The organism is Novosphingobium sp. Chol11, assembly GCF_900218065.1.
In the GTDB taxonomy this organism is placed as follows: Bacteria; Pseudomonadota; Alphaproteobacteria; order Sphingomonadales; family Sphingomonadaceae; genus Sphingobium; species Sphingobium agri.
Map to the genome: position 1 here is coordinate 1,201,251 of NZ_OBMU01000001.1, position 189,374 is coordinate 1,390,624.

175 protein-coding genes, 9 tRNA genes, 1 other RNA gene and 2 pseudogenes (1 of these 187 only partly in view) are annotated in these 189,374 nt (G+C 62.0%); 104 read left to right on the plus strand and 83 right to left on the minus strand.

Annotated features, from left to right (window positions below; all coding sequences use genetic code 11):
• The 5 genes in view from NCHOL11_RS05985 to NCHOL11_RS06005 are tightly spaced (at most 44 nt apart) and all read left to right on the plus strand, a layout consistent with a single transcriptional unit that may run on beyond the window.
• A protein-coding gene (locus NCHOL11_RS05985) for an N-formylglutamate amidohydrolase (RefSeq protein ID WP_097091499.1) crosses the window boundary here: on the plus strand, positions 1-345 show its final stretch. Its footprint begins 372 nt before the window's first position; 345 of the gene's 717 nt are visible here — the last part of the coding sequence; the start codon falls outside the window, past its left edge; it ends in the stop codon at positions 343-345.
• A 44-nt stretch (positions 346-389) separates the two neighbouring features.
• Positions 390-2,111, plus strand: a complete 1,722-nt coding sequence (gene ilvD, locus NCHOL11_RS05990) for a dihydroxy-acid dehydratase (RefSeq protein WP_097091500.1) — start codon at positions 390-392, stop codon at positions 2,109-2,111.
• Positions 2,092-2,478 (plus strand): hypothetical protein, encoded by a 387-nt coding sequence (locus NCHOL11_RS05995; protein ID WP_097091501.1) that lies wholly within the window; start codon positions 2,092-2,094, stop codon positions 2,476-2,478. Before ilvD ends, NCHOL11_RS05995 begins: the two co-directional genes overlap by 20 nt.
• A gap of 29 nt (positions 2,479-2,507) precedes the next feature.
• Complete coding sequence (locus tag NCHOL11_RS06000) at positions 2,508-3,866, plus strand: NAD(P)H-hydrate dehydratase (RefSeq protein WP_097092764.1); 1,359 nt, start codon at positions 2,508-2,510, stop codon at positions 3,864-3,866.
• Positions 3,863-5,077: a class I SAM-dependent RNA methyltransferase gene (locus NCHOL11_RS06005; protein ID WP_097091502.1), complete on the plus strand. Its 1,215-nt coding sequence runs from the start codon at positions 3,863-3,865 to the stop codon at positions 5,075-5,077. Before NCHOL11_RS06000 ends, NCHOL11_RS06005 begins: the two co-directional genes overlap by 4 nt.
• 67 nt (positions 5,078-5,144) lie before the next feature.
• Here the strand turns inward: NCHOL11_RS06005 and NCHOL11_RS06010 are convergent, their stop codons facing one another.
• From NCHOL11_RS06010 to murI, 9 genes are all read right to left on the minus strand, one after another.
• Positions 5,145-6,335: a type III PLP-dependent enzyme gene (locus NCHOL11_RS06010; RefSeq protein WP_097091503.1), complete on the minus strand. Its 1,191-nt coding sequence runs from the start codon at positions 6,333-6,335 to the stop codon at positions 5,145-5,147.
• A 148-nt stretch (positions 6,336-6,483) separates the two neighbouring features.
• Positions 6,484-7,671: a carboxynorspermidine decarboxylase gene (locus tag NCHOL11_RS06015; RefSeq protein ID WP_097091504.1), complete on the minus strand. Its 1,188-nt coding sequence runs from the start codon at positions 7,669-7,671 to the stop codon at positions 6,484-6,486.
• Between the two features lie 102 nt (positions 7,672-7,773).
• Complete coding sequence (locus NCHOL11_RS06020) at positions 7,774-8,979, minus strand: saccharopine dehydrogenase family protein (protein WP_097092765.1); 1,206 nt, start codon at positions 8,977-8,979, stop codon at positions 7,774-7,776.
• A gap of 101 nt (positions 8,980-9,080) precedes the next feature.
• Positions 9,081-9,428: a GFA family protein gene (locus tag NCHOL11_RS06025; RefSeq protein ID WP_097091505.1), complete on the minus strand. Its 348-nt coding sequence runs from the start codon at positions 9,426-9,428 to the stop codon at positions 9,081-9,083.
• Between the two features lie 71 nt (positions 9,429-9,499).
• The gene (locus NCHOL11_RS06030) at positions 9,500-10,288 is read right to left on the minus strand and encodes a TerC family protein (protein ID WP_097091506.1); all 789 of its coding nucleotides are present in this window, start codon (positions 10,286-10,288) and stop codon (positions 9,500-9,502) included.
• Between the two features lie 105 nt (positions 10,289-10,393).
• Positions 10,394-11,977, minus strand: a complete 1,584-nt coding sequence (locus NCHOL11_RS06035) for a cisplatin damage response ATP-dependent DNA ligase (protein WP_097091507.1) — start codon at positions 11,975-11,977, stop codon at positions 10,394-10,396.
• Positions 11,978-12,082: 105 nt separating this feature from the next.
• Complete coding sequence (locus tag NCHOL11_RS06040) at positions 12,083-13,075, minus strand: ligase-associated DNA damage response exonuclease (RefSeq protein ID WP_097092766.1); 993 nt, start codon at positions 13,073-13,075, stop codon at positions 12,083-12,085.
• Between the two features lie 50 nt (positions 13,076-13,125).
• A complete protein-coding gene (hemA, locus tag NCHOL11_RS06045) occupies positions 13,126-14,346 on the minus strand; it encodes a 5-aminolevulinate synthase (protein ID WP_097092767.1) in 1,221 nt (406 codons plus the stop codon).
• 155 nt (positions 14,347-14,501) lie between these two features.
• Entirely contained in the window at positions 14,502-15,305 is an 804-nt protein-coding gene (gene murI / locus NCHOL11_RS06050; RefSeq protein ID WP_097091508.1) for a glutamate racemase, read from the minus strand.
• Positions 15,306-15,547: 242 nt separating this feature from the next.
• Between murI and plsY the strand changes: the two genes are divergently transcribed.
• The 3 genes from plsY to topA all read left to right on the plus strand — a co-directional run bounded on the left by plsY (position 15,548) and on the right by topA (position 19,874).
• On the plus strand, positions 15,548-16,147 hold the full coding sequence (gene plsY / locus NCHOL11_RS06055; RefSeq protein ID WP_097092768.1) for a glycerol-3-phosphate 1-O-acyltransferase PlsY: 600 nt from the start codon (positions 15,548-15,550) through the stop codon (positions 16,145-16,147).
• Positions 16,144-17,226, plus strand: coding sequence for a DNA-processing protein DprA (gene dprA / locus NCHOL11_RS06060; protein ID WP_097091509.1), 1,083 nt, complete (start codon positions 16,144-16,146; stop codon positions 17,224-17,226). Before plsY ends, dprA begins: the two co-directional genes overlap by 4 nt.
• Positions 17,227-17,300: 74 nt before the next feature.
• Positions 17,301-19,874: a type I DNA topoisomerase gene (gene topA / locus NCHOL11_RS06065; protein ID WP_097091510.1), complete on the plus strand. Its 2,574-nt coding sequence runs from the start codon at positions 17,301-17,303 to the stop codon at positions 19,872-19,874.
• Positions 19,875-19,931: 57 nt separating this feature from the next.
• Here the strand turns inward: topA and NCHOL11_RS06070 are convergent, their stop codons facing one another.
• The 6 genes from NCHOL11_RS06070 to lepB form a co-directional block, all read right to left on the minus strand.
• Positions 19,932-21,434: an ABC1 kinase family protein gene (locus tag NCHOL11_RS06070; RefSeq protein WP_097091511.1), complete on the minus strand. Its 1,503-nt coding sequence runs from the start codon at positions 21,432-21,434 to the stop codon at positions 19,932-19,934.
• A gap of 58 nt (positions 21,435-21,492) precedes the next feature.
• Positions 21,493-22,401, minus strand: a complete 909-nt coding sequence (gene era, locus NCHOL11_RS06075; RefSeq protein ID WP_097091512.1) for a GTPase Era — start codon at positions 22,399-22,401, stop codon at positions 21,493-21,495.
• Positions 22,402-22,496: 95 nt separating this feature from the next.
• On the minus strand, positions 22,497-22,589 hold the full coding sequence (locus NCHOL11_RS18780) for a hypothetical protein (protein WP_369680244.1): 93 nt from the start codon (positions 22,587-22,589) through the stop codon (positions 22,497-22,499).
• A 44-nt stretch (positions 22,590-22,633) separates the two neighbouring features.
• On the minus strand, positions 22,634-22,720 hold the full coding sequence (locus tag NCHOL11_RS18510) for a GIY-YIG nuclease family protein (RefSeq protein WP_369680245.1): 87 nt from the start codon (positions 22,718-22,720) through the stop codon (positions 22,634-22,636).
• A gap of 77 nt (positions 22,721-22,797) precedes the next feature.
• Positions 22,798-23,511, minus strand: coding sequence for a ribonuclease III (rnc, locus tag NCHOL11_RS06085; protein ID WP_097091513.1), 714 nt, complete (start codon positions 23,509-23,511; stop codon positions 22,798-22,800).
• Positions 23,466-24,290, minus strand: a complete 825-nt coding sequence (gene lepB, locus NCHOL11_RS06090; protein ID WP_097091514.1) for a signal peptidase I — start codon at positions 24,288-24,290, stop codon at positions 23,466-23,468. Before lepB ends, rnc begins: the two co-directional genes overlap by 46 nt.
• A gap of 178 nt (positions 24,291-24,468) precedes the next feature.
• On the opposite strand from lepB, the gene pgi reads away from it, so the two are divergent.
• Positions 24,469-25,974 carry a glucose-6-phosphate isomerase gene (gene pgi, locus NCHOL11_RS06095; RefSeq protein ID WP_097091515.1) on the plus strand — a complete coding sequence of 502 codons (1,506 nt, stop codon included), beginning with the start codon at positions 24,469-24,471 and terminating at the stop codon, positions 25,972-25,974.
• Between the two features lie 70 nt (positions 25,975-26,044).
• Positions 26,045-27,391: a glutathione-disulfide reductase gene (gene gor / locus NCHOL11_RS06100; RefSeq protein ID WP_097091516.1), complete on the plus strand. Its 1,347-nt coding sequence runs from the start codon at positions 26,045-26,047 to the stop codon at positions 27,389-27,391.
• A 28-nt stretch (positions 27,392-27,419) separates the two neighbouring features.
• On the opposite strand, the gene NCHOL11_RS06105 is transcribed toward gor, so the two are convergent.
• Both NCHOL11_RS06105 and NCHOL11_RS06110 read right to left on the minus strand, forming a co-directional pair.
• Positions 27,420-28,136: a 2OG-Fe dioxygenase family protein gene (locus NCHOL11_RS06105; protein ID WP_097091517.1), complete on the minus strand. Its 717-nt coding sequence runs from the start codon at positions 28,134-28,136 to the stop codon at positions 27,420-27,422.
• A gap of 75 nt (positions 28,137-28,211) precedes the next feature.
• Positions 28,212-29,627, minus strand: coding sequence for a helix-turn-helix domain-containing protein (locus NCHOL11_RS06110; protein WP_097092769.1), 1,416 nt, complete (start codon positions 29,625-29,627; stop codon positions 28,212-28,214).
• A 122-nt stretch (positions 29,628-29,749) separates the two neighbouring features.
• Between NCHOL11_RS06110 and NCHOL11_RS06115 the strand changes: the two genes are divergently transcribed.
• The 6 genes from NCHOL11_RS06115 (at position 29,750) to alr (ending at position 38,556) form a co-directional block, all read left to right on the plus strand.
• Positions 29,750-31,282, plus strand: a complete 1,533-nt coding sequence (locus NCHOL11_RS06115; RefSeq protein WP_097091518.1) for an acyl-CoA carboxylase subunit beta — start codon at positions 29,750-29,752, stop codon at positions 31,280-31,282.
• Between the two features lie 109 nt (positions 31,283-31,391).
• Complete coding sequence (gene mce, locus NCHOL11_RS06120; protein WP_097091519.1) at positions 31,392-31,829, plus strand: methylmalonyl-CoA epimerase; 438 nt, start codon at positions 31,392-31,394, stop codon at positions 31,827-31,829.
• 170 nt (positions 31,830-31,999) lie between these two features.
• Positions 32,000-34,153 carry a methylmalonyl-CoA mutase gene (gene scpA / locus NCHOL11_RS06125; RefSeq protein WP_097091520.1) on the plus strand — a complete coding sequence of 718 codons (2,154 nt, stop codon included), beginning with the start codon at positions 32,000-32,002 and terminating at the stop codon, positions 34,151-34,153.
• The gene (bioB, locus tag NCHOL11_RS06130; protein WP_097091521.1) at positions 34,150-35,151 is read left to right on the plus strand and encodes a biotin synthase BioB; all 1,002 of its coding nucleotides are present in this window, start codon (positions 34,150-34,152) and stop codon (positions 35,149-35,151) included. The genes scpA and bioB overlap by 4 nt, the downstream gene beginning before the upstream one ends.
• Positions 35,152-35,316: 165 nt before the next feature.
• Positions 35,317-37,302: an acetyl-CoA carboxylase biotin carboxylase subunit gene (locus NCHOL11_RS06135; protein ID WP_097091522.1), complete on the plus strand. Its 1,986-nt coding sequence runs from the start codon at positions 35,317-35,319 to the stop codon at positions 37,300-37,302.
• A gap of 210 nt (positions 37,303-37,512) precedes the next feature.
• Positions 37,513-38,556 carry an alanine racemase gene (gene alr / locus NCHOL11_RS06140; RefSeq protein WP_097091523.1) on the plus strand — a complete coding sequence of 348 codons (1,044 nt, stop codon included), beginning with the start codon at positions 37,513-37,515 and terminating at the stop codon, positions 38,554-38,556.
• Between the two features lie 44 nt (positions 38,557-38,600).
• On the opposite strand, the gene NCHOL11_RS06145 is transcribed toward alr, so the two are convergent.
• Both NCHOL11_RS06145 and NCHOL11_RS06150 read right to left on the minus strand, forming a co-directional pair.
• Positions 38,601-39,773, minus strand: coding sequence for an acetyl-CoA C-acetyltransferase (locus tag NCHOL11_RS06145; RefSeq protein WP_097091524.1), 1,173 nt, complete (start codon positions 39,771-39,773; stop codon positions 38,601-38,603).
• 45 nt (positions 39,774-39,818) lie between these two features.
• Entirely contained in the window at positions 39,819-40,907 is a 1,089-nt protein-coding gene (locus tag NCHOL11_RS06150; protein WP_097091525.1) for an alpha/beta fold hydrolase, read from the minus strand.
• On the opposite strand from NCHOL11_RS06150, the gene phaR reads away from it, so the two are divergent.
• Together phaR and proS are read left to right on the plus strand one after the other, a co-directional pair.
• The gene (gene phaR, locus NCHOL11_RS06155; protein ID WP_097091526.1) at positions 40,906-41,505 is read left to right on the plus strand and encodes a polyhydroxyalkanoate synthesis repressor PhaR; all 600 of its coding nucleotides are present in this window, start codon (positions 40,906-40,908) and stop codon (positions 41,503-41,505) included. The genes NCHOL11_RS06150 and phaR overlap by 2 nt on opposite strands.
• Positions 41,506-41,586: 81 nt before the next feature.
• The gene (gene proS, locus NCHOL11_RS06160; RefSeq protein ID WP_097091527.1) at positions 41,587-43,113 is read left to right on the plus strand and encodes a proline--tRNA ligase; all 1,527 of its coding nucleotides are present in this window, start codon (positions 41,587-41,589) and stop codon (positions 43,111-43,113) included.
• Positions 43,114-43,147: 34 nt separating this feature from the next.
• Here proS and hslU read toward each other — a convergent pair whose 3' ends face one another.
• A complete protein-coding gene (hslU, locus tag NCHOL11_RS06165; protein ID WP_097091528.1) occupies positions 43,148-44,449 on the minus strand; it encodes an ATP-dependent protease ATPase subunit HslU in 1,302 nt (433 codons plus the stop codon).
• Positions 44,450-44,577: 128 nt separating this feature from the next.
• Complete coding sequence (gene hslV / locus NCHOL11_RS06170; protein WP_097091529.1) at positions 44,578-45,144, minus strand: ATP-dependent protease subunit HslV; 567 nt, start codon at positions 45,142-45,144, stop codon at positions 44,578-44,580.
• Between the two features lie 175 nt (positions 45,145-45,319).
• Here hslV and NCHOL11_RS06175 point away from each other — a divergent pair, with 175 nt between their 5' ends.
• On the plus strand, positions 45,320-45,508 hold the full coding sequence (locus NCHOL11_RS06175) for a hypothetical protein (RefSeq protein ID WP_097091530.1): 189 nt from the start codon (positions 45,320-45,322) through the stop codon (positions 45,506-45,508).
• Between the two features lie 27 nt (positions 45,509-45,535).
• Here NCHOL11_RS06175 and NCHOL11_RS06180 read toward each other — a convergent pair whose 3' ends face one another.
• Positions 45,536-45,661, minus strand: coding sequence for an entericidin A/B family lipoprotein (locus tag NCHOL11_RS06180; RefSeq protein ID WP_097091531.1), 126 nt, complete (start codon positions 45,659-45,661; stop codon positions 45,536-45,538).
• Positions 45,662-45,797: 136 nt separating this feature from the next.
• On the opposite strand from NCHOL11_RS06180, the gene NCHOL11_RS06185 reads away from it, so the two are divergent.
• From NCHOL11_RS06185 to NCHOL11_RS06205, 5 genes are all read left to right on the plus strand, one after another.
• Positions 45,798-45,872: transfer RNA gene (locus NCHOL11_RS06185), tRNA-Val, on the plus strand.
• Between the two features lie 115 nt (positions 45,873-45,987).
• Positions 45,988-48,222, plus strand: a complete 2,235-nt coding sequence (locus NCHOL11_RS06190) for a S9 family peptidase (RefSeq protein WP_097091532.1) — start codon at positions 45,988-45,990, stop codon at positions 48,220-48,222.
• 98 nt (positions 48,223-48,320) lie between these two features.
• Positions 48,321-49,346 (plus strand): aspartate-semialdehyde dehydrogenase, encoded by a 1,026-nt coding sequence (locus NCHOL11_RS06195; RefSeq protein ID WP_097091533.1) that lies wholly within the window; start codon positions 48,321-48,323, stop codon positions 49,344-49,346.
• 9 nt (positions 49,347-49,355) lie between these two features.
• Positions 49,356-50,060, plus strand: a complete 705-nt coding sequence (locus tag NCHOL11_RS06200; RefSeq protein ID WP_097091534.1) for a DUF2238 domain-containing protein — start codon at positions 49,356-49,358, stop codon at positions 50,058-50,060.
• Entirely contained in the window at positions 50,047-50,808 is a 762-nt protein-coding gene (locus NCHOL11_RS06205; protein WP_097092770.1) for an alpha/beta fold hydrolase, read from the plus strand. The genes NCHOL11_RS06200 and NCHOL11_RS06205 overlap by 14 nt, the downstream gene beginning before the upstream one ends.
• A 14-nt stretch (positions 50,809-50,822) precedes the next feature.
• On the opposite strand, the gene NCHOL11_RS06210 is transcribed toward NCHOL11_RS06205, so the two are convergent.
• Positions 50,823-52,277: an AMP nucleosidase gene (locus NCHOL11_RS06210; RefSeq protein ID WP_097091535.1), complete on the minus strand. Its 1,455-nt coding sequence runs from the start codon at positions 52,275-52,277 to the stop codon at positions 50,823-50,825.
• An 80-nt stretch (positions 52,278-52,357) separates the two neighbouring features.
• Positions 52,358-52,840 carry a peroxiredoxin gene (locus tag NCHOL11_RS06215; RefSeq protein ID WP_097091536.1) on the minus strand — a complete coding sequence of 161 codons (483 nt, stop codon included), beginning with the start codon at positions 52,838-52,840 and terminating at the stop codon, positions 52,358-52,360.
• A gap of 136 nt (positions 52,841-52,976) precedes the next feature.
• Between NCHOL11_RS06215 and NCHOL11_RS06220 the strand changes: the two genes are divergently transcribed.
• From NCHOL11_RS06220 to trxA, 10 genes are all read left to right on the plus strand, one after another.
• Positions 52,977-53,537: a YqgE/AlgH family protein gene (locus tag NCHOL11_RS06220; RefSeq protein ID WP_097091537.1), complete on the plus strand. Its 561-nt coding sequence runs from the start codon at positions 52,977-52,979 to the stop codon at positions 53,535-53,537.
• A gap of 184 nt (positions 53,538-53,721) precedes the next feature.
• Positions 53,722-54,273: a hypothetical protein gene (locus NCHOL11_RS06225; protein ID WP_097091538.1), complete on the plus strand. Its 552-nt coding sequence runs from the start codon at positions 53,722-53,724 to the stop codon at positions 54,271-54,273.
• A gap of 117 nt (positions 54,274-54,390) precedes the next feature.
• Complete coding sequence (gene ahcY / locus NCHOL11_RS06230) at positions 54,391-55,800, plus strand: adenosylhomocysteinase (RefSeq protein WP_097091539.1); 1,410 nt, start codon at positions 54,391-54,393, stop codon at positions 55,798-55,800.
• A 223-nt stretch (positions 55,801-56,023) separates the two neighbouring features.
• Positions 56,024-58,372: a PAS domain-containing sensor histidine kinase gene (locus NCHOL11_RS06235; RefSeq protein ID WP_097091540.1), complete on the plus strand. Its 2,349-nt coding sequence runs from the start codon at positions 56,024-56,026 to the stop codon at positions 58,370-58,372.
• Between the two features lie 13 nt (positions 58,373-58,385).
• Positions 58,386-58,823, plus strand: coding sequence for a tRNA (adenosine(37)-N6)-threonylcarbamoyltransferase complex ATPase subunit type 1 TsaE (gene tsaE / locus NCHOL11_RS06240; RefSeq protein WP_097091541.1), 438 nt, complete (start codon positions 58,386-58,388; stop codon positions 58,821-58,823).
• On the plus strand, positions 58,820-59,806 hold the full coding sequence (locus tag NCHOL11_RS06245) for an aminoglycoside phosphotransferase family protein (protein WP_097092771.1): 987 nt from the start codon (positions 58,820-58,822) through the stop codon (positions 59,804-59,806). The genes tsaE and NCHOL11_RS06245 overlap by 4 nt, the downstream gene beginning before the upstream one ends.
• Positions 59,803-60,513, plus strand: coding sequence for a nucleotidyltransferase family protein (locus NCHOL11_RS06250; protein WP_097091542.1), 711 nt, complete (start codon positions 59,803-59,805; stop codon positions 60,511-60,513). Before NCHOL11_RS06245 ends, NCHOL11_RS06250 begins: the two co-directional genes overlap by 4 nt.
• Positions 60,506-63,481, plus strand: coding sequence for a double-strand break repair protein AddB (addB, locus tag NCHOL11_RS06255; RefSeq protein ID WP_097091543.1), 2,976 nt, complete (start codon positions 60,506-60,508; stop codon positions 63,479-63,481). Before NCHOL11_RS06250 ends, addB begins: the two co-directional genes overlap by 8 nt.
• A complete protein-coding gene (gene addA, locus NCHOL11_RS06260) occupies positions 63,462-66,902 on the plus strand; it encodes a double-strand break repair helicase AddA (RefSeq protein WP_097091544.1) in 3,441 nt (1,146 codons plus the stop codon). Before addB ends, addA begins: the two co-directional genes overlap by 20 nt.
• 28 nt (positions 66,903-66,930) lie before the next feature.
• On the plus strand, positions 66,931-67,251 hold the full coding sequence (gene trxA, locus NCHOL11_RS06265) for a thioredoxin TrxA (RefSeq protein ID WP_097091545.1): 321 nt from the start codon (positions 66,931-66,933) through the stop codon (positions 67,249-67,251).
• Between the two features lie 74 nt (positions 67,252-67,325).
• On the opposite strand, the gene NCHOL11_RS06270 is transcribed toward trxA, so the two are convergent.
• Both NCHOL11_RS06270 and argJ read right to left on the minus strand, forming a co-directional pair.
• Positions 67,326-68,123, minus strand: coding sequence for an inositol monophosphatase family protein (locus NCHOL11_RS06270; RefSeq protein ID WP_097091546.1), 798 nt, complete (start codon positions 68,121-68,123; stop codon positions 67,326-67,328).
• A complete protein-coding gene (gene argJ, locus NCHOL11_RS06275; protein WP_097091547.1) occupies positions 68,123-69,349 on the minus strand; it encodes a bifunctional glutamate N-acetyltransferase/amino-acid acetyltransferase ArgJ in 1,227 nt (408 codons plus the stop codon). Before argJ ends, NCHOL11_RS06270 begins: the two co-directional genes overlap by 1 nt.
• 114 nt (positions 69,350-69,463) lie before the next feature.
• On the opposite strand from argJ, the gene NCHOL11_RS18010 reads away from it, so the two are divergent.
• Both NCHOL11_RS18010 and secA read left to right on the plus strand, forming a co-directional pair.
• Entirely contained in the window at positions 69,464-69,877 is a 414-nt protein-coding gene (locus tag NCHOL11_RS18010; RefSeq protein WP_141397816.1) for a hypothetical protein, read from the plus strand.
• Positions 69,878-69,981: 104 nt separating this feature from the next.
• Entirely contained in the window at positions 69,982-72,726 is a 2,745-nt protein-coding gene (gene secA / locus NCHOL11_RS06280; RefSeq protein ID WP_097091548.1) for a preprotein translocase subunit SecA, read from the plus strand.
• A 123-nt stretch (positions 72,727-72,849) separates the two neighbouring features.
• Here the strand turns inward: secA and NCHOL11_RS06285 are convergent, their stop codons facing one another.
• The 3 genes from NCHOL11_RS06285 to NCHOL11_RS06295 all read right to left on the minus strand — a co-directional run bounded on the left by NCHOL11_RS06285 (position 72,850) and on the right by NCHOL11_RS06295 (position 73,995).
• Positions 72,850-73,275: a DUF983 domain-containing protein gene (locus NCHOL11_RS06285; protein ID WP_097092772.1), complete on the minus strand. Its 426-nt coding sequence runs from the start codon at positions 73,273-73,275 to the stop codon at positions 72,850-72,852.
• Positions 73,276-73,572: 297 nt separating this feature from the next.
• A complete protein-coding gene (locus tag NCHOL11_RS06290; RefSeq protein WP_097092773.1) occupies positions 73,573-73,809 on the minus strand; it encodes a hypothetical protein in 237 nt (78 codons plus the stop codon).
• A gap of 98 nt (positions 73,810-73,907) precedes the next feature.
• Positions 73,908-73,995, minus strand: a tRNA-Ser gene (locus NCHOL11_RS06295).
• 197 nt (positions 73,996-74,192) lie between these two features.
• On the opposite strand from NCHOL11_RS06295, the gene NCHOL11_RS06300 reads away from it, so the two are divergent.
• The 10 genes from NCHOL11_RS06300 to mazG all read left to right on the plus strand — a co-directional run bounded on the left by NCHOL11_RS06300 (position 74,193) and on the right by mazG (position 84,393).
• Positions 74,193-75,239: a lytic murein transglycosylase gene (locus NCHOL11_RS06300; protein WP_097091549.1), complete on the plus strand. Its 1,047-nt coding sequence runs from the start codon at positions 74,193-74,195 to the stop codon at positions 75,237-75,239.
• 115 nt (positions 75,240-75,354) lie between these two features.
• Positions 75,355-76,518, plus strand: coding sequence for a D-alanyl-D-alanine carboxypeptidase family protein (locus NCHOL11_RS06305; protein ID WP_097091550.1), 1,164 nt, complete (start codon positions 75,355-75,357; stop codon positions 76,516-76,518).
• Positions 76,515-77,141 (plus strand): dTMP kinase, encoded by a 627-nt coding sequence (tmk, locus tag NCHOL11_RS06310; protein ID WP_097091551.1) that lies wholly within the window; start codon positions 76,515-76,517, stop codon positions 77,139-77,141. The genes NCHOL11_RS06305 and tmk overlap by 4 nt, the downstream gene beginning before the upstream one ends.
• A complete protein-coding gene (locus NCHOL11_RS06315) occupies positions 77,138-78,109 on the plus strand; it encodes an AAA family ATPase (protein WP_097091552.1) in 972 nt (323 codons plus the stop codon). Before tmk ends, NCHOL11_RS06315 begins: the two co-directional genes overlap by 4 nt.
• A gap of 44 nt (positions 78,110-78,153) precedes the next feature.
• Positions 78,154-79,728, plus strand: a complete 1,575-nt coding sequence (gene metG / locus NCHOL11_RS06320) for a methionine--tRNA ligase (protein ID WP_097091553.1) — start codon at positions 78,154-78,156, stop codon at positions 79,726-79,728.
• 4 nt (positions 79,729-79,732) lie between these two features.
• On the plus strand, positions 79,733-80,536 hold the full coding sequence (locus NCHOL11_RS06325) for a TatD family hydrolase (protein ID WP_097091554.1): 804 nt from the start codon (positions 79,733-79,735) through the stop codon (positions 80,534-80,536).
• Complete coding sequence (locus NCHOL11_RS06330) at positions 80,533-81,318, plus strand: MBL fold metallo-hydrolase (protein ID WP_097091555.1); 786 nt, start codon at positions 80,533-80,535, stop codon at positions 81,316-81,318. Before NCHOL11_RS06325 ends, NCHOL11_RS06330 begins: the two co-directional genes overlap by 4 nt.
• Positions 81,319-81,323: 5 nt before the next feature.
• On the plus strand, positions 81,324-81,950 hold the full coding sequence (locus NCHOL11_RS06335; RefSeq protein WP_097091556.1) for a retropepsin-like aspartic protease family protein: 627 nt from the start codon (positions 81,324-81,326) through the stop codon (positions 81,948-81,950).
• Positions 81,947-83,248, plus strand: a complete 1,302-nt coding sequence (locus NCHOL11_RS06340; RefSeq protein WP_097091557.1) for an MFS transporter — start codon at positions 81,947-81,949, stop codon at positions 83,246-83,248. The genes NCHOL11_RS06335 and NCHOL11_RS06340 overlap by 4 nt, the downstream gene beginning before the upstream one ends.
• Before the next feature lie 335 nt (positions 83,249-83,583).
• Positions 83,584-84,393 carry a nucleoside triphosphate pyrophosphohydrolase gene (gene mazG / locus NCHOL11_RS06345; protein WP_097091558.1) on the plus strand — a complete coding sequence of 270 codons (810 nt, stop codon included), beginning with the start codon at positions 83,584-83,586 and terminating at the stop codon, positions 84,391-84,393.
• Here the strand turns inward: mazG and hflX are convergent.
• The 7 genes and pseudogenes from hflX to dusB form a co-directional block, all read right to left on the minus strand.
• Positions 84,382-85,713, minus strand: a complete 1,332-nt coding sequence (hflX, locus tag NCHOL11_RS06350; RefSeq protein ID WP_097091559.1) for a GTPase HflX — start codon at positions 85,711-85,713, stop codon at positions 84,382-84,384. The two genes, mazG and hflX, sit on opposite strands and share 12 nt — an antisense overlap.
• 65 nt (positions 85,714-85,778) lie before the next feature.
• A pseudogene (gene hfq / locus NCHOL11_RS06355) lies at positions 85,779-86,267 on the minus strand (RNA chaperone Hfq); the annotation flags it as partial.
• A gap of 144 nt (positions 86,268-86,411) precedes the next feature.
• Positions 86,412-87,785 (minus strand): nitrogen assimilation response regulator NtrX, encoded by a 1,374-nt coding sequence (gene ntrX / locus NCHOL11_RS06360; protein ID WP_097091561.1) that lies wholly within the window; start codon positions 87,783-87,785, stop codon positions 86,412-86,414.
• Positions 87,775-90,027, minus strand: coding sequence for a sensor histidine kinase (locus tag NCHOL11_RS06365; protein ID WP_097091562.1), 2,253 nt, complete (start codon positions 90,025-90,027; stop codon positions 87,775-87,777). Before NCHOL11_RS06365 ends, ntrX begins: the two co-directional genes overlap by 11 nt.
• A 93-nt stretch (positions 90,028-90,120) precedes the next feature.
• Entirely contained in the window at positions 90,121-91,566 is a 1,446-nt protein-coding gene (gene ntrC, locus NCHOL11_RS06370) for a nitrogen regulation protein NR(I) (protein ID WP_097091563.1), read from the minus strand.
• Complete coding sequence (locus tag NCHOL11_RS06375) at positions 91,563-92,675, minus strand: two-component system sensor histidine kinase NtrB (RefSeq protein WP_097091564.1); 1,113 nt, start codon at positions 92,673-92,675, stop codon at positions 91,563-91,565. Before NCHOL11_RS06375 ends, ntrC begins: the two co-directional genes overlap by 4 nt.
• Positions 92,672-93,691, minus strand: coding sequence for a tRNA dihydrouridine synthase DusB (gene dusB / locus NCHOL11_RS06380; RefSeq protein WP_097091565.1), 1,020 nt, complete (start codon positions 93,689-93,691; stop codon positions 92,672-92,674). The genes NCHOL11_RS06375 and dusB overlap by 4 nt, the downstream gene beginning before the upstream one ends.
• A 102-nt stretch (positions 93,692-93,793) precedes the next feature.
• Here dusB and NCHOL11_RS06385 point away from each other — a divergent pair, with 102 nt between their 5' ends.
• The gene (locus NCHOL11_RS06385; RefSeq protein ID WP_097091566.1) at positions 93,794-94,969 is read left to right on the plus strand and encodes a bifunctional 2-C-methyl-D-erythritol 4-phosphate cytidylyltransferase/2-C-methyl-D-erythritol 2,4-cyclodiphosphate synthase; all 1,176 of its coding nucleotides are present in this window, start codon (positions 93,794-93,796) and stop codon (positions 94,967-94,969) included.
• A gap of 3 nt (positions 94,970-94,972) precedes the next feature.
• Entirely contained in the window at positions 94,973-95,485 is a 513-nt protein-coding gene (locus NCHOL11_RS06390) for a CinA family protein (RefSeq protein WP_097091567.1), read from the plus strand.
• On the opposite strand, the gene NCHOL11_RS06395 is transcribed toward NCHOL11_RS06390, so the two are convergent.
• Both NCHOL11_RS06395 and lipA read right to left on the minus strand, forming a co-directional pair.
• Entirely contained in the window at positions 95,437-95,907 is a 471-nt protein-coding gene (locus tag NCHOL11_RS06395) for a type II toxin-antitoxin system RatA family toxin (RefSeq protein WP_097091568.1), read from the minus strand. The genes NCHOL11_RS06390 and NCHOL11_RS06395 overlap by 49 nt on opposite strands.
• 4 nt (positions 95,908-95,911) lie before the next feature.
• A pseudogene (gene lipA, locus NCHOL11_RS06400) lies at positions 95,912-96,869 on the minus strand (lipoyl synthase).
• A 44-nt stretch (positions 96,870-96,913) separates the two neighbouring features.
• Between lipA and NCHOL11_RS06405 the strand changes: the two are divergent.
• From NCHOL11_RS06405 to NCHOL11_RS06415, 3 genes are read left to right on the plus strand one after another with little or no spacing between them, the layout of a single operon-like run.
• Positions 96,914-97,567: a carbonic anhydrase gene (locus NCHOL11_RS06405; RefSeq protein ID WP_097092774.1), complete on the plus strand. Its 654-nt coding sequence runs from the start codon at positions 96,914-96,916 to the stop codon at positions 97,565-97,567.
• Entirely contained in the window at positions 97,567-98,337 is a 771-nt protein-coding gene (locus tag NCHOL11_RS06410) for an NYN domain-containing protein (RefSeq protein ID WP_097091570.1), read from the plus strand. Before NCHOL11_RS06405 ends, NCHOL11_RS06410 begins: the two co-directional genes overlap by 1 nt.
• Positions 98,337-98,618 (plus strand): acylphosphatase, encoded by a 282-nt coding sequence (locus NCHOL11_RS06415; RefSeq protein ID WP_097091571.1) that lies wholly within the window; start codon positions 98,337-98,339, stop codon positions 98,616-98,618. Before NCHOL11_RS06410 ends, NCHOL11_RS06415 begins: the two co-directional genes overlap by 1 nt.
• A gap of 359 nt (positions 98,619-98,977) precedes the next feature.
• Here the strand turns inward: NCHOL11_RS06415 and ettA are convergent, their stop codons facing one another.
• A complete protein-coding gene (gene ettA, locus NCHOL11_RS06420; protein WP_097091572.1) occupies positions 98,978-100,663 on the minus strand; it encodes an energy-dependent translational throttle protein EttA in 1,686 nt (561 codons plus the stop codon).
• 101 nt (positions 100,664-100,764) lie between these two features.
• On the opposite strand from ettA, the gene NCHOL11_RS06425 reads away from it, so the two are divergent.
• From NCHOL11_RS06425 to NCHOL11_RS06435, 3 genes are all read left to right on the plus strand, one after another.
• Entirely contained in the window at positions 100,765-102,138 is a 1,374-nt protein-coding gene (locus NCHOL11_RS06425; protein ID WP_097091573.1) for a M28 family peptidase, read from the plus strand.
• A gap of 155 nt (positions 102,139-102,293) precedes the next feature.
• Positions 102,294-102,506 (plus strand): hypothetical protein, encoded by a 213-nt coding sequence (locus NCHOL11_RS06430; RefSeq protein WP_066523849.1) that lies wholly within the window; start codon positions 102,294-102,296, stop codon positions 102,504-102,506.
• Positions 102,507-102,772: 266 nt separating this feature from the next.
• Positions 102,773-104,242, plus strand: a complete 1,470-nt coding sequence (locus tag NCHOL11_RS06435; protein ID WP_097091574.1) for a tyrosine-type recombinase/integrase — start codon at positions 102,773-102,775, stop codon at positions 104,240-104,242.
• A 26-nt stretch (positions 104,243-104,268) separates the two neighbouring features.
• Here the strand turns inward: NCHOL11_RS06435 and NCHOL11_RS06440 are convergent, their stop codons facing one another.
• On the minus strand, positions 104,269-104,583 hold the full coding sequence (locus tag NCHOL11_RS06440) for a hypothetical protein (protein WP_141397817.1): 315 nt from the start codon (positions 104,581-104,583) through the stop codon (positions 104,269-104,271).
• A gap of 550 nt (positions 104,584-105,133) precedes the next feature.
• Here NCHOL11_RS06440 and NCHOL11_RS18155 point away from each other — a divergent pair.
• The gene (locus NCHOL11_RS18155; RefSeq protein ID WP_176502190.1) at positions 105,134-105,277 is read left to right on the plus strand and encodes a hypothetical protein; all 144 of its coding nucleotides are present in this window, start codon (positions 105,134-105,136) and stop codon (positions 105,275-105,277) included.
• Between the two features lie 1,124 nt (positions 105,278-106,401).
• Here NCHOL11_RS18155 and NCHOL11_RS18160 read toward each other — a convergent pair.
• Positions 106,402-106,575 carry a hypothetical protein gene (locus NCHOL11_RS18160; protein ID WP_176502191.1) on the minus strand — a complete coding sequence of 58 codons (174 nt, stop codon included), beginning with the start codon at positions 106,573-106,575 and terminating at the stop codon, positions 106,402-106,404.
• 246 nt (positions 106,576-106,821) lie between these two features.
• Between NCHOL11_RS18160 and NCHOL11_RS06450 the strand changes: the two genes are divergently transcribed.
• Both NCHOL11_RS06450 and NCHOL11_RS18340 read left to right on the plus strand, forming a co-directional pair.
• Entirely contained in the window at positions 106,822-107,397 is a 576-nt protein-coding gene (locus tag NCHOL11_RS06450) for a recombinase family protein (RefSeq protein WP_097091577.1), read from the plus strand.
• Positions 107,398-107,518: 121 nt separating this feature from the next.
• Positions 107,519-107,731 carry a hypothetical protein gene (locus NCHOL11_RS18340; protein ID WP_097091578.1) on the plus strand — a complete coding sequence of 71 codons (213 nt, stop codon included), beginning with the start codon at positions 107,519-107,521 and terminating at the stop codon, positions 107,729-107,731.
• Between the two features lie 61 nt (positions 107,732-107,792).
• Here NCHOL11_RS18340 and NCHOL11_RS06460 read toward each other — a convergent pair whose 3' ends face one another.
• From NCHOL11_RS06460 to NCHOL11_RS06480, 5 genes are all read right to left on the minus strand, one after another.
• Complete coding sequence (locus NCHOL11_RS06460; protein ID WP_141397818.1) at positions 107,793-108,596, minus strand: short-chain dehydrogenase; 804 nt, start codon at positions 108,594-108,596, stop codon at positions 107,793-107,795.
• Between the two features lie 255 nt (positions 108,597-108,851).
• Positions 108,852-108,928: transfer RNA gene (locus NCHOL11_RS06465), tRNA-Pro, on the minus strand.
• 95 nt (positions 108,929-109,023) lie between these two features.
• A tRNA-Ile gene (locus NCHOL11_RS06470) sits at positions 109,024-109,099 on the minus strand.
• Between the two features lie 25 nt (positions 109,100-109,124).
• Positions 109,125-110,162: a polysaccharide deacetylase family protein gene (locus tag NCHOL11_RS06475; protein ID WP_097091580.1), complete on the minus strand. Its 1,038-nt coding sequence runs from the start codon at positions 110,160-110,162 to the stop codon at positions 109,125-109,127.
• A 47-nt stretch (positions 110,163-110,209) separates the two neighbouring features.
• Positions 110,210-111,967 carry a sensor histidine kinase gene (locus NCHOL11_RS06480; RefSeq protein ID WP_255254734.1) on the minus strand — a complete coding sequence of 586 codons (1,758 nt, stop codon included), beginning with the start codon at positions 111,965-111,967 and terminating at the stop codon, positions 110,210-110,212.
• 200 nt (positions 111,968-112,167) lie between these two features.
• On the opposite strand from NCHOL11_RS06480, the gene NCHOL11_RS06485 reads away from it, so the two are divergent.
• Positions 112,168-112,641, plus strand: coding sequence for an Lrp/AsnC family transcriptional regulator (locus NCHOL11_RS06485; RefSeq protein ID WP_097091581.1), 474 nt, complete (start codon positions 112,168-112,170; stop codon positions 112,639-112,641).
• Positions 112,642-112,717: 76 nt separating this feature from the next.
• Here NCHOL11_RS06485 and NCHOL11_RS06490 read toward each other — a convergent pair whose 3' ends face one another.
• Positions 112,718-113,971, minus strand: a complete 1,254-nt coding sequence (locus NCHOL11_RS06490; RefSeq protein WP_441339491.1) for a tetratricopeptide repeat protein — start codon at positions 113,969-113,971, stop codon at positions 112,718-112,720.
• A 128-nt stretch (positions 113,972-114,099) separates the two neighbouring features.
• Complete coding sequence (locus NCHOL11_RS06495) at positions 114,100-115,380, minus strand: hypothetical protein (protein ID WP_097091582.1); 1,281 nt, start codon at positions 115,378-115,380, stop codon at positions 114,100-114,102.
• Between the two features lie 227 nt (positions 115,381-115,607).
• On the opposite strand from NCHOL11_RS06495, the gene gyrA reads away from it, so the two are divergent.
• Positions 115,608-118,340, plus strand: coding sequence for a DNA gyrase subunit A (gene gyrA, locus NCHOL11_RS06500; RefSeq protein ID WP_097092777.1), 2,733 nt, complete (start codon positions 115,608-115,610; stop codon positions 118,338-118,340).
• The gene (locus NCHOL11_RS06505; protein WP_097091583.1) at positions 118,337-118,684 is read left to right on the plus strand and encodes a DUF952 domain-containing protein; all 348 of its coding nucleotides are present in this window, start codon (positions 118,337-118,339) and stop codon (positions 118,682-118,684) included. The genes gyrA and NCHOL11_RS06505 overlap by 4 nt, the downstream gene beginning before the upstream one ends.
• 134 nt (positions 118,685-118,818) lie before the next feature.
• Here the strand turns inward: NCHOL11_RS06505 and NCHOL11_RS06510 are convergent, their stop codons facing one another.
• Complete coding sequence (locus NCHOL11_RS06510; protein WP_097091584.1) at positions 118,819-119,961, minus strand: glycosyltransferase; 1,143 nt, start codon at positions 119,959-119,961, stop codon at positions 118,819-118,821.
• Between the two features lie 53 nt (positions 119,962-120,014).
• On the opposite strand from NCHOL11_RS06510, the gene NCHOL11_RS06515 reads away from it, so the two are divergent.
• From NCHOL11_RS06515 to NCHOL11_RS06545, 7 genes are all read left to right on the plus strand, one after another.
• Positions 120,015-120,860: a lysophospholipid acyltransferase family protein gene (locus tag NCHOL11_RS06515; RefSeq protein ID WP_097092778.1), complete on the plus strand. Its 846-nt coding sequence runs from the start codon at positions 120,015-120,017 to the stop codon at positions 120,858-120,860.
• A gap of 73 nt (positions 120,861-120,933) precedes the next feature.
• Positions 120,934-121,578 (plus strand): phosphoribosylanthranilate isomerase, encoded by a 645-nt coding sequence (locus NCHOL11_RS06520; protein WP_097091585.1) that lies wholly within the window; start codon positions 120,934-120,936, stop codon positions 121,576-121,578.
• Complete coding sequence (trpB, locus tag NCHOL11_RS06525; protein ID WP_097091586.1) at positions 121,575-122,804, plus strand: tryptophan synthase subunit beta; 1,230 nt, start codon at positions 121,575-121,577, stop codon at positions 122,802-122,804. The genes NCHOL11_RS06520 and trpB overlap by 4 nt, the downstream gene beginning before the upstream one ends.
• Positions 122,805-122,907: 103 nt before the next feature.
• Positions 122,908-123,735: a tryptophan synthase subunit alpha gene (gene trpA, locus NCHOL11_RS06530; protein ID WP_097091587.1), complete on the plus strand. Its 828-nt coding sequence runs from the start codon at positions 122,908-122,910 to the stop codon at positions 123,733-123,735.
• A complete protein-coding gene (gene accD, locus NCHOL11_RS06535) occupies positions 123,732-124,583 on the plus strand; it encodes an acetyl-CoA carboxylase, carboxyltransferase subunit beta (protein WP_097091588.1) in 852 nt (283 codons plus the stop codon). Before trpA ends, accD begins: the two co-directional genes overlap by 4 nt.
• A gap of 26 nt (positions 124,584-124,609) precedes the next feature.
• The gene (locus tag NCHOL11_RS06540; RefSeq protein ID WP_097091589.1) at positions 124,610-125,935 is read left to right on the plus strand and encodes a bifunctional folylpolyglutamate synthase/dihydrofolate synthase; all 1,326 of its coding nucleotides are present in this window, start codon (positions 124,610-124,612) and stop codon (positions 125,933-125,935) included.
• Positions 125,936-126,004: 69 nt separating this feature from the next.
• Positions 126,005-126,445, plus strand: a complete 441-nt coding sequence (locus NCHOL11_RS06545; RefSeq protein WP_097091590.1) for a DUF6628 family protein — start codon at positions 126,005-126,007, stop codon at positions 126,443-126,445.
• On the opposite strand, the gene NCHOL11_RS06550 is transcribed toward NCHOL11_RS06545, so the two are convergent.
• Positions 126,430-127,755: an AmpG family muropeptide MFS transporter gene (locus tag NCHOL11_RS06550; RefSeq protein ID WP_097091591.1), complete on the minus strand. Its 1,326-nt coding sequence runs from the start codon at positions 127,753-127,755 to the stop codon at positions 126,430-126,432. The two genes, NCHOL11_RS06545 and NCHOL11_RS06550, sit on opposite strands and share 16 nt — an antisense overlap.
• A 162-nt stretch (positions 127,756-127,917) precedes the next feature.
• Positions 127,918-128,295, minus strand: coding sequence for a YkvA family protein (locus NCHOL11_RS06555; protein WP_217991045.1), 378 nt, complete (start codon positions 128,293-128,295; stop codon positions 127,918-127,920).
• A 230-nt stretch (positions 128,296-128,525) separates the two neighbouring features.
• Between NCHOL11_RS06555 and NCHOL11_RS18345 the strand changes: the two genes are divergently transcribed.
• Both NCHOL11_RS18345 and NCHOL11_RS06565 read left to right on the plus strand, forming a co-directional pair.
• Positions 128,526-128,729: a hypothetical protein gene (locus NCHOL11_RS18345; RefSeq protein ID WP_097091593.1), complete on the plus strand. Its 204-nt coding sequence runs from the start codon at positions 128,526-128,528 to the stop codon at positions 128,727-128,729.
• 193 nt (positions 128,730-128,922) lie between these two features.
• On the plus strand, positions 128,923-129,213 hold the full coding sequence (locus NCHOL11_RS06565; RefSeq protein ID WP_097091594.1) for a hypothetical protein: 291 nt from the start codon (positions 128,923-128,925) through the stop codon (positions 129,211-129,213).
• A gap of 158 nt (positions 129,214-129,371) precedes the next feature.
• Here NCHOL11_RS06565 and NCHOL11_RS06570 read toward each other — a convergent pair whose 3' ends face one another.
• Positions 129,372-129,830 (minus strand): response regulator, encoded by a 459-nt coding sequence (locus tag NCHOL11_RS06570; RefSeq protein ID WP_097091595.1) that lies wholly within the window; start codon positions 129,828-129,830, stop codon positions 129,372-129,374.
• 160 nt (positions 129,831-129,990) lie between these two features.
• Here NCHOL11_RS06570 and NCHOL11_RS06575 point away from each other — a divergent pair, with 160 nt between their 5' ends.
• Positions 129,991-130,905 carry a pseudouridine synthase gene (locus NCHOL11_RS06575; protein WP_097092779.1) on the plus strand — a complete coding sequence of 305 codons (915 nt, stop codon included), beginning with the start codon at positions 129,991-129,993 and terminating at the stop codon, positions 130,903-130,905.
• Between the two features lie 56 nt (positions 130,906-130,961).
• Entirely contained in the window at positions 130,962-131,498 is a 537-nt protein-coding gene (gene rsmD / locus NCHOL11_RS06580; RefSeq protein WP_097091596.1) for a 16S rRNA (guanine(966)-N(2))-methyltransferase RsmD, read from the plus strand.
• A 93-nt stretch (positions 131,499-131,591) separates the two neighbouring features.
• Here rsmD and NCHOL11_RS06585 read toward each other — a convergent pair whose 3' ends face one another.
• Entirely contained in the window at positions 131,592-132,041 is a 450-nt protein-coding gene (locus NCHOL11_RS06585) for a globin domain-containing protein (RefSeq protein ID WP_441339473.1), read from the minus strand.
• Positions 132,042-132,152: 111 nt separating this feature from the next.
• Here NCHOL11_RS06585 and NCHOL11_RS06590 point away from each other — a divergent pair, with 111 nt between their 5' ends.
• Positions 132,153-132,614, plus strand: a complete 462-nt coding sequence (locus NCHOL11_RS06590) for an RrF2 family transcriptional regulator (RefSeq protein ID WP_097091597.1) — start codon at positions 132,153-132,155, stop codon at positions 132,612-132,614.
• A 498-nt stretch (positions 132,615-133,112) separates the two neighbouring features.
• On the opposite strand, the gene NCHOL11_RS06600 is transcribed toward NCHOL11_RS06590, so the two are convergent.
• Positions 133,113-133,508, minus strand: a complete 396-nt coding sequence (locus NCHOL11_RS06600; RefSeq protein ID WP_097091599.1) for a GFA family protein — start codon at positions 133,506-133,508, stop codon at positions 133,113-133,115.
• 101 nt (positions 133,509-133,609) lie between these two features.
• Between NCHOL11_RS06600 and NCHOL11_RS06605 the strand changes: the two genes are divergently transcribed.
• On the plus strand, positions 133,610-135,886 hold the full coding sequence (locus NCHOL11_RS06605; RefSeq protein WP_097091600.1) for an ATP-dependent helicase: 2,277 nt from the start codon (positions 133,610-133,612) through the stop codon (positions 135,884-135,886).
• Between the two features lie 93 nt (positions 135,887-135,979).
• On the opposite strand, the gene NCHOL11_RS06610 is transcribed toward NCHOL11_RS06605, so the two are convergent.
• The 3 genes from NCHOL11_RS06610 to NCHOL11_RS06620 form a co-directional block, all read right to left on the minus strand.
• Positions 135,980-136,055, minus strand: a tRNA-Ala gene (locus NCHOL11_RS06610).
• A gap of 125 nt (positions 136,056-136,180) precedes the next feature.
• A tRNA-Ala gene (locus tag NCHOL11_RS06615) sits at positions 136,181-136,256 on the minus strand.
• Between the two features lie 87 nt (positions 136,257-136,343).
• The gene (locus tag NCHOL11_RS06620; RefSeq protein WP_097091601.1) at positions 136,344-136,679 is read right to left on the minus strand and encodes a TIGR02300 family protein; all 336 of its coding nucleotides are present in this window, start codon (positions 136,677-136,679) and stop codon (positions 136,344-136,346) included.
• Between the two features lie 149 nt (positions 136,680-136,828).
• On the opposite strand from NCHOL11_RS06620, the gene aroA reads away from it, so the two are divergent.
• The 7 genes from aroA (at position 136,829) to NCHOL11_RS06655 (ending at position 143,377) form a co-directional block, all read left to right on the plus strand.
• The gene (gene aroA / locus NCHOL11_RS06625; protein WP_097091602.1) at positions 136,829-138,169 is read left to right on the plus strand and encodes a 3-phosphoshikimate 1-carboxyvinyltransferase; all 1,341 of its coding nucleotides are present in this window, start codon (positions 136,829-136,831) and stop codon (positions 138,167-138,169) included.
• A complete protein-coding gene (locus NCHOL11_RS06630; protein WP_097091603.1) occupies positions 138,166-138,417 on the plus strand; it encodes a CBU_0592 family membrane protein in 252 nt (83 codons plus the stop codon). Before aroA ends, NCHOL11_RS06630 begins: the two co-directional genes overlap by 4 nt.
• Positions 138,414-139,049 (plus strand): (d)CMP kinase, encoded by a 636-nt coding sequence (cmk, locus tag NCHOL11_RS06635; protein ID WP_097091604.1) that lies wholly within the window; start codon positions 138,414-138,416, stop codon positions 139,047-139,049. Before NCHOL11_RS06630 ends, cmk begins: the two co-directional genes overlap by 4 nt.
• A 170-nt stretch (positions 139,050-139,219) precedes the next feature.
• Positions 139,220-140,932, plus strand: a complete 1,713-nt coding sequence (rpsA, locus tag NCHOL11_RS06640; protein WP_097091605.1) for a 30S ribosomal protein S1 — start codon at positions 139,220-139,222, stop codon at positions 140,930-140,932.
• A 161-nt stretch (positions 140,933-141,093) separates the two neighbouring features.
• Complete coding sequence (locus NCHOL11_RS06645) at positions 141,094-141,381, plus strand: integration host factor subunit beta (protein WP_097091606.1); 288 nt, start codon at positions 141,094-141,096, stop codon at positions 141,379-141,381.
• Positions 141,382-141,432: 51 nt separating this feature from the next.
• Positions 141,433-141,518: transfer RNA gene (locus tag NCHOL11_RS06650), tRNA-Leu, on the plus strand.
• Positions 141,519-141,592: 74 nt separating this feature from the next.
• The gene (locus NCHOL11_RS06655; RefSeq protein ID WP_097091607.1) at positions 141,593-143,377 is read left to right on the plus strand and encodes a cation:proton antiporter domain-containing protein; all 1,785 of its coding nucleotides are present in this window, start codon (positions 141,593-141,595) and stop codon (positions 143,375-143,377) included.
• On the opposite strand, the gene NCHOL11_RS06660 is transcribed toward NCHOL11_RS06655, so the two are convergent.
• Together NCHOL11_RS06660 and alaS are read right to left on the minus strand one after the other, a co-directional pair.
• Positions 143,374-144,903: a hypothetical protein gene (locus tag NCHOL11_RS06660; protein WP_097091608.1), complete on the minus strand. Its 1,530-nt coding sequence runs from the start codon at positions 144,901-144,903 to the stop codon at positions 143,374-143,376. The genes NCHOL11_RS06655 and NCHOL11_RS06660 overlap by 4 nt on opposite strands.
• 111 nt (positions 144,904-145,014) lie before the next feature.
• Positions 145,015-147,669, minus strand: a complete 2,655-nt coding sequence (gene alaS, locus NCHOL11_RS06665) for an alanine--tRNA ligase (protein WP_097091609.1) — start codon at positions 147,667-147,669, stop codon at positions 145,015-145,017.
• Positions 147,670-147,821: 152 nt separating this feature from the next.
• On the opposite strand from alaS, the gene NCHOL11_RS06670 reads away from it, so the two are divergent.
• Both NCHOL11_RS06670 and NCHOL11_RS06675 read left to right on the plus strand, forming a co-directional pair.
• Complete coding sequence (locus NCHOL11_RS06670) at positions 147,822-150,089, plus strand: NADP-dependent malic enzyme (RefSeq protein WP_097091610.1); 2,268 nt, start codon at positions 147,822-147,824, stop codon at positions 150,087-150,089.
• A gap of 30 nt (positions 150,090-150,119) precedes the next feature.
• Positions 150,120-150,797: a L,D-transpeptidase family protein gene (locus NCHOL11_RS06675; protein WP_097091611.1), complete on the plus strand. Its 678-nt coding sequence runs from the start codon at positions 150,120-150,122 to the stop codon at positions 150,795-150,797.
• A 6-nt stretch (positions 150,798-150,803) separates the two neighbouring features.
• Here NCHOL11_RS06675 and NCHOL11_RS06680 read toward each other — a convergent pair whose 3' ends face one another.
• From NCHOL11_RS06680 to NCHOL11_RS06735, 12 genes are all read right to left on the minus strand, one after another.
• Positions 150,804-151,334, minus strand: a complete 531-nt coding sequence (locus NCHOL11_RS06680; RefSeq protein WP_097091612.1) for a hypothetical protein — start codon at positions 151,332-151,334, stop codon at positions 150,804-150,806.
• Positions 151,321-151,692, minus strand: coding sequence for a phosphoribosyl-AMP cyclohydrolase (gene hisI / locus NCHOL11_RS06685; protein ID WP_097091613.1), 372 nt, complete (start codon positions 151,690-151,692; stop codon positions 151,321-151,323). Before hisI ends, NCHOL11_RS06680 begins: the two co-directional genes overlap by 14 nt.
• A 63-nt stretch (positions 151,693-151,755) precedes the next feature.
• Positions 151,756-151,832 (minus strand) — tRNA-His (locus NCHOL11_RS06690).
• Between the two features lie 256 nt (positions 151,833-152,088).
• A complete protein-coding gene (locus NCHOL11_RS06695; RefSeq protein ID WP_097091614.1) occupies positions 152,089-152,361 on the minus strand; it encodes an HU family DNA-binding protein in 273 nt (90 codons plus the stop codon).
• Positions 152,362-152,543: 182 nt separating this feature from the next.
• A complete protein-coding gene (gene lon / locus NCHOL11_RS06700; protein WP_097091615.1) occupies positions 152,544-154,940 on the minus strand; it encodes an endopeptidase La in 2,397 nt (798 codons plus the stop codon).
• A gap of 133 nt (positions 154,941-155,073) precedes the next feature.
• Positions 155,074-155,397: a YbaB/EbfC family nucleoid-associated protein gene (locus NCHOL11_RS06705; protein WP_097091616.1), complete on the minus strand. Its 324-nt coding sequence runs from the start codon at positions 155,395-155,397 to the stop codon at positions 155,074-155,076.
• A complete protein-coding gene (locus tag NCHOL11_RS06710) occupies positions 155,394-156,989 on the minus strand; it encodes a DNA polymerase III subunit gamma/tau (RefSeq protein WP_097091617.1) in 1,596 nt (531 codons plus the stop codon). The genes NCHOL11_RS06705 and NCHOL11_RS06710 overlap by 4 nt, the downstream gene beginning before the upstream one ends.
• Before the next feature lie 50 nt (positions 156,990-157,039).
• Positions 157,040-157,137, minus strand: an RNA gene (gene ffs / locus NCHOL11_RS06715) — signal recognition particle sRNA small type.
• A 41-nt stretch (positions 157,138-157,178) separates the two neighbouring features.
• Entirely contained in the window at positions 157,179-158,117 is a 939-nt protein-coding gene (gene blaSGM / locus NCHOL11_RS06720) for an SGM family class A beta-lactamase (RefSeq protein WP_097091618.1), read from the minus strand.
• A 3-nt stretch (positions 158,118-158,120) separates the two neighbouring features.
• The gene (locus tag NCHOL11_RS06725; protein WP_097091619.1) at positions 158,121-158,456 is read right to left on the minus strand and encodes a 2Fe-2S iron-sulfur cluster-binding protein; all 336 of its coding nucleotides are present in this window, start codon (positions 158,454-158,456) and stop codon (positions 158,121-158,123) included.
• 18 nt (positions 158,457-158,474) lie between these two features.
• A complete protein-coding gene (locus NCHOL11_RS06730; protein ID WP_097092781.1) occupies positions 158,475-159,566 on the minus strand; it encodes a cysteine desulfurase family protein in 1,092 nt (363 codons plus the stop codon).
• On the minus strand, positions 159,563-160,600 hold the full coding sequence (locus NCHOL11_RS06735) for a cysteine desulfurase family protein (protein WP_097091620.1): 1,038 nt from the start codon (positions 160,598-160,600) through the stop codon (positions 159,563-159,565). Before NCHOL11_RS06735 ends, NCHOL11_RS06730 begins: the two co-directional genes overlap by 4 nt.
• Positions 160,601-160,746: 146 nt before the next feature.
• Here NCHOL11_RS06735 and NCHOL11_RS06740 point away from each other — a divergent pair, with 146 nt between their 5' ends.
• Both NCHOL11_RS06740 and NCHOL11_RS06745 read left to right on the plus strand, forming a co-directional pair.
• On the plus strand, positions 160,747-161,403 hold the full coding sequence (locus NCHOL11_RS06740; RefSeq protein WP_037463024.1) for an alpha/beta hydrolase: 657 nt from the start codon (positions 160,747-160,749) through the stop codon (positions 161,401-161,403).
• Positions 161,404-161,541: 138 nt separating this feature from the next.
• A complete protein-coding gene (locus NCHOL11_RS06745) occupies positions 161,542-162,633 on the plus strand; it encodes an HPP family protein (protein ID WP_097091621.1) in 1,092 nt (363 codons plus the stop codon).
• Here the strand turns inward: NCHOL11_RS06745 and NCHOL11_RS06750 are convergent, their stop codons facing one another.
• Complete coding sequence (locus tag NCHOL11_RS06750) at positions 162,634-162,831, minus strand: hypothetical protein (RefSeq protein ID WP_097092782.1); 198 nt, start codon at positions 162,829-162,831, stop codon at positions 162,634-162,636.
• Between the two features lie 103 nt (positions 162,832-162,934).
• Between NCHOL11_RS06750 and rpiB the strand changes: the two genes are divergently transcribed.
• The 4 genes from rpiB (at position 162,935) to NCHOL11_RS06770 (ending at position 166,011) form a co-directional block, all read left to right on the plus strand.
• Positions 162,935-163,372 (plus strand): ribose 5-phosphate isomerase B, encoded by a 438-nt coding sequence (rpiB, locus tag NCHOL11_RS06755; protein ID WP_097091622.1) that lies wholly within the window; start codon positions 162,935-162,937, stop codon positions 163,370-163,372.
• A gap of 12 nt (positions 163,373-163,384) precedes the next feature.
• Positions 163,385-164,704 (plus strand): serine hydroxymethyltransferase, encoded by a 1,320-nt coding sequence (gene glyA / locus NCHOL11_RS06760; RefSeq protein WP_097091623.1) that lies wholly within the window; start codon positions 163,385-163,387, stop codon positions 164,702-164,704.
• 92 nt (positions 164,705-164,796) lie between these two features.
• Entirely contained in the window at positions 164,797-165,258 is a 462-nt protein-coding gene (nrdR, locus tag NCHOL11_RS06765; RefSeq protein ID WP_097091624.1) for a transcriptional regulator NrdR, read from the plus strand.
• A gap of 21 nt (positions 165,259-165,279) precedes the next feature.
• Positions 165,280-166,011, plus strand: a complete 732-nt coding sequence (locus NCHOL11_RS06770) for an RNA methyltransferase (protein ID WP_097091625.1) — start codon at positions 165,280-165,282, stop codon at positions 166,009-166,011.
• Here NCHOL11_RS06770 and NCHOL11_RS06775 read toward each other — a convergent pair.
• A complete protein-coding gene (locus tag NCHOL11_RS06775; RefSeq protein ID WP_097092783.1) occupies positions 166,008-166,304 on the minus strand; it encodes a chorismate mutase in 297 nt (98 codons plus the stop codon). The two genes, NCHOL11_RS06770 and NCHOL11_RS06775, sit on opposite strands and share 4 nt — an antisense overlap.
• 177 nt (positions 166,305-166,481) lie before the next feature.
• Here NCHOL11_RS06775 and rpsD point away from each other — a divergent pair, with 177 nt between their 5' ends.
• From rpsD to NCHOL11_RS06805, 6 genes are all read left to right on the plus strand, one after another.
• On the plus strand, positions 166,482-167,096 hold the full coding sequence (gene rpsD / locus NCHOL11_RS06780) for a 30S ribosomal protein S4 (protein ID WP_097091626.1): 615 nt from the start codon (positions 166,482-166,484) through the stop codon (positions 167,094-167,096).
• A 130-nt stretch (positions 167,097-167,226) separates the two neighbouring features.
• Complete coding sequence (locus tag NCHOL11_RS06785) at positions 167,227-168,873, plus strand: M28 family peptidase (RefSeq protein WP_097091627.1); 1,647 nt, start codon at positions 167,227-167,229, stop codon at positions 168,871-168,873.
• Positions 168,874-169,096: 223 nt separating this feature from the next.
• Positions 169,097-169,609, plus strand: a complete 513-nt coding sequence (locus tag NCHOL11_RS06790; RefSeq protein ID WP_141397819.1) for a PilZ domain-containing protein — start codon at positions 169,097-169,099, stop codon at positions 169,607-169,609.
• 82 nt (positions 169,610-169,691) lie between these two features.
• On the plus strand, positions 169,692-170,681 hold the full coding sequence (locus NCHOL11_RS06795) for an agmatine deiminase family protein (protein WP_097091629.1): 990 nt from the start codon (positions 169,692-169,694) through the stop codon (positions 170,679-170,681).
• 111 nt (positions 170,682-170,792) lie between these two features.
• Positions 170,793-171,641, plus strand: coding sequence for an N-carbamoylputrescine amidase (gene aguB / locus NCHOL11_RS06800; protein ID WP_097091630.1), 849 nt, complete (start codon positions 170,793-170,795; stop codon positions 171,639-171,641).
• A gap of 18 nt (positions 171,642-171,659) precedes the next feature.
• Complete coding sequence (locus tag NCHOL11_RS06805) at positions 171,660-171,950, plus strand: putative quinol monooxygenase (RefSeq protein ID WP_097091631.1); 291 nt, start codon at positions 171,660-171,662, stop codon at positions 171,948-171,950.
• Positions 171,951-171,961: 11 nt separating this feature from the next.
• On the opposite strand, the gene NCHOL11_RS06810 is transcribed toward NCHOL11_RS06805, so the two are convergent.
• Positions 171,962-172,618: a uracil-DNA glycosylase gene (locus tag NCHOL11_RS06810; RefSeq protein ID WP_097091632.1), complete on the minus strand. Its 657-nt coding sequence runs from the start codon at positions 172,616-172,618 to the stop codon at positions 171,962-171,964.
• Between the two features lie 23 nt (positions 172,619-172,641).
• On the opposite strand from NCHOL11_RS06810, the gene folK reads away from it, so the two are divergent.
• A complete protein-coding gene (gene folK / locus NCHOL11_RS06815; protein WP_097091633.1) occupies positions 172,642-173,154 on the plus strand; it encodes a 2-amino-4-hydroxy-6-hydroxymethyldihydropteridine diphosphokinase in 513 nt (170 codons plus the stop codon).
• 44 nt (positions 173,155-173,198) lie between these two features.
• Positions 173,199-173,274 (plus strand) — tRNA-Lys (locus NCHOL11_RS06820).
• A 66-nt stretch (positions 173,275-173,340) separates the two neighbouring features.
• Here NCHOL11_RS06820 and npdG read toward each other — a convergent pair.
• The 7 genes from npdG to gatC all read right to left on the minus strand — a co-directional run bounded on the left by npdG (position 173,341) and on the right by gatC (position 180,600).
• Positions 173,341-174,006, minus strand: coding sequence for an NADPH-dependent F420 reductase (gene npdG / locus NCHOL11_RS06825; protein ID WP_097091634.1), 666 nt, complete (start codon positions 174,004-174,006; stop codon positions 173,341-173,343).
• A gap of 158 nt (positions 174,007-174,164) precedes the next feature.
• On the minus strand, positions 174,165-174,878 hold the full coding sequence (locus NCHOL11_RS06830; protein WP_097091635.1) for a TetR/AcrR family transcriptional regulator: 714 nt from the start codon (positions 174,876-174,878) through the stop codon (positions 174,165-174,167).
• 103 nt (positions 174,879-174,981) lie between these two features.
• The gene (locus NCHOL11_RS06835) at positions 174,982-176,181 is read right to left on the minus strand and encodes a serine hydrolase domain-containing protein (protein WP_097091636.1); all 1,200 of its coding nucleotides are present in this window, start codon (positions 176,179-176,181) and stop codon (positions 174,982-174,984) included.
• Between the two features lie 75 nt (positions 176,182-176,256).
• The gene (locus NCHOL11_RS06840; protein ID WP_097091637.1) at positions 176,257-177,129 is read right to left on the minus strand and encodes a hypothetical protein; all 873 of its coding nucleotides are present in this window, start codon (positions 177,127-177,129) and stop codon (positions 176,257-176,259) included.
• 73 nt (positions 177,130-177,202) lie between these two features.
• On the minus strand, positions 177,203-178,705 hold the full coding sequence (gatB, locus tag NCHOL11_RS06845; protein WP_097091638.1) for an Asp-tRNA(Asn)/Glu-tRNA(Gln) amidotransferase subunit GatB: 1,503 nt from the start codon (positions 178,703-178,705) through the stop codon (positions 177,203-177,205).
• Positions 178,706-178,828: 123 nt separating this feature from the next.
• Positions 178,829-180,313 carry an Asp-tRNA(Asn)/Glu-tRNA(Gln) amidotransferase subunit GatA gene (gene gatA, locus NCHOL11_RS06850; protein ID WP_097091639.1) on the minus strand — a complete coding sequence of 495 codons (1,485 nt, stop codon included), beginning with the start codon at positions 180,311-180,313 and terminating at the stop codon, positions 178,829-178,831.
• A complete protein-coding gene (gatC, locus tag NCHOL11_RS06855; protein WP_097091640.1) occupies positions 180,313-180,600 on the minus strand; it encodes an Asp-tRNA(Asn)/Glu-tRNA(Gln) amidotransferase subunit GatC in 288 nt (95 codons plus the stop codon). Before gatC ends, gatA begins: the two co-directional genes overlap by 1 nt.
• A gap of 126 nt (positions 180,601-180,726) precedes the next feature.
• Here gatC and NCHOL11_RS06860 point away from each other — a divergent pair, with 126 nt between their 5' ends.
• Together NCHOL11_RS06860 and ruvX are read left to right on the plus strand one after the other, a co-directional pair.
• The gene (locus tag NCHOL11_RS06860) at positions 180,727-181,845 is read left to right on the plus strand and encodes a DUF3089 domain-containing protein (protein WP_097092784.1); all 1,119 of its coding nucleotides are present in this window, start codon (positions 180,727-180,729) and stop codon (positions 181,843-181,845) included.
• 5 nt (positions 181,846-181,850) lie between these two features.
• Positions 181,851-182,315 (plus strand): Holliday junction resolvase RuvX, encoded by a 465-nt coding sequence (ruvX, locus tag NCHOL11_RS06865; protein WP_097092785.1) that lies wholly within the window; start codon positions 181,851-181,853, stop codon positions 182,313-182,315.
• Here the strand turns inward: ruvX and NCHOL11_RS06870 are convergent.
• Positions 182,312-182,716 carry a MerR family transcriptional regulator gene (locus NCHOL11_RS06870; protein ID WP_097091641.1) on the minus strand — a complete coding sequence of 135 codons (405 nt, stop codon included), beginning with the start codon at positions 182,714-182,716 and terminating at the stop codon, positions 182,312-182,314. The genes ruvX and NCHOL11_RS06870 overlap by 4 nt on opposite strands.
• A gap of 71 nt (positions 182,717-182,787) precedes the next feature.
• On the opposite strand from NCHOL11_RS06870, the gene NCHOL11_RS06875 reads away from it, so the two are divergent.
• Positions 182,788-183,549, plus strand: a complete 762-nt coding sequence (locus NCHOL11_RS06875; RefSeq protein ID WP_097091642.1) for a MauE/DoxX family redox-associated membrane protein — start codon at positions 182,788-182,790, stop codon at positions 183,547-183,549.
• Positions 183,550-183,576: 27 nt separating this feature from the next.
• Here NCHOL11_RS06875 and serB read toward each other — a convergent pair whose 3' ends face one another.
• Positions 183,577-184,455 carry a phosphoserine phosphatase SerB gene (serB, locus tag NCHOL11_RS06880; RefSeq protein WP_097091643.1) on the minus strand — a complete coding sequence of 293 codons (879 nt, stop codon included), beginning with the start codon at positions 184,453-184,455 and terminating at the stop codon, positions 183,577-183,579.
• Here serB and miaA point away from each other — a divergent pair.
• The 5 genes from miaA to ilvC all read left to right on the plus strand — a co-directional run bounded on the left by miaA (position 184,454) and on the right by ilvC (position 189,337).
• Positions 184,454-185,398 (plus strand): tRNA (adenosine(37)-N6)-dimethylallyltransferase MiaA, encoded by a 945-nt coding sequence (gene miaA / locus NCHOL11_RS06885; protein WP_097091644.1) that lies wholly within the window; start codon positions 184,454-184,456, stop codon positions 185,396-185,398. The two genes, serB and miaA, sit on opposite strands and share 2 nt — an antisense overlap.
• A gap of 101 nt (positions 185,399-185,499) precedes the next feature.
• On the plus strand, positions 185,500-187,248 hold the full coding sequence (locus tag NCHOL11_RS06890; protein ID WP_097091645.1) for an acetolactate synthase 3 large subunit: 1,749 nt from the start codon (positions 185,500-185,502) through the stop codon (positions 187,246-187,248).
• On the plus strand, positions 187,245-187,595 hold the full coding sequence (locus tag NCHOL11_RS06895) for a hypothetical protein (protein ID WP_097091646.1): 351 nt from the start codon (positions 187,245-187,247) through the stop codon (positions 187,593-187,595). The genes NCHOL11_RS06890 and NCHOL11_RS06895 overlap by 4 nt, the downstream gene beginning before the upstream one ends.
• Positions 187,595-188,110: an acetolactate synthase small subunit gene (gene ilvN / locus NCHOL11_RS06900; protein WP_066523989.1), complete on the plus strand. Its 516-nt coding sequence runs from the start codon at positions 187,595-187,597 to the stop codon at positions 188,108-188,110. The genes NCHOL11_RS06895 and ilvN overlap by 1 nt, the downstream gene beginning before the upstream one ends.
• Positions 188,111-188,317: 207 nt before the next feature.
• On the plus strand, positions 188,318-189,337 hold the full coding sequence (gene ilvC, locus NCHOL11_RS06905) for a ketol-acid reductoisomerase (protein WP_097091647.1): 1,020 nt from the start codon (positions 188,318-188,320) through the stop codon (positions 189,335-189,337).
• Positions 189,338-189,374 lie beyond the last annotated feature (37 nt).

The window sequence follows — 189,374 nt, forward strand, 5'->3', positions numbered from 1 at the left end:
ATGACGTCGCCCTTCATTCTGTCGGTGCACAGTTTCACGCCGCAACTGGCGAGTGACCCGCAGGCAGAGCGGCCGTGGGACATCGGCGTGCTCTACAATGAAGATGATCGTGCCGCTCGCATCGCCATTCCCATGCTGGAGGAGGCAGGCCTGATGGTGGGCGACCAGTTGCCCTATTCGGGGCGGCTGCTGAACGCGACCATGAACCGCCACGCCGAAGCCAATGGCATCCCTTATCTCGGCATCGAAATGCGGCAGGATCTGGTGACAAGCGGGGAAGGGCAAAGCCGCTTCGCCAGCATAATCGGGCCCATCGTGCTACAATGCCGCATTAGCCTTGCGTGACTCGTCCCTTTTTGGAAAGGAGGCGCGCAAGAAGGGTAGGTTTTATGTCTCATACGTTCGACAAGTCGAAACTGCCGAGCCGCCATGTCTCGGTTGGTCCGGAGCGCGCTCCGCATCGTAGCTATTATTATGCGATGGGCCTGACCGAAGAAGAGATTGCCCGTCCTTTCGTAGGTATCGCCTCGGCTGGCAACGACAGCGCGCCGTGCAACACGACGCTCGACATGCAGGCGGATTTTTGCCGTCAGGGTGTAAATGAGGCAGGCGGCATGCCGCGCCGGTTCAACACCATCACCGTCACTGACGGCATTGCGATGGGCCATCAGGGCATGAAAAGCTCGCTGGCGAGCCGTGAAGTGATCGCGGATTCGGTCGAGCTTTCGGTGCGTGGCCACTGCTATGACGCGCTCGTCACTTTCGCTGGATGCGACAAGTCTTTGCCGGGCATGATGATGGCGATGCTGCGCCTGAACGTGCCGTCGATCTTCGTCTATGGCGGGTCGATCCTGCCTGGCCGGTTCGAAAATCGCGACGTCACGGTCGTGGATGTATTTGAGGTCGTCGGCAAATATGCGGCGGGCGCTTGTCCGCTCAAGGATGTGATCGCGCTCGAAAAGGTCGCCTGCCCCGGACATGGCGCATGCGGCGGTCAGTACACCGCGAACACGATGGCATGTGTGGGCGAGGCGATCGGGCTTTCGCTGCCGAACAGCAATATGGCGCCCGCCCCTTACAAGAGCCGTGAAGAGGTTGCTGTTGCCGCTGGCCGTCAGGTCATGGAACTGCTGGCGAAGAACATCCGTCCGCGTGATATCTGCACCCGCGAAGCCTTCGAGAATGCGGCGCGCATCGTCGCGGCGACTGGAGGATCGACCAACGGCGCGCTGCACTTGCCCGCCATGGCGAATGAATGCGGCATCGATTTCGACCTGTTCGACGTGGCGCAAATCTTCAAGTCGACGCCTTACATCGCTGACCTCAAGCCCGGCGGCAAATATGTCGCCAAGGATATGTATGAGGCAGGCGGTGTCTACATGCTGATGAAGACCCTGTTCGACAACGGGCTGCTGCATGGTGACTGCATGACTGTCACCGGCAAGACGATCGCCGAGAATATCGATGAAGTCAGTTGGAACCCGGACCAGAAGGTGATCTATGACGTCAAGTCGCCGATCACCCCAACGGGCGGTGTCGTGGGCCTGAAGGGCTCGCTGGCCCCCAATGGCGCGATCGTGAAGGTGGCGGGCATGCATCGCCTGCAGTTCGAAGGCCCGGCGCGCGTTTTCGATTGTGAGGAAGACGCCTTCGCTGCGGTCGAAGCGCGGGATATCGCCGAAGGTTCGGTCATCATCATCCGCTATGAAGGGCCAAAGGGTGGCCCCGGCATGCGCGAGATGCTGTCGACCACGGCCGCGCTCTACGGGCAGGGCATGGGCGAGAAGGTGGCGTTGATCACCGACGGCCGCTTCTCTGGCGCAACGCGTGGCTTCTGCATCGGGCATGTCGGGCCGGAGGCTGCGGAGGGTGGTCCGATCGCGCTGGTAGAGAATGGCGACATCATCGCCATCGACGCGGAAGCTGGCACGATTGACCTCAAGGTTTCCGAATCCGTCCTCGCCGAGAGGCAGAAGAACTGGACGCCGCGCCAGAATGATTATCAGTCAGGCGCTCTCTGGCGCTATGCGCAGAATGTGGGACCGGCTTACAAGGGGGCAGTGACGCACCCGGGAGCGAAGACCGAAACCCATGTCTATGCGGATATCTGAACAGATTGCCGGGGCGGGGCTTATGTGCCTCGCCCTGGCCGCGTGTGACCAGGGCGGAGACAAGGCTGCTCACCCATTTGAAGGCTCGTCAGCCGCCCGCCAGGCGGTTGCCGATTGCGCGATCGGAGCTGGCGCGAAATGGGAGCGATCCTGTTCGGTCGAGCAAGATGGGCGGGTTTTGACGATCCGTCATCCCGATGGCGGATTTCGACGGTTCCGGATGCTCGAAGACCAGCGGGGCCTCGCCTCAGCCGATGGCGCCGAACCGGCCAAGATGGCCATCGTTGGCGATGGCCAGATCGAAGTCAGCGCGGGGGCCGATCGTTACCGGTTACCTGCCACTATTTCCCGAACAGCAGCGCCTTGAGCGAGCTGCCGATCCTGACCGCCGCGCAGATGCGGGAAGCCGAACAGGCGGCGATCGCCAGCGGCGTAGCCGAATATGAGCTGATGGAGCGGGCTGGCGCGGCTGTTGCGGAGATAATCTGGCGTGCGGGGGGCAGGCGTGACCTTCTGTTACTGTGCGGTCCTGGCAATAATGGCGGTGACGGTTATGTGGTCGCTCGCTTGTTGCGGGCGCGCGGGGTGCCGGTGCGAGTGGCTGCCTTGGGGGAGTGTCGCACGGAGTCTGCCCGACGGGCGCGCTCGTCCTGGGGCGGTCCGGTAGAAACTCTGGAGGATGCAGCGCCCGCCACGCAGATTGTCGATGCCCTGTTCGGAACCGGCCTGTCGCGCGGGCTGGACAGCGCTGTTGCTAATAGATTGAGGTGCCTGACGGAGCAGGCGGCCTTCAGCTATGCGGTCGACCTGCCGAGCGGTGTTGATACCGATAGCGGAGCCTTGCTGTCGGCGGTCCCGCAATTTGGCGTCTGCATTGCTTTGGGCGCGCTGAAGCCTGCTCATGTTCTGCACCCTGCTGCCGGGAGCTTCAGGCGGCTGATCTGTGCCGACATTGGCGTCGCGGCGAGCGCACAGGTTCATCGTCTCGCGGCACCCTATCTGGAACCACCGGGGGTTGCTGACCATAAATATAGCCGGGGTCTGGTTGCGGTGGTTGGCGGCAGCATGGCAGGGGCGGGGCTGCTCGCGGCCGAGGCGGCTGCGCGATCGGGTGCGGGAATGGTTCGCCTTCTGGGGGCCGTCGATGAGCTTTCGGGATCGGATGCGATCGTTAGGGTGAAGGCGCTCCAAGCCGATCGCGTGGAGGCTGAATTAGGCGACAAGAGGCTGGCGGCGGTGTTGGCCGGGCCTGGCCTCGGGCGGGATCAGAAGGCCGTGGACCGCTTAAGCGCCGTGTTGCGATGTGGACGGCCGTTGGTGCTGGATGCCGACGCTCTGACATTGTTGGGAAAGGGGGAGGTCGGGGACATTCCGCCTTCATCGATCCTGACGCCGCATGAAGGTGAATTTGTTCGGTTGTTTGGCGATTTGCCGGGCAGCAAGATAGACCGGGCCCGTGAAGCAGCACGGCGAGCTGCTGCGGTGGTTGTCCTCAAGGGTTCGGATACCGTCATCGGCGCCCCGGATGGACGCGTCGCTGTCGCAACTGGCGCGTCCCCTTGGCTGTCGACGGCGGGGACCGGGGACGTGCTTGCAGGATTGGCGGCGGGGCGGCTGGCGGTCGTGGCCGACCCGTTTCGCGCGGCTTGCGAGGCGGTCTGGCTCCATGGAGAGGCGGCGCGGCGTGCGAGAGCCGCTTTTGTCGCCGATGATTTGATTGCGCAGCTGCCAGCGGCTATCGCCTCCCGCTTGTGACCGACATCGACAAAGATCTCATAATACGCATCGCCGCAAAGGGTGATGGCGTTACCGCCGATGGGCGGCATGTACCGCTGGCAGCGCCTGGAGACAGGGTCACGGCCGATGGCGGTTTAGTGGCGGGTCCCCATCATGCCGAAGCTCCATGCGTTCATTTCCCTGCCTGTGGCGGATGCGAGCTACAACATGTGGACGAGGAGAGCTTGGGCGCGTTCGTGACAGCGCGTGTCACAGGCGCTCTGGCCGGACAGGGGGTGACGCTCGCGCCTCAATCGCTGTTGCCGCCTCACCTGTCGCCGCCGAAGACCCGGCGTCGCGCATCATTGCGTGCGGCTCGAGACGGGCGGCGGATCACCATCGGTTTTGCAGAGTCGGGCAGCCACAAGCTCATCGATCTTGCGATGTGCGAGATACTCGATCCCCGCCTCTTCGCTCTGGTCGAGCCGCTACGGGCTTTGCTGCCGCTGGTTCTCGCTGACAAGCGCGCTGCACATGTCCGGATGTCCCTGATCGACCAAGGCGTCGACCTGCTGCTGGAGAATGTTGGCGTTTCCGGCCTCGCCGCGGACGAGGGTTTACGGGATTTCTCAGCGGCTCAAGGCCTTGCGCGATTGACGATCGATGAAGGTGATGGCCAGCAGACCCGCTGGGAGCCTGAGCCTGCGACCATGACATTCGGCGGCGTGCCGGTCGCCTTTCCTCCGTTCGCTTTTCTTCAAGCGACGCCGGATGGCGAAGCGGCGTTGTTGGAGATTGTGCGCGAGGCATTGCCGCCGGGAGGCGCGGTGGCCGACCTGTTTAGCGGGCTTGGCACATTCGCTCTCGGAGTGGGCAAGGAGCGTCCGGTTTATGCCGCGGAGGGTGCGCGTGACCTGGTGCTGTCGCTCAAGGTTGCGGCCAATCGCGCGCAGCGGCGAATGGTGGTTGACCATCGTGATTTGTTCAGGCGGCCGCTCGTGCCTGAAGAGTTGAACCGGTTTGCCGCGGTGATCATCGATCCGCCGCGCGCAGGTGCGCGGGAGCAGGTGATGCAGTTGGCGGCGTCGGTCGTGCCGGTGATCGCTTATGTTTCGTGCAATCCAGCGAGCTTCGCGCGGGATGCTGCGCATCTTGTGGCGAGCGGCTATATTCTGGACAAGGTGAAGCCGGTCGGCCAGTTTCGATGGTCGACCCATGTCGAACTGGCAGCTGTTTTCCGCCGCCCATAAAATGAACCCTCGCCGCATATTTGCGGCGAGGGAACAGGCACCCTCTCCAAAGGGGAGCTTGAGCCTTTTAGCCCAGCTTGATGACAGTTGCGCGACGGCGTGCCGGGACCGGATCGGCGTAGAGGCTCGCCATGGGCTCGTCCTCGACCTCGATGATCGTTTCCGACGTGAAGCCGTTGAAGCCGGTGCGCATGGCCGCACCATAGGCGCCCAGCATGCCGATTTCGATATAATCGCCGACCGCCACATCGTCGGGCAGCATGAAAGGACCGGCCATATGATCCATATCGTCACAGGTCGGGCCGTAGAAGGAGAAAGGCGCGTTTTCGGCTTCGCTTTCCTCTTCGCGCAGCAGGGCGACCGGGAAACGCCATCCGACATGCGCCGCATCGAACAGAGCGCCATAAGCGCCATCGTTGATGTACAGTTCCGTGCCGCGACGGCGCTCGACCCGCACGATGATGGAGCTATATTCCGCCGACAATGCGCGGCCGGGTTCGCACCATAGTTCCGCCGAATAGCTGATCGGCAGGCTTTCGAAACCGCGATAGATGGCGTCGAAATAGGCCTCCAGCGCTGGCGGTTCCATGCCCGGATAGACCGACGGGAAGCCGCCGCCCACATCGATGATATCGACCGTGACAGCCGCATCGACAATCGCCGCACGAACACGCTCAATAGCATCGCTATAGGCTTGCGGGCTCATGGCCTGGCTACCGACATGGAAGCAGATGCCAAGCGCGTCAGCCGCCTGGCGGGTGGCCATCAGCAGTTCGCGGGTTTCGCCGAGTTCTGCGCCAAACTTGGACGCAAGGCTCAGTTCCGAATGCTCGGAGGATACGCGCAGGCGAACGCAGAGCTCAAGGTCGGTGGCTTCATGGGTCGCGCGCAGAATCTTTTCCAGCTCGTCGATCGTGTCGAGCGAGAAGGTGCGCACGCCATGGACATGATATGCTTCCGCGATGGCTTCTTCGGCCTTCACGGGATGCATGAAGCACAGCTTCGCTTGCGGCAGCGTTTCCGCGACGAGGCGGACCTCCGCAATCGAGGCAACGTCATAATGCGTAATTCCGCTGTCCCACAAGGTCCGGAGCAGGTCCGGCGAGGGATTGGCCTTCACGGCATAGAGCGAGCGCCCCGGAAACTTCTCAGAGAAGAATCGGGCGGCGCGGGCCGCAGCCTGCGGGCGGATCAGCGTTACCGGTGCTGCCGGTTTGAGGGCGGTTGCTACCCCCAGCGCGCTATGGTGCTTGTGCAACTCAAGGGACCTCCAGTGTAGTCGTGGGCAAACAAGCTGCCTTGCGGTGGAAGTCCCATGGGGCAGCGGAAGGGCGATATATGCGGCAGGTGCCCCCCTGTAAAGCGCGCCCGTAAATTTTGTTGCGCGCCTCGCTACGAAATGTGCGTCAGGAGAGACGGGCCTTGAAGTCCTGGTATGAAAAACGCCGGATTTCCTGGAGTTCACCAGTCTGCGAGTTCCAAAGCCAGATGCCCGGAAGCGGTACGCCGTTGAAGGTGTTGGTTTTTACCATCGAGTAGTGCGCCTGGTCGAGGAAGGCGATCCGCCGACCCGGAGTCGCGCCGCCGGGGACTCGATAGTCTCCAATGATGTCACCCGCCAGGCAGGACGGACCACCGAGTCGCGTCACCGGCCCTTCGTCCCGCTCATGGAGCATGGCAGGGCGGTAGGGCGCCTCAATGACGTCCGGCATGTGGCATGTGGCCGAAATGTCCGTGATGGCGACGGGCATGCCGTTGTCGATGACGTCGAGGATTTCCCCGATGAGGATACCAGCGTCGAGGGCCATGGCCTCACCCGGTTCGATATACAGATCGAGCCCTGTCTGTGCCTTGATACGCTGCAGGAAGGCGATCAGGTCGTCGATCTGATAATCGGCGCGCGTGACATGATGTCCGCCGCCGAAGTTCAGCCATTTTAGACCACCGACATGCGGCATGACGCGCGATTCGATGGCCGCCCAGGTGCGTTCGAGCGGCAGGAAGTCCTGTTCGCAGAGATTGTGGACGTGGAGGCCGTCGACGCCATCCAGGTGCTCGGACCGGAGTTGGTCGATCGGGAAACCGAGGCGGCTGTGCGGCTGCGAAGGATCGTATTTGGGCACTTCTCCCTCGGCGTGGAGGGGGTTTATGCGCAATCCGATGTCGAAGTTCACACCGTTCATGCGCGCATTGTCGATGACCGGCCGGAGCCGCTCGATCTGCCCGGGGCTGTTGAAGATCACATGGTCGGAAATCTTGAGGATTTCGGCGAGATCTTCGGGCTTGTAGGCGGCGCAATAGGTGGCGACCTCCTTGCCGCCATCCTGGCCCGCATATTCCTCGCGCCCGAGACGGGCTTCGTAGATGCCCGACGCGCAGACGCCGTCGAGATATTCGGCCACGACCCCACCGAGCGACCACATGGAGAAGGCCTTTAGCGCCCCCAATACCTTGATCCCTGCGCGATCGCCGATGTCGCGCAGGATAGCGAGATTGCGGCGGATCGCTGCCTCATCCACCACGAAGGCGGGCGAGGGGACGCTGTAAAGGTCGAAATGGGCGAAGGCGGCCGGATCGCCGGCTTTGGTTTCCATCAACGATTCTCCGTCACCCCAGCGAACGCTGGGGTCTCAGGCGAGAGGGCACGGCGTAGAGGCACGAGATCCCAGCTTTCGCTGGGATGACGTTTCCTAACTTTAGAAATCCAGCGGCGCGTCCAGTTCCTTTACCTGCCAGGGCAGGCCGTGCTTGTTCAGCATGTCCATGAAGGGATCGGGATCGAACTGCTCGATGTTGAACACGCCCTCACCCTTCCACGCGCCAGTAAGCATGAGTGCCGCGCCGATCATCGCGGGGACGCCGGTGGTGTAGCTGACCGCCTGGTTGCCGGTTTCGGCATAGGCGTCCTCATGGTCGCAGACATTGTAGACATAGACGGTCTTCTGCGCCCCGTCCTTCTGTCCGGTTGCGATGTCGCCGATGTTGGTCTTGCCCTTCGTGGTCGAACCCAGGCTCGACGGTTCGGGGAGTACGGCCTTCAGGAACTGGAGCGGGATGATTTCCTGGCCGTTGTAGATGACCGGGTCGATCCGCGTCATGCCGACATTCTGGAGCACTTCGAGATGCTTGAGATAGGCGTCACCGAAAGTCATCCAGAAGCGGATGCGCTTGATTTCCGGGTAGTGCTTCGCGAGGCTTTCCAGTTCCTCATGATACATGAGGTACATGTTCTTCTCGCCGACCTGGTCGAAGTCGAACACCTGCTTGTGCTTCAGGGCAGGGCCTTCCACCCACTTGCCGCCTTCCCAGTGGCGGGAGGGCGCGGTCACTTCGCGGATGTTGATTTCCGGATTGAAGTTGGTCGCGAAATGCTGGCCATGGTCGCCGCCGTTGCAGTCGAGAATATCGAGCGTGTCGATGCGGTCGAGCAGATGCTTCTTGATGTAGGACGCAAAGACGCTGGTGACGCCGGGGTCGAAGCCCGAGCCGAGCAGGGCCATGATGCCCGCTTCCTTGAAGCGTTCCTGATAGGCCCATTGCCAGCTATATTCGAATTTCGCGGTGTCGCGCGGTTCGTAGTTGGCCGTGTCGAGATAGTCGGTTTTGGTCGCGAGGCACGCGTCCATGATCGCGAGGTCCTGATAAGGCAACGCGAGGTTCACGACGAGCTTTGGTTGGACCTTTTCGATGAGGGCGATGGTCTCTTCGACATTATCGGCGTCGACCTGCGCTACGTCGATGGTGACGCCGGTGCGGGCCTTCACTGATTCGGCGACCTTTTCGCAGCTGATGATGCGGCGGCTGGCGAGCGTGATATGGCTGAAAATGTCACTGTTCATCGCCATCTTGTGAACCGCGACAGACCCGACGCCGCCCGCGCCAATGACCAGAACCTTGCTCAATTCAAATGCTCCATGAGTGAAGCGCGCCCGACGCGCGAAAGCGCCCATATAGGGAGTGTGCGTGACAGCGCAAAGTCAGTCTGTCACCAGCGTCCAAGGAGCTAGAAACTTGCCCCGTCAACCTTGTTGATCTTGAGCGTGTCCAGATCGACCTCCGGCACGCAGCGCAGGTTGACGGCCCGGATCGCTCCGTCAGGGGATTCCCCTTCCGCGAAGGATTGCGTGCCGCAGATATTGCAGAAGCGGTGGGTGATCTGGTGCTTGTAGAATTTGTAGTCGGTCAGATTGTCCGCGCCGCTGCTCAGGGTGAACTGGCCGGCGGGCACGAAGGTGAGGAGGAAGCCTTTCCGGCAGCAATGGGAACAGTTGCAGGACATGGCTTCGGTAGGCGCATCGGCGGCCACGGTGAAGGTGACTGCGCCGCAGTGGCAGCTTCCAGCATAGGGCATCGATCGTCCTTTCAATCTGGCTGTAAGGGATGACGCAGCCGCTTTTGCAGAGTTGCTGCGCCATCATCTTGTCAGGCGCGGTTTTTCCGCGCCTCCGCCCTGCGTGCGAAGATATTCAGCAGTTCGACCAACGTCGAAAACGCCATGGCCGCATAGATATACCCCTTGGGCACATGAACGCCAAACCCGTCCGCGATGAGGACCGCGCCGATCATCAGCAGGAAGCCCAAGGCCAACATGACGACAGTGGGGTTGCGGGCAATGAAGTTGGCAAGGGGATCGGCCGCGAGGACCATCGCCGTCACGGCAACGAGGACAGCGATAACCATCACCGCGAGATTATCGGTCATGCCCACGGCGGTAAGGATCGAGTCGAGCGAAAAGATCATGTCGAGGAGAATGATCTGGACGATCGCGCTGCCGAAACTCAGCGTCGCCGCGCCCTTTTGCTTTTCGAGAATGTCGTCGGAATGGACGGGATCGACCGTGTGGTGAATTTCCTTCGTCGCCTTCCAGATCAGGAAGAGGCCCCCGGCGATAAGGATGAGATCGCGCCAGGAAAATACCGTCTCGAATGTCGGGACACCATGCTGATCCAAGGGACCACTGATCCCCAAGTCAAATACAGGCTTGGTAAGCCCGACGATCCACGCGATCATCGACAGCAGCACGAGCCGCATGCCGAGCGCAAGGCCGATGCCGATCCGCCGCGCCTTGGGACGCTGCGCCTCCGGCAATTTGTTCGTCAGTATCGAGATGAAGACAAGATTGTCGATGCCGAGCACAACCTCCATCACCACCAGAGCCACCAGCGCGGCAAGGGCCGTTGGATCGGTGAAGGCGCTTATCAGGCTATCCATTGGGTTCCTCTCGTTCAGTCGGGCAGCCGCTACGTCGCGATTGCCCAGTGTGTCAGTCTGGACTGCATGCCGTAAAAGATTTCGTCAAGAAAAGCTGGCGGGCCATCAGCTTACGAGCTTGCGCAATCCCTCGACCGTATCCGCTTCCGCAGCGGGTTTGTCCCGCCTGATCCGGGCGATCCTCGGGAAGCGCATGGCTAGCCCGGACTTGTGCCGCTTGCTGTCGTGGATGCTGTCGAAGGCGACTTCCAGGACCAGCGACTTCTCCACCTCCCGCACCGGGCCGAAGCGGTTGAGGGTGTTGTTGCGCACGAAGCGGTCCAGCCACTTCAGTTCCTCATCGGTGAAGCCGCTATAGGCTTTGCCGACGGGCAGCAGTTCGCCATCCTCCGTCCAGCAACCGAAGGTGTAGTCGGAATAGAAGGACGAGCGTTTGCCGTGGCCGCGCTGGGCATACATCATGACGCAATCGGCGGTCAGCGGATCGCGTTTCCATTTGTACCAGAGGGCGGCCTTGCGCCCGGCGACATAGGGGCTGTCGCGGCGTTTCAGCATGACGCCTTCGATCGCGGCGTCTCGGGCGCCCGCGCGGATTTCGGCCAGGGCTTCGAAGTCTGATGCCTCTATCAGAGCGGATATGTCGAAACGATCCTGGTCGAGGCTGGGAAGCAGGGCTTCAAGGCGGGGGCGGCGATCAGCCCATGGCAGGGCGCGCAGGTCTTCGTCGGCGTGAAGGAGTATGTCGTACAGGCGAACGAAGGCGGGATAGTCGGCCATCATCTTGGCCGTCACCGCCTTGCGGCCGAGACGTTGCTGGAGGGCGTTGAAGCTGGCCGCCTCGCCTCCCTGGAACTCGCCCTTGACGAGGAGTTCGCCGTCGAGGACCGCGTGGGCGGCGAAGGCTTGGGCAATCTCCGGGAAGCTGCCGGTGATGTCATCCCCGGCGCGGCTATAGAGGCGCGTTTCCTTGCCGGTGCCGACGATCTGGATGCGGATGCCGTCCCATTTCCATTCGGCGGCATAGTCAGCGAGGTCGACGCTATCCGCTTCAAGCGGATGAGCCAGCATGAAGGGGCGGAAGAAGGGCGTGCCTGCTGGATCGGGGCGGTCAGATCTGCCCTCGGCCCAATCGAACAGAGCGGTATAGGGTGGCGTGAGGGCATGCCAGCATTCCTCCACATCATCGACGTCGAGGTCAAAGGCCTGGGCGAAGCCGGTCTTGGCGAGGCGGGCGGAGATGCCGACGCGCAGCCCCCCGGTTGCAAGCTTGAGCAGGGCGAAGCGGCCCGATGCGTCGAGATGATCCATCATCTGGGCCAGCACGGTCGGCGCGGCGGCGCGGCTGACGCTGTGCAGGCGGTCGATGATGGCGGAGAGGGTGAGGGAGCCGTCGTCTATCTCGGCGGGCTGGTCCTCGCTCTTGGGCCAGAGAAGCGCGACGGTTTCGGCGAGGTCGCCGACATAGTCGCGGCTCATTTCGTAGAGGACCGGATCGGTGCGGGCGCGGATCATCTCTCCGATGGCGGAGGCCTTGACGGCCTTTATGTCGAGATTGCCGGTGAGGGCGGCCAGCGCCCAGCCGCGGTCCGGGTCTGGCGCTTCGCGCATGTAACGAGCGATGAGGTCCAGCTTGCCATTGCGGGATCGGGTGTAGACCAGGCCGTCGAGGAGTTGGGAGAATTGTCTCATAGAGCCAAACCTCTCACCCGTTCGCCCTGCGCTTGTCGAAGGGCTCCTCTTTCTTGAAGAAAGTGAAGGGCAGGCCGAACGGCGAGAGAGAAAGGTCGTCTATCATCATCCCTCATCCTCGTCCTCGCGGCCGACGAGCTCGAGGGCTCTCGCGCGCATCTGGTGGATCATGCACCAGTGAAGCAGGGCCTCCTCGCGGCCGTGGGTGATCCAGGTTTCGGTGGGTGCGACCTCGCGGATGGTATCGGTCAGTTCGTCCCAGTCGGCATGGTCGGATATGACGAGCGGCAGTTCGACATTCTTCTGCCGGGCACGTTGGCGGACGCGCATCCAACCTGACGCCATGGCGGTGATCGGGTCGGGCAGGCGGCGGCTCCAGCGGTCGTTGAGGGCGGAAGGTGGCGAAACGATGAGATGGCCGCGCATCTCTTTCGCGGGCACGCCGGTAGCAGGACGGAGTTCGCCAAGGTCTATGCCGAAATCCTGATAGAGCGCGCACATGCGCTCCATCGCGCCAGGGATGTAGATGGGATCATGATGCCCGCGTGCCCGAACCTCGCAGATCAGGCGCTGTGCCTTGCCCAGCGCATAGGCGCCGACGAGAACGCAGCGATCGGGGTGCGCGTGAAGCGCGGCGAGCAGGCGGTCGATTTCGCTGCCTGTGTCAGGGTGGCGGAAGACGGGAAGGCCGAACGTCGCTTCGGTGACGAAGATGTCGCAGGGGACGGGCTCGAACGGCTTGCAGGTCGGGTCTGGGCGGCGCTTGTAGTCGCCGGTCACGACCACGCGCTCGCCTGCATGTTCTAGCAGGATTTGCGCCGAACCCAGAACATGGCCCGCCGGAATGTAGGAAATGTCCACGCCGCCCATGCGGACCTGCTCGCCATAGCCGACGGGCGTGCCGCTGGCGGTGCCGTAGCGAAGCGCCATGATGGCGAGTGTCTCTTCGGTAGCCCAGACATGGCCATGGCCGCCGCGCGCATGATCGGCATGGCCATGGGTGACGAGCGCGCGCTCTGCGGGTTGGGATGGATCGATCCAGGCGTCGGCAGGGCGGACGTAGATTCCGGTGGGGTGGGGTTCGATCCAATGGGGCATATCCATCCAAGAAGATGGGAAATGCCCCTATTGTTCCGCAAGAGGTCCGGTCAGGCGGCCTTCTTGAGCTCCAGTTCCAGCCGGTCCCAGATTTCGACCAGTGCCTGAACCAGTTCCTGCATCATCTCCACCGTATGGGCCGGACCCGGCGTGAAGCGCAGGCGCTCGGTGCCGCGTGGCACGGTGGGATAGTTGATGGGCTGCACATAGGCGCCATATTCGGCGAGCAGAATGTCGCTGATCCGCTTGGCCTTTACAGGGTCACCGACCATCAGCGGGACGATGTGCGTGACGGACGGCATGACCGGCAGTCCGGATTCCCTCATCAGTCGCTTCAGGGTGGCGGCGGCGGCCTGCTGGCCTTCGCGCTCTTCGCTGGATTGCTTGAGGTGGCGGACGCTGGCAAGGACGCCAGCGACGAGTACCGGCGAGAGCGAGGTCGTGAAAATGAAACCCGGCGCGTAGCTGCGGATCACGTCGATGATCATCTGATCAGCCGCGATATAGCCGCCCATGACGCCGAACGCCTTGCCCAGCGTGCCTTCGATGATAGTCAGACGGTGCGCGACATCATCACGCTCGGAAATGCCGCCGCCATGTGCGCCATACATGCCGACCGCATGCACTTCGTCGAGATAGGTGAGCGCATTGAACTCGTCCGCCAGATCGCAGATCTCGGCGATGGGGGCCACGTCGCCGTCCATCGAATAGACGCTTTCGAAGGCGATCAGCTTGGGTGCGTCGGGATCTTCGGCGGCGAGCAGTTCGCGCAGATGATCGACGTCATTGTGACGGAAGACGCGCTTTTCGCAGCCCGAATTGCGGATGCCCGCGATCATGGATGCGTGGTTCAGTTCGTCGGAGAAAACGATGCAGCCGGGCAGCAGCTTGGCGAGCGTGGAGAGCGCCGCTTCGTTCGACACATAGCCGGACGTGAAGAGCAAGGCGCCTTCCTTGCCATGCAGGCTGGCGAGTTCAGCTTCCAGATCGACATGATAATGGGTGTTGCCGCCGATGTTGCGGGTGCCGCCGGAGCCTGCGCCGACATCGTGCAGTGCTTCTTCCATCGCCGCGACGACCTTTGGGTGCTGGCCCATGGCGAGATAGTCGTTGGAGCACCAGACGGTGATGGGCTTCGGACCATTATGGCCGTGGAAGCAGCGGGCGTTAGGGAAGGCACCCTTGTTCCGCAGGATATCGATGAACACGCGGTAACGGCCTTCGCTGTGAAGCCGGTCGATCGCCTGCGCGAAGATATGCTTGTAGTTCACGTAACGCCCTAGTCCCTTGGTGGCCCGCATTCCCCTCTTGCGGGCCGTTTACCCGCTGCGCCGCTCCATTACCAGCGATAACCGTTCGCAGCGGTTGGGAGAAATACCTATCACAATGATAGAGGAATTTGCGAGTGGACCAAAGGTCCCACCCTTCACAAAGCTTCCATTTGTGTGAGGCCGAAATCGGCGAGCGCGGGCGCGAGTGCTGCGACGCTGTTGTCGAGCCGGGTGAAGACGGCTTTCCCGGAGGGGCGGGAGGCGGGCCATTCCTGCCCTTGAGTCAGGTAAGCAATGCGGCGGGCGATGCCGTCGCCGCCATGGACGAAGGCGAGGGGGCGGGGCGCCGCGGCGGCAAGCTCTGCTTCCACCAGAGGAAAATGGGTGCAGGCGAGGACGACCGTGTCCATGTGGTCGCCGCCGGGCTGACCGAGCAAGCCCGCGAGCGCATCCCGCGCTATCGCCGGGTCCAGCGGTTCGCCACGCAGCTTGGCTTCCGCGAGCTGGACCAGAGCGGCGGAACCGTGGCGCAAAACGGTGCAATCCGCGCCGAACTCGGCGGTAAGGCGATCGACATAGGGCTGGCGTACGGTGGCATCGGTGCCGAGGACGCCGAAGACGCGGCTTTTGGAAAGAAGCGCGGCGGGCTTGATCGCCGGAACCGTGCCGACGACGGGAATGTCGAGCGCGGCGCGGACGGCGGACAGCGCGATGGTCGAGGCGGTGTTGCAGGCGATCACGGCCAGGCGCGGGCGGAAACGTTCGACCAGGCGGCCGAGCAGTGCAGGCACGCGAGCGGCGATTTCCGCCTCGCTCTTCGTACCATAGGGGAAGCCTGCGCTGTCGGCTGCGTAGACGATAGGCGCGTTGGGCAGTGCGGCACGCGCTGGCGCGAGGATGGAGAGCCCGCCGACGCCGGAATCGAAGAAAAGCAGTGGGGCTGATGGTGCGACCTTCATTATGGCGCACATGTCGCGGGAGAGGGCGGAGCTGTCAATATTTCGGAGCGATTGGGATGCCAGCGGGTGAGGGTGCCTCGGAGTATCCGGGTTGGGCGCTTGCTCCTGAGATGCCAGCGTTCGCTGGCATGACGGAAGATAAATCATGACGGGAAGCAAGGCTGATCACTTCAGCGCATATGCAAAGCTTGCCCCCGGCAGCGGCAACGCTATGGTCGCGCCGCAATCATTTCGGCGAGATCATGAACCCTCCCTGGCTACTTCCCGCATTCGTCCTGCTGATTTCCTATCTGCTGGGCTCTATCCCCTTTGGACTGTTGCTGACACGCGTCACGGGAGCCGGGGATTTGCGGCAGATCGGGTCGGGCAATATCGGCGCGACCAACGTGCTGCGAACCGGGCGCAAGGGGCTGGCGGCGGCTACATTGCTGCTCGACCTGTTGAAAGGCGCGACGGCTGTGCTGATCGGCGCGGCATTGATCGACAATGGCGGGCCGATGGCGGGGGCGATGGCCTTTATCGGGCATTGCTATCCGCTATGGCTGCGTTTTGCCGGCGGCAAGGGCGTGGCGACGATGATGGGCGTGGTGACGGCGCTGCACTGGCCTGCGGGGATCGTCTTTGCGGTCGTGTGGCTGGGTGCGCTGTTCGGTACGCGATGGTCGTCCGTCGGCGGAATGGCAGCGGGGATCAGCGCGCCCATTGCGATGTGGTTCATGGATCGGATCGATCTGGTCCCTGTCACGCTGGCGATGACGCTGATCCTGCTGTGGCGGCATCGGGCGAACATCGCCCGGCTGGCGAAAGGCACCGAGCCCAAGATCGGGGCGGCGAAGGGGTGAGCGAGCAGGAGCGGTTCGATCGCCTGCGCCTGATCCGTTCGCCCCGCATAGGGCCGGTGACGTTCCGGCAGTTGATGGCTCGCTTCGGCAAAGCGAGCGAGGCTCTGCGCGCTGTCCCTGAACTGGCTGCGCGGGGCGGCGGCAAGGCGGCTGTGGCGGACGCAGGCGCCGTCGAGAAGGAGATCGCCCGCAGCCGGGCGCTTGGCGCGCGCTACCTACTGATGGGGGATCAGGATTATCCATTTCTGCTGGAACAGATGGATGGCTCCCCGCCCGCGCTGATCGTGCGGGGCGACGTCGGACTGACGGGGCGGCAATGCGTGGCGATGGTGGGCGCGCGCAACGCTTCTGCCGCCGCTTGCCGTTTTGCGCGGACGCTGTCGCAGGGACTGGGGCAGCAAGGCGCGGTGGTCGTGTCCGGCCTTGCGCGGGGTATCGATACGGCGGCGCATCAGGGATCGGTGGCGACGGGCACGATCGCGGTGATTGCGTGCGGCATCGATGTCGTCTTTCCGCCCGAAAACGCCGAGTTGCAGGAGCAGGTGGCGAGCGTCGGGCTGTTGGTGACGGAGCATCCTCCCGGCACGCAGCCGCTTGCCCGGCATTTTCCCGCGCGCAATCGCATCATCGCCGGGCTGTCGGCTGGGACGGTGGTGGTCGAGGCCGCGCCGAAGTCAGGTTCGCTCATCACCGCGCGGCTGGCTGTCGAAGCGGGGCGCGAGGTCATGGCGGTGCCGGGGTCGCCCGCTGATCCTCGGGCGCAAGGATGCAACCAGTTGATCCGCGAGGGCGCGACTTTAGTGCAAAATGGCGCGGACGTGATCGAGGCGATCGGCGGGATCGACCCGCGCATGGTGCGGCAGGGGCGGCTCGACTTCAGCGCCGCGCCCGTGTCGTCCGACGTGGCGGGGCAGGAGCGGGAGGTGGTGCTGGGGCTGCTCGGCCATGCGCCGGTGCCGGTGGATGAGGTGATCCGCCTGTCCGCCCTTAGCCCCGCGATCGTTCAGACCGTGCTGCTGGAGCTGGAACTCGCGGGCCGGCTGGAGCGGCATGCGGGGGGCAAGGTCAGCCTGTCGTGACACTCTTGACGCAGGGCCTCAGCGCCTTCCAGACTCGCGCGTGTACGTGAGAGCACTTTAAAACCGGGGCATGAATGCAGCTTGTCATCGTTGAATCGCCAGCCAAGGCGAAGACCATCGAGAAATATCTGGGCGGCGATTTCCACGTCCTCGCCAGCTATGGCCATATCCGAGACTTGCCGCCCAAGGATGGGTCGGTGGACCCCGACAATGGCTTTGCCATGCAATGGGAAAATTATGGGGACAAGGGCAAGCAGCTCAAAGCCATCGCCGATGAGGCGAAGAAGGCCGATCGATTGATCCTGGCGACTGACCCTGATCGCGAGGGTGAGGCGATCAGTTGGCATGTGCAGGAAGTTTTACGGGCGAAGAAGGCGCTGCCGCAGAAGGTGGATCGCGTGACCTTCAACGCGATCACCAAGCAGGCGGTGACCGAAGCGATGGCGCAGCCGCGTGCTTTGGACGAGGATCTGATCGACGCCTATCGGGCGCGGCGGGCGCTGGATTATCTGGTGGGCTTCACCTTGTCGCCTGTGCTGTGGCGCAAGCTGCCGGGCGCGAAGTCGGCCGGGCGCGTTCAGTCCGTCGCCTTGCGCCTCGTCGTTGATCGCGAGCGCGAGATCGAAAGCTTTGTGCCCCAGGAATATTGGTCAGTCGCGGCCGAGATGGAGCAGGGCGGGCAGGGCTTCACTGCCCGGCTGGTGCGCTGGAAGGGTGAGAAGATCGACCGGCTGACGATCGGCAAGGAAGGCGACGCCATGGCCGCGAAGGCGGATGTGGAGGCTGGGCGCTTTACCGTCGAAAAGGTTGAGACCAAGCCGGTTTCGCGCAACCCTCCGCCGCCGTTCACCACCTCGACGTTGCAGCAGGAGGCGGCGCGCAAGCTGGGCTTCTCCGCCAGCCATACGATGCGGGTCGCGCAGCAGCTCTATGAGGACGGCGCGATCACTTACATGCGTACCGATGGCGTGCAGATGGACGGCAGCGCCATCTCCGCTGCGCGCAAGGCGATCGCGGAGCGCTATGATGGCGGATATCTGCCGGAAAAGCCGCGCCAATATCAGACCAAAGCCAAGAATGCGCAGGAAGCGCACGAGGCGATTCGTCCTACCGAATTTTCGCGGGACAAGGTCGGGTCGGGCGATCATGCGCGGCTCTACGACCTGATCTTCAAGCGGGCGCTGGCGAGCCAGATGGCTTCGGCGCGGCTGGAGCGGACGGTTATCGATCTGGTCGACGGCACGGGGCAGCATGCGTTGCGGGCGACGGGCCAGGTGGTGATCTTCCCCGGTTTCCTCGCGCTGTATGAAGAAGGGCGGGATGACGCCGAGGATGACGACAGCAAGCTGCTGCCGCGCCTTGTGACCGGTGATGCGCCTGCCAAAAGACAAGTGACGGCGGAGCAGCATTTCACCCAGCCGCCGCCGCGTTATTCGGAAGCATCGCTGGTCAAGAAGCTGGAAGAACTGGGCATTGGGCGCCCTTCCACCTATGCCTCGACGCTTCAGGTGCTGAAGGACCGCGACTATGTGCGGGTGGAGAAGAACCGCTTCTTCGCCGAGGAGAGCGGGCGTTTGGTGACGGCGTTCCTGGAGCGCTTCTTCGAACGCTATGTGAGCTATGACTTCACGGCGGGTCTGGAAGACGAGCTGGACGAGATTTCCGGCGGGCGCGCCCAATGGCAGGCGGTGCTGGAAGCCTTCTGGCGTGACTTCAAGCCCAAGACGGCGGAAGTCATGGAGCAGAAGCCGTCGGACATCACCGCCGAGCTGGACAAATTCCTGGAGCCGATGCTGTTCCCGCCCAAGGCGGACGGCAGCAATCCCCGTGCCTGCCCGATGTGCGGTGACGGGCAACTGGCGTTGCGTGGTGGACGCTTCGGGGCGTTCATCGCCTGCTCCAACTATCCGGAGTGCAAATATACGCGCAAGTTCGGACAGCCGGGCGCCAGCGACGGTGGCGAGGACAAGGGGCCGGAGGTGCTGGGGCAGCATCCCGAAACCGGGCAGGATATCGTCCGCAAGTCCGGCCGCTTTGGTCCTTATATGGAGATGGGCGAGGGCAAGGAGGCCAAGCGCGGGTCAATTCCCAAGGATCTTCCGGACGGCGAACTGACGCTCGACTGGGCGGTTAAGCTGTTGAGCCTGCCGCGCGAGGTTGGCCTGCATCCCGAAACGGGGAAGCCGATCGTGGCGAATATCGGGCGCTTTGGGCCTTATCTGCTGCACGACGGCAAATATGGACGCTTGTCGTCCACCGCCGAGATATTCGAGGTGGGGATGAACAGCGCAGTTGCGAAGCTCGCTGACGCGGTGAACAAGGGACCGCGCGGTGGAGCGTCTCGCGAGCCGCTCAAGCTGCTCGGCAAGCATCCGCGCACGGAGGCCGAGATCAAGCTGATGGCGGGACGTTACGGGCCTTATGTCACCGATGGCACGACCAATGCGACTTTGCCCAAGACGATCGAGCAGGACGCATTGACGCTGGAAGAGGCGGCACAGTTGATCGACGCGCGGGCGGCTGCGGCTCCTGCGAAGAAGGGGAAGAAGAAGGCGCCCAAGAAGGCAGCGGCAAAGAAGGATGGTGCGGCCAAGAAGCCAGCGGCGAAGAAAGCGCCTGCCAAGAAGAAGGCGGCAGCCTCGGAGTGAAGTCCGTTGCCGTTCGTCCTGAGCCCTTCGGCAGGCCAGGGCGAACGGAGGCGAGGACTAGGAGAGCATCAACCCGGCCGTCACCGCTGCTGCGGACATCAGGATCGCTGCCGCGAGCCACTTTGCGGCGGTGATCAGCGTTCCGTCCGTCAGTCCATTGGCGGCGGCGCCTTCCGCTTCCAGCTTCCGCGTCAGGGCGCGGAGCATGCGGGGGGCGTCGTCAGCGATCCGCGACAGTTCGAGCAGCAGCGGGACCAGCTTTTCGGGCGACTGGCTGGCTGTCAGGCGATGAGCAATAAGGCGGGCGCGGGAGCGTTGCAGCGCCTGCGACAAGTCGAAGCCCGGCTCAATCGTGCCCAGCACCCCATCCATGGTGATCAGCGCCTTGAAAATGAGCGCGAGGTCGGGTGGCAGGACCAACCCTTCCTTGCGGATCAGCGGAAAGAAGTCGGCGACCATGCGGCCCAGCACCAGCGGGCCGGAGCCATGGCGGGCGATCAACTGCTCCGACGCCATGAGAACGCGCTCGCGTGAGGGACGGTCGCCCTGATGCCAGCCGATGAGCGTGTCCGCCATCGTCTGCGCGTCGTTGGAACGCAGGGAAAGGATGAAGGCCAGAAATTCCTGCTGCCGCCGCGCGCTGACATGGCCGATAAGGCCAAGGTCCAGCAGGGCAAGGCGATCGCCCGGCAGGCAGAGAAGATTGCCGGGATGGGGGTCGCCGTGAAAGCGGCCATTCACCAGCACCATTTCAAGAACGAGGTCGGCGCCGAGATCGGCTATGGCGGCTGGATTGATCCCGGCGGCGCGAAGCGCCTCTGCATTGCGGGGCGCTATGCCTTCGACATAATCCATGACCAGCACAGTCTCGCTGCTGAGCGGCCAATGGATTTCGGGGATGACGACGCGCGGCTGCTCTGCAAGGTCTGCGCGCAGACGGTCGGCATTGCGGCCTTCGCTGGTGAAATCCAGTTCTTCCAAGACCGTGTCCAGCAATTGCTGGACCAGCGCGCGGGGTTGGAACCGGCGCGCTTCCCTGTTGCTCGCCTCAACGATCCCCGCGAGATGGGAGATGAGGCGGAGATCGGCTTCCATCGACTTGCGTATGCCCGGACGGCGGATTTTGACGACGACCTCGCGGCCATTGTGCAGGGCAGCGCGATGCACCTGCGCCATGGAGGCGGCGGCGAGGGGGGCCTCATCGAACCGGGCGAAGGCCGTCTCCACCGGCTCGCCCAATGCCTCTTCCAACAGGGGACGCAGCGTGGAGAAATCGAGGGTAGGCGCTGCGCTATGCAGCTTTTCAAATTCGGATATCCAATCCTCCGGCAGGAGGTCGGCGCGGGTGGCGAGAATCTGGCCGAGTTTCACATAGGTGGGGCCGAGCGCTTCCAGCGCCTGCCGCGTGCGGCTGGGCAGGTCGGGTGGAGAGGCTCCGTCCCTATCCTTGGCAAGACCCATTCTGGCGAGGAGCAGGTCAAGGCCGAAACGGGTGGCGACGGCAGTGATTTCAGCCAGCCGCTCACGGTCGCGGGCGGCAACGACGATGGTCTTGAGCATGGCGCGTCAACGAAGCGCCACGCCGATTGTTTCGGGCGTGCACCTTTTCAGGGCATGATCATTCGACCCAGTCGAGGCCGATGTCGCGATAGATGAAGCGGTCGTCTTCCCAATCTTCCTTCACCTTCACGTGGAGGTAGAGATGGACCTTGACCCCAAGCAGCTGTGCAAGTTCCGCGCGCGCCTTCGATCCGATTTCCTTCAGCCGCTGCCCCCCCTTACCGAGCACGATGGCGCGCTGAGTGGGGCGGGCGACCAGGATTTGCTGATGGATTTCAACAGAGCCGTCCTCGCGCTCGCTATATTTCTCGGTATCGACGGCGGCGGCGTAGGGCAGTTCGGCATGCAGCTGGTGGTAGAGCTGCTCGCGTGTGATCTCAGCAGCAAGCATGCGGTCCGTCGCGTCGGAAACCTGGTCCTCCGGAAAGTGCCACGGGCCTTGGGGCATGGCATTGGCGAAGGCGGTCTTGAGTTCAGCAAGGCCGTCGCCGGTTGCTGCGCTGATGAAGAATGTCTCTTCGAAGCCGATGCGTTCGTAAAGCTTCTGTGTGTGTACCAGCAGCTTCTCCTTTATGGCGATATCAACCTTGTTGAGGATCAGCCATTTGCGTTCCGTCCGGTGGGTCAGCGCTTCGATGATCGGCTCCATCTTGGGGCCGAGACCCGCCTTCCCATCGACAATGAGCGCGATCAGGTCAGCGCCCTGCGCGCCGCCCCATGCGGCCTGAACCATGGCGCGATCGAGGCGGCGCTTGGGCGCGAAGATGCCTGGGGTGTCGACAAGGACGATCTGCGTATCACCTTCGATCGCGACGCCCATCACGCGGGTACGGGTGGTCTGCGCCTTTGGGCTGGTGATCGCGACCTTCTGGCCGACCAGCGCGTTGACCAGCGTGGATTTGCCGGCGTTGGGGGCGCCCACGATGGCGATGACGCCGCAGCGTTGATTTTCTATGTCGTGCAACATTTACTCCGTTCGCGCTGAGCCTATCGAAGCGCCTTACTTCTCTTCTTTCGAGCGCGCTAAGGTGGAGATGAGGCTCCAGTCTTCACGAATTAGCGCTAGTTTCTTTGCCCGCCCCAGCCTTTGATCTGACGCTCAGCTTCAAGCGCCTCCATACGGGTTCCGAACTCTTGCGACCAGATCAGTTTTATCGGGCGGCGATTTTGCGTGTAGCGGGTAGAGTGCTGGTTTCATGCTAGGCGATGCGGATTTCGAGATCATCGGTGTGGCCGATGTAAAAACTGCGGTCGGCGCAATAGAGCATGTAGGTGTAGAAAGCCATCTTCGCTCAGAAAGGCAATAAAGCGCTTCGACAAGCTCAGCGCGAACGGAGGTTGGGGAATGTGGGAGAAACGGGGTTCAACTGCTCAGCTTGTCCAACAATGCCTTCGCCGCAGCCGTCTCGGCCTCCTGCTTGCTTCCTCCCGTGGCGCTTGCTTCCCCCGCGCCCTTGATGCTCACCGTTACCGTGAACTTCAGCGCATGATGAGGCCCGGAGCGATCGGTCATCGCATATTCGGGCGGCTTGCGGCGGTTGGCGGCTGCCCATTCCTGGAGAGCGGACTTGGGATGCTTGGGTGCGCTTTCCTGCGTATCGACCCGGTTGGCCCAAAGGCGGCGGACCAGCGCGCGGGCGTCGTCCAGGCCCGCTTCAAGGTAGAGCGCGCCGATCAGCGCCTCCATGACGTCACCCAGCACATTGTCGCTGTCTGCCGCGCCATCGTCGCGGGCCTGCTTGCCAAGGACGAGATGCGTCGGCACGCCAGCCGCGCGCGCAACGTCGGCGCAGGTCTCACCCGACACCAATGCGTTGAAGCGGCGTGAGAGCTTGCCTTCGGGTTCACTGGCGAACCGCTCATAGACCCATTCGCTGACGATCAGGCCCAGCACGCGATCGCCCAGAAACTCAAGCCGCTCATAATTGACGGCGTTCGCGCTGCCATGGGTGAGCGCCTGACGAAAGGGCGCTTCATCCTTAGGTGCTCGTCCGATCAGCCCGGCGAGCCAGCCAGACGTGTCGGCCTTTGTCAAAAGCCTTCCCCGATGCGGTTCCAGCGCGCGGCGGTGAACCATGTCCAGGGGAGCAGCCAATTGGCGCTGCCGTCGGTCGAGAAGACGGAGATCATCGCCTTTCCAACGAGATTTTCCTCCGGCACCAGTCCGATGCCGCCGCCTTCGACCGCCGGGAAACGGCTGTCTGCGCTGCGATCGCGGTTGTCGCCCATCATGAAGAGATGGCCTTCGGGCACCAGCACCGTGTCGCGATCGTCGGCCGCGCCATCGGGAACGAGGTCGAGGACGTTGTAGCTTTTGCCGCCCGGCAGTGTTTCGCGATATTGCGGATAGCGGCACTGACGGCCGCCGCTCGGCGCATCTTCCTCGAACTTCGGACGGTAGCAGGGGGAAGGGCTGCCCTCCTTCGCGGCGGCGTCCAGCATGTTGGGCGAGACGGGAATGACGAGGTCGGCGACCTTCTGCTTCCGAATGGCCTGACCGTTCAGATAGACCGTGCCGCCGCGCACCGAGATCATGTCGCCGGGCAAGCCGATGACCCGCTTGATATAATCATTCTTCTGGTTCGGCGGCGCCTTGAACACTACCACGTCCCCGCGCTTCGGCGTCGAGGCGAGAATGCGCCCCGGGATCAGCGGCAGGTTGAACGGCAACGAGTAGCGCGAATAGCCATAAGGCCATTTGGCGACGAGCAGATAGTCGCCGATCAGCAGTCGCGGCTGCATCGATTCAGACGGAATATTGAACGGAGAAACGATGAAGCTGCGCAGGACAAAGACGAACACCGCCAGCTTAGCGAGAAACCATAGGAAATCCCGCGTTTCGGATTTTGCGCTCATGCTATGTTGTCTAATCCTTCGATCCGCCTTGAAAACAGGCCGTTGCGGCTTTTGCTGCGTTGTAAACCCGCCGTCAAGCATAGCGGGCGGTGCATTGGCCGTTACGCTTGGGTAAGAAGGACGAGAATCGACAGGTGCAGTGTCGTCATCAGCAACGAATAAGAGGATTTACGCTTCCATGCCCAGCCCTGCACTGGAGGCCATTGCGGCACTCCCGCGGCCTGAACTGAAGACCGTTTTCGCTTCGGACCCTGACCGGTTGAGCAAGTTCACGCTTACGCAGGGGCCTTTGCGGTTCGATTGGTCGAAGACGCACCTGACCAGCGAATTGCTGGAAGGATTTCTGAAGCTGGCGGAGGAAAAGGACTTCGCCAAATGGCGCGACGCCCTTTTCGCGGGCGAGCCCATCAACAATAGTGAAGGCCGCGCGGCAGAGCATCCCGCAGAACGGGGCGAGGGCAATGCGGAAAGCGTTTCGCGCGCCAAGATGCTGCATGCCCGCATGCGCGCTCTGATCGATGCGATCGAAGGTGAGGCGCTGGGCCCCATACGTCATATACTGCACATCGGGATCGGCGGATCGGCGCTGGGGCCGGACCTGATCGTGGATGCGCTGGGTGGGGACGGCGCGCGCTATGATGTCGCGATCGTCTCCAATGTAGATGGCACGGCCCTGGAGCGGGCGATTGCGCGTTTTGATCCCGAAGCGACCCTGATCGCGGTCGCGTCAAAGACCTTCACCACCACCGAAACCATGCTGAACGCGGCGAGCGCGATCAACTGGCTGGTAGAGGCGGGCGTGGAGGACCCCTATGGCAAGGTGATCGCGTTGACCGCCAGTCCGGACAAGGCGATCGAGTGGGGCGTGGACGAAACGCGTATCCTGCCATTTTCCGAGACAGTGGGCGGGCGCTATTCGCTCTGGTCTTCGATCGGCTTTCCGGCCGCGTTGGCGCTTGGCTGGGATGCGTTCGAAAGCCTGCTTGAGGGCGCGGCGGCCATGGACCGGCATTTCCGGCTGTCCGATCCGGCGCAGAACGCTCCGCTGATCGCTGCTTTCGTGGACCAATATTATGGCCGCATCATGGGATGCCAGACACGCGCTCTGTTCGCCTACGACGAGCGCTTGCGGTTGCTGCCTTCCTACCTCCAGCAACTGGAGATGGAGAGCAATGGCAAGAGCGTCACGCGCGATGGCAAGCCGGTCGAAGGGCCGACAGCGCCGATCACATGGGGCGGCGTCGGCACGGATGCGCAACATGCGGTGTTCCAGCTGCTGCATCAGGGGACCATCGTGGCCCCGGTCGAATTTGTCGCTTCGATCGATCCCGGCCACGCTCTGGACCCGGCGCATCACCGCGCATTGCTGGTGAACTGCTTTGCCCAAGGGGCGGCGCTGATGCGGGGCAAGGAGAATGATGCCGATCCCGCGCGGGCTTATCCCGGCAACCGTCCATCCACCACGATCCTGCTGGAAGATGTGACGCCGGACGCGCTGGGCGCATTGATCGCCTTTTATGAGCATCGGACCTTTGCCAATGCGGTGCTGATGGGGATCAATCCATTCGATCAGTTTGGCGTCGAATTGGGCAAGGAGATCGCCAAGTCCATCGAGGCGGAAGGGACGAAGGGCTTTGATCCATCGACCATGGCGCTGATCGATCTGGCGCTGGGCGGAGCCTGAAGCCATCAAAAGCCGTTTGTAACTCCGCTGGATAGCCGCCATATCCGGCCACGATCCAGCGGAGACCAGCATGAGCGACTATGATTTCGACCTTTTTGTCATCGGCGCGGGTTCCGGCGGCGTCCGGGCGTCGCGCGTGGCGGCGGCGCATGGCGCCAAGGTCGCGGTCGCAGAGGAATATCGGGTCGGCGGCACCTGCGTCATTCGCGGCTGCGTGCCCAAGAAGCTGCTGATCTATGGCGCGCACTTTGCCGAGGATTTGAAGGACGCGCGCCGTTTCGGCTGGAGCGTCCCGGATTGCGACTTCGAATGGAAAGTGCTGCGTGACAATGTGCTGGCCGATGTGGATCGGCTGGAGGGCCTCTATCGCAATACGCTCGACAGTCACAAGGTCGAGCTGATTTCCGATCGGGCGACCATCACCGGGCCGCATTCGGTCAAGCTGGCAAGTGGCCGCGAAGTGACCGCGAAATATATATTGGTCGCGACCGGCGCCTGGCCTTCAGTGCCCGAACTGGAAGGCGCCGAACATGGCATCACGTCCAATGAAGCCTTCCACCTGGAGAATGCGCCCAAGCGGATGGTGATCGTTGGCGGCGGTTATATCGCCAATGAATTTGCGGGCATTTTCCATCAGCTTGGCAGCCACGTGACCATCGTCAACCGGTCCTCCACGCTGCTGCGGGGCTATGACGAGCAGATCCGCGATCGGCTGCTCCAGATTTCCACGATGAAGGGCATCCAGTTCCGCTTCAATGCGGAGATGGAGCGGATCGAAAAGAATGACGACGGCACCCTTTGCATGCATTTCAGCAACGGCGATCCCATCCCCTGCGATACGGTGATGTTCGCCACGGGCCGCCAGCCGCATGTCGAGGGGCTGGGCCTGGAGAATGCGGGCGTCGAGTTGGACGACAAGGGCGCGATCAAGGTCGACGACTATAGCCGCACCAGTTGCGAGAGCATCTATGCCGTGGGCGACGTCACCAACCGCTTGCAGCTTACGCCGGTTGCCATTCGGGAGGGACATGCCTTTGCCGATACGGTGTTTGGCGATAATCCGCGGACGGTAGACTATAATTGCGTGCCCTCGGCCGTGTTCAGCCATCCGCCATTGGCTGGCGTCGGCCTGACCGAAGCGCAGGCGAAGAACAAGCTGGGCACCGTCAAAGTCTATACGTCCGACTTCCGGCCGATGAAGAATGTGCTGGCGGGGCGGGACGAGCGGGCGCTTTACAAGATGGTGGTGGACGCGACGACGAACCGGGTTGTCGGTCTGCACATGATCGGCCCGGATGCGCCGGAGATTTTGCAGGCCGCGGCCGTTGCGGTGAAGGCTGGCCTTACCAAGGAACAGTTTGATGACACGGTGGCGCTGCATCCCAGCATGGCAGAGGAACTTGTTCTGCTGAAGTGATCGATAGATTGCGAATAAGCGCCGCGAGTCAGTCGTTATCTGCAAAAGTTACGACAAGCGCGTCGCGCCACGCGGGCGAGCCTGGTTCGACCGCGTGAATTTCTGTCACGCCATGCAGGATGCGGTGATCGTCGATCAGCACGCTATCACCGGGCACGGCCAACGTGAACTCGCCGAGTGGCGTGCCATCAGGCGCACCTATGCGGGTGACGCCTTCGCTGACGTTGCGGCGCTCTATGAGCATGACGAAGACCCAATCGACGCCGTCCCGATGCAGTCCTTCAGGCGTGGGCCGCCCGACGTCATCTTCGCACGTCTCGATACGGAACTGGTGCATTTCCACATGCCAGCGCTTTGAACCCGCCTGATCGAAGGCCGCTGCGCAAAAAGCGAGGATGGCCTGCATGACCGGACTGTCGATCGTGTCCTGGTGAACCGGATCGAACCAACGCTGCACGTCGCCGTTCAAGGGGTTGTAGTCGCGGCTTTGGAAATGCGGCTGGTGCGGCTTGCGCGTGAAATGGCCCTGCCTCGCTTCGAAGGCCGCGTGACGGCGACGTCGGTAGCGGCCGCCGTCGGCCATGTAGAGATCAGGGCCAAGATCGTCCCAGCTTCGCGCGAACGAGTTCCATGCCACATCCCCGACGTTCAGTCTTGCGAGCATCTCCGGCCCGGCCACACGCGCAAAGCCACAGCTGGTGAGCTCTTCCTGAAGATCGCGCGTGTCGGAGGTCAGTTGATGCATGTGTCGCCTCTTAGGCGGCCCGAAAAGGGATCGACAGAGCCAGTTCGCACAAGCTGGGATGAACCGCGGTGCGCCTCAGCCAATCCAATAGGGTACGATCTGCCGGTTGTCCGGATCGACCCGGATCGGCCTGTCAGCGGGCGGAAAGGCGCGCTGGTCGCAGCTTTGGCGCGGGCAGAGGCGGCAGGTGATGCCGATCGGCGTGGCGGCACCTTCCATTTCAAGCTGAAGGCCGTCTGCATAGACGAAATTAGCTGCATGCGCGACTTCGCACCCCAGCACGACGGCGAAGCGGCGGGGGGTGCGCGAATAGCTGCCGGACGGCTTCACCAATCCCTTCGCCATCGAGACATAGCGCACGCCGTCTGGTGTCTCGCCGAGCTGGACGTTGATGCGGTCCGGGATGGCGACGGCCTCATGCACGTTCCAGAGCGGGCAGGCCCCGCCGAAACGCGCGAACTGGAGACGGGTGGCGCTGTGCCGCTTCGTGATATTGCCCGCCATGTCGACACGGCAGAAGAAGAAGGGAATGCCGCGAAGGCCGGGCCGTTGGAGGGTCGAGAGGCGATGGCACGCCTGTTCGAAGCTGACCCCGAAGCGCCGCGCAAGCCGGTCGATATCATGGCGCACTTCCCGCGCAGCCGCGCGGAACTGGGCATAGGGCATCAGCAGCGCGCCAGCCGCATAATTGCCAAGCCCTATGGCGAGCAGCCGGTCGGCGCCTTCCACGGGCAGGGCCGCACGATTGACCACATCCGCGATCACCGTCTGCCCCTCCAGCATCATCAGCTGGTGCGACAGCATGAACTTTCGGCTTTCCACTGGCAGGGCGGCATTTATGAACAGGCGGCGATCATTGGATGAATAGGCACGCAGCGCGGAATCCGGTGTGTCGGCAATCAGCGTTTCGATGCCATGCCGCCGGGCGAGCGCTTCGACCAGCATTCCTTCGTCAAGAACCTGTCCGGCAGTGACGCTGGAGGCCATGTCCTCCGCCAGGCAATCAAGGACGTGCACATAATTGCCAGCCTCATGGAACCAGTCGCGCGCAGCCTCCCAGGGTAGGCGGGCCTGCACCTCATGATCGTTGGCGATCGCCTCCTCGATCATGTTGATACGTTCATTCGCACGCATATGAGCGTTGTAGAGGTCGAGATAGCGGGCGGCGAATTCGGGAAATTGCAGGTGCAGCTTCTCGATCCGCTCCGGGTCCATCAGCGGGCCGGGCAACTCCGGGTGGGCCAGCGCATAAGTGAAAGCGCCGAGCAGTTGTTCCTCTTCCCGGCTGTCGAAGCTCGCCCAATCGGTTGGGAAGGCGCTGGCCACGGCTGCCTTCACCTTGGCCGTCAGGGGGCGGTCGTCATTTTCCAATTGGCTGAGATAAGAGACCGAAATACCCAAGGCCAAGGCCATCGTCGCCTGGTCCATGCGATGGTCCAGCCGCAGCTGCCGCAGCCGCGGACCTGCGAAAATGCGATTGCCTCTTGCCATGGGGCGCTCATAATTTGCGAAATCGTGATTTGCAAATTGGCAAATTTGCATTTGCGAAAAGCGTGAAAGATGGGAAAGGGGCAGCTGTAGTCATCCGTGCCGTCACCGGAGAGATATTCTATATGTCGAAGCTCGCTATCATCGAACAGCTGGAAGCCAAGCGCGAGGCCGCGCGCCTGGGCGGTGGCCAGCGCCGGATCGACGCGCAGCATGCCAAGGGCAAGCTGACCGCGCGGGAGCGTCTGGAAGTGCTGCTGGACGAGGACAGCTTTGAAGAGCTGGATATGTATGTCGAGCATAATTGCGTCGACTTCGGCATGAACGAGCAGCATATCCCGGGCGATGGCGTCGTCACGGGATCGGGTACGATCAACGGCCGTCTCGTGTTCGTCTTCAGCCAGGATTTCACCGTCTACGGCGGCGCCGTGTCGGAACGGCACGCGATGAAGATCTGCAAGATCATGGACATGGCGCTGAAGGTCGGCGCGCCCGTGATCGGCCTGAACGACTCCGGCGGCGCGCGCATTCAGGAAGGCGTGGCCTCGCTCGCCGGTTATGCTGAAATTTTCCAGCGCAACGTGCTTGCCTCGGGCGTTGTGCCGCAGATCAGCGTGATCATGGGTCCCTGTGCGGGCGGCGCGGTCTATTCGCCTGCGATGACCGACTTCATCTTCATGGTGAAGGATTCAAGCTTCATGTTCGTGACCGGCCCGGACGTGGTGAAGACGGTGACGAATGAGGTCGTGACCCAGGAGGAATTGGGCGGCGCGGTGACGCACACGACCAAGTCGGGCGTTGCGGATGTCGCGTTCGAAAATGACATCGAGGCGCTGCTCGCGGTGCGCGATTTCGTGGACTTCCTGCCTGCTTCGAACAAGGAGCCGGTGCCTGAGCGCCCGAGTGCCGATCCTTGGGATCGTATCGAGGAAAGCCTCGACACGCTGATCCCGGCGAATGCGAACCAGCCCTATGACATGCATGAACTGATCCGCAAGGTCGTGGACGAGGGCGACTTTTTCGAAGTGCAGCCCGCGCACGCAGGCAACATTCTGTGCGGTTTCGGCCGGATCGAGGGCAAGACGGTCGGCATCATCGCCAACCAGCCGATGGTATTGGCCGGGGTGCTGGACATCAACTCGTCCAAGAAAGCCGGTCGCTTTGTTCGTTTCTGCGACGCGTTTGAAATTCCGATCGTCACTTTCGTGGATGTGCCGGGCTTCCTTCCGGGCACGGCTCAGGAACATTCGGGCATCATCAAGCATGGCGCGAAGCTGCTGTTCGCTTATGCAGAAGCGACCGTGCCGAAGATCACCGTCATCACGCGCAAGGCCTATGGCGGTGCTTACGACGTGATGAGCTCAAAGCATCTGCGCGGCGATTTGAACTATGCCTGGCCGACCGCCGAAATCGCGGTCATGGGGGCGAAAGGCGCGGTGGAAATCATCTTCCGGGGCAAGACGCCCGAAGAGATCGCCGAGAAGACGAAGGAATATGAAGACCGCTTTGCCAACCCGTTCGTGGCGGCGGGCAAGGGCTTCATCGACGAGGTGATCCAGCCGCACTCGACCCGCAAGCGGATCGCGCTTGGCTTGCGCAAGCTGCGCAACAAGGCGCTGGAGAATCCCTGGAAGAAGCACGACAACATTCCGCTTTGATGCCCCAGCGGCCGTCATCCCAGCGAAAGCTGGGATCTCAGGCGGTTATGTGGAACGTAAAGGCACGAGACCCCAGCTTTCGCTGGGGTGACCAGACAGGTGAAGTGATATGAAGCTCGGCCGCTTGAACCATATCGGCGTTGCAACGCCTTCGCTCGAAGCGTCGCTTGCCTATTATCGCGACGTCATGGGCGCGACACTGACGCATGAGCCCTTTGACTTGCCGGCGCAAGGCGTGAAGGTGTGCTTCGTGGATACGCCGGGCGAAAATGGCACTGAGGGCACCCAGATCGAACTGATCGAACCTTTGGGGGAGAACAGCCCGATCCATGGTTTCATCGCCAAGAACCCGGCGGGCGGCCAGCATCATATGTGCTATGAGGTGCCGGACATTCACGAAGCCAAGGCCTGGTTCGAAGGGCTGGGCAAGAAGGTGCTGGGCGAACCGCGCATCGGAGCGCATGGGACTTTGATCTTCTTCGTGCACCCCAAGGACATGAACGGGGTGCTGACCGAGATCATGGAGACGCCGAAAGAGGCGCACTGATATCTATCCTCTCCCGCGCGCGGGAGAGGATACGAAGCCTTGTCAGCTTGCTGGCTAGGCGACGTTGGAGAGGGCTTAGGCCCTCACCGCTGCGACTAAGGTCTGCTACGCAGCCCCAAGTCTCGCTGCCTCTCCCGCCTGCGGGAGAGGATTTGGATGGGTAAGGACAGATGACCGACAAGCCGACGCTGGATCAGTGGGCCGCCGCCTCCGCCAAGGAGGTAAAGGGCAAGGACCTGAACTGGGATACCCCGGAAGGGATCACCGTCAAGCCGCTCTATACGGCGGAGGACGTGACCGTCGATCCCGGCTTGCCGGGTTTTGCGCCGTTCACGCGCGGCGTGCGCGCTTCCATGTATGCGGGGCGCCCTTGGACCATCCGCCAATATGCGGGCTTTTCGACTGCCGAGGAGTCCAACGCCTTCTATCGCCGCAACCTGGCGGCGGGGCAGAAGGGGCTCAGCGTCGCCTTCGACCTTGCCACCCATCGCGGCTATGACAGCGATCATCCCCGCGTCGTCGGCGATGTCGGCAAGGCGGGCGTGGCGATCGACAGCGTCGAGGACATGAAGATCCTGTTCGATGGCATCCCGCTCGACCAGATGTCCGTGTCCATGACGATGAACGGCGCGGTGATCCCGATCCTGTCCTTCTTCATCGTTGCCGGCGAAGAGCAGGGCGTCGACCGCAAGCTGCTGGACGGAACCATTCAGAACGACATTCTGAAGGAGTTCATGGTCCGCAACACCTATATCTACCCGCCCGAACCGAGCATGCGGATCATCTCCGACATTTTCGGCTATACCAGCCGCGAGATGCCGAAGTTCAACAGCATCTCCATTTCCGGCTACCATATGCAGGAAGCTGGCGCGACGCAGGTGCAGGAACTGGCCTTCACCATCGCGGACGGTATCGAATATGTGAAATATGGCGTCGCGTCGGGGCTCGACATCGACAAGTTCGCGGGGCGTTTGAGCTTCTTCTTCGCGATCGGCATGAACTTCTTCATGGAAGTGGCGAAGCTGCGTGCCGCCCGCGTTCTGTGGCATCGCGCCATGACGAAGCTGGGCGCGCAGGACGAACGTAGCAAGATGCTGCGCACACACTGCCAGACTTCGGGCGTGTCGCTGACCGAGCAAGACCCCTATAACAACGTTATCCGCACCACCATCGAAGCGATGGCGGCGATGCTTGGCGGCACGCAGTCGCTGCACACCAACGCGCTGGATGAGGCGATTGCCCTCCCCACCGATTTTTCCGCACGTATCGCGCGCAACACGCAGATCGTGATCCAGGAAGAGACGGGGATGACGAAGGTCGTCGATCCTCTGGGCGGCAGCTATTATATCGAGGCGCTGACCCAGCAGCTGGTCGATGCCGCGCAGGAGATCATCGACCGCGTCGAGGGCGAGGGGGGCATGGCGAAGGCCGTGGCGGCAGGCTGGCCCAAGGCGATGATCGAGGAAGCGGCGGCTGCTCGCCAGGCGCGGGTCGATCGCGGTGAGGATGTCATCGTCGGCGTCAACAAATATCGCCTGGCGAACGAAGACCTGTTGGAAACGCTGGAGGTCGACAATAGCAAGGTGCGCGAGGCACAGATCGCCCGCATCAACAGGGTCAAGGCCGGGCGTGACGAGGCAAGGTGCCAGGCGGCGCTCCAGGCGCTGCGCGACGGTGCCGCCAAGCCGTCGAGCATCGATAACAACCTGCTGGCCTTAGCCGTGGAATGCGCCCGTGCGCGGGCCACGCTGGGGGAAATCTCCTCGGCCATGGAAGACAGCTTCGATCGCTATGGCACGGTGCCGACGCCGGTGAAGGGCGTCTATTCCAAACCTTATGCGCAGGACAGCCGCTGGAAACAGGTTCTTGACGGTGTGCAGGCCGTCGAGCGGCGCCTCGGCCGCAAGCCGAAACTACTCATCGCCAAGATGGGGCAGGACGGCCACGACCGGGGCGCCAACGTGATCGCGTCGGCTTTCGGGGATATGGGCTTTGACGTGGTATCGGGTCCGCTGTTCCAGACACCGGAGGAGACCGTGGTGCTAGCGTTGGACAGCGGTGCCGATGTGGTCGGCGCCTCGTCGCTCGCGGCCGGGCACAAGACGCTCATCCCCGAGCTCATCAGGCAGCTTCGGGAAAAGGGCCGCAACGACATCAAGGTCATCGCGGGTGGCGTCATCCCGCCGCAGGACTATGACTATCTCCGTGACGCGGGCGTGCAGGGGATTTATGGACCCGGTTCCAACGTCGTGGAATGCGCCGCAGACGTGCTGCGCCTCCTCGGCCATAACATGCCCCCGGCGGGGCTGGAGGAAGCCGCTTGACCGAGATCACTCCTCGCACTGACTGGACGCGCGACGAGATCGCCGCGCTGTTCTGCCTGCCCTTCAACGACTTGATGTTCGAGGCGCAGTCGATCCATCGCACCAACTTTCCGCGCAATGAGGTCCAGCTATCGACCCTGCTGTCGATCAAGACCGGCGGTTGCCCGGAAGATTGCGGCTATTGCAGCCAGTCGACGGAAGCGGAAAGCGGCCTCAAAGCCACCAAGCTGATGGACGTGCAGGCTGTCTTGCAGGCGGCGGCGCAGGCCAAGGACCACGGTTCAGGCCGTTTCTGCATGGGCGCAGCGTGGCGCAATCCCAAGGAACGGGACATGCCCAAGCTCATCGAGATGGTGAAGGGCGTGCGCCAGATGGGCATGGAAACCTGCATGACGCTGGGCATGCTGTCGTCCGATCAGGCGAAGCAGCTCGCGGATGCGGGGCTCGATTACTACAATCACAACATCGATACCTCGCCGGAAAATTACGCGAACGTCATCACGACCCGGACGTTCGAGGATCGCATCGAAACGCTGGAAAATGTGCGTTCGGCAGGGATCAATGTGTGCTGCGGCGGGATCGTCGGCATGGGCGAGACACGGAGTGACCGGATCGGTTTCCTTCACGCGCTGGCGACCATGCCGCATCCCGAAAGCGTGCCGATTAATGCGCTGGTGCCTGTCGAAGGCACGGTGCTTGGGGACATGCTGAAGGGCACGCCGCTCGCGAAGATCGACGAGGTGGAGTTCGTGCGGACCGTCGCGGTGGCGCGGATCGTCATGCCGCAATCGATGGTGCGGCTTTCCGCCGGTCGCGAGAGCATGAGCGAGGCCTGTCAGGCGCTATGCTTCATGGCGGGTGCGAACAGCATCTTTACCGGCGACAAACTGCTGACCGCGGCCAATGCCGGTGACGACAAGGATAGCGCGCTGCTTTCAAAGCTCGGGATGACGCCGATGATGGCGCAACCGCACGGGCATCTGGAGGCGGCGGAATAGTTTCCCCTCATATGTCATGCTGAACGTGTTTCAGCATCCATCAAGCCTCCGCAGTCTTCGGTGTGAGAGGCGAAATGGAGCCTGAAACAAGTTCAGGGTGACGCCGAGGGACGGAGAAGGGTTAGCCCGACTGGGCAACACAATAGGACTGGGCAAGGACAGATAATGGCAATCACCAAGATCCTGATCGCGAACCGTGGCGAAATCGCGTGCCGCGTCATCCGCACCGCGCGGAAGATGGGCATCAAGACCGTTGCGGTCTATTCGGATGCGGACGCCCGTTCGCCCCACGTCCTGATGGCGGACGAAGCGGTGCACCTTGGCCCGCCGCCTGCCGCGCAGTCCTACCTGCTCGCGGACAAGATCATCGAAGCGTGCAAGCAGACCGGCGCTGACGCCGTGCACCCCGGCTACGGCTTTCTTTCGGAGCGCGAAAGCTTCCGCAAGGCGCTGGACGCCGAAGGCATCATCTTCGTCGGCCCGCCCGCCAACGCGATTGCGGCCATGGGCGACAAGATCGAATCCAAGAAGCTGGCAAAGGAAGCAGGCGTCAACGTCGTTCCGGGCTATGTCGGTGTGATCGAGGATACGGAACATGCCGTCTGCATCTCCAACGAGATCGGCTATCCGGTGATGATGAAGGCTTCGGCCGGCGGCGGCGGCAAGGGCATGCGCCTTGCTTATTCGGAGCAGGATGTTCGCGAGGGCTTCGAAGCGACGAAGCGCGAGGGGCTGAACAGCTTTGGCGACGACCGCGTGTTTATCGAGAAGTTCATCGAAAGCCCGCGCCACATCGAAATCCAGATCCTGGGCGATCAGCACGGCAATATCCTTTACCTGAACGAGCGCGAATGCTCGATCCAGCGCCGTCACCAGAAGGTGGTCGAGGAAGCGCCTTCGCCGTTCGTCTCCCCTGAAATGCGCAAGAAGATGGGTGAGCAGTGCGTCGCGCTTGCCCGCGCCGTGGGCTATTTCAGCGCGGGTACGGTCGAACTGATCGTATCGGGCGCGGACAAGACCGGCGATGGCTTCTACTTCCTGGAAATGAACACTCGCCTGCAGGTGGAGCATCCGGTCACGGAAGAAATCACCGGTCTCGACTTGGTCGAGCAGATGATCCGCGTTGCCAATGGCGAGGAACTGAGCTTCCGTCAGGAGGATGTGAAGATCAATGGCTGGGCGATCGAAAACCGCGTCTATGCAGAAGATCCCTATCGCGGCTTCCTGCCCTCCACCGGCCGCTTGATCCGCTACAATCCGCCGGAAGCCGTGGACGGCGTGCGCGTTGATGACGGCGTAGTCGAGGGCGGCGAAGTGTCGATGTTCTACGACCCGATGATCGCCAAGCTGATCACCTGGGCGCCGACCCGTCTGGAGGCGATCGACAAGCAGGTCGCCGCGCTCGACCAGTTCGAGATCGAAGGGCCGGGCCACAATATCGATTTCGTGTCGGCGCTGATGCAGCATGAGCGTTTCCGTTCTGGCAACATCACCACCGGCTTCATCGCAGAGGAATATCCGGAAGGTTTCACTGGCGCTCCAGCTTCCGAAGCGCTCGTCAGGAAGCTGTCTGCGATCGGTGCGTTCGCTGCAATGGCACAGGCCGACCGCGCCCGTCGCATCGATGGCCAGCTTGGCAAGAAGCTGCGCGCGCCGACGGGCTGGCAGGTGAAGATCGGTGACGCGATCCATGATGTCGTGATCAGCGGCGACGATGTCACCGTCGATGGTGAAGCGATCGACATGGCGCTGGAATATACGCCCGGCGATCGCCTGATCGAGGCCGAATTCGGCGAGGAGTTGCTGGCGGTGAAGATCGCGCCGGTTCGCTCCGGCTTCGTTCTCACCGCGCATGGCGCCAGTCACAAGCTGCGTATCCTGCCAGCACACGCGGCGGTGCATGCCAAGCATATGATCGAAAAGATCCCGCCGGATCTGTCGCGTTTTCTGATCTGCCCGATGCCAGGGCTGCTCGTATCCCTGAACGTCAAGGAAGGCGACAAGGTTGAGGCCGGTCAGCCCTTGGCAGTGATCGAAGCGATGAAGATGGAGAACATCCTGCGCGCGCAGAAGGCGGGTACGGTGAAGAGCGTGTCGGCGGCTCAGGGTGAGAGCCTGCCTGTGGACGCGATCATCCTGGAACTCGAATAGGGTTGGTGGTCATGGCGCGGCAGGGGCCATTTCCCTGCCGCGCTTTCCCGCCATTACGCACGCGCCAAAGGGGAGATAGGGCCCGGGGTGAGCTTATCACGGCTCCCACTGGTCAGCGTCTGGCATTGGCCGCTGCTGCGATGTCCATCCGCTTGATCAAGGGTGGCTGCACCCTCGACGCTCGCAGATGATGCCGCTATCGCATCACCGATGACCAATTTTGCTCCGCTTCGCCTCCGCCTCGACGGGGGTGCGCTCGTAAATAATTGGCGATGGTTGCAACGGCGTAGCGGGACTGCGGCGTGCGGGGCAGCGATCAAAGCGGATGGCTACGGCACAGGTGCTGTGGAGGTCATGCGCCGCCTGCTCGATGCGGGATGCCGCGACTTCTTCGTATCGAGTTGGACAGAAGCGGCTTCCCTTGAACATCTGTTGCAGGACGGAATCAACCTGTCCGTTTTCCACGGCGTGCGTGCCGAGGACATGGGTAGGGCACTCTCGTCAAAGGCTCGCCCGGTGCTCTGCACTGCCAATCAGATCGGACGCTGGAAGTCTGCCAGCGGCGGCGTTTGTGACGTGATGGTCGATACGGGCATGAACCGGCTCGGGCTCGACTGGCGGAGCGATGTCGCTGCACAAATGAGCGGGCTGTCGGTCGACACATTGCTCAGCCACTTGGCATCGGGCGACGAGGATACGGATCTTAGCGCGCAGCAACTTGAGCGATTCAGCAACTTGCGCGCTCATGTTCCAGCGCGTCGATATAGTCTCGCCAACAGCGCAGGCATCTGCCTGGGACAAGCCTATGCATTTGATCTGACACGTCCCGGGCTCGCGCTTTATGGCGGGATACCCCGGCCGGAGGCGTCAGAGGGAATCGCTCAAGTGGTCTTTCCGCAGGCGCAGGTGCTGCAACGGCGTTTTGTCCCTTCCGGAGACAGCATCGGCTATAACGCGACCCATCTCGCCAGGACGGACACGGAAATAGCCGTGCTTAACCTTGGCTATGCCGATGGTTATCTGCGCTGCTTCTCGGGGCGTGGCGTGGTCAGCGCTGGGGAAACGGACTTGCCTGTCGTGGGCCGCGTGTCGATGGACCTGATCGCTGTGGATGTCTCCGCGATGCCGTCGGTCAAGGAGGGGGATTGGCTGGATATCGATTATGACTTGCCCGCCGCTTCCGCTCTATCGGGCCTGTCGCAATATGAGTTGCTGACGAGCCTTGGTCCCCGTTTCGATCGGGTCTGGTTCTAGGTGGCGACGCGCCGCCGGGGGTGAACCGGCGGCCTTATTTCAGTTCAACGTTCGATGCACATGGCGACGCCCATGCCGCCCCCGACGCACAGGGTTGCAAGTCCCTTCTTCGCATCGCGCTTCTGCATCTCATACAGCAGCGTGGTCAGCACCCGGGCGCCGGACGCGCCCACCGGATGGCCGATGGCGATTGCGCCGCCATTCACATTGACCTTGCCGGCGTCCCATCCCAGTTCCTGACCGACCGCCAGTGCCTGTGCGGCGAAGGCTTCATTGGCTTCGATCAGGTCGAGGTCGCCAAGTGACCAGCCCGCCTTGGCCAGAGCATTGCGGGTTGCCGGAGCGGGGCCGATGCCCATGATTGCGGGATCGACGCCGCAGGTCGCAAAGCTGGCGATGCGGCCCAGAATGGTGGCGCCGCGCTGAGCGGCATCGGCTGAGGTCATGAGAACCAGAGCGGCAGCGCCGTCATTGATGCCACTGGCATTGCCCGCAGTGACCGTGCCATCCTTCTTGAACGCGGGTCGCAAACTCTGCATCGCTTCGAGCGTCGCGCCAGCGCGGATATATTCGTCCGCATCGACGACAGTGTCGCCCTTTCGTCCCTTCACGGTGACGGGAACGATTTCATCCTTGAACCGGCCGGACGCGCGCGCGGCTTCGGCCTTGTTCTGGCTGGCGACGGCAAACTGGTCCTGCGTCTCGCGGCTGATCTGATATTTCTCCGCCAGATTTTCCGCCGTGACGCCCATGTGATAATTGTTGAACGCGTCCGTCAGGCCATCATGCGTCATCGTGTCGATCAGCGAGATCGGGCCCATCTTCGCGCCAGCCCGCAGATATTGGGCGTGCGGGGCGAGCGACATGCTTTCCTGTCCGCCTGCCACCATGATCCGAGCCTCGCCCGCCTTGATCGCTTGTGCAGCCAGCGCCACGGCACGCAAACCCGATCCACACAGCTGGTTAAGGCCGATCGCCGTCCGCTCCACCGGAATGCCTGCGTTCACCGCAGCTTGACGCGCAGGGTTCTGACCCTGAGCGGCCGTCAGGATTTGGCCGAGGATCACCTCATCCACCTCTTCGGGTGCCACGCCAGCCTGGCTCAGCGCCGCAACGATGGCGGTGCGTCCCAATTCATGTGCCGGCGTCGTGCCGAAGGCACCCATGAAGCTGCCCACGGCAGTACGCTTGGCGGCGGTGATGACGATGTCTGACACAATCCTGATCCTTGATGAAAAGGGCGGTTCCGCGCCGCAATATCATCAACCCCCGTGCGTTGAAAGCCAAAGGGACAAGGGCTCCCAAAGCAGCTGGCGGGCGCTGCTGCCGACGATCATGCCGACATGGCCAAGTTGGAGGGTGAAGCCGTCCGCAAGGTCGGGCGCTGCGGTGGCGGGGACGATCCGGTCAGTGGCCGACCAGACGGAGAATGTGGGGCGTCCAAGGCCCGCCAGATCGATTTTCCTCCCATCGATCTGCCATTCGCCACGTCCTGTAAGATTGCTTCCATAGAAGCTCTCGAACAATTCCTCTCCCGCTGCGAATGTCAGTGGCGGGCCGCCATTTGCCCAATCTTCGACCGCCAGAAATGCGCGCTCGGCCTCGGAGCCGGGCTCCATTCCAGCAAAAGCAGCATATTTGCGGATGGTGCGTGCTGGGTCCATCGCCCAAAAACCCGATTGCAGAACCTCCATCGGCACATAGCCGAGACGCTCGCTTGTCGCCTTGGCGCCCCGCCAAAGCGACGCGATAAGGTCGCGATCCGCGTCGGGGAAGCCGTCGAACTGCCAAGGCGCAGCGATGGTGGCGACTGCTGCGACATCGGCCAGGGCCGCAGCGCCAAGCGCCAGGCTGCCGCCAAGGCAGTATCCTACCAGGATCGGCGGGTGGGGGAGTGACTTCAGCATCGGGATCAGGCGCTCGGTAACATGCTCTGCCAGGCCCAGCTTTGCATCCTCTGTGCCGGGACTGCCCCAATCGATGAGGTAAGCGTCATGTCCTGCTGCAGCCATGTGGCGCAACATGGATCGTCCCTCCGACAGGTCCAGCACCTGCGGAGGGTTGATAAGCGATGGTATGAAGATCACCGGCGCCTTGCCACTATCTGCGCCGTAACGCAGCAATCTGGCACTTCCTGCCGCAGCAAAGACCGATGGCGCGGGGGGCGACGGAGGCCTTTGGGCTTCCTGATATTTGCGCAACCCCTGAAAGGCCGCACGCCGCAAATCAGCATTGCCTTCCGTTTCACGCCATAAAATGTCGAGAAACAAGGGCAATGGGCGTGGGCCATGTTGCGGTGCGGCAACCCCTTGTGCTAATGCGGAAAGTGCAGGTGTGGGAGAGGAATCCATGGCCAAAACCAAGACCGCCAATGAATCAGAGCCGGTCATCATCAAGAAATATGCGAACAGGCGTCTCTATAACACGGAAACGTCGAGTTACATCACATTGGATTTGCTGTCGCAAATGACTCGTGAGGGGCGCGAGTTCGTGGTCGTGGACGCAAAAACGGGTGAGGACATCACGCATAATGTCCTGACGCAGATCATCATGGAGGAAGAGCAGCGGGGCAAGAACATGCTGCCGGTCAACTTCCTGCGGCAGCTGATCGCCATGTATGGCGATTCCATGCAGTCGATGGTCCCGCAATATCTGGAAGCGTCGATGGACGCGTTCCGGAAGAACCAGATGCAGTTCCAGGAAGCGATGAAGGGCGCCTTTGGTGGCGGTCCGCTCGCGGAAATCGCCAAGCGCAACATGCAGATGTTCGAAGCGGCCGCCAACGCATTCGGCAAGGTTCCCGGCATGCCCAACATGCCAGGTATGCCGGGTATGCCCGGTGCTGTCGCTCCCGCGCCAGCCGCTTCCGAAAGCAGCAAGGACGATGAGATCGCGGATCTGAAGGCGCAGCTCTCCGCCCTCAATGCGAAGATCGACAAGCTGGGCTGAGCAGCGCGTTCGGGGTCGACGGGACGGCGCGCTTGCCTTATGGCGCGCCATCCTTTCAAGTCGAAGAACAAGGCCTGACCCGTGAAGCACGCCCTTTCCGTTACCCGTGAACAGGATTTCGCCGCCTGGTATCAGGCCGTCATCTCCGAAGCCGACATGGCCGAGGAAAGCGGCGTGCGCGGCAGCATGGTCATCCGGCCCTGGGGCTATGGCATCTGGGAACGCATCCAAAAGCTGCTCGACGAGCGGATCAAGGCGACCGGCCACGAAAACTGCTATTTCCCCCTCTTCATCCCGCTTTCCTATTTTGAAAAGGAAGCGGAGCATGTGGACGGCTTCGCCAAGGAAATGGCGGTCGTCACGCATCACCGCTTGATCCAGAAGGACGGCAAGCTGGTGCCCGATCCGGAGGCGAAGCTGGAGGAGCCGCTTGTGGTTCGTCCGACGTCCGAAACGGTGATCGGCGCAGCATTTTCGCGCTGGGTGCAAAGCTGGCGCGACTTGCCGGTGCTGATCAACCAGTGGGCCAATGTGGTCCGCTGGGAAATGCGCACCCGCATGTTCCTGCGCACCGCCGAGTTCCTCTGGCAGGAAGGGCATACGGCTCACACCACCGTCGATGAGGCGATGGAAGAGACGATGAAGATGCTGGAGGTCTATCGCAGCTTCGCGGAGGAATGCGTCGCGCTGCCGGTGGTGGCTGGCGAGAAGCCGGAGAATGAACGCTTTCCCGGCGCCGTTGCGACCTATTCGATCGAAGCGATGATGCAGGATGGCAAAGCGCTTCAGGCTGGCACGTCGCATTTCCTGGGCACCACCTTCTCCCAGGCGCAGAGCATCAAGTTCCAGAATGCGGAAGGGCAGCAGGAGCTGGCCCAGACGACCAGCTGGGGCATGTCGACCCGCATGATCGGCGGCCTCATCATGGTGCATGGCGACGATGACGGGTTGCGCGTACCGCCGCGTCTGGCGCCCTACCAAGTCGTTGTCGTGCCGATGCTGCGCGACAATGACGAGGATGCTGCGATCCTCGATTATTGCGGCGATCTGGTCGCAGCGTTGAACAAGCAAGATGTGTTCCGCGAACCCGTCCGCGCGCTTCTGGACAAGCGGCCTGCCAAGGCGGCGAACAAGCGCTGGAGCTGGGTCAAGAAAGGCGCGCCGATCGTGATCGAAGTGGGCGGCCGTGATGTTGCGGGCGGCAATGTATCAGTGCTGCGCCGCGACCGGCTGTATCGCGAGGATGGCAAGCTCGATAGCCAGATCGTTGCGAAGGGCGACTTCCTGGGCGCCGCGACCGGAATGCTGGAGGATATTCAGCAGGCGCTGTTCGCGGATGCTCAGGCGCGGCTGCACGGGAACATCGATAAGTCGATCACATCCCTGGATGCGCTCAAAGCCTATTTTGCCGCGAGCAAGAAGCAGGGGTGGGCGCTGGTGCAATGGGCCAAGCCCACGGGTCCGGCTCTCGACAAGGTGATCGAGTGGCTGAAGGGCGAGAAGCTCACGCTGCGCAACGTTCCGCTGGATGCGGACGCTGCCGATGGGGCTTGCATCTTTACCGGTGACAAGGCGGTGGAGCGAGTGCTCGTGGGGCGCAGCTACTAATCAATCTCCCCTCCCGCTAGCGGGAGGGGAGCAGTTACAGCACATATTTGCTGAGGTCGGTGTTCCGCGCGACGTCGTTCAGCTGCTCCCCTACATAGGCCGCGTCAATCACCAGCGTCTCGCCCTGGCGGTCCTCGGCGTCGAAGCTCACATCTTCCAGCAGCTTTTCCATCACGGTCTGCAAACGGCGGGCACCGATATTTTCGACCTCGCTGTTCACTTCCGCAGCGATCTTCGCCACTGCGCGGATGCCGTCCGCCGTGAGGTCGATCGTCACGCCCTCGGTCGCCAGCAGCGCGCGATATTGCGCAACAAGGCTGGCCTTCGTGTCCGACAGAATCGACACGAAATCATCTTCCGTCAGCGCCTTCAATTCGACGCGGATAGGCAGGCGACCCTGAAGCTCCGGCAGCAGGTCACTGGGTTTCGCCACATGAAACGCGCCCGATGCAATGAACAGGATGTGGTCCGTCTTCAGCGGCCCATATTTGGTCGATACCGTGGTGCCCTCAATCAACGGCAAGAGGTCGCGCTGCACGCCCTCGCGGCTCACTGACCCGCCGCGCACGTCGCTAACGGCGATCTTGTCGATCTCATCCAGGAAGACGATGCCATTCTGCTCAGCACTGACAATCGCCACGCGGGCGACATCGTCCTGATCCAGCCGCTTGTCCTGTTCTTCCTCGACCAGCTTGTCCCATGCATCGGCGACGCGCAGCTTGCGGCGCTTTTTTTGCGTCTGACCGAAAGCCTTGGACATCATATCGCTTAGGTTGATCATGCCGACCTGGCCGCCCATGCCGGGTATCTCCATCGGCATGGAAGGGCTGTCGGCGACTTCCACCTCGACCTCGACATCGTTCATCTGGTCGTTCTCGATCCGCTGGCGGAAGGAGAGGCGGGTCGCTTCGCTCGCTTCCTTGCCGGTGAGGGCGTCGAGCAGGCGGTTCATCGCGGCCTCCGACGCAGCTTCCCGCACGGCTTCGCGGCGGCGATCCTTTTCCAGGCGCACCGCTTCCTCAACCAGATCGCGAACGATCTGCTCCACGTCGCGGCCGACATAGCCCACTTCGGTGAACTTCGTCGCTTCGACCTTCACGAACGGCGCGTCTGCGAGCTTGGCGAGGCGGCGGCTGATCTCGGTCTTGCCGCAGCCGGTGGGGCCGATCATGAGGATATTCTTGGGCGTCACCTCGTCACGCAGGTCGGGCGACAGGCGCTGCCGGCGCCAGCGGTTGCGCAGGGCGACGGCCACAGCGCGCTTGGCGTCGGCCTGGCCGATGATGTGCGCATCGAGGGCGGAAACAATGGCCTTGGGTGTCAGATTGTCGTTCATCTTCTTCTCACTCCCCTCCCGTAAGCGGGAGGGGCCGGGGGTGGACGATTGCGAAAGCAATCGGCTTCAACTTTTCGGGATAGGAGGAACGCCCACCCCGCCCTCCCGCTTGCGGGAGGGGCTTCACATCATGTCACGCTCGCCAGTTCCTCGACCACCAGCTGGTCATTGGTGTAGACGCAGATGTCAGCCGCCACGGCCATCGCCTTGCGCGCGAGGGTCTCTGCATCTTCCTCATATTCAACAAGAGCGCGGGCTGCTGCGAGCGCGAAATTGCCGCCTGACCCGATGGCCGCCACGCCGCCGATCGGTTCCAGTACGTCGCCATTGCCGGTCAGGATCAGCGTGACTTCCTTGTCCGCGACGATCATCATCGCTTCCAGATTGCGCAGATATTTATCGGTCCGCCAATCCTTTGCCAGCTCAACTGCCGCGCGCATGAGCTGCCCATTATGGCGCTCCAATTTCGCTTCAAGCCGCTCAAACAAGGTAAAGGCGTCAGCCGTCGCCCCCGCAAATCCGCCGATGACAGAACCGTCGTGCAAGCGGCGGACCTTGCGCGCATTGGGCTTCATCACCGTTTGACCCATGGAAACCTGGCCGTCCCCAGCCACGATAACCTTTCCATTTTTTCGCACGGACATGATGGTGGTGCCATGCCAGACCGGCATGCTGCTTGAGCGTTGGTCGTTCATGGCGCGGCATATGGGATCGAATGGGCTACCGCGCAAGCATAGTAGCCGGAGGCGCTGGTCCGTGTCATTTTCTGGACGGATTTATGACAATCGGTTCAGGAACCAATCCCGTTCAATTGACTTTGTGCAGAGCCGCAAAGATCATGTCCGGACGGTGAATGGAAGGAAATTTCGCATGTCTCTAAAGGCCAGAGCGCGGGAGAAGGTCGAACGAGCGGGGATTTCCAACTATATGTTCGACCATGACATTCTGGTGATGTGCGGCGTGCGCTACACCATCGCAGCTTGCGATTGTGGCGAGCCGGATTGCGACGGTGTCAAGCTGGAAAGAAGCGCGGCCATGGTAGGCCGCGTCCTTCAATAATCGTCGGCAAGGGAAGGCCGCCTGGCCCTACATCGCCCTTTCACCGGCCCGGCCGACCGATTCAATGTCGCGGCCAACGCCCTTGACCGTGTTGCATGCTGCCAATGAGGTGAGAAGGAGCCCTGTGATCATGAGGGCAATGGTCTGACGCATCGATAGTCGCTCCCTTTATTGGTCCAGCTACTAAAATCTGATGCCGAAAAGGCAATATGCGCAATTTGCGCCTCTCTGCGATGGCTGCCTTGACAGGAGCGTTGGCCGATGCCAATGGCCGCATCCTCCTTATCAGGGGCGCGTAGCTCAGCGGTAGAGCACACCCTTCACACGGGTGGGGTCACAGGTTCAATCCCTGTCGCGCCCACCATGATCTACCTAGGTCATGGTGAGAAATATTATGTCCCTAGATTGATCTTTTCATCTGCTCCGCGTTAACTCGCGGCGGTATATTCGGCCGCCTTGGCCGAGGCGAAAGGATAAGGATGTCCTCTTTGGTGAAGGGCAGCGCAGCCGTTTTGGCACTGCTTGCAAGCGCTGCGGTTCCGGCGTCGGCAAAACAGCAACTGACGCTGGAGCGTGTCTTTGCAAATCCAGACCTTTCCGGCTCTCAGCCCCGAGCATTGAAGCTCTCCCCGGATGGCAAGCTAGTCACTCTGCTCAAGCCTCGCACGGACGAGAAGGAACGGCTGGACCTCTGGGCCATCGACAGCGCGACCGGGGCGGAGCGCATGCTGGTGGATTCAAGGAAGACCGGCAGCGGCGCGGAGCTTTCCGAAGCGGAAAAGATGCAGCGCGAGCGGGACCGCTCCATCGCTGGCAGCACGGGGATCGCGACCTATGACTGGGCTCCCAATGGCAAGAGCATCCTCGTCCCGGTGGATGGCGATCTTTACCTCGCGTCGCTCGATGGCCAGGTCACACGTCTCACCAACAGTCCGCCCAGTGAACTGAACGGCATCGTCAGTCCCAAGGGGGGCTTCGTTTCCTTCGTGCGGGACGGCAACCTGTTCGTCCAGCCGATCGGCGGGAAGGAACGGCAGGTGACGCAGGGCGCCAGCGAAACGGTCAGCTGGGGCGTGGCCGAGTTCGTGGCGCAGGAAGAAATGGATCGGCGTACCGGCTATTGGTGGTCGCCGGACGATCAGTTGATAGCAGTTGCGCGCGTGGATGAAGGTCCGGTCAGCATCGTCACCCGGACGGCGACCGGTGGCGAGGGCACGAAGGTCTATCAGCAACGCTATCCTGCTGCAGGGACACCCAATGCGCTGGTCGATCTCTATGTCATGCGGCCGGATGGCCGTGGGCAAGTGAAGGTCGACCTGGGCGACGACAGCGACATCTATCTCGCACGGGTCGATTGGTCGAAAGACGGCCGGACACTCTATGTCCAGCGGCAGAGCCGTGACCAGAAGCGGCTCGATCTGCTGGCGGTCGATCCAGCGACGGGCAAATCGAGGATCGTCCTCACCGAACGCGCGAAAAGTTCGATCAACCTGAGCAACAATTTCAGGCCGCTGAGCGATGGTAGCTTCCTGTGGTGGTCGGAGAAAAGCGGGCATGGTCATCTCTATCATGTCCGCGGCGGCAAGTGGGTAGCTCTCACCAGCGGTGCCTGGGAAGTGCGAGACGTGGTCGCGGTGGATGAGCGGCAAGGCGCCGTCTATTTCACCGGCAATCGCGAAACGCCTCTGGAGCAGCAGCTTTACGCCGCTTCCCTGTCAGGCAAGGGCGCGTTGCGGCAGTTGACCGGCGATGGCTGGTGGAACGATGCGGTGATGGACAGCGGCGCGACGCATCTTGTCATCTCCCGCAGCAACACGGACCAGCCCAAACAGGTCTATCTTGCCGACAGCAATGGCAAGCAGATCCGCTGGCTGTCCGAGAATGCCCTGACAGGGAATCATCCCTACGCCCCTTACCGCGCCAGTCATGCGAAGACGCGTTTTGGCACGATCAAGGCGGCGGACGGGTCAACCCTCCACACCCGGATCATGACGCCACCGCTGGAGCCGGGCAAGCGATACCCTGTATTCATGCTTCACTATGGTGGACCGGGAGCGGGGCGGGTCGTCACCAATCAATGGGGATCGCCCATCTACCAATATCTGGTGGACCGTGGCTGGATCGTCTTCGCGATCGATAACCGGGGGACGCCGGATCGCGGCAAGGCATTCGAGGATCAGCTGTACCACGCCATGGGGACTGTGGAGATCGACGACCAGCTGAAGGGCGTCGAATGGCTGAAAGCGCAGCCCTATGTCGATGCGAAGCGGATCGCCACCTATGGCTGGTCCTATGGCGGCTATTTGTCGGTCAAGCTTTTAGAAAAGGCGCCCGGGCTCTTCTCGGCTGCTATTGCGGGTGCGCCTGTTACCCGCTGGGAGCTTTACGACACCCATTATACCGAGCGCTATCTGGGCAAGCCGCAGGACCGGCCAAGCGCCTATCCGGCATCAGGAGCGGTCGAGGATGCCATCAAGATCAAGGACCCGATGTTGCTGATCCATGGCATGTCAGATGACAATGTCGTGTTCGACAACGCTACCGCCCTGATGGCCCGGATGCAGAGCGCCGCTATTCCCTTCGAGATGATGGTCTATCCCGGCCAGACGCATCGCGTCGGTGGCCCCGGCATCAGCGTCCACCTGTGGCGCACGATCGAGGATTTCCTCCGCCGCAATGGAGCCGCGCCCGAAGAACCGCAGCCGGACAAATAAAGGCTATCGGCGCCCAAAGCTCCTTCATGCTGGACAATTGGCGGGACAACGCTATGGCGCGCCCTTGCGCAATTTTGCATGGAGTGGAGTCTTTAGTCATGGGTTACAAGGTCGTCGTCGTTGGTGCCACGGGCAATGTGGGCCGCGAAATGCTGACCATTCTCGCCGAGCGCGAGTTCCCGATTGACGAGATCGCGGCGGTCGCATCGCCCCGGTCGCAGGGCACCGAAATCGATTTCGGTGACACCGGCAAGACGCTCAAATGCCAGAATATCCAGCATTTCGATTTCACCGGCTGGGACATCGCCCTGTTCGCCGCGGGCTCTGGCCCGACGGCTGAATATGCGCCCAAGGCGGCGGCGGCTGGCTGCGTGGTGATCGACAATAGCTCGCTCTATCGCATGGACCCGGACGTGCCGCTGATCGTGCCCGAAGTGAACCCGGACGCCATCGATGGCTATACTAAGAAGAACATCATCGCGAACCCGAACTGCTCGACCGCGCAGATGGTCGTTGCGCTCAAGCCCCTGCACGACGCCGCGAAGATCAAGCGCGTGGTCGTCGCGACCTACCAGTCCGTATCAGGCGCGGGCAAGGAAGGCATGGACGAGCTGTTCGAACAGTCGCGCAACATCTTCGTCGGCGATCCGGCCGAGCCCAAGAAGTTCACCAAGCAGATCGCCTTCAACGTGATCCCGCACATCGACGTTTTCCTGGAGGATGGCTCCACCAAGGAAGAGTGGAAGATGGTCGCGGAAACCAAGAAGATCCTCGATCCCAAGGTGAAAGTCACGGCGACCTGCGTGCGCGTGCCCGTGTTCGTCGGCCATTCCGAAGCGCTGAACATCGAGTTCGAAAACGAGATTTCGGCCAAGGAAGCGCAGGACATCCTGCGGGAAGCGCCGGGCGTGATGCTCGTCGACAAGCGCGAGGATGGCGGATACGTCACCCCGGTCGAGTGCGTGGGTGACTATGCGACCTTCGTCAGCCGCGTTCGCGAGGACTCGACCATCGACAATGGCCTCTCGCTCTGGTGCGTCAGCGACAATCTGCGCAAGGGTGCAGCGCTCAACGCGGTTCAGATCGCCGAACTGCTGGGCCGCCGTCACTTGAAGAAGGGCTGAGGCCAACTGATGACGTCCGGCGCTGCCGCTATTTGGAATAGCCTTCCGATAGCGCAGCGCCGGATGATCCTGCTGCTGGTCAGCGCCGTCGCCGCCGCCCAGATCAATCAGCCATTTCCCGAACTCGCACCATTACAGCATGGCCCGACCATGGCCCTTGCGCTCGCCGCGCCATGGCTCTTGCGTCGCTGGCCGATGACGGACGGGGCAGTCGCCTGCATTTTTCTGTTCCTGCTCCTGCACACATTGGGCGGGCGCTACATCTATTCTCATGTGCCTTATGACGATTGGGCGCTTGGCCTGACCGGCCATGATCTTTCGAGCACATTTGGGTGGCAGCGTAATGGCTATGACCGGCTTGTCCATTTCGCCTTCGGGCTGATGCTCACCCATCCATTGGCACAGATTGCAAGGCGACAGGGCGGCATGGCTGTTGGCTGGAGCCTCGCTTTCAGTTTCGTCACCATCGGCTTCATCAGTGCGCTTTACGAAAGCTTCGAATGGCTGCTGACGCTGGTGGCCGAGGGAGAAACGGCTGACTGGTATAACGGCCAGCAAGGCGACGTCTGGGATCCGCAGAAGGACATGGCCGCCGCTCAGGCAGGAGCATTCATCGCGCTGATGATATTGAGCCTGCGCCGGCATCGACAATGCGACATCAAGGCCATATCGAGCATCGCCACACAGCAAGAGAATGATGATGACCGACCTTGAACTGAAGAAAGTGGAAGTCGAAGGGCTCGGCGGTCTTCCTATCGCCGTGCATATTGCCGGGGAGGGGCGCGATCTTGTCCTCATCCACGGCTATTTCTCCAACGCCTGGACCAACTGGGTGCGTTACGGCCATACCGCGCGGCTTGTGGAGGCGGGTTTCCGATTGATCATGCCGGACCTGCGCGGGCATGGCGAAAGCGGCAAGCCACATGATCCTGCCGCCTATCCGCCAGATGCCCTCACGGAGGACAATCTGGCTGTCATCGACCAGCTTGGCCTCACTGATTATGATCTAGGCGGCTATTCGCTCGGCGCGCGGACCACGGTGCGGATGCTGGCGCGAGGCGCGACCCCGCGCCGGGTGATCCTTGCGGGCATGGGCCTGCGTGGACTGGTCAACACGCTCGACAAGGGCGGCTATTATCGCAATGTTCTCACCAATCTCGGCACGTTCGAGCGCGGCACGTCCGAATGGATGACCGAAGCCTTCCTGAAGACGACGAAGGGCGATCCGGTCGCGCTGCTGCAAATCCTGAACACCTTCGTGGACACGTCGGCCGAGACGATCGCGGCCTTTGCGCAGCCCACCGAAGTCATCTGCGGCGTCGATGATCAGGATAATGGCGTGGCACAGGAACTCGTCGATACGCTTCCTAACGCTCGTTACGTCGAGATACCGGGCAATCACATGGCTGCGGTCACGAAGAAGGAACTGGGACAGGCAATGGTGGAGTTCCTGACCTCCTGACCGACCGCAACCGTTTACCGGAATGGCGGCTCGTTGAACGCCCGCAACTTGCGGCTGTGCAGTTTGGGCCCTTCCTGCCGCAGCAGTTCGCACGTCATCAGGCCGATCCTTAAATGCCCGGCGATAGCTTCCTCATAGAAGCGGTTCGCCTGGCCCGGCAGCTTGAGTTCGCCGTGGATCGGCTTGTCCGACACGCAGAGCAATGTTCCGTAAGGAACTCTGAAGCGGTAGCCCTGAGCCGCGATGGTCGCGGACTCCATGTCGATCCCCACCGCGCGCGACAGGCTGAAGCGCAGCGCCGAACTGGAATAGCGCAGTTCCCAGTTCCGGTCGTCCGTCGTCACCACGGTTCCGGTCCGCAGCCTGCGCTTGAAATCCTCGCCGCCACTGCCGCCGAGCACGGCTTCTGCGGACTTGGCCAGGGCGACCTGAACCTCGGCGATCGCTGGCACCGGAATTTCCGGCGGCAGCATCTCGTCCAGCACCTTGTCGTCGCGCAGATAGGCATGGGCGAGGACATAGTCGCCGATCCGCTGACTGGGGCGCAGTCCGCCGCAATGGCCGATCATCAGCCAGGCTTCCGGCCGCAGCACTGCCAGATGGTCGCAGATCGTCTTCGCATTGGCCGGGCCGACGCCGATATTGACCAGCGTGATGCCGCTGCGATTGGGCGCGATCAGGTGATAGGCGGGCATCTGATGCTTGCGCCAGGCACTGTCCGCAATCATCCGCGCGGGATCGGCGGTCTCCCGCGTTACATAAACGCCGCCCGCGCCAGAGAGCGCAGTATAGGGCGTGCCGTCCCGCTGAAGCTCGGCGCAGGCCCATGCCACGAACTCATCGACATAACGGTGATAATTGGTGAACAGAATGTAGCGTTGGATATGCTCCGGCGGCGTTCCGGTATAATGTTTGAGCCGCGCTAGCGAGAAATCGGTGCGCAGCCCATCGAACAGCGCCAGCGGCCTTTGTCCCATTGCGTTCGGGGTAAACAGCCCATCGGCAATCTCATCCCCGATCTCCGCCAGTTCAGTGGCGGGGAAATGCCGCGCCAGTTCCGTCGGAGGCGTTCCGTCCAGGGCGCTGATGTCCAGCCCATCCAGCACATAGGGGAATGGGATCAGTTGATGGCTGAGAGCGGTCTCCACCTCGACCCCATAGTCGCGCACCAGCAGGTCGATCTGCTCGGCCAGATAATCGCCGAACATCTCCGGCCGGGTTACTGTCGTGACGTAGAGGCCGGGCTTGGACAGGCGGGCAAAGGACCGCCCGGGCGGCGGCGCATCGGTTTCGGCATGATGGGTGATGCGCAGTTCGGGATAGCAGAAACGCCGGTCGGTTCTTGCTTCGGGCGGAGGCACGCTGCCATCGCGGGCATAGGCCTGCATGGCGTCGCGCAGGTTGCCGATTGACGTCTGATAGATCCGGTCGAGTTGCGCGACCGCTGCGCTGCCGATGCTTTTGGTCATCGAACCTTGCTACCGCACTAATGTGACGGTGGAAAGGCGGGTTGCCGCGCGACCGGATCATCGTCGCGCGGCAGCCAAGGTCAAAGCTGCTCCAGCAGATGATCGGCCGAGGAAAGTTTGAACTCGCCGGGCGCCTCGACATTCAGTTCCGTCACCACGCCATCCTTGACGATCATGGAAAAGCGCTGGCCCCGCGTACCCATGCCGAACTTGTTGCCATCCATCGTCAGGCCCGCTGCCTTGACGAAGTCGCCATTGCCATCCGCCAGCATGGTCACCTTATCATCGGCTCCTGCTGACTTGCCCCACGCGCCCATGACGAACGCATCATTGACGGCGGTGCAGGCGATCTCGTCCACGCCTTTTTGCTTCAGCGCATCTGCCTTTTCCACAAAGCCGGGCAGATGCTTGGCCGAGCAGGTCGGCGTGAAGGCGCCCGGAACGGAGAAGAGCGCTACCGTCCGGCCTTTGAAAAATTCGTCGGAAGACACCTGCTCGGGCCCATTTTCCGTCATCTTGGCAAAGGTGGTGGCGGGGATGCGATCCCCTTTCGCGATGGTCATATCCTGTCTCCTGCCGTTGATGGAGCGGGAGGTCGGCGCTTGCAGGTCCTGTGTCAAGGCTCCCAACGTGCCGCATCGCCCCCGATGAGCGACAGCCTGCCATTGGAAAAGCTGGCGGGCAGCGTATATTCATCTCATGGATCAGCTTCGCTCCTATGCCGGCCAGTTCCTGCTCGCTCTGCCGGGTATGGAAGACATGCGCTTCGATCATTCGGTGATCGCCATTTGCGTCCATGATGAAAATGGCGCCCTAGGCATAGCGGTCGGCGATGAGATCGAGGGGGTGGGCCTCCACGAGCTTCTTGAAAGCTTCGACATCGACCCTGCCAATGTTCCCGACATGCCGGTGCTAAGAGGCGGGCCGGTCGAGCCGCGCCGGGGTTTTGTGCTGCATTCCCTGGACTGGAAGGGGCATGACATGGTCGAGGTAGGTGCCGACTGGGGACTCTCCGGATCGCTCGAGATTTTGAAGGCGATCGCCGAAGGGACCGGTCCCAGCCGTTATATCGTCGCGCTTGGCTATGCGGGATGGGGCGCCGGGCAGCTGGACCAGGAAATGACCGGCGAAAGCTGGTTTCCGGCAACCTGCAGCGCGGACATATTGTTTGACGTTCCGGCTGAAAAGAAATGGGCGGCCGCCTATGCCGCAGCCGGAGTCGATGCGTCTCATCTGGTAAGCGGCGCTGGTTCGGCCTGAGCACGCCTACAGATCCCAGGAATATTTTTCCGGTTCAGCTGCGCAACGATCGCGCGGAACAGGGCTTGTTTCCACATCGAAACTGAACAGTTCCAGGTAAATTCCCGGTAACTGCCTTCATTTACAATGCGGCAAGCGCGCAGGCGCACCTTCATCCTCGGGAATTTGCTCGGGGGTTCAAGTCATGAAGAAGTTTGTCGCGGCAGTGATTGCCGCAGCGATGCCGCTGGCGCCCGCCAGCGCCGCGCCTTGCTGGAAGAAGGTTGCGGTAGAGGCGGCGCAGATCCGGGATTTCGAAATGATGCTGATGGTGTCGGCGCTGCGTTGCCGCTCCACCGGCAGCAACTTCCTGGCTGACTATAATCGCTTCATCAGGGAAAAGCGTGATGCGCTGACGCAGGTCAATGATGAGCTGCGCGAACATTTCCGTTCCGTCGCTGGCCCGATCGGCGCGCTTGGGGCTTACGACAATTATGTGACCAGTCTTGCCAATGTCTATGGCGCTGGAGCGGAAGGGCTCGCCTGCCGCGATCTTCAGTCGATCACCGATGCGGCCAATGCGCTCCCCGCCACTCGCGCGGCGCTGCTTGAGCTGTCGGATGCTGCCGGTACTACGCCGCATCTTTCGGGCGCGCGCTGCGATGTCGTCATGGCGATCGCGGGCCAGGAAGCGGAGCAATCCGCCGACGACGTCGAGACGAGGGTCGCGGTTGCCTCTCGCAGCGGCGAAGAGTGACATAAAGAAAACTTTATATTGAGTTGCCATCAACGGCGGCGATTGGTAAAGCGCAGGCCATCGCCGTCTCGTCATGCGAGCGGCTCCGGCACATTCTAAACCGATGGAGACACGCTCGTGGCCACAGCACCCGCCACCCAGGCGCAGGACTATGTGATCGCCGACATCAACCTTGCCGCGTTCGGCCGCAAGGAAATCGAGATCGCCGAAACCGAAATGCCCGGCCTCATGGCGCTGCGCGACGAGTTCGGCGCGGCCAAGCCGCTGAAGGGCGCGCGCATCACCGGGTCGCTGCACATGACGATCCAGACCGCCGTGCTGATCGAGACGCTGGCTGACCTCGGCGCCGAAATCCGCTGGGCCTCGTGCAACATCTTCTCGACGCAGGACCATGCCGCCGCCGCCATCGCCGCGCGCGGCATTCCCGTCTTCGCCGTCAAGGGCGAGACGCTGGAAGAATATTGGGACTATGTCATCCGCATCTTCGATTGGGGTGACACGACCTGCAACATGATCCTGGACGATGGCGGCGACGCCACCATGTTCGCGCTGTGGGGCGCGCGTGTCGAAGCTGGCGAAGAACTGTTCACGCCCGGCAATGAGGAAGAGGAAATCTTCGTCGCGACGCTGAAGCGCTTCCTGGCCGAGCGTCCGGGCTACCTGACCAAGACCGTCGCTGCGATCAAGGGCGTTTCGGAAGAGACCACCACCGGCGTTCACCGCCTTTATGAACTGGCGAAGAAGGGCAAGCTGCCCTTCCCGGCGATCAACGTCAACGACAGCGTCACCAAGTCGAAGTTCGACAATCTTTATGGCTGCAAGGAATCGCTGGTCGACGCTATCCGCCGCGCCACCGACGTCATGCTCGCGGGCAAGGTCGCGTGCGTCGCGGGCTTCGGCGATGTCGGCAAGGGTTCCGCCGCATCGCTGCGCAATGGCGGCGCCCGCGTGCTGGTGACTGAAGTCGATCCGATCTGCGCGCTGCAGGCCGCGATGGAAGGCTATGAAGTGGTGACGATGGAAGAGGCCGCTCCGCGCGCCGACATCTTCGTGACCGCAACGGGCAACGAAGCCGTCATCACCGTCGATCACATGCGCGCGATGAAGAATATGGCGATCGTGTCCAACATCGGCCATTTCGACAGCGAGATCGAAATTGCTGGCCTCAGCAACATGAAGTGGACCGAGATCAAGCCGCAGGTCGATGAGGTCGAGTTCCCCGATGGCAAGAAGATCATCGTCCTTGCCAAGGGCCGCCTGGTGAACCTGGGCTGCGCGACGGGTCATCCCAGCTTCGTCATGTCCTCGTCCTTCACCAATCAGGTGCTGGCGCAAATCGAACTGTGGACCAAGTCGGACCAGTATAAGAATGAAGTCTATGTGCTGCCCAAGCATCTGGACGAGAAGGTCGCGGCTCTGCACCTAGAGAAGCTGGGCGTAAAGCTGTCCAAGCTGACGCCCAAGCAGGCGGCCTATATCGGCGTTACGCCGGAAGGCCCGTTCAAGCCGGATCACTACCGCTACTAAGAAATCGAAAAGGGGGAGGCGAAAGTCTCCCCCCTTTTTGAATATTTAGCACATCGTCATCCCAGCGGAAGCTGGGACCTAATGGAATGACGAGGGAATGGGCCGCTTGCAAGCAGCCGTGCATTTCTTCCAACTCCCCGCTTCACGCTGCCGTCCACTTGCGTTAATCCCCGGATAATCATGCAGAAGGGGCGCGGGTCGTGATGAGGGGTGAGCAGGCGCAATGACGTCATTGACCCCTTTTGCCGCGGTCATCTTGGGGATCGTTCTGGCCATATGGCTCGCCGCCGCCGTCTGGGCGTTGTCGACCGGCCAGCGCATGCGGCGTGAAGGCACGCAGGTGCAGGGCAAATATGACCGCCTGTCCAGCTTGCTCGCCTCGGCTCCGGCCGCGCCGGTCATCATTCATGCCGATGGCCGGATAGAGGCCGCCGACCGGCTCGCCAAATGGCTCGGCAAGGATCGCGTTCCCGCCTTCGTGTCCGAGTTGACTGCGCCCGATGGCGGTTTAGAGCCGGACGATGCATCGGCTCTCGCCCAGGAAATAGCGGCAGCACAGCGGGCGGGGCGGAGCTTTTCCCTCGCGGTGCGGGGTGAGGGTTCATCCCGGCTCTTGCTTGTTCGCGGGGCGCCTGCGGGCCCGGTGCTTGCCGAAAGCGGCGGCGTTGTGCTCTGGATATTCGACGCCACCGACAGCCAGTCGGAAATCCAGGCACTGACGAGCAAGGTCGAACAGTTGCGCGACGCTCTGGAGGCGCTCGCCGGCTTGGTCGAAGCCGCGCCATTCCCGATGTGGCATCGCACGCCTGACATGCGCCTCAGCCTCGTCAACGCAGCCTATGTCCGCGCGGTGGACGGCCCGAGCGCCGCCGATGTCATCGCGCAAGGCACCGAACTGGTGGAAGCGATCGGCGGCCTCAGTCCCGAGGGGGCTGCGGAACAGGCACTCGCCGAAGATCGCACCGTCGAGCGCATGGTCCCTGCAACCATAGATGGCGAGCGCCGCACGATGCGGGTGGTCGACGTTCCGCTCGGCGACGCGGGTGTGGCCGGTTTTGCCATAGACCAGAACGAGCTTGAGCAAGCCCGCCTCGAACATCGCCGCCTTGAGGCGGCTCAGCGCGACCTGCTCGACCGCCTGTCCGCTGGCGTTGCGCGTTTCGGCCCGGATCGGACGCTGGGCTTCTGGAACCAGCCGTTCATGAGCCTCTTCGGCCTTGATCAGGAACATCTGGCCGACCATCCGGTGTTCGAACGGGTGCTTGACCGCATGCGCGAGGCCCGCCGTCTGCCGGAGCATCGCGACTTTCCCGCCTGGCGCGCGGAACGGCGTGACTGGTTCCTCTCGCCCGATCCGCGCGAGGAAAATTGGCTGCTCGCCGATGGCACGCACTTGCGCGTCTATGCGCAACCGCTGCCCGATGGCGGCTTGCTCCTTATCTTCGAGGATCGAACCGAGCAGGTGCAGCTGTCCAGCGCCCGCGACACGCTGCTCCGTGTGCGGACGGCGACGTTCGACAATCTCTTCGAATCCATCGGCGTTTTCTCTTCCGATGGCCGCTTGTCGCTTTGGAACAGCCGCTTCCGCTCAATCTGGGACATTTCCGAAGATTTACTGGCGCAGCATCCGCGCATCGACGAGCTTCTCCGTGCCGTCCAATCCCGCCTTGCCAAGCCGCAGCAGGCCAATCTCGTCCGTGAACTGGTCCGCGCGGCGACCGTCGAGCGCAAGCAGCGCGTCGGCCATGTCGGTTTCGCGGACGGCCGCATTTTCGAATTTGCCGCCATCCCGCTGCCGGATGGCAACGCGCTCTTCACGATGCTGGACGTCACCGATAGCCGCCGGGTCGAACAGGTGCTGCGCGACCGCAACGAAGCGCTTGAGCAGGCCGATCGGGTCAAGACGGCATTCGTTACCAATATGAGCTACGAACTGCGCACGCCGCTCACCACCATCGCGGGCTTCGCCGAGATGATGAGCGCGGGCTATGCCGGGGACATCAGCGATTCCGCGAAAGAATATGTCGACGGCATCCTCCAGAGCACCAATCGCCTCGCCATGCTGATCGACAATGTGCTCGACCTGACGCAGGGGGAGGCCGGGACGCTGCCGATCGATCGCGCGCCTGTCGACCTCGCAGCCTTGGCAGAGGAAAGCGTCGCCCGGATCAAGGGCGAGGCAATCGCGAAGGGCATCGACCTTGCCGTCTCCCTGCATGAAACGCTGGGACAGGTGGAAGGCGACAGCCGCCGGATCGGCCAAGCGCTCGACCATTTGCTCGAAAACGCGGTTTGCTACAGCGGCCGGGGAGCCCGCGTCTTGCTGCACGGCGACGGGAGCCCCGCCTCAGCGCGGTTGGTGGTGTCCGACAATGGCCCCGGCATCAGCGCAAAGCGCCGCACCACGATCTTCGATGCGGCGGCCCGTGCTGAACAGGCGCGGAGCGGCGAAAAGGCCGGTATCGGCCTCCCCCTCGCTAAGCAACTTGCGGAAGCGCATGGCGGCAGCCTTGAACTGGTATCGGAGCCGGGACAGGGCACCATGGCGGTGATCGAGATCCCCCGTGGCTGACCACAGCCTTACCATGCCCGATGAAGCCGCCATGCTGGCTCTAGGCCGCCATCTGGCCGACGTCGCGCGTATCGGCGACGTCATTGCGCTGGAGGGCGGGCTCGGCGCGGGCAAGACGACGCTCGCGCGTGGCATATTGGAAGGGCTCGGTCTGGAAGGCGAGGCGCCAAGCCCCAGCTTCGCGATCGTCCAGCCCTATGATGTGCCGGAGGTGAAGCTGCCCGTCGCCCATGTCGATCTCTATCGCCTCGACGATGCCGAGGAAGCAGAGGAACTGGCGCTCGACGAATATCTGATGGACAGCCTGCTGATCGTCGAATGGCCTGACCGCCTCGGGCCGGATGCATGGCCGCATGCGCTGCGGCTCCACATCGACATCGAACCCGATGGCGCTCGGCGCTTGACAGTCCGCGTGCCGGACGCTTGGACAGAGCGATGGTCGCAGATATGATCCCGCCCGCTTCCGCTCCCGCCTTTCTCTCAGCTGCGGGGTGGGCGAATGCCGCGATCGTCCCATTGGCGGGCGATGCATCCTTCCGCCGCTACTTCCGCGTGATCGACGGCGCGCGCCGGGCCGTGCTGATGGACGCGCCGCCGCCGCACGAAGACCCGCGCCCCTTTATCGCAATCGCTGAACATCTGGTGGGACAGGGCTTCGCTGCCCCCGCGATCCTTGCTCGCGACCTTGAACAGGGTCTGGTCCTTATCGAGGATTTTGGTGATTTGCGGGTCAAGGAACATCTCGACGATGTCCCCGCGGACGAGCTTGGCGTGTATCGCAGGGCGGTCGAACTGCTGGCCGATCTTCATCGCACGCCCGCCGCCGACCTGCCGCCCTATGATCGCGCGGTCTATCAACGCGAAGCGGGGCTGCTTACCGAATGGTACTGCCCCGCGATCAGCCTTCCAGTCGATGCGGAGGCTTATGTCCGCGCCTGGGATGCCGTGTTGCCGATCGTTGAGCAATCGGCCAGCCCCGCCGTCACAGTGCTGCGCGATTACCATGCCGAAAATATCATGCTGATCGATCGCCCCGAAGTGCGCGGGCTTGGCCTGCTTGATTTTCAGGACGCGCTTGCAGGGCATCCTTCCTATGATCTGGTATCGCTGCTTCAGGACGCCCGGCGCGATGTGCCGCCGGAAGTAGAAGCAGCGATGATCGTCCATTACAAGTCGATCGCGAACCCTCCGGCCGACTTCGATGCTGCCTATGCGGTGTTGGGTGCGCAGCGGAATGCCAAGATCATCGGCATCTTCACGCGGCTTTGGAAGCGGGACGGAAAGCCACGCTACCTGTCCTTCCTGCCGCGCATGTGGGACCTTCTGGAACGCGATCTCGCGCATCCCGCGCTTGCGCCCGTTGCGCAATGGTTCGCCGGCAATATACCAGCGGAAAAGCGGCACCTCGCGCTTCAGGATCAGGCGGCGGCATGATCGACACGGCAATGCTGATGGCGGCGGGGCTCGGCAAGCGGATGCGCCCGCTCACCGCCACCCGGCCAAAGCCCCTGGTGAAGGTCGCGGGCAAGCCGCTCATGGATCATGCACTGGATCGGCTGTCCGCTGGCGGCATCCGCAAGGTGGTGGTCAATGTCCATTACCTTGCCGACACGGTCGAGGCGCACCTGAACGCCCATTCGAACGGCATGAATGTGTTGATCTCCGATGAGCGGGCAAAGCTGCTGGAAACCGGCGGCGGGCTCATCCATGCGCGTTCTCTGCTCGGGGACGATCCTTTCTTCTGCGCGAATAGCGACAATCTCTGGATCGACGGGCCGCAGGAAACACTGGGCATGATGCAGCGGATTTGGGACGCCGAGCGGATGGATGCCCTACTGCTGCTGGTGCCGCTCGCGCGCGCCCATTGCCATAGCGGACCGGGTGATTTCCACATGGACCCTTCGGGACGATTGAGCCGCCGCAAGACGAGCCATGTCGCGCCCTTCGTCTTCACCGGCGTTCAAATACTTTCGCCCAGCCTGCTGGTCGATCCGCCGTCCGATGTCTTTTCTACGAATATATTCTGGAATCGCGCCATAGAAGCCGGGCGCCTCTACGGCGTTTCACATCAAGGCCTCTGGTTCGATGTCGGCACGCCGGGCGCCATTCCTTTGGTGGAGTCGATGCTCGCCCATGGGTGATCCCACCCGGCCCGCACTGTTCAATATTCCCGCCCACCGCGCCTTTTCCGACGCCTTGGCAGCGGGCATCATCGCGCAGCATGGCGGCGATCCGATGGCGCTGGCGCAGGGCATGATCCTGCTGCCTACCAATCGCGCCATCCGCGCCGTCAGCGACGCCTTCGTGCGCCGTTCAGGCGGCGGTCTGCTTCTCCCAAGATTAGTAGCGATCGGCGATCCCGATCTTGGCGAACAGGCGGGCGGCGCGCTCGATCCGCTGGCGGAGGGAGAGGCCATCCCGCCCGCCATCGCACCGATGCGGCGCCAAATGATCCTGGCGCGCATGGTTCAACAGGCATCCGGCCAGCCGATGGACGCCGCGCAGGCGATAAAGCTCGGTCAGGCGCTCGGCACTGTTCTCGACCAGATGCAGGTGGAGCGGGTGCCGATCACGGCCTTGTCCGATCTGACGCTTTCGGACGTACTGTCTGGACATTGGCAAAGATCGCTGGATCTTTTCTCCATCCTCATTCGGCGCTGGCCCGACGAACTGGCGCGGCTTGGCCTCATCGACCTTGCTGACCGGCGCAACCGGTTGTTCGACGGCCTCGCAAGGCGCTGGGCTCAGCAGCCTCCTTCCGGCTTCGTCATCGCCGCTGGCATAGCGACGACAGCGCCAGCGGTCGCAGGCTTGCTCCGGCGTATATCCGTCCTGCCGCGCGGCAGCGTGGTTTTTGCCGGTCTCGATCATGAAATGGATGAGGCGGCGTGGGAGGCGATCGGACCCTTTGCCCCGGACCCGGTGACCGGCCGAGCCCCGCCCGCCCATGAAACGCATCCCCAATATGCCTTGAAGCTCTTGCTCGACCGCATGAGCGCGACGCGGGACGATGTTGCTTTGTGGCGCTGGGGCAGTGAGCATGACGCGCGCGCTGTCCGCAGCCGCAACATTTCCAACGCGATGCTTCCGCCGCGTCTGACCAGCCGTTGGCGCGACCTCAAGACCGCCGACCGCTCGCTCGGCGGAGTGGAGGCGCTTGAGGTGGCGACACCGGGCGAAGAAGCGCAGGCCATCGCCATCGCCTTGCGTGAAGCCGTGGAAACGCCGGGCCGCACTGCGGCGCTTGTCACGCCTGACCGGCAACTCGCCACCCGCGTGTCGGCGCATCTTGCCCGCTGGGGCATCGCCGCCGACGATTCCGCTGGCCTTCCGCTGTCGCGCTTGCCGCCGGGCACCTTGCTCATCGCGCTGGCCCAGACGGTTGCGGAACGCTTCGCGCCCGTCGCGCTGCTTACGTTGCTCAAGCATCCGCTCGTCATGCACGGGGAAGGGCGGCTGCCCTGGTTGGAGGGTGTTCGCGGGCTCGATCTGCTCTTGCGCGGTCCCCGCCCGCCCGCAGGTCTAGGCGGCATCGACCTGCTCCTCACCGAACGGGAGGGAGAGGACCGCCAGCGGGCCTTGCGCGCCCAGACCCGCTCTTGGTGGGCGGACGCGCGCGCGCTCCTCGAACCGCTTGAGCAAGGCTTCGCCTCTGCCCCGACCTTCGCAGCACAACTCGCCGTGCTTCGTGAGCAAGCCAGCCTGCTGACGGCTGACGCCATCTGGGCAGGGGTGCAAGGTCACGCCGCCGCCGACCTGTTTGCGGAAATGGAGCAGGCGGCGGGAGAGGGGCCGCAACAGGCGGACATCCGTTCCCTGCCGACGCTGCTCGACCATATGCTGGGCGGCGCATCCGTGCGTCCGGTTCAGGGAGGCCATCCGCGCATCGCCATCCTCGGCCTGATCGAAGCGCAACTGGTGCAGGCCGACCTCATGATCCTGGGCGGCCTTAATGAGGGCACCTGGCCCGGCCTGCCGTCGCCCGATCCATGGCTCGCGCCCCGCATTCGCCGCGAGCTTGGCCTACCGGGCCTCGAAACCCGCATCGGTCGGGCGGCGCACGATTTCGCCAGCGCATTGGGTGCGCCTCACGTCCTCATCACCCGTGCGCGCAGAGGTTCAGGCGGCCCTGCCATCGCCTCCCGCTTCTGGCTGCGTCTCAAGGCCATGGCCGGTCCACAATGGAAAAGCGCGGATCGCTACGGCGCGCTGGCCCAGCTTCTCGACCGCCCAGCGCGGCACCAACCCAGCCGCCGCCCGGCGCCCGTGCCGCCCGCATCCGTCCGGCCGAAGCTCATTCCCGTGACCGAGGTCGATCGGCTGAAGGCCGACCCCTTCGCCTTCTACGCCAAGCGAATCCTGCGCCTCAACAGGCTGGACCCTGTCGATGCGGACGCTGGCCCGGCATGGCGCGGCACCGCTGTTCACGAAATCCTGCAACATTGGGCGGAAGCCGGAAGGCGCGATCCGGCGGATCTTGAGGCACGTGCCCGCGCCATGTTTGACCGGCCGGACGTTCATCCGCTGCTCAAGGCGCTGTGGCAGCCAAGATTGATCGAAGCCGTCCGCTGGATCGCGGCGGAAGTCGCCGCCGACCAGGCAGCGGGCCGCACCATCCTGGCCGTGGAAACGGACGGCCGCGCGGACATTGCTGGCGTCACCCTGACCGGAAAGGCCGACCGCATCGATCGCATGCCGGACGGCACGCTCGCCATCGTCGACTACAAGACCGGCAAGCCGCCGAGCGCCAAGCAGGTGAAGGCCGGCTATTCGCTCCAGCTCGGCCTGCTCGGCCTCATCGCCGAAAAGGGCGGCTTTCCCGCGATCACGGAGCCCGGCGCGGCCGGATGCTTCGAATATTGGTCGCTTGCCAAGAAGAATGATGCGTTCGGCTACCGTGAAAGTCCCGTCGATCCCATGGGCAAGCGGGACAAGATCGTGACATCGTCTTTCACCGCGCTCGTCCATGACTGGTTCGACAAGATAGCGGGCGATTATCTGACCGGCACAGCCCCGTTCGACGCCCAGATCAATCCCGAAGTGGCCAATTACGGCGATTATGACCAGCTGATGCGGCTGGAAGAATGGTATGGCCGCGACGATGGCTAGGAAGACCTCCGCTCTCCAACCGCTCGCAGGCGCCCAGGCGCGCGCCGCGTCGCCGGACGCGCATGTGTGGCTTTCCGCGTCGGCAGGCACGGGCAAGACCCATGTCCTGACGGCTCGCGTGTTCCGTCTGCTGCTGCAAGGCGTCAGGCCAGAAAATATCCTTTGCCTCACCTTCACCAAAGCGGGCGCGGCGGAAATGGCCGACCGCATCCATGACCGCCTCGCCGCATGGGTCCAGATGGAAGAAGGCGAGCTGTTCGAGGATCTCGAAGCCCTGCATGAGGATAGCGGCCCGGAAGCACGCGACCGTGCCCGCCGCCTCTTCGCCGAAGTGCTGGAATCGACGGGCGGGGGCCTCCGCATCCAGACGATCCACGGATTCTGCCAGCAACTGCTGACCGCCTTTCCGCTCGAAGCCGATCTGCCCCCTGGCTTCCGCCCGCTCGATCAGCGCGAGCAGGCGGCGCTTGCCCGCGAGACGCTGGCGGACCTTGCCGTCCGCGCGCAGGATCAGGGCGATGACAGCCTCATGGAAGCGCTCCAGGCAATCAGCCTGCGTCTCGGTGAAGGCGGCGCTGAACAGTTCCTGCTGCGCTGCGCCGCTCATCTTCCTGCGCTGGAGCAACTGCCTGAAGACATAGCTCCTTGGCTCTACCGCGAACTCGATCTGCCCAAGGGTGACGTCATGGCGCACCTCGCCAGCCAGTGCGAAGATGCGCAGTTCGACATGCGAACCCTTGCCTGGATCGCGCAGGCGAATGCCGATTGGGGCACCGGCCGCGCCCTCGAACGCTGCGACCGCATAGCCCGTTGGCGGGCCATGACCGCGCATGAGCGGGCTGAAGCGCTCGCCGACCTGCACGGATCATGGGCCAAGGCCGATGGCGACATCATCTCGGCCAAGGGCTGGGTCCCGCCCATCGATGGTTATGGCGAGGCAAGCGCCCGCCTCCATTCCCGCTGCGCCGAGCTTCTGAGCCTCAAGGCGCTCGCAGCCTATGCCGATCTGCTCGCCCAAGCCCTCCACGCAGGCCGCGCCTATGCCCGCGCCTATCATGAGGCCAAGCAGCTTGCCGGGGCCGTCGACTTCAACGACCTCATCGCCCGCACCGCCGACCTTCTGTCCCAGCCCGGCATAGCCGACTGGATCCGCTACAAGCTCGACCAGCGCATCGACCATATCATGGTGGATGAGGCGCAGGACACCAATGTCAGCCAGTGGCAGATCGTCGGCGCGCTTGCGGCCGAATTCTTCGCGGGTGAGGGCGCGAAGGGCGATCGGGTCCGTACGGTCTTCACCGTGGGCGATTTCAAGCAGGCGATCTTCGGCTTCCAGGGCACCAGCCCCCAGGCTTTCGCCGCCGCGCAGATCTCATTCCAGCGGCACGCCGAAGATGCCGACCACATCTTCCACGATCTATCGCTCGAACGCAGCTTCCGCTCGACACCCGCCGTCCTCGACGTGGTCGATCAAACGATCGCGACGCTCAGCGCCGAGCGGCTGGGCCTGCGGGCTGGCGCCGTCCAGCATATCAGCGCCAATCGCTTCCCTGGAGAGGTGCTGCTGTGGAAACCCACCATCGCGGGCCTGTCCGAAGAAGCGGAAGGGGAGGAGGATTGGGCCGCCGATCAGGAACGGCAGCTCGCCCAGAATATCGCGCGGCAAATCCGTCAATGGATCGATGACGGTATGATGCTGGAGAGCCGTGGCCGCCCGGTCACTGCTGGCGACATCATGATCCTCGTCCGCCGCCGTAGTGAGCTTGCACGGCTGATCGTCGCGCGTCTCTACGAGGAAGGAGTGGCCGTCGCCGGGATCGACCGACTTCGCCTCAACGCGCCGCTCGCCGTGCGCGACCTGCTTTCCGCACTGCGTTTCGCCGTCCAGCCGGAAGATGACCTCAATCTCGCCGCGCTGCTGGTGTCCCCGCTGATCGGCTGGTCGCAGGATGATCTCATGACCCGCGCCATGAACCGGCGCGTCGGCCTGTGGCAGCATCTTACCCGCACGCTGGACGATGAGTTGCTCGCCCCGCTGCGCGCCTTGCTGACCCGCGCCGACCTGACCACACCCTATCGCTATCTTGAGGCCATCCTGTCAGGACCGATGGAGGGACGCCGCCGCCTGATCGAAAGGCTCGGTATCGAAGCCGCCGATCCGATCGAGGAACTGCTCAACGCCGCGCTCACCTTCGAAGCGGACGACCATCCCTCCCTGCAGCGTTTCGTCGACTGGTTCGACCGCGGGGAGGTGGAGATCGTCCGTGACGCCGCCGCCCAAGGGGACTCGCTGCGCTTGCTGACGGTGCACGGGGCCAAGGGCTTGCAGGCGCCGGTCGTCATCCTTGCGGACGCTTGCCTTGATCCCGACGCGGGCGCGCGTACCGACTCGCTGGAATGGAACGGCCTGCCCATCCTCGCTCCGCGCAAGTCCGAACGGATCGGTCCCATTGGCCAGGTTCTGGAAGAGGCCAAAGCCGCAGAACGGGAAGAGCATTGGCGGCTGCTCTACGTCGCCCTGACCCGCGCCGAGGAACGGCTGGTGGTCACAGGTTCGCTCGGGCCGCGCGCGCGCGGGATGGCGCAGCCGGAAAGCTGGTTCACCGCCGTTGAGAACGCGCTGGCTGCTCTTGGCGCGGAATGGGAGGATGATCCGCTCTGGGGCGCCCGCCGACGCTGGCAAGGGACCGAGGCGCTGCATCCCCGCGCGCCCGAGAAGACTGCAGCCATCGAGAAGGTCACCACCGCCGAACCCGCATGGCTCCGCCAGCCTGCGCCTGAGGAAGCGCGGCCACCCCGCCCACTCGCGCCATCAGCGCCAGTGGAGGACGACGTGCCCTATCCCCCACCAACGCCCGCGATGAAGGCGGCAAGCGATCGCGGCCGCTGGCTTCACGCCTTGTTCGAGCGGCTCCCGGATGTTCCGCTAAGCGAGCGTCATGAGCGCGCCGATCTGTGGTTGGAGCAGCAGGGCGCGACCGACGCCTCCTTGCGTCATGACGTCATCGCGCAGGCACTTCGCGTGATCGAGGATAGCCGTTTCGCCGCGCTTTTTGCGCCGGGAGCCCTTGCCGAAGCGCCGGTCGCGGCGGTGGTGGGCGACATGGTGATATCCGGCACCGTGGATCGGCTCTGCGTTGGCCCCGATCTGGTGCAGGTGGTCGATTTCAAGACCGGTCGCATCGCGCCCCTCAACGTCGATGAAGTTCCCACTGCGCATGTCCGGCAAATGGCGGCCTATGCCGCCGCCCTGCAAGTGATCTTCCCCGGCCGCAGGATAGAAGCCGCACTGCTCTACAGCAGCGCCCCGCGCCTCATCACGCTTCCGCCCGAACTTCTGGCAGCGCACAAGCCGGGCTTTTCGCCCGCGCAGGAGAATTTGCCGCTCTCACCCGTTGAGACGGATGCGTCACCATCCTAGATATCCGCCAACTCAAGGAGATATATTTATGGCAACCAAGGCAGTCACCGACTCCAGCTTTCAGGCGGACGTGATCGACGCAGACAAGCCTGTGCTTGTCGATTTCTGGGCGGAATGGTGCGGCCCCTGCAAGATGATCGGCCCCGCCCTGGAAGAAATCTCCGAGGAACTGGCCGATCAGGTCACGATTGCAAAGGTCAACATCGACGAAAATCCGGACGCGCCCGGCAAATATGGCGTGCGCGGCATTCCGACGATGATCCTGTTCAAAAATGGCGAAGCAGCCGCCACCAAGGTGGGCGCAGCTCCCAAGAGCGCCCTCAAAGGCTGGATCGAAAGCGTCCTTTAAACCTTCTTATTCCCTCTCCCCTTCAGGGGAGAGGGTTAGGGAGAGGGGAAGCGCCACTTCTTCCCCGATAGATGCTAGCGAAACAAAACCCCCGCCGCCAAATCCCACAAACGCGGCGAAGAAGCCCCCAGCAACCCGCGCCGCATGTCGCCCACCATATAAGGCGACCCATCCAGCCGCTGGCAACAACCGCCAGCCTCGTTCAGGAACAGCGTCCCGGCGGCATGGTCCCACGGCAATGTTCGTGCAAAGACCGAAACGTCGTTCTGCCCCAGCACCAGCCGGGGATATTGCTCCGCCGCACAGCGGGGGATGTCCACGACCGCAAACTTCCCCTCCGCGCGCTTCTGAATATCCGCGCGTTCCTCGTCGGACATGAAATAGACCGCCAGCGCCGCGATCGGAAGCGGATCGCCGCTCTCCTTCGCTCGCACCTGCTCGCCATCGATATAGCTTCCAGCACCCAATGTCGCATGACATAGACGGCCCGTCAGCGGGTCCAATATCCATCCTGCCAAAGTCGTCCCTGCATCCGCCAGGGCGATCATGATGCCGAAGGGCGGCCGTCCAGCGGCGAAATTGCCGGTCCCGTCGATCGGGTCGATGATCCAGTTGAGCCCGTCGCCCGCGCGCTCCAATATTGCCGGATCGGCAGCACAGGCCTCTTCGCCGATGATCGCCGCGTCGGGCAATATCCGGCTCAGCCCCTCGGCCAACCTGATCTCGCTTTCCTTGTCGGCGATGGTGACGAAGTCGTCCGCCGCTTTCTCGCTAATTTCCTCTGTGCGGAGGTTCTGATAGCGCGGCATGACAATGTCCCGCGCGACTTCACGCATCAGCGCGACGACATCGTCATGCAGTTCGATCGGCATCAGCTGCGATAATCCGCGTTGATCGAGATATATCCGTGCGTCAGGTCGCAGGTCCAGACCGTCGCTCGGCCCTCGCCCAGGCCAATGTCCACGCCGATCTGGATATCCTGTCCTTTCAGATGCGCGGCAACCGGCGCTTCATCATATCCTTCCAGCGCAAGCCCGCCGGACGCCACCTGCGTCGCGCCGAACCGGATCGACAGCTTGTCGCGATCCGCTGGTTCGCCTGCCTTGCCGACTGCCATGACGACGCGGCCCCAATTGGCGTCCTCGCCCGCGATTGCCGTTTTTACCAGCGGCGAGTTGGCGATGGACATCGCGATCCGGTGCGCGCTCGCGTCGCTCTCCGCGCCTTCCACGTTGATCTCGATAAATTTCGACGCGCCCTCGCCATCGCGCACCACCAGATGGGCCAATTGCAGGCATAGGTCGCTCAGCGCGGCGTGAAACGCATCCGCTCCGGCATCATCCATCGATGTGAGCGGAGCATTGCCTGCCTGGCCCGAGGCGAAAGCCAGCACCGTGTCGCTGGTCGATGTATCGCTGTCGACCGTGATGCAGGAAAAGGTCCGCCGGTTCGCCGCCGACAGCATCTGCTGCAACAGCTTCGGGTCGATCGCCGCATCCGTGAAGATATAGCCGAGCATCGTCGCCATATCGGGCGCTATCATGCCCGATCCCTTGATGATCCCGACCAGCTCCACCCGCGTCCCGCCGATCATGGCGCTCGTCCGCGCGCCCTTGGCATAGGTGTCGGTCGTGCCGATCGTCTTGGCCGCATCTTCCCAGTCGCAGGGCTCAGCGGAAAAGGCTGCCTCCAGCCCCGCCTCCGCCTTGTCCACCGGCAAAGGCACGCCGATCACCCCGGTGGAAGATACGAATACATCCGAGGGAAGACACCCCAAATGATTGGCAACCTTCGCCGCGATCGCTTCGACCGCGGCCCGCCCACGATGCCCAGTGAACGCGTTGGCGTTACCCGCATTGACCACCAGAGCCCGGGCCGATCCAAGCGGAATGGCATCGCGGCACCATTCAACTTCGGGGGAGGGGCACTTGCTTTGCGTCGTCACGCCAGCAACAGTCGTGCCTTCGGCCAACTCGACATAGGTCAGGTCGCACCTGTCCCAATTCTTGTACCGGGCTTTAGCTACACGCGCCGTGACGCCCGCGATGGCGGGAAGATCGGGAAAGCTTGGCGGAGCGAGGGGGGAAGCCTGTGTCATGCGCGCGGCTTAGCGTGTTTGCGTAAAGCGTCAACGGCGAAGCGTGTTAACCACCTTTGTGCATGGCGCTCGGCCGCACGGTACGTAAACTGCGCCTCCGAAAGGGGGCAAATCTTGCCACAGCTTCATTCGCGCGTCGCAGCCTTGCTGCTGACGCTTTTCGCCGCCGACGGCGTCCTTGCTCAAACAGAGCCCGTAAGCGGCAGTTGGTCATGCTGGAACGATCGGAAAGGCGACCGCTATTGCCGCACGACCTCCACAGTGCGCATGAGCCGCCAGCGGGTCGCCCCGCGCACTCTACCGCCCCGACCCATTTTCCGTGCGCCACCGCCGGTATTCAACCCGGTGCCCCTCTCGCGCGTAGGCATGGCTCCACCCATCCAGACGGTGCCCACCAGTAACCGCTGCCCGCGCACTTACCCTCAGCGGTCGCGCTGGCCAGCGAGGCAGCAGGTGAGCCCCGGTCCCAAGGTCATCGATGTCGAAGCCACCCTGCGCGCGCGAGACGGCAGGCCCGTGTGCCGGTGACGCGCTCATCAATTGACTATCCCACGGCCAAACCCTAAATCGCCGCGCATATCCGTGTGCGTTGCCTTAACAGGGTGCGCGCTCCCCTTTTGTCAGGAACTTGCATGTTCGGCGCACTCGCCAAGTCCATCTTCGGATCGTCCAACGAACGTTACGTAAAGTCGCTGGGCAGGATCGTCGAACGCATCGCTTCTTTTGAACCTGCCATTTCGGCGATGAGCGATGAGGAACTGACCGCCCAGACCGCGCGCTTCCGTGAGCGCTTGGCGCAGGGCGAAACCCTTGACGACCTGCTGCCCGAAGCCTTCGCCACCGTGCGCGAAGCCGCCAAGCGGACGCTGGGCCAGCGTCATTACGATGTGCAGATGGTCGGCGGCATCGTCCTCCATCGCGGCGAAATCGCCGAAATGCGTACCGGTGAGGGCAAGACGCTGGTCGCGACGCTCGCCACCTATCTCAACGCGCTGGAGGGGAAGGGCGTCCATGTCGTCACCGTGAACGACTATCTCGCCAGCCGCGACTGCGACTGGATGGGTCAGGTTTACCGCTTCCTTGGGCTCACCACCGGCGTGATCGTGCCGAACCTCAGCGAGGATCAGCGGCGAGAGGCTTACAACGCCGACATCACCTACGCGACGAACAACGAACTCGGCTTCGACTATCTGCGCGACAATATGAAATATGACCGCGCGTCGATGGTGCAGCGGCCCTTCAACTTCGCCATCGTCGACGAAGTGGACTCGATCCTCATCGACGAAGCGCGCACGCCGCTGATCATCTCCGGTCCGACCGACGACAAGTCGGAGCTTTACGTCTCGGTCGACGCCATCGTGAAGCAACTCGATGATGCCGATTATGAAAAGGATGAGAAGCAGCGCTCCGTCACCCTGACCGAAGACGGGACGGAAAAGATCGAGCGGCTGCTGGAAGAGGCGGGCCTGCTCGAAGGCGCGAATCTCTACGATTTTGAGAACACCGCCGTCGTCCACCACGTCAACCAGGCTCTGCGCGCGAACATGATGTTCCGCCGCGACATCGATTACATCGTGAAAGACGGCAAGGTCATCATCATCGATGAGTTCACTGGTCGCATGATGGACGGCCGCCGTTGGTCCGATGGCCTGCACCAGGCGGTGGAAGCAAAGGAAGGCGTCCAGATCGAGCCGGAAAACCAGACGCTGGCCTCCATCACCTTCCAGAATTATTTCCGCATGTACCCGAAGCTCGGCGGCATGACCGGTACGGCCGCGACCGAAGCGACCGAATTCTACGAAATCTACAAGATGAACGTCGTCACCATTCCGACCAATCGGCCGGTACAGCGTGTCGATGAAGAAGACAGCTTCTACAAGAATCTGGAAGACAAGTTCCGCGGCATCGCCAAGACGATCAAGATCCATGCCGAAAAGGGCCAGCCGGTCCTCGTCGGCACCGTGTCGATCGAAAAGTCGGAAATGCTATCCGAATTCCTTAACCAGGAAGGGGTGAAGCACGCCGTCCTCAACGCCCGCTTCCATGAGAGCGAGGCCCATATCGTGGCGCAGGCGGGGCGGAAGGGCGCCGTCACCATCGCCACCAACATGGCTGGCCGCGGCACTGACATCAAATTGGGCGGCAACCTGGAATTCCGCGTCGAAGACGAACTGCGCGACATGCCCGAAGGCCCGGAACGCGATGCCGCGATCGCGCGGATCGACGCGGAGATCGAAGCCGAAAAGCAGGAAGTGCTCGCCGCCGGTGGCCTCTTCGTACTCGGCACCGAACGGCACGAAAGCCGCCGCATCGACAATCAGCTGCGCGGCCGCTCGGGGCGTCAGGGCGATCCCGGCCTGTCTCGCTTCTACCTCAGCCTTGACGATGACCTGATGCGCATCTTCGGCCCTGACACGATGTTCGCCAAGATGATCCGCTCGAACCTTGAGGATGGCGAAGCGCTGCCCCCGTCCAAATGGCTCAGCAAGGCGATCGAGACCGCGCAGAGGAAGGTCGAGGCGCGCAACTACGACATCCGCAAGCAGGTCGTCGAATATGACGACGTCATGAATGATCAGCGCAAGGTCATCTACGAACAGCGCAGCGACATCATGGACGCCGATACGGTGGACGATGTCGTCACCGACATGCGCCATGAAACCGTCAACGACCTTGTCGGTGCCTCCTGCCCGCCGGGCACTTATCCGGAACAGTGGGACATTGAGCGGCTGAAGCTTCGCACTGCCGAGATCCTCGGACTGGAGCCGGACTTCGATGCCTGGTTGACTGAGGACGCTGTCGATCCGGAAATGATCGAGGAGCGCCTCACAGCGCTCGCCGATGAAGCCGTGGCCGAAAAAGTCGCGAGCATCGATCCTGAAAACTGGCACATGATCGAAAAATCGATCCTGCTGCAAAGCCTGGACCATCATTGGAAGGAGCATCTGTCGACCCTGGATGCTCTCCGCCAGGTCGTTCACTTGCGCGCCTATGCACAGAAGACGCCGATCAACGAATATAAGCAGGAAGCCTTCGCCCTGTTCGAACGCATGCTCGGGAACATCCGCGAGGATGTCACCGGCTCCATCGCGCGCGTTCAGTTCCGCATGGACGGCGGCGATATCGCGCCCTTGCCCGATTTCGACCTGCCGGTGCTCCCGGACTTCATCACCACGCATATCGACCCCTTCTCAGGCGAAGATAATAGCGGGGACATCGACGCCGGGCAGCTTGGCGGCATCACCACGACGCTGCCGCGCCCGCCGGTCGGCAACGCTGCGCCGGGTGAGTTTGACAACCTGAACATCAGCCGCAATGCGCCATGCCCCTGCGGCTCGGGCCAGAAGTACAAGCACTGCCACGGCGCGCTCGCCTAAGCAATTGACCGTCATGCCAGCGAACGCTGGCATCTCGGGCGGCCATGTGCAGCGCTGAGAGATCGCGCCTGCACCTCATCGAACGATGAGGGAGCATGCCAATAGTTCGAAAAGACGCGGCGGTCAGTCCCGCCGCTCGTCCCGACCATCCCCATGCAGCTTGGCCCAAAGATCCCCCGTCCCGGCCTCCTGCGCCTTTGTCACATATTGCGCAGCCACCAGCCAGCCCTTGATCGGACGCAGCGGCAGCACGGTTGTCAATATCAGGACCGGTATCCCCACCGCGATATGCACCCACAGGGGCGGGCGCGCCAGGATTTCCAGCATGACGATGAAGATCACGCCGGGGACGCAGGCGAACAACTGCACGAACACGGCAGGCCCGTCTGCCGGATCGGCAAAGGAATAATTCAGCCCGCACACCTCGCAATGATCGCGGATCGTCAGGAACCCGCGGAATATATGCCCTTCGCCGCATCGCGGGCACCGGCCCAGCGCCCCCGTTTCGATCGGCGATCGCTTCGGCCAGTTGTTTGACGGTTGAACCATGTCCTGTTTTCCCTTGCCCAATCTGGCCTTCCTTCGCAGCGTCCATGTGATGGCAGGGCTATGGAAATCAACTAGCCTTTTTGTCCCACCCATGGATTAAGCGGGTGGATAAGCAGGACGCCGGGTTGACGTTACGGCACGGCGGGCGAAGCGCCTTCCATGGATTGCGGCCGTCAACAATCTCTGTTACACGCGCGGCGATTTGGATGCCCGACAGCATACAAGTCGCGCCCCCGGCATTCCCTTGCCCGGGGGCGCTTTTATTTCTTCACTGACCGCTTCGTCTCTGCGCGCGACTTAATGCGCTGGCTTTTCCGCAGCCGGGTCGCCAGGCATGTCGAAATTTTCCATGGCATCGTGCAGCACCTGATCGGGACAGGAAGCCGCGAGTGCTCTCACCTTGTACCGCAGCGCCAATTCCCGATGCGCCGCGATCTCTTCGGCCGGGGCGTGCCGGGCCAAGGCGCTGTTTACCTTGTCCGCTTCTTCCCGCGCTCGCCGGAAAAGATAGGGTGCATCCGTTTGCCCAGACATCGCAACCTCCAGATCGTGAAGAGGCATGATAGCATGCCAGTTCACGATACTCTCTAACGCGGGTTAAGGCGAGGCGTAGCTGCGATCATCTGCAAAACTGGCGGAAGGGGTGGGATTCGAACCCACGGATGCTTGCGCATCGGCGGTTTTCAAGACCGCTGCAATCGACCACTCTGCCACCCTTCCGTTCCGGGCATTCCGATGCCTGCTTTGCGTCGCGCGGCCGTCCATGCCTGGAACCCGCTTCCTAGCGAAGCTTTGCGCCATGCCAAGCGTAAAATGACCAAATCCGCTTTCAGTGCGTTGTTGTCACGATCGCAGCGACAAGGGGGATTTCGCCTTCCGCCCTCGCTGTGCCACAAAGGGATGAGGGAGATTCTCTAATGCGTTCAACCATTCACTCGCTTCTGCTGCGTCTTGCCGTGGTCACGGCGGGCAGTCTGATGGCGGGTCCTGGTATGACGCAGGACATGGCTCAGGACGCGGGCTTTCGCAGCTATCTCGAAACGCTGCGGCCAAAGGCGCGCGCCATGGGCATCCGTTCCTCGACGCTGGATTCCGTGTTTCCGTCGCTCACCCCCAATCCGCGCGTCATTCAACTGGACCAGAACCAGCCGGGGGGCGGGGCCTATTCGCCCATTCCCAATTTCGAACCTTACAGACGCCAGCATGTGGACGCCGCGCGGATCAGCCGTGGCCGCACGGCCTATCAGGCGAACCGCGCCCGCCTTGCCCGGATCGAAGCGGAGACTGGCGTCCCTGAGGAAATCATGGTCGCCATCTATGGGCATGAAACCAACTATGGCTCCTATACGGGTGACTTCGACCTGATCCGCTCACTCGCGACCTTGTCCTATGAAGGACGCCGCCGCAGCCTGTTCGAACCGGAGTTGCTGGCGACGCTCAAGATGCTCGACAATGGCGTGCCGCGCAGCCGCCTGGTCGGCAGCTGGGCAGGGGCGACGGGTTATCCGCAATTCCTGCCCAGCGTCTATCTGCGCCTGGGCAAGGATGGCGACGGCGATGGCCGTGTCGACATCTGGAACAGCGAAGCGGACGCGCTCGCTTCGATCGCCAATTATTTCGTGAACGCCGGTTGGCGGCGCGGGCAGCCATGGGGCGTTGCCGTGTCCGTACCCGCGAATTTCAACCGCGCCAGCGTTACGGCCCGACTTTCCCCGGCCCGCTGCCCCCGCGTGTTCAACCGCCACAGCCGTTGGCTCAGCATGGCCGAATGGCGCAGCCGGGGCATCGTTCCAACGGGCAGCAGCCGGCTTGCCGACACGACGTTAGCCACGCTGCTGGAGCCCGATGGCCCCGGCAAGACTGCCTATCTGCTGACGAGCAATTACCGCGCCATCCTCGATTATAATTGCTCCAACTTCTACGCGCTCTCGGTCGGGCTCCTCGCCGACGCGGTCAGGCAATAGGGCCGCGTTCAAAGGCCGCGCCGCGTCACACCTCTTGAGAATGTATCCGTCATGGCTAATGACAGGGGGCGGGGCATTCTCATCACCCGAATCCATCAGTGCGAAGGCAGTCCTCATGAACAAGTCACTTGCCGCCATCCTCTTCGTCGGATTGCTGGCCCAGCCTCTCACGGCTGCGGCGCCTCCTTATACCAGCGAGGCGCCTATCGCTTATATGAAGGACCTGTCGTCGGGCGCAGTGCTGTATGACAAGGGCGGCGAGACACGCATCCCGCCTGCCTCCATGGCGAAGATGATGACAGCGCACGTCGCCTTCCGCCTGATCCAGAAAGGCGACCTGAAGCTCGACACGAAATTCACCGTTCGCCCCGAAACCTGGAAACAGTGGCATGGCCCGGCTGCTGGTTCGACCATGTTCCTGTCGGCGGGCGAACAGGTGTCGGTGGAAAATCTGCTGCACGGCATCGTCACCCTTTCGGGCAATGACGCTTGCGTCGTGCTGGCGGAGGGGATCGCCGGGACGGAGCAGGCCTTCGTCGCCCTGATGAACGACGAAGCCAAGCGGCTTGGGCTCAAGAACAGCCATTTCGGCACCAGCAATGGCTGGCCCGACGAAGGCGTCACCTATGTGACGGCAGAAGACCTGGCTCTCCTCGCCGAAGCGACGATCGAGGAGACGCCGGACCTTTACAAGCGCTTCTACGCGACGCGCTCCTTCACCTGGGGCAAGACGATGGGCGGTTCCGACATCGCACAGTCGAACCGCAACCCGATCCTGGGGAAGATCGCCGGTGCCGACGGCCTCAAGACCGGCCATACGCAGGAAGCGGGCTATGGCTTTACCGGTTCGGCCGAACAGGACGGCCGCCGCCTCGTCATGGTGGTTGCCGGGCTGACGAGCTTCAACGGTCGTGTCGCTGAATCCGTCCGCTTCATGGATTGGGGCTTCAAGGCATGGAAGGCGCAGCCGCTCTTCAAGAAGGGCCAGACTGTCGAAACCGCCGAGGTCCAGCTTGGCAGCGCCACCAGCGTGCCGCTCGTCGCGCCTCGGGATATGGCGGTGACGCTGCCCCGCACCGCGTCCGGCAACATTTCGGTCAAGGTCGCCTATACCGGTCCGATCAAGGCGCCGATCGCCAAGGGGCAGAAGGTAGCCGAGCTGATCGTCTCCACCCCCGATACCCCGCCCCAGGTCCTGCCGCTGGTCGCTGGAGAGGAAGTGTCCGAAGCAGGCGTGTTCGGCCGCCTTTGGAACGGCCTGAAGTCCTTCTTCGGGTGACACGCGGCCGCTTCATTACTTTGGAGGGCGGGGAGGGCGCCGGTAAATCGACGCAACTCCGCGCTCTTGCCGCAGCCTTGCGCGCCCAGGGAGTGGAGGTCGTCGAAACTCGCGAACCCGGTGGCAGCGAGGGCGCGGAGGCCATCCGCGCCCTGCTGCTCACCGGCGCCGCCGATCGCTGGAGCCCGCGCGCCGAAGCGCTCCTCTTCGCCGCAGCGCGCGCCGACCATATCGAAAAGACGATCCACCCCGCGCTCCACCGGGGCGCATGGGTGCTGTCCGACCGCTTCCTCGACAGCAGTCGCGCCTATCAGGGCATGGGCGAGCTTACCGACGCCGACATATTGACCCTGCACCGCATCGGCAGCGCCGATTTCCTTCCCGACCGCACCTTCTTCCTCACGCTTCCCGAAGGCGAGGCGCAGCAACGCGCGTGGGTTCGCGACGGTGACGCTGCGGACCGCATAGGCGGCCGTGACGCCGCCTTCCACGCCGATGTCGCAGCCGCCTTCGCCCGCTTCGCCGATCAGGAGCCCGCCCGAATCCGCGCCATCGACGCGTCAGGACAGCCCGAAGCCGTCACCGCGCGCCTCGTCGCGGCGCTGCAGGATCTGCTGCCATGACCACCATCCTTGGCCATGACAGCCAAGCCGACATGCTGATCGCCGCCGCGCGCAGCGGCCGCATGCATCATGGCTGGATCCTCGCCGGCCCGCGCGGCATCGGCAAGGCAAGCTTCGCCCGCGCGCTCGCCCTCCGCCTGCTCGCCGAAGCCGCTGGTCCCGCCCCCGATGGCGAGGGGCTCACCGTTGCCGCCGAACACCCGATCCGCAAGCTGGTCGAGGCGGACGCCCATCCCGATTATGCCGAACTCTACTGCCTGGAGAAAGAAACCGGCACCGCTCGCAACATCTCGGTCGATCAGGTGCGGGGGCTCCAGCGCCTCGTCCAGTCCGCGCCTTCGCTGTCCCCCCGCCGCATCGTCGTCATCGACAGCGCCGACGACCTGGAGCGCGGCGCCGCCAACGCCCTGCTCAAGACGCTGGAGGAACCGCCCGCGGACATGCTCTTTTTCCTTGTCAGCCACGCGCCCGGTCGCCTGCTGCCTACCATCCGCTCGCGCTGCCGCACCCTGCGCTTCGACCCGCTGGACGACGAAGCCATGCGCACCATCCTGCGCCGCGAACAGCCCGATCTGGCGCCCGCAGAGATAGAGGCGCTCGCCACCTTGGGGGAGGGCGCGCCCGGCCGAGCCCTGCGCTATGCAGGCCTCGACGTGGCCGATCTAGACCGCTTGCTCCGCACGATCGCAGCGGATGGCGACCCCGGCAACCGGAATCGCCTCCTCCTCGCGAAGCTGCTCTCCGGCAAAGCGTCACGCGCTCGCTATGAAGCCTTTCTGGAGCGCGTCCCCGCCTTCATTGCCGACGCCGCCCGCCAGCGCAGCGGCCCCGCGCTTGGCACGGCGCTCGACCGGTGGGAAGCCGCCCGCCAACTCGCCAGCGGGGCGATCATCCTCTCCCTCGATCCCGCATCCGTCGCTTTCGAACTCGCCGGCCATGTCGCCGCCCTCGCGCCGGGCCAGCGCTGAAAAGCGGGCTTTGCGCGCGCCTTAACACCCGCTAGGGAAGGCGCATGTCGCAGCCTTACACGATCACCACCGCCATCAGCTATCCCAACGGCCGCCCGCACATCGGCCACGCCTATGAGGTGATCGCCACTGACGCGATCGCTCGTTTCCAGCGGATGATGGGCCGCGATGTCTTCTTTCAGACCGGCACGGACGAACATGGCCTGAAGATGGATCAGGCCGCCCGCGCTCGCGGCATCGAACCCCGCGCGCTGGCTGATGAAATGTCAGGCTATTTCAAGGATATGAACGACAGTCTGAACATCAGCTATGATCGTTTCATCCGCACCAGCGAACCCGATCACCACCGCGCATCGCAGGCGATCTGGCAAGCGATGGAAGCCAATGGCGACCTTTACCTTGGCCGCTATGAAGGATGGTATTCCGTCCGTGACGAAGCCTTTTACGACGAAAAGGAACTGATCGAAGGGGAAGGGGGCGAAAAGCTCTCTCCACAAGGGACGCCGGTCGAATGGACGGTCGAGGAAAGCTGGTTTTTCCGCCTCTCCGCCTATCAGCAAAGGCTGCTCGACCTCTACAACAGCCAGCCCGGCTTCATTCAGCCGGACAGCCGCCGCAATGAAATCATGCGCTTCGTAGAAGGCGGCCTCTCCGACCTCAGCGTCTCGCGCACCAGCTTCGACTGGGGCGTCAAGGTGCCGGGCAGCGCCGAAGCCGGTACGCCTCATGTCATGTATGTCTGGGTAGACGCGCTCACCAATTATCTCACCGGCTGCGGCTATCCGGACGATGCCGAACGCATGGCGCGCTACTGGTCCGAAGGCGGGGACATTACGCACATCATCGGCAAGGATATCGTGCGTTTTCATGCCGTTTACTGGCCAGCTTTCCTGATGAGTGCGAAGCTTCCCTTGCCCAAGCAGATCTTCGGCCACGGCTTCCTCCTCAACCGAGGCGAAAAAATGTCGAAGTCGGTCGGCAACGTCGCCGACCCCATGGAATTGGCCGAGCGCTTCGGCGTGGATCAGCTCCGCTATTTCCTGCTGTCCGAAGTCACCTTTGGCAATGACGGCAGCTACAGCGCGGAGGCCATTGTCGCCCGTTCAAACAGTGATCTTGCCAACAGTTTCGGCAATCTCGCGCAACGCACCTTGAGCTTCATCGCCAAGAACCTGGAAGGCCGCTTGCCAGAGCCTGCGCCCCAGGATGTGGACAGCGACCTGCTGAAAACGATCAGCGACGCCGCCCGGACCTTCCAGACCGCCATGGCCGATCTCGCGCCCTCTACAGCGATCGAAGCCTGGATGCGCGCCGTTTTCGCCTGCAACGCCTATATCGACGCGCAGGCGCCATGGGCCCTGCGCAAGACTGATCCCGCGCGGATGGAAGCGGTGTTGGCCACGCTCTACGAAGCCATCACCAACCTCGCCATCATCATCCAGCCTGTGATCCCCGCCAGCGCCACGGCGCTGCTCGACCAGATGGGCGTGCCGCGAGCGAACCGGACCTATGGCGCGATCGGCAGCAGCGCCTACGCCGATCTGCGCGCCAGCGGCTTCACTCTCGGCGCACCCAAGCCGCTCTTCCCGCGGCTTGAACTTACCGAAGCGGACGCCTGATCCCATGCTGATCGATAGCCATTGTCACTTGAATTACAGAGGCTTGATCGAAGATCAGCAGAATGTGCTCGAACGCGCGCGCGCCGCTGGCATCGACCTCATGCTCAACATCGCGACGCGCGAAAGCGAATGGGACGCGGTACTCGCTACGGCCGAACAACAGCCTGACGTCTATGCGACGGTCGGCATCCATCCGCATGAGGCCGACGAGCATCCCCATATCGACACGGCCAAACTCATCGAACGCGCCGCTCATCCCCGGGTGGTGGGCATTGGCGAGACTGGCCTCGACTATTATTATGATCACAGCGACCGCGCCCGGCAGCAAGGCAGCTTCCGCGCCCATATCGCCGCCTCGCGCGCTACCGGCCTTCCGCTCATCGTCCACACCCGCGATGCAGAGGAAGATACACTCGCGATTCTGCGCGAAGAAATGGGGCAGGGGACCTATCCCGGCGTAATCCATTGCTTCACGGCCAGCGGAGCCTTCGCCGATGCAGCGTTGGATCTGGGCTTCTACATCAGCATATCCGGCATCGTGACGTTCAAGAGCGCCAAGGATCTTCAGGAAACCGCTGCGCGGCTGCCGCTCGACCGGCTGCTCGTCGAAACGGACTCTCCGTTTCTCGCGCCGGTGCCGCATCGGGGCAAGCCCTGCGAACCGGCATTCGTGGCCGACACCGCCCGCTTCCTGGCCAATCTGCGGGGGCAAAGCGTGGAGGAACTCGCCTCAGCGACCTCCGCAAACTTCCGCACCTTGTTCCGCAAGACCGGGTTCAGCAAATCCGGAGCAGCGCCAAGCGCATGAGCCTCAAGCTCACCATCCTGGGCTGTGGCACCTCATCGGGCGTTCCCCGGATCGGCAATGACTGGGGAAACTGCGATCCTGCCGAGCCGAAGAATCGCCGGACCCGCGCATCGATCCTGGTGGAAAGCGCTACCACGCGTATTCTTGTCGACACCTCGCCTGACATGCGTGCTCAGCTGCTGGCCGCCGATGTCGTCCATATCGACGCCATTCTCTGGACCCACGACCATGCCGATCACTGCCATGGCATCGATGACGTACGCCAGCTTTATCACCACAGGCGGACAGCGGTGCCCGGCTATGCGCGGCGCCAGACGCTCAAGCTGCTCAACGAGCGGTTCGCCTATGCCTTCGAAGGGCGGCAAGGCTATCAGCCCACTATAGAGCCGCATGTGCTGCCCGATGGGCTGCGCATAGGGGACATCGATATCGCCTGTACCGACCAACCGCATGGCGAAATTTTCTCCACTGGTTTCCGCTTCACATCTGGCGGAAGATCAATCGGCTATTCGACTGATTTTCATGCATTAACTGCTAACATGATCAGCCTGTTCGATGATCTGGACATATGGGTGGTCGACGCCTTGCGCGAACAACCGCACCCAACGCATCCGCATCTTGCCTTGACGCTCGACGGCATTTCCGCCGTTCGCCCGCGCCATGCTATCCTGACGCATATGGACCAGAGCATGGACTATGCGAGCCTTCGCGGCAGCCTGCCCGATGGCGTGGAACCGGGCTATGACGGCATGAGGGTCGAACTATATGGGGAAGGGGACTGACCGGCATGACGGGGGATCAGGCAGCATCCAGCATCTGGTATGTGCTTGCGCTCGTCTTGGTTGGCTCCGCCCTGTTGGCGCGCCGCGTGCCGATGGGTGGAATGCTGCGCCTGGCACTCATCTGGGTCGCAATCTTCGCGGCTTTGCTGGGTTTGTTCAAACTCGGCGAAAAGGTCGGCCTCTTCTCCGCAAGGATCAATGGGGAGGGGCCAGCTTTGTCCTCGCAAGACGCGCCGCCCATCCCGCCGCCCGCCACAGCCGAAGGTCAGGCCTTGCGCATCCCGATCGCGCCTGATGGCCATTTCTGGGTTGAGGGCACCGTAAACGGCACCCCGACGCGCTTTCTCATAGATAGCGGGGCCAGCATCACCGCACTGTCCGTCTCGTCCGCGCGTGCGGCAGGCCTCAATTTCGATCTGAACGCGCCCGGTGTCTCGATGATGACCGCCAATGGGAAGATCGATGCGAAACGCTCGTCCGTGTCCACGCTGGCCATCGGCCCGATCCGGTCGAGCGATCTGCCGATCGTCATCTCACCCGCCTTCGGGGAAGTGAACGTGATCGGCATGAACATGCTGTCGCGCCTCAAAAGCTGGGGGGTGGAAAATGGCGAGATGGTGTTGAAGCCATGACGTCAACGCTCGCGCTGCGTGCGCCTACCCAACGCGAAAGGTTGAAAGCGATCGTCGGCGGCTCCACCGGAAACCTGGTGGAATGGTATGACTGGTACGCCTATGCAGCCTTCACCCTCTATTTCGCGCCACATTTCTTCCCGAGCGAAGACCGCACTGCCCAGTTGTTGAGTGCTGCCGGCATCTTCGCTGTCGGCTTTGTCATGCGTCCGGTCGGCGCGTGGCTGATGGGAGTGTATGCCGACCGGCACGGGCGCAAGAGCGGCCTCACCCTGTCCGTAGCGCTCATGTGCGCAGGCTCGCTGCTCATCGCGGTAACGCCCGGCTATGAAGTGATCGGGGTAGGGGCGCCGCTTTTGCTTGTCCTTGCGCGCTTGATGCAGGGCCTCTCCGTCGGCGGTGAATATGGCGCGAGCGCGACCTATTTGTCAGAAATGGCTGGGCGGGACCGGCGCGGTTTTTTCTCAAGCTTCCAATATGTTACGCTTATCGCCGGACAATTGACGGCAATATGCGTCCTGCTCATCCTGCAAGCCGTGCTGAGCCCTCAGCAGCTTGACGCCTGGGGATGGCGAATACCCTTTCTTCTCGGCGGCGCGCTGGCCGTGATCGTCTTCTGGCTACGCAGAGGTCTGAGCGAAACGCAAAGCTTCCACGCCGCCAAGGCGGAAGGCGCACCGCGGTCGGGCTTTGTCGAGCTCTTCACGAAGCATCCGCGCGAAACATTGACCGTCATGTTGCTTACGGCGGGCGGTACAATCGCCTTCTATGCCTATTCGATCTACATGCAGAAATTCTTGGTGAACACGTCCGGTCTCAGCCGTGAAATAGCGTCCCAGATCAATGGCATAACCCTCTTCTTTTTCATGTTGTTGCAACCCGTCGCCGGTGCGCTCTCCGACCGTATCGGGCGCAAACCGCTGATGATCGGCTTCGGCGTCCTCGGGCTGATCTTCACCTATCCGATATTCGCCACGCTCGCCGTGACGCGTGATCCGCTCGTCGCTGGCTTGCTGGTCATGACGGGTCTGATCATCGTCACGGGCTATACGTCGATCAACGCAGTCGTGAAGGCAGAGCTTTTCCCCGCGCATATCCGCGCGCTCGGCGTCGCTTTGCCTTATGCCTTGGCGAACACCTTATTCGGCGGCACGGCCGAATTCGTCGCGCTCTATTTCAAGCAGATCGGCATCGAACAAGCATTCTACATTTATGTCAGCTTGATGATCGCCATATCCCTCATCATCTACATCAGAATGCCCGACACCAAGCGAAACAGCCGCATCCTGGAAGACTGATCGATGCGGATAGGCCGCTGGCATGCCGCAGGGAAAGCACTAGAAATGAGAGCCGCAAACATTTCAAACCGCGCGCCGATGATCCACATGCGATCATCCGTTGATCTCCATGACTATCCCTGATCGCGATGTTCAGGGTTCAGGAGGCAATGAAGCAAACAGTGTGGCGAAACACCGACAACCAAACAGCATTAGAACCAAACAGCGCAACAAACAGACTGGCCTCCTCGATCATATTTAACATAATATATATTATCGTACAAACTCGTCAGGATAGCCACGTCCCCCTCAAATCTTTATCTTCTCACTATTTCCTTCTCGAATTCAGGACAACCATGTCATCCAACAGCAAAGCGAGCCCCGCCGACATCATGCCGCTGGCGGCCATAATGGCGAAACTCCGCGACCCCGAAACGGGCTGCCCCTGGGATATCCAGCAAGATTTCGCCAGCATCGCTCCCTACACAATCGAGGAAGCCTATGAGGTCGCGGATGCAATCGAACGCAACGACATGCCCGCGCTTTGCGACGAACTCGGCGACCTTCTGCTACAAGTGGTCTTCCACAGCCGAATGGCCGAACAAGCGGGCCATTTCGCGCTTCAGGATGTCATCGACGGCGTCACCGAGAAGATGATCCGCCGCCATCCGCACATCTTCGACGAAGGCTCCGATCGCCAGCACGGCCATGCTCAATGGGAAGCGATCAAGGCTGCAGAACGCGCTGCCAAGGAACCGGACGGCAGCGCTCTGGCTGGCGTCGCAAAAGCGCTTCCTGCACTTCTCCGCGCTGAAAAGCTGCAAAAGCGTGCCGCCCGCACCGGTTTCGATTGGCCTGACACACAAGGCGTCATAGCGAAGATCGAAGAAGAATTGCAGGAAGTCCATGACGCCCGATCTTCGCAGGAGCATCACGAGGAAGTCGGCGACCTGCTGTTCGCTGTCGTCAACCTCGCACGGCATCTGAAGGTCGATGCCGAAGCGGCCTTGCGAGATGCCAATGCGAAGTTCGAAACCCGGTTCCGCAGCATGGAAAACGCGGCGGGTGACCGCTTCCAGACTCTCAAGCTGGAAGAGAAGGAAGCCCTGTGGCAGCAAGCCAAGCGGGAATTGGCCAACCAACAACCTGTGGCATCAAGCAGTTGAGCGTTTCATGAAACGGGCCAAGGCGGACTCGGACAATCGCACTGTCACGACGACCTCGCTGTCGGCTGTCTCGCTTCCGATCACCTCACCATGCTCATGCAGCCAGGCGATAGCAGCGCCATCGGCCACAGGCACTCGAAGTTGATGGATCTCCGCTCCGGCAGTCATCTGGCCACTGATGCGCCGCTGCAGATCATCCACCCCTACCCCTGTCAGCGCGGACAGGATCACGACATCATTGCGCCTGCCTGCGATCTCCCGCAGTTGAGCGGCTGAGTCTTCATCCAACAAATCAAGCTTGTTCCAGGCTTCGATAATCGGGGGGGCGTCCTCCCCTCCTTCGCCTTCAACCGCGCCCTCGCCCGCCACCCCAAGCTCGCTCAGCACATCCAGAACATCATCGCGCTGAGCCTCGCTGTCAGGATGCGCGATGTCGCGAACATGTATGATCAGGTCAGCGGACAGGACTTCTTCCAGCGTCGCCCGGAATGCCGCGATCAGCTGCGTCGGAAGATCCGAAACAAAGCCCACGGTGTCCGACAGGATTGCTTTGTCCAGGCCCGGCAAGGCGATCTGGCGCATCGTGGGGTCCAGCGTTGCGAACAGCAGGTCCTCCGCCATGACATCTGCGCCAGTCATGCGGTTGAACAGCGTGGACTTGCCCGCATTGGTGTAGCCGACAAGCGCAATGACCGGCCAAGGCGCGCGTTGACGACGAGCCCGGTGAAGGCTGCGCGTCCGCGTCACTTGGTCGAGTTCCCGCCGGATCTTTGCCATCCGATCGCGGATCATCCGCCGGTCGGCTTCGATCTGCGTTTCACCCGGGCCGCCAAGGAAGCCGAAACCACCCCGCTGGCGTTCTAGGTGAGTCCAGCTTCGTACCAGCCGCCCGGCCTGGTAGTCGAGGTGCGCCAGTTCGACTTGCAGCCGCCCCTCGTTCGTAGCCGCGCGCTCACCGAAGATTTCCAGGATCAGGCCGGTACGATCAATCACCTTGGCTTCTGTCGCCTTCTCCAGATTGCTCTGCTGCACCGGGCTCAATGCATTGTCAACGATGACCAGTTCCGCCTCTTCTGCCCGCGCCAAGGTCGCGATCTGATCAACCTGCCCACTGCCGAACAGCGTCGCGGGCTTTCGATCTCGAACACGAAATGTCTGGGCCGCGCGCACGTCGATACCAATCGCCAGGGCAAGCCCTCTCGCTTCCTCGAGCCGCGCGTCGCTGTCGCGCCGCTCCATCCCATGCGTTTCGGCACGCACGACGACGGCCCGCGCGCCGCGCGACACCTCATCGGCCGTATCTCGGTTGAAGACCGCCATGAGCGCTTAACGCATCAAGCGTCGGCCCGCTTCATGCGAAGCTGGGCCGTACGAACATAGATTGATCAATCGTCGCTCTCGCCTTCGCCGCTCAGGTCGAGGGCGTGGAGGGGTTGAACGGTGGAAATGGCGTGCTTGTAGACCAGCTGAACCATGCCGTCGCGTTCCAGCAGCATGCAGAACAGGTCGAACGCGGCGATCTCGCCCTGAAGCATCACCCCGTTTACCAGGAACATCGTGACCGGGCTGCCAGACTTGCGCACGGCGCTCAGGAAAATTTCCTGAAGCAGTTTCGGCTTGGAGTTGCCGTCGCTCGCCTTGCGAAGGTCTGTGAGGTCCATAGACTGTGCGGGCATGACCGTCGAAATGGCATGCTTGTAGACAAGCTGGGACTGCCCATCGCGGCGCAACAGTACCGAGAAGTTATCGAACCAGGTGATGATCCCTTGCAGCTTCACGCCCTTGACCAGGAACATGGTCACGGGGGTTTTGCTCTTGCGCAGGTTGTTCAGGAAGATGTCCTGAAGATTATTGAGTTTTTCTGCCATGGTCTTCGCCTTATTGGCGGGACGTTACCCGCTCTTGCACCCCTGGGCAGGGTGTCTTGCCCGCCCCCGCGCATCGGGAGCAACCCGGACGCTACCGCAATTGCGAAGGGCCGTCCATGCCCCAGATGAGCCAGCGCTCATCCTCTTGCTTCAATTGTCTTTTCCGTCGGTGATGCCGAGCAGCTTCAACTTGCGGTGCAATGCCGACCGCTCCATGCCGATGAACGTCGCGGTGCGTGATATGTTGCCTGAAAAGCGTCGGATCTGGATGCGCAGATATTCACGTTCGAAACTTTCCCGTGCTTCCCGCAGCGGAGCGCCCATGATGGCGGATTGCCCCATGCCCTCGCTCGCACCATTGCTCGTCAGTTCGCTCGGCAACATGTCCAGCTCGATGCGGCCGATCCGTTCGCCCGGCGCGAGGATGATCGTACGTTCGATGACGTTGCGCAGCTGGCGGACATTGCCGGGCCATTCATTTGCCTGAAGTGCGGCCATGGCGTCACTGGCGATCTCGGGCGAAGGGACACGCCTCTCGGCCGCAAAGCGCGCGAGATAATGGTCCACTAGCGGCGGGATATCATCCCGGCGCTCGGAAAGAGGCGGTATGACGAGCGGCACAACGTTGAGGCGATAGAACAGGTCTTCCCGGAACCGCCGCTCCTCGATCTCCGCTGCCAAATCGCGCGCGGTCGAAGAAATTACACGAACATCGACCTTCACCTGACGCTGCCCGCCAACGCGCGTGAAGCTCTGGTCCGTCAGCACCCGCAATATCTTGCCCTGCGTCGTGAGCGGCATGTCGGCGATCTCGTCGAGGTAGAGCGTGCCGCCATGCGCCTGCTCAAGATAACCAGGACGCACCAGGCCGCTCGGGTCTTCGACCCCGAACAGCTCTTCTTCGACCCTGTCCGGGTCCATCCGCGCCGCCGCGACGATGATGAAGGGCGCGTCCGCCCTGCCGCTCCAGCTGTGAAGCATCCGCGCCGCGACTTCCTTGCCCACGCCCGCGGGCCCGGAAATCAGCACCCGGCTGCCAGTTCCGGCGACCCTCTTTATCGTCGCTCGGACCGCATTGATTGCGGCCGATGTCCCGGTCAGCTCATCATCCTGTCCGAAGCGCGCGCGCAGAACCTGATTTTCCCGGCGCAGCCGCTCGGTTTCCGTCGCTCGCGATACCAGATGGAGCAGCCGATCGGCTTCGAACGGCTTTTCGATAAAGTCCGCCGCGCCCTTCCGGATTGCCGCAACGGCAGTATCAATATTTCCATGCCCGGAAATCATGAGCACGGGGATGGTGGCGTCGCGCCGCTTGATCTCGTCCAGCAGTTCGAGACCGTCGAGCGTTGACCCCTGAAGCCACACGTCCAGCAGCACAAGCGAAGGCCGCCGGGCGTCCAGCGCTTCTATTGCGCTGTCGCTGTTGGCCGCCGTGCGAGTGGTGAAGCCTTCATCCTCAAGCACACCCGCAACCAGGTCGCGGATGTCCTCTTCATCATCGACTACCAGAATATCAAGCGCCATTGGCTGTCACTTTTCCCTTGGGCATGGCAACGACTTGCCCTTCTTCCAATTTCTCAAGAGCGGCGATGGGGAAGCGCAGGGTCACGTTCGTGCCTCCCCCTTCCGCATCGTCCAGGCGGATTTCGCCCAGATGTTCTTCGACAATCTTCTTGACGATCGCGAGCCCCAGGCCGGTCCCCTTTGTCCGGGTCGTCATGTAGGGCTCCAGCACCCTCTCCCGCTCCGGCGGAAGCCCGATCCCGTCATCCCTCACTTCGATCAGCAAATTGCCCTCGTCCTGCCTCACCGTCATGCGCACATGGCCACGCACGTCGCCGCCGGTCGGTTCAGGCTTTGGCTCGATCGCCTCAACGGCATTCTTGACGATGTTGGTCAGCGCCTGCCCCAGCTGCCGCCGGTCGCAGACAAGGTCCATATCGTGCGGCTCGCCATGAAATTCAAATTTAATGTCTGGATGCGCCACTTCGTGCAGGAACAGTGCGTGACGGGCGATATCCGCCACAGCCTCCCGGCGGAAAACCGGCTTCGGCATCCGCGCGAAGGACGAAAATTCATCGACGATGCGCCGCAAGTCGCCCACTTGCCTGACGATCGTGCCCGTGAGCCGCGTAAAAGTCGCCTTATCGCTCGTCACTTCTTCGGCATAGCGCCGCTGCAGTCGCTCGGCGGCCAACTGAATGGGCGTGAGCGGGTTCTTGATCTCATGAGCGATCCGCCTCGCCACGTCCGACCAAGCGGCGCGCCGTTGATCGGATAGCTGCTGCGTAATGTCGTCAAAGGTCAGGATATGGCGCGAGGCGTCTTGCGAGACCTTGACCGCCAAAGTCCGCACCTCGCCATGCCCGCGCGTCTGTACGATGCCCGCCCCCTCTTCCGAAGCGATGAGCGCGGCTAGCTCCGGCGAAACAGCACTTAATGGCTGCCCGACAGGATCATCACCCTCCTTGACGAGGATGGCAGCAGCAGAGCTGTTGAGAAGCAGGATGATGCCCTCATGATCGACGGAAAGCACACCGGCGGATACGCCGGACAGGATAGCCTCGATAAATGCGCGGCGCTCATCCAATTGGCTGTTGGCGGCCACAAGCGCGCCGGTTTGCGCCTCAAGCCGCTGCGTCATCCGATTGAAGGCAGATGCCAGGGTCCCGATTTCATCGCGGGATTGCGGGCTGGTCACGCGAGCCGACAGGTCGCCCGCCGTTACCCGGCGTGCCGCGGTCACCAGTTCGTTCACCGGCCGGACCATCCAGTCCGCAACCGCAAGGGCGATATAGACCGCGATTCCGACCAGCAGCAGCGAACCGACGAACAGCGCTACGTTGAAACGCAGTTGGAGAGCGCGCGATTGGGCCGCGAAAATGTCATAATCGGATAAGACCTTTTGCGCGCGTTCGACATTGCTGAAGGCGGTCGAACCGGAATCGCGCGTCGCATAGAGATAGATTTTCGCTCCCGGATATAGCAGCGTAACCGCCTCGATCTGATTGGGCTTGGCGGCGACAACCACATTCTCTCCTGCCTCCAACCGCTTGACAGCATCGGATGAGAGCATTTCTGAAGCAGGCTGGCTATCGGGATCGACTGTCGCCGCGGTGCGCGCAACGCCATCCTTGCCAACCTCAATGATCGCCGATCTGTTTAGCTTCCGGGTCACGACCTGATAGATGTAACCTTCGGCAAATCTGGGGCTCGATACCTTCGATTGGGCCAGGTAATCACGCAGGTCGCTGGCCATGGTTACGGTTTCGTCCCCGACCTCACGAAGATTCTGCTCATAATAGCCACGCGCCAAGTCGCTCGCATTTTGCAGCATCCCGCGCGCGCTGTCGGAAAACCAGAACTGCACACCATATTGGAACAGCAGCGATGCGAAAATCACCACCAGCAGCATGGGAACGCTGGCGACGATGGAGAAGATGGCCACCAGCCTGACATGCAGCTGTCCGTCGCTGCCTATGGCCGATTGAGCCGCGCGGCGCTTAGCCACCCGGCGTCCCAGCAGCACGAGCAGTGCAATAGCCGGGACCAGATTTCCGACGAGCAGCAATGCGACGATCGGCGGGGTAAGCAAGGTGTAGGACTGCCCCTGCCCCGAAAGCAGGATATACGTCAGGCTGGCGGTGCCGAGGAAGAGCAGCAGCGTGATAGCCTCGACTAACGGAGCAAGATGACGCCGAAGGAAGGGTGGAAAATATCTCTTCCATGCCCGGCCCCGCGTGGAGAGAGTCACTGCACCTTCCATAGTTGCTTTCTTACAACAATGCCGTGCCGGTTCAAACACAGTAATTCGGCGTGCATGTCTCTTGGCCGAACACTTCTGTCGCTTTGTCTCGCCTTAGTCCGAGACGCGCAGTTGAAGGGGGTCAAGGCCATAGTCCGTCAATTTCTTCCGGAGCGTGTTACGATTGATCCCCAGCAGCCCGGCCGCCCGGATTTGATTGCCATCCACGCTTGCCAAGGTTTCCTGCAACAGGATCGGTTCGACCACCGCCAGCATGTCGTCGTGCAGGTTGCGGTTAGGCTGGCCGATACCGATGCCCAATTGCCGTTTCGCCCATTCGCGCACCGCCAGCCCCAACTGATCGGCAGGCGCAGTATAGTCTGAAGGCACAAGGTCGAGCGGCAGGCTGTTTCGCAGCACCTCCGCCGCGATCACATTCTCGCGGCTCAACACCGCCAGCCTCTGCATCAGGTTCTGCAGTTCGCGGACGTTGCCTGGCCAGTGATACGCCATCAACAATTGCGCCGCATCGTCCGCCAGAGTCTTACGCGGCAGCCCTTCCTGCGCGGCCCGTTCCAGGAAATGCTTCGCGAGCAGGATCACGTCCTCCCGCCTTTCCCGCAGAGCTGGAAGGGATATCGGGACTACGTTCAACCGATAATAGAGGTCCTGCCGGAAGCGGTTTTCCTCGATCAGCTTAGGGAGGTCCTTGTTGGTCGCCGCGATGATGCGCACATTCACGCGTACAGGCTTGGAGCCGCCGACCGTCGTCACTTCGCCCGACTGCAATACCCGCAGCAGGCGAGTCTGGGCCTCCATCGGCATGTCACCGATCTCATCGAGGAAGAGCGTGCCCCCTTGTGCCTGCTCGAACTTCCCCGCAGTCCGGACATTTGCGCCCGTGAACGCTCCCTTTTCATAGCCGAACAACTCGGCCTCGATCAGCTCACGTGGGATGGCGGCCATGTTGATCGCGACGAACGGTTTCGTGCGGCGCTGGCCCAGGCCATGGATCGCTTCGGCCACAAGTTCCTTGCCTGTTCCGGATTCCCCCAGCACCAGGATGCTGAGGTCGTTGGACAATACGCGCGCGATCGTCCGGTAAACCTCCTGCATGGCGGGAGACCGGCCGACGAGCGGCAAACCGTCATGCGGCAGGCCCGCATCCTCTTGTTTGCCTTCCTCGGCCTTGTTCATGCCAAGCGCGTCGCCAACCGCGCGCGACAGCTCGTTGAGGTCGAACGGCTTGGGAAGATATTCGAAGGCGCCCTTCTCGGTCGCCCTGATCGCGGTGTTCAACGTGTTCTGCGCCGACAATATGATGACGCTCAGGCCCGGCTTGCGGTCCAATATATCCGCAACGCCCTCCAATCCGTCGCCATCCGGCAGCATGACGTCAGTGATGAGCACGTCGGGCGCGAAACTGTCGATCAAGGCGCTGCGCTCCCGGATGGAAGACGCCGTCTTCACCTTATGCCCCTGCCGTCGCAACGCTTCTCCCACCACCACGCAGATGGCGGGATCATCATCGACGACCAGGATGGACCCGGTGCTCGTCACGCGGCCATCCCCATCGGAAGAAGGATGCGGAAGGTCGACTCGCCTGCTTCCGGATCGCGTGAATATTGGACGAAGCCGTTCATGTCCCGGACCAGCTTGTCCACAAGTGCGAGGCCGAGGCCCTGCCCGTCCCGCTTCCCCGTTATGAAGGGGTTGAAGAGGTGATCCAAAATATGCTCCGGCACGCCCGGCCCGTTATCGATGACCAATATCTCTATGGGCAGAACTGCGCTCCCCTTCCCGTCGCCGAGTACGACGGAGACTCCGTGACGGAATGCGGTTTCTACGCGGATGCTGGGCTCCTCGACATTCTCCAGCGCTTCTGCCGCATTTTTTAGAAGGTTGATCATGACCTGCACAAGCGCATCGTCATTGATCACCGCAAATGGCAGCGATGGATCGTAACGTTTTATAATCCTGATATTTCTTGCAAAGCCGGCCGCTGCAATGTTGGCCGCTTGGTCGATCATCGGGTAGATGTTGCCGGGGCGGCATTCCAGCCTGCGATCGGTCGTGAAATCCTGCATCCGATCGATCAAGGCAGCGATCCGGTCCACCTCATTGCAGATCAACTGCGTCAACACGGTATCACGCCCGCCATTGCCGGACTCCAGCAACTGCGCCGCGCCCCGTATGCCGGAGAGCGGATTCTTGATCTCATGGGCCAGGATCGCCGCTGCGCCCATGGCTGATCGAGCGCCGCCCGCAGTGCCGCGATGACCGATCTTGCGCGCGTGACTTTGGGCGTGAATGGAAACCACCCGCCACCCTTCATGGTCGATCACGGGGGCGATCATCAGATCGACCTCCATCTCGGCCGTCCGTCCCGCGTGAACCTTCACGTCATAGGCGGCGATTGGCTTGTTGCTATGCCAGATGTCGAAACGCCCGCCCATTTCCGCCATGCGGATCGTGCGCGTGACGTCGCTGCCCACGATTGCCGACCGCGCCATGTTGAGCAATGTTTCCGCCCGCACATTGGCATCCGAGATGCTGTTGTCCGGAGCAATCACCAGCGTAGCGACCGGCAGCGCCGTCATCAGTTCCGGAAGCGATGGCCCGTCCTGCTGCATTCTAGGCGGCGGGACGGTCGTCAACGGCATCGTCATGCAGCCTTGCGCGTCTCGACTGCCTCATCCTGTGCAATCAGCGGCTCGTAGAAGCGCGCGAGCATATCCAGAACGACGTCGCCTTCGGGCTCCTGATTGACGGCGTTGCGGAACTCCGCCGATCCGGTGAGGCCTTTGGTGTACCAACCGATGTGCTTACGGGCCATGTTGACGCCGGTCAGGCCATCATAATGATCCAGCATCGACCGATAATGTTCTGTAATCAGGCGATATTGCTCCTCCAGAGACGGATCGGCAAGCCGCGTCCCCGTCCGGAACCAATGCATCACCTGCCCAATAAGCCAAGGCCTGCCATAAGCACCCCGGCCGATCATGACGCCATCCGCCCCGCTTTGCTCCAGCGCAGTCTCCGCGTCCTCGATCGAGCAAATGTCGCCATTCACGATCACTGGAAGCGACACGGCTTCCTTCACGCTGCGCACGAATGCCCAATCGGCACTACCCTTGTACATCTGACAGCGGGTGCGCCCATGGACCGTGATCAGTTTGGCGCCCAGATCCTCGGCAATCCTCGCAAGTTCCGGCGCGTTCAGGCTGGAATGGTCCCATCCCATGCGCATCTTTACGGTCACGGGCACATCGACCGCCTTCACCGTCGCTTCGATAAGCGCGGCGGCCAAGGGAAGATCACGCATGAGCGCGCTGCCCGCGTCGCCATTGACCACTTTCTTGACCGGGCAGCCCATATTGATGTCGATGATGGCCGCACCACGATCGGCGTTCAGCTTCGCCGCTTCAGCCATCTCCTGCGGCGAACAGCCCGCAAGCTGCATCGCAACCGGCTCTTCCACCGGGTGCCATGCCGCTTTCTGCAACGACTGCCGCGTCTCGCGGATCATCGCTGCGGTCGCGATCATCTCCGTCACGTTCAATCCTGACCCATAGCGGCGGACCAGAGTACGGAACGGCATGTCCGTGACGCCAGTCATCGGCGCCAGGATCACCGGCATGTCGATCGTCACCGGACCAACGGAAATGGGGGATAAAGTGCGCATCACCAGCTTTGCCTAAAAAACAGGCAGCCCTTAGCTGAAAAGCAATCGCGCGGCAAGCAAGTGGTCTGGCGGAGCGATCCGCCGTTCGCTACACGCGCTGCGATGACAGGGCATAATCACAAGGTCGCAGCACTGGTCCTCGCCGCAGGCCAGGGAAGCCGCGCGGGCGGCGATACGCCCAAGCAGTTCCGCCAAGTCGGCGGCAAGGCAGTCATCGCACATGCCATCGACGCTTTTACAGCACATCCGGCCGTTGACTCGGTGTACCTCGTCATAGGCGCTGGGCAGGAAGACACTGTGCGAGCATTGATCGGCGGCGGCCAGGTTACCTCGATCATCGAAGGCGCGGATAGCAGGCGAGGCTCCGTTCGCGCGGGATTGGAAGCCATCGCCGCAGGCGGTGGCGCCGACCGGGTGCTCATCCATGATGCCGCACGGCCCTTTCTCTCGTCCGCCATGATCGAACAGTTGCTGGGCGCTCTCGATCGAGCGCCCGGAGCCTTTCCCGCTCTCCCGGTCGCGGACACGTTGGTAAGGTCGGCGGATGATTCCGCTGGCGATACCGTCGACCGATCCGGGCTCTACCGGGTGCAAACACCGCAAGCCTTTCACTTCGATGCTATCCTCAGCGCACATCGCAACTGGGACAGCAGCCGTGAAGCTACGGACGACGCACAGATGCTGCGCCTTGCGGGCCATGACGTCATATTGGTGCCCGGAGATGAGAGGTTGGAGAAGTTGACCTATCCGCAGGATTTCGCTCGGGCTGAAGCCCTGCTGGCGTCGCGACGCACGACTCGGGTAGGCATGGGATATGACGTCCACCGCCTTGCTGCTGACGAGGAGCTTTGGCTTTGCGGCGTGCAGGTGCCTCATGACAGGGGGCTTGCGGGCCACAGCGATGCGGACGTGGCGATTCACGCCCTTGTCGACGCCTTGCTCGGCACTCTTTCCGAAGGCGACATCGGCAGCCACTTCCCTCCGTCCGATCCGCAATGGCGCGGCGCTGCGTCCTCGCGCTTTCTGGAATATGCCGGGGCGCGCGTCATCGCCCGCGGTGGGCGCATCGACCATGTTGACGTCACGATTATCTGCGAAGCGCCGAAAATCGGACCGCATAGGGACGCCATGCGACAGCGGATCAGTGAAATACTCGCCATCCCGCTCGACAGCGTGAGTATCAAAGCGACGACGACGGAAAAACTGGGCTTCGCCGGACGCCGCGAAGGCATCGCTGCGCAAGCCGTTGCAACCATCTCCCTCCCCGCGCTATTCTAAGCCATGCCTGATCGCATTCTCCCCGCGCCGCTGGTAGACCTTGCCGAACGCGTCATCATCGCCAATCGCCGCGCTGGCCGCACTATCGCCGTTGCGGAAAGCTGCACGGGCGGCCTCGTCTCTGCAGCGCTAACCGAGATCGCCGGATCCTCCGAGGTCTTCGAAGCTGGATTTATCACTTATTCCAACGACATGAAGAATGAGTTGCTGAAGGTATCGCAAGACGTGCTGGAAACCTTCGGCGCCGTCTCCATTGCGACCGCATGGGCGATGGCCCAAGGGGCCCTGATAAAAAGCCACGCCAATGTCGCGGTAGCGATTACCGGGATCGCCGGCCCCGGCGGCGGGTCCGAGCAAAAGCCGGTCGGCACCGTCGTTTTCGCGCGCGCCGAACGTGGCGGCAATCCGGACAAGGTCGTCGCGGACATGCGTTATTTCGAGGATAGTGGCCGGGGCGGCGTCCGCCTTCAGGCGGCGCTCTGCGCACTCGAACTGTTGCTGCCCGAATCACCATAGAGTTCCGCCGCGCGCGTTTCGAACGCACCGATCATCTTGCGCAGCGCCTTGTCGAACATCTGGCCAGCCAGCATCTCGAAAAGCCGGTTCTTGAACTCGAACTCGACTTCAAAATCGACCAGCACCCCGCCCTTGCCGTCATCGCGGAAGCGCCATTCATTGTGGAGATGCTTCAGCGGTCCTTCCAGATAATCGACCCGTACATAATCCGGCCGATGCTTGTGAACGCGCGAGGTGAAGCTTTCCTTGATCCCTTTGAAGCCGACGATCATGTCAGCCACCATCTCTGAATCGCTGTCCTGGCGCACGCGAATGGCGCTTACCCAAGGCAGGAATTCAGGATAGGCAGCGACGTTGGAAACCAGATTGAACATCTGGTCCGGCGTATAGGGAAGCGGCCTTGTTTCATGATGCTTGGGCATGTGTTCAGCGTACCGCCCGTGCCAATTGAGCTTCACGCGCGGCCCGCATCTCGGCGAAATCCTTCCCCGCATGATAGCTGGAACGTGTCAGCGGGCTTGATGCCACCTGCAAAAAGCCCTTGGCCCGCGCGATGGCCGCATAAGCGTTGAAGGCGGCAGGCGTGACAAACTCCATCACCTTGGCATGCTTCGGCGTGGGTTGCAGATATTGCCCCATCGTCAGGAAGTCGATGTCGGCCGAACGCATGTCGTCCATCACCTGGTGCACCTCCAGGCGCTCTTCACCCAGGCCAAGCATGATCCCGGATTTCGTAAAGATTGACGGGTCTAGCTTCTTCACCGATTCCAGCAGTCGCAGCGATGCATAATAGCGTGCGCCGGGCCGGATAGTCGGGTATAGGCGGGGTACTGTCTCCAAGTTATGATTATAGACGTCCGGCCGCGCGGCCACGATCATCTGCACGGCGCGTTCATGCTTGTTCCGGAAATCCGGCGTCAATATCTCGATGGTCGTATCGGGCGTCGTGCGGCGCAGCGCTTCGATCACCTTCACGAATTGCGAAGCACCGCCGTCCGGCAAGTCATCGCGATCCACCGATGTGATGACGATATGCTCCAGCCCCATCTCCGCACAGGCATCGGCCAAATTCTGCGGTTCATTGGTATCGACCTTGCGCGGCATGCCGGTCTTGACGTTGCAGAAGGCGCAGGCCCGGGTGCACACGTCGCCCAGGATCATCACCGTCGCATGCTTCTTCGTCCAGCATTCGCCGATGTTGGGACAAGCCGCTTCTTCGCAAACGGTGGCCAGTCCCTTTTCGCGCATCAGCTTTCGGGTTTCATGATAGCCGGGGCTCGTCGGCGCCTTCACCCTGATCCAGTCGGGCTTGCGTGTGCGCTGGGGCGTGGCCTGCACAGGTAGCGGAGCGGTATCTGTCATGCGCCCTCAAATAGCGATGCATGCCCGCTCTTGCCAGCCCCCAGATTGTTGGGCAGAGACATGGCCATGACCGACTTTTCCGACATGCTCGAAGGCTATCGCCGCTTCCGCAACACTGGCTGGACGCAACAGCGTGAACGATGGGATGAACTGAGCGAAGGGCAAAGCCCGCGCGTCATGGTCATCGCCTGCTCCGACAGCCGGGTCGATCCTGCCCAGATATTCGACACCAGCCCGGGCGAGATCTTCGTGGTCCGAAACGTGGCGGCACTGGTGCCTCCCTTCGAAACCAATCCCGGTCACCACGGTGTTTCAGCAGCGCTCGAGTTCGCCGTTCAGGTACTCAAGGTGGGCGAGATCGTCGTCATGGGTCATGGCAAGTGCGGCGGCTGCAAGGCGGCGCTGAGCCAGGAACTGAAAGACGCCCCTCCCGGCGAAGGTGGTTTCATTCATAACTGGATCGACATGCTTGATGACGCCCGCGACAAGGTCGTTGCACGCTTTGGCGATGATCGCGGCCGTGACGCGCACCGCGCCATGGAGCAGGAGGGCGTCAAGGTCAGCCTCGCCAATTTGCGGACCTTCCCCTGCGTCCGCACAAAGGAAAGGGATGGCGAGTTGAAACTCGTTGGGGCCTTCTTCGCGATTGCCGATGGCCAGCTTCATCTGCTTGACGAAGCGAGTGGCGAATTCCATCCTGCGTCGCTGGAAACGGCCTGATGGCGTCGGCGATCCCCAGCGGCAATGTCGCCCTGCTGATCGACGCTGATAACGCCTCCGCCGACCATTTTGACCCAGTATTGACCGTTCTGGCCGAGCTTGGAACGGTCAACATCCGCCGCGCCTATGGCAATTGGAGCAAGCCTTCGCTCAAGGGCTGGGCGCGGCAGGCCGTGACGCAGGCCATCGAAACGCAGCAGCAATTCGACCTCACCAAGGGGAAGAATGCGACCGACATGAAGATGACGATCGACGCCATGGACCTGATGGCTGGCGGCCGCGTCACCGGTTTCGGGCTCATGTCCAGCGATAGCGACTTCACGCCCCTGGTGACCCGCCTCCGCCAGGAAGGCATCGACGTTTATGGATTTGGCTCCGACAAGACGCCGGAGGGATTTCGCCGCGCATGCACGCGCTTCATCGACGTGGCGGCGCTGGCGGCATCGCTTGCACCAGCAAGCCCCGAGCCTGGTGCCGCTGTCGCAGCGCCGGACGAAGCCGCCGCAAAGCCTGCGGACCCAACCAAAGCCGATATAAACAAAGTCGATGAAGAGGTCGTCCGCCTGCTCATAGAAGCCTATGATGCGGCAAAGCGCGATCAGAATGGTTTCGCTGCCTTAGGCCCGGTCGGTCAGCGCGTTGCAAACCGTTCGAGCTTCGACGTCCGCAACTATGGCTTTAAACGCCTCTCGGATCTGGTGCAGGCGATCCCCAACTTCATCACGGAAACGCGTGAAAACGGGCAGACCTGGATCAAGCGGGTGCGTTGATGCCTGTTGTCGCCCGCCGCCTCATGATCTTGGGCCGGGTACAGGGCGTCTTCTACCGGAATTGGACAATGCAAACCGCGCGCGATCTAGGATTGGCGGGATGGGTTCGCAATCGGCTCGACGGCAGTGTTGAGGCGGTGATCGAGGGGTCCGAAGACGCGGTGAAACGCTTCATGGCCTTGGCTCATGAGGGACCACCAGCAGCGCAGGTCGCGCGCATTAAAGTGACGGAGCAGGCCGTGCAAGACCTGACTTCTTTCGAGAAACGATCGACCGGCTAGAGCAAACTATGCGCAGCTCGAACGTTCAGGCCGTTGGCTGAGCTTGTTAAAGCCTTCTTGTTCGTAAGATATTGCCCTCAACGGGCGGAGCGCAAACAGCATTAGCAGCCGACCTAGCCTCGCAGCCCGACGCCCTGATCGTACCAGCTTACTCAGACTTAACCTGCATCAGTCCAGCCACCAATCGCCAGCCCCAAAAAAATGGCCGACCCAGATGGGCCGGCCTGAAAGTTTTAGGAGAGGATGCCTGAAAGGCCCCTCCGATATGTGATCAAGCGACATATTGTGCAAGTGCGAAGGGCGCCGTGCTGGTTGCGCTGATTGCAACCACTTGCACATCCGGCCCCCTCAACACCTCATCAGCGCGTCAGCTTCTTGTAAGCCAGGCTGGTTGGCCGGTCGGCGGCATCACCCAGACGGCGGCGCTTATCCTCTTCATACATTTCGAAGTTGCCCTCGAACCATTCGACATGGCTGTTGCCTTCGAAGGCGAGGATGTGCGTGGCAAGGCGATCGAGGAAGAAGCGATCGTGGCTGATAACCACCGCGCAACCGGCGAAGTTCTCGATCGCCTCTTCCAGCGCGGCCAGCGTCTCGACGTCAAGATCGTTGGTCGGTTCGTCGAGCAGCAGGACGTTGCCGCCCTTCTTCAGCATCTTGGCCATGTGGACGCGATTGCGTTCACCGCCGGACAGCTTGCCGACATTCTTCTGCTGGTCCTGCCCCTTGAAGTTGAAGGCGCCGACATAGGCCCGCGTGGACATGTCGTGGCCGTTGACCTTCACATAATCGAGGCCATCCGACACCTCTTCCCAGACATTCTTTGACGGGTCGAGATGGTCGCGGCTCTGGTCGACATAGCCGAGGCGCACGGTCGAACCGAAATCCACTTCACCGGAGTCAGGTGTCTCTTGGCCAGTGATGATGCGGAACAGCGTCGACTTGCCTGCGCCGTTCGGCCCGATCACGCCAACGATGCCGCCGGGCGGCAGCGTGAAGGACAGATTCTCGAACAGCAGCTTGTCGCCATAGGCCTTCGAAATATTCTTCGCTTCGATGACCTTGCCGCCCAGCCGTTCCGGCACCTGAATGACGATCTGCGCCTTGCCCGGCGTACGGTTTTCCTGGCTGGCGACCAGCTGCTCGAACTTGGCGATACGCGCCTTCGATTTGGTCTGGCGTCCCTTCGGTCCCTGCCGGATCCACTCCAGCTCATCCTTGATCGCCTTCTGGCGGCCCGATTCTTCGCGCGACTCCTGCTCCAGGCGCTTCGACTTCTTCTCGAGATAGGTCGAATAATTACCTTCGTAGGGGAAATATTTACCGCGATCGAGCTCCAGGATCCAACCCACCACATTGTCGAGGAAGTAGCGATCGTGGGTGATCATCAGCACCGCGCCCGCATATTCCTTCAGGTGGTTTTCCAGCCACTCCACGCTTTCCGCGTCCAGATGGTTGGTCGGTTCGTCGAGCAGCAGGATGTCCGGCTTCTGGATGAGCAGCCGGGTCAGCGCGATACGGCGCTTTTCACCACCCGACAGGCTTTCTACCGACCAGTCGGACGGCGGGCAGCGCAGGGCTTCCATCGCGATCTCAAGCTGGTTGTCGAGCGTCCAGCCATCGACAGCGTCGATCTGCTCCTGCAACTCGCCCATCTCGGTCATCAGGGCGTCGAAATCGGCATCTTCCGGCGGATCGGCCATGATCATGCTGATCTCGTTGAACCGGTCCAGCTTGTCCGCGATTTCCCGCGCGCCGTCCTTCACGTTTTCCAGGACATTCTTGGCCGGGTCGAGCTGCGGCTCCTGCGCCAGATAGCCGACGCTGACATTCTCGCCAGGCCAGGCTTCACCGCTATAGTCGGTATCGATGCCCGCCATGATCTTGATCAGCGTCGATTTACCGACGCCGTTCGGGCCGACGATGCCGATCTTGGCGCCGCGATAAAATTGCAGGTTGATACCATTGAGCACCGGCTTTGGGGCGCCGGGGAAGCTCTTGGTCATGTTCTTCATGACGAAGGCATATTGCGATGACGCGGACATGGCTTGAAACAGCTCCGAAAGACGAATGACTAAATTTGGGCCGGAGTTAGCGAAGCCCGGCGCCATTGGCAAATGCCGGATCGCTGGCTAAGCCTTCATTCATGCAGAAAATCCGATCGGGCACCATCGCCGCGCTCCTTCTCGGCAGCGTCGCCTCTCCCCTCCCCGTCGCAGCTGCTCCTCCAGTCGCCGCCGCGATTCGAGAAGCGGCCTTGCAGGACAGCATTGCCTGGGATTTCACCGAAAGCCTTACGACGGAGGTCGGCCCTCGCCCGGCTGGCACACCTCAGGAAGCGCGGGCGCGCGATTGGGCGGTTGCGAAGCTCAAGTCACTCGGCTTTTCCAATGTCCGCGCGGAACCATATAGCATGCCGGTCTGGGTACGCGGCCATGACGAAGCACGGATTGTATCGCCCTTCCCTCAGCACCTGGCCTTGGCCGCGCTCGGCAACAGCGCATCGACGCCCGCGAAGGGGATCGAGGGCGAAGCCGTCTATTTCCCTACGCTGGCTGATCTTCAGGCGGCGCCCGACGGCAGCTTGAAGGGCAAGATCGCCTTCGTCAGTCATGCCATGACAGCGACTCAAGATGGCAGCTCCTACAGCCATTTCGGCGCGACCCGCCGCCAGGGGCCAAGTGTCGCATCACGCAAAGGCGCAGCGGCGATCCTGATACGGTCGATCGGCACCGATCAGCACCGTCTGCCGCATAGCGGTGTTCAGATGTGGGCCGATGGCGTGAAGCCGATCCCGGCCGCCGCACTCAGTACCGTGGATGCCGACCAGCTGATCCGCGTAATGTCACGGGGCCAGCCCGTCCGCCTTCACCTGACCCTTACGTCCAGGATGCTCAAGGATCAGCCTTCGGGCAACGTCATCGCGGAATTGCCCGGCGCTGATCCGGCCGCGGGCATCGTCCTTGCCGCCTGCCACATCGATAGTTGGGACCAGGGCACCGGTGCCATAGACGATGCCTCAGGGTGCGGGATCATCACGGCTGCTGCGCTCCACGCTGCCAAGGCAGGCTCCCTCCGCCGCACCATCCGCATCCTCATGGCGGGGGCGGAAGAGGTCGGCGGCGATGGAGGGCGCGCCTACTTCGCCACGCATGGCAGCGAACGTCATGTCGTGGCCATGGAATCGGACTTCGGCGCAGACCGCGTCTGGCGCGTCGATTTCAAGCTGCCCGCAACCTACGCAGCGGTATCCAACCGAATTTCGAACGCCCTTGCTCCACTTGGCATCGCGCCCAGCCGCATCGCTGCCGGAGGCGGATCGGATATCGAGCCCTTGGTGAAGGCAGGGGTGCCGGTAGTCGATCTGCAGCAGGACGGCACCCGTTATTTCGACATCCACCACACTGCGGACGACACCCTGGGCAAGGTGGATCGCGCGCAACTGCAACAGAATGTGGCAGCCTGGGCCGTCACCCTGCATGAATTCGCCACCACCACAGAATCGCTGGCGAATAAGTGAACTTTTGTAGTAGACAACATTCCGTCGCGTGATTCCGTCGCTTCACCGACGCAGAAAAGCATTGATTTGTGCAGCGCACACGTTAATGCGGGTCGCTCGCGTCGGGCGTGTTAACAATATGCCGACGCGGCAATATGCTATGGGAGCCGTACACAATGAAGAAGATCGCTGTTGTTTTCGCTTCGGCCGGCCTGATGGCCCTCGCCGCTTGCGGTGAGAAGCCGGCCAACGAGACCGCGAACGCTTCGAACGCTGTTGTCGAAAACGTTGTCGAAAACGCTGCTAACGCTGCCGACAACGCTGCGAATGCTGCTAACGCCGCCGACAACGCTGCGAACGCTGCTTCGAACGCTGCGAACGCCGAATAATCTTCGCGTCAGCAAGATTTTTAAGAGGGCGGGCCGTGTCACGGTCCGCCCTTTTTCTATGTGCGCGAGATACGCGCCGTAGCTGTGCAAGAAGCTGTCGCAGGAACAGCGCCGATCATCGATGTTTGAAGGTGGTCGGGGAGACAGGAGACGGAGACAGAGGTCTCTGAAAACCAGAAAACATCGAATATCCTTGCATTTCCGGCACCTTCCGCCCTACAGACCTGCCCCACAAACCTGCCCCACACGGGCGCTTAGGGGGCTCCATGGCAGCACTGAAGGCACGGCATAACAAGTGGGAAGCTAGGGTGCGGGTGCCTCAGGCGCTACGGGCCGAGCTTGGTGGCAAGGAGCATCTCTACCGAACCCTGACGGCCACCGATAAGCGCGCCGCGAAGCTGGAGGCATCTGCATGGGAGGTGTCGCTGAAAACGGCTTGGGCCGCTCGCTCCGCTGCAGGTGGATCGCAGCAGGCCAGCCTGCGCCACCTCTACAACACCTTCCGCACCCTCGCCGAACAGGGTCACTTCACCGCTGAGGTCGGCAACCCTGATCCCATGGGTTACGACGAGGTGACGGAAGGCATCGACCTCACTCTCAGCCTTATGGCCGACGCGGCGGAGGACCGCCCCTTGACGGTTGAGGAGCAGGCGAAGGTCTGGGCGCTAGGTGACGCGCGGGACGCCCACATGGGCCAGAAGGTCAAACCCCGGCAGGAGCTACAGGCTACCTTCCGCGAACTCGCCGACGAACACCTCCGCCTCTGGAAGATTGCGCCTGGCCGCAAGGAAACCAACACGGAGCAGCAGAAGGTCGCCACCTTCGACCTGTTCGCCAGCTTCTTCGGGGAGCGGCCTCTGCGGCAAGTGACCCGCGCCGACGCTTCCGCCTTCGCAGACGCACTCCGTCAGCTTGATCCGAACTGGGCTCGCACGGGCAAGGCGAAGAAGGACGCGCCGCCGATGTCGTGGAAGGAACTGCAGAAGACCTTCGGAGGTCGCGACAAGGGCCTGTCGGATGCGACCGTCAATCGGCACATGGCTACGCTCACCGCCCTGTGGAAGTGGGCAGAGACGCGGGAACACTGCACTGGCCCCAGCCCGTTTCAGGGGCACCGCAGGCAACTGAAGGATGGCCGGAACAAGCTCGGCTATGTCGCGTGGGAGCCGAAGGAGCTGGAGCGGCTATTCTCGCCGCCGCCAGTCCGCACCGACCTGACAGAGGTCATGATCGTCGGCATGTTCACCGGCATGCGGCTGAATGAGATCGTCTCATTGACCTGCGGCCAGATCGGCGTGGAAGACGGGGTGACGTTCATCGAAATCACCGACGCCAAGACGGTGGCCGGGGAGCGGAAGGTGCCCCTGCATCCCAAGCTGGCATGGCTGGCGACGAGGGCGAAGAAGGGCAAGCCCGGCGACCGGTTGTGGCCCAAGTTCAACCCTGAGGGGCCCGGAGGGAAACCCGGCGGTGACGCTGGCAAAGAGTTCTCCCGCTTCAAGCGGTCCCTCGGCTTCACCGACCGCCGCAAGGTCTTCCATTCGTTCCGCAAGAACGTGGTGGGGCAGCTGGAGCGCGCTAGGGTGCCGCAGAATGAGGTGGCGCAGTTGGTCGGCCATGAGAAGCAGGGCCTGACGTTCGGCGTCTATGGCGGCATGACGATGCTTCAGCGGCTGGCGGAGATCGTCGCCCTGATAGACTATCCCGGTTTGGAGATGCCGACCGTCACCGCCTGACACTCGGGAAATCTTCCCGAGACACATCACCATCCCGTGCCGTCATTCGGGTGCCGAGATGGTCGGTCTACTTCAGCGGCCTCTTCCCAGTCCAGCCGATGCAGATAGAAGTTCCGATTGCTCTGGTCGATGAAGTGCCGGATTGCCGTGATGGCTGCGCCGAGACCGATCAGCACGGCTGCTGCGTCGACAATCTCCATCTTCCGCACGAGGAAAAGGGCGCAGGCACCGGTTACGAGATCATAGAAGCCGAGGCGTCCATTGTCCCGCTTGTAGTGCTGCTTGAGCGCGTCTCTCACTTCGTCGCGTGTATGCCCCATGCTGAACATGCTGGTGTGCATTGATTTTCCCCTTCTGCGTGACGGTCGGTTCTACCTTACTCGATTTTCCCGCACCATTGAGGGAGGACTACCCTTAGGTAAACCCTAGGGAACTCCTTCCTCCTCTTCCTCTAATTGGTCCTACAGGCTTCTTCACCTTCAGCGACCGTGCCCCCTGCCGCGTCTCACTAATTGACACGCACCATTGAAGAAAGAAGCCGCCCTGGTCGATTACCCCGCACTTGTGGGGTGGGATATACCTTAGGGTAAACCCTCGGTGGCCTTCAGATCACCCACTCCTACCGCTCCCCTCTCTGCATCTCAGCGGCCAACAGGCCATCTCCCCCTGACTTTGGCGCAGAGGGAGGCGTCTCGCCATTACCCCGCACTAGTGGAGAGAGAAACGTCGGACCTGCGGGTCCGCTTCGTCAAAGGATATTCAATGCCGCGCACCTGTCGCATTCCGCCCGTCCGCGTAGCGGCAGGCGTGAAGTTCTGTTTTCAATGCTCAACCGCAAAGCCCCATGCTCATTTTGCCACCGACCGAAAAGCGTGGGATGCCCTAAGGCCCATGTGTCGCTGTTGCGATGCCAGCCGCGTCCGCGCTTATCGGGCCAAGAAGGCTGAGACGCCCGTCGCCGACCGCATCGCCCAGTCCCGCCGGCACTGGCAGGAGATCAAGGCGGGCGTGGAGCAGCGTTTAACCGCCACCTGAGGTGCATCCAACTTTGGATGCAGCTGCCCTCACTTTCGAGGGCTGCTCAAAACTGAGCCACCCCCCCTCAAGTCCCCTGAAGGAGCCTTCAGTTCTGAAGGCACCCTAACGTCCCTTCAGTCGGACCCTCGCGGCCATCCTTTCCCTGCCTTGTGGCGCGGCATCGGATTGGATGGTCGCCACCCTATCCCGGTCATGAGCCGGGGTCCGGTCGCACCGCGACCAACGCCACGGCCCTGCGCCGTTCAACCCTCAACATGAGTATGAATAATGACCAACCACTTCACCGATCCCTCTGCCCCGGAACCGAGCGACGCGGAGATCGAAGCCCACATCACCGGCTTAGACATCGTCTCCGACGTCCCCGGCCCCTTCACCGGCAGAAACCCCCGCGAGACCTTCAACTGGTCGTCGGCGGGTGCCCCTGAGGTGACCATAGAAGCCTTACCGCCGACGCCCTCGGCACCTTTACCCATCAGTTCGCCATCACCGATGCGCGGGGAACCGGACTGCTCCCGCTGCAATGCTACATCGTTGACGGGGTTGGATCAGCAACCTTCGACATTCTAGGCCGGGTCTCACCAGAAGGGCCATGGTTCCCGCTGAAGGAGGGACTGCAGGCCGGTCTCCTCGAAGCGGTCTCTTGGGTGCCTTACGTTGCCCTGAGGGTCACCGCGCTATCTAGCGGAGCGAAGGTCGCTCTGCATATCGCCCATTCCTGAATTAACTGGAGCAGCCATGAATATCGACCGCTACCCCTATGCCTTCTGCGCCTCCCTTCTTTCTGGCCCGGCGCGGGATAAGTTCGCATATGTCGCCCACGGCCTCGATCATCCGTCACCGCGCGCCTGCTATTATGTTGCAGTCCGAAAGCAGGAAGCCGAGCCAGCGGCATAGCAGTCATTGCGGCCCCTCAGGGCACCCAAAGGGGCCGTTAGTTCCAGCTAAAAAAATCCGAAGCGGGTTACGTATAGCGCCGACTCCGACGCTCCCCCCATGGGGTGGGCGGTGGTAGCATCGGCCCCGCTGCAGGGGACCTCAGGGTCTCCTATGGAAAGCCGGGGGGGCCCCCTGTGAACGGAAGGGGCGGCGGGTCACAATGACGGCACCGCGCCCCAACGTCGTCAAGCAGCTGCCGCCTTCACCGGTACTACTGCAATCCCGGTGCGAGTGCAGATACGTTGATCCGTTTCTATGCCGTGGATGAGACGGTTGAGCCGCCGCCGTGCATCAAGCGCCATTCGCGCCCCCTCCGCTGCATGCGCGTCCTGATCCGCCACCATTCTAATCTCTGACATTCTTGCCCCCTAAGTTGCGTTGAGGGCTTCCCATCTAATGATGAAGAGACCGTATGTCATTGAAAATAAACATCTTGTAAGCAGTTGATCTGGCTTGTGGAGGCATGGCTCAAATCTGAGCCATCTGCGGTGAACGAAAACGGTCGATTACGATACAGCGCGGAAGAGTGTATCGGAAAGTAGCTTGACAGGCGTTTCGATCCAGCCCTATTTACGGAACACGTTTCCGATACAGAGGACTGCTCCATGGCCCGCACCTTCGCCTACTGCCGCGTCAGCACTGCCGACCAGACCACCGACAACCAAGTCCGCGAGATTGAGGCCGCAGGGTTCGCCATCGAACCTAAGCGGGTGATCGCTGAGACCGTTTCCGGCTCCGTTGCAGCTATGGAGCGCAAGGGGTTCGCTCGGCTGGTGGACAGGCTGGAGGCTGGAGACGTCCTAATAGTTACCAAGCTGGACCGGCTAGGCCGTAACGCGATGGACGTTCGCGCCACGGTGGAGAAGCTGGCCGGTGAAGGCGTCCGCGTCCACTGCCTCGCTCTGGGCGGGGTGGACCTGACAAGCCCAGCGGGCAAGATGACCATGGGCGTTATCAGCGCCGTGGCGGAGTTCGAGCGCGATCTACTCATTGAACGCACCCAAGCGGGCCTGAGCCGTGCCAAGGCCGAGGGCAAGGCGCTGGGTCGCCCCTCCGCCCTGTCGCAGGAGCAGCAGGAGACCGTGAGAGCCCAGCGGGCCTTAGGGGTCTCCCTCGGGACGCTTGCCAAGGAGTTCGGGGTCAGCCGTGCCGCTATCCAGCGGGCAGAGAAGCGGGCCTGATTTTCCCACCATCTCAGCCGCAGGAGAGCCGAAAGGCTCCCGCAGCTACCTAACCCTATCCAGCCGCCCTTTCGCCGTCTGACGGTCTGAGATGGCGGCTTTTTCCATACACGGTGGACCAATGAGCAAGAAGATACCCATCGCGGTCCCGCAGGGGTCCAAATGGTGCCATGGGTGCCAGCAGGTGAAGCCCGTGCAGTCCTTCTGGATCGATCGGAGCAAGAAGGATGGGCGGCATTACTGCTGCATCAGGTGCGGGGATCGCAAGGCGCTGGAGCGCGCCGAGCGGGGGCGGATGATGAATGAAGTTTTCCTGAGGGTTGGACGAGGGTGACTGCAGGGTAGCGTTCGGATGGCCTTGGCCATTCTCGGGCGCTTCCCTGCTTTTTTCGCCTTCAGTTTAGAAGATCGCCGCCCGACTGCGCCCGCTTGATCTGATTTGCAACGGCATCCAGACGTTTCTGCAGAGCCGCCTCCTGTTCCCGTCGTTCTTTATTAACTCGATCCTGCTCCAAGATCATGACGATGGCGTCCTTAACCACCGGAAAGATAACAAGGCACTCAGCCTCAGAAAGCTCGTGGATCCCCTTACTGAGTATACCGTACACACTCCGGTTTCGAACTAACGCTTCTGGCAGAACAGATTTAAGTGCTGTGATTTTCTCTTCGATGCGCATGCCATCGTAACCGGCAATCGCACCATCGGCATCTTCGACTGCTTTTCGGTGATCAGCTAATAATGTCTCAAAAATCCTGCGTAGGTATGCATAAGAACCAATCCCAACACCGTTTGCGGCTAATCCAATGGCGCGATGTAGTTCGGCGGCTCTCTCCGGCCCCAACGCTTTACGATACTTTTTAAGTTCGGGATTAGACATGTCAGCATGCGATGGATACTGGCCGACCTTCATCAACGTTCGTTTAGTGATAACAAAATGAAACGTGACAGTATGGGTCTTGTTCCGGCCGCAGTGAATGTTCATCGTGAACGAACGGTTTCCTAACGGCTGCTCAGGCCGGAACCGATGCAATCGGCTGTCGTAGAAGATGGTTCGATCTTCACAGTGGGTGCAGTAGCCATCTAGTTGAAAAGTATCGATGCCCCATTCTTCGAGGGTGCCGCTGTCTGCCGTCTCTAACTGCAGAGGCGTATAAAGAGGTAAGTCTAACAAAATCTCGGATAATGATGGCAGCGGCACCGGATTACTCCACGTCTTGGTATCGGTCGTCCTCTAATCGCAACCGACTAATTTCGCCACCGGCAACGTGTGCCAGCATCACATCGGCGAAAGTCCTTTCGTCGGGGTCTTACGTTCCCATCGGGAGAATGGGTAGAAGGTGAAGGAGGTCGGAGTCGAGGGCGTGACTCATCACACAAACCTGCCCCACAAACCTGCCCCACAAGTGGGCGAGATTTCCGGCTAAACCGCTGAAATAATTCGGTTTTATGAAAGTGGTCGGGGAGACAGGATTCGAACCTGCGACCCTCTGCTCCCAAAGCAGATGCGCTACCAGGCTGCGCTACTCCCCGACGTAAGGCGCCTTAGCGGCGAAGAATGCGTCCCGTCAATGAGCCATCGCGGAACAGTGGCATTCTATTCTCTTCAGATTGGCCGATGCAGGAAATGGTGGGCCCGGCAGGACTCGAACCCGCAACCTAGCCGTTATGAGCGGCCAGCTCTAACCATTGAGCTACAGGCCCCACCTGATCGACCGGATAGGAGGCATCAGGCCGCTTGGCAAGCCTGTCTCCGCACCGGAACTGCTTCCAGAAACTGATCCAGCGAAGCCGCTTTGACATCTCGCCTGGCGAGGTAGTCCAAAATCTTGTCCCACCACATGAAAAAGGCCGCCTGATCCTTCGCGCTGCGCACATAGGGCGTGTGCCCCGGCTCCAGCGTCGGCGAGTGGAAGCTGAAGTTCAGGACTGCGGCGCCTTCTTCGATCAACGCATCGATCGCGCTTATGGCATCGCGGGCCGGCACGCCCTCTGGCGTCAATGGCACCCGGCTGAACAAACCGCTACGCGCCAAGCCCCCCGAGATCCTGCCGACCGACTGCGCCTTTTGATAAAGCCGCTCGCCCCCGCTTCGCAACATCCCCACAAAGGCTGTCGAAAGCGGCAGCTCGACCAGAGCACGCTCCGGCCCCGCCCAATAGGGATTGAGTGGCAAACCCCGGAAGTCCGGTCCATGCTGCGCGCTATAATCGAACCTGCTGCGTACCGAGCTGTCGAGCCGAAACCCGGTCTCCTCCAACAAGCGCGCGCTATTATGCCCAACGCCATAGCGCCCAGCGCGATAGGCTGCCGGGCGTCGGCCGAACCGCTCCGTGATCCGGTGACATAATGCTTCCAGCTTCGCGCGCTCAACCGCCTCGGGAAGAAACCCTGCATAGCTGTTCGCCTCAGTCACCTCTTCAACGTGCGGAGGATTGACCCAGGGGTGAAGGTGCGCGCCGACATCCGCCGTGTCGTCAGCCACCCACTGCGCCATCATCCCGGCAGCGGCGTCATCGTCTACCACTGGATAATCAGCAACATAAATGGGCTTCACGCCCGCTGACGTGAAATAAGCCTGACCGCGCGCCATGCCATCCAGTGCCGTCACGCCATGGCCATGGCGGCTGAATGGCGCGCTCCAGTCGAACTCTTCCTCGGTATCAACGAACAGCATGAACCGCGTCCCGAAATCGGGGGCAAGCGTGACCATGTCCTGCGCCAAGGGCCTGCGCAGCAGACTGCCGTCATGATCAGATGAATTCATAGCCCCGCTCTACCGCCGCAAAGGTTGCGATAGAGTTTCCCTCAGTGTCAGAAGCTGCCTGCGGCATCCTCAGCCAAGGTGATCGCTGGCATCGACAGCAGGAAGCGATCCGGCTCGATCTCCAAGGCGCCGCCGCAACCCGCCGCAAGGCTCCGTATCAGGCGCAGCGAAAAGCCGAGGCCCAGCAACGGGCCATCCGCCCAATCGCCATCGGCTGTATAGCCCGGGTCAAGCAGCCGCTCCTCATCCATCCCCTCCAGGCTTGCAGGCCTGTCGACCGCCAGCATCACCGATCCATGTCCGCCATCCGGCTGATACCAGCAAGCGCCGCTCAGCGCCTCGCCCGGCGTCGCGATTGAAACGACCGTGCGGATCAGATGCTGTACCATGCGTTCGCCCTGAACCGGATCGATCCGCACCATCGGCAGCGATCGCGCCAGATTGATGTCGATCTGAGCGCCATTTCCCTCACCCTGCTCCCGGAACCGAGCGGACACTTGCGCGATCAGCAACGCCGGGTCGATCGCAACCGGAGCCTCTGCCCCTTCTCCGCGCGACACGCGGGCCGCAAGGTCAAGGTCATCGAAAGCAGCCAGCAGATGCCGGGCGTCCAAAGCAATCTTTCCCGCCATCTCCCGATATTCGGGGCCGCTGGGACCGAACAGCTCCTGTTCGATGATATCGGCGAACCCCAAAATAGCGTTCAGCGGCGTGCGCAGCTCATGCACCAGTTGCCGCAGCGAGTCGGCGGAAAGTCCGGCGACTGACACAGGTTCAGCCTGCGGCGGAGCCGCGACCTCATGCAGATAGGGGCGGCGGGCCTGGCCGCGATATCCCTGAAATCTGCCCGATCGCGGATCGAAGAAGGGCGTTGCCGATAGCCGCCATTCGCCCGCCATCGCTCCGCCGACGATGGTGTAGCGCCCATTCTGGAATCCGCTGCGCCGCATGAAAGCGCCCGCAACGCTGCCGTCGGGGCCGCTTGCGCCGACAACAGCCACCTCACCAAGCGAAAGTCCGATCAGCGCCGCGCGCGGGCCCTGATCGACCCAGATCATCATGCCCGTGGCATCCGTTTCGAATGCGAAGGAACCGACGGCGCCGGACTGCCCAACGTCGGCGCGGGGCGTGACAACATCGGGTATCCGCCGCCCGCTCGTAAAGCGTTCGATCCTGTCGACGAGGTTCCGGATCTGGTCGTCGCCTGCCGGAACGTCATCCGTCGGCTCGGCCGAAGCGTCTTCGACCAGTGCTTCCTGCACATCCGCAGATGGCTCCGCGCTGTCATCTGGCGCCATCATGGCGGGCGTCAGCAGCATGTCGCTCATATCGTCGACAGGTTCCGCCGGTCGGTCGCTTGTCAGGACGAGATCGGCCGCGCCGAACGCCTCCAGCGCCTGCTGTGTCGCGGCGCCCAGATCCCGCCGTCCCCGCAGAACGCCACGCGCCGTTGGCGTGAGGCTAGGCAGCAGGGCAATCCAGGCTTCATCAGGCAGGCGTGCGCGCGACATGGCGGCCGCCACAATCGCGGGCCTGTCATTGGCGAAAAACTCGACGAGCGCAGGCGACCGCAAGCGTCCGCCGAGCTCGACCACCGACGCGATCCGCTGGGTTTCCGACAATTGAGGTTGCAGTCCCGCGAGCCGGTCCAGCAACACGGCGCGTTCTTCATCCGGCAAGGTGCGCCGGTCGGCACGATCATTCTGCGCCAGCAGATCGACGCACTGACGCCACAGCGTCACCGCGCCCAGGCCGCTCCTGTTTTCTGCGGCGAGAACCGTCTGCATCAAATCGTTGAAGCGCACCTTATTCCCCTTGAGGACTTCCGCCGACGTGCAGAACTTCGCCGCGAAAGGAAATCATGACGAACGAATAGGCCTTCCCGTGCCTGAGGAAAAGAGCCAGCGGATGGCAATTCGGGGAGCGTCGCATAGTGGGACAATTGCATTGCCCTGAAATATTATTATGATACGGCGTAAGGATTAGAAAGGAAATAAGCAGAAGAATGGCTGGGCCCGCTATTGATGACATCGATCTCCACATCCTGGGCGAGTTGCAACAGGATGGCCGGATGACCAATGTGGAGCTCGCGCGAAAGGTCGGCTTGACCGCTCCTCCTTGCCTGCGCCGCGTGCGCGCCTTGGAAGAAAGCGGCGCGATCACTTCTTATCATGCTGTGGTCAACCCGGCCATGCTGGGCTACACCATCACCGTATTCGCGATGGTCAGCCTGAAGAGCCAGGCGGAATCTGACCTAAAGGCTTTCGAGGATCATGTCGCGACCCTGCCGGAGGTTCGCGAATGCTATATGCTGAATGGAGAGATTGATTTCATCCTGAAGGTCGTGGCCAAGGATCTTCAGAGCTTCCAGCAATTCCTCACGTCGAAGCTGACGCCTGCCCCCAATGTGGTGAGCGTGAAGACGTCCCTCACCATCCGCATGTCGAAAAATCTGCCTGGCGTGCCCCTGCCACTCTGACCGGCACCCAGCGGGGCGCGGTTTTTGCCAAAGGGCCAGCGCGCAACGAACCTGCGCGCTGGCCCTTCCCTAACACTTAGCTCGCAGGCGGCACTGCTACCGGCTGGAACGCCGTCTTGCGGCTTTGCTGGTCAACCCACACGCTCCAGAAACCGGCGACGTTCGCCCAATTGCCCGTAACCTGTGCAAGCGCCGTCTTCGCCGACGCCAGATCGCCTGACCGCGCCAGCGCTATGCCAAGGCGTGCATTAGCCTTCCCCTGGTCAACGCCGCCCTTCGACAAGGCGAGCCGGTACATCTCGACCGCCTGCGGGAACTGGCTGAGCGAGAAATAGCTGTCTGCCACAGACATCGCCGCCGACCCGTCCTTCGCGGCCGCTGCCTTCTTCGCGGCCGCTGGCAAAGCGGCGATTTCCTTCGCCGCCTTGGGCGTCACGCTCTTCATCAGGCTTGCCGTCACCGCCTGCGTCGGCGTCAGCTTGCCCGCGGAGCGGCCAGCCTCGATGATGGCCTTGGCCTCCGCATAATTGCCCGCCTTTTCAGCGAGCTGCGCATAGGCCTGATAGTCACGCTCGCTCGCCATCGCTCCATTGGCCGCCTGCAAGCGGTAAAGGTCAAGCTGCGGCTGCGCGTCGGTCCCCGGCGCCGTCATATAATTGGAAAGCGCGGACCGCCATTCCCCGGCCGATCCATAACGGGCCAGGCGCTCGCGATAGAGCGATCCCACCTCGGCCCAGTCACCCGCTGCATAAGCGAGCGAGATGGCACGGTCATACCAGGCAGCCGGGATCGCCTGCCCCGACGCCCGCTGTCGCGCCAGCGCTTCCTGTACGAAGGGCCGCGCGTCCTTAACCTTGTTCTTGCGCAGATAGATGTCCGCACGCAGCATCGTCGCGTCGATGCCGTCATACCCCAGCGTCTTGGCATAATCGAGCTGCGCCAGCGCGTCGTCATAATTGCCCACCACATAGGACAGGTAGCCGGCGGTGTAGCGCAGGCGCGGCGCATCCTTCTTGGGCACGGAATTCGTCTTGAACATGTCGGTCAATGCCACGCGCTGGCCCTGGAAATTGCGCTTGAGCACCGCCAGTTCGAACCGCAAGGCTGCGGCAACATAGGCCTCATAGTCGCTGACCGGCATCAACCCGCTGATCTGCGCCTGGGCATTGTTCGTGTCTCCTGCCTTGATCGCGCTGTCCGCCGCCTGTGCAGCTGCCCGGAACCCTTCGGACATGGTGATAACCGGCCCGCTGGTTGACGCCTTTTTGGCTGTCGCCGGCACCGATACGGCCGTAAGAGCCGTGATCGCAAGAAGCCCAGATTTCAGCATGGATTGTCGCAGCCCGATCATGTCGGCCGTCCCCTTTTATGTCAGGCGCCCGATTTCAGGCGCCGGTCCCTGTTCATGTCGATATGAAGAAGGTGCGCCACCCGGATGAGCAGCGCACCTTCCTGAGCTTAGGCCTTGGTCGCGAGATAGCTCAGCCAGAGGTCGGCGATCTTCTTGCGCGTGCCGGCCTGCACCGACTGCAACGCCGCCTTCGCCGATGCCACATCACCGCCCAGGGCCTTGGCGATGCCAAGACGCGTATTCACCTCGTCCGCATCGACGCCGCCCTTCTGCTTGGCGAGTTCGAACATGGCCGCCGCCTTGGCATAGTCGCCATAGCCGAGATAAGCGTCAGCGGTCGCCGCTGCGATCTTGCCATTGGCCGCCTTGCGGGCATCGGCCTCGGCCGAAGCGAGCGACGCCTTGTCACCGGCGATCTTCGGTGCCGCCGTCTGATAGAGATCGGCGCCCGACGTGCCCTTCAGCACACCCTTGGCCCGGCCCTGGTCGATCGCGGATTTCACCTCGCCATAGATGCCAGTCTTGGACGCCATTTCCCCATATTCAAGGAAGTCGCCAGCAACCACCAGGCCGCCCGAGGCCGCCATCAGACGCAGAACGTCCAGATTTTCGCGGTTGGTGATATTCGGGTTCGCTTGCTGGAAAAGGCGGACGAGGGTGCGGAGGTTTTCCCCGTTGGGAGCCGCCTGGTACGCCAATGTCGCCCATTCGGTCACTTCGGGCAGGCGCGATGCGGCGGCCCGGCTCACACCGATCTGATACCACTGCGCGGGCACCTGGCCGCCAGCAGCCTTCGTCGCGTCGGCAGCAGCTTTCAGCGCGGCAAGGCCCTTCTGATTGAGACCGCGCGCAGGTTCAGCGCCGGCATTGGCCGTTCCCGCCTTGCCGAAATAGGCCTGTGCCAGCGTCGCATTGATGGACTCGGGCTTGTAGTTTGCCTGAATGGCCGCCTGAGCCCGCTGGATCGCCAGATCGTAATTCTTCGCCTGAAGCGCCTGATCGGCGGCAACCGCGTTGAACTGGCCGACCTGTTCTGCTGGGGTAAGGCCGCTGTCGAGCATCTGCGCCAGCGCCTCGCCCTGCATCGCGCTGTCCTTGGCGGCGATGGAGGTGTTCAGCTTGATGGCGCCGATCTGATATTTGTCGTCGTTCGACTTGGCCTTGCTGTCCGCATCCGCCAGCGCCGCCTTGGCTCCTGCGAAGTCGTTCTTCTGCGCTGCCGCCTGCGCCGTCTGCAGAGCCTTTATGACGTCGGGAGAAACATTCAGCTTGGGCGCGCCGCCCTTCTTGTCTTCCTTCTTCGCGGCCATCGCGGGCGCGGAAATGGCGCCTCCGGTCACCGCAAGGGCCAGCGCGAGCGCCACGGGGGATACAAAACGCATGATCATCTTCTCCTCTGTGCGCCCTGGGGGAAAGGCGCCCCTTGATTGAGCGCCGTTTAGGGGACGGCGCGTGAATGACGTTTGAACATCGTATATGCAGCAGTTATCCGCCTGTCAGCCCTTTCTTGCAGCTTGATCTGACGCGAGCGCGCGTGCGCGCGAGGGGTGACAGATTTGTTTCGCTCCGCTAGTGCATGAGCAACGAAACAGTTCCATCCAAAAAGAGAATCGCATTGACCGACGAGACCGCCCTCGCCGACCCTTCGGACATCAGCCCCATCTCCATCGTGGAGGAGATGAAGGCAAGCTATCTCGACTATGCCATGTCGGTCATCGTCGCCCGCGCCCTGCCGGACGTGCGCGACGGGTTGAAGCCGGTGCACCGCCGTATCCTCTTTTCGGCCCATGAATCGGGCTTCACTTACAACAAGCCCTATCGCAAGTCGGCGCGCATCGTCGGTGACGTGATCGGTAAATATCACCCCCATGGCGACAGCCCGATCTACGACGCCTTGGCGCGCATGACCCAGGATTGGGCGATGCGGGTCCCTTTGATCGATGGTCAGGGGAACTTCGGTTCAATGGATCCCGATCCGCCGGCGGCGATGCGCTACACCGAAGCGCGCCTGGCCAAGGTCACGAATGCCCTGCTGGAGGATCTCGACAAGGACACGGTCGATTTCCAACCCAACTATGACGCTTCGGAAAGCGAGCCGCAGGTTCTGCCCGCGCGCTTTCCCAATCTGCTGGTCAACGGCTCGGGCGGCATCGCGGTTGGCATGGCGACCAATATCCCGCCGCACAATCTGGGCGAAGTGGTCCGCGCCTGCCTTGCCTATATCGACAACCCCGCGATCACCATCGACGAACTGATTCAGATCGTCCCCGGCCCCGATTTCCCGACCGCGCCGCTGATCCTCGGCCAGTCGGGTGCCCGCAGCGCCTATCACACCGGGCGCGGATCCATCATGATGCGCTCGCGCCACGTGATCGAGGAAGGACGCGGCGACCGTCGCTCCATCGTCCTCACCGCCATTCCCTATCAGGTCGGCAAGAATGGCCTGGTTGAAAAGATCGCCGAAGCCGCCAAGGACAAGCGGATCGAGGGCATCAGCGACATTCGCGATGAATCCAATCGCGAAGGCGTCCGCATCGTCATGGACCTGAAGCGGGATGCGACGCCAGAGGTCGTGCTCAACCAGCTGTGGCGCAACACTCCCGCGCAGTCGAGCTTCCCGGCCAACATGCTCGCCATTCGAGGCGGCCGTCCCGAACTTCTCAACATCCGCGATATCATCGAAGCCTTCGTCAAGTTTCGCGAAGAGGTCATCACCCGCCGTACGAAGTACGAACTCAACAAGGCCCGCGACCGCGCGCATATCTTGCTGGGCCTCGTCATCGCGGTCACCAACCTCGATGAAGTCGTTCGCACCATCCGTGGATCGGCCAGTCCGGCCGAGGCGCGCGAAACGCTGCTGGCCCGCGAATGGCCGGTCGCTGAAATCGCGCCCTATCTGCGCCTCGTCGAAGCGATCGAGACAGAGGCGACCGGCGACACCTACCGTTTGTCCGACGTTCAGGTTCGCGCCATCCTGGACCTGCGACTCCACCGCCTGACCGCGCTTGGCCGCGACGAGATCGGCAACGAACTGGCCGAACTGGCCGCTGCCATCGCCGAATATCTCGAAATCCTGGGCAACCGGCAGAAACTCTACGCGGTGATGCGCGAGGAGTTCGAGGCGATCGAGCGCGACTTCGCCACGCCCCGCATCTCCGAAATCACCGCCGCCGCCGACGGCATCGAGGATGAAGACCTGATCGAGCGCGAGGAGATGGTCGTCACCGTCACCGTGCAGGGCTATATCAAGCGCACCCCGCTCGAAAGCTTCCGCGCCCAGGCGCGCGGCGGCAAGGGCCGGTCCGGCATGGCGACCAAGGATGAGGATGCGATCACCGAACTGTTCGTGACCTCAACGCACACGCCGGTCCTCTTCTTCTCCACCGCAGGCAAGGTCTATCGCCTCAAGGTCTGGCGCCTTCCAGAAGGTGGCCCCGCGACGCGCGGCCGCCCGATGGTGAACCTCCTGCCGCTCGGTCCGGGCGAAACGATCCAGACCGTGCTGCCGCTGCCCGAGGATGAGGATAGCTGGAAGGACCTGCACGTCATGTTCGCCACCGCGAACGGCACGGTCCGCCGCAACAGCATGGACGCCTTCGCCAACGTGCCGAGCAACGGCAAGATCGCGATGCGCTTCGATGAGGGCAGCGACGATTGCCTGATCGGCGTCGCATTGCTGAGCGAAGAGGATGACGTCTTGCTCGCCACCCGCCAGGGCAAGGCGATCCGCTTCAAGGCGACCGACGTGCGCGAGTTTCAGAGCCGTACGTCTACCGGCGTACGCGGCATGACGCTGAAGGGCGATGATGAAGTCATCTCGCTCTCCATCCTCCACCGCGCCGGGACGACGCAGGAGGAGCGCGAAGACTATCTGCGTTTCGCCCCGTGGAAGCCGGAGAAGGAAGGCTCCCCCCAGATGAGCGAGGAGCGCTTCGCCGAGCTACAGGGCAAGGAGCAGTTCATCCTCACCGTCTGCTCCAACGGCTACGGCAAGCTGTCGTCGGCCTATGACTATCGCCGCACCGGACGTGGCGGCCAAGGCATCACAAACATCGACAATATCGGCCGCAACGGCCCGGTGGTGGCGAGCTTCCCCGCGCGTCATGGCGATCATCTGATGCTGGTAACCGACCAGGCCAAGCTGATCCGCATGGGCCTCGATACCCTGCGCGTCATCGGCCGCAATTCGGCAGGCGTGCGCCTCTTCAATGTGTCCGACGACGAACATGTCGTCAGCGCCGCGAAGATCGAGGAAAGCGACGAGGAAACGGAAATCAGCACCCCTGCTGGCATGGAAGTCTCGCCCGAAGTCAGCCCCGAAGCCGACCCGGACCTCACCGACGAGTGACGGAGCTCTTCGCCTATAAAATCCTGACCAAGGATCAGTATGACCAGCTAAAGACCGACGGCGTGTTCAAGGGCGCGCCCGTCGATCTCGCTGACGGCTACATCCACCTGTCCACCCGCGAACAGGCGGCTGAAACCGCCGCCAAGCATTTCGCGGGTCAGGACCATCTGGTGATGCTGATGATCGACCTCGCCCCCTTCGGCGATGCGCTCAAATGGGAAGAATCACGGGGCGGCGCGCTCTTCCCACACCTCTACGCCGACCTGCCCGTCAGCGCGGTCGCGGGAAAGGTCGTCCTGCGCCTGGATGAACAGGGCAAGCATCTCTTTCCTGCAGGGTTCTGACGTGCCACAATGTGGTCGTTTGATCGCGATAGATCATCCGGCTCTATGAGCGACGTTCCACAAGCCGCTCGCCTGCTGGTATATTTCACTCTCCTAAATCACGACGAGCGAGAGATCCAAAATCAACTTAAGTCCTAGGCCGTTTGCGAAACGGACAACTCCCTCGCTCTTCTCATGCGCACCACCTTCCCGCCGCTCACCCAATAATCAAATCCGCCCCACCTGATCCGCCGTGATCCAGCCGCCGCGAGTTGCATCCCCCAATGCGCCCAGCACACGGCAAAAGGCGCCAGCGCATCCCACCAGAGCGAACGCTGCGCCGCCCGCGCCTGGTCCGGCTCCAATACTCCCGCGATGATCCGCCGCCGAACCGACGCCCGCCCAGCCGCGGCCGCATAGCCAATGGCCAGAGCGCCCCAACCACCCCAGCACATCGCCCAAACCCAGCCCAAAGCTTGCGCGCCAACCACCAGAGCAGCAATGCCCCACATCCCCACGCTGTTCGTCACGATATGCCGGTACTGCCGCACGCCGAACGCAATCGCCCCGCCTCCCTCCAGCGGCGATGCCACCAGCAAATCCCGCACCGGCCGCAACCGCAGCTTCGCGCGCCATCCCGCAAGGCCGATCGCCATATCATCCGACAACCGCCCCGCCAGCGCCGCGTCTAGGTCGAGCCGCTCCGCCACCTCACGCGTCAACGCCATCGCTCCGCCCCAGGGCATGGTCGCACTCGCAGCCCGTGGCAATGTCGCCAACTGCATCTCCACAGCCCCAACCAGCGCCGCCGCGGGCCGCGCCTCAGGCAACAGCAGCCGATAGCCGGTCACGATGTCCGCCTTCCCCCGCACCAAGGGAAACAGCAACCGCCCCACCAACCGGGCAGGCGGCTCGATATCCGCATCCACGAACACCAAATAGCGGTCCTCCGGCCGCAAAGCCCGCAAAGCCGCCCGCAATTTATGAACCTTCTGCCCCTCATCCACCGCTACACCCGCGCGGACAAGCTGCACCCAATCCCCCTCCCGCGCCGCCAAAGCTTCCGCCGCTGCGCACCCGCCGCTCGACGCGATCACCAACCTGAACCGCGCCGTCTGCGCCTTCAACCGGGCGATCAGTTCCGCCCCGCCATCCCAATCATCCCGCACCGACAGCAGGACGACCACGCCCTCAGGCGCTTCCTCCTTCCGGTCCACTGGAAGATGCCGCCAATAGTTCAGCACGCCCAGCAGCGTCAGCCCCTGCAGCACCGCCCATGCCCAAAAGGCCCAACCCATCGTAAATCCAAGCCCTTTACCGCCCCGACCGCTGCTGTATGACGCTTGGCAAGATGCTCTCCAACCCTTTTCTCTTCACCCTCCTGCGCATTCTCCCGGCGTCGGTCGCCTCATGGCTTGGTGGCTGGCTGTCCGCGAATGTCGCGCGCAGGAACATGAAGCTGCGAGACCAGCGCGCCCGCGCCAACCTCGCCATCCTGCGCCCCGATCTGGATGAAGCCACGCGTGAGGAAATGCTCACTCGCCGTTGGATCAATCTCGGCCGCACCATGGCCGAACTCACCAACATCGACCGGCTGATCGAAAACGATCATATCACGGTCGAAGACGCCAAAGGTTATGACGAGGTCCTCGCCGGTCCCGGCCCCATGATCGCGCTCGCGGTGCACATCGGCAATTGGGACCTGCTCGCCGCCCATATCAAGGCTTCGACCGACCGCCCCGGTCTCGGCGTCTATGACCCGCCGCAAGATCCGGGGCAGGCCGCCATGCTGAAACGTGCCCGCAGCTCTTATATGGGGGAGGCGATCACCGGCGACGGCGCCGCGCGTGGCATCCTGAAGCATTTGACGACCAAGGACCGCGCCACCCTCTACATCCTGCTGGACGAGCGCCGCGATCGTCAGGTCTGGTTCCCCCGCTTCGGCCGCGACTTGCCGCCGTCCGGCAATCTTTCCGTCGCGCTGCGCCTAGGCCGCAAAGTCGGTGCGAAGTTCCTCCCCTTCTACCTGATCCGAACCACCGGGCCCAATTTCCGCGTCCACTGGCACCCGCCGCTCGACCCCGCGCAACTCACCGACGACCAGATCATGGATCAGGTCGACGCGTTCCTCGGCAAAGCCTGTATCGACCATGCCGACCAATGGCTGGCGCTCCACGATATGGATTTGACGGTCTGATCCTCCCGTTCGGGCTGAGCGCATGAGGATCAAACCGGTTCTCTCCCAACCCAACAGCCGCTAAAGCCCCCAAATGCCCCGACTCGCCATCAAGATTTGCGGCCTTTCCACGCCCGACACGATCGGCGCAGCCGTTCGGGCAGGCGCCACCCGTCTGGGCTTCGTCCATTTCGCCAAGAGCCCCCGCCATGTCGAGGCCGACCAGTTGCGCGCTCTGGCCTCAACCGTCCCCGCCCATGTCGAGCGCGTAGCTGTCCTGGTCGATCCTACAGACGAAACGCTTGCTGAACTCGCCGCAACCAAGACTCTCACCGCCCTCCAACTTCACGGCAAGGAAAGCCCCGAACGCGCCGCCGCTATCGCTAAGCGCTTCGACCTCCCCGTCTGGAAAGCCATTTCCGTCAAGACCCGCGCGGACATCGATGCTGCGAAAGCCTATGCCGGTGCGGCCGACTTCCTCCTGTTCGACGCGAAAACGCCCGATGGCGCGGCGCTCCCCGGTGGAATGGGGCTCCGCTTCGACTGGACCCTGCTGCGCGGCGTCCCCATATCCATGCCCTGGGGCCTTTCAGGAGGTCTCGGCATCGACAATGTCGCCGAAGCGATCCGCATCACCGGCGCACCGATGATCGACGTTTCTTCCGGCGTGGAAAGCGCGCCGGGCATCAAGAGTGTGGACAAGATCATGGCCTTCTGCAAAGCGGCACAGCAATCATGACCATCAGCAACTCCCTCCGCTCGCAACCGGACGCATCCGGTCATTTCGGGTCTTTCGGCGGCCGCTATGTCGCCGAAACGCTGATGCCGCTCATCCTGGAGCTGGAAAAAGTCTACAAGGAAGCAAAGCAGGACCCGACTTTCGAAGCCGAGTTCGAAGAGTTGCTGCGAAGCTATGTCGGCCGGCCCAACCCGCTTTACTATGCAGGCCGCCTCACCGAAGCGCTGCGCGCCGATTCCCCAGATGGTAAGGGCGCAAAAATCTACCTGAAGCGCGAGGAATTGAACCACACCGGCGCGCACAAGATCAACAATTGCATCGGCCAGGCTCTGCTTGCCCGCCGCATGGGCAAGAAGAAGGTCATCGCCGAAACGGGTGCGGGCCAGCATGGCGTCGCCACGGCCACCGTCGCCGCCCTGTTCGGCATGGAATGCAAGATCTTCATGGGCGCGAAGGATGTCGAGCGGCAAAAGCCCAACGTCTTCCGCATGAAGCTGCTGGGCGCGGAAGTCATTCCCGTCGTGTCAGGCTCGCAAACGCTGAAAGATGCGATGAACGACGCCTTGCGTCATTGGGTCTCGAACGTCCACGACACCTTCTACATCATCGGCACTGCTGCCGGGCCGCACCCCTATCCTGAACTGGTCCGCGACTTTCAGTCGGTGATCGGCAAGGAAGCGCGCCAGCAGATCGTCGAAATCGAAGGCCGCCTGCCTGACCTGCTGATCGCCCCGGTCGGCGGCGGCTCCAACGCCATTGGTCTTTTCCACCCCTTCCTTGACGATGTGGACGTCAAGATGATCGGCGTGGAAGCAGCGGGCGAGGGCCTCACCGGCAAGCATGCCGCCTCGCTTGCGGGCGGCGCGTCCGGCATCCTCCACGGCAACCGGACCTATCTGCTTCAGGACGAAGACGGCCAGATCACCGAAGCGCACAGCATTTCGGCCGGGCTCGACTATCCCGGCATCGGCCCTGAACATAGCTGGCTGCATGAGATCGGCCGCGTTCAATATATGCCGATCACCGATGACGAAGCGCTCGCCAGCTTCCAGAAGCTTGCGGCTCTCGAAGGCATCATCCCGGCCCTGGAATCCGCCCACGCCATCGCCAGCGCGGAAAAGGTTGCCCCCACGATGGACGCGGACCAGATCATCGTCGTCAATCTCTCCGGACGGGGCGACAAGGACATATTCACCGTCGCCGACGCGCTGGGAGTGGAGATGTGATGCCCTTCCGCGCACTCCGTGCTCCTGCGAAGGCAGGAGCCCAGTCCCGCCGTCCGATCTGGATTCCTGCCTGCGCAGGAACACGCCCGCGCAGGGATTACTGATGACTGACCGCCTCGCCACCCGCTTCGCCGCCTGCAAGGAAGCAGGGCGCGCCGCCCTCGTCACCTTCGTGACCGCGGGCGACCCGACCGTTACTGCTACTCCGGCGATTCTCGACGCCCTTGTTGCTGGCGGCGCCGACATCATCGAACTCGGCATGCCCTTCACCGATCCGATGGCGGACGGCCCCGCGATCGAATTGGCAAATCTGCGCAGCCTTGGCTCGGGTACGAAGACCAAGGACATCTTCCATCTCGCCACCACTTTCCGCGCGCGGCACCCCCATACGCCGCTGGTGCTGATGGGCTACGCCAATCCGATGCTGATCCGTGGCTCCGAATGGTTTGCGAACCAGTGCCGTGAAGCAGGCATCGATGGCGTCATCTGTGTCGATACGCCCCCCGAAGAGGACGCCGAAATCGGCCCTGCCCTGCGCGCGGCAGGCGTTCACCTCATACGCCTCGCGACACCCACGACCGATGCCGCGCGCCTTCCGACCGTGCTCGATGGCGCCAGCGGATTCCTCTACCATGTCGCCGTTGCGGGCGTGACCGGCAAACAGCAGGCAGCCCAAACCGCCGTCGAACAGGCCGTGGAAAAGCTGAAGGCCGCGACGGACCTTCCCATCGCCGTCGGCTTCGGCGTTCGCTCCGCCGAGCAGGCCGCCGCGATCGGCCGTGTCGCTGACGGCGTGGTCGTCGGATCGGCCATTGTCGACATCATCGGCTCGCATGGCGACGCCGCCGCCCCCTTCGTTCAGGAGTTCGTCGCCACCTTGAGCGGCGCTCTCAAAGCCAACAGCCCCCACTTTCGGGAGACCGCCGCATGAGTTGGATCAACCGCGTCCGCAACGCCGTCCCCTTCCTTGCCAAAAAGGAAAGCACGGCCGAGACGCTGTGGCACAAATGCCCGTCCTGCACGGAAATGATCTTCATCAAGGAGTGGGAGGACAATCTGTCCGTCTGCCCGCGCTGTGACCATCATGGCCGCATCGGCCCGTCCGAGCGGTTCGAGCAGATCCTCGACGCAGGCTTCATCCTGCTGCCGACCCCCCCGGTTCAGGAAGACCCGCTAAAGTTTCGCGATTCCAAGCGCTATCCTGACCGCATGAAGGCCGCCCGTGCCCAGACCGGAGATCAGGACGCCCTCATCAACGCGCGCGGCGCGATCGACGACGTTCCGCTGGTCATGGGCGTGCAGAATTTCGCCTTCATGGGTGGCTCCATGGGCATGGGCGTGGGCGCGGCATTCATCCAGGGCGTGAACGAAGCCATCGGCCATAAATGCCCTTATGTCATCTTCACCGCAGCAGGCGGCGCGCGCATGCAGGAAGGGATACTGTCCCTCATGCAGATGCCGCGGTCGACCGTCGCGATTCAGAAACTGCATGCGGCGGGCCTCCCCTATATCGTCGTCCTCACCGATCCGACGACGGGCGGCGTGACCGCCAGCTATGCGATGCTAGGTGACGTCCAGATCGCCGAGCCTAACGCCCTTATCGGCTTCGCGGGCCAGCGCGTCATCGAAAGCACGATCCGCGAAAAGCTGCCCGACGGTTTCCAGCGCGCTGAATATCTGCTGGAACATGGCATGCTCGACATGGTTGTTCACCGTAGCGAATTGCGCGACACGCTCGCACGGGTGATCGGCTACCTCGCTCCCCGCGCGGCCGCCTGACGCCACCGCGCGAGGGATTTAGGGCCATGCCCGACCACGCCATTTCCGATGATCCGGGCGTTCAGGCTCAACTGGACCGGCTCGCCACGCTCTCGCCTGGCGCAGACACGCTTGGCCTCGACCGCATCACCCGCCTGCTCGACCGGCTGCGTGACCCCCATCGCGCGCTGCCGCCAGTGTTCCATGTCGCGGGCACCAACGGCAAAGGCTCGACCTGTGCTTTCCTGCGCGCGGCTCTGGAAGCGGACGGCAGGAGCGTTCACGTCTTCACCTCGCCCCATCTCGTCCGCTTCAACGAACGCATCCGCCTCAATGGCCAGCTGATCAGCGACGAAGCGCTCGCCCACTATCTTTCTCGCGTGCTGGACGTTGCGGAGGGTATCAACGCGAGCTTCTTCGAAGTCACAACCGCCGCCGCCTTCCTCGCCTTCGCCGAACATCCCGCCGACGCCTGCATCATCGAAGTGGGGCTCGGCGGACGGCTCGACGCCACCAACATCATCGAGAATCCCGCCGTCTGCGGCATCGCCCAGCTCGGCCTCGATCATCAGGCCTTCCTCGGCGACAATCTTCGCGCGATTGCCACGGAAAAGGCAGGCATCGCCAAACCCCGTGCGCCCCTAGTCACGCAGCGCTACCCCGAATCGCTCGCTTCCGTGATGCGCGAAGCCGCCAACCGCGCCCGCACCGTCTGGCTCCCCATGGGCCAAAGCTGGGACGCCGCTAGCTATCGCGACCGCCTGCATTACCGCGATGAGCAAGGCCGCCTCGACACCCCGCTCCCCCGCCTCCCCGGCGCGCATCAGGTACAGAACGCCGCGCTCGCCTTCGCCATGCTCCGCCATCAAAGCGCCCTGCCCGTCAGCGAGGCCGCCCTGAAGGCCGCGCCCCTCTGGGCGCATTGGCCCGCGCGCCTCCAGCGCCTGGACGACGGTCCCCTGCTCGCCCCCCTCCCGCCTGGCAGCGAAGCCTGGCTCGACGGCGGCCATAACGCCGGAGCAGGCGAAGCAATCAGCGCCTTCTTCACCGCCGACCGGCTTGGCGGCCGCCAACTGCATCTCGTCATCGGGATGCTCGCCAACAAAGATGTGGACGCCTTCCTCGCTCCCTTCGCCGGGCGCATTGCACACATCCACGCGCTCCCCGTGCCGGGCCATGATCATCACCCCGCAAGCCGCTTCGCCGCGATTGCGGAGCAATGGGGCATAGGCTGCACGGCCCATGCAAGCCCCGCCGAAGCGATCCAGGCCGTCGCCACCACCAGCGGAGATCAAGCCCCGCTGCTCCTCATCGCCGGGTCGCTTTACCTGGCAGGCGAAATTTTGCGCCTGAACGAGCAGTTTCCTGACTGAATAGACTTGCGATTGACTCGCAATAGCGTAACCTGCGGTCCGTCACACAACGGATAAAGGTGCTCGCACATGGCCCATGGAGAGATCAGCCCTCTAGACCTGCCCCGCTCGATGCCGCACGGCTACGGCAACCGCCTCTTCCTTTACACGATGCGCCGCATGGCCAGCGCCGGGGTCAACGACGCCCATGCCGCGAACGCCATGCTGGGCGCATTCGGGCGCAGCTATCGCCGTCCGCTCGTCCTGATGCGCGCCATGATGCTGGAAGTCGCCCGCTGCGCCACCCGCCGGATATTGGTCGCGCCCTGTTGCTGCGCCCGGATGACCGCCGACGAAGCAACCCTCATGCAAGCGATCAGCACGGCGCTGCAGGACCCGCCTTCATCCTACGACCAGCTCGCCACGCTGCTTGGCACCGACGATGTGCTGGGCGCGCTCACCTGCCTGCAAGCCGTAGCCCAAGCGCACGGCGATCTCGGCCGCCCGCTGGACCTTTACGCAGGCGCCTGAGCCCCCTCATCCGTCGCCGCGCTGCCGACGCTCGCATCCACCAGCCCGCTGCGCATCATCAGCCAGAAAAGGATGATGCCCGGCAGCGCCAACACGGTCGTCAACAGGTAGAAGTCCACATAGCCGAACCGCTCGATCAGCGCTCCCGCCGTCGTCCCGGTCAGGAAGCGCCCAACGATGCTCGCCGCGGCCGAAATCATCGCATATTGGGCAGCGGTAAAGCGCAGGTCGCACAGCGCTGAGAAGTAAGCGACCACCGCAACGCCGCCGATCCCGCTCGCGAAATTCTCGAAGCCGATCGCGCCCGCCATGCCCAGATTGCTCTTGCCGGTCCCCGCCAGCAGCGCAAAGCTGAAGTTCGACACCGCCATCAGCACCAGGCTGATCAGCACCGACCGTTTCAACCCCAGCCGCGCATACAACACGCCGCCCACGAAAATCCCCGCCAGCAACGCCCAGAAGCCCACGCCCACATCGTAGATCGCGATCTCCTCATTGCTGTAGCCCAGATCGTTGAACAGCAGCCGGAACGTCAGGTTCGCCAGCGTGTCCCCGATCTTGTGCACGATGATGAACAGCAGGACGAGCAGCGCGCCCTTGCGCTTGAAGAAGTCGACGAAGGGCCCGACGATCGCCTGCACCAGCTCCCCGCCCGTCTTGCGCGAAGCAATCTCCCGATGCCGCTCGGGCTCGCCGACGACCAACGCCGCCAGCATCGCGGGCAGCGCGAACATGGAACAGACCAGATAAGCCAGCGTCCAGTCCCAATATTGCGCCACCACCAGCGCCAGCGCACCCGCCGCTGCCGCGCCGATCCGCCAGCCATATTGCGACATCCCCGCACCGATGCCCAATTGCTCGGGCCGCAGTATCTCGATCCGATAGCCATCGATGATGATGTCGAACGTCGCCCCCGCAATCCCCAGCAGGATCGCCGCCCGCACCGTGCCCATCAGGTCGTTCGCCGGATCGACAAAGGCGAGATTGACCACCGCTGCCATCACCAGCAGACCGGCCACCAGCATCCAGGACACGCGCTGCCCCAGCCGATGCAGCAGCGGCAGCTTCACCCCTTCGATCACCCATGCCCACAGCCATTTGAGGTTATAGGCGAGCAGCACCAGGCTGAACGCCGTGACGCTCTTCTTGTCGATCCCGTCCTGCGCCAGTCGTGACGCCAGGTTCGCGCCGATCATCGCAAAAGGAAAGCCCGAGGAAATCCCCAGGAAAAGCGCGGCGAGCGGCGCCTTCTCCACATAGGGTTTCACAGCATCCAGCCAACTTCTGGTGCCAACGGCAATGTCATTCATGAAAAGCTGCGCCCCCGAAGATGCTTATCCCGCCACCATATGGCCAATCATCGAAGAAACAAGCACAACGGCCCCTCCCTATCTCCCCTCACGCAGGCGGGAGGGCTGGGGGTGGGCCAGCGCAACGTAGATCGAGTGCAAAAGGTTGGCGCTTCGACGCCATCAACCCACCAACATCCACCCCACAAACCCGACCGCCACAATCCACACGATCACAACGAAGATCAAACCTGCCACAGACACAGGCTTGCGCCGCTCCACGGCCTTCATCCGAAGCTCAGCCATCACATCCGGAGGAACGAGCCTGACCGCAGCCATGATGCCCAACGGCACGATCACCAGATCATCAAGATAGCCAAGGACAGGAATGAAATCCGGAATGAGGTCGACCGGCGACAGGGCGTAAGCCGCGACAGCAGCCGCCAAAGCCTTCGCATACCAGGCAACCCGCGGATCGCGCGCAGCGAGCCAGAGGGCGATGATATCACGCTTGGTATTCCTCGCCCACGCCTTGAGCCTTGTCATCGCTGTCCGGGTCATCAGTGTAGAATGAGATAGCGTCACGATGCCCGCAACTGATCATTGCTCTAGTATCTATCCGTCATGCCAGCGAACGCTGGCATCTTTCGGGCGAGAGCCGAACCTAGCATCACAAAAATCTCAACACACGCCCATACATAAAGGGTGGATTGGGGACGGTCTGCTAAACCCGACGGCGTTGATGATAGCTGACATTGCCGACCTGCCCAGCAACCCACTAAGCTGAGCGCATGAACCTATTCTTTGCTGCTGTAGCCATCGCTCAAATCGTCGTCGTGGCAGCTATGCTGTTGCGCGGTCAGACTATCCGCGTGCCCATTGCGGGAGGAAAGGCGACGCAAATCAGTAGATCAGAAAGCGTCCTCGGTTTCTATGCTTTGGTGCTAGTCTGGGTAGCCCTATTTGCCTTTGTGGACTTTCTTATCTGGGCATAAGGCGCGGACGGCAGAATGTCCAAAAGTGGTCGCTTACCGCTAGGCAGCTTTCCAATCCTTAACCGGACCAGCGGGTTATCCCAGCACAGAGCCATTCTTGGGACGGGAGCGACGATGCCGGGTGGATTGCGGACCGCCGTGTTTTGAGCGCGACGACGCTGATAATCGACGTTGAACAGAGCGCGACAGAGCAATGGAGAAGCGGGTGGCGCGACTAAAACATACCATCAGAAACAGCACCGGTCAGCCGCAGTTTGTGAACTTCGAACTGTCTACACAGCGCTACCGGCTAGAACCGGGGCAAGAAATGCATTTCTATTATGAGTCAGATTTCCCTCGACCTAACGAGCCGCCGCTTATCACCGACTTTATCGACAATGACGGGATATTTGAAATCGTCATCTGGACCAACTTCGGTTCGGAGGAGGGGCCATTCTTGCACAATGGCGAGGAAGCGATGACCGATTGGGGGCCGCCAGACTGACCGTAAGCAAGCCGAAAATTCAGAGTCATTAGCGGCAAGAACTGGTCGTTAGCCGCCGTTGACACGCTGTTATGCGAGCGAAAGCTAGCATCTCCCTCAACAGCACTTACTCAGCCGCCGATCCCGAGCACAACGAAACCCGCTGCCCCACCCCCAACTCACCCCACATCATCAAACAAATGCAACCCCCGAGGCACCCGGGGACGATCGGCCCCAACCATCAAAGCCTCGATCACGCCGATCGAAGCCAGCAGTTCGCGCGGCAAATAGGGCTTGGCCAGGCATCCGACCGCCATCTCATGCGCGTCCACCGGGCAACTTCCACTGACGAACAGTACCGCCAAACCCTTGGCATAGGCATGCCGAGCGACGTCGATGCCGGTCTTGTCCCCGTGCAGGGTGATGTCGGCGATGACCAGATCGACCTCATCCTGCTCGATCACGCGGATGGCATGATCATAATCATCGACGGTCGCTGCAACGCGATATCCCGCTTGCTCCAGCACATGCTCATTGTCGAACGCGACCAGCGGCTCGTCTTCAACGACCAGCACGCTGCGGATCGCCTGTCCCTGCTGCCGTGGCTTTGAGTCCCCTTTGACTAGCCCGAAAAACATTTGCCGATCCGCCCCATATGCGCCATGCAACCGATCAAACGCGCAGCATCCCAAGGGAGTTGCGGCCGTTCCTCCGCATTGGGCGATGGCACGGCACCTTTCGTCATTTTCCGGTGCTTTCCATATGGGAAGCGCCGCCGCTTCGTTAAAGGAACCGAGCGTGGAGCCGCCGAAAAAATCAGGACCGCCGCGCAGGGCAGGACCGGGCGGACCCCGGCGCCCTTCGCAGGACAAGCCAGCTGGTACGCGTCCGGCTCGGCCCCCTTTCCGCAAGGCGAAGCCCGCTCCGGCCAAGCCTGCCAATCCCCACCCGGCTCGCACGGCTGCGGCCGCCAGCGGCAAGAATGAACCGCAACGCATCGCCAAGCTGCTTGCCCGCGCCGGCATAGCCTCGCGCCGCGAAGTCGAACGCATGATCGAGGAAGGCCGCGTCACCTTGGATGGCGAAGCTGTGTCCACGCCTGCAACCTTGCTGACCTCGCTCAACGGGGTCGCGGTGGACGGCACGCCAGTCGCTCAGCCTGCTCCGGCACGTCTCTTCCTCTTTCACAAACCTTCAGGCTATCTGACCACGGAACGTGATCCCCGCGGCCGCCCAACCATCTACGACCGCTTGCCCGCCGATCTGCCGCGCGTGATGCCCATCGGTCGCCTGGACATGACGACCGAAGGGCTGCTGCTCCTCACCACCGATGGCGAATTCAAGCGGCAGATGGAATTGCCCGCAACCGGCGTTCCCCGCACCTATCGCGCCCGCGCCTTCGGCGACATCAGCCAGGCTCAGCTTGAAGATCTGTTCGAAGGCATAGAGATTGACGGCATCCGCTACGGACAGATCGAGGCCAATCTGGAACGCCGCACCGGGCGCAACCAGTGGATCGAAATGACGCTGACGGAGGGCAAGAACCGCGAAGTCCGCCGCGTTCTGGAACATCTCGGACTTCAGGTGAACCGCCTCATCCGCACCAGCTATGGCCCCTTTCACCTCGGCGAACTGGCTTCGGGCGCGGTGGAAGAGGTACGGCAGCATGACCTCATCGTCTTCCGCAAAAGCCTGAAGACGCCCAAATCCTGATTTTCATCCCTTCGGGCTAATTTGCCGAAGCCCGCCCTTCTTCTGGAACGCCACCCATGAGAATCATCGCAGGCCACTGGAGAGGCCGCCCCCTCACCGCTCCCAAGGGCGACGCGACGCGCCCCACCGCCGATCGCACCCGCGAAACGCTCTTCTCCATGCTGCTGAGCCGGATCGGCTCCTTCGAAGGCTTGAATGTCGGTGATTTCTTCGCAGGGTCGGGAGCCTTGGGCTTTGAAGCCATGTCGCGGGGCGCAGCCACTTGTCTCTTCGTCGAACAGGATCGTGCAGCCTTGGACGCGATCCGCGCCAATGGCGAACGGCTCGGCGTCCGCCCGGAGATTCGCCAGAGCAGCGTCCTGTCCCTCGGCCCAGCCCCCAAGCCGCTCGACCTCATCTTCATGGACCCGCCCTACAATAGCGGCGCGGGCGCGGTAGCGCTCGACAAGCTCAGCCGCCTGGGATGGACCGGCCCCGCAACCTGGGTCAGCATCGAAACCGACCGCCGCGAGGATGTGGAAGTGAAGGGCTTCGTCGCGGACGCAATACGGGACATCGGCAAAGCCCGCTTGACCCTCCTCCGAGTGGCCTAACTCCCTCTCCCCTTCAGGGGTCGATGAGAGCCAGGTGACGCTCATCGAGGTTAGGGAGAGGGGAACGCCCCAAGCGCCCCCCGCTCCTCTCAATCAAGCAGCCTCAGCATCCTCATAAGCCTGCGCTTCCTTCCCAATCAGAATATCCGCCAGGAACCAGTAAGCCTTACCCCAGGCCTCCAGAACCGCGTCGGTGGCTACCTCAGCCCCCAGCACATCACGGATCGCGGGCAGCAGCGCCTCGGCGACCTTAGGATAATGTTCGGCCTTCACACCGGTTTCGACATGCCGCTGCACCATGCGCTCCACCGCGCCGGTCAGTGCCTGCAACTTGTCGATATTTTCCGCATATCCCAGGATAGCGGCTGCCAAACGCTTCGGCTGCTCGCCACTTTCCTGCGCTGCCTGGTCGAACATGTCCTTGATCGACGTATCCTGAAACAGCCGCTTATACATGGCTGTGGTGATCTCCACGCCATGGCTCCGAAGCGCGGGAGCGGTTGCCTTGACGATCGCGATGGTTTCAGCGCTGAGCTGGTTCATGATGCACCCCTTTGTGAGACTCGATAAAAGGTGCATTTACGTGACATGTTTAAACATGTAAACCAGCTACATGTTTGATCCTCAAATCTCTTTCAATTAACGCATTCCTTCATGCAATTGACTCGCCACACCGACTACGCCCTGCGCGTCCTCATTCATCTGGCAGTCACGCCCACCGGCCGCGCGACAATCCCCGAAGTCGCCGACGCCTACGCGTTGTCACGCAATCATTTGATGAAAGTCGTCCATCATCTCGGCCTCGGGGGCTTCATCATCACCCAGAGAGGAAGAGGCGGCGGCTTCACGCTCGCCCGCCCTCCCGAATTGATCAGTTTAGGCGAAGTCATTCGCCATACCGAAACCGACATGAACCTTGCCGATTGCGCCAACTGTGGCTTACGTTCGGCCTGTGGCCTTTCGGGCATATTGAAGGCCGCGACAGCCGCCTTCCTCGCCGTGCTCGATCAGCACAGTTTGGCCGACGCCGCTAAAGACAAGGCCGGGCTGGCGGCGCTCATCGCCGCGCTGCCCGCGCCCCTATCCCCAGTCAGCGATTCCTGCGCGCCTTCTTAGAACGCGGCGCTTCACCTGGATTGATGCAGCTATCCTGTACGGTTCGGCTGCACAGCGGATAGTCCTTTCCGCCAGGAGGCGGCGGCGTCATGTTCCCGCCCACCGTGACGGGATTTGCTGAGCTTCCTACCGGAGCCGCGGGATCTCTAGGCACTGCGGGTGAAGCTGGCGCCATGCCTGTAGCAGGCGGAACCTCTCCGGTAGGCTGACCCGCGTTCGGATCGGCAGCCGTTGCGGGTGTCGCTGAATCCGCCGGCATTGTGTCAGTTGCTGGAGGCTGAGCCGTATTGTCCGGCGCACCCTGGGCGATCGCAATGCCAGTAGCGCCGGTTGAAAAAGCCAGCAATGCCGCACCTGCAAGCATGATCGATTTCATCGGGTCGTCCTTTCCTGTTCTTCACCCCATTCTGCCTCTTGGCGGGTGAAGAACCAGATCGGTGACGCCAGCGTTCCATATCCGCGACGAACTGTTGTCCTGCTGCCACCAAATGAATGTAATCAATCCTCCGGGTAGCGCCCAACATGGGGAAGTTCATGTGCAGCGCCCATCCACGGCAATGCCTCTGCCCATTGCACGTGGATGACGGGAGGAACTAGAGAGGGGTCATCCAAAGTCGAAGTCTGGATATCGACCATCCCGGGAAAACTTTTCAAATTCCGGTAGAAAAGGCCGGTGCCGCAATTGCCGCAGAAGTGCCGTGTCGCGTCTTCAGAAGATCGGTACAGCCTCGGCTCGCCCACAACCTTCAGATTTGCTTCTGCAAAGAGCGCCCAACCAACCATGGGCGCTCCGGCACTGCGGCGGCAGTCGCTGCAATGGCAAATAGCGCTGTAGAATGGTTCTCCCTCTACCTCATAATGGATCGATCCACACTGGCATCGTCCCTTGGCCATGGCATTTCCCCTTGCATGATTCGCCTTTTGTTCTCATAGATCGATGGCTGCTGCAAGGGACTGCCCTTGCTCACCCTTCCCATGCTCCCTAGTTGTTGAACATGACCGTCCCCGTTCCCTCGCCCGATGATCCATCCTACCTTCAGGGCCTCAATGAACCTCAGCGGGAGGCTGTGCTTACGACCGAAGGGCCGGTCCTCGTGCTGGCAGGTGCAGGAACGGGCAAGACCGCCGCACTGACCGCGCGGCTTGCTCATCTTGTCGCTACGCGTCGTGCTTACCCGTCCGAAATTCTGGCGGTGACGTTCACCAACAAGGCCGCGAGAGAAATGCGCGAGCGCGTCGGACGCATGATAGGTCCTGCGGTCGAAGGGATGCCGTGGCTCGGGACCTTCCATGCAATCGCGGCGAAGATGCTGCGTCGGCACGCGGAATTGGTCGGGCTTCAGTCCAATTTCACCATCCTTGATACCGACGATCAACTCCGCCTGATGAAGCAATTGATCCAAGCCGAAGGCGTCGATGAAAAACGATGGCCCGCGCGGCAGTTGGGCGGCCTGATCGACCAATGGAAGAATAAGGGACTAACGCCGGAAGAAATTGGTGCCAGCGATAGCGAAGCTTATGCGAATGGAGGCGGCCAGAAGCTTTACGCAGCTTACCAGGCCCGGCTTCGTGACGTGAATGCCTGCGATTTTGGCGACCTGCTGCTCCACGTACTGACGATCCTGAAGCGCCATCGTGATGTGCTGGAAAGCTATCAGCAACGGTTCCGCTACATCATGGTCGATGAATATCAGGACACTAACAGCAGCCAATATCTGTGGCTCCGCCTGCTCGCTCAACAGCGCAAGAATATTTGCTGCGTGGGCGACGACGACCAGTCCATCTATTCGTGGCGAGGTGCCGAAGTCGCCAACATCCTGCGGTTCGAGAAAGATTTTCCCGGCGCCAAGATCGTTCGTCTGGAGCAGAATTACCGATCGACGCCTCATATTCTCGGCGCCGCTTCCGGAGTGATTGCCGAAAATGGCAACCGGTTGGGGAAGACGCTTTGGACCGATATCGACGTCGGAGAAAAGGTCCGTGTCATCGGCGTCTGGGACGGCCCAGAGGAAGCTCGCCGCGTAGGCGACGAGATCGAATCGCTGGAGCGTTCCGGGCGGTCGCTCGATGATGTGGCTATCCTAGTTCGCGCACAGCATCAGACTCGCGAGTTTGAAGACCGCTTCATCCAGATCGGCCTCGCCTATCGTATCGTGGGCGGATTCCGTTTCTACGAGCGTGCCGAGATCCGTGATGCACTTGCCTATCTGCGTCTTGTCAATCAACCGGCTGACGATTTGGCATTCGAGCGGATCGTCAACGTTCCCAAAAGAGGCTTGGGCGACAAGGCGGTGGAGAAGCTTCACCGACTGGCAAGGGCGGAAGGCATTCCTTTGGCGCTGGCGGCTGCGCGCATCCTGGACACCGATGAACTGACACCTCAGGCGCGTCGAAGCCTGGGATCTTTCATAGGAGACCTTGCATGTTGGCGTGACAGGGCGGCTCAGTTGCCCCATGCCGAACTGGCGCGCCAGATACTCGACGAAAGCGGTTATACGGCGATGCTTCAAGCGGAGCGTACAGCCGAAAGTGCGGGCCGCCTTGAAAACCTGAACGAGCTTACCCGCGCGATGGAGGAGTATGAAACGCTCGGCGCGTTTCTAGAGCATGTATCACTTGTCATGGACAATGATGCGCAAGCCGAAGAACGCAAGGTCACGATCATGACCATACACGCGGCAAAGGGGCTCGAGTTCGACACCGTATTTCTGGCAGGCTGGGAAGAAGGAATTTTCCCGTCCCAGCGCGCGCTCGACGAAGGCGGGCTCAACAGCCTCGAAGAGGAACGCCGGCTCGCCTATGTCGCGATCACGCGCGCTCGAAAGATGTGCATCATTCTGTATGCTGCCAACCGGCGTATATATGGCCAGTGGACCAGTTCTATCCCGTCCCGCTTCGTCGGCGAACTGCCGCCTGAGCATGTCGAGGAAGAAAGCAGCATGACTGGCGGAGCGTCATTATGGCGCGCTAACTGGTCTGAGCGTGCCGACCCCTTCTCCAATGTCCAACGTGGCAACGGCCGCGGCCCGGGTTGGCAACGTGCGCAACAAGGCGGTCAATTCAATCGCGAACCTGTTCGGATCGTGGAAGCCCGAGCATCTGCCATCTCACTCGGCAACAAGGGTCGGGATGACATGCAGTTGGGTTTACGCGTTTTTCATCAGAAATTCGGTTACGGAACCGTTGCCGAAATCGAGGGCAATAAGCTGGAAATCGACTTTGAGACAGCGGGCCGCAAGCGCGTCATGGACAGCTTTGTACAGCCCGCCTGACGTTGAGGGTTAGAGGTCCGGCACAGCAAATGCGGCCGCACGCACAGTCAATCGCCTGATCCCTGCCATCGGCTTACGAAATAGATGGGGATTTGGTGGAGCCTAGCGGGATCGAACCGCTGACCTCCTGCATGCCATGCAGGCGCTCTCCCAGCTGAGCTAAGGCCCCATCTCAATGCAGAATAGGCTGCATCCGTGAAAAAGGCTATGCTTTCCGGACAGCCATCATTCTTCGACCCCAAACCCAAGCTTCAGCATATCAAACTAGGCCGATAAACGCCGCTGCTCGGAAATTGGTGGAGCCTAGCGGGATCGAACCGCTGACCTCCTGCATGCCATGCAGGCGCTCTCCCAGCTGAGCTAAGGCCCCTTTCCAATGTCGGCGCTGTTTGGGTCCAGCGCCTCGGAGGTCGCTGCCATTAGGAGGCAGCAACTTCCTTGGCAAGCAGAAAATTACTTAATTGTCGTCGTCGCCGTCGTCACCCGCGGCATCGACGCCGAGGTCGTCGTCACCGCCGAGATCAACGTCATTATCCGGTGAGTCGCCGTCATCATCGACGTCCAGATCCAGATCCAGATCGTCATCCGCCGACTCCAGTTCGCCATCGGCAGTCTCGATGACCTTCTTGGGTGCTTCCTCATAAGGCAGCGGCTGCTTCGACTTAAGAACGGGCTCGGGTTCCCAGGCAGTGTTACAGTTGATGCAGATGACCGGGTCGTCCTTGCCCAGGTCATAGAAGCGCGTGGCGCATTTCGGGCAGGTACGCTTCGTGCCCCATTCAGCCTTGACCATGTCCGGCCTTGTCCTTCTTACGAGTGCTTCAACGAATATCACGCGGCACGACCATGTCGCCCGCGAAGCGACGGGCGCCTTGCCATAGCAGAACCGCGCTGTCAAAAGCCGGGCGCGATTTTTCAGTTCCCTGCCAAACGGATTGACCCTTGACCTCTTCTTCCGATCATCCGCTCCCGATGACCTTCACCGGCGCACCACCTCTTTCAGGCAGCGTGACTGTACCGGGTGACAAGAGCATCTCGCATCGCTCGCTCATGCTTTCCGCCTTGTCGGTTGGAGAAAGCCGGGTCGAGGGACTGTTGGAGGGTGAAGATGTACTGGCCACGGCTGCCGCAATGCGTGCCATGGGTGCGCAGATCAACCGGGATAGCGATGGCATCTGGCACATCAAGGGCGTAGGGGTCGGCGGGTTGCTGCAACCCCAGACAGCCCTGGACATGGGCAACAGCGGCACATCGACCCGGCTGCTGATGGGCTTGATAGCAAGTCATGCCATCACCGCGACCTTCACAGGTGATGCATCGCTCAGCAAGCGTCCGATGGGGCGTGTAACTGAACCTCTGTCCCGCATGGGTGCCAGCTTCACGTCAAGCCCCGGAGACCGGCTGCCTCTGACGATGCGCGGCGCCTGCCCGGCCGTCCCGCTGGACTATCGCCTTCCGGTCGCATCCGCGCAGGTCAAGTCTGCCATCCTGCTCGCGGGCTTGAACACCCCCGGCGTGACGCGCGTGATCGAGCCGATCCCGACTCGCGATCACAGCGAACGCATGCTTAGAGGCTTTGGCGCGGAGCTGGAGGTCGAGGTCGAAGCCGATGGCACGCGTATCATCACCTTGCGGGGCGAAGCTGAACTGCGCCCGCAGACGATCGCCGTGCCGGGCGACCCCTCTTCTGCAGCCTTCCCCATGGTCGCAGCTTTGCTCGTCCCCGGCTCCAAGGTCACGATCAGCAATGTGGGTCTCAATGCCACACGGGCAGGATTGGTCGATCTGCTGCGGGAGATGGGCGGCAATATCGCCATCGACAATCCACGAGAGGTCGGCGGCGAACCTGTCGGCGATGTCGTCGTGACAGCGTCCGACCTGAAAGGCGTTGAGCCGGATCCAGCTCGCGCGCCTTCCATGATCGATGAATATCCCGTTGCCTTTATCGCAGCAGCCTTTGCCGAGGGACGCAGCATATTCCGCGGCCTTGAAGAACTCCGCGTCAAGGAGTCCGATCGCATCACCACCATGGCCGAGGGCCTTCGCGCCATAGGCGTGACCGTTGAAGAGTTGGAAGATGGGATCATCATCGAAGGCACGGGTGGCGCACTCCTTCCCGGCGGCGGTCCGATCGCCACCAAGCTCGATCACCGTATCGCGATGAGCTTCGCCGTTGCGGGACTGATATCGAAAAGCGGCGTCACCATTGATGACATGCGGCCTGTCGCCACCAGCTTTCCCGGTTTCACCACACTGCTGCAAAAGCTGGGCGCGATGCCATGACCTTTGATCTCGCCAATGTCATCGGATTGACCGGCAGTGCACTGATGGTCATCGCCTATGCTTATAGCAACGTGGCGAAGATATTGAATTTTACGCTGTTCAACCTGCTCAATCTGATCGGATCGCTGCTGCTGCTTTATTCGCTTACAGTGCATTTCAACATGGCCTCGTTGGCGTTGGAGGTCGTATGGGCGCTCATCGCACTCATCGGCCTCGCCAAGGCGTTGCGGAAAGGCGAAACATCATGATCATCGCCGTCGACGGCCCGGCAGCTTCGGGCAAGGGCACCATCGCCAAGGCGCTCGGGCGCCATTATCGCTTGCCGGTGCTGGATACTGGCCTGTTGTATCGAGCGGTCGGCCTTGCCGTGGTAAAGACCGGTGGGGATCCCGACCATGAAGCCGATGCGCTGGCGGCCTGCTCGTTCAATGATGGCGTTCTCGCTGATCCAGCATTGCGTAGCGAAGCGATCGGCTCCCTTGCATCCCGTGTATCCATTCATCAGAGCGTCCGCCAAGCGTTAGTGAAGCGCCAGCGTGATTTCGCTACCCAGCCCGGCGGCGCGATCCTCGACGGACGCGACATCGGGACGGTCATTGCACCAGACGCCGATGCCAAGATCTTTGTAACAGCCAGCGTCCATGTTCGCGCGCAGCGGCGCTATGATGACGCGCTGTCGCACGGCGGCCGGCCGGACATGGACAGCCTGATTGCGGACATTCAGGCACGCGACACGCGCGACATGAGCAGAGACCATGCTCCGCTGCGAATGGCCGATGGAGCGGACTTGCTCGACACCAGCAATTTGACTATAGACGCCGCCGTCCAGCAAGCCATTGCACTGGTGGACGCCCAGTTGGAACGTCGGCGAAAGGCCTGACGCGATGACGGGTGCTTGGGAATCCCAGGCGCCCTTTTCGCTTATCTGCGGGGCGTCACTCATCATGGCCGAATGGATGTTCACGCGGCAATCCGGCTGCGTGGACTGTTTGGCCTGAAAGACCACCGGACACAACCGGTAGGCCAGCAATGACGAGTGAAGGAACTACCATGGCCTCTACGGCACTCCCCTCGCGCGACGATTTCGCCGCGCTTCTCAATGAATCACTTGGCGGTGAAGACGGCGGCTTCGAAGGCCGCGTCGTCAAGGGCACCGTGACCGGCATCGAAAACGACATGGCGCTGATCGACGTCGGCCTGAAGTCGGAAGGCCGCGTGCCGCTGCGCGAGTTCGCCGCGCCCGGTCAGAAGGCTGACCTGAAGGTCGGCGACGAAGTTGAAGTTTACGTCGACCGCGTCGAAAACGCTCATGGCGAAGCCATGCTGTCCCGCGACCGCGCTCGCCGCGAAGCCGCCTGGGACAAGCTGGAATCCGAGTTCACCGAAAATGCCCGCGTCGAAGGCGTCATCTTCGGCCGCGTCAAGGGTGGCTTCACCGTCGACCTCGACGGCGCCGTGGCGTTCCTGCCCGGCTCGCAGGTCGATATCCGTCCCGTCCGCGACGTCACCCCGCTGATGGACATTCCGCAGCCCTTCCAGATCCTGAAGATGGATCGCCGCCGCGGCAACATCGTCGTATCGCGTCGCGCCATCCTGGAGGAAACCCGCGCCGAACAGCGCTCGGGCCTCATCCAGACGCTGGCCGAAGGCCAGATCATCGAGGGCGTTGTCAAGAACATCACCGACTATGGTGCGTTCGTTGATCTTGGCGGCATTGACGGCCTGCTGCACGTCACCGACCTGTCGTACAAGCGCATCAACCACCCGAACGAGATGATCAACATCGGCGACACCGTCCGTGTCCAGATCATCCGCATCAACCGCGACACCCAGCGCATCAGCCTTGGCATGAAGCAGCTGGAAAGCGATCCGTGGGAAGGCGCAGCCGCCAAGTATCCGGTCGGTGCGAAGCTGTCGGGCCGCGTCACGAACATCACCGAATATGGTGCGTTCGTCGAACTGGAGCCGGGCATCGAAGGCCTCGTCCACGTGTCGGAAATGTCCTGGACCAAGAAGAACGTCCACCCCGGCAAGATCGTTTCGACCAGCCAGGAAGTCGATGTCATCGTCCTGGAAGTCGATCCCGAGAAGCGCCGCATCTCGCTCGGTCTCAAGCAGGCCCAGAACAACCCCTGGGACAGCTTTGCCGAACGTCACCCGATCGGTTCGACGGTCGAAGGCGAAGTCAAGAATGCAACCGAGTTCGGCCTGTTCATCGGCCTGGACGGCGACGTCGACGGCATGGTCCACATGTCGGATATCGCCTGGGGCATTTCGGGCGAAGACGCGCTGGCTCTGCACCGCAAGGGCGAGACGGTTCAGGCCGTCGTTCTCGACATCGACGTCGAGAAGGAGCGCATCAGCCTCGGCATGAAGCAGCTTGAACGTGGCGGCCCGGCCGCTGGCGGTACGACTGCTGCTGCTGCTGGTCTCAACAAGAACCAGACGGTTACCGTCACGGTTCTGGAAGTCCGCGACGGCGGCCTAGAAGTCCAGGCTGGCGAAGATGGCGCCACCGGCTTCATCAAGCGTAGCGACCTTGGCCGTGATCGTGATGAGCAGCGCTCGGAGCGTTTCCAGATCGGTCAGAAGTTCGACGCCCTGGTGACCGGTTTTGATCGCGCCAAGAAGCCGACCTTCTCGATCAAGGCGCTGCAGATCGCAGAAGAGAAGCAGGCCGTTGCTCAATATGGTTCGTCCGACAGCGGTGCATCGCTCGGCGACATCTTGGGTGAGGCACTCAAGGCCAAGAACGAAGGCTAATCCCTTCGGCATCTAACTAAAGTAATAGGCCCGCCGGAAACTGCTTCCGGCGGGCTTTTCTATCCCAAAATGAGAAAACAACTACCGACATTGGATAATTGCATGTGAGAGGGGACTCACTATAACTAAACTGGGAACCAGAAGGGGGAGCTGGAGGACCAATGATACGTTCGGAATTAATTCAGACGCTGGCAGAAGAAAATCCAGATCTTGGCCTTCAGGAGGTCGAGAGGATTGTCGATCTCTTCTTCAAAGAGATTGTTGATCGCCTCTCCAGTGGAGGGCGGGTAGAGTTGCGAGGCTTTGGCGCCTTCACCACCCGTGCGCGCGATGCGCGGACCGGGCGCAATCCCCGTACCGGAGAGCAGGTGCCGGTCTCGGCCAAACGCGTACCCTATTTCAAACCTGGCAAGGAAATGCGCGAGCGGCTCAACAGCAAAGCGCAGTGATCATCAGCACATCTTGACCTGCGCATCTGGACCGGTCAGGGAAAGCGCCATGCGGACGTGGCGAAATCGGTAGACGCAGCGGACTTAAAATCCGCCTCCCCCTGGGAATGCGGGTTCAAGTCCCGCCGTCCGCACCAAGGACATCATCCGGCAGCATGTGAATTTTGCCGCAAGGCTGGATATTCTGCCGCGCATCCCGCAATGATAGAGCATGGCCGGCGCGATCAATCCTCAAAGTTTCAGCGACTCCCTTGTCATTTTGGGAGCGGCGGGACTGGTAATCCCCGGTTTTGCTCGCTTCAGGATCAGTCCGGTCATCGGGTTTATTCTGGTCGGCCTGGCAGTGGGGCCGTCTGGCCTCGGCGCGTTAGTCGCCGAATATCCATGGCTATATCATGTCACCATATCGAACAGGGAAGCCATAGAGCCGTTCGCGGAACTCGGCGTCATATTATTGCTCTTCTCGATAGGTCTGGAACTGAGTTTTCGCCGTCTCTGGACCATGCGAGCCCAAGTCTTTGGCGTGGGCGCAGCTGAACTTATCGGTGGCGCATCGCTGATAGCGATGGGACTTTACTTGCTCGGCCAGCCTCCCGCAGGCGCGATCGGGCTTGGCCTTGCGCTCGCGCTTTCCTCGACTGCCGTGGTGCTGCCGATGGTCGGTACACAAAGTGCGGTAGGGCGCGCGGCCTTTGCGATGCTCCTCTTTGAAGATCTGGCACTTGTTCCCATCATCTTCATGCTGGGCGCTCTTGCCCCCTCGGCAGCGGCAAGCGTCGACGGAGCTTGGGGCGAATTGGCGAATACACTTTTGAAGGGCGGCATCACGATCGCAGTGATGCTCATTCTCGGCCGCATCGTCCTCCCACATATTTTCAGTCAGGCTGCACGGACGAAAAGTCCCGAGGTGTTCCTCGCCGCGAGCCTGCTGGTGGTCATCGTTTCCAGCATCGCCACTTCTCTCGCAGGTCTATCACCGATTGTAGGTGCCTTACTTGCGGGCCTGTTGATCGCTGAGACCGAATATCATGGCGAAGTCGAAGTGATGACGGCACCCTTCAAGGGGCTCGCGCTGGGCGTGTTCCTTATTACGGTTGGCATGAGCCTGGATGTCCGGGTGATACTCGCGAACTGGCCCGGCCTGATCCTGGCGGTGGTCGGGGTGGTCATCACCAAGACATTGGTCACGGCAGCTCTGCTCTATTTCTCGGGTGCTCGAAAAGGCGTTTCCCTCGAAGTAGGGCTGCTGATGGCCAGCCCTTCCGAAACTACTCTTATCGTCCTCTCGACTGCGGCTGCAGCCAAGCTGATCTTGCCCTCTACCGCTGCTTTTTGGCAGATCGTTACGGCGATCGGCTTGACTATCACGCCGCTCCTCGCGCGTATTGGCCATGACATCGCGCGCAGGCTCGAAATGGCATTGGGCGAAGATACGCCTGAATTGCAGCAGGAAAGCACGGAGGCAGCGGCCGTCGTTATCGGCTTTGGCCGTGTCGGACGGATGGTGTGCGACCTCCTGCGGGTTCACAATCAGCGTTTTACGGTCGTGGAGTCGGACCCCGACGTGGTCGCTGAAGGGCGACGGGGCGGATATCCGATCCTTTTTGGCGACGTAGCGCGTGCCGAAATGTTGGACAAACTTCGTCTTGGTCACGCTCGAGCACTGATCCTCACCATGGACGATCCGGTGCTATCGGTACGAGTGACGAAGAGGGTTCGCGGTTGGGTGCCGGATTTGCCCATCATCGCTCGAGCGCGCGATACAGATCATGCCGCGCAACTTTATCAAGCGGGCGCCAGCGATGCTGTGCCCGAAACGCTGGAAAGCTCGCTTCAGCTGGCTGAGACTGCGCTGGTTGACCTGGGCGTGGCGATGGGCCCCGTTATCGCGTCCATTCATCAGACACGGGAAGATCTACGCATGGGCATCAAAGATGCGGCGCATCTGGAAACGGCCCCCAAATTGAGGCGGCTCCGTTCTGACGAGGTTGCCTAAGGCCCAGCAGCTATGGCGTTATCGGATGCGGGAACGGGCATGTCGCTCCCGTCCCAATTCGGCTCCTTGTCCATCCGCTCCAACGTCTTGCTTGCGAACTCTGCCATATTGCCGCCGTGCGGGTTGTAAGCCACTGGCAGTAAATTACGCCGCGCCTGTTTGCGATCACCGACACGCAGTTGTTGCATTGCCAAGGTCATGCGCAGCCCAAGGTCGAAAGGCGCCAGTTCCGACGCGCGCTCCAGCGCTTGAATTGCTAAGGAAGATGGTGTTTTCCCCTGACGGACAAAGCTGTCATAATAATAGAAGAGCGGCAGCGGGTGGTCATTTTCGATGCGATTGAGGGCTGTGAAAGGAGCGCGTGCTTCCTTATAGCTCTCGTCGCGATCCGGTGCATCTTGCGCGATGCGATAGAGGGAAAGCCCCTTCTGGACATAGGCGTTGACCTGCCTCGGGTCCACGGCAAGGGCAGCATCGGCGGCTGCGACCGCTTCCTTATCGTTGCCAGCGTCATGCTCTGCCTCCGCCAATGCCGAGAGGACTGCGGCATCCTTCGGGAAGCGCGAAGCTATGGCGCGCGCGTCGGCCAGAACGGCCTTGGCCATTTCACGGTCGACACCGCGCCTGGAACGAATGATGACCGGCATCACGGCGCTTGCCCCTGCCGTCATCCCTTGCACGACGACGGGGCCGGTTTTGATCATGCCGGCGGGCAGCTTGATCATCGTCATCCGAGATTTGAGCAGATAGCGATCCAGCTCATGTTCGAGCTGGCCGAAATCTCCAAACGCTTCGATAGCAGCAGACCGCGGGTCTTTACCCTGAGACATAAGGGTGAGGTAGCGTGTAAGCTGACCTTTCCTTTCGGGGCTGAAGGTCAGATAATGATAAAGCAGCCAACTCTTGCCATAGAAAGCATCGTATCTCTTGCTGCGGCGCTTTTCATATGCGGCAGGATCAAGCAAATCACCTGCAGTCACATCGGCAGCCATGTAGAGCTCATAGGCGCGATGCTGCGCCGGCCGCCCGAGTTCAACACCGCCGTCGCTAGGAAATGCGGCTGACGAAAAAAACTCCGCAGCACCTTCCGACATCCAGCGGGGCAAAGGAAAGCTGCTCGATCCAATCAGAAAATGATGCGCATATTCATGGAGCAGCGTGATCATTGACGTGTCGATTTGACCGCGCGTAGCCCTGACCTGCGGAACGATTGCGATCGATCCACCCGCGCGGGGTACATAAAATCCGCCTATATATTGCGAATTGGCCCCATACAGCTTTCGAACCTGCGCTTCGCTACTCACAACATAAATAGTGAGGCGGTTGGACGGGCTGGGACGAAGATTCGGCGATCCCGTGACCGCTGCCATGGCCGCATGGTAGCTTTCAAGCTGCTGCGAGAATAGGCGAGCCTCTGTCGCCCGGGTTTCCGCATAGACCACAAAATGGTCGCTCGAGGCTTCCAACCATTCGGCATGCGCAGCAGCGGGCGCCAGCAACAGACCGAGAGCAATAAGAAGCCGCATGATCCCCCCGAACCGGTTAGCTTGCCAGATTAGCGATGACGTGGGCAGAAACAAGGTGGCGAAAGCTGAGCCAGAGCTTTGCCCTTGTTTGAGCTTCCGAAGGTCCGTGCGTTACGCTTGGCAGTTAGTCAGAGCCGCCTTTACTGCCTCGACTGCCGCAACAGCCTTGTCACCGTCGGGGCCGCCACCCTGCGCCATGTCCGGGCGGCCGCCGCCGCCTTTCCCGCCAAGTGCTTCAACGCCTGCGCGAACGAGGTCGACGGCGTTGATGGAGCCGACCAGATCGTCCGTGACTCCTACAGCGATGCTGGCGCGGCCATCCATCACAGCAAGAACTGCGGAGACGCCGCTGCCGAGTGTCGCCTTGTTCTGATCGACTATGCCGCGTAGTTCCTTGGGATCGAGCCCTTCAATCACCTGACCGATGAAATTCACGCCGCCGACCTTTTCCGGCCCTGCCGCCTGCGCGCCGCTACCGCCACCCAAGGCAAGCGCCTTCTTCGCTTCCGCCAGTTCGCGTTCCAGCTTGCGGCTCTGTTCGACGAGCGCCGCTATGCGCGCCGGAACCTCTTCGGGGGTGGTCTTGAGCGCGGCAGCCGATTGGCGCAGGCGATCTTCGCGGTCGGTGAGCCACAGGCGCGCGGCCTCACCAGTCAGGGCTTCGATACGGCGGACGCCAGAGGAAACAGCGCTTTCCGAAATGATCTTGAAGATCGCGATGTCACCCGTCGCATTGACGTGCGTGCCGCCGCAGAGTTCGACCGAATAGCTGTTCGCATCACCCTTCCCCATCGAAAGGACGCGGACTTCGTCGCCATATTTTTCGCCAAACAGAGCCATCGCTCCCGCCGATATCGCGTCATCGGGTGTCATCAGGCGTGTGGTCACCGCTTCATTGTGACGCACCTGCTCATTCACCAGGCTTTCGATCGCGGCGATCTGGCTGTGCGTCAGCGCTTCCGGATGCGAGTAATCGAAACGCAGGCGATCGGGCGCAACCAGGCTGCCCTTCTGCGTCACGTGCGCGCCCAGCGTGTTACGCAGCGCGGCGTGGAGCAAATGGGTGGCGCTATGATTGGCGCGTATACGATCACGGCGGTTCACGTCGACCGAGAGGTGGACGGTATCGCCTACCTTGATGCTGCCTTGGCCGATCTTGGCCCGGTGAGCATGCAGGCGCCCCAATGGCTTGGCAGTATCTTCGACATCGGCAACCAGGCCCGACAAGGACGTGATCGTGCCCGCGTCGCCCATTTGACCGCCGCTTTCACCATAAAAAGGCGTCTGGTTGGTGACGATCGTGACCGTCTCGCCAGCGGTCGCGCTGTCGAAGTTCACACCGTCCTTTACGATCGCCAGCACCTCGCCCTCACCCTCGGTGGAGCTGTAGCCGATAAACTCGGTATTACCCGCTTTTTCGGCGATATCGAACCAGATTTCGTCGGAGGCTTTTTCGCCCGAGCCCTTCCACGCAGCGCGAGCCGCGGCCTTTTGTTCGGCCATGGCGGCGTCAAAACCTTCGCGATCGACGGTCAGGCCGCGCGAACGCAGCGCGTCTTCGGTCAGGTCATAGGGGAAGCCATAGGTGTCATAGAGCTTGAACGCAGTTTCGCCCGGCAGCGTGCCGCCTTCGGACAAGTCCAGGGTCGCTTCGTCCAGCAGCTTCAGGCCCTTTTCCAGGGTCTGACGGAAGCGGGTTTCCTCACGCAGCAGCGTTTCCTCGATCAAGGGCTGCGCACGGACCAGTTCCTGATAAGCGCCACCCATTTCGGACACGAGGCTGCCCACAAGGCGATGCATCAACGGCTCTTTGGCGCCGATGATGTGCGCGTGGCGCATGGCGCGGCGCATGATGCGACGCAGGACATAGCCTCGGCCCTCATTGGCTGGCAGCACGCCGTCTGCGATCAGGAAGCTGGTCGAGCGGAGATGGTCCGCGATGACGCGATGGCTGGCCTTGAACTCGCCATCGATCGCGGTCTTGGTCAGCGCGCCCGATTCTTCGATCAAAGCCTTGAAGGTGTCCGTATCATAATTGTCGTGGACGCCCTGCAAAACAGCCGCGATACGCTCCAGCCCCATGCCGGTGTCGATGCTGGGCTTGGGCAGTTCGCCGACGATCTCGTTCGCTTCCTGCTCATATTGCATGAAGACGAGGTTCCAGATTTCGACGAAACGGTCGCCATCTTCTTCCGGTGATCCGGGAGGACCGCCCCAGATATGCTCGCCATGGTCGTAGAAAATTTCCGAGCAGGGGCCGCAGGGTCCGCTGTCACCCATGGCCCAGAAGTTATCCTTGGTAGGAATGCGGATGATGCGGTCTTCCGGCAGGCCCGCAATCTTCTTCCAGAGGTCAAAGGCTTCATCGTCAGTGTGATAGACGGTGGCGGTGAGCTTCTCCGCCGGAAGCCCCCACTCCTTCGTCAGCAGGGTCCAGGCATGGGTGATCGCCTGTTCCTTGAAATAATCGCCGAAGCTGAAATTCCCCAGCATTTCGAAGAAGGTGTGATGCCGCGCCGTGTAGCCGACATTGTCCAGATCGTTGTGCTTGCCGCCTGCGCGAACCGATTTCTGGCTGCTGGTCGCGGTCGTATAAGGCCGAGTTTCAAGGCCGGTGAAGACATTCTTGAACGGCACCATCCCCGCATTGACGAACATCAGTGTGGGGTCGTTGTGCGGCACCAGAGGCGCTGAAGGAACGATGGTGTGGCCGTTCGCCCCGAAATAGTCGAGGAAGGAGCGGCGAATGTCGTTGGTCGATGTCATGCGCGCGATTTAGTGGGAAGCGCCCCGGCGCACAAGCGGGGCTTTTCATCGCAGCGGTCAAGCGGGGTCTCTTATCCGACAAGACACGCAAATCCGCCGTTTAGCGGCCTGGCGGCATTGCCCCTATCCTCAATCAAGAATAAGGCCGCGTCATGGATGACAATACCCGCCGCGCAGCTTTGGATTATCATCGGCTTCCTCAGCCTGGAAAGGTGAGGATTGAACCTACCAAGCGCATGGTCAATCAGCGCGACCTGGCGCTGGCCTATTCACCGGGCGTAGCGGCGCCCTGTCTTGAGATCGCCGAAGATGCCGACAAGGCAATGGACTATACCGCGCGTGGCAATCTGGTCGCGGTAATCTCCAATGGCACCGCCGTACTGGGGCTAGGTTCGATCGGTGCCCTTGCGTCCAAGCCGGTGATGGAGGGAAAGGCGGTCCTTTTCAAGAAATTCGCCGACATCGACGTGTTCGACATAGAAGTGGACACGACCGATCCGGAGAAGTTCATCGAGGCGGTCGCGCTGCTGGAGCCGACCTTTGGCGGGATCAATCTTGAGGATATCAAGGCGCCGGAATGCTTCGCCATCGAGGCGGAACTGAAGAAGCGGATGAATATCCCCGTCTTCCATGACGACCAGCATGGCACGGCGATCGTCGTGGCCGCCGCCGTGCGCAACGCGCTGGTGCTGCAGGGCAAGTCTTTGGCAGAAGCGCGATTGGTGACGTCCGGTGCGGGCGCAGCGGCGCTGGCTTGTGTCGATTTGTTGGTTTCGATGGGCCTGCCAGTCGAGCATGTGACGCTGACCGACAAGGACGGGGTCATCCATGCGGGACGCGAGGGCATGCTGCCCAACATGGCGCGCTATGCGCGGACCACGAATGCGCGGACTTTGCCCGAGGTGCTGCCGGGCGCGAACATATTTCTGGGCCTGTCCGCGCCCGGCGTGCTGAAGCCTGAATGGCTTCCCCTGCTCGCTCCCAATCCGCTGATCTTCGCACTGGCGAATCCGGAGCCCGAGATCAGGCCTGAGGTCGCGCGCGACGCGCGGCCCGACGCAATCGTTGCCACGGGCCGCTCGGATTATCCCAATCAGGTCAATAACGTCCTTTGCTTCCCCTATATGTTCCGGGGCGCGCTGGACGCGCGCGCGACCGAGATAAACGAGGCCATGAAGGCTGCCGCCGCCGAAGCGATCGCAGCGCTGGCCCGCCTTCCGGCGCATGACAGTGTTGCGCTGGCCTATGGCGGGCGGCGGCTGGTTTTCGGGCCGGACTATATTATCCCGACGCCCTTTGACCCGAGACTGATTGCCGAGATCGCGCCTGCGGTCGCCAAGGCTGCGATGGAGAGCGGAGTCGCGAAACGTTCGCTCGACATCGAAGCCTATCGCCGGTCATTGGCGCAGCAGAACACGCGCTCGGCGCAGCTGATGTTGCCGGTGTTCGAAGCCGCGCGAGGAACCTGCCGCCGTATCGCCTATGGCGAGGGCGAGGATGAACGCGTGCTGCGTGCAATTCAGGATGGGCTGGATGAGGGGATCGTGCGGCCGGTGATCATCGCCCGGCGGCGAATATTGGAACAGAAGCTACCAGGCCTTGGTTTGCGGTTCGAACTCGACCGCGATGTGGAGGTTGTTGATCCCGAGACCGACCATGAATTGCTGGCAGAGTTGGTCGAGGCATATCGTGCCATCGCTGCGCGCAAGGGGGTCCCGACGGCCGAACTGCTGCGCCATGTCTATCGGCGGCCCTCCGTCACAGCTGCGATGTTGCTTCGCACCGGGCGTGTGGATGCGGCGCTGGTCGGCGGGAACAGCGAATATTGGGGCCAGGTCGAGCATGTGTTGCGGATCATTGATCGCCGGGCGGGACATAGCCGGGTCTACGCGCTGTCAGGACTGATCCTGGACGCCGGCGCGTTGTTCATTTCCGACACCCATATGGTGCCCGATCCTACGCCTGAACAGATTGCCGAAATGGCCATCGCGGGCGCGACCGAGCTTCGGCATTTCGGCTTGACGCCCCGCGTCGCCCTGCTCTCGCACTCCAACTTCGGAGCGTCGCACAGTCCCAGCGCGCGGAAGATGCGGACGGCGCTGCAACTGGTGCGTTCGCAGGCACCCGACCTGCTGGTAGATGGCGAAATGCATGCCGATGCCGCGCTCAGTCAGTCGTTGCGAGAGCGGCTAGTTCCCGATGCGCGGTTCGAGGGACCGGCCAATCTGCTGGTCATGCCCAACCTCGATTCGGCGAACATCACGCTGACGGCGCTGTCAGCTTCCTCCAGTTCGCCTACGGTCGGGCCGATGTTGATGGGGCTGGCGCAGCCGATTCATGTACTGACACCTGGCGTAACCGCGCGCGGCATCCTGAACCTCACTGCGATTGCAGCGGCGGAGGTAGATCGGGAAGGCTGAGCTTAACCTTTTTCGTCCAACAAGGCGGACATGGCAGGATTGTTCAGGAACGTTGCGAAGCTGGCTGGCCCGAAGCTGTTGATCGGCGGCGCGCTCGGCGCTGTTGGGTTGCTGGTGGGAAGCTATGTGGATCGCGGGCGCGATCTGCAATCGCCGCGTCAGGATGCTCCCACCCAGAAGAGGGTCGCTAGCCCGGCGCTGGTAGAGCGTAGCCGCTCGCAGCCGTTGCCGGTCGATCCCCATGCTCTGATGGTCAAGAGCGTGTTGCCGATAGAGACACCGTTTCGCCACGGCGACTATGTCTGGGATGAGAGCCGTGCCCCGGCAGCGGGTCCAGTCATCATCACAGTGGACCTGAAGGCGCAGACCTTGTCCGCTTTTCGGGACGGTCATGAGATCGGCGCGGCGGTGATCATCTATGGCGCGGACGACAAGCCAAGCCCGCTTGGAGCGTTCCCGATCACGCAGAAGGACGCAGACCATGTATCCAATCTCTACGACGCGCCCATGCCATACATGCTGCGGCTGACGAATGACGGCGTCGCGATTCATGGCAGCAATGTCCAATGGGGCAATGCCACCCATGGCTGCATAGGGGTGCCTACAGCCTTTGCCCGCAAGCTGTTCGCGGCGGTAAAGCTGGGCGATCTGGTAATCATCACGCAGGGCAAGATGCTGGATACCGGCCATGTCGGCAACGCGGGCTGAACGCGCCTAATCCTGTTGGCAGAGCGCGTTCCCGTTGCGATCTTCCGCGCGTAGGGCAGCACCGGCTTCGCTGGCTGATCGAGGAAAGCTGACGCCCTCCAACGATCCACGGCCTTCGCATAGGGCGGCACATTTCATGTCGAGAACCCCGGGGAAGGCGATCTGATCGCCATCATATTGGGCCACGATGATACAGCGACCGCCACGGTCGAAACTGAAGATCAGCTTGTCCCCGGCGCGTCTTGCACTTCCCTGCCCCCGGCAGCTCTGATCTTCTCCGAATACCGCTTCTACGCCGAAGCGGAACTCACCGGCTTGAGCGGGGATGATGCAGAGACTGTCGCTGCCCGCCTCATGGCGCCTGCGGAAAAGGCCGACGGGAGACGATCTGGAGTTATCCGCGATGACGCCGCTCTCGATCGCCGCGCGCTCCAGCCCCGATGCGGAAGCCATGTTGCCCGAAACGGTGCCTGACCGCTCGCCGTTACCTTGGCAGGCGGCGAGCAGCGACAGGAGGGCGAGGCTATTCCACCGTATCGACAGCCGTCAGTCCTTCCGCGCCAACGCGACGGAAAAAGCAGGAACGCGCGCCAGTATGACAGGTGGGACCCGCCGGAACCGCCTTCACCCACACCGCGTCCTGATCGCAGTCGATCCGGATGTCGCGTACCTCCAGCATGTTGCCGGAGGTCTCGCCCTTTTTCCACAAGGACTGGCGGCTGCGCGACCAAAAATGGGCCAGTCGCGTCTCTATCGTCAATGCCAGCGCCTGATCATTCATATGGGCGAGCATCAACACCTCGCCGGTGGCAGCGTCAGTGACGACCGCTGTGATCAGCCCGTCGCGGTCATATTTCGGATTGAGGGTCAGCCCCTTGTCGCGTGGTTCATCCATAGCCCGGCTATAAGACGGTCGAAGGCCGATGCGAAGCCCATGCAACGACAAAAAGGGGGAAGATGGGGCGATCGACGGGATCCGAACCCGCGACCTCTGGTACCACAAACCAGCGCTCTAACCAACTGAGCTACGATCGCCACAGGGCCGTTTGGCCCAGGAGAGATGCGGCACATATGCGGCCATTGGATAGCCGTCAAGCTGACAAATGCGACTATAAGACTGAAAAAGAAACGGGGCGCGAAACCGACGGTCCGCGCCCCTCTTCCCTCTGTTCAGTACATCAGCGCAACGGAGCGTTTTCCCCCTGCTGCAGCTACTCTCCCAACCATCTGGCCGCGATGCCAAACGGTCCTATTATGCAAGTGGGCGCCGATGACGACGCCAGTTCCGATCTTAGTTGACCGAGTCTTTGAGGCCCTTGCCAGCCTTGAACTTGGGCTGAGCAGACGCCTTGATCGTCATGGTTTCGCCAGTGCGCGGATTACGGCCCGTCGATGCCTTGCGCTGGGAAACGGAAAATGTGCCGAAGCCGACGAGGCGAACTTCATCGCCCTTCTTGAGCGCGGAGGAGATAGAATCGAACACGCCTTCAACAGCCTTGGTCGCGTCGCTCTTGCTGAGGCCGCTGCTTTCAGCAACAGCACTGATCAAATCCTGCTTGTTCATACCTTTGGAACCCCCTTCTAACTGTGTGAATACCTAAGGAATCGCGGCATAGGCGGCGCAATAAGGCGCAGCTTTGAACGGCTGTCAAAGGGAAAGCGACGAAGCCGCCACCTCCAATGAGATTTTCAGCCATGGGCTGAAATCTCACTGAACGTAGCGGTTAATCAGTGTCGCACTTGCAATCAGTGACGAAGCGTTGCGTCACCATCCCGCCCGGCGGCCGGACTCGGCTGAGCGGCGAGGTCGTCCTCTTCCGTCCAGGCGATCGCTTCGGGCACGGACACCAGTGCGCGGGCAAGCACCTCGTCGACATGGGATACGGGTACGATCTCCAGCCCTTCCCGGATATTAGCGGGGATCTCTGCCAGATCCTTCTCATTCTCCGCCGGGATCAGCACGGTCTTTATGCCACCACGGAGGGCCGCCAGCAGCTTTTCCTTGAGGCCGCCAATCGGAAGCACCCGGCCACGCAGCGTGACTTCGCCTGTCATCGCCACATCCTTGTGGACTGGGATGCCGGTCAGCGTCGAAACGATGCTGGTGACCATGCCTATGCCCGCCGACGGCCCGTCCTTCGGCACCGCGCCTTCGGGCAAGTGGATATGGATATCCTTGCGCGTGAAGATGCTGGGCTTGATGCCGTAACCGGGCGAGCGCGCCTTCACATAAGAGAAGGCCGCCTGAACGGATTCGTTCATCACCTCGCCAAGCTTACCCGTGGTGCGGATCGCGCCCTTGCCGGGCACGGTGACCGCTTCGATGGTCAGAAGCTCGCCGCCGACTTCGGTCCAGGCCAAGCCAGTCACGGCGCCGATCTGGTTCTCTTCTTCACCCACGCCATGGCGGAACTTCCGGACGCCAGCATATTCGGCAAGATTTTCAGGCGTGATCGCGACCTTGTCATAGACGCCTTCCAGTATCTTGCGGAGCGCCTTGCGGGCCAGCCTTGCCACTTCACGTTCGAGCGTGCGGACGCCCGCTTCGCGCGTATAATGGCGGATCAGGTCGCGGACGGCCGCTTCGGTGACTTCCAGCTCACCTTCCTTGAGGCCATGCGCGTCGATCTGCTTTTGCAGCAGATGGCGTTGCGCGATCTCGACCTTCTCGTCCTCGGTATAGCCTTCGAGCCGGATGATCTCCATCCGGTCCAGCAGCGGCTGCGGCAGGTTCAGCGAGTTGGCCGTCGTGACGAACATGACGTCCGACAGATCGACGTCGATCTCCAGATAGTGGTCCTGGAACTTGCTGTTCTGCTCCGGATCGAGAACCTCCAGCAGCGCGGACGCCGGATCGCCCCGGAAATCCTGACCCAGCTTGTCGATCTCATCCAACAGGAAGAGCGGGTTCATCGTCCCGGCCTTCTTGAGGTTGGTCACGATCTTGCCGGGGAGCGAGCCGATATAGGTGCGCCGGTGCCCCCTGATTTCCGCTTCGTCGCGCACGCCGCCAAGCGACTGGCGCACGAATTCACGTCCCGTTGCTTTGGCGATCGAGCGGCCGAGCGAGGTCTTGCCGACGCCCGGAGGACCGACGAGGCAGAGAATCGGCCCCTTCAGCTTGTTGGTGCGCGCCTGCACCGCGAGATATTCGATGATCCGGTCCTTGACCTTTTCCAGCGCGAAATGATCCTCATCCAGGATCGCCTGCGCGCGCTTGAGGTCGGTCTTGACCTTGCCCTTCTTGCCCCAAGGGAGGCCGAGCAGCACATCGAGATAATTGCGCACGACCGTCGCTTCAGCCGACATGGGCTGCATGCCCTTCAGCTTCTTGAACTCGGCGGTCGCCTTTGCCCGCGCTTCCTTGCTGAGCTTGGTCTTGGCGATCTTGTCGGCGAGCTCGGCGAGTTCATCACCCTCCTCGCCTTCGCCATTGCCCAGCTCGCGCTGGATCGCCTTCAGCTGCTCGTTCAGATAATATTCGCGCTGGGTCTTCTCCATCTGCCGCTTCACACGGCCACGGATCTTCTTTTCGACCTGCAGAACGCCAAGCTCGCCCTCCATGAAGGCGAAAACCATCTCGAGGCGCTTGACCGGATCAGCCTCGACCAGCAGCGATTGCTTGTCGGCGACCTTGACGTTGATGTTGGCGGCGACAGCGTCGGCCAGACGGCCGGCGTCCTCAATCTCACGCAGCTGGACCGGCGTCTCGGCGGGCAGCTTCTTGTTGAGCTTCGCGTAATTTTCAAACTGCTCCGCGACAGAGCGCATCAGCGCTGCTGCCTCTGGCCCTTCAGCCGCGATCTCCTCGATCGGCTCGACTTCGGCCATCAGATGGTTTTCAGCCATGCTGATCGACTGCAATTGCGCGCGATGCTTCCCTTCGACGAGAACCCGGACGGTGCCATCAGGCAGCTTCAGAAGTTGAAGCACGATGGCGATGACGCCGGTGTCGTAGAGCGAGTCCCGGTTGGGATCATCCTCGGCAGGATCAAGCTGCGAAACGAGGAAGATTTCCTTGTTTCCTTCCATCGCCGATTCAAGAGCAGCGACGCTCTTGTCGCGGCCGACGAAGAGGGGGACGATCATCTGCGGGAACACCACAATGTCGCGCAGCGGAAGAAGGGGATATTGCGTAGTCATTCAATCTCCGGAGGGCCGCTCCATTCTTGGCTCTGCCATGCGGTTCATCGCTTTATGGGGGCAGTTAGCGCCTCATTCAATTGGTGCCGTCCTTTTCACGGAAAGCAGGAACGGACGGTATCCTGCCTTTCAATCAGAAGGGCAGCTTGAAACCTGGGGGCAGAGGCAGGCCGCTGGTCATCTTCGACATTTCGCTGGAACTGGCCTCATCCGCCTTCTTGCGGGCGTCGTTGAACGCCGCCGTGACCAGATCTTCCAGCATCTGCTTCTCGCTAGGAGCGAGCAGGCTTTCGTCGATCGACACGCCAAGGATTCGGCCCTTGGCGGAAGCGCGAACCTTTACCAGGCTACCACCGGCCGAACCCTCAACCTCGATCTTGTCGAGATTTTCCTGCGCACGCTGCAGCTCTTCCTGCACGCGGCTGGCCATGCCCAATATTTCGTTCAGATCCTTCATCGCTCTGCGCTCCATGGTTCGGTCCGATCAAGATCGGCATCGGGGAAAGCTGCAAGCACGGCTTTCACCACTGGGGTATCGAATATCTCGGCGCGTTCCCGCACCTCAGTCTGCTGCTGCTCCTCCAACAGCGAGGGAGCAGCACTGCCTTCGCTTCGCCTGATCTGCCATGGCGAGCCTGTCGCCTTCTGCAACTCGATGGCGAGAGTCCGGCAGAAATCTCCGTCAGTCCAATCCTGCGTCAGCTGCAATTCCATCTCTGGCGGATCGAAGCGGACGATGCGCACACAATCATGAAGGAAGTCAGCGAGCCGCCCCTTTTTTTGTTCCCAAAGAAGGTCCACGACAGCCTTTACGTCGGTGGGCAGTGATGCGGCGGACGTGGTTGATGGGGTCGCCGCTCCCTGGACCGACGGAACGCCGTCACGCAGGAGCCGGGCGATTTCCCCCGGATCGGGCATGGTCGCGGCGTGCATGACGCGGAGCAAAGCCATTTCGCAGGATTCAATCGGGAATGCGGCGCTCGAGACTTCATCATGACCCTTGAGCAGCAACTGCCACAGACGATGGAGCGGCGCGAAGCCGATTTGCGACCCCCAATCAGCAAGCGCCTCACGCTCCTCCGCCGATTGTCCGGGTGTCGCGAGGTCACGGCCGGCCTTCATCAATGTGACGGCGTGCACCAGTTCAAGGAGGCCGCGAAGAAGAGCAAGAGGCTCGACCCCCAAAGCATATTGCTCACGCACGGCGGAGAGAAGCGCGCCGGTATCTCCCTCCAGCAGAAGCCCGAGCAGGCGACGAACAGCGCCACGATCCGACAGGCCGAGCATCTCGCGCACCTGAGCGGCGGTGACGAGCGGGGCACCCTCCCCCATCTCGGCATGGGCGATCGCCTGGTCGAGAATCGACAGGCCGTCGCGAGCGGAGCCTTCGGCTGCCTGGGCTATGAGCGCCAGGGCATCTTCTTCGGCGGCGACCTGCTCCGCCTCAACCACATGGGCGAAGTGGGCGGCGAGCAGTTCGGCCGGGATGCGGCGGAGGTCGAAGCGCTGGCAGCGGGAAAGTACGGTGATCGGAACCTTGTTCACCTCTGTCGTGGCGAACAGGAATTTCACGTGGGCGGGCGGCTCTTCCAGTGTCTTGAGGAGCGCGTTGAACGCGTTCTTCGAGAGCATGTGGACTTCGTCGATGATGTAGATCTTGTAGCGGGCTGACACGGCGGCATAGCGCACCGCCTCGATGATCTCGCGCACATCGTCGACGCCGGTATGGCTTGCCGCGTCCATTTCGACCACGTCGATGTGACGGCCTTCCGCAATCGCCAGACAGGGTTCGCAGACGCCGCAAGGGTCGATAGTCGGGCCGCCCTGCCCATCGGCGCCGACGCAATTCAGCGCCTTGGCAATGAGGCGGGCGGTCGATGTCTTACCGACGCCTCGTACCCCGGTCATGAGGAAGGCATGCGCCAGCCTGCCTCGCCGGATCGCATTACCCAGCGTCTGAACCATGGCATCCTGCCCGATCAGTTCGCGAAAGCTGCGCGGCCGGTATTTGCGCGCGAGCACGCGATAGGGCTGAGGTGAATCGGACATGGTAACAATCTAGCGGCTTGAGGAGCGGCTGTCGAAGCCGGAAGCCGAATAAAGGTGGGAGCCGGAACGACCCGTGGCGAAATCGTTGTGGCTGCTTCCGTCAGGACCTGACCAGGTTGGCGACGACCACGTCCGCCCGACTCCCGGCGCGGCATATGGCGAAAGCCCGTCGCGATGGCAAGGGCTGGGTTATTCCAACCCGGTCCGCTGTGCCTTAGATACGAATTCCAGTGCGGCGCGGGCCGTTTCCGCAATGGCCGCATCTGCCGCCTTGCCGTCCACCTTCGGACGATCGAGATAGATGGCGAGCAGATATTCCTCACCCGATGGAGCTTTCACCAACGCCACATCATTATAGGCAGTGCCGCAACTTCCCGTCTTGCTGCCCGAAGTCCAGCCCTTGGGCAGACCGGCCTTGATCCGCTTGTCGCCAGTCGTGCTGCCGTTCAGCCAGGTTCGAAGACGCTCTGCGCTTTCGGGCTTCATGTCCCGGAAGATCAGACGCGCGATCAAACCAGCCATAGCGGCTGGACTTGTAGTGTCGCGAACGTCACCCTCCATATTCTCGTTGAGCAAGGGCTCTGTACGATCCAGACGCGTGACCGTGTCCCCATGTGCGCGGATGAAGGCGGTGAGGCCTTCCGGCCCGCCGATCATCGGCAGCAGCAGATTCGCCGCGCTGTTGTCGCTGACTTCCACCGCGGCTTTGGCCAGCTCCGCCATGGAGAGGCGACCGCGCTTGCGGTTGGCCTTCACGACTGGCGCGTGATCCAGGATGTCCGCGTCGGTGAAGGCGACTTGTCCCTCCAGCCCAAACCGTCCGGCATCGGCGCCCATCAACACAGCCGCTGCCAGTGGCGCCTTGAATGTGGAACACATGGCGAAGCGTTCATCCCGATTGAAGCCGAGGAGCAGGGCGCCCTTGCTATCGACCAGCGCTACACCGAGACGCCCCCCGGTCTCCTTTTCGATCTCTCGCGGGTTGCGCACGGACTTCATGACCGATTCGCCGATCGTGTAGCGCGGAGCGGCAGGGAGCAGCGACTGGCGAGCGCCATCCTGTTGCGCGCTGGCTGATCCTGCGAGCGAGATGATCGCCAATATGGCGGCACTGATGCAGGCGCGCATCCGTTACATGCCCTGCATATTGTACGATTCGCCTGGAATGCGGACAGTTAGCCCATCAAGCTTGTCCTCCAATATGATCTGGCAGGACAGACGGCTGGTCCGCGTGGCGGCGGCTGCGAGATCCAGCATATCTTCTTCCGCTTCGCTTGCAGGGGTCAGCTTGGGAAAGTCTGCCGCCTCCACGATCACATGGCAGGTCGAGCAGGCCATCTGCCCTTCGCAGGTTCCTTCCAGCGGCTGGCCTGCCGCCTGGGCCACTTCCAGCAAAACCGAACCGGCGGCGGCATCAACCTCCCGCCGATCTTCACCATCCGCGCTGACGAATGTGACCCTGACCATGATTGCGGCTTCCCTTGTCTACGGCGCCGCTTGTACGGCTGCCGCCTCGTTCATCATCTTTGCGGCACTCTCCAGTTCGGCCAGCGTCGTGTATCGGCCAAAACCGATCCGCACCGATCCACGCGCCGCCCGGTCCGACAATCCGATGGCGCGCAAGACATGGCTTGGCCGTCCGGAGCCGCTCGCGCAAGCACTTCCCAATGAAAATGCGACATTGCGGCAGTCCGACAACAGGCGCGCGCCATCGACGCCATCGCGGCGGATGTTGAGGTTGCCGTGATAGCGGGCTTCAGCGCTGCCGTTCAGGGTCCAGTCGTCGAACAGGACGCGCGCTTTATCCCAAAGCGCGTCTATATGAACTCGGTCTTGGGCGGCTCTTTCGCGCATCAGCCCGGCAGCGACGCCAAACCCGGTGCATAGGGCAGGCGACAGCGTACCGGAGCGCAAGCCCGCTTCTTGCCCACCGCCATATATTATGGGGTCCAGCCTGATGCCTTCCCGCAACCAGAGCGCTCCCACGCCCTTGGGCCCGTGGATCTTGTGCGCGCTGATGGCGACCATGTCGCAATTGCCGGGGATGGGAACGCGGCCATAGCCTTGCACGGCATCGCACAGGAAAAGCGCGCCCGCGCGATGGGCAAGATCGGCCAGTTCTTCGATGGGCTGCACCACGCCGATTTCATTGTTCACCAGCATGGCGGCTACCAGGGACACGCCGGGCGTGATGGCGGCCCGCGCGGAACCCAGGTCTACAAGGCCGTCGCTGCCAACCGGTAGCAGCTTGATAGAGCGGCCCTTCGCCCCGAGAGCAGCACCCGTGTCGAGAACCGCAGCATGTTCCGTGGCCAAGGTCACGATCCCCCCGGACGATATGCCGGAGATCGCGATGTTGAGCGCTTCTGTAGCACCCGACGTGAAGATCAGTCTTCCACCTTCGGGCAGCAGGCTGACGATCTGCTCGCGGGCGAGTTCCACTTGCGCCGCCGCAGCCCTGCCCAGACGATGAGCGCTGTGCGGATTGGCAAACTGGTCGCGCAGAAGCGGGACCATGGCATCGAAGACCTCGGGTGCCAGAGGCGTAGTCGCTTGATAGTCGAGATAGATGGTCACACCCGCCTGCTCGCGATCTTCAACCACTGTTCCAGGAAGCGATCGATATCGGAGTCGCTTGTGGCCGGGCCAAAGCTAACCCTTATGACTTCACCGGCCGCGCCATCATCCCAGCCCATGGCATGGAGGACGTGGCTGGTCTTAAGCGATCCGGAAGAGCAAGCGCTGCCCGCCGAGACGGAGATTCCGGCGAGGTCGAACTGGATCAGCTGAGCGCGAGCGGACACGCCGGGCATGCGGTAACTGGCGATCGCCGGACTGCGCCGAGCGGCTCGCGCGACGATTTCGCCGCCTGCTTCTTCGATCGCATGGTCCAGTCGCTGCCGGAGTGAGGCAGCAGCAGGAAGCCAGTTCGGCCGATGCTCCAAAGCCGCCGTCATGGCGAGGACAGCGGGAACGTTCTCCGTACCCGCCCGGTATCCCTGCTCCTGCCCGCCGCTGGGTTGAAGGAGCGCCAAGTCACGCACGAGCAGCGCGCCTATGCCCGGAGGCCCACCGAATTTATGCGCACTGATGGCGATCATGTCGGCATCGGGGAGCGGAAGCTTGCCGGCACTTTGCGCGCAGTCGGCGAACAGGATTGCTCCATCGCGGTTTAATTCATCGAGCGGCTGGATCACGCCTGTTTCGTTGTTGACGTGCTGGATGGCAAGGATCGTGTCGTTTCCATGAGATGCCGAAGCCAAAGCAATCAAGCCGTCTGGCTCAACTTTCAGGCGTTCCGCGCCAGATGTGACGCGTAGAACCGAATCATGTTCTACCGGCGACGTGACGATGTGGGACGCCTTCGCCCTCGTCAGGCCTATGGCGATCGCCTCGCTCGCTCCGGAAGTGAACAATATGTGGCCATTCCAGTCCAGAGCGGCAGCGATACGCGACCTGGCCTCCTCAAGCGCCGCGCGGGCTGCGCGTCCTTCGGCATGGGGGCTGGACGGATTGGCCCATCGCTCCATCGCCTCGGCCATGGCGGCTTTCGCTTGGCGCAACATGGGCGTCGTCGCTGCGTGGTCCAGATAAAGGCGAGCGAGGGCCACGAGGCGATGATACTCATTGATTGCGGAAATGGCGACGACTTCTATATAGGCGGTCTGCCGCGCAACGCCAGCATTGGCTGTCGCGCGCCCGCATCCAACCGCCGGCCTCCTTCATTCGGGTGGCGGCCAGAACCATAACAGGTGCCATGCCCGACGTTATTTTCCCCGGACCCGAAGGCCGTCTCGAAGGCCGTTTCAGCCCCCCGCCGCGCCCGCGCGCACCGGTCGCGATGATCCTGCATCCGCATCCGCAGGGTGGCGGCACGATGAACGACCGCATCACACAAGCTCTTTACAAGACGTTCGTAAAGCGCGGATTCGCGGTGCTCCGCTTCAATTTCCGTGGCGTCGGCCGAAGCCAGGGGACGTTCGACAATGGGATCGGTGAACTGAGCGACGCCGCCGCAGCGCTTGATTGGGTACAGAGCTTCCACCCCGAAGCGCAGACGACCTGGATCGCCGGCTTCTCCTTCGGCGCATGGATCGGCATGCAGCTGTTGATGCGCCGTCCGGAAATCCGGGGCTTCATCTCGGTCGCTCCGCCCGCGAACATGTATGACTTCTCGTTCCTTGCTCCCTGCCCCGCTTCGGGCATCATCGTGCAGGGAACGGCGGATGAGGTGGTGACGGCAAGCGCCGTGCAAAAGCTGGTCGACAAGCTGCGCACACAAAAGGGCATCACCATCCATCATGACGAAATCCGTGGCGCAAACCACTTTTTCGAGCATGAGTTGGATCAGCTGATGAAGTCGGTCGATAATTATCTCGATATGCGGCTGGCGCCCGACTCGCCGATCCGTTGAGCCAGCTATGATGTTTGTGAAGGGCCGCGGTTGTAACGCGGCCCTTTGCTGATTCTGGAGGCAGTCGGGATCGACCGATATGGCATCAAGAAAATATGTCTTGGCCTGCATCCCGGCCGCGACTAGCGGCGGCGGGCGATGAGTGAAGCGAAGAACAACGACGTTCGTCTGATCTGGAGCCGCTATTACAGCGCCTTTATCCCTGCGCCCGCAGGCCCCGGCTTCTTCGACCGGTTGAAGGCGGCAAGTGGGGCGATCGGCGGGATCGCGATTACAGGCTTGTTGTGCGGCTTGATGCTGGGCAACGGCATCGCCCATCCCTTGCTGGTGGCGCCCATGGGCGCATCGGCGGTGTTGCTGTTTGCAGTTCCTGCCAGCCCTCTTGCCCAGCCATGGCCAGTGTTTGGCGGCAACGTCGTATCCGCGCTGATTGGCATTACCGTGGCGAAGTTGATCCCCGACCCAACCGTCGCCGCCGCTCTGGCGGTGGGGTGCGCCATTGGTGGCATGTCCCTGCTCCGCTGCCTCCATCCCCCGGGCGGCGCCGTGGCGCTCTCGGCCGTATTGGGCGCGATGAATGGCGCGCCGAGCTATATGTTTGCTTTCGTACCGGTGGGGCTGAACACCGCCTTGCTCGTGGCGATCGCAATCCTGTTCCACCGTGTCGCGGGTCACAGCTACCCCCATGTTCCGCCCAAGGCTCCGAACGCGCATGGAACCAGTGACCCGACGCCTTTGCTGAGAACGCCGCCTTCCGAGCAGGATGTCGAGGAAGCGTTGCAAGCCTATGGCGATATGCTCGACGTCGATGCAGCTGACTTGCAAGTCGTTCTGCACGATGCGGAGGTCCGGGCAGCTGAACGCAGCCATACCTCGCTGACTTGCGGCGAGATCATGTCGCGGGACATTGTTTCGGTTCGTGCTGGGCAGCCCATCACCGAAGCGGCCGCACTGCTCCAGGAGCGGCGGCTACTGTCCATGCCCGTGCTGGATGACGAGGCGCGCGTCCGGGGCGTACTTGGTCTGCTCGATCTGGCGCGCGCAGGACAAACGGCTGGCGACATAGCATCCGATCCATTGCTGGTATCAGAGCAGACGCCCGTATCGCAATTGCTCCGTCCGCTGACGAGCGGATTGACGCATGAAGCCATTGTTGTCGGCCATGACGGCGAGCTGCGCGGGATGGTGACGCAAACGGACCTTCTCGCCGCAATGGCGCTCCGCGCCTGATCAGTTGGCCTGACGTTTCAGCATTGGCACGTCAGGCCCCGGAATTGCAGAGATGGCGACATTGGCGAACATCACCAGCCCGGCTATGATCATCAGAATGCCGCGCTTGCGGTCGCCCTTCTTCACCACGGCGTACATGCCGCCGCCCGTGAGGAGTAATCCCGCGAGCATGAGTATGGATAATATCGTCGCTGCCATGAAGCAGGCCATAAGCGGCCAGCTGGACTGTGGCAATTGGGCGGCTCTGCCCCTAAGAGGCGCGGGAAACGAATCACCCTTTGCGTGACTGGACAACTTAACCGTGAAAATCGCTCTCGCTTCCGATCATGCCGCCGTTGATCTGAAGGCGGAACTTGCCGATTGGCTGCGCGCTGAGGGCCATGAGATTGACGACCTCGGGCCCGCGACGGCCGACCGGGTCGACTATCCGGACTTCGGCTACAAGCTCGCCAATGCTGTTGCGTCCGGCGCGGCAGAGCGCGGTATTGCGCTGTGTGGCTCCGGCGTCGGCATTTCGATCGCGGTGAACCGTAATCCTGCCTGCCGCTGCGCGCTGGTGTCCGAGCCGCTGTCCGCCGCCTTGTCGCGTGAGCATAATGACGCGAACGTCCTAGCACTGGGCGCTCGCCTGACCGGCGTGGATATGGCCAAAGCCTGCGTCACCGCCTTTCTTTCAACCGAATTCGGCGGTGGCCGCCATAGTGGCCGTGTCGAAAAACTCTCCCAGCCCGCGCTTTAAGGAGCCAGCCCTATGAGCACCGCCCCCCTCGCCCAGCCCGACCTGTCCGATATCCGTGCGGAAGGCTATTTCACGCGCAGCCTGGCCGATGCCGATCCAGCGGTTTTTGCTGGCGTCACCAGCGAACTGAAGCGCGAGCAGAACCAGATCGAGCTGATCGCTTCGGAAAACATCGTTTCGAAAGCGGTGCTGGAAGCACAGGGTTCGGTCTTCACCAACAAATATGCCGAGGGCTATCCGGGCAAGCGCTATTATCAAGGCTGCGCGCCGTCCGATGAAGTCGAGCAGCTGGCAATCGATCGTGCAAAGCAGATCTTCAACTGCGGCTTCGTCAATGTGCAACCCCATTCGGGCGCGCAGGCGAACGGCGCGGTGATGCTGGCGCTGACCAAGCCGGGTGACACGATCATGGGCCTGTCGCTCGACGCCGGCGGTCACCTGACCCATGGAGCGAAGCCCGCGCTGTCGGGCAAATGGTATAACGCCGTGCAGTACGGCGTGCGCGAAGACACGCACCTTATCGATTATGACGCTCTCGAAGCGCAGGCGATCGAGGCCAAGCCGACGCTGATCATCGCGGGCGGATCGGCCTATCCGCGTCACCTGGACTTCGCGCGCTTCCGTGCGATTGCTGACAAGGTCGGCGCGCTGCTGATGGTCGACATGGCGCACTTTGCGGGCCTCGTCGCCGGTGGCGCGCACCCGACGCCCTTCGGTTTCGCCGACGTCGTGACCACCACCACGCACAAGACCCTACGTGGTCCGCGCGGCGGCATGATCCTGACCAATGACGAAGCCATTGCGAAGAAGATCAACTCGGCGGTTTTCCCAGGCCTGCAGGGTGGGCCGCTGATGCATGTCATCGCAGCGAAGGCGGTCGCTTTCGGCGAAGCGCTGCGCCCCGAGTTCAAGACCTATGCGCAGGCGATCGTCACAAATGCGAAGGCGCTCGCCGCCAAGCTGGAGCAGCGCGGGCTCGCCGTCATTTCGGGCGGCACCGACACGCACCTCGCGCTCATAGACCTGCGCCCCTATGGCATCTCGGGCAAGGATGCCGATGAGGCGCTAGAGCGCAGCTTCATCACCTGCAACAAGAATGGCGTGCCGGGTGACCCGCTGCCGCCGACCAAGACCAGCGGCATTCGCGTGGGTTCGCCAGCGGGCACGACGCGCGGCTTTGGCGTTGCCGAGTTCGAGGCGATCGGCGACATGATCGCCGATGTTCTGGAAGGGCTGCGCGACCATGGCGAGCATGGCGACGCGGCGGTGGAAGCCAATGTTCGGGATCGCGTATCGGCGCTCTGCGCACGCTTCCCGATCTACGAAGGCTGATAGCTTCCGTCGCTATCAGGGGTGGTCGAGGCGCAGCGGCTGTGCCATCTCGTGTCTCGACTCATCCGGAAACGAACGGAGCTTATTGCTGAATGCGTTGCCCCTTCTGTGCTCATGACGACAGTCAGGTAAAGGACAGCCGCCCCACCGAAGATGGCGCAGCCATTCGCCGCAGACGACAGTGCGAAACTTGTGGAGCCCGTTTCACCACGTTCGAACGAATCCAGTTGCGCGACATCTGGGTAGTGAAAAGCGAAGGCCGCAAGGAAGCGTTCGATCGCGACAAGCTGGCGCGGTCGATCGATATCGCTTGCCGCAAACGGCAAATCGATCCGAGCAGGCTGGAAAAGCTGATCTCCGGTATTCAGCGGCAGCTGGAAACCAGCGGGGAAGGCGAAGTCCCCGCGCGCGCGATTGGCGAGATGGTGATGGAAGGCCTCAAGCGGCTCGACAGCGTTGCCTATATCCGCTTCGCCAGCGTGTATAAGGATTTCACCGACGCGCGGGATTTCGAAGATTTTGCGGGGTCGGTGAAGGAGGTTGGCAGTGAGTGAGGACTGTCTAGGGCAACCGGAATGAATGCTGCTCCTCCCTCCACACGCCCGATCATAGTCCTTGTCCGTCCGCAGCTAGGCGAGAATATCGGCAAGGCCGCGCGGGCCATGCTCAATTTCGGGCTGACCGACATGCGTCTGGTCAGCCCCCGCGATGGCTGGCCCAATCCTGATGCTGGTCCTTCGGCCGCGGGCGCGGATGTCGTGCTCGACAAGGCGGAAGTGTTTGAGACGCTTGCCGATGCGGTGGCTGATTGCGCGCATGTCTATGCAACGACTGTGCGCAAACGCGGCGTGACCAAGCCCGTAGTAACGCCGGAAGAAGCAGCGCGCGAAGTGCATCAGGCGAGCGGACGATGCGCCTTCGTCTTTGGGCCGGAGCGGTCTGGCCTGCAAACGGAGGATGTTGCGCTCGCTCGCAAGATCCTGACGGTGCCCATCAATCCGGAATTCGGGTCGCTGAACCTTGCCCAGGCAGTGATATTATGCGCTTATGAATGGTCGAAGCAGGCCGCGCTGGAGCAGCCGACCGTGACCGATCTGGGCGAACCTGCTCCGCAGGCAGAGCTTGAAGGCATGATCGGGCAGTTCGAAACCTTGCTGGAGAATGCGGGCTATTTCTTCCCGCCAGATCGCGCTCCTGCGACCAAGCGCACTCTTCGCAATCTGTTGACCAAGCCGGGCTGGAACCATCTGGAGGTACGAACGCTGCGCGGCGTGCTGTCGGCACTGGCCAACCCGCGCGCGCGTTAGACCTTGATGCGGTCGAATTCTTCCATTTCGTACGCGATCGAAGCTTCGACCAAATGATCCCAAAAATTGGCGATCATCTCGCCGGGCAGGCCCAGCTGTTCTGCCTCCTTCCTGGCGTTGGCGATAACCTCGGCCTTGCGCGCTTCGTCACGGACAGCCCCTCGATCCTGTTTGATGCGGGCGGCGGCGCGCATGTGGGCGAAGCGTTGGGCAAGCAGTGCGACGATCTGGCGGTCGAGATTGTCGACGCCCGCGCGAACCTGCTCCATGGTCGAATAGCTTTCCGGGTTCATGGCGCTACCGATTAGGCCGCCGTCCCGCCCCTGTCGAGGGTTGACATGATCCCGCCCCTTCTCCATAGGCGCGCCTTCGCGATTGGCCCTGCATCCCGGTGAAGCAGTGGCCCTGCCCCTTCATGGCAAGCAGGCGAGGACCGGGAATAACGTTGTTAGCAGTTGTAAGGAATTATCATGTCGAAGCGTTCCAGCGCGAAGTATAAACTCGACCGCCGCATGGGCGAGAACATCTGGGGTCGCCCGAAGAGCCCGGTCAACAAGCGCGAATATGGTCCCGGTCAGCACGGTCAGCGCCGCAAGGGCAAGATGTCCGATTACGGCATCCAGCTCAAGGCGAAGCAGAAGCTGAAGGGCTATTATGGCGACATCACGGAAAAGCAGTTCAAGAAGAACTATACCGAAGCCGCACGGATGAAGGGTGACACCGGCCAGAACCTGATCGGTCTGCTGGAGCGCCGCCTGGACGCAGTGGTTTATCGCGCAAAGTTCACGCCCACCATCTGGTCGGCCCGTCAGCTGGTGTCGCACGGTCACGTTTATGTGAACGGCGTCAAGTGCAACATCGCGAGCCGTCTGGTGAAGCCGGGCGACGAAATCACCTTGGGCAAGAAGGCGCAGGAAATGGCGCTCGTTCTGGAAGCGCAGAGCCTGCCCGAGCGCGACATCCCTGACTATGTGTCGCCCGATGGCGCTGCCAAGGTCACCTATGTCCGCGTTCCGACGCTGGACGAAGTGCCCTATCCGGTGAAGATGGAACCCAATCTGGTCGTCGAATTCTATTCGCGCTGATCAGTTCACGAGCTTTTCGTACGGAAAGGCGGTCCTTCGGGGCCGCCTTTTTTGTTTGTCCAACAAGCCTTGCCGGACCGAGGGGGTACTGGCAGAACCACGGCATTCCTTATCCTTCAAGGCTATTGCCATGCGCCTGCTTCCTTCGACTTTGCTGATCGCTCTCCTCACCAGCAGTGCTGCGATGGCAGCACCTTCCGGCATCAGCCCGTCGATCGAAACCATGAAGGAGGTGGTGAAAGAAATTTCCTCGGATGCTTATGAAGGGCGCGCGCCCGGGACGGCGGGTGAGGAGAAGACGCTTTCCTATCTGGTGCAGCGCTTTGCGGCGCTGGGGCTGAAGCCCGGCAATAAAGGCAGCTGGTTCCAGGACGTCCCCCTGGTGGAGATCGCCGCCAAGGATGTTTCGCCTTTGCGCTTCACTGGCGGCAAGGCGCCGGTATCCGCCGAATATGGCTCTCAAATGGTGATCGCGACCTATCGCACCGCTCAACCACATGTCGAGGTGCAGGATAGTCCGGTCGTCTTCGTGGGCTATGGGATCAACGCGCCCGAGAAGAAGTGGAATGATTATGCCGGTGTGGACGTGCGCGGCAAGACGGTCATCATCCTGGTCAATGATCCCGATTACCAGACCCCTGGCCTGAGCGGCCCATTCAACGGGCGCGCCATGACCTATTATGGCCGCTGGACCTACAAGTTCGAAGAAGCCGCGCGCCAGGGTGCGGCGGCGGCGATCATCGTCCATGACACGGTGCCCGCCGCCTATGGCTGGAACGTGGTGCAGTCGAGCTGGACCGGCGCACAGCATGTGGCCGACAATGGGGATGGCAATGCGAAGCAATCGGCCGCCATCGGATGGGTGCAGAAAGACAAGGCTGCGGCGCTGCTGGCAGGCGCGGGCCTTAACCTGAATAGCCTGAGCGCGGCGGCGAAGAAGCGCGGGTTCAAGGCAGTGCCGCTGAAAGGCGTCAAGGCGAATGTCTCGTTCGACAACATCGTCCGAAAGCATCAGTCGAAGAATGTCGTCGCGTTGCTGCCCGGCAAAACGAGGCCGGACGAATATGTGCTTTACGCGGCGCACTGGGACCATCTGGGCCGCTGCGAAGCCGCGCCGGATGGAGACGATATCTGCAACGGCGCGATCGACAATGCTACTGGCACGGCGGCCCTGGTCGCGCTGGCGGAAGCCAATGTGAAAGCGGGCCCGGCGGCACGCAGCCAGGTGTTCCTTGCGGTGACAGCAGAAGAGTCCGGGCTTTTGGGATCGGCCTATTATGGCAATCATCCGGTCTTCCCGCTTGGCCAAACCGTGGGCGGCGTCAACATGGACGCCCTCGGTATGGCGGGGCGCGCGAAGAACGTCGTCGTGATCGGCAAGGGCAAGTCGCAGCTGGACGCATATCTGGATCGCGCCTTGGCCGCGCAGAAGCGCGTTGCGAGCCTGGAGCCCACGCCGGAAAAAGGCTTCTATTACCGATCAGACCATTTCAGCTTCGCGAAACATGGCGTGCCCATGCTCTATTTCGAAGGCGGCCAGGATCTGGTGAGGGGCGGCCCCGCGGCCGGGGCGGCAGCCGCAAGGGAATATGAAGAACATCGCTACCATGGCCCGAAGGACGAATATGATCCCAAATGGGATTGGAGCGGCGTGAAGGACGACCTGAAGCTCTATTATGACGTCGGCAGAGCGCTGGCCGACACGACCGCTTGGCCCAACTGGACGCCCGGTGATGAATTCCGCGCGATCCGCGACAAGAGCCGGGCGGGCCGGTAGAAACCTTGGCACCTGTTGCGCAGAAGCATGCCAGGAGGCTCGTCATGGCTCGCTCAACGCCGTCCCATGATTGGACAGGCGTCCGTTAAGTTAATCATTTCCCTTACGGAAACTTGGCCTCTATCCCTGACCTGCCGACGATTCGGCAACGTAACGATAATAAGATTGGGGATGGGTCGTGGAAGTTAACAAGGCTGTTACAATCTTGCATGTTGGCAAGTTGGTGACGGCGCGGAGAGAATGCCTCTGCGTCGTCCATTCTCTGTCGCCGCGTGAGGCACTGGTGCGGACCAGTGTGCCAATGACGGCGGGCGAGAGCGTCACCCTGGGCCTGCGCAACGGATTTTCCGTTCCGGCGGTCGTGGGCATGAATATAGGTGAACATATTTCGCTGCTGTTCGAAGAGCATATCGCCATTTCGACCATAATCGCGGAACAGAGGAACGGCCGTAGCGAACGCGAAGCTGTCCGGCTGAACATCTTCACCCCTGTCACGGTTGCTACGGGAACCGGCATGCAGGCATGCATGATGCAGGACATATCCCTGTTCGGCGTAAAGCTATTGGACGAGTCCGGCGAACTGCGCGAAAATATGCAGGTCCAATTGATCATCGAAGGTCTGGGCAAGCGGGACGCCACGGTGCGCTGGCGTGAGGACGCTTATGTCGGATTGAGTTTCGAAGTGGCGCTGGGATTCAAGTTGCTCGACGAGTGGACGGCGCAGATAACGACCTGATGGCGCGGCGAATTGGCGCTGTAACGCAAGCCGCAATGCTGTAGAGCGCGGCAAGCAACGCCGTACCAGCAGGAGAAAGCCGATGACATTCCAGATGCCTGCCGAATGGGCGCCGCATGAATGGACCTGGATCGGCTTTCCCACCTTTCCCGAAGAGTGGCCTGGCGCGTTCGACGCGGCACGCGAGCAGGTCGCCGCCTTTGCCAAGGCGCTCCGCGCGGAGGGGAAAGGTGAAGAGGTCCGGCTGGTCTGCGCCAATGATGGTGATGCGGAGATAGCGCGCTCGCTCGCTGGCCCGGACGTGACCATCGTCACGCAGAAGCTGGGTGACGTCTGGCTGCGGGATACCGCCCCGATCGCGGTCATGCGTGGGCATGAACGCGCCTTGGTGGATTTCGGGTTCAATGGCTGGGGCGGTAAATATCAGATGCCGGGCGATGAGGATATCGGGGCGCGATTGGCCGCGACGACGGGATTGCCGACCTCCTCGCAACATTGGATTTTCGAAGGCGGCGCGATCGATACCGATGGCACCGGATTATTCGTCACGACCGAGCAATGCCTGCTCAATCCCAACCGCAATCCGGATCTTGATCGTGGCAAGATCGAAACGCTGCTGGCGGGGTCACTGGGCCTGTCCGAAATGCTGTGGCTGGGCGATGGTCTGCTCAACGACCATACGGACGGCCATGTGGATAATCTTGCGCGCTTTATTGCGCCAGGCCTGCTGGCGCTGCCGGAAGCAAGCACGGATGATGACCCCAATGCGGCCATCTATGCGGACGCGCGCGCAAGGGCCAAGGCGTTCGGCCTGGAAGTGGCGTCAATCCCCTCCCCCGGCCGTGTACTGGTGGATGGCGAGGTGATCCCTGCAAGCTACATGAACTTCTACATCGGCAACGCTGCGGTCATCGTGCCCATCTATGGCCAGCCCAATGACCAGGCGGCGCTCGATGCGCTCAAGCCCTTTTTCCCGGGGCGCGAGATAATAGGTCTCCGGAGCGATGCGATATTGTCGGGCGGCGGCAGTTTCCATTGTTGCAGCCAGCAAATGCCCTTGCCGGGACAATAAAATCGAAGGGAGCTTCCTTGACCGGTGCGGAGGTTGCACTCCGCCAATCCTGCTCTATCTCCCAACCTCATACCGCCCGGTTGGGCATTCGCCTCTAGGACTTTCGAGGATATGACCAAAGTCACCGTTGCCGCGCTTCAGCTCGCCTTTTCAGACGATGTGGACGACAATGTCGCCATGGTGGCCGACCATGTGGTGAAGGCGGCGGCTCGAGGCGCCAAGATCGTCCTGCCGCCCGAACTGTTCGAAGGTCACTATTTCTGCAAGGTCGAGGACGAGGCTCTGTTCGCCAACGCCAGGACGATCGACGAACATCCCGCCGTTTCCGAGATGCGCAAGGTGGCGAAGGCGGAGCGCGTCTACATTCCCACCAGTTTTTTCGAGAGGGATGGCCAGCATCATTACAATTCCCTCGCCATGATCGATGATGAGGGAGAGATCATGGGCCTGTATCGCAAGAGCCATATTCCGGATGGGCCGGGATATGAGGAAAAATATTATTTCCGTCCCGGCAATAGCGGGTTCAAGGTCTGGAAGACGCGTTACGGCACGATCGGCGTGGGCATCTGCTGGGACCAATGGTATCCGGAGGCAGCCCGGGTAATGGCACTGATGGGAGCGGAACTGCTCTTCTATCCTACCGCGATCGGATCGGAACCCTATGACGCGGATCTCGATACGAGCCGCATGTGGCGCCGCGCGATGATCGGCCATGCGGTGAGCAATTGCATGCCGGTGATCGCCGCCAACCGGATCGGCGAGGAAGACGGCCAGAAATTCTATGGTCACAGCTTCATCAGCGATGAATGGGGCGATTTCGTAGCAGAAGCTGACGCGCGGGATAATGGCGCGCTGGTGGCCACGCTTGATCTGGCGCAGGCGCGCAAGCATCGCGCGGGCATGGGCTTCTTCCGCGACCGGCGGCCGGAATTATACGGCCGGATCGCGCAGGATATCTAAGCTTGGGAGAATGATGCCATGACGGTTGCGCGCCATTATCTGATGCATGCCAGAGAAGGATCGGAGGCAGCATTGGAGAGCGCCCTTCGCGCACTGGCAGCAGCGGTACGGCCGCTGCCCGGATGTGAGGGCGTCGAGATGCTTCGCGACCTTGGCAATGAGCGCCGCTTCGTCTTCATCGAGCGCTGGGCGGATGTCGATGCGCACAAGGCCGCTGGTCCGATGCTGGACAAGCGGCTGTTCGAACCGATGATGGCGGCGCTGGATGGGCCGCCGGAGGGAGCATATCTCGACTATCTGGTAGGCTGAGGTCTGCGGCGTCAGGTTGAAAGTAACGCGATAGCCTTTTTGAAGACCGCTTCGAACATCTCGTTTGTCAGGCGGCCAGTCATGACGTTTCTCTTGGAACAATGATAGCTGTCGATGACTATCTTGCCGCTCGGCATGCGGTGTTCCGCCATGTGAGCAAAGCGCGCCTTGGGAAGTTTGCCGCCCAGCACCTTCACGACGGACTGATGGGCGACCTCACCCAGCGCGATGAATATCCGCGCATTGGGTAAGGCGTCGGCAGCCGACTTCAAGAATAGGCGGCAGTTGTGCGCTTCTTGCGGCAGGGGTTTGTTCTGCGGCGGAAGGCATTTTACGGCATTGAGGATGATGACGTCGCGCAGCGTCAGCTGATCGTCGGGCCGGGCCTCATAAGACCCCTCGGCAAGACCCGCCTTCAGCAATATGTTGAAAAGAAGGTCACCCGCAAAATCGCCGGTAAATGCCCGCCCGGTTCTGTTGGCCCCCTGCTTGCCCGGCGCCAGTCCCACGACCGCGATGCGGCCAAGCGGATCGCCAAATGCGGGGACAGGCGCATTCCACCAGTCGGGATGCTCGGCCCGGCATTCCTGACGCAAGGCGGCCAAGCGGGGGCAGAGCGGACAATCCAGCGGCGCTTCCGCATCGGCTATGGGGCTTTGCAGCGTCATGTGCAGCGGTTAGGCGCAGTCACATGGTCAAGACAAGCACTCTTCATCGCTATGCGCTTGCGCTCGGTTCGAACCGGCCATTGTCGGCAAAGCGGACGCCAAGAGCCATCGTGCAGGAGGCCGCCAGCAGATTGGGCGAGATCGGCCGGATTGTGGCGACGGGACCGATATTGACGACCGAGCCGATCGGCCCCTCCCTGCGGGAATATGCGAACAGCGCGCTGCTGATCGAAAGCAGGCTGACCCCGCCAGACATGTTGCGGGCACTCAAGGCGATCGAAGCTGACCTGGGCAGGCGGAGGCACCGCCGCTGGGGCGCCCGCACCATCGATATCGACATCATCCTCTGGTCAGGGGGACGCTGGTCGATCAGGTGGCTTCACATTCCGCACCGGGCTTTCCGCACGCGCGATTTCGTATTGTCGCCGCTCATGACCATCGCGCCGCAGTGGTCCGATCCGCTTTCGGGCCTTTCCATCCGGCATCTTCATGCACGCTTGCGAAAAGCTGCGCCTTTGCCGCGTCCTAGAGGTTGACCAGCCGCATCACCGCCTCTAGTGCGTGCGGACCTCGTGACGGAGGGCCCTTAGCTCAGTCGGTAGAGCAACTGACTTTTAATCAGTAGGTCGCTGGTTCGAATCCAGCAGGGCTCACCACCTTCCACCGGCAGCTGAATGCTGCATGGGTCGGTGGAAAGCAGTGAACCGCGCATATCCGCAGTTTCAGACGCCTGTGATGCGTATGCCCGAACCCGGCACCTTATATTTGCGATTGAGTGCGATGAGGACGGAGGTAAGCCCCTCCGCGACCACCGAATTGCAAAGCGGGCCAGCGTTCCAGGCGCGCAGGCCGATTTCCTGCGCCAATGCCACCACCTGATCGGCAGCGTCCGTGTCGTCGGCGCAAACCAGTACGTCGCATTCGACATCTTCGTCCAGCTTGGTCAGGTGATGAGCACTGATATTCTGGAAGGCAGATACGACGCGAACGCCCTCGCCCAGCATCTTCTGCACCGCTTCCACAGCGGATCCACCATTGGGAAGCTGGACCCGGCTGACCTTTGGCGGCACGAGTGGCACGGTCACGTCGATCAGGATCTTGCCTTCAAGCGCGCCAGCGACTTCTTGCACGGTGGACTGCTGCGCGGCGTAGGGTACGGCGAGGACGATGATCTCACCCTGTGCAGCGGCTTCAGCATTCGCCGCCCCGGTTACGTTGTTGCCCCCGAGCAGCTCATTCATTTGCGCGGCGGCTTCCCTGGCACGTTCGGCTGTACGGCTGCCGATAACCACCTTATGACCCTTGTGCGCCCAGCGGAGCGCGAGCCCGCCACCTTCCTTGCCGGTTCCGCCGAGGACGGCGATGGTCGCCAGTTGCTCATTCTGCATCAGCTATACTCTCCTGTTCATGACGATGCGGGGATGCATCTTGTGATCTTCGCCGGCGCTCGCCTGCGGTCCGTTTGGAGTTGCCGTAGCGTGGAGAAGGTGCAGAGAAAAGCCTGGTTAGGGCTAGGCGCGCTGCGAACGGCAGGTCGGTCAAGCGCTTACGCCGCCATAGCCTTGTCCGCATGAGGCACGGGTATGGCCTGAGCGCCGCGCTCGGCAATCGCCTTGAGCAACGTCTCCACTTCCTTTCGCGCATTGCCTTTCAGGGCACCGGCGACACAGCCCAGATAGCTGCTGACGAGCCGGGCCGTCACCTGATCATCGGCGATGCGGGCTTGGGCCCATTCGTTGATCGTCGCGAACTCGAACCGCACCAGATCATCGACCAGCTGATCGACATCGACCCATGGCTGGAGCTGCTTTTTCGCCGCGAGAAGCTCGATCCACCGACGATTATGGTGGACGGCAGGCGCATGGATGGCGCTCCATATGTCCGGATCGACGTCGGAGCTGAAATAGAGCGACATGACGGCCTTGACGTAATTCCGCAGTTTCCGGTTACGCTGAAGGATGGAGATCATGCGCTCGATATTATGTTCCATCGTGCCGGGCGGGTTGATGTAGGAGAGCTTGCTGACATATTCGTCGAAATATTCCTGGATTGCCGCCGCGATCATCCGTTCACGGGTCTGAAAAGCATTGTAGAGGGTCCGTTTGGCGACCCCGGCGCGGTGGCCGATCTCATTCATGCTGAAGGCCGTGATGCCCTGCTCAGCGATCAGCTTTCGCGTCTCCGCCAAGATCCGCTTGCGTCGTTCGATGATGGCTGGGCTCGAATAAATTTGTGGCCGGTCGCCTACATCATTCAACATCGGCTCTCCTTGCCGCTCAACAGCTTGTCGGTTCTGCACCTTAGCCGCAATGCATGCGAGTGCAAATTTCAAACTGGGGCTAAAGTTGATTTTGAGATTTGTATCAGCCGAAACGAGTGACGATCGCCCCCCGCACTGCGTCACGCAACTGTCGGCGGATCGGATAGACGTTGGAAGGCAAATGCTGCGTCATGAGCAATCCGATGATCTTCTCGCGCGGATCGATGAAGAAGAAGGTCGAGAACACCCCGCCCCAGAAATATTCTCCGGTTCTTAGATCAGTGGCGAAGCCAAGCCCGAAACCTATTCCGGCGTAGTCCGCCTCGCTGAACATGGAAGAAGAGTGTTGAGCAAGATCGCCTGCGCCCGGGAGATGATTGGCATGCATGGCAGCGACCGTCTCAGCCTTTAGCAAGCGGACTCCGTCCAATTCACCACCGCGCAAAAGCATGCGTGCAAACCGGTGATAATCATGCGCGGTCGAGATCAGACCTCCGCCGCCGGATCGGAACCTCAGATTTCGCCGCCATCCGCTTCGAGCGCCTCTATCATAGAGCGATAACCGCTCATCTGGTCCCAACTGCCAGGCGTCGGTCATCCGATCCACCTTGTCTTCGGGCAACTCGAAGAATGTGTCGCTCATCCCTAGCGGCTGGAAGATGTGTCGATCGAAGAAACTGGCGAGGTCGAGACTGCTCAACCTTTCGACGATCACGCCCAAGACGTCCGTTGCCACCGAATAATTCCAGCGTTCACCCGGAGAAAATTCCAGTGGCAGCTGCGAGAGGGCGGCGACGAAGTCTGCGGAACTGCGCTTCTGCTGAAATTCGTCCAGGCTAAGCCGGCGATATTCCGCATCGATCGCCGTCTGCCGTTGGAGGCCATAGGTAAGCCCCGAGGTATGACGCAGCAGATCGATCATGCGCATCGGCTGCTTCAGCGCCTCCCGACCCAAGCCGACGGAGAGATTTTCAAATTCGGGGAGGATGTTCGTTACCGGATCGTCGAGCGCGACCAATCCCTGCTCCACCAACATCATGAAGGCGACCGAAGTGATGGGCTTCGTCATCGATGCGATGCGGAACAGCGAGTCGGGCTGGAGGGGTTCTCCACCGGCGCGCGCGATGCCGCTGATATGGGACAGCAAAACCCGTTCTTCACGCGACACAAGCAGGCGCAAGTGGGGCAGCTTGCCCGCGGTCACATATTGAAGGTGCAGCGAGTTGGCGAGCTGTTCCAATCGGCCGGGGTCCATGCCCGCCGCTTTTGCTGCCGCCGCGTCAATCTGCGTCGTCGCCTGCATTCCGCCTCCAATATCCTGCCCCCTCCTGCCGCTAAAGCAGCTACAGGCCCAGGACAATGGCGGGAACCCTGTTCGTCAGGGATGGATGGCGAAGTCGAAAATCCGCGCAGAGCCTGTGCCGTTGCCCCACATGCCAGGGCCAGCACCCGCGCTGACCGAATAGATGAAGCCATATTCTCCCGAGGGAAGATCGGCCGACGGCGTTACCTTGAACACGCCCGGCGTCACTTGTTCATAGTCGAACGGGATGCGGTCCTTGTCCATCACCCCTGCCTTTGCTCCGGCCAGGTTCATGCTGCCGACGCGTGTTTCGCGCCGATCCTTCTTCACATCGAAGCGGATGAGGCTGAATTCATTGGGAGAGGTGATGGCGCTGGCAGGGCCCGATAGCCAGAGCGACGCGCCACCGGCCTGAGACAGACCGCGGGTCGCCTCATCGAAATAGAAATAGAAGGTCGGCCGCGCTCGGCCCGTGCGGACCCGCGCCGTGATGTTCGGAATGACTGCCTTGATGCTGAGAGAAGCGATACCGCCGGTGAAGGCATAGCCCAATATGCCGCCGGTCTTGCTCTGGTTCGAGGTGGTCGGATCAATCCGCACCATGCGGGCATCATTCGCCAGGTAAACGCCGGACGGATGCGGCACCAAGGGATTGGGTGAGTCCGCCGAGAATGCCGCCTTGGAAGATACCGCGCCTTGCGAGCCCGCATCGATCATCGCCGCGATCACCGGACCGGACACGCCACGCTTTTTCAATGTGATCAGATCGTCGGTAGATAAAGCGTAATGGGCGGCCGATGCCTTGATCTTCGCAATCACGGCATCATCACCCAACCCCGCCTGGACAAGGGACACGACCATGTCGTTGGTCAATGTCTCCGCCTCAACGGCCGACGGCGCGCCAGCGGCGAGCAGCACCAATCCCGCGAGGAAGCCGCCAGTCTTCATATGTCACCCCCTGTGGAGGGAAAGCGCCCCCGCTTTCACCTACCGGCAAGAGGTTTAGACAGCGGGCATCGCTTTAGGCAAGCGCCTTGCGGACCAGTTCATTGACGACCTGAGGATTTGCCTTGCCCTGCATGGCCTTCATCGTCTGACCGACGAAGAAGCCGAACAGCGCTTCCTTGCCCGCCCTGTACTGCTCGACCTTGTCACCATTATCAGCCAGCACCTTGGCGACCGCTGCTTCGATCGCGCCGGTGTCGCTGGTCTGCTTCAGGCCCTTTTCCTCGACGATCCGGGGCGCACACTCGCCGGTTTCGAGCATGATTTCGAACACCTGCTTGGCGATTGTTCCGCTGATCGTACCGTCGGCAACGAGGGCGAGCAGCTCCGCGCCCTCTTCCGGGCCGACGGGGCTATCTTCGAGGTTCTTGCCCAGACGATTGAGCGCACCATAAAGCTCCGACAGCAGCCAGTTGGCGGAGGCCTTGGCGACTTCGCCCTCGCTCTTCTTCTGGATGCGCGCGCCTTCGGCGAGCAGTGCTTCGAACCAGCGCGCCGTGTCGGCGTCAGCGGTCAGGGTTGCGGCATTATAGGCGGAAAGGCCCAGTTGCTCCTCATAACGGCGGCGCTTCGCGTCGGGCAGTTCGGGCAGCGACTGGCGGCATTCCTCCAGGAAGGCGTCGTCCAGCTCAAGCGGCAGCAAGTCGGGGTCCGGGAAATAGCGATAGTCATGCGCGTCTTCCTTCGACCGCATGGACCGCGTTTCATTCTTGTCCGGATCGTACAGGCGGGTTTCCTGCACTACCTTGCCACCGGCCTCCAGCACATCGACCTGACGATTGGCCTCATGCTCGACCACCGCCATAACGAAGCGGACCGAGTTCACATTCTTCGTCTCGGTACGGGTGCCGAATTCATGCCCCGGCTTGCGTACGGAGACATTGACGTCCGCACGCATCGAACCCTGATCCATATTGCCATCACAGGACCCGACATAGCGCAGGATCGTCCGCAGCTTCGACAGATAGGCTCCGGCCTCGGCAGGCGAGCGCATGTCGGGTTTCGACACGATTTCCATCAGCGCCACGCCAGAGCGGTTGAGGTCGACATAGGAGCGGGTCGGATGCTGATCATGCATCAACTTGCCCGCATCCTGCTCGACATGGATGCGTTCGATGCCGATCGTCTTCGTGCTGCTGTCGGGGTTCTTCTCGTCCAGCGTGATCTCGATCTGCCCCTCACCTACCAGCGGGTGATAAAGCTGGCTGATCTGATAGCCCTGCGGCAAGTCGGCGTAGAAATAGTTCTTGCGGTCGAAGCGCGACCATTTGTTGATTTTCGCGTCAATGGCCATGCCGGTGCGTACCGCCTGACGGATACACTCCCGATTGGGTACGGGAAGCATGCCCGGCATCGCCGCGTCGACCAGGCTTACCTGAGTATTCGGCTCCGCACCGAAAGCGGTCGCCGCGCCGGAAAAGAGCTTCGCCTGGCTCGTCACCTGCGCATGGACTTCGAGGCCGATCACGACCTCCCACTCGCCGGTTGCGCCCTGAATGCGATAGGTTGATTCAGTCATTTTCTACACCGCCATCCCAGCGAATTTTTCATGTCGTCGTCCCAGCGGAGGCTGGGATCTTTCCAACTGTCGTGCCACGCCGCCTGAGATCCCAGCTTGCGCTGGGATGACGACGACATGAGCTTACCACCACTTCTCCGGCCGGGCGGTGAAGCCCGCGCGCTCTTCGATAGCCAGGCCTGCGTTCAGCACGGTTTGTTCGTCGAGCGCTTTGCCGATGATCTGGAGCCCAAGCGGCAGCCCCTGCGCGTCCAGCCCGCCCGGAACTGCCATCGCCGGCAGCCCGGCCAAAGAAGCCGGCACGGTGAAGACGTCGTTCAAATACATGGCCAGCGGATCAGCCTGCTTCTCACCCAAGGCGAAGGAGGCGCTCGGTGCGGTCGGCGTCAGCAGCAGATCGCACTTTTCAAAAGCCTGCTCGAAGTCGCGCGCGATCAGCGCCCGAACCTTCTGCGCCTGCGTGTAATAGGCATCGTAGAAGCCCGCCGACAGCACATAGGTGCCGATCATGATGCGGCGCTTAACCTCTGGACCGAACCCGGCAGCGCGAGTGGCCGCATACATGTCCTGCAGCCCCGCGCCATCGGGCAGGTCGCGCTGGCCATAACGCACGCCGTCATAGCGGGCGAGGTTGGAGGAAGCCTCGGCAGGCGCGATGATATAGTAAGTCGGCAGCGCATATTTGCTATGCGGCAGCGACACTTCCACTATCTCGGCGCCCGCGTCCTTCAGCCATTCGATGCCGCGATCCCAAAGCGCCGCGATCTCTTCATTCAGGCCATCGGGGCGATATTCCTTGGGGATGCCGACCTTCTTGCCCTTGAGATCGCTCGAAAGATTAGCCTCCCACTGCGGCACGGCCAGATCGAGCGAGGTCGAATCCTTAGGATCGAAGCCCGCCATCGTTTCGAGCAGGATCGCATTGTCGCGCACCGTCCGCGCCATCGGCCCGGCCTGATCGAGCGAGCTTGCGAATGCCACGATGCCCCAGCGAGAGCAGCGGCCATAGGTCGGCTTGATGCCGCTGATGCCGGTGAAGGCGGCAGGCTGACGGATCGAGCCGCCCGTATCGGTCCCCGTCGCTGCAGGGCAAAGCCGGGCCGCGACAGCAGAAGACGAGCCGCCCGAAGAGCCACCTGGGGCCAGCGCGGCATTGTCGCCGCCACTGCGCCGCCAGGGCGAGATCACATTGCCGAAATAGCTGGTTTCGTTGGACGATCCCATCGCGAACTGGTCAAGGTTGAGCTTGCCCAGCATGCCCGCGCCCGCATCCCACAGCTTCTTCGAAACGGTGGACTCATAGGTCGGCTTGAAGCCTTCGAGCATGTGGCTCGCGGCCGTCGTCTGCACGCCTTCGGTGCAGAACAGGTCCTTCATGCCGATCGGTACGCCTGACAGCGGCTTCAGCGCTTCCCCCGCCGCTTTCGCCTTGTCAGCGGCGTCGGCCGCTTCCAGCGCCTTTTCCGGGGTCTCGACGATGAAGGCGTTCAGCGCCTTCGCGGCGGCGACATTGGCGTTGAATGCCTCCGCGACTTCACGCGCGGAAAAGTCACCAGAGCGAAAGCCGTCGCGGATTTCGGCGACCGTCAAATCTGTCAGATTGCTCATTATTCAATCACCTTCGGCACCGCGAAGAAGCCATGTTCTGCCTGTGGCGCGTTGGCCAGCACCCTGTCCCGGACATCGCCATCGGTCACGGCGTCGTCGCGCAGGCGCAGCTTGTTGGGGATGACGGCAGTCATCGGCTCCGCGCCGGCCACGTCCACCTCGCCCAATTGCTCCACCCAGCCGAGGATGTTGTTGAGTTCAGGCACCATGGCTTCGGCTTCGGCGTCAGTCACCGAAATGCGCGACAGGCTGGCGATCTTCTTTACGGTCTGAAGGTCTATCGACATGGCGCCGCCGCTACCACCCGCTCACGTCCGCTTCAAGTCCGCACTTGCGCGTGAGGATCGGCTGCGCCAGACAGGCGCCGCCCGACGCAGCCTATGGAGCCCTGCCGGCCGAAGGAGAGCAAAGCATTGGCCCGCAAGTTCCTCTATGTCGTCGCCAGCCTGATCGTGCTGGTTCTCGCGGCGCTGCTGGTCTATCGCATCTGGGGCATGGAACTGATCCGCGCGGTGATGGTGCCGCGCGAGGCCTTCACTCCCATCGCTCCGCTCCCGGCGAACGCCTATGAGGATGCGAAAATGTGGATATCCCGCCCGGATATCGGGCATGACAATCCCGCGTTGTGGAAACCGGCCGGGCAAAAGGATGAACCGATGCCGCAAAAGGCGGCGGTCTTTTTCATTCACCCCACGTCCTACATAACTGCTTTTAGCAGCGCGCACTGGAACATGCGGCTGGACGACAAGGATGCGTTGGCGACCGCCCGCCGGTTCGTGCAAGCGCAGGCGAGCGCCTTCAATGCGGTCGGCAATGTCTGGGTGCCGCGCTACCGGCAGGCGAATTACGGCGCATTCCTCACCGGCAAGCCCGCAGGTGAGCAGGCTTTGGCCGCCGCGCACAGAGACGTTTCCCAAGCTTTTGCCGCTTTCCTGAAGGCAAATCCGGCTGGTCCGATCATTCTCGCAGGGCATAGCCAGGGTTCGCGCCATTTGCTCCAGCTGCTCCATGACCAAGTGGCAGGCAAGCCGGTGGCTTCCCGTGTCGCTGCGGTCTACGCAGTGGGCTGGCCCGTCTCTGTGGAGGCTGACTTGCCCGCCCTCGGCCTGCCCGCATGTGCGCGGAGCGATCAGGCGCGCTGCATCCTCAGCTGGCAAAGCTATGCGGAGCCCGCTGATCCTTCGCCGATGATCGAGAGTTTTGAGCGCAAGGCCGGGTTCAACGGAAGGCCGCGCAAGGACACCCATATGCTCTGCACCAATCCTATAACAGGCACCTTCAACGGGGCTGCTCCGGCCAGCGCCAATCAAGGAACGCTGGACAGCCGAGAGGAAGGAAAGCCTCCCCGTCTGCTCAAGGGCGTCGTACCGGCGCGGTGCGAGAGCAGCGGCATATTGATGATCGGTGAGCCGATCGACATGGGGCCTTTCACCCTCCCCGGCAATAATTACCATGTCTACGACTATAGCCTCTTCTGGGGCGACGTGCGCGAAGACGCCCGCCGCCGCCTGGCGAATTTCGCAAAGTCGTGAGCGTGCTGCTTACCACCGATCGCGCGGCATTTCGTGAGGCCCTGCCCCAAGGCGGGCGATTGCTCGGCATGGATGTCGGCACGAAGACGATTGGCCTCGCGCTTTGCGACGCTGGCTGGTCGATCGCCAGTCCGGCCCACACGGTTTCGCGCGGCAAATTCAGCAAGGACAAGATAGCGCTGGCTGCCTTCATCGACCAGCAGCAGGTGAAGGGTGTCGTCATCGGCCTTCCCCTCAACCTCGACGGCAGCGAAAGCCCGCGCAGCCAGGCCAGCCGCGCCTTTGCGCGCAACATCGCCGACTTGAGGCTGCCGATACTGCTGTGGGACGAGCGATGGTCGACCCAGGCCGTCACCCGGACGCTGCTGGAGGCAGATGCAAGCCGGGCACGGCGCGGCGAACTGGTCGACAAGCTGGCTGCAAGCTACATCCTGCAAGGCGCGATCGACGGATTGATGGCCGGTTTTTAACCCGGTCCGTCAAACGCGGAGATGATCGGGCATGGCCCATCGTCAGAGGCGTTGCATGCGCTCGAAAGCCTGCGGAGCGAGTCTCGTGCCGCTTGAAGTTCGGCTATCTTGCGGTCAAGCGCCGCCAGCCTCTCGGCCGCCAATTCCCTCGCCCGCTTTCGGTCCTGCCCCGCGTCCAGCTGCAAAAGCTCGCCGATCTGCTCCAATGTGAAGCCTGCCGCCTGCGCTGACCTGATGAACTTCAACCGGCGCACATCCTCATCTTCATAGCGCCTTATGCCGGACGTCGGACCGCGCGCGCCGCGCTCCGGCATCTCCAGCAAGCCGCGCCGTTGGTAAAAGCGCACCGTCTCGACGCCAACGCCGCCTGCGCGCGCCAGACCAGAAATCGTCATCGACATGCTTGACTCCGGACCATGGTACGGAACCCATATGGGATGGAGACCAAAACTCTCCAAGTGAAAGAGATGTCATGAGCCCCAATGCCGCCACGGCCACCCACCCCCGAAAAGCAGTCCTCTATCGCATGGTGATGCCGGGCCACACCTGTCCCTACGGCCTGAAGGCGCGTTGGCTGCTGCGGCACAAGGGATATGAGGTGGAGGATCACTGGCTCACGAGCCGGGAGCAGACCGACGCCTTCAAACGCGAGCATGACGTCAAGACGACGCCCCAGATCTTCATCGAAGGCAAGCGGATCGGCGGCCATGACGACCTCCGGCGCTTTTTCGGCATGAAAGTCGCCAACCCATCAGATACCAGCTATGTGCCCGTGATCGCCGTCTTTGCCGTGGGCGCCTTGCTGGCGCTCGCGGTAAGTTGGTTAACCGCGATGCCGCTGGTCAGCGTCATGACGGTGGAGAGCTTCATCGCGATCACCATGATGCTCGTCGCCATGCTGAAGCTTCAGGATGTCGACCGGTTCGCGACCATGTTCCTGAACTACGACCTGCTGGCCCGCCGCTATGTGCCATATGGCAAGGCCTATCCCTTCCTGGAGCTGGGTGCGGGCGTGCTGATGTTGACCGGCCTGTTCCATTGGCTTTCGATACCGGTAGCGCTGTTCATCGGCGGCATCGGCACGGTATCGGTTTTCAAGGCCGTCTATATCGACAAGCGCGAATTGAAATGCGCCTGCGTCGGCGGCAGCAGCAATGTGCCATTGGGTTTCGTGTCGCTCACCGAAAATCTGATGATGGTGGCGATGGCGTTGTGGATGCTGGCGCGCCTTTGAAGCTGGCGGCAAGCGGCGCGCGGATCGTCAGGCTTCCACCCAATGGGCTGACGCAATGCCCTGAGCATAGAGCAGCACGGACAGGTCCCCATGGACGATTTCGGCATGCGCCGCCTCGCGGGTCTTGGGCTTGGCATGATAGGCGACGCCCAGTCCTGCTCCCTGGATCATCGGTATGTCGTTAGCACCATCACCTACCGCGAGCGTGAGCGTCCGGTCGATGCCTGCTGCTATCGCCGCCTCCAGTTCCTGCAGCTTCCGGGAAGCGTCGACGATCGGCAACGTCACCGTTCCGGCCAACGCGCCGTCGGCGATCTCGAGAACATTGGCTACCGCGCGATCGAAGCCGATTTCCTCAGCAACGGGACCCGTGAAGCGGGTGAAGCCGCCAGAAACAAGCAGGGTTTGAGCCCCCCTCGCCTTCATGGTGCGGACAAGGGCGCGCGCGCCGGGCATGATCTTGACCCGCTCCGCACGGCATTGATCGATCGCCTCATCCGCCAGCCCCTTCAGAAGCGCCACCCGCTCATGCAACGCGCCCGCAAAGTCCAGTTCGCCCCGCATCGCACGTTCGGTGATTTCGGCGATCTGGGGCTTGATCCCGGCATAGTCTGCGAGTTCATCGATACATTCCACAGTGATCATGGTGGAATCCATGTCGGCAATCAGCAGCTTCTTCTCACGCCCTTCGGCAGGCTGAACGATCACGTCCACCTTGTCGCCAATTCCGGTCAAAGCCGCGCGCGCGGCCACGGGATCGCTGCCGAAGAAGATGTCGGCAGCCTTGTCCTCGTCCAGCCACTTGATATCCACTGGCGCGCAACCCGCCGTGGCGAGCCGGGCGACGGCTTCCGCAATATCCTCCTGACTCAAGGCAGCACTTGCCACTAAGGTCGCGACGAACATGGACACTCCTGAAACATCGAAGGGCGAATCCCGCCCGCGCGTCGCGCTTATTGCCGGACCTACCGCGAGCGGCAAGAGCGCGCTGGCGGTTCGGCTGGCTCAATCCGCCAATGGGATCGTCATCAATGCCGACGCCAGCCAGGTCTACGCCGATCTGCACATCCTGTCGGCGAGGCCAAGCGCCGAAGACATGGGGGGTGTGCCGCATCGCCTTTTTGGCCATATCGACGGAGCGGAAGCGTGCACCGCAGCCCGCTGGGCCGCTGAAGCCAGCATCGAAATCGACAAAGCGCATGCGAGAGGGCTCCTGCCGATCCTTGTGGGGGGCACCGGCCTTTATCTGCGCACGTTGCTCGACGGGATTGCGCCGGTCCCGGAGATCGATCCGGACATTCGCTCCTTCGTTCGCTCCATGGCCGTCGCCGATGCTCACGCCGCGCTGACGATCGAAGATCCGGCGGCTGCCGCACGGCTGGCACCGGCCGACAGCACAAGGGTTGCGCGCGCACTGGAAGTGGTGCGTTCGACGGGGAAACCGCTTGGCTTCTGGCAGCAGCAAAAGAGGGGAGGAATTGGGGAGCGCATTGATCTTTCTCCCCTTATCCTGCTGCCCCCGCGCGATTGGCTGATCGCGCGCTGCGACCGCAGGTTCGAGCAGATGGTGCATATAGGCGCGGTGCAGGAAGTCGAGGCCCTGCTTGCCCGCGACCTGTCCCCCGACCTGCCGGTGATGCGCGCCATTGGAGTTCCTGAGATCAGGGGCTGGTTGCAGGGCGAGATTGACCGCGAGACCATGCTGGAGAAGGGACGTATCGCCACTCGCCAGTACGCCAAACGCCAATATACCTGGTTTTCTCGCCAACCTCCGCCGACTTGGGCGATCGAACAGCGGAAGATTGATGACGAAATAGTCGAAGAACTTGTAATAAAGTTGCTCATATAGGTATTGACTTGCCATTTTATGTCGAATAGAGGCACCCACCTTGCCAATGCTCCTCTTGCAGGGCAGAGGGCGCAACCTGCATCCAGTGGAAGGATTTCATCGTGGCCGAAAAGAGCGGCGCGGACATTTTGGTTGAGTGCCTGATCGACCTGGGGGTCGAAGTCGTGTTCGGTTATCCGGGCGGCGCGGTGCTGCCCATTTATGACGCACTTTTTGACCATCCCAAGATCCGCCACGTCCTTGTTCGCCATGAACAGGGCGCGACGCATATGGCGGAAGGTTACGCCCGTTCCACCGGCAAGCCCGGCGTCGTGCTCGTCACCTCCGGCCCCGGCGCGACCAACGCCGTCACCGGCATCACGGACGCGCTGATGGACTCCATCCCGATGATCGTCATCACCGGGCAGGTGCCGACGCAGTTGATCGGCACCGATGCGTTCCAGGAAGCGGACACGGTCGGCATCACGCGCCATTGTTCCAAGCACAATTATCTGGTTAAGGACCCGGCCAAGCTGGCGAGCGTAGTCCATGAGGCGTTCCATATCGCCACCACCGGTCGACCCGGTCCTGTCGTCGTGGACATCCCCAAGAACGTCCAGATCGCAACCGCGCCCTATGCCAAGCCGCTGGGTTTCGAACATGCGAGCTACAAGCCGCAGACGCAGGCTGATCCTTCGGCGATCGCACAAGCTGTCGAGATGCTGGCAAAGGCCGAGCGCCCGATCTTCTACACCGGCGGCGGCGTCATCAACTCCGGCACCAAGGCGTCCGCCCTGCTTCGTGAACTGGCGGAACTGACCGGCGCGCCCGTTACTTCGACCCTCATGGGCCTGGGCGCTTTCCCTGCTTCCTCGCCCCAATGGCTGGGCATGCTGGGCATGCACGGCACCTATGAAGCCAATTGGGCGATGAACAAGGCGGACCTGATCGTCTGCGTCGGCGCGCGCTTTGACGATCGCGTGACGGGCCGCCTCGACGCCTTCGCGCCGAACAGCAAGAAAATCCACATCGACATCGACCGCAGCTCGATTAACAAGACGGTCGAGGTTGACCTCCCCATCGTCGCGGATGTGGGCAACGCGCTGACGGACATGATCACCGGCTGGAAGACGCATGGCCACAAGGCGGCGGACCTTTCCGAATGGTGGGCCCGGATCGAAGGCTGGCGTGCCCGCAACAGCCTGGCCTATCCGGAAAGCCGTGAAGAGATCATGCCGCAGGAGGCGATCGCCGAACTCTACCGCGCTTCCAAGTCGGCCAAGGACGTCATCATCACGACCGAAGTCGGCCAGCACCAGATGTGGGCGGCCCAGCATTTCGGCTTTGAAGCGCCCAACAAGTGGCTGACCTCTGGCGGCCTTGGCACCATGGGTTATGGCTTCCCGGCCGCCATCGGCGCGCAGGTTGGCAATCCCGACAGCCTGGTGGTCTGCGTCGCGGGCGATGCCTCGATCCAGATGAACATCCAGGAAATGGGGACAGCGACACAATACCGGCTGCCGGTCAAGGTGCTCATCCTCAACAATGAATATATGGGCATGGTCCGCCAGTGGCAGGAACTGACCTATGAAAGCCGCTATTCCAACAGCTACTCGGACAGCCTGCCCGACTTCGTGAAGCTGGCCGAAGCCTACGGCTGGACCGGCATCCGCATCGAGGGGCCGCAGGAACTGGCGGCGGGCATCCGTCAGATGATCGACACGCCCGGCCCGGTGATCGTGGACTGCCGCGTAGCCAAGCTGTCCAACTGCTTCCCGATGATCCCGTCGGGCGCGGCGCATACCGACATGCTGCTCGATCCCAACCAGATCGCGGGTATCATGTCGGACGAGGCAAAGGCGCTGGTGTGACGCAGCATCTGAAGCTCCGCATCCATGTGAGCGAACCCTTCGACTTTGAACGGATCAGCGGTACGGCCGAGCTGAAAGGCTGGACCGTGGATCACGCTGATCCGGAAAATGAAGCGTGGGAAGTGCATCTGGATGAGGGCTTCGATTTTCACGAACGCCATATCGGCCGCCTGCTGGTCAGCCCTCGCTATGTCGGTGAGCATCTGACTCGCATGTTCGACGCGATCGCGGGCTTCCCCGTCCGCCTCGCCCATCGGGATGACGGCAGCTGGCACTATGCCTTCACGGGAATGATCTCCCAGCGCCACGAGCGCAAAGAAGAACCGGATAACGGAACGAGCATCTGATGCACATTCAGGAAGAATATAGCGAACGGCACGTCCTGTCGCTCACGGTCACCAACGAAGCGGGCATCCTCGCCCGCATCGCGGGCCTGTTCACCGCGCGCGGCTATAATATCGACAGCCTGACCGTGGCGGACATCACGCCCGATCATGCGATCAGCCGCATCACGATCGTCACCAACGGCCCGCCCAAGGTGATCGACCAGATCATCGCCCAGCTCGACCGGCTGGTGCCGGTTCACAAGGTGACAGACCTCACCGCCAACGGCCCCTTCGTCGAGCGCGAACTGGCGCTGGTCAAGGTTTCTGGCACCGGCGAGGATCGGATCGAAGCGCTGCGCTTGGCCGATGTCTTCCGCGCCAAGGTGGTGGACACGACGATCGAAAGCTTCATCTTCGAGATCACCGGAACGACCGACAAGATCGACAATTTCGTCGGCCTGATGCGCCAGATCGGCCTTGTTGAAGTCGGCCGCACCGGCGTAGTCGGCCTGATCCGCGGCAAGGAGCCGAACTGACCGAATTTCCCTCTCCCCTGCAGGGAGAGGGCAGCGACACTTGGCGGCTCGCCGTCTAGTCGCAGCGGGAGAGGGGCCAGCGCCCTCACGGGAGCAAAGCCCCCTCTCCAACTCCATCTAGGCCCGGCTGCGCCGAGCCAAGATTTCGTATCCTCTCCCCGTGCCGGAGAGAGGAAAAGTGGCGACGGTATTGAGGGAATAGGAAACATGAAGGTTTATTACGATCGCGACGCCGACATCGGCCTTATCAAGGGCAAGAAGGTCGCCATCCTGGGCTACGGCTCGCAGGGCCACGCTCACGCCCAGAACCTGCGCGACAGCGGCGTGGCGGAAGTCGCCATCGCTCTGCGCCCCGGCTCGGCCTCGGCCAAGAAGGCCGAAGGGGCAGGCTTCAAGGTCCTGCCCAACGCCGAAGCCGCCGCATGGGCCGACGTCCTCATGATCCTGGCCCCCGACGAGCATCAGGCCGCGATCTATGCCGACGACATTCATGCCAATCTGAAGCCCGGCGCGGCGCTCGCCTTCGCCCATGGCCTGAACATCCATTTCGGCCTGATCGAACCGCGCAAGGACGTGGACGTGATCATGATCGCGCCCAAGGGCCCCGGTCACACCGTCCGCAGCGAATATCAGCGCGGCGGCGGCGTCCCCTGCCTGATCGCGATCGCGCAGGACGCGACCGGCAACGCGCATGACATCGCCCTGTCCTACGCTTCGGGCGTCGGCGGCGGCCGCTCGGGCATCATCGAAACCAACTTCCGCGAGGAATGCGAAACCGACCTGTTCGGCGAGCAGGCCGTGCTGTGCGGTGGCGCGACCGCGCTCGTCCAGGCCGGCTTTGAAACGCTGGTCGAAGCTGGCTACGCGCCGGAAATGGCCTATTTCGAATGCCTCCACGAACTGAAGCTGATCGTCGACCTGATGTATGAAGGCGGCATCGCCAACATGCGCTACTCAATCTCGAACACCGCCGAATATGGCGACATCAAGACCGGCCCGCGCATCATCACCGAAGAAACGAAGAAGGAAATGAAGCGCGTCCTCGCCGACATCCAGTCGGGCCGCTTCGTCAAGGACTTCGTGCTCGACAACCGCGCTGGCCAGCCCGAACTGAAGGCGAGCCGTATCGCCGCCCAGCGCCACCAGATCGAGGAAACCGGCGCCAAGCTGCGCGCGATGATGCCCTGGATCGGCGCGAACAAGCTGGTGGACAAGGAAAAGAACTAAGCTTTTCAGCTTCTTCACGGCGCAAGCTGGGATCTCT

What these genes read in the sequence shown, in the direction of transcription:
- gor (WP_097091516.1), top strand. Translation starts at nt 26,045, where the DNA reads ATGAGCGACTATGATTTCGACCTTTTTGTCATCGGCGCGGGTTCCGGC.
- blaSGM (WP_097091618.1), bottom strand. Translation starts at nt 158,117, where the DNA reads ATGCGCGCCTGCATCAGTGCCGCCATATTGGCGATCATCTCGCTCGCA.
- NCHOL11_RS06490 (WP_441339491.1), bottom strand. Translation starts at nt 113,971, where the DNA reads ATGCTGAAATCTGGGCTTCTTGCGATCACGGCTCTTACGGCCGTATCG.
- ettA (WP_097091572.1), bottom strand. Translation starts at nt 100,663, where the DNA reads ATGTCCGCGTCATCGCAATATGCCTTCGTCATGAAGAACATGACCAAG.
- gatB (WP_097091638.1), bottom strand. Translation starts at nt 178,705, where the DNA reads ATGACTGAATCAACCTATCGCATTCAGGGCGCAACCGGCGAGTGGGAG.
- NCHOL11_RS06180 (WP_097091531.1), bottom strand. Translation starts at nt 45,661, where the DNA reads ATGCGTCAGACCATTGCCCTCATGATCACAGGGCTCCTTCTCACCTCA.
- folK (WP_097091633.1), top strand. Translation starts at nt 172,642, where the DNA reads ATGGTCAAGACAAGCACTCTTCATCGCTATGCGCTTGCGCTCGGTTCG.
- NCHOL11_RS06630 (WP_097091603.1), top strand. Translation starts at nt 138,166, where the DNA reads ATGACCTTTGATCTCGCCAATGTCATCGGATTGACCGGCAGTGCACTG.
- NCHOL11_RS06150 (WP_097091525.1), bottom strand. Translation starts at nt 40,907, where the DNA reads ATGGATTCCTCTCCCACACCTGCACTTTCCGCATTAGCACAAGGGGTT.
- pgi (WP_097091515.1), top strand. Translation starts at nt 24,469, where the DNA reads ATGCCCAGCCCTGCACTGGAGGCCATTGCGGCACTCCCGCGGCCTGAA.
- secA (WP_097091548.1), top strand. Translation starts at nt 69,982, where the DNA reads ATGTTCGGCGCACTCGCCAAGTCCATCTTCGGATCGTCCAACGAACGT.
- NCHOL11_RS06510 (WP_097091584.1), bottom strand. Translation starts at nt 119,961, where the DNA reads ATGGGTTGGGCCTTTTGGGCATGGGCGGTGCTGCAGGGGCTGACGCTG.
- alaS (WP_097091609.1), bottom strand. Translation starts at nt 147,669, where the DNA reads ATGACATCGACCAACGACATTCGCCGCTCCTTCCTCGACTATTTCGGG.
- NCHOL11_RS06870 (WP_097091641.1), bottom strand. Translation starts at nt 182,716, where the DNA reads ATGTCGATGACGATTTCTGGTCTGGCGCGCGCAGGCGGCGTTGGCGTC.
- nrdR (WP_097091624.1), top strand. Translation starts at nt 164,797, where the DNA reads ATGCGTTGCCCCTTCTGTGCTCATGACGACAGTCAGGTAAAGGACAGC.
- NCHOL11_RS06495 (WP_097091582.1), bottom strand. Translation starts at nt 115,380, where the DNA reads ATGATCATGCGTTTTGTATCCCCCGTGGCGCTCGCGCTGGCCCTTGCG.
- NCHOL11_RS06785 (WP_097091627.1), top strand. Translation starts at nt 167,227, where the DNA reads ATGCGCCTGCTTCCTTCGACTTTGCTGATCGCTCTCCTCACCAGCAGT.
- lon (WP_097091615.1), bottom strand. Translation starts at nt 154,940, where the DNA reads ATGACTACGCAATATCCCCTTCTTCCGCTGCGCGACATTGTGGTGTTC.
- NCHOL11_RS18160 (WP_176502191.1), bottom strand. Translation starts at nt 106,575, where the DNA reads ATGTCAGAGATTAGAATGGTGGCGGATCAGGACGCGCATGCAGCGGAG.
- ilvD (WP_097091500.1), top strand. Translation starts at nt 390, where the DNA reads ATGTCTCATACGTTCGACAAGTCGAAACTGCCGAGCCGCCATGTCTCG.
- accD (WP_097091588.1), top strand. Translation starts at nt 123,732, where the DNA reads ATGAGTTGGATCAACCGCGTCCGCAACGCCGTCCCCTTCCTTGCCAAA.
- addA (WP_097091544.1), top strand. Translation starts at nt 63,462, where the DNA reads ATGGCCGCGACGATGGCTAGGAAGACCTCCGCTCTCCAACCGCTCGCA.
- NCHOL11_RS06250 (WP_097091542.1), top strand. Translation starts at nt 59,803, where the DNA reads ATGATCGACACGGCAATGCTGATGGCGGCGGGGCTCGGCAAGCGGATG.
- ntrX (WP_097091561.1), bottom strand. Translation starts at nt 87,785, where the DNA reads ATGGCGCTTGATATTCTGGTAGTCGATGATGAAGAGGACATCCGCGAC.
- NCHOL11_RS06415 (WP_097091571.1), top strand. Translation starts at nt 98,337, where the DNA reads ATGCCTGTTGTCGCCCGCCGCCTCATGATCTTGGGCCGGGTACAGGGC.
- NCHOL11_RS06340 (WP_097091557.1), top strand. Translation starts at nt 81,947, where the DNA reads ATGACGTCAACGCTCGCGCTGCGTGCGCCTACCCAACGCGAAAGGTTG.
- NCHOL11_RS06545 (WP_097091590.1), top strand. Translation starts at nt 126,005, where the DNA reads ATGGCCCATGGAGAGATCAGCCCTCTAGACCTGCCCCGCTCGATGCCG.
- NCHOL11_RS06245 (WP_097092771.1), top strand. Translation starts at nt 58,820, where the DNA reads ATGATCCCGCCCGCTTCCGCTCCCGCCTTTCTCTCAGCTGCGGGGTGG.
- ilvN (WP_066523989.1), top strand. Translation starts at nt 187,595, where the DNA reads ATGCACATTCAGGAAGAATATAGCGAACGGCACGTCCTGTCGCTCACG.
- NCHOL11_RS06315 (WP_097091552.1), top strand. Translation starts at nt 77,138, where the DNA reads ATGACCACCATCCTTGGCCATGACAGCCAAGCCGACATGCTGATCGCC.
- NCHOL11_RS06105 (WP_097091517.1), bottom strand. Translation starts at nt 28,136, where the DNA reads ATGCATCAACTGACCTCCGACACGCGCGATCTTCAGGAAGAGCTCACC.
- NCHOL11_RS06405 (WP_097092774.1), top strand. Translation starts at nt 96,914, where the DNA reads ATGACCGACTTTTCCGACATGCTCGAAGGCTATCGCCGCTTCCGCAAC.
- NCHOL11_RS06385 (WP_097091566.1), top strand. Translation starts at nt 93,794, where the DNA reads ATGACAGGGCATAATCACAAGGTCGCAGCACTGGTCCTCGCCGCAGGC.
- NCHOL11_RS06835 (WP_097091636.1), bottom strand. Translation starts at nt 176,181, where the DNA reads ATGCAGGCGACGACGCAGATTGACGCGGCGGCAGCAAAAGCGGCGGGC.
- NCHOL11_RS06115 (WP_097091518.1), top strand. Translation starts at nt 29,750, where the DNA reads ATGTCGAAGCTCGCTATCATCGAACAGCTGGAAGCCAAGCGCGAGGCC.
- ilvC (WP_097091647.1), top strand. Translation starts at nt 188,318, where the DNA reads ATGAAGGTTTATTACGATCGCGACGCCGACATCGGCCTTATCAAGGGC.
- NCHOL11_RS06830 (WP_097091635.1), bottom strand. Translation starts at nt 174,878, where the DNA reads ATGTTGAATGATGTAGGCGACCGGCCACAAATTTATTCGAGCCCAGCC.
- NCHOL11_RS06590 (WP_097091597.1), top strand. Translation starts at nt 132,153, where the DNA reads ATGCAATTGACTCGCCACACCGACTACGCCCTGCGCGTCCTCATTCAT.
- NCHOL11_RS06390 (WP_097091567.1), top strand. Translation starts at nt 94,973, where the DNA reads ATGCCTGATCGCATTCTCCCCGCGCCGCTGGTAGACCTTGCCGAACGC.
- NCHOL11_RS06025 (WP_097091505.1), bottom strand. Translation starts at nt 9,428, where the DNA reads ATGCCCTATGCTGGAAGCTGCCACTGCGGCGCAGTCACCTTCACCGTG.
- trxA (WP_097091545.1), top strand. Translation starts at nt 66,931, where the DNA reads ATGGCAACCAAGGCAGTCACCGACTCCAGCTTTCAGGCGGACGTGATC.
- NCHOL11_RS06750 (WP_097092782.1), bottom strand. Translation starts at nt 162,831, where the DNA reads ATGGCAGCGACGATATTATCCATACTCATGCTCGCGGGATTACTCCTC.
- NCHOL11_RS06805 (WP_097091631.1), top strand. Translation starts at nt 171,660, where the DNA reads ATGACGGTTGCGCGCCATTATCTGATGCATGCCAGAGAAGGATCGGAG.
- NCHOL11_RS06670 (WP_097091610.1), top strand. Translation starts at nt 147,822, where the DNA reads ATGGATGACAATACCCGCCGCGCAGCTTTGGATTATCATCGGCTTCCT.
- metG (WP_097091553.1), top strand. Translation starts at nt 78,154, where the DNA reads ATGTCGCAGCCTTACACGATCACCACCGCCATCAGCTATCCCAACGGC.
- NCHOL11_RS06015 (WP_097091504.1), bottom strand. Translation starts at nt 7,671, where the DNA reads ATGGAAACCAAAGCCGGCGATCCGGCCGCCTTCGCCCATTTCGACCTT.
- mce (WP_097091519.1), top strand. Translation starts at nt 31,392, where the DNA reads ATGAAGCTCGGCCGCTTGAACCATATCGGCGTTGCAACGCCTTCGCTC.
- NCHOL11_RS06840 (WP_097091637.1), bottom strand. Translation starts at nt 177,129, where the DNA reads ATGAAGACTGGCGGCTTCCTCGCGGGATTGGTGCTGCTCGCCGCTGGC.
- NCHOL11_RS06190 (WP_097091532.1), top strand. Translation starts at nt 45,988, where the DNA reads ATGTCCTCTTTGGTGAAGGGCAGCGCAGCCGTTTTGGCACTGCTTGCA.
- NCHOL11_RS06215 (WP_097091536.1), bottom strand. Translation starts at nt 52,840, where the DNA reads ATGACCATCGCGAAAGGGGATCGCATCCCCGCCACCACCTTTGCCAAG.
- NCHOL11_RS06540 (WP_097091589.1), top strand. Translation starts at nt 124,610, where the DNA reads ATGCCCGACCACGCCATTTCCGATGATCCGGGCGTTCAGGCTCAACTG.
- NCHOL11_RS06040 (WP_097092766.1), bottom strand. Translation starts at nt 13,075, where the DNA reads ATGCCCCATTGGATCGAACCCCACCCCACCGGAATCTACGTCCGCCCT.
- NCHOL11_RS06335 (WP_097091556.1), top strand. Translation starts at nt 81,324, where the DNA reads ATGACGGGGGATCAGGCAGCATCCAGCATCTGGTATGTGCTTGCGCTC.
- NCHOL11_RS06570 (WP_097091595.1), bottom strand. Translation starts at nt 129,830, where the DNA reads ATGTTTTTCGGGCTAGTCAAAGGGGACTCAAAGCCACGGCAGCAGGGA.
- NCHOL11_RS06565 (WP_097091594.1), top strand. Translation starts at nt 128,923, where the DNA reads ATGGAGAAGCGGGTGGCGCGACTAAAACATACCATCAGAAACAGCACC.
- rpsA (WP_097091605.1), top strand. Translation starts at nt 139,220, where the DNA reads ATGGCCTCTACGGCACTCCCCTCGCGCGACGATTTCGCCGCGCTTCTC.
- NCHOL11_RS06795 (WP_097091629.1), top strand. Translation starts at nt 169,692, where the DNA reads ATGACATTCCAGATGCCTGCCGAATGGGCGCCGCATGAATGGACCTGG.
- NCHOL11_RS06410 (WP_097091570.1), top strand. Translation starts at nt 97,567, where the DNA reads ATGGCGTCGGCGATCCCCAGCGGCAATGTCGCCCTGCTGATCGACGCT.
- NCHOL11_RS06660 (WP_097091608.1), bottom strand. Translation starts at nt 144,903, where the DNA reads ATGCGGCTTCTTATTGCTCTCGGTCTGTTGCTGGCGCCCGCTGCTGCG.
- rnc (WP_097091513.1), bottom strand. Translation starts at nt 23,511, where the DNA reads ATGGTTCACCGCCGCGCGCTGGAACCGCATCGGGGAAGGCTTTTGACA.
- NCHOL11_RS06645 (WP_097091606.1), top strand. Translation starts at nt 141,094, where the DNA reads ATGATACGTTCGGAATTAATTCAGACGCTGGCAGAAGAAAATCCAGAT.
- NCHOL11_RS06695 (WP_097091614.1), bottom strand. Translation starts at nt 152,361, where the DNA reads ATGAACAAGCAGGATTTGATCAGTGCTGTTGCTGAAAGCAGCGGCCTC.
- plsY (WP_097092768.1), top strand. Translation starts at nt 15,548, where the DNA reads ATGAACCCTCCCTGGCTACTTCCCGCATTCGTCCTGCTGATTTCCTAT.
- NCHOL11_RS06550 (WP_097091591.1), bottom strand. Translation starts at nt 127,755, where the DNA reads ATGAATGACATTGCCGTTGGCACCAGAAGTTGGCTGGATGCTGTGAAA.
- argJ (WP_097091547.1), bottom strand. Translation starts at nt 69,349, where the DNA reads ATGACACAGGCTTCCCCCCTCGCTCCGCCAAGCTTTCCCGATCTTCCC.
- NCHOL11_RS06770 (WP_097091625.1), top strand. Translation starts at nt 165,280, where the DNA reads ATGAATGCTGCTCCTCCCTCCACACGCCCGATCATAGTCCTTGTCCGT.
- murI (WP_097091508.1), bottom strand. Translation starts at nt 15,305, where the DNA reads ATGAAGGTCGCACCATCAGCCCCACTGCTTTTCTTCGATTCCGGCGTC.
- NCHOL11_RS06710 (WP_097091617.1), bottom strand. Translation starts at nt 156,989, where the DNA reads ATGTCCGATTCACCTCAGCCCTATCGCGTGCTCGCGCGCAAATACCGG.
- NCHOL11_RS06235 (WP_097091540.1), top strand. Translation starts at nt 56,024, where the DNA reads ATGACGTCATTGACCCCTTTTGCCGCGGTCATCTTGGGGATCGTTCTG.
- NCHOL11_RS06745 (WP_097091621.1), top strand. Translation starts at nt 161,542, where the DNA reads ATGAGTGAAGCGAAGAACAACGACGTTCGTCTGATCTGGAGCCGCTAT.
- dusB (WP_097091565.1), bottom strand. Translation starts at nt 93,691, where the DNA reads ATGCGCACTTTATCCCCCATTTCCGTTGGTCCGGTGACGATCGACATG.
- NCHOL11_RS06290 (WP_097092773.1), bottom strand. Translation starts at nt 73,809, where the DNA reads ATGTCTGGGCAAACGGATGCACCCTATCTTTTCCGGCGAGCGCGGGAA.
- NCHOL11_RS06520 (WP_097091585.1), top strand. Translation starts at nt 120,934, where the DNA reads ATGCCCCGACTCGCCATCAAGATTTGCGGCCTTTCCACGCCCGACACG.
- NCHOL11_RS06705 (WP_097091616.1), bottom strand. Translation starts at nt 155,397, where the DNA reads ATGAAGGATCTGAACGAAATATTGGGCATGGCCAGCCGCGTGCAGGAA.
- NCHOL11_RS06555 (WP_217991045.1), bottom strand. Translation starts at nt 128,295, where the DNA reads ATGACCCGGACAGCGATGACAAGGCTCAAGGCGTGGGCGAGGAATACC.
- NCHOL11_RS06225 (WP_097091538.1), top strand. Translation starts at nt 53,722, where the DNA reads ATGAAGAAGTTTGTCGCGGCAGTGATTGCCGCAGCGATGCCGCTGGCG.
- NCHOL11_RS18340 (WP_097091578.1), top strand. Translation starts at nt 107,519, where the DNA reads ATGAGCAAGAAGATACCCATCGCGGTCCCGCAGGGGTCCAAATGGTGC.
- NCHOL11_RS06135 (WP_097091522.1), top strand. Translation starts at nt 35,317, where the DNA reads ATGGCAATCACCAAGATCCTGATCGCGAACCGTGGCGAAATCGCGTGC.
- serB (WP_097091643.1), bottom strand. Translation starts at nt 184,455, where the DNA reads ATGTTCGTCGCGACCTTAGTGGCAAGTGCTGCCTTGAGTCAGGAGGAT.
- trpB (WP_097091586.1), top strand. Translation starts at nt 121,575, where the DNA reads ATGACCATCAGCAACTCCCTCCGCTCGCAACCGGACGCATCCGGTCAT.
- NCHOL11_RS06285 (WP_097092772.1), bottom strand. Translation starts at nt 73,275, where the DNA reads ATGGTTCAACCGTCAAACAACTGGCCGAAGCGATCGCCGATCGAAACG.
- scpA (WP_097091520.1), top strand. Translation starts at nt 32,000, where the DNA reads ATGACCGACAAGCCGACGCTGGATCAGTGGGCCGCCGCCTCCGCCAAG.
- rpsD (WP_097091626.1), top strand. Translation starts at nt 166,482, where the DNA reads ATGTCGAAGCGTTCCAGCGCGAAGTATAAACTCGACCGCCGCATGGGC.
- era (WP_097091512.1), bottom strand. Translation starts at nt 22,401, where the DNA reads ATGTTGCACGACATAGAAAATCAACGCTGCGGCGTCATCGCCATCGTG.
- NCHOL11_RS06200 (WP_097091534.1), top strand. Translation starts at nt 49,356, where the DNA reads ATGACGTCCGGCGCTGCCGCTATTTGGAATAGCCTTCCGATAGCGCAG.
- topA (WP_097091510.1), top strand. Translation starts at nt 17,301, where the DNA reads ATGCAGCTTGTCATCGTTGAATCGCCAGCCAAGGCGAAGACCATCGAG.
- NCHOL11_RS06450 (WP_097091577.1), top strand. Translation starts at nt 106,822, where the DNA reads ATGGCCCGCACCTTCGCCTACTGCCGCGTCAGCACTGCCGACCAGACC.
- cmk (WP_097091604.1), top strand. Translation starts at nt 138,414, where the DNA reads ATGATCATCGCCGTCGACGGCCCGGCAGCTTCGGGCAAGGGCACCATC.
- hisI (WP_097091613.1), bottom strand. Translation starts at nt 151,692, where the DNA reads ATGGATGAACCACGCGACAAGGGGCTGACCCTCAATCCGAAATATGAC.
- NCHOL11_RS06305 (WP_097091550.1), top strand. Translation starts at nt 75,355, where the DNA reads ATGAACAAGTCACTTGCCGCCATCCTCTTCGTCGGATTGCTGGCCCAG.
- NCHOL11_RS06070 (WP_097091511.1), bottom strand. Translation starts at nt 21,434, where the DNA reads ATGCTCAAGACCATCGTCGTTGCCGCCCGCGACCGTGAGCGGCTGGCT.
- rsmD (WP_097091596.1), top strand. Translation starts at nt 130,962, where the DNA reads ATGAGAATCATCGCAGGCCACTGGAGAGGCCGCCCCCTCACCGCTCCC.
- NCHOL11_RS06395 (WP_097091568.1), bottom strand. Translation starts at nt 95,907, where the DNA reads ATGCCCAAGCATCATGAAACAAGGCCGCTTCCCTATACGCCGGACCAG.
- NCHOL11_RS06035 (WP_097091507.1), bottom strand. Translation starts at nt 11,977, where the DNA reads ATGAGACAATTCTCCCAACTCCTCGACGGCCTGGTCTACACCCGATCC.
- glyA (WP_097091623.1), top strand. Translation starts at nt 163,385, where the DNA reads ATGAGCACCGCCCCCCTCGCCCAGCCCGACCTGTCCGATATCCGTGCG.
- NCHOL11_RS06375 (WP_097091564.1), bottom strand. Translation starts at nt 92,675, where the DNA reads ATGACGATGCCGTTGACGACCGTCCCGCCGCCTAGAATGCAGCAGGAC.
- gatC (WP_097091640.1), bottom strand. Translation starts at nt 180,600, where the DNA reads ATGTCGATAGACCTTCAGACCGTAAAGAAGATCGCCAGCCTGTCGCGC.
- npdG (WP_097091634.1), bottom strand. Translation starts at nt 174,006, where the DNA reads ATGCAGAATGAGCAACTGGCGACCATCGCCGTCCTCGGCGGAACCGGC.
- NCHOL11_RS06000 (WP_097092764.1), top strand. Translation starts at nt 2,508, where the DNA reads ATGCGGGAAGCCGAACAGGCGGCGATCGCCAGCGGCGTAGCCGAATAT.
- lepB (WP_097091514.1), bottom strand. Translation starts at nt 24,290, where the DNA reads ATGAGCGCAAAATCCGAAACGCGGGATTTCCTATGGTTTCTCGCTAAG.
- NCHOL11_RS06475 (WP_097091580.1), bottom strand. Translation starts at nt 110,162, where the DNA reads ATGAATTCATCTGATCATGACGGCAGTCTGCTGCGCAGGCCCTTGGCG.
- NCHOL11_RS06740 (WP_037463024.1), top strand. Translation starts at nt 160,747, where the DNA reads ATGCCCGACGTTATTTTCCCCGGACCCGAAGGCCGTCTCGAAGGCCGT.
- NCHOL11_RS06270 (WP_097091546.1), bottom strand. Translation starts at nt 68,123, where the DNA reads ATGCCGATCGAACTGCATGACGATGTCGTCGCGCTGATGCGTGAAGTC.
- NCHOL11_RS06775 (WP_097092783.1), bottom strand. Translation starts at nt 166,304, where the DNA reads ATGAACCCGGAAAGCTATTCGACCATGGAGCAGGTTCGCGCGGGCGTC.
- addB (WP_097091543.1), top strand. Translation starts at nt 60,506, where the DNA reads ATGGGTGATCCCACCCGGCCCGCACTGTTCAATATTCCCGCCCACCGC.
- miaA (WP_097091644.1), top strand. Translation starts at nt 184,454, where the DNA reads ATGGACACTCCTGAAACATCGAAGGGCGAATCCCGCCCGCGCGTCGCG.
- NCHOL11_RS06435 (WP_097091574.1), top strand. Translation starts at nt 102,773, where the DNA reads ATGGCAGCACTGAAGGCACGGCATAACAAGTGGGAAGCTAGGGTGCGG.
- mazG (WP_097091558.1), top strand. Translation starts at nt 83,584, where the DNA reads ATGTCATCCAACAGCAAAGCGAGCCCCGCCGACATCATGCCGCTGGCG.
- NCHOL11_RS06675 (WP_097091611.1), top strand. Translation starts at nt 150,120, where the DNA reads ATGGCAGGATTGTTCAGGAACGTTGCGAAGCTGGCTGGCCCGAAGCTG.
- NCHOL11_RS06195 (WP_097091533.1), top strand. Translation starts at nt 48,321, where the DNA reads ATGGGTTACAAGGTCGTCGTCGTTGGTGCCACGGGCAATGTGGGCCGC.
- alr (WP_097091523.1), top strand. Translation starts at nt 37,513, where the DNA reads ATGACCAATTTTGCTCCGCTTCGCCTCCGCCTCGACGGGGGTGCGCTC.
- NCHOL11_RS06300 (WP_097091549.1), top strand. Translation starts at nt 74,193, where the DNA reads ATGCGTTCAACCATTCACTCGCTTCTGCTGCGTCTTGCCGTGGTCACG.
- NCHOL11_RS06620 (WP_097091601.1), bottom strand. Translation starts at nt 136,679, where the DNA reads ATGGTCAAGGCTGAATGGGGCACGAAGCGTACCTGCCCGAAATGCGCC.
- hslV (WP_097091529.1), bottom strand. Translation starts at nt 45,144, where the DNA reads ATGAACGACCAACGCTCAAGCAGCATGCCGGTCTGGCATGGCACCACC.
- trpA (WP_097091587.1), top strand. Translation starts at nt 122,908, where the DNA reads ATGACTGACCGCCTCGCCACCCGCTTCGCCGCCTGCAAGGAAGCAGGG.
- NCHOL11_RS06365 (WP_097091562.1), bottom strand. Translation starts at nt 90,027, where the DNA reads ATGGAAGGTGCAGTGACTCTCTCCACGCGGGGCCGGGCATGGAAGAGA.
- NCHOL11_RS06430 (WP_066523849.1), top strand. Translation starts at nt 102,294, where the DNA reads ATGAAGAAGATCGCTGTTGTTTTCGCTTCGGCCGGCCTGATGGCCCTC.
- NCHOL11_RS06585 (WP_441339473.1), bottom strand. Translation starts at nt 132,041, where the DNA reads ATGAACCAGCTCAGCGCTGAAACCATCGCGATCGTCAAGGCAACCGCT.
- NCHOL11_RS06725 (WP_097091619.1), bottom strand. Translation starts at nt 158,456, where the DNA reads ATGGTCAGGGTCACATTCGTCAGCGCGGATGGTGAAGATCGGCGGGAG.
- tsaE (WP_097091541.1), top strand. Translation starts at nt 58,386, where the DNA reads ATGCCCGATGAAGCCGCCATGCTGGCTCTAGGCCGCCATCTGGCCGAC.
- NCHOL11_RS06485 (WP_097091581.1), top strand. Translation starts at nt 112,168, where the DNA reads ATGGCTGGGCCCGCTATTGATGACATCGATCTCCACATCCTGGGCGAG.
- NCHOL11_RS06030 (WP_097091506.1), bottom strand. Translation starts at nt 10,288, where the DNA reads ATGGATAGCCTGATAAGCGCCTTCACCGATCCAACGGCCCTTGCCGCG.
- NCHOL11_RS06110 (WP_097092769.1), bottom strand. Translation starts at nt 29,627, where the DNA reads ATGGCAAGAGGCAATCGCATTTTCGCAGGTCCGCGGCTGCGGCAGCTG.
- NCHOL11_RS18155 (WP_176502190.1), top strand. Translation starts at nt 105,134, where the DNA reads ATGTGTCGCTGTTGCGATGCCAGCCGCGTCCGCGCTTATCGGGCCAAG.
- NCHOL11_RS06605 (WP_097091600.1), top strand. Translation starts at nt 133,610, where the DNA reads ATGACCGTCCCCGTTCCCTCGCCCGATGATCCATCCTACCTTCAGGGC.
- NCHOL11_RS06210 (WP_097091535.1), bottom strand. Translation starts at nt 52,277, where the DNA reads ATGACCAAAAGCATCGGCAGCGCAGCGGTCGCGCAACTCGACCGGATC.
- hslU (WP_097091528.1), bottom strand. Translation starts at nt 44,449, where the DNA reads ATGAACGACAATCTGACACCCAAGGCCATTGTTTCCGCCCTCGATGCG.
- NCHOL11_RS06440 (WP_141397817.1), bottom strand. Translation starts at nt 104,583, where the DNA reads ATGCACACCAGCATGTTCAGCATGGGGCATACACGCGACGAAGTGAGA.
- NCHOL11_RS06330 (WP_097091555.1), top strand. Translation starts at nt 80,533, where the DNA reads ATGAGCCTCAAGCTCACCATCCTGGGCTGTGGCACCTCATCGGGCGTT.
- NCHOL11_RS06875 (WP_097091642.1), top strand. Translation starts at nt 182,788, where the DNA reads ATGAGCCCCAATGCCGCCACGGCCACCCACCCCCGAAAAGCAGTCCTC.
- aguB (WP_097091630.1), top strand. Translation starts at nt 170,793, where the DNA reads ATGACCAAAGTCACCGTTGCCGCGCTTCAGCTCGCCTTTTCAGACGAT.
- NCHOL11_RS06515 (WP_097092778.1), top strand. Translation starts at nt 120,015, where the DNA reads ATGCTCTCCAACCCTTTTCTCTTCACCCTCCTGCGCATTCTCCCGGCG.
- NCHOL11_RS06205 (WP_097092770.1), top strand. Translation starts at nt 50,047, where the DNA reads ATGACCGACCTTGAACTGAAGAAAGTGGAAGTCGAAGGGCTCGGCGGT.
- NCHOL11_RS06325 (WP_097091554.1), top strand. Translation starts at nt 79,733, where the DNA reads ATGCTGATCGATAGCCATTGTCACTTGAATTACAGAGGCTTGATCGAA.
- NCHOL11_RS06175 (WP_097091530.1), top strand. Translation starts at nt 45,320, where the DNA reads ATGTCTCTAAAGGCCAGAGCGCGGGAGAAGGTCGAACGAGCGGGGATT.
- NCHOL11_RS05995 (WP_097091501.1), top strand. Translation starts at nt 2,092, where the DNA reads ATGTCTATGCGGATATCTGAACAGATTGCCGGGGCGGGGCTTATGTGC.
- hflX (WP_097091559.1), bottom strand. Translation starts at nt 85,713, where the DNA reads ATGGCGGTCTTCAACCGAGATACGGCCGATGAGGTGTCGCGCGGCGCG.
- NCHOL11_RS06220 (WP_097091537.1), top strand. Translation starts at nt 52,977, where the DNA reads ATGGATCAGCTTCGCTCCTATGCCGGCCAGTTCCTGCTCGCTCTGCCG.
- NCHOL11_RS18510 (WP_369680245.1), bottom strand. Translation starts at nt 22,720, where the DNA reads ATGGCTTTCTACACCTACATGCTCTATTGCGCCGACCGCAGTTTTTAC.
- NCHOL11_RS06810 (WP_097091632.1), bottom strand. Translation starts at nt 172,618, where the DNA reads ATGACGCTGCAAAGCCCCATAGCCGATGCGGAAGCGCCGCTGGATTGT.
- NCHOL11_RS06600 (WP_097091599.1), bottom strand. Translation starts at nt 133,508, where the DNA reads ATGGCCAAGGGACGATGCCAGTGTGGATCGATCCATTATGAGGTAGAG.
- NCHOL11_RS06425 (WP_097091573.1), top strand. Translation starts at nt 100,765, where the DNA reads ATGCAGAAAATCCGATCGGGCACCATCGCCGCGCTCCTTCTCGGCAGC.
- gatA (WP_097091639.1), bottom strand. Translation starts at nt 180,313, where the DNA reads ATGAGCAATCTGACAGATTTGACGGTCGCCGAAATCCGCGACGGCTTT.
- NCHOL11_RS18345 (WP_097091593.1), top strand. Translation starts at nt 128,526, where the DNA reads ATGAACCTATTCTTTGCTGCTGTAGCCATCGCTCAAATCGTCGTCGTG.
- phaR (WP_097091526.1), top strand. Translation starts at nt 40,906, where the DNA reads ATGGCCAAAACCAAGACCGCCAATGAATCAGAGCCGGTCATCATCAAG.
- NCHOL11_RS06655 (WP_097091607.1), top strand. Translation starts at nt 141,593, where the DNA reads ATGGCCGGCGCGATCAATCCTCAAAGTTTCAGCGACTCCCTTGTCATT.